The sequence below is a fragment of the Gemmatimonadaceae bacterium genome, assembly GCA_016720905.1.
Taxonomy (GTDB): domain Bacteria; phylum Gemmatimonadota; class Gemmatimonadetes; order Gemmatimonadales; family Gemmatimonadaceae; genus Gemmatimonas.
Map to the genome: position 1 here is coordinate 1 of JADKJT010000007.1, position 230,686 is coordinate 230,686.

General features: G+C 64.7%; 196 protein-coding genes, 4 tRNA genes and 5 pseudogenes (1 of these 205 cut by a window edge). 60 read left to right on the forward strand and 145 right to left on the reverse strand.

All coding sequences use genetic code 11. The features are described from left to right. Nucleotides 1-762, reverse strand: a 762-nt coding sequence (locus IPP90_07525; protein ID MBL0170568.1) for a serine/threonine protein kinase, incomplete at its 3' end; no start/stop codon positions are given. Further along, nucleotides 722-1,312, reverse strand: a complete 591-nt coding sequence (locus IPP90_07530) for a protein kinase (protein ID MBL0170569.1) — start codon at nt 1,310-1,312, stop codon at nt 722-724. The genes IPP90_07530 and IPP90_07525, both read right to left, overlap by 41 nt. Nucleotides 1,313-1,557: 245 nt before the next feature. Between IPP90_07530 and IPP90_07535 the strand changes: the two genes are divergently transcribed. The 5 genes from IPP90_07535 to IPP90_07555 all read left to right on the forward strand — a co-directional run bounded on the left by IPP90_07535 (nt 1,558) and on the right by IPP90_07555 (nt 7,544). Beyond that, entirely contained in the window at nt 1,558-4,203 is a 2,646-nt protein-coding gene (locus tag IPP90_07535) for a serine/threonine-protein kinase (protein MBL0170570.1), read from the forward strand. A 135-nt stretch (nt 4,204-4,338) separates the two neighbouring features. After that, entirely contained in the window at nt 4,339-4,542 is a 204-nt protein-coding gene (locus IPP90_07540; GenBank protein MBL0170571.1) for a hypothetical protein, read from the forward strand. 262 nt (nt 4,543-4,804) lie between these two features. Next, complete coding sequence (locus IPP90_07545) at nt 4,805-5,167, forward strand: carboxypeptidase regulatory-like domain-containing protein (GenBank protein ID MBL0170572.1); 363 nt, start codon at nt 4,805-4,807, stop codon at nt 5,165-5,167. Between the two features lie 7 nt (nt 5,168-5,174). Then, entirely contained in the window at nt 5,175-5,516 is a 342-nt protein-coding gene (locus IPP90_07550; GenBank protein ID MBL0170573.1) for a Uma2 family endonuclease, read from the forward strand. 171 nt (nt 5,517-5,687) lie between these two features. After that, nucleotides 5,688-7,544, forward strand: coding sequence for a hypothetical protein (locus tag IPP90_07555; GenBank protein ID MBL0170574.1), 1,857 nt, complete (start codon nt 5,688-5,690; stop codon nt 7,542-7,544). Between the two features lie 56 nt (nt 7,545-7,600). On the opposite strand, the gene IPP90_07560 is transcribed toward IPP90_07555, so the two are convergent. From IPP90_07560 to IPP90_07590, 7 genes are all read right to left on the reverse strand, one after another. Next, a complete protein-coding gene (locus tag IPP90_07560; GenBank protein MBL0170575.1) occupies nt 7,601-7,894 on the reverse strand; it encodes a hypothetical protein in 294 nt (97 codons plus the stop codon). Nucleotides 7,895-8,215: 321 nt separating this feature from the next. Continuing rightward, nucleotides 8,216-10,624 carry a protein kinase gene (locus tag IPP90_07565; GenBank protein ID MBL0170576.1) on the reverse strand — a complete coding sequence of 803 codons (2,409 nt, stop codon included), beginning with the start codon at nt 10,622-10,624 and terminating at the stop codon, nt 8,216-8,218. Between the two features lie 129 nt (nt 10,625-10,753). Continuing rightward, nucleotides 10,754-12,031, reverse strand: a complete 1,278-nt coding sequence (locus IPP90_07570) for a redoxin domain-containing protein (protein ID MBL0170577.1) — start codon at nt 12,029-12,031, stop codon at nt 10,754-10,756. A 23-nt stretch (nt 12,032-12,054) separates the two neighbouring features. After that, nucleotides 12,055-13,974, reverse strand: coding sequence for a thioredoxin family protein (locus IPP90_07575; protein MBL0170578.1), 1,920 nt, complete (start codon nt 13,972-13,974; stop codon nt 12,055-12,057). Further along, nucleotides 13,971-14,459 (reverse strand): c-type cytochrome, encoded by a 489-nt coding sequence (locus tag IPP90_07580; protein ID MBL0170579.1) that lies wholly within the window; start codon nt 14,457-14,459, stop codon nt 13,971-13,973. The genes IPP90_07575 and IPP90_07580 overlap by 4 nt, the downstream gene beginning before the upstream one ends. A 56-nt stretch (nt 14,460-14,515) precedes the next feature. After that, a complete protein-coding gene (locus IPP90_07585) occupies nt 14,516-16,360 on the reverse strand; it encodes a PQQ-dependent dehydrogenase, methanol/ethanol family (GenBank protein MBL0170580.1) in 1,845 nt (614 codons plus the stop codon). Then, complete coding sequence (locus IPP90_07590) at nt 16,361-16,801, reverse strand: cupin domain-containing protein (GenBank protein MBL0170581.1); 441 nt, start codon at nt 16,799-16,801, stop codon at nt 16,361-16,363. Nucleotides 16,802-16,959: 158 nt separating this feature from the next. Between IPP90_07590 and IPP90_07595 the strand changes: the two genes are divergently transcribed. The 3 genes from IPP90_07595 to IPP90_07605 are packed head-to-tail and all read left to right on the forward strand — an operon-like array spanning nt 16,960 to nt 21,950. Beyond that, the gene (locus IPP90_07595) at nt 16,960-18,633 is read left to right on the forward strand and encodes a L,D-transpeptidase family protein (GenBank protein MBL0170582.1); all 1,674 of its coding nucleotides are present in this window, start codon (nt 16,960-16,962) and stop codon (nt 18,631-18,633) included. A 58-nt stretch (nt 18,634-18,691) separates the two neighbouring features. Beyond that, entirely contained in the window at nt 18,692-21,184 is a 2,493-nt protein-coding gene (locus IPP90_07600) for a zinc-dependent metalloprotease (protein ID MBL0170583.1), read from the forward strand. Between the two features lie 49 nt (nt 21,185-21,233). Continuing rightward, nucleotides 21,234-21,950, forward strand: coding sequence for a hypothetical protein (locus tag IPP90_07605; protein ID MBL0170584.1), 717 nt, complete (start codon nt 21,234-21,236; stop codon nt 21,948-21,950). Nucleotides 21,951-22,136: 186 nt separating this feature from the next. Here IPP90_07605 and IPP90_07610 read toward each other — a convergent pair whose 3' ends face one another. Further along, on the reverse strand, nt 22,137-25,286 hold the full coding sequence (locus tag IPP90_07610; protein ID MBL0170585.1) for a glycosyl hydrolase: 3,150 nt from the start codon (nt 25,284-25,286) through the stop codon (nt 22,137-22,139). A 93-nt stretch (nt 25,287-25,379) separates the two neighbouring features. Beyond that, nucleotides 25,380-26,828: a serine hydrolase gene (locus tag IPP90_07615; GenBank protein ID MBL0170586.1), complete on the reverse strand. Its 1,449-nt coding sequence runs from the start codon at nt 26,826-26,828 to the stop codon at nt 25,380-25,382. Between the two features lie 196 nt (nt 26,829-27,024). On the opposite strand from IPP90_07615, the gene IPP90_07620 reads away from it, so the two are divergent. Both IPP90_07620 and IPP90_07625 read left to right on the forward strand, forming a co-directional pair. Next, nucleotides 27,025-28,140 carry a hypothetical protein gene (locus IPP90_07620; protein ID MBL0170587.1) on the forward strand — a complete coding sequence of 372 codons (1,116 nt, stop codon included), beginning with the start codon at nt 27,025-27,027 and terminating at the stop codon, nt 28,138-28,140. Between the two features lie 190 nt (nt 28,141-28,330). Then, the gene (locus IPP90_07625) at nt 28,331-29,200 is read left to right on the forward strand and encodes an alpha/beta hydrolase (protein MBL0170588.1); all 870 of its coding nucleotides are present in this window, start codon (nt 28,331-28,333) and stop codon (nt 29,198-29,200) included. A 174-nt stretch (nt 29,201-29,374) separates the two neighbouring features. Here the strand turns inward: IPP90_07625 and IPP90_07630 are convergent, their stop codons facing one another. After that, nucleotides 29,375-31,693: a S9 family peptidase gene (locus IPP90_07630; GenBank protein ID MBL0170589.1), complete on the reverse strand. Its 2,319-nt coding sequence runs from the start codon at nt 31,691-31,693 to the stop codon at nt 29,375-29,377. An 83-nt stretch (nt 31,694-31,776) separates the two neighbouring features. On the opposite strand from IPP90_07630, the gene IPP90_07635 reads away from it, so the two are divergent. From IPP90_07635 to IPP90_07645, 3 genes are all read left to right on the forward strand, one after another. Next, nucleotides 31,777-32,493 carry a hypothetical protein gene (locus tag IPP90_07635; GenBank protein ID MBL0170590.1) on the forward strand — a complete coding sequence of 239 codons (717 nt, stop codon included), beginning with the start codon at nt 31,777-31,779 and terminating at the stop codon, nt 32,491-32,493. Further along, nucleotides 32,477-32,935 (forward strand): hypothetical protein, encoded by a 459-nt coding sequence (locus tag IPP90_07640; GenBank protein MBL0170591.1) that lies wholly within the window; start codon nt 32,477-32,479, stop codon nt 32,933-32,935. The genes IPP90_07635 and IPP90_07640 overlap by 17 nt, the downstream gene beginning before the upstream one ends. A gap of 87 nt (nt 32,936-33,022) precedes the next feature. Beyond that, nucleotides 33,023-33,961, forward strand: coding sequence for a hypothetical protein (locus IPP90_07645; protein MBL0170592.1), 939 nt, complete (start codon nt 33,023-33,025; stop codon nt 33,959-33,961). Nucleotides 33,962-34,098: 137 nt separating this feature from the next. Here the strand turns inward: IPP90_07645 and IPP90_07650 are convergent, their stop codons facing one another. From IPP90_07650 to IPP90_07685, 8 genes and pseudogenes are all read right to left on the reverse strand, one after another. Beyond that, entirely contained in the window at nt 34,099-37,185 is a 3,087-nt protein-coding gene (locus IPP90_07650) for a hypothetical protein (GenBank protein MBL0170593.1), read from the reverse strand. Between the two features lie 147 nt (nt 37,186-37,332). Next, nucleotides 37,333-38,751: an MATE family efflux transporter gene (locus IPP90_07655; GenBank protein MBL0170594.1), complete on the reverse strand. Its 1,419-nt coding sequence runs from the start codon at nt 38,749-38,751 to the stop codon at nt 37,333-37,335. Further along, nucleotides 38,748-40,799, reverse strand: a complete 2,052-nt coding sequence (gene paaZ / locus IPP90_07660) for a phenylacetic acid degradation bifunctional protein PaaZ (GenBank protein ID MBL0170595.1) — start codon at nt 40,797-40,799, stop codon at nt 38,748-38,750. Before paaZ ends, IPP90_07655 begins: the two co-directional genes overlap by 4 nt. 34 nt (nt 40,800-40,833) lie before the next feature. Continuing rightward, nucleotides 40,834-41,436, reverse strand: coding sequence for a transferase hexapeptide repeat family protein (locus IPP90_07665; protein ID MBL0170596.1), 603 nt, complete (start codon nt 41,434-41,436; stop codon nt 40,834-40,836). Between the two features lie 9 nt (nt 41,437-41,445). After that, nucleotides 41,446-42,652 (reverse strand): annotated as a pseudogene (pcaF, locus tag IPP90_07670) (3-oxoadipyl-CoA thiolase). Further along, nucleotides 42,649-43,083, reverse strand: coding sequence for a hotdog fold thioesterase (locus IPP90_07675; protein MBL0170597.1), 435 nt, complete (start codon nt 43,081-43,083; stop codon nt 42,649-42,651). Before IPP90_07675 ends, pcaF begins: the two are co-directional and overlap by 4 nt. Continuing rightward, nucleotides 43,076-44,263 carry a 3-hydroxybutyryl-CoA dehydrogenase gene (locus IPP90_07680; GenBank protein MBL0170598.1) on the reverse strand — a complete coding sequence of 396 codons (1,188 nt, stop codon included), beginning with the start codon at nt 44,261-44,263 and terminating at the stop codon, nt 43,076-43,078. Before IPP90_07680 ends, IPP90_07675 begins: the two co-directional genes overlap by 8 nt. After that, a complete protein-coding gene (locus tag IPP90_07685; GenBank protein ID MBL0170599.1) occupies nt 44,260-45,075 on the reverse strand; it encodes a 2-(1,2-epoxy-1,2-dihydrophenyl)acetyl-CoA isomerase in 816 nt (271 codons plus the stop codon). The genes IPP90_07680 and IPP90_07685 overlap by 4 nt, the downstream gene beginning before the upstream one ends. A gap of 167 nt (nt 45,076-45,242) precedes the next feature. On the opposite strand from IPP90_07685, the gene IPP90_07690 reads away from it, so the two are divergent. From IPP90_07690 to IPP90_07705, 4 genes are all read left to right on the forward strand, one after another. Continuing rightward, nucleotides 45,243-45,557 (forward strand): hypothetical protein, encoded by a 315-nt coding sequence (locus tag IPP90_07690; GenBank protein MBL0170600.1) that lies wholly within the window; start codon nt 45,243-45,245, stop codon nt 45,555-45,557. A 76-nt stretch (nt 45,558-45,633) separates the two neighbouring features. Beyond that, nucleotides 45,634-47,769 carry a pyruvate dehydrogenase gene (locus tag IPP90_07695; GenBank protein MBL0170601.1) on the forward strand — a complete coding sequence of 712 codons (2,136 nt, stop codon included), beginning with the start codon at nt 45,634-45,636 and terminating at the stop codon, nt 47,767-47,769. Between the two features lie 135 nt (nt 47,770-47,904). Continuing rightward, on the forward strand, nt 47,905-48,801 hold the full coding sequence (locus IPP90_07700; GenBank protein ID MBL0170602.1) for an Ig-like domain-containing protein: 897 nt from the start codon (nt 47,905-47,907) through the stop codon (nt 48,799-48,801). Further along, nucleotides 48,767-49,492, forward strand: coding sequence for an OmpA family protein (locus IPP90_07705; GenBank protein ID MBL0170603.1), 726 nt, complete (start codon nt 48,767-48,769; stop codon nt 49,490-49,492). Before IPP90_07700 ends, IPP90_07705 begins: the two co-directional genes overlap by 35 nt. 75 nt (nt 49,493-49,567) lie before the next feature. Here the strand turns inward: IPP90_07705 and paaJ are convergent, their stop codons facing one another. From paaJ to paaA, 4 genes and pseudogenes are all read right to left on the reverse strand, one after another. Next, nucleotides 49,568-50,071 (reverse strand): phenylacetate-CoA oxygenase subunit PaaJ, encoded by a 504-nt coding sequence (paaJ, locus tag IPP90_07710; GenBank protein MBL0170604.1) that lies wholly within the window; start codon nt 50,069-50,071, stop codon nt 49,568-49,570. A 7-nt stretch (nt 50,072-50,078) separates the two neighbouring features. Then, nucleotides 50,079-50,831, reverse strand: coding sequence for a phenylacetate-CoA oxygenase subunit PaaC (gene paaC, locus IPP90_07715; protein ID MBL0170605.1), 753 nt, complete (start codon nt 50,829-50,831; stop codon nt 50,079-50,081). Nucleotides 50,832-50,902: 71 nt separating this feature from the next. Beyond that, nucleotides 50,903-51,205 carry a 1,2-phenylacetyl-CoA epoxidase subunit B gene (gene paaB / locus IPP90_07720; protein ID MBL0170606.1) on the reverse strand — a complete coding sequence of 101 codons (303 nt, stop codon included), beginning with the start codon at nt 51,203-51,205 and terminating at the stop codon, nt 50,903-50,905. Beyond that, a pseudogene (paaA, locus tag IPP90_07725) lies at nt 51,205-52,177 on the reverse strand (1,2-phenylacetyl-CoA epoxidase subunit A). The gene paaB and the pseudogene paaA overlap by 1 nt, the downstream one beginning before the upstream one ends. 83 nt (nt 52,178-52,260) lie before the next feature. Here paaA and IPP90_07730 point away from each other — a divergent pair. From IPP90_07730 to IPP90_07745, 4 genes are all read left to right on the forward strand, one after another. After that, a complete protein-coding gene (locus IPP90_07730) occupies nt 52,261-53,061 on the forward strand; it encodes an enoyl-CoA hydratase/isomerase family protein (protein ID MBL0170607.1) in 801 nt (266 codons plus the stop codon). Nucleotides 53,062-53,063: 2 nt separating this feature from the next. After that, a complete protein-coding gene (locus tag IPP90_07735) occupies nt 53,064-54,167 on the forward strand; it encodes a zinc ribbon domain-containing protein (GenBank protein MBL0170608.1) in 1,104 nt (367 codons plus the stop codon). 95 nt (nt 54,168-54,262) lie between these two features. Then, the gene (locus IPP90_07740; GenBank protein ID MBL0170609.1) at nt 54,263-54,715 is read left to right on the forward strand and encodes a cytochrome c; all 453 of its coding nucleotides are present in this window, start codon (nt 54,263-54,265) and stop codon (nt 54,713-54,715) included. 49 nt (nt 54,716-54,764) lie between these two features. After that, a complete protein-coding gene (locus IPP90_07745) occupies nt 54,765-55,478 on the forward strand; it encodes an alpha/beta hydrolase (GenBank protein ID MBL0170610.1) in 714 nt (237 codons plus the stop codon). Nucleotides 55,479-55,538: 60 nt separating this feature from the next. On the opposite strand, the gene IPP90_07750 is transcribed toward IPP90_07745, so the two are convergent. Further along, nucleotides 55,539-56,669, reverse strand: coding sequence for a hypothetical protein (locus IPP90_07750; GenBank protein MBL0170611.1), 1,131 nt, complete (start codon nt 56,667-56,669; stop codon nt 55,539-55,541). Between the two features lie 174 nt (nt 56,670-56,843). On the opposite strand from IPP90_07750, the gene IPP90_07755 reads away from it, so the two are divergent. Beyond that, entirely contained in the window at nt 56,844-57,347 is a 504-nt protein-coding gene (locus tag IPP90_07755; GenBank protein MBL0170612.1) for a DinB family protein, read from the forward strand. A gap of 3 nt (nt 57,348-57,350) precedes the next feature. On the opposite strand, the gene IPP90_07760 is transcribed toward IPP90_07755, so the two are convergent. The 7 genes from IPP90_07760 to IPP90_07790 all read right to left on the reverse strand — a co-directional run bounded on the left by IPP90_07760 (nt 57,351) and on the right by IPP90_07790 (nt 73,066). Continuing rightward, nucleotides 57,351-58,259: a hypothetical protein gene (locus tag IPP90_07760; protein MBL0170613.1), complete on the reverse strand. Its 909-nt coding sequence runs from the start codon at nt 58,257-58,259 to the stop codon at nt 57,351-57,353. Between the two features lie 32 nt (nt 58,260-58,291). Then, on the reverse strand, nt 58,292-59,383 hold the full coding sequence (locus IPP90_07765; protein MBL0170614.1) for a hypothetical protein: 1,092 nt from the start codon (nt 59,381-59,383) through the stop codon (nt 58,292-58,294). Nucleotides 59,384-59,456: 73 nt separating this feature from the next. After that, complete coding sequence (locus IPP90_07770; protein MBL0170615.1) at nt 59,457-61,082, reverse strand: Ig-like domain-containing protein; 1,626 nt, start codon at nt 61,080-61,082, stop codon at nt 59,457-59,459. Continuing rightward, the gene (locus tag IPP90_07775) at nt 61,079-63,355 is read right to left on the reverse strand and encodes a hypothetical protein (protein ID MBL0170616.1); all 2,277 of its coding nucleotides are present in this window, start codon (nt 63,353-63,355) and stop codon (nt 61,079-61,081) included. Before IPP90_07775 ends, IPP90_07770 begins: the two co-directional genes overlap by 4 nt. Nucleotides 63,356-65,125: 1,770 nt before the next feature. After that, a complete protein-coding gene (locus IPP90_07780) occupies nt 65,126-69,556 on the reverse strand; it encodes an Ig-like domain-containing protein (GenBank protein ID MBL0170617.1) in 4,431 nt (1,476 codons plus the stop codon). Between the two features lies 1 nt (nt 69,557). Next, a complete protein-coding gene (locus IPP90_07785) occupies nt 69,558-72,137 on the reverse strand; it encodes a protein kinase (GenBank protein MBL0170618.1) in 2,580 nt (859 codons plus the stop codon). Between the two features lie 44 nt (nt 72,138-72,181). Next, on the reverse strand, nt 72,182-73,066 hold the full coding sequence (locus IPP90_07790) for an FHA domain-containing protein (protein ID MBL0170619.1): 885 nt from the start codon (nt 73,064-73,066) through the stop codon (nt 72,182-72,184). A 356-nt stretch (nt 73,067-73,422) separates the two neighbouring features. Here IPP90_07790 and IPP90_07795 point away from each other — a divergent pair, with 356 nt between their 5' ends. Both IPP90_07795 and IPP90_07800 read left to right on the forward strand, forming a co-directional pair. Next, entirely contained in the window at nt 73,423-74,205 is a 783-nt protein-coding gene (locus IPP90_07795) for an alginate export family protein (protein MBL0170620.1), read from the forward strand. A 32-nt stretch (nt 74,206-74,237) separates the two neighbouring features. After that, a complete protein-coding gene (locus tag IPP90_07800) occupies nt 74,238-74,687 on the forward strand; it encodes an alginate export family protein (protein ID MBL0170621.1) in 450 nt (149 codons plus the stop codon). A gap of 207 nt (nt 74,688-74,894) precedes the next feature. Here the strand turns inward: IPP90_07800 and IPP90_07805 are convergent, their stop codons facing one another. From IPP90_07805 to IPP90_07830, 6 genes are all read right to left on the reverse strand, one after another. Next, entirely contained in the window at nt 74,895-76,691 is a 1,797-nt protein-coding gene (locus tag IPP90_07805) for a hypothetical protein (GenBank protein MBL0170622.1), read from the reverse strand. A gap of 115 nt (nt 76,692-76,806) precedes the next feature. After that, the gene (locus tag IPP90_07810) at nt 76,807-77,283 is read right to left on the reverse strand and encodes a hypothetical protein (protein ID MBL0170623.1); all 477 of its coding nucleotides are present in this window, start codon (nt 77,281-77,283) and stop codon (nt 76,807-76,809) included. A 2-nt stretch (nt 77,284-77,285) separates the two neighbouring features. Continuing rightward, nucleotides 77,286-77,780 carry a helix-turn-helix transcriptional regulator gene (locus tag IPP90_07815; GenBank protein ID MBL0170624.1) on the reverse strand — a complete coding sequence of 165 codons (495 nt, stop codon included), beginning with the start codon at nt 77,778-77,780 and terminating at the stop codon, nt 77,286-77,288. Between the two features lie 114 nt (nt 77,781-77,894). Continuing rightward, on the reverse strand, nt 77,895-78,698 hold the full coding sequence (locus IPP90_07820) for an energy transducer TonB (GenBank protein MBL0170625.1): 804 nt from the start codon (nt 78,696-78,698) through the stop codon (nt 77,895-77,897). Between the two features lie 144 nt (nt 78,699-78,842). Continuing rightward, entirely contained in the window at nt 78,843-80,447 is a 1,605-nt protein-coding gene (locus tag IPP90_07825; protein ID MBL0170626.1) for a carboxypeptidase regulatory-like domain-containing protein, read from the reverse strand. A gap of 72 nt (nt 80,448-80,519) precedes the next feature. Beyond that, nucleotides 80,520-80,912, reverse strand: a complete 393-nt coding sequence (locus IPP90_07830) for a DUF2809 domain-containing protein (protein MBL0170627.1) — start codon at nt 80,910-80,912, stop codon at nt 80,520-80,522. A 163-nt stretch (nt 80,913-81,075) separates the two neighbouring features. Here IPP90_07830 and uppS point away from each other — a divergent pair, with 163 nt between their 5' ends. Then, complete coding sequence (gene uppS / locus IPP90_07835; protein MBL0170628.1) at nt 81,076-81,762, forward strand: di-trans,poly-cis-decaprenylcistransferase; 687 nt, start codon at nt 81,076-81,078, stop codon at nt 81,760-81,762. Between the two features lie 21 nt (nt 81,763-81,783). On the opposite strand, the gene IPP90_07840 is transcribed toward uppS, so the two are convergent. Beyond that, nucleotides 81,784-83,052: a hypothetical protein gene (locus tag IPP90_07840; protein ID MBL0170629.1), complete on the reverse strand. Its 1,269-nt coding sequence runs from the start codon at nt 83,050-83,052 to the stop codon at nt 81,784-81,786. Between IPP90_07840 and IPP90_07845 the strand changes: the two genes are divergently transcribed. Beyond that, entirely contained in the window at nt 83,051-83,881 is an 831-nt protein-coding gene (locus tag IPP90_07845; GenBank protein MBL0170630.1) for a CPBP family intramembrane metalloprotease, read from the forward strand. The genes IPP90_07840 and IPP90_07845 overlap by 2 nt on opposite strands. Before the next feature lie 152 nt (nt 83,882-84,033). Here IPP90_07845 and IPP90_07850 read toward each other — a convergent pair whose 3' ends face one another. From IPP90_07850 to IPP90_07875, 6 genes are all read right to left on the reverse strand, one after another. After that, nucleotides 84,034-85,953, reverse strand: a complete 1,920-nt coding sequence (locus IPP90_07850; protein MBL0170631.1) for a hypothetical protein — start codon at nt 85,951-85,953, stop codon at nt 84,034-84,036. Nucleotides 85,954-86,578: 625 nt separating this feature from the next. Beyond that, nucleotides 86,579-87,676, reverse strand: coding sequence for an acetamidase/formamidase family protein (locus IPP90_07855; GenBank protein MBL0170632.1), 1,098 nt, complete (start codon nt 87,674-87,676; stop codon nt 86,579-86,581). A gap of 492 nt (nt 87,677-88,168) precedes the next feature. Continuing rightward, nucleotides 88,169-90,739 carry a vitamin B12-dependent ribonucleotide reductase gene (locus tag IPP90_07860; GenBank protein MBL0170633.1) on the reverse strand — a complete coding sequence of 857 codons (2,571 nt, stop codon included), beginning with the start codon at nt 90,737-90,739 and terminating at the stop codon, nt 88,169-88,171. Between the two features lie 495 nt (nt 90,740-91,234). Continuing rightward, the gene (locus IPP90_07865; GenBank protein ID MBL0170634.1) at nt 91,235-91,726 is read right to left on the reverse strand and encodes a gamma carbonic anhydrase family protein; all 492 of its coding nucleotides are present in this window, start codon (nt 91,724-91,726) and stop codon (nt 91,235-91,237) included. A gap of 152 nt (nt 91,727-91,878) precedes the next feature. Next, nucleotides 91,879-94,860, reverse strand: coding sequence for a PD40 domain-containing protein (locus IPP90_07870; GenBank protein ID MBL0170635.1), 2,982 nt, complete (start codon nt 94,858-94,860; stop codon nt 91,879-91,881). Beyond that, nucleotides 94,857-96,875 (reverse strand): N-acetylmuramoyl-L-alanine amidase, encoded by a 2,019-nt coding sequence (locus IPP90_07875; GenBank protein MBL0170636.1) that lies wholly within the window; start codon nt 96,873-96,875, stop codon nt 94,857-94,859. Before IPP90_07875 ends, IPP90_07870 begins: the two co-directional genes overlap by 4 nt. Before the next feature lie 199 nt (nt 96,876-97,074). Between IPP90_07875 and IPP90_07880 the strand changes: the two genes are divergently transcribed. Beyond that, a complete protein-coding gene (locus IPP90_07880) occupies nt 97,075-98,136 on the forward strand; it encodes a serine/threonine-protein phosphatase (GenBank protein MBL0170637.1) in 1,062 nt (353 codons plus the stop codon). 82 nt (nt 98,137-98,218) lie between these two features. Here the strand turns inward: IPP90_07880 and IPP90_07885 are convergent, their stop codons facing one another. From IPP90_07885 to murQ, 3 genes are read right to left on the reverse strand one after another with little or no spacing between them, the layout of a single operon-like run. Continuing rightward, on the reverse strand, nt 98,219-99,781 hold the full coding sequence (locus tag IPP90_07885) for a hypothetical protein (GenBank protein MBL0170638.1): 1,563 nt from the start codon (nt 99,779-99,781) through the stop codon (nt 98,219-98,221). Continuing rightward, complete coding sequence (locus IPP90_07890; protein MBL0170639.1) at nt 99,778-100,980, reverse strand: anhydro-N-acetylmuramic acid kinase; 1,203 nt, start codon at nt 100,978-100,980, stop codon at nt 99,778-99,780. Before IPP90_07890 ends, IPP90_07885 begins: the two co-directional genes overlap by 4 nt. Continuing rightward, nucleotides 100,977-102,029 carry an N-acetylmuramic acid 6-phosphate etherase gene (murQ, locus tag IPP90_07895; protein MBL0170640.1) on the reverse strand — a complete coding sequence of 351 codons (1,053 nt, stop codon included), beginning with the start codon at nt 102,027-102,029 and terminating at the stop codon, nt 100,977-100,979. The genes IPP90_07890 and murQ overlap by 4 nt, the downstream gene beginning before the upstream one ends. Here murQ and IPP90_07900 point away from each other — a divergent pair. After that, on the forward strand, nt 101,995-102,780 hold the full coding sequence (locus tag IPP90_07900) for a hypothetical protein (GenBank protein ID MBL0170641.1): 786 nt from the start codon (nt 101,995-101,997) through the stop codon (nt 102,778-102,780). The two genes, murQ and IPP90_07900, sit on opposite strands and share 35 nt — an antisense overlap. A 107-nt stretch (nt 102,781-102,887) precedes the next feature. On the opposite strand, the gene IPP90_07905 is transcribed toward IPP90_07900, so the two are convergent. Then, a complete protein-coding gene (locus tag IPP90_07905; GenBank protein ID MBL0170642.1) occupies nt 102,888-103,727 on the reverse strand; it encodes a hypothetical protein in 840 nt (279 codons plus the stop codon). Between the two features lie 173 nt (nt 103,728-103,900). Here IPP90_07905 and IPP90_07910 point away from each other — a divergent pair, with 173 nt between their 5' ends. Next, nucleotides 103,901-105,736, forward strand: coding sequence for an ABC transporter ATP-binding protein (locus IPP90_07910; protein MBL0170643.1), 1,836 nt, complete (start codon nt 103,901-103,903; stop codon nt 105,734-105,736). Between the two features lie 29 nt (nt 105,737-105,765). Here the strand turns inward: IPP90_07910 and IPP90_07915 are convergent, their stop codons facing one another. The 3 genes from IPP90_07915 to IPP90_07925 are packed head-to-tail and all read right to left on the reverse strand — an operon-like array spanning nt 105,766 to nt 107,729. Further along, complete coding sequence (locus IPP90_07915; GenBank protein ID MBL0170644.1) at nt 105,766-106,491, reverse strand: cytochrome c biogenesis protein CcdA; 726 nt, start codon at nt 106,489-106,491, stop codon at nt 105,766-105,768. A gap of 39 nt (nt 106,492-106,530) precedes the next feature. Next, nucleotides 106,531-107,028, reverse strand: a complete 498-nt coding sequence (locus IPP90_07920; GenBank protein ID MBL0170645.1) for a transcriptional repressor — start codon at nt 107,026-107,028, stop codon at nt 106,531-106,533. Further along, complete coding sequence (locus IPP90_07925; protein MBL0170646.1) at nt 107,007-107,729, reverse strand: hypothetical protein; 723 nt, start codon at nt 107,727-107,729, stop codon at nt 107,007-107,009. The genes IPP90_07920 and IPP90_07925 overlap by 22 nt, the downstream gene beginning before the upstream one ends. A 187-nt stretch (nt 107,730-107,916) precedes the next feature. Between IPP90_07925 and IPP90_07930 the strand changes: the two genes are divergently transcribed. Continuing rightward, entirely contained in the window at nt 107,917-108,495 is a 579-nt protein-coding gene (locus IPP90_07930) for a YceI family protein (protein MBL0170647.1), read from the forward strand. On the opposite strand, the gene IPP90_07935 is transcribed toward IPP90_07930, so the two are convergent. From IPP90_07935 to IPP90_08010, 16 genes are all read right to left on the reverse strand, one after another. Beyond that, the gene (locus IPP90_07935) at nt 108,470-109,636 is read right to left on the reverse strand and encodes an aminotransferase class I/II-fold pyridoxal phosphate-dependent enzyme (protein ID MBL0170648.1); all 1,167 of its coding nucleotides are present in this window, start codon (nt 109,634-109,636) and stop codon (nt 108,470-108,472) included. The genes IPP90_07930 and IPP90_07935 overlap by 26 nt on opposite strands. Before the next feature lie 995 nt (nt 109,637-110,631). Beyond that, a complete protein-coding gene (locus IPP90_07940) occupies nt 110,632-112,023 on the reverse strand; it encodes a DEAD/DEAH box helicase (protein ID MBL0170649.1) in 1,392 nt (463 codons plus the stop codon). A 13-nt stretch (nt 112,024-112,036) separates the two neighbouring features. After that, complete coding sequence (locus IPP90_07945; protein MBL0170650.1) at nt 112,037-113,131, reverse strand: dipeptide epimerase; 1,095 nt, start codon at nt 113,129-113,131, stop codon at nt 112,037-112,039. Then, nucleotides 113,082-114,014: a serine/threonine protein kinase gene (locus tag IPP90_07950; protein ID MBL0170651.1), complete on the reverse strand. Its 933-nt coding sequence runs from the start codon at nt 114,012-114,014 to the stop codon at nt 113,082-113,084. Before IPP90_07950 ends, IPP90_07945 begins: the two co-directional genes overlap by 50 nt. Before the next feature lie 102 nt (nt 114,015-114,116). Next, a complete protein-coding gene (gene corA, locus IPP90_07955; protein MBL0170652.1) occupies nt 114,117-115,115 on the reverse strand; it encodes a magnesium/cobalt transporter CorA in 999 nt (332 codons plus the stop codon). 28 nt (nt 115,116-115,143) lie between these two features. Further along, complete coding sequence (locus IPP90_07960; protein ID MBL0170653.1) at nt 115,144-116,073, reverse strand: histone deacetylase; 930 nt, start codon at nt 116,071-116,073, stop codon at nt 115,144-115,146. Between the two features lie 37 nt (nt 116,074-116,110). Then, nucleotides 116,111-117,547, reverse strand: a complete 1,437-nt coding sequence (locus tag IPP90_07965) for a hypothetical protein (GenBank protein ID MBL0170654.1) — start codon at nt 117,545-117,547, stop codon at nt 116,111-116,113. Next, complete coding sequence (locus IPP90_07970; protein ID MBL0170655.1) at nt 117,531-118,082, reverse strand: DUF4159 domain-containing protein; 552 nt, start codon at nt 118,080-118,082, stop codon at nt 117,531-117,533. The genes IPP90_07965 and IPP90_07970 overlap by 17 nt, the downstream gene beginning before the upstream one ends. Before the next feature lie 71 nt (nt 118,083-118,153). Then, nucleotides 118,154-120,265 (reverse strand): hypothetical protein, encoded by a 2,112-nt coding sequence (locus IPP90_07975; GenBank protein MBL0170656.1) that lies wholly within the window; start codon nt 120,263-120,265, stop codon nt 118,154-118,156. Beyond that, the gene (locus IPP90_07980) at nt 120,262-120,960 is read right to left on the reverse strand and encodes a hypothetical protein (protein MBL0170657.1); all 699 of its coding nucleotides are present in this window, start codon (nt 120,958-120,960) and stop codon (nt 120,262-120,264) included. Before IPP90_07980 ends, IPP90_07975 begins: the two co-directional genes overlap by 4 nt. A 41-nt stretch (nt 120,961-121,001) precedes the next feature. Beyond that, nucleotides 121,002-121,571 (reverse strand): hypothetical protein, encoded by a 570-nt coding sequence (locus IPP90_07985; GenBank protein MBL0170658.1) that lies wholly within the window; start codon nt 121,569-121,571, stop codon nt 121,002-121,004. Then, nucleotides 121,568-122,506, reverse strand: coding sequence for a DUF58 domain-containing protein (locus tag IPP90_07990; protein MBL0170659.1), 939 nt, complete (start codon nt 122,504-122,506; stop codon nt 121,568-121,570). The genes IPP90_07985 and IPP90_07990 overlap by 4 nt, the downstream gene beginning before the upstream one ends. A gap of 23 nt (nt 122,507-122,529) precedes the next feature. Then, entirely contained in the window at nt 122,530-123,549 is a 1,020-nt protein-coding gene (locus tag IPP90_07995; protein MBL0170660.1) for a MoxR family ATPase, read from the reverse strand. Then, nucleotides 123,546-123,860, reverse strand: coding sequence for a hypothetical protein (locus IPP90_08000; protein MBL0170661.1), 315 nt, complete (start codon nt 123,858-123,860; stop codon nt 123,546-123,548). The genes IPP90_07995 and IPP90_08000 overlap by 4 nt, the downstream gene beginning before the upstream one ends. An 8-nt stretch (nt 123,861-123,868) precedes the next feature. Further along, the gene (locus tag IPP90_08005) at nt 123,869-124,174 is read right to left on the reverse strand and encodes a hypothetical protein (protein MBL0170662.1); all 306 of its coding nucleotides are present in this window, start codon (nt 124,172-124,174) and stop codon (nt 123,869-123,871) included. Nucleotides 124,175-124,245: 71 nt separating this feature from the next. Further along, nucleotides 124,246-125,463: a GAF domain-containing protein gene (locus tag IPP90_08010; GenBank protein ID MBL0170663.1), complete on the reverse strand. Its 1,218-nt coding sequence runs from the start codon at nt 125,461-125,463 to the stop codon at nt 124,246-124,248. Nucleotides 125,464-125,580: 117 nt separating this feature from the next. Between IPP90_08010 and IPP90_08015 the strand changes: the two genes are divergently transcribed. After that, nucleotides 125,581-127,008 (forward strand): serine hydrolase, encoded by a 1,428-nt coding sequence (locus tag IPP90_08015; protein ID MBL0170664.1) that lies wholly within the window; start codon nt 125,581-125,583, stop codon nt 127,006-127,008. A 24-nt stretch (nt 127,009-127,032) separates the two neighbouring features. On the opposite strand, the gene IPP90_08020 is transcribed toward IPP90_08015, so the two are convergent. The 9 genes from IPP90_08020 to trpS all read right to left on the reverse strand — a co-directional run bounded on the left by IPP90_08020 (nt 127,033) and on the right by trpS (nt 136,267). Then, complete coding sequence (locus IPP90_08020; GenBank protein ID MBL0170665.1) at nt 127,033-127,305, reverse strand: hypothetical protein; 273 nt, start codon at nt 127,303-127,305, stop codon at nt 127,033-127,035. Between the two features lie 184 nt (nt 127,306-127,489). Continuing rightward, nucleotides 127,490-128,836: a glycine--tRNA ligase gene (locus tag IPP90_08025; GenBank protein ID MBL0170666.1), complete on the reverse strand. Its 1,347-nt coding sequence runs from the start codon at nt 128,834-128,836 to the stop codon at nt 127,490-127,492. 51 nt (nt 128,837-128,887) lie between these two features. Further along, nucleotides 128,888-129,895, reverse strand: coding sequence for a YpdA family putative bacillithiol disulfide reductase (gene ypdA, locus IPP90_08030; protein MBL0170667.1), 1,008 nt, complete (start codon nt 129,893-129,895; stop codon nt 128,888-128,890). Beyond that, nucleotides 129,882-131,174 carry an adenylosuccinate synthase gene (locus IPP90_08035; protein MBL0170668.1) on the reverse strand — a complete coding sequence of 431 codons (1,293 nt, stop codon included), beginning with the start codon at nt 131,172-131,174 and terminating at the stop codon, nt 129,882-129,884. The genes ypdA and IPP90_08035 overlap by 14 nt, the downstream gene beginning before the upstream one ends. Nucleotides 131,175-131,360: 186 nt before the next feature. Further along, on the reverse strand, nt 131,361-131,882 hold the full coding sequence (locus IPP90_08040; GenBank protein MBL0170669.1) for a DUF456 domain-containing protein: 522 nt from the start codon (nt 131,880-131,882) through the stop codon (nt 131,361-131,363). A 7-nt stretch (nt 131,883-131,889) separates the two neighbouring features. Continuing rightward, nucleotides 131,890-132,789 (reverse strand): dihydrodipicolinate synthase family protein, encoded by a 900-nt coding sequence (locus IPP90_08045; GenBank protein MBL0170670.1) that lies wholly within the window; start codon nt 132,787-132,789, stop codon nt 131,890-131,892. Nucleotides 132,790-132,881: 92 nt separating this feature from the next. Continuing rightward, on the reverse strand, nt 132,882-134,216 hold the full coding sequence (locus IPP90_08050; protein ID MBL0170671.1) for a PilT/PilU family type 4a pilus ATPase: 1,335 nt from the start codon (nt 134,214-134,216) through the stop codon (nt 132,882-132,884). 18 nt (nt 134,217-134,234) lie between these two features. Continuing rightward, on the reverse strand, nt 134,235-135,272 hold the full coding sequence (locus IPP90_08055) for a D-2-hydroxyacid dehydrogenase (protein ID MBL0170672.1): 1,038 nt from the start codon (nt 135,270-135,272) through the stop codon (nt 134,235-134,237). Further along, nucleotides 135,269-136,267 (reverse strand): tryptophan--tRNA ligase, encoded by a 999-nt coding sequence (gene trpS / locus IPP90_08060; GenBank protein MBL0170673.1) that lies wholly within the window; start codon nt 136,265-136,267, stop codon nt 135,269-135,271. Before trpS ends, IPP90_08055 begins: the two co-directional genes overlap by 4 nt. 51 nt (nt 136,268-136,318) lie before the next feature. On the opposite strand from trpS, the gene IPP90_08065 reads away from it, so the two are divergent. From IPP90_08065 to IPP90_08075, 3 genes are read left to right on the forward strand one after another with little or no spacing between them, the layout of a single operon-like run. Then, nucleotides 136,319-137,137 (forward strand): inositol monophosphatase, encoded by an 819-nt coding sequence (locus IPP90_08065; protein ID MBL0170674.1) that lies wholly within the window; start codon nt 136,319-136,321, stop codon nt 137,135-137,137. A 43-nt stretch (nt 137,138-137,180) separates the two neighbouring features. Continuing rightward, nucleotides 137,181-138,713 carry a glutamate formimidoyltransferase gene (gene ftcD, locus IPP90_08070; GenBank protein ID MBL0170675.1) on the forward strand — a complete coding sequence of 511 codons (1,533 nt, stop codon included), beginning with the start codon at nt 137,181-137,183 and terminating at the stop codon, nt 138,711-138,713. Continuing rightward, nucleotides 138,710-139,129, forward strand: coding sequence for a hypothetical protein (locus IPP90_08075; protein ID MBL0170676.1), 420 nt, complete (start codon nt 138,710-138,712; stop codon nt 139,127-139,129). The genes ftcD and IPP90_08075 overlap by 4 nt, the downstream gene beginning before the upstream one ends. Nucleotides 139,130-139,155: 26 nt before the next feature. Here the strand turns inward: IPP90_08075 and IPP90_08080 are convergent, their stop codons facing one another. The 3 genes from IPP90_08080 to IPP90_08090 all read right to left on the reverse strand — a co-directional run bounded on the left by IPP90_08080 (nt 139,156) and on the right by IPP90_08090 (nt 142,591). After that, entirely contained in the window at nt 139,156-140,700 is a 1,545-nt protein-coding gene (locus IPP90_08080; GenBank protein MBL0170677.1) for a hypothetical protein, read from the reverse strand. A 4-nt stretch (nt 140,701-140,704) separates the two neighbouring features. Then, entirely contained in the window at nt 140,705-141,568 is an 864-nt protein-coding gene (locus IPP90_08085) for an ABC transporter substrate-binding protein (GenBank protein MBL0170678.1), read from the reverse strand. A 126-nt stretch (nt 141,569-141,694) separates the two neighbouring features. Further along, the gene (locus IPP90_08090; protein MBL0170679.1) at nt 141,695-142,591 is read right to left on the reverse strand and encodes a glycosyltransferase family 2 protein; all 897 of its coding nucleotides are present in this window, start codon (nt 142,589-142,591) and stop codon (nt 141,695-141,697) included. Between the two features lie 229 nt (nt 142,592-142,820). Here IPP90_08090 and IPP90_08095 point away from each other — a divergent pair, with 229 nt between their 5' ends. After that, nucleotides 142,821-144,401, forward strand: a complete 1,581-nt coding sequence (locus tag IPP90_08095) for a M20/M25/M40 family metallo-hydrolase (protein MBL0170680.1) — start codon at nt 142,821-142,823, stop codon at nt 144,399-144,401. Nucleotides 144,402-144,484: 83 nt separating this feature from the next. On the opposite strand, the gene IPP90_08100 is transcribed toward IPP90_08095, so the two are convergent. The 28 genes from IPP90_08100 to fusA form a co-directional block, all read right to left on the reverse strand. Then, the gene (locus IPP90_08100) at nt 144,485-144,754 is read right to left on the reverse strand and encodes a hypothetical protein (protein MBL0170681.1); all 270 of its coding nucleotides are present in this window, start codon (nt 144,752-144,754) and stop codon (nt 144,485-144,487) included. After that, nucleotides 144,751-144,996, reverse strand: a complete 246-nt coding sequence (locus tag IPP90_08105; GenBank protein ID MBL0170682.1) for a DinB family protein — start codon at nt 144,994-144,996, stop codon at nt 144,751-144,753. The genes IPP90_08100 and IPP90_08105 overlap by 4 nt, the downstream gene beginning before the upstream one ends. A gap of 312 nt (nt 144,997-145,308) precedes the next feature. Then, a complete protein-coding gene (map, locus tag IPP90_08110; protein ID MBL0170683.1) occupies nt 145,309-146,052 on the reverse strand; it encodes a type I methionyl aminopeptidase in 744 nt (247 codons plus the stop codon). 34 nt (nt 146,053-146,086) lie between these two features. Then, nucleotides 146,087-146,743 (reverse strand): adenylate kinase, encoded by a 657-nt coding sequence (locus IPP90_08115; GenBank protein ID MBL0170684.1) that lies wholly within the window; start codon nt 146,741-146,743, stop codon nt 146,087-146,089. A gap of 19 nt (nt 146,744-146,762) precedes the next feature. Beyond that, complete coding sequence (gene secY / locus IPP90_08120; GenBank protein MBL0170685.1) at nt 146,763-148,109, reverse strand: preprotein translocase subunit SecY; 1,347 nt, start codon at nt 148,107-148,109, stop codon at nt 146,763-146,765. Nucleotides 148,110-148,139: 30 nt separating this feature from the next. Continuing rightward, the gene (rplO, locus tag IPP90_08125) at nt 148,140-148,586 is read right to left on the reverse strand and encodes a 50S ribosomal protein L15 (protein ID MBL0170686.1); all 447 of its coding nucleotides are present in this window, start codon (nt 148,584-148,586) and stop codon (nt 148,140-148,142) included. Between the two features lie 40 nt (nt 148,587-148,626). Next, nucleotides 148,627-148,881 (reverse strand): 50S ribosomal protein L30, encoded by a 255-nt coding sequence (gene rpmD, locus IPP90_08130; protein MBL0170687.1) that lies wholly within the window; start codon nt 148,879-148,881, stop codon nt 148,627-148,629. Continuing rightward, the gene (gene rpsE, locus IPP90_08135) at nt 148,881-149,711 is read right to left on the reverse strand and encodes a 30S ribosomal protein S5 (GenBank protein MBL0170688.1); all 831 of its coding nucleotides are present in this window, start codon (nt 149,709-149,711) and stop codon (nt 148,881-148,883) included. Before rpsE ends, rpmD begins: the two co-directional genes overlap by 1 nt. A 2-nt stretch (nt 149,712-149,713) precedes the next feature. Beyond that, entirely contained in the window at nt 149,714-150,070 is a 357-nt protein-coding gene (gene rplR, locus IPP90_08140) for a 50S ribosomal protein L18 (protein ID MBL0170689.1), read from the reverse strand. After that, nucleotides 150,070-150,609 (reverse strand): 50S ribosomal protein L6, encoded by a 540-nt coding sequence (gene rplF, locus IPP90_08145; protein MBL0170690.1) that lies wholly within the window; start codon nt 150,607-150,609, stop codon nt 150,070-150,072. Before rplF ends, rplR begins: the two co-directional genes overlap by 1 nt. A 9-nt stretch (nt 150,610-150,618) precedes the next feature. Then, nucleotides 150,619-151,020: a 30S ribosomal protein S8 gene (rpsH, locus tag IPP90_08150; GenBank protein MBL0170691.1), complete on the reverse strand. Its 402-nt coding sequence runs from the start codon at nt 151,018-151,020 to the stop codon at nt 150,619-150,621. 96 nt (nt 151,021-151,116) lie between these two features. Next, complete coding sequence (rpsN, locus tag IPP90_08155; GenBank protein ID MBL0170692.1) at nt 151,117-151,422, reverse strand: 30S ribosomal protein S14; 306 nt, start codon at nt 151,420-151,422, stop codon at nt 151,117-151,119. A 21-nt stretch (nt 151,423-151,443) separates the two neighbouring features. Then, nucleotides 151,444-152,037: a 50S ribosomal protein L5 gene (gene rplE / locus IPP90_08160; GenBank protein ID MBL0170693.1), complete on the reverse strand. Its 594-nt coding sequence runs from the start codon at nt 152,035-152,037 to the stop codon at nt 151,444-151,446. 215 nt (nt 152,038-152,252) lie between these two features. Then, nucleotides 152,253-152,573: a 50S ribosomal protein L24 gene (rplX, locus tag IPP90_08165; protein ID MBL0170694.1), complete on the reverse strand. Its 321-nt coding sequence runs from the start codon at nt 152,571-152,573 to the stop codon at nt 152,253-152,255. A gap of 85 nt (nt 152,574-152,658) precedes the next feature. Next, nucleotides 152,659-153,027, reverse strand: coding sequence for a 50S ribosomal protein L14 (gene rplN / locus IPP90_08170; GenBank protein MBL0170695.1), 369 nt, complete (start codon nt 153,025-153,027; stop codon nt 152,659-152,661). 12 nt (nt 153,028-153,039) lie between these two features. Beyond that, nucleotides 153,040-153,357: a 30S ribosomal protein S17 gene (rpsQ, locus tag IPP90_08175; GenBank protein MBL0170696.1), complete on the reverse strand. Its 318-nt coding sequence runs from the start codon at nt 153,355-153,357 to the stop codon at nt 153,040-153,042. A gap of 19 nt (nt 153,358-153,376) precedes the next feature. After that, nucleotides 153,377-153,676 (reverse strand): 50S ribosomal protein L29, encoded by a 300-nt coding sequence (gene rpmC, locus IPP90_08180; GenBank protein ID MBL0170697.1) that lies wholly within the window; start codon nt 153,674-153,676, stop codon nt 153,377-153,379. Then, nucleotides 153,666-154,094 (reverse strand): 50S ribosomal protein L16, encoded by a 429-nt coding sequence (gene rplP, locus IPP90_08185; GenBank protein ID MBL0170698.1) that lies wholly within the window; start codon nt 154,092-154,094, stop codon nt 153,666-153,668. Before rplP ends, rpmC begins: the two co-directional genes overlap by 11 nt. 12 nt (nt 154,095-154,106) lie before the next feature. Then, the gene (gene rpsC / locus IPP90_08190) at nt 154,107-154,766 is read right to left on the reverse strand and encodes a 30S ribosomal protein S3 (GenBank protein MBL0170699.1); all 660 of its coding nucleotides are present in this window, start codon (nt 154,764-154,766) and stop codon (nt 154,107-154,109) included. Further along, the gene (rplV, locus tag IPP90_08195) at nt 154,766-155,119 is read right to left on the reverse strand and encodes a 50S ribosomal protein L22 (GenBank protein ID MBL0170700.1); all 354 of its coding nucleotides are present in this window, start codon (nt 155,117-155,119) and stop codon (nt 154,766-154,768) included. The genes rpsC and rplV overlap by 1 nt, the downstream gene beginning before the upstream one ends. A gap of 27 nt (nt 155,120-155,146) precedes the next feature. Next, entirely contained in the window at nt 155,147-155,452 is a 306-nt protein-coding gene (gene rpsS, locus IPP90_08200; protein ID MBL0170701.1) for a 30S ribosomal protein S19, read from the reverse strand. A gap of 26 nt (nt 155,453-155,478) precedes the next feature. Next, nucleotides 155,479-156,309 (reverse strand): 50S ribosomal protein L2, encoded by an 831-nt coding sequence (rplB, locus tag IPP90_08205; protein ID MBL0170702.1) that lies wholly within the window; start codon nt 156,307-156,309, stop codon nt 155,479-155,481. Between the two features lie 5 nt (nt 156,310-156,314). Then, entirely contained in the window at nt 156,315-156,602 is a 288-nt protein-coding gene (locus IPP90_08210) for a 50S ribosomal protein L23 (GenBank protein ID MBL0170703.1), read from the reverse strand. A 3-nt stretch (nt 156,603-156,605) separates the two neighbouring features. Next, entirely contained in the window at nt 156,606-157,247 is a 642-nt protein-coding gene (rplD, locus tag IPP90_08215; protein ID MBL0170704.1) for a 50S ribosomal protein L4, read from the reverse strand. A gap of 2 nt (nt 157,248-157,249) precedes the next feature. Beyond that, the gene (gene rplC / locus IPP90_08220) at nt 157,250-157,933 is read right to left on the reverse strand and encodes a 50S ribosomal protein L3 (GenBank protein ID MBL0170705.1); all 684 of its coding nucleotides are present in this window, start codon (nt 157,931-157,933) and stop codon (nt 157,250-157,252) included. A gap of 182 nt (nt 157,934-158,115) precedes the next feature. Continuing rightward, a complete protein-coding gene (rpsJ, locus tag IPP90_08225) occupies nt 158,116-158,427 on the reverse strand; it encodes a 30S ribosomal protein S10 (protein MBL0170706.1) in 312 nt (103 codons plus the stop codon). Nucleotides 158,428-158,493: 66 nt separating this feature from the next. Next, on the reverse strand, nt 158,494-159,696 hold the full coding sequence (gene tuf, locus IPP90_08230; protein MBL0170707.1) for an elongation factor Tu: 1,203 nt from the start codon (nt 159,694-159,696) through the stop codon (nt 158,494-158,496). Nucleotides 159,697-159,735: 39 nt separating this feature from the next. Beyond that, nucleotides 159,736-161,856, reverse strand: coding sequence for an elongation factor G (gene fusA, locus IPP90_08235; protein ID MBL0170708.1), 2,121 nt, complete (start codon nt 161,854-161,856; stop codon nt 159,736-159,738). Nucleotides 161,857-163,153: 1,297 nt separating this feature from the next. On the opposite strand from fusA, the gene IPP90_08240 reads away from it, so the two are divergent. The 6 genes from IPP90_08240 (at nt 163,154) to IPP90_08265 (ending at nt 169,197) form a co-directional block, all read left to right on the forward strand. Continuing rightward, nucleotides 163,154-163,699 carry a PEP-CTERM sorting domain-containing protein gene (locus tag IPP90_08240; GenBank protein MBL0170709.1) on the forward strand — a complete coding sequence of 182 codons (546 nt, stop codon included), beginning with the start codon at nt 163,154-163,156 and terminating at the stop codon, nt 163,697-163,699. A gap of 264 nt (nt 163,700-163,963) precedes the next feature. Continuing rightward, on the forward strand, nt 163,964-165,169 hold the full coding sequence (wecB, locus tag IPP90_08245) for a UDP-N-acetylglucosamine 2-epimerase (non-hydrolyzing) (GenBank protein ID MBL0170710.1): 1,206 nt from the start codon (nt 163,964-163,966) through the stop codon (nt 165,167-165,169). Then, nucleotides 165,159-165,959: a YaiO family outer membrane beta-barrel protein gene (gene yaiO, locus IPP90_08250; protein ID MBL0170711.1), complete on the forward strand. Its 801-nt coding sequence runs from the start codon at nt 165,159-165,161 to the stop codon at nt 165,957-165,959. Before wecB ends, yaiO begins: the two co-directional genes overlap by 11 nt. Beyond that, complete coding sequence (locus IPP90_08255) at nt 165,940-166,869, forward strand: hypothetical protein (protein ID MBL0170712.1); 930 nt, start codon at nt 165,940-165,942, stop codon at nt 166,867-166,869. Before yaiO ends, IPP90_08255 begins: the two co-directional genes overlap by 20 nt. Then, entirely contained in the window at nt 166,866-168,152 is a 1,287-nt protein-coding gene (locus IPP90_08260; protein MBL0170713.1) for a glycosyltransferase family 2 protein, read from the forward strand. The genes IPP90_08255 and IPP90_08260 overlap by 4 nt, the downstream gene beginning before the upstream one ends. Before the next feature lies 1 nt (nt 168,153). Continuing rightward, entirely contained in the window at nt 168,154-169,197 is a 1,044-nt protein-coding gene (locus IPP90_08265; protein MBL0170714.1) for a polymer-forming cytoskeletal protein, read from the forward strand. 3 nt (nt 169,198-169,200) lie between these two features. On the opposite strand, the gene IPP90_08270 is transcribed toward IPP90_08265, so the two are convergent. The 4 genes from IPP90_08270 to IPP90_08285 all read right to left on the reverse strand — a co-directional run bounded on the left by IPP90_08270 (nt 169,201) and on the right by IPP90_08285 (nt 172,995). Next, nucleotides 169,201-169,710, reverse strand: coding sequence for a hypothetical protein (locus tag IPP90_08270; GenBank protein ID MBL0170715.1), 510 nt, complete (start codon nt 169,708-169,710; stop codon nt 169,201-169,203). Nucleotides 169,711-169,734: 24 nt separating this feature from the next. Then, a complete protein-coding gene (locus tag IPP90_08275) occupies nt 169,735-172,002 on the reverse strand; it encodes a GWxTD domain-containing protein (protein MBL0170716.1) in 2,268 nt (755 codons plus the stop codon). A gap of 121 nt (nt 172,003-172,123) precedes the next feature. Next, a complete protein-coding gene (gene rpsG / locus IPP90_08280; protein MBL0170717.1) occupies nt 172,124-172,594 on the reverse strand; it encodes a 30S ribosomal protein S7 in 471 nt (156 codons plus the stop codon). Further along, entirely contained in the window at nt 172,591-172,995 is a 405-nt protein-coding gene (locus IPP90_08285) for a 30S ribosomal protein S12 (GenBank protein MBL0170718.1), read from the reverse strand. Before IPP90_08285 ends, rpsG begins: the two co-directional genes overlap by 4 nt. A gap of 484 nt (nt 172,996-173,479) precedes the next feature. Here IPP90_08285 and IPP90_08290 point away from each other — a divergent pair, with 484 nt between their 5' ends. Continuing rightward, the gene (locus IPP90_08290; protein ID MBL0170719.1) at nt 173,480-175,405 is read left to right on the forward strand and encodes a protein kinase; all 1,926 of its coding nucleotides are present in this window, start codon (nt 173,480-173,482) and stop codon (nt 175,403-175,405) included. A 105-nt stretch (nt 175,406-175,510) separates the two neighbouring features. Here the strand turns inward: IPP90_08290 and IPP90_08295 are convergent, their stop codons facing one another. The 23 genes from IPP90_08295 to IPP90_08405 all read right to left on the reverse strand — a co-directional run bounded on the left by IPP90_08295 (nt 175,511) and on the right by IPP90_08405 (nt 197,083). After that, a complete protein-coding gene (locus IPP90_08295; GenBank protein MBL0170720.1) occupies nt 175,511-176,161 on the reverse strand; it encodes a PEP-CTERM sorting domain-containing protein in 651 nt (216 codons plus the stop codon). Nucleotides 176,162-176,485: 324 nt separating this feature from the next. Then, nucleotides 176,486-180,820, reverse strand: a complete 4,335-nt coding sequence (gene rpoC / locus IPP90_08300; protein MBL0170721.1) for a DNA-directed RNA polymerase subunit beta' — start codon at nt 180,818-180,820, stop codon at nt 176,486-176,488. A 3-nt stretch (nt 180,821-180,823) separates the two neighbouring features. Further along, on the reverse strand, nt 180,824-185,380 hold the full coding sequence (gene rpoB, locus IPP90_08305; protein ID MBL0170722.1) for a DNA-directed RNA polymerase subunit beta: 4,557 nt from the start codon (nt 185,378-185,380) through the stop codon (nt 180,824-180,826). 162 nt (nt 185,381-185,542) lie between these two features. Further along, a complete protein-coding gene (rplL, locus tag IPP90_08310) occupies nt 185,543-185,914 on the reverse strand; it encodes a 50S ribosomal protein L7/L12 (protein MBL0170723.1) in 372 nt (123 codons plus the stop codon). An 82-nt stretch (nt 185,915-185,996) separates the two neighbouring features. Continuing rightward, entirely contained in the window at nt 185,997-186,500 is a 504-nt protein-coding gene (locus IPP90_08315) for a 50S ribosomal protein L10 (GenBank protein MBL0170724.1), read from the reverse strand. Between the two features lie 14 nt (nt 186,501-186,514). Then, entirely contained in the window at nt 186,515-187,204 is a 690-nt protein-coding gene (locus tag IPP90_08320) for a 50S ribosomal protein L1 (protein ID MBL0170725.1), read from the reverse strand. 2 nt (nt 187,205-187,206) lie between these two features. Then, the gene (gene rplK / locus IPP90_08325; protein MBL0170726.1) at nt 187,207-187,629 is read right to left on the reverse strand and encodes a 50S ribosomal protein L11; all 423 of its coding nucleotides are present in this window, start codon (nt 187,627-187,629) and stop codon (nt 187,207-187,209) included. A 171-nt stretch (nt 187,630-187,800) separates the two neighbouring features. Further along, nucleotides 187,801-188,292 (reverse strand): transcription termination/antitermination factor NusG, encoded by a 492-nt coding sequence (gene nusG, locus IPP90_08330; protein ID MBL0170727.1) that lies wholly within the window; start codon nt 188,290-188,292, stop codon nt 187,801-187,803. A 68-nt stretch (nt 188,293-188,360) separates the two neighbouring features. Next, the gene (gene secE / locus IPP90_08335; GenBank protein ID MBL0170728.1) at nt 188,361-188,594 is read right to left on the reverse strand and encodes a preprotein translocase subunit SecE; all 234 of its coding nucleotides are present in this window, start codon (nt 188,592-188,594) and stop codon (nt 188,361-188,363) included. A 2-nt stretch (nt 188,595-188,596) separates the two neighbouring features. Further along, nucleotides 188,597-188,749 (reverse strand): 50S ribosomal protein L33, encoded by a 153-nt coding sequence (gene rpmG, locus IPP90_08340; GenBank protein MBL0170729.1) that lies wholly within the window; start codon nt 188,747-188,749, stop codon nt 188,597-188,599. Between the two features lie 439 nt (nt 188,750-189,188). After that, nucleotides 189,189-189,261: transfer RNA gene (locus tag IPP90_08345), tRNA-Thr, on the reverse strand. A gap of 35 nt (nt 189,262-189,296) precedes the next feature. Continuing rightward, nucleotides 189,297-189,369: transfer RNA gene (locus IPP90_08350), tRNA-Gly, on the reverse strand. Between the two features lie 57 nt (nt 189,370-189,426). Then, nucleotides 189,427-189,509 (reverse strand) — tRNA-Tyr (locus IPP90_08355). 45 nt (nt 189,510-189,554) lie between these two features. Then, nucleotides 189,555-189,627 (reverse strand) — tRNA-Thr (locus IPP90_08360). 121 nt (nt 189,628-189,748) lie between these two features. Then, nucleotides 189,749-191,155 (reverse strand): cysteine--tRNA ligase, encoded by a 1,407-nt coding sequence (locus IPP90_08365; GenBank protein ID MBL0170730.1) that lies wholly within the window; start codon nt 191,153-191,155, stop codon nt 189,749-189,751. Nucleotides 191,156-191,182: 27 nt separating this feature from the next. Continuing rightward, nucleotides 191,183-192,049 (reverse strand): hypothetical protein, encoded by an 867-nt coding sequence (locus tag IPP90_08370; protein MBL0170731.1) that lies wholly within the window; start codon nt 192,047-192,049, stop codon nt 191,183-191,185. Nucleotides 192,050-192,154: 105 nt separating this feature from the next. After that, nucleotides 192,155-193,204, reverse strand: a complete 1,050-nt coding sequence (locus IPP90_08375) for a DUF1611 domain-containing protein (GenBank protein MBL0170732.1) — start codon at nt 193,202-193,204, stop codon at nt 192,155-192,157. Beyond that, entirely contained in the window at nt 193,201-194,055 is an 855-nt protein-coding gene (locus tag IPP90_08380; GenBank protein MBL0170733.1) for a PspA/IM30 family protein, read from the reverse strand. Before IPP90_08380 ends, IPP90_08375 begins: the two co-directional genes overlap by 4 nt. A gap of 4 nt (nt 194,056-194,059) precedes the next feature. Next, the gene (locus IPP90_08385) at nt 194,060-194,464 is read right to left on the reverse strand and encodes a hypothetical protein (protein MBL0170734.1); all 405 of its coding nucleotides are present in this window, start codon (nt 194,462-194,464) and stop codon (nt 194,060-194,062) included. 128 nt (nt 194,465-194,592) lie between these two features. Beyond that, nucleotides 194,593-195,525, reverse strand: coding sequence for a hypothetical protein (locus IPP90_08390; protein ID MBL0170735.1), 933 nt, complete (start codon nt 195,523-195,525; stop codon nt 194,593-194,595). Next, nucleotides 195,518-196,402, reverse strand: coding sequence for an L-serine ammonia-lyase, iron-sulfur-dependent, subunit alpha (gene sdaAA / locus IPP90_08395; GenBank protein MBL0170736.1), 885 nt, complete (start codon nt 196,400-196,402; stop codon nt 195,518-195,520). Before sdaAA ends, IPP90_08390 begins: the two co-directional genes overlap by 8 nt. 13 nt (nt 196,403-196,415) lie before the next feature. Continuing rightward, nucleotides 196,416-196,697, reverse strand: coding sequence for an ACT domain-containing protein (locus IPP90_08400; protein ID MBL0170737.1), 282 nt, complete (start codon nt 196,695-196,697; stop codon nt 196,416-196,418). Next, nucleotides 196,691-197,083 carry a hypothetical protein gene (locus IPP90_08405; GenBank protein MBL0170738.1) on the reverse strand — a complete coding sequence of 131 codons (393 nt, stop codon included), beginning with the start codon at nt 197,081-197,083 and terminating at the stop codon, nt 196,691-196,693. The genes IPP90_08400 and IPP90_08405 overlap by 7 nt, the downstream gene beginning before the upstream one ends. A gap of 161 nt (nt 197,084-197,244) precedes the next feature. On the opposite strand from IPP90_08405, the gene IPP90_08410 reads away from it, so the two are divergent. After that, nucleotides 197,245-197,670 (forward strand): DUF4281 domain-containing protein, encoded by a 426-nt coding sequence (locus tag IPP90_08410; protein MBL0170739.1) that lies wholly within the window; start codon nt 197,245-197,247, stop codon nt 197,668-197,670. After that, a complete protein-coding gene (locus IPP90_08415) occupies nt 197,667-198,422 on the forward strand; it encodes a hypothetical protein (protein MBL0170740.1) in 756 nt (251 codons plus the stop codon). Before IPP90_08410 ends, IPP90_08415 begins: the two co-directional genes overlap by 4 nt. A 57-nt stretch (nt 198,423-198,479) precedes the next feature. On the opposite strand, the gene uvrA is transcribed toward IPP90_08415, so the two are convergent. Further along, nucleotides 198,480-201,377, reverse strand: a complete 2,898-nt coding sequence (gene uvrA, locus IPP90_08420; GenBank protein ID MBL0170741.1) for an excinuclease ABC subunit UvrA — start codon at nt 201,375-201,377, stop codon at nt 198,480-198,482. Nucleotides 201,378-201,499: 122 nt separating this feature from the next. Here uvrA and IPP90_08425 point away from each other — a divergent pair. From IPP90_08425 to IPP90_08450, 6 genes and pseudogenes are all read left to right on the forward strand, one after another. Next, nucleotides 201,500-202,254 (forward strand): annotated as a pseudogene (locus IPP90_08425) (ABC transporter ATP-binding protein). Between the two features lie 68 nt (nt 202,255-202,322). Then, on the forward strand, nt 202,323-203,273 hold the full coding sequence (locus IPP90_08430) for a hypothetical protein (GenBank protein MBL0170742.1): 951 nt from the start codon (nt 202,323-202,325) through the stop codon (nt 203,271-203,273). After that, nucleotides 203,162-203,890, forward strand: a complete 729-nt coding sequence (locus IPP90_08435) for a hypothetical protein (protein MBL0170743.1) — start codon at nt 203,162-203,164, stop codon at nt 203,888-203,890. Before IPP90_08430 ends, IPP90_08435 begins: the two co-directional genes overlap by 112 nt. A 364-nt stretch (nt 203,891-204,254) precedes the next feature. Next, nucleotides 204,255-204,401: pseudogene (locus IPP90_08440) on the forward strand (hypothetical protein). After that, on the forward strand, nt 204,361-204,846 hold the full coding sequence (locus IPP90_08445) for a hypothetical protein (GenBank protein MBL0170744.1): 486 nt from the start codon (nt 204,361-204,363) through the stop codon (nt 204,844-204,846). Before IPP90_08440 ends, IPP90_08445 begins: the two are co-directional and overlap by 41 nt. Before the next feature lie 63 nt (nt 204,847-204,909). Continuing rightward, nucleotides 204,910-208,218, forward strand: coding sequence for a glycosyl hydrolase (locus IPP90_08450; GenBank protein ID MBL0170745.1), 3,309 nt, complete (start codon nt 204,910-204,912; stop codon nt 208,216-208,218). Nucleotides 208,219-208,357: 139 nt separating this feature from the next. Here the strand turns inward: IPP90_08450 and IPP90_08455 are convergent, their stop codons facing one another. The 4 genes and pseudogenes from IPP90_08455 to mtnA all read right to left on the reverse strand — a co-directional run bounded on the left by IPP90_08455 (nt 208,358) and on the right by mtnA (nt 214,205). Further along, a complete protein-coding gene (locus IPP90_08455) occupies nt 208,358-209,479 on the reverse strand; it encodes a carboxypeptidase regulatory-like domain-containing protein (GenBank protein MBL0170746.1) in 1,122 nt (373 codons plus the stop codon). Nucleotides 209,480-209,501: 22 nt separating this feature from the next. Further along, on the reverse strand, nt 209,502-211,655 hold the full coding sequence (locus IPP90_08460; GenBank protein MBL0170747.1) for a heme lyase CcmF/NrfE family subunit: 2,154 nt from the start codon (nt 211,653-211,655) through the stop codon (nt 209,502-209,504). A 28-nt stretch (nt 211,656-211,683) separates the two neighbouring features. Beyond that, nucleotides 211,684-213,158, reverse strand: a pseudogene (gene glpK / locus IPP90_08465) (glycerol kinase GlpK). A 45-nt stretch (nt 213,159-213,203) separates the two neighbouring features. After that, entirely contained in the window at nt 213,204-214,205 is a 1,002-nt protein-coding gene (gene mtnA / locus IPP90_08470; GenBank protein ID MBL0170748.1) for an S-methyl-5-thioribose-1-phosphate isomerase, read from the reverse strand. 113 nt (nt 214,206-214,318) lie between these two features. Here mtnA and IPP90_08475 point away from each other — a divergent pair, with 113 nt between their 5' ends. The 3 genes from IPP90_08475 to gyrB are packed head-to-tail and all read left to right on the forward strand — an operon-like array spanning nt 214,319 to nt 218,773. Further along, nucleotides 214,319-215,098 (forward strand): enoyl-CoA hydratase/isomerase family protein, encoded by a 780-nt coding sequence (locus IPP90_08475; protein ID MBL0170749.1) that lies wholly within the window; start codon nt 214,319-214,321, stop codon nt 215,096-215,098. 26 nt (nt 215,099-215,124) lie between these two features. Beyond that, complete coding sequence (gene recF / locus IPP90_08480; protein ID MBL0170750.1) at nt 215,125-216,291, forward strand: DNA replication and repair protein RecF; 1,167 nt, start codon at nt 215,125-215,127, stop codon at nt 216,289-216,291. A 13-nt stretch (nt 216,292-216,304) separates the two neighbouring features. Then, entirely contained in the window at nt 216,305-218,773 is a 2,469-nt protein-coding gene (gyrB, locus tag IPP90_08485) for a DNA topoisomerase (ATP-hydrolyzing) subunit B (protein ID MBL0170751.1), read from the forward strand. 188 nt (nt 218,774-218,961) lie between these two features. Here gyrB and IPP90_08490 read toward each other — a convergent pair whose 3' ends face one another. The 3 genes from IPP90_08490 to IPP90_08500 form a co-directional block, all read right to left on the reverse strand. After that, a complete protein-coding gene (locus IPP90_08490) occupies nt 218,962-220,452 on the reverse strand; it encodes a hypothetical protein (GenBank protein ID MBL0170752.1) in 1,491 nt (496 codons plus the stop codon). 217 nt (nt 220,453-220,669) lie between these two features. Continuing rightward, nucleotides 220,670-220,915 (reverse strand): hypothetical protein, encoded by a 246-nt coding sequence (locus IPP90_08495; protein ID MBL0170753.1) that lies wholly within the window; start codon nt 220,913-220,915, stop codon nt 220,670-220,672. Between the two features lie 98 nt (nt 220,916-221,013). Next, nucleotides 221,014-222,345: a thymidine phosphorylase gene (locus tag IPP90_08500; protein MBL0170754.1), complete on the reverse strand. Its 1,332-nt coding sequence runs from the start codon at nt 222,343-222,345 to the stop codon at nt 221,014-221,016. Nucleotides 222,346-222,449: 104 nt separating this feature from the next. Here IPP90_08500 and IPP90_08505 point away from each other — a divergent pair, with 104 nt between their 5' ends. Continuing rightward, nucleotides 222,450-223,217 carry a hypothetical protein gene (locus IPP90_08505; protein MBL0170755.1) on the forward strand — a complete coding sequence of 256 codons (768 nt, stop codon included), beginning with the start codon at nt 222,450-222,452 and terminating at the stop codon, nt 223,215-223,217. An 84-nt stretch (nt 223,218-223,301) separates the two neighbouring features. Here the strand turns inward: IPP90_08505 and IPP90_08510 are convergent, their stop codons facing one another. After that, nucleotides 223,302-223,571: a YtxH domain-containing protein gene (locus IPP90_08510; protein ID MBL0170756.1), complete on the reverse strand. Its 270-nt coding sequence runs from the start codon at nt 223,569-223,571 to the stop codon at nt 223,302-223,304. Nucleotides 223,572-223,611: 40 nt separating this feature from the next. Here IPP90_08510 and ligA point away from each other — a divergent pair, with 40 nt between their 5' ends. Next, complete coding sequence (gene ligA, locus IPP90_08515; protein MBL0170757.1) at nt 223,612-225,639, forward strand: NAD-dependent DNA ligase LigA; 2,028 nt, start codon at nt 223,612-223,614, stop codon at nt 225,637-225,639. A 141-nt stretch (nt 225,640-225,780) separates the two neighbouring features. Then, nucleotides 225,781-226,326, forward strand: coding sequence for a hypothetical protein (locus tag IPP90_08520; GenBank protein MBL0170758.1), 546 nt, complete (start codon nt 225,781-225,783; stop codon nt 226,324-226,326). Between the two features lie 101 nt (nt 226,327-226,427). On the opposite strand, the gene IPP90_08525 is transcribed toward IPP90_08520, so the two are convergent. After that, a complete protein-coding gene (locus IPP90_08525; protein ID MBL0170759.1) occupies nt 226,428-226,958 on the reverse strand; it encodes a phosphoribosyltransferase in 531 nt (176 codons plus the stop codon). A gap of 180 nt (nt 226,959-227,138) precedes the next feature. Here IPP90_08525 and IPP90_08530 point away from each other — a divergent pair, with 180 nt between their 5' ends. From IPP90_08530 to IPP90_08545, 4 genes are all read left to right on the forward strand, one after another. Beyond that, a complete protein-coding gene (locus IPP90_08530) occupies nt 227,139-227,672 on the forward strand; it encodes a tetratricopeptide repeat protein (GenBank protein ID MBL0170760.1) in 534 nt (177 codons plus the stop codon). A 1-nt stretch (nt 227,673) separates the two neighbouring features. Then, the gene (locus IPP90_08535; protein MBL0170761.1) at nt 227,674-228,441 is read left to right on the forward strand and encodes a ParA family protein; all 768 of its coding nucleotides are present in this window, start codon (nt 227,674-227,676) and stop codon (nt 228,439-228,441) included. Nucleotides 228,442-228,507: 66 nt separating this feature from the next. Continuing rightward, nucleotides 228,508-229,242 carry a hypothetical protein gene (locus IPP90_08540; protein ID MBL0170762.1) on the forward strand — a complete coding sequence of 245 codons (735 nt, stop codon included), beginning with the start codon at nt 228,508-228,510 and terminating at the stop codon, nt 229,240-229,242. Between the two features lie 113 nt (nt 229,243-229,355). Further along, nucleotides 229,356-230,686: the 5' portion of a long-chain fatty acid--CoA ligase gene (locus tag IPP90_08545; protein ID MBL0170763.1), read on the forward strand. 574 nt of this gene lie beyond the right edge of the window; 1,331 of the gene's 1,905 nt are visible here — the first part of the coding sequence; the start codon lies at nt 229,356-229,358; its stop codon lies beyond the right edge, outside the window.

Consider the following 230,686-nt stretch of genomic DNA (forward strand, 5'->3'; position numbering starts at 1 on the left):
GGCGTCGATCGTCGCGAGCGACGTGGAGTCGGCGAGCGCCACGTTCAGGTATGTGGGGATCGCCAGCTGGTCGCCCTGCCCCTCGTTGCCACGCCACGACCACGCGGCGACTGTCAAACCGGCGAGTCCGAAAGCCCAGCCCATCAGTCCCCAGCGGCCTGCCGCCGAGCGGGTCAACGCGCCGCCCGTCATCGTGCGCGACTGGTGGCCCGAGACGGCGTCAGCGAACGCCGGATTGACGAGCGCCTCACCAAACGCCTTCGCGCTGGCAAAGCGATCTGCCGGCAGTTTCTCCAACGACTTGGCCACTGCGGCCGCGACATTCGTCGGCACCGACTTGCGGTACATCGTCACCGGTTCGGCCGGCACGGTGATGATCTTCATGATGATCTGCTGCGCGTTCGCGCCGGTGAACGGCGCATTGCCCGTCAGCATTTCGTACAGCACGCTGCCAATCGAGTACACGTCACTGCGCGCCGTGATCTCCTTCTCGGCGGTGGCCTGCTCGGGGCTCATGTAGTGCGGCGTGCCGAGGCTCAGGCCCGTCTCTGTCATGCGCCCGCCAGCGGCCGCGCTTACCGCGAGGGCGATACCAAAATCCGCCACCATCGCGTGCCCGCCGTGCAGCAGGATGTTCTCGGGCTTCACATCGCGATGCACAATGCCGCGCGTGTGCGCGTAGTCGAGCGCGTCGGCCACTTCGCGCGCGATGCGCACTGCGTCATCTACGCTCAGCTGCGTTTCGCGATCGAGCTTTCGCACGCAATGTCTCGCCGTCGATGAACGGCATCACGTAAAACAAAAACCCATCGGCGGCACCGCTGTCGAACAGCGGTAGAATGTGCGGATGCTGCAGCGCCGCGGTGGTCTTGATTTCCTGCACAAACCGCTCGGCACCCAACACCGCGGCGAGTTCGGGCTTTAAGAGCTTGAGCGCGACCTGGCGGTCGTGCTTGAGGTCCTCGCACAGATACACGGTGGCCATGCCGCCTTCGCCGAGGTGGCGGAGGATGCGATAGCGGCCGTCGAGGGCGGTGTTGAGGCGGTCGGTCTGCTGGGTCACGGCCGCAACCCGATGCGCTTCAAGAACGCGAGGTAGCGCGGGGCGGAGTGCAAGGGTGTGAGGTAGGGGTTGTTTGGTATCCCGTTCAAGCCAAGCGGCCGTCGGCCCAGCGCGGTTTCTTTTGCCACGAACACGCGCGGCATCGCCGCCGCCGAGCTCGCGCTCGATGGTGTAGCTGCCGCTCAGGGTCGCTTGGAGCTGGTCGCGCAGGTCGGAGGTCGGAATCGAGGCACCGGTGAGGGGGACCACCCTATGGTAGCCGCTCGTGGCCGAGGCGGCCATAGCGCTGACTGCGTCTGAGCCGCCGCGGTATTCGCGGAGCGGCAAGGAACTGTGCTATGTCTCGACGCCTGTTCGCCGCATCGAAGGCATCACCACAATCACGCCACGCGAGTCATCCGCGTCCGGTTGCATTGCCGGGCGTGTCGGGCATGAGTGTGGCATATTGCCCATCATGCTCGCTGCCCTCGCGCCATGCCCCTGAAAACCACTCCATGAGCGATACGCTCGCACGCCTCACCGCCGCGCTGTCCGACCGCTACCGCGTCGACCGCGAACTTGGACAGGGCGGCATGGCCACGGTGTACCTCGCGCACGATCTCAAGCACGAGCGTGACGTCGCCATCAAAGTGCTGCACCCCGATCTCGGCGCCGCGCTCGGCAGCGAACGCTTCCTGAGCGAGATCCGCACCACCGCGCGCTTGCAGCATCCGCACATCCTTGGCTTGCTCGACAGCGGCGCGGCCGAGGGGCTGCTGTACTACGTCATGCCGTATGTGCGCGGCGAAACGCTGCGCGCACGGCTCGCGCGCGAAACGCAGCTGCCCGTGGCCGACGCCATCGCCATTGCCACCGCCGTGGCCGATGCCTTGGCCGACGCGCACGCCGCGGGCATCGTGCACCGCGACATCAAACCCGAAAACATCCTGCTGCAACAGTCGGCCAACGGCACGCATCCGTTGGTGGCCGACTTCGGCATCGCGCTCGCCGTGCAACAGGCCGGCGGCGCGCGCATGACGCAAACGGGGCTCTCGCTCGGCACCCCGCAGTACATGGCCCCCGAGCAGGCGATGGGCGACAAGGTCATCGACGCGCGGGCGGACATCTACGCGCTGGGCGCGGTGCTGTACGAGATGCTGGCGGGCGAACCGCCGTATACCGGCGCCAATGCGCAGGCGATTGTGGCGAAGCTGCTCACCGAAGCGCCGCGCGCACTTACGGTGCTGCGACCGGCGGTGCCGGAGCATGTGGAGGCCGCCGTGTTGATGGCGCTGCAGAAGCTGCCGGCCGATCGCTTTGCGACGATTCAGGCATTCAAGGCGGCGCTGCTGGGCGAACAAATCTCGCCGCGAGCAACGAGTGCGGCGCGCGGTGTACGCAATGCTCCCTCGTCGTCGCGTTGGCTGCCGTTCGCTGCGATGCTGATGGTGGTGGCAGGTGTTGGTGGGTGGTTCATTGGACGGCGGGCGAGCACCGCCGCGCCGGTACGACGCGTGGAGTTCGCCTTCAACGCAGGACCGCGCGCGTCCGCGAAGGCGTTGATCGCGATCGCCCCCGACGGGCACGCCGTGCTCCAATCCATCGTCGACTCGCTCAAGGGGCGCATCCTCGTTCAGCGGGCGATGGGGTCGACGGAGGTCGTACCCGTGCGGGGATCGGAGGGCGGCCTCGCGCCTGCGTATTCGCCCGATGGCCGGTGGATCCTGTATGTGGGCGATGGGAGCCTGTTCAAAATTCCCGTCGAAGGTGGCACGCGGACACTCATTGCCGATGTCGCGAGTACGGGGCTGATGGCGATCAGCCCGGACGGCTGGGTCTACTATTCGCGCATCGCCTCGGGCGGCCTCGCCCGCGTGCGCGAGACGGGCGGACCCACCGAGGACGTGACCACACCGAATCGGGCACGTAACGAATTCGGGCACTGGTTTCCCGTGCTGCTTCCCGGCGCCAAGGTGCTCCTCTACGCCGCGTACGCTTCGCCGTTCGAGCGCTCCAGCATCCAGGCGATTGAGCTGGCAACCGGCAAGGTCACCACGATCATCGAGAACGCGCTGTTCCCGCGCTACATCGAGCCGGGATACCTCCTGTTCAGTCGAAGCAATGCCATCTTCGCGGCCCCGTTCGACGCCGCGACGCTCAAGCTCCTCGGGCCGGCCGTGCCGGTGATCGACGACGTGTTCTCGTTGCGCACGGAAGGCTCCGTCGCCTACGATGTCTCGAACGCGGGAGACCTCGTCTACATCAAGGCGAGCCAGTTCGAGGAGCGCTCTCGCGTGGTGTGGGTGTCGCGCGATGGCACGCGCCGCGAGGCGTTTCCTGAGGTGGCGGGATGGGCCGATCCGCGCCTCTCCCCCGATGGGAACTGGATCGCGCTCACACGCTCCCAGCCCGAACCGTGGTCGCTCTGGCTGTTCGACCGGCAACGCAGCACGCTGAGCCAGCTTAGCGCATTCAAGAGCGCGGCGTTCGCCCCCGTGTGGGCACCCGACAGCAAGTCGATCCTGCACGCGCTCGAGACACCGGCGTATGACCTCGCTCGCACGTCGGTCGATGGCGCCAAGGTGGACACAATCCTGCGGAACGGACTCGACAAGCACCCGACGGGAGTTTCTCCCGACGGTCGCGTGCTGGTGTACAGCGAGTTGAATCCGGAGGAGGGCGCATGGACGATCGATCTCGGCACGCGCCAGCGCACCAGGGTCGATGCCACGCACGTTCGCCAGCTCGGTGGCGTGATCTCGCCGGACGGGCGCTGGCTGGCCCTCAGTGAGCGACAGGCGGACGCGCGCACGCAGGTCATCGTGCGCGAGCGCGCTGGCACGACGCGCTTGCAAGTTTCCATCGACGGCGGCGACCAACCACGCTTCACGCGTGGCGGTCGCGAGATCGTCTTTCGTCGTGGTCGCGACATGTACGCCGTGGACTTCAATCCTGCGAACGGGACCCTCGGCCGACCGGTGCGTCTCTTCTCGCTCACCACGACGGGTGGCAGCAACGACAGCCGCTCCACCGGCTACGACGTCACGCCCGACGGGTCGCAGTTCCTCATGGTCGAATCGGTGGATCGGCCCGATGCGCTGCCTACGCGCGTCATCCTCGGCTGGCGCGAAGAACTGATGCGGCGGGTGCCCCGCCCGTAAGCCGCGAAGCGCGCCGAGTAGACTCGGCGCGCCCGCCGAGCGTAGCTTTTGCATGTCGGGTGATGACGGAGCGCTGACAATGGCGCGTAGCGTTGTGACATGGCACGAACTCGATCTTCACGGCGGAGACACCACATGATCACCGCGCCCGATGGCATGACCGCCGAGCAGTTGGTCGGCTACACTGTCCCGGGCAAGCGCGTCGAGCTCGTGCGCGGACAGCTCGTGGTGCGCGAACCGGCGAGCTTTCGACATGGTGACGTTGGCCTCCGACTCGGCATTGCCTTGAGTATCCATCAGCGGAGGATCGGCGTTCCTGAGGGCACCACGCGCGACTGAGCACGCAGTGTCGGTTGCTCCATGCGTGCTCCTTCGTCGACTGGAGTGGGCCCTCGCGTTCTTCGACACTCCCCCACAATATGCGGACACACAAGCGCGTTTCCTCCGCCGAGGCACTGCCATGAAGCTCTCGCTCATCACGTTCGCGGTTCCGTTTTGCCTCGTTGCGACGATATCGATTGCTCGAGCCCAAGGCGCGCCGGCAAGGAAGCCCGCGCCAGCGAGCGCTGGCGTCGCGGCACCAGTGATACCGGGTGGCGCAGTGCTTTCCAGCGCTCTGGTTACGGTGACGCCGGTGGCTGGCGGTGCTGCTAAGTCTGCGTCAATTGCGGACAACGGCGCGTTTGCGCTGACGGGTCTCGCACCGGGTCGCTATCGCATTGCGCTCACCACTCCAAAGCAGACGCAGGGCGCCACGTTCGGTGAAAAGGTGAATCAAGGGCTGCACGCCGCCGGATCGGCTGTCGCTCAGGGTGCAAAGATCAATCCGAACAGCATGCCTTCGCGCATCTCTATGAACGTGACTATTGCGCGCAAGAGTCTTGTCCTCGAGATAGACGGCGCGCCTGTGGAGATCGAGGTTGGTGCTGATGGGAAACTGACGGGGCAGGTTACGGCGAAGTAGCGTAGCACTGGCACGCAATCCGGACACCGTACGGGCCCCCGATCTCGCCTACGTCTCACGGGAGCGCCACCCCGTTCGTATGCCCGATGGTTTTCCGCCGTTCGCCCCAGACATCGCGGTCGAAGTGCGGTCACCTGGTGATAGAGCCGGCGCCGTGATCGCCAAAGTCAGCGACTGGCTCGAGGCGGGCACGCTACTGGTGTGGAGCGTCGATCCCGAGCGCGAGCAGGTGGTGGTCTATCGCGTCGATGGCAGCGTGTCGGTTCTCGGAGTGAGTGATACGCTCCTCGGCGACACCGTGTTGCCAGGCTTTGCGATGGCGCTCGCGGTGTTGTTCGCAGACGACTGACCGCGCGGAATCGTGGCGGTCGTGGCCACCGCGCGGTACCGTTACCGAATCCTGCGTTACGGTTCGACCCTCCGTCTCTGGCCTGACCCTGCACGAAATCCCCTTCCTCGGGACACTCACGTTGGCACTCGCTCAGTTGCAGCAACCACCCTCGCGTTCAACGGAGACTGAATGAAGGGCATGCTCATGTCGTGGTTGTCGTCGCTTGGTGTGGGAGTGGTCACCGCGATCGTGGGTGCCCTCTTTGGCGGATGGATCGCTACCCTTGCCGTGACGTGGCAGAAGATCCCAAGTCGTGAAGGCGCGTCGGGGTACTTTGTCTTCTACTGCGGGATCGCCGCGGCCGTTGGGGGAATGATGGTTGGCCTCGTGATCAGTCGGTGGCTCGCCCAAGCGGGCGACGTGCCGATGCTGCGCGCGTTGGCCGTCGCGACCCTGACGCACGTCGCACTCATTGGCGTGATCGGTGGCGTGACGCGGCTGCTGTCGCATGTGCCGCCCACGTTCGAGGGCGAGAAGCTGCTGTTGGCCGTCGAACTGTCATGGCCTGAGGCACAGGCGCCGCAGATTCCTTCCGGCGACGCGCCTCCGCATCTGGCGCTCGCGATTGGTGGCGCGGCCACGGTACTCGATTCGCGGGGGGGCATGCTGTGGGCAGACGACGCGCGACGCGAGAATGGACGCTACGTCCTGCCGGGCATCGTGGAAATCTGGACCGAGCGCAAGGCGCGCATGCTGACGGTGAACACCGGCACGTTAGGCACGGATGCGGCGACGTTCGAGGTACCGCTACCCGCGCGCCCCGGCCGCGCACAGCGTGCGTGGAGCGAATGGCTGCCGGTCAATGCACACGACCTCCGCTATCGATTTCGCGTCGTCAAGCGCAACGAGCCGGCGCGTACGCAGGTTGTGGGTCCGTTTACGATTGGCACGTTGGTAGAGTCCATCGATGTGTCGTACACCGAGAACGCGGGCGTGTGGCTTACCGCCAACACCTCCTTTCTCGTGACCTACAATGGCGCTCCAGTCCACATTTCCGGGCCTGTCGCCGAGCGCGATTTCTTTGATGCGGATCGGGAGTCGCGCGATTCCATTGAGCGGTACGAGCGCATCAGCGCGGTCGCCGTCGTTCCCGGCGCAACCCCTGCACTTGTCGTGCAGGTGGATGCGTCGTTCGGCAGCGGATACACCTACGTGGTTCAGTCAACGAGTGCGGGTGTCCGTTTCTCGTACTTGAGTCACTGCGGTTCCGGCGATGAGCTCGCGTATCGCTTGGCGTCAGGTGACACGACGACGATGCCGCACGCCGACACGCGAATGTACGGGTTGCTCGATGAACAGCGATTCCACACACCCGGTCTCTACATAACGGCCAGCGCAGTGCTCGACACGCGCACACTCAACGTGCACCGCGTTCCGCTCGTGCGTCCCGTACACGACCTGGATAAGAAGCAGCCGCTCAGCCTGTCGCCCGATGAGCAACGGTACGTGCGGATTACACGCGACGACTCGCTGCCTGTGCTGCACGAGATGACCATCGCCACTGGAGCAACCCGGTCCGTGCCGTTGCGGTTTGCTTCGTCACCGACTGGTAACTACGTCGACGTGGATGGCGCGTGGTTCGATCACTATTTCGCCTGGGAGCCGGATGCCGCTGGCGCACTGCGTGTGACCGCGCGGCCCAATGCGGATGTGATGCCACACCGCGGCACCCTCATGGAAAAAACCAGCACGCGTGAATACCACATCAATGAGGCAAAGGCCGAGCTGCATGAAGCACTGATCGCCTTTCTGGAAACCACCATGAACGGCACACGTGGTCGGCAGGAGAACAGTGATGGAAATCGGTATACCGACGTGGTGATCGGTAGCGACACGGTGACGGTGTCGCACAGCGAGACGCGGGTGGTCGTCTTTGTCGGCGCAGGTGCCAAGAGCCTGATCGTAGCCACGATCGCCAGAAAGTTCGACGCCGCGTTGGCCACGAGGCGATACGACACGCTTTTTGAAAAGGCGGCGACGCCGTGAAGTTCTATGGTAGGCCGTTCTGCCGGCGCGGCGTTGGCGAATGCGCCGCCGGCCGGTCAGGGGCTTAGTACGATGGCCGCCATTGTGCGACCGAGGATGCTGAACACCGATTCGAAGCGACCCTTCGCCTTGGTCTTCGCGCCTTGGCGAGGAACACCCTGACCCTTGGCAATGACGTAGATCTTTCCTGTTCCGTCATCGATCTCGTACGCGCCTGTTCCGAGCACGCCGACACTCTGGGTCACGGTGCCTTGGACGCGCACCGTCTTGCCGTCGTACTCCTGCGGCTTGTCCAGCAGGTCTTTGATGTGAATCGCCCGTGAGCATGCGCTCAATCCGACGAGTACCATGCCCAGTATCAAGGTCGTTCGAGCGCGGCGTGCGAAACCCTGTGTCATGTTGCCCCCTTGCCGAGTCTGTGTGACGTGATCCATCGCGTGAAAGTTGTCTGCGAAGCTCGTACGGCCTGCATCCAACGGCAAGTGTAAAACCCCGGTTCTCGACGCGCGGTCCCCGGTTTCCTCGATGGCGGTGGTCAAGACGGTTCGGGGAGAGAGACTACCTTGGGTATCTGTGTCTTCGAGGAGTCATCGCCAACGAATGGTAACGTTTCGTCGCTCGCCACGGCGAGTGCTGACGACGCTGCAGGACGCTGGTGAAGGGCAGGCCCACTACGATCTGGGTTGCGACCCGATGGTCACCGGCTTGAGTCCCATCTGTTTGAGAATGCGCTGAAAGTGCGGTTCCTGCTTATGCGCCGTGAATGGGTGGTTCCAGTAGCCGAGGAACACCGCGAATCCGGAGTGATCGCGCTGGCCCCTGTCGAGCCACCGGTACATCATCGTGGTGTCGCCCAACTCCGCGGCGGCGGCGGCAATGAACTCGGGCCCGATGTACGTCTTCCCGAACGCCTGCTCAACGAGCTTCAACTGCGCTCGTGCTTCAGCCGTGCGCCCCAGGCGCGCCAGTGCGGCCACGCGCAGCGGCGATGGATATCCGAGTGCCCCTTCGCCTTCCCGAAACGCCCGTTCGGCGTCGGCGTTTCGGTCGAGCGCAAGCATCGCGATCCCTTCCCCCACATCGCCATACGTACCGTACCGCAAAGGGTCTGGCAGGCGCTGCCAGACCGCCTGCGTCGAGTCGCGCATGCCAGCAACGCTGTAGATGAAGAATCGCGCCCACTGCGGATAGGGTGACAGCGGGTCGCTGCGTTGCGCCGTGTCGAGCGTTGCCAAGGCACCCGGGCCATCGCCGCCGGCCCCCCGAGCGAGGGCCAAGGCGAACAGCGCCGCGAAGTTCGAGGGCTCGATGGCGCGAGCGCGCGCCGCATCCGATCGCACCTTAGGCCAGTCCCAGATCCAGTTGGCAGTCAGCAGCGATTGCGTCGCCCAATAGTCGCCGCGTGAGCTATCGATGCCGGCTGCCGTAGCGAGGATCGCTTGCACTCGCGGCAGAACCGTCCGCGGCGATTCGTACCCATCCCCGACCGACAACAACACCTGCACCTTTCCCAGATGCGCATCGAGATAGCGCGGGGCAAGCGCCAGCGCGCTGTCGTAGAACGCGATGGCCGCCGTCGACCCTGCCTGCGTTAACTGGTTGCCGAAGAACCGGCCGCGGAGCGCGTAATCGTGTGCCTGCGCAGACACGGACGCATCGGTCGCTTCGCCAGCCGCGATGGCGCGCGGTGCGAGCTGAAAGCGCGCGATGATGGAATCCACCATGGCGCGCTGAAGCGCGAAGGCGTCGGCCGTTCGACTGTCCTTCGTTGTGAACGACCACATCACCGAGTCGTTGGTCGCGCTCGCGAGTTCGGCCGTTACGCGAAACTGTTCACCCAGTCGACGCACCTGCCCGGACAGCACCGTCGCGACGTGCGCCACCTTTCCCACTTCGCCAGGCGTTGGGTGTTTACCCTTGTACGCGAACGCGGTGTTGCGTCCGGTCACGCGCAGGCCGGCCGCCGCCAGTCGCCCAATGAGCTCATCGGTCAGACCGTCGGCGAAATATTCCTGCGCCGTGTCGCGCGAGGCGTTCTCGAACGGCAACACGATCACCGAACGTTCCAGCGCGACGGCGCTCGACGTGCCGCGCCGTGCAAGCCACGCCATGGCAACGACCGCCAGCACAGCAATCGCCGCAACGCTCGTGCGAACGGCGGTCTTTGAACGACTGTTTGACGTGATCGCGGTGGCTGACGCGTGCGCCGCCACGGGCTGGTGTCCGAGCGACTCCAGCGCGGTCAACAATTCACCCGCTGACTGTGGGCGACGTGCCGGATCCTTCTCGAGCGTGCGCATCACCAGTGCGCTCAGCGCAGCTGGCACCTGTGCGTTCACTGCGTGCAACGCTTTCGGCGTATCACTCACGTGCGCCGCAATGAGCGCGTGGGTGGTGGTGCGGTCGGCAAACATGTGCGCGCCGCTCAGCAGTTCGTACGCAATCACGCCCCACGCATACAGATCGGCGCGGTGGTCGGTACTGGGATCGCTGAGCGCTTGCTCTGGCGCCATGTAGGCCGGCGTCCCGAGTGACATGCCCGCCTGCGTCAATGCGCCGGACGCCGCGCCATCCTGCGTGCGCGACGCGCTCATCGCCTTCGCAATGCCGAAGTCGGTCACCACGGCCGCGCCACCCGAGAGCAGGATGTTCTCCGGCTTGATGTCGCGATGCACGACACCTTCCGCATGCGCATACGCCAGTGCGCGCGCCATGTCACGCAGTATACCCGTTGACTCGCCAATGGCGAGTCGCTGACCGTTCGCCATGCGCGCACGCAGTGACTCGCCCTTCACGAACGGCATCGTGTAGTACGGAATACCGTTCGCCGTGCCCGCCATGAGCACGGGTACGATGTTCGCCTGCTGCAGGCGCGCGGCCAATTTCACTTCGCGCGTAAACCGCTCCGCGCTTACTCCTTCGGCCAGGTCTGCCGTGATGACTGTGATGACGACGTCGCGACCGAGCGCTTCATCGCGCGCCACGAACACGCGCGACATGCCGCCCCCGCCGAGTTCGCGTTGCAACGCGTAGGCGGCGCCGAAGTTCGCTTGCAGTTGCTCGCGGAGGTGATCACTCACAGCACGACACCCAGGTTAGTTGAGTCAGCAATGGCGTTGAGTCTTTGAATCACCAGCGTCCTTGAACGTCATGGTGCTGCGTCGGCATAGTGCCTACGATTCAGGGGCAGCCGAGCCTGCCGACGTCGACTACGGTTCCGCCTGCAGCCTCTCAATGAACGCCTTGAATCGCGCCGTATTGCCGTGGTCCCAGCCCACCACAATCTGCCGAATGACCCCTTTCTTGTCGACGATGACAATCTGCGGAATGCCGCCCACCTGATACCGTCCGTCGTTCGACGCCGCACGTTGCGCCGGGGTGAACTCCGGCGCATACGACCGCGCAATGGCAATGCGAAACGGCAGCCCATGGTGTTCGGCGTAGTACGTGCGATCGGCCGCCACTTCCTCGGCGGCACTCAGGTTCTTTGCCGTGCCGAGATAGCCGTACAGGTCGGTCACAAAGATCGTTTCGTAGTTCGTCGACCCGAAGTATTTCGACAACTCGAGCATGCCCGGATAACTGTTGCGACACGGTGCGCACCAATGCGCGGTGAACTGCACCAGGGTCACTTTGCCGTTGCCAACGTCCGCTGCGCCGGGTTGATCGGGCGCGTTCAGCCAGTGCTCGCCAACCACCGGCGTGGCCTTGGTGCCCACCAGCATGTACCGCGCACGCATGGCTCCCAACGATTCCTTCACGTTCGCCGCCGCCCCCAATTCCTTCTCGGCGTCGTCGAGAATCATCAACGCCGAATCGGGGTGGAGATAGTCGGCCGCCGTTCGGGCCAGTGACTCATACGCCTGCAGAATGGATTGCGTGTTCTTCGTGCGCCGTCCCAATTCGCGCACTATCGTCGCGTGATAGCGAATGCCGTCATCATGATCGGCGTACTCGTACTGCCCCAGCATGGTGCTGTGCGCGCGCAGCTTGAGCTCCACCAAAGAGTCGGGGAATGCGTCCACGAGTTTCACGAGTTCTTCCGCGCGCACCACATATCCGGCGAATGCATCGGCGGCGCGATTGGCCATGCTGATGGCCTGCAGGTACGCCGATCCGCGCTCGCGCGGAGCAACGCCGGGCGCAGACAGTCCGCGTTCCACGGCGCGACGGGCGTTTGCGGTATCGCCCACAAACGTGTAGAGCGCACCGAGTGCGGCCAGTTCACCTGGCGCAATAGTCGTCACGGAGAACTGCGCGGCGCACGCGGTAGCCAGCTGCTGTGATTGCGCGCGCAGCGGCGAATAGCTGGTGTTGGTGAGCGCGCCCTGCGTACGCAATTCGGCAACGCGCTGATTGAGCCAGTCGTTGGCCTGTTGGGTGCACGCGCCGGGTGTCTTGCCTGGCAGTGGCGGCGGCGACTGTGCCCAAGCGGAGTTCGCGAAGGCCACGAGCAATGCGGCGAGCGTTGCGTGTGTGAGGGCCATGGCTCCTTCAGGATGGCGAGGGTTCAGGGCAACTTCGCGGCGTCACTCAGGAAACGCGTGAACTCGTTGGTATCGCGGGTCATGCCGAGGAACGTGGCGCGCGTCGCACCGTTGGCATCAACAATGGCGTAGAGCGGGAGTGCGACGGTCTTGAACTGCTGCAGTTCGAATCGCTGTTGCCGCAGGAACGGTTCGCCTTTACCATCGGTGAACAACCGTACGCGAACAAATCGATCGAGCGCAGTGCGCACCGCCAAGCGGGGGAACATGTTCGCTTCCATCCACCGACAGTTGGTACAGGTATAGCCCGTGAAATCAATCAGCACCAGACGCCGATCATGACGCGCCTGTTCCAGAGCGCCAGAATAGTCGTTGAGCAGCCACGACAGTTCGTTCGTACCCGATACGCCGCTGGAACTGGCGCCGGCCGGCGGGAGGAATGATTCCATTTCGCCCAGCCGCGCGCCACGCAACCCCGTGGCCAGCCACGCCGTAACTGCCAACGCCATGCCGGCAGGAATCAGGTAGCGCTGAGCCGGCATGGAGGTTGGTGTGCGATACCGAATGCCAACCAGATACAACACCAGCATCACACCCAGCGACACCCAGATAGCCAGCACCACGTTGCGCGTGAACACACCCCATCCCTGCACCAAGTCAGCGTTGGACAGGAACTTGGTCGCGGCGGCCAGTTCGATGAACGCCAGTGCGCCCTTCATCGTTTGCATCCACGTGCCACTGCGGGGCAACTTGGCCAATGCGCGAGGCACCAATGCCAGAACAAAGAACGGCAACGCCAACACCGATGAAAACACCACGAGCCCCGCGGCCGGCCAGCGCCAATCGCCCTGCGCCGCCGACACCAGCAGCGTGCCAACGAAGGGCGCCGTGCAGGTGAGCGTGGTGACAGCGAACGTGGCGCCCATCAGCAACGTCGTGCCGGCGCGACCCAATCGGTTGCCACGCGCCTGACGGTCCAGCCAATTCAGCGCGCCGCTTGGTAGCGCGATGTGCAGCACGTCAAAGAGGCTCAGGGCGAATGCCACAAACACCAGCGCGATGGCCAGATTGAGCCACGGATTCGCCGCGAAGCGATTGAGTCCACCCACGCCCACCACCAGCGCCGCGCCCAGTCCAAGCCCGGAGAACGCGCCAACTATGCCGCCCGCATACAGGAACGCGCTGCCCACCGTGCTCGCCCGCGATTCGTTTGATCGCTGACTGAAATACGACACGGTAATGGGCACCATGGGGAATACGCATGGCGTGAGCAGCGACAGTGCACCCATGGTGGCGGCGAGCCAGAGGAAGAGGGCCAACGAACTGTTGGATTGGGTTTTCGAGACGGGAGATGGGAGACGGGAGACGGGAGACGCTTCGGCGGCGGGAGGCGGGGCCGCCTGCCGGGCTGGTGTCGTACTCGGCGGTGTTGAGGGCGGCGCAGCCGCCGCGATCACCGCCTGGCCGGCTACGGTGAGCGCCAGTGACAACGTGTCTTCAGTGGGCGGCAGGCAGTAGCGCGCGGTGCACGTTTGATACGCGGCGATGACGTGCAGCGTCTGCGCACCCTGCCCTGCGGTTGCGGCGACGCGCACCGGCACGCGAAACGTCGCGCTGTCCTCGTACCACTCGGTGATGATGCCGAAATTGGGATCGGGGGTGAGATTGGGCACGGGCGAGCCGAGTGCGCCTTCAATGCGGAAGAGTGTGCGTGGCGCCACGGTGAATGACGTGGGCACTGGACCGCCGGCAGGCTGCGTGATGCTGTATAGGTGCCAACCGCTGGGAATGCTGGCGCTCACCAGCACAGAGAGCCTGGCGCCGGGTCGAACGTTTGCGTTTGCGTTCGCGGCTCGCACAGTGAACGTGATGGGATGCTCTTGCGCGTGCGCCGACAACGCGATGGCCAGCGACGCCAAGGCACCCGTAATCAGCGATCTCAATGCCCCGTCCGCTCGACCGTCCGTCCCGTGAAGTTTTCCGTGCTCACGTCGCGTCCGCCGTTCAGCGACCGCACGTAGGCCACCAGCATCCAGATCTGGTCGTTCGCGATGCGTCCGCCCCAGGCGGGCATCCCCTCGGGACGACCTTGATAGATGGACTCGAAAACCTCACCGTCGCGTCCACCAAAATGCCAACGGCCGTCAGCGAGACTGGGACCCATCGATCCACTGCCCTCGGCACCATGACAATCGATGCAGTTGTAGGCGATGTACAGTTTCGCACCGGTGGCCAGCGCTTTCGCATCGTGTTCGAATGGATTGGTCAGCGCGAGGGGTACGCCCACCGTGGGCCAACCTATGGGGTATGTCTCAGGATGCTCGACAAACCGAATCGTGTCCGACGCCGCATCGCGTGAAGTCGGCGCATCCGCGGCGTCGGCAACGCCCGAGCCGCTAACCCAGAACGCCAGAGCACACGCCGCCATGACCAGAAGGGTTGCCGTGCGCGCGGACCGTCGAAATCGTGTCGAAGACTCACGCATCATTGCGGTATCGCGAACACAAACAGTTCGCCTCCCCAGCTGGTCCACTTCGCAAGTTCCGGCAGGGTGTTGCCGCGCTCGCGCACATCGTACGGCAGATTGGCCGCCACATCGCCGGCAATCAACAGCCCCATGTCACCGCCAATGCCGGCATACACAGCCACATACTGTCGGCCATCGGGACCACGATAGGTGATGGGATTGCCCACCACGCCCGAGCCCACTTTGAACTGCCACAACGGGGCGCCGGTACGCGCGTCAACCGCCTTGAAAAACCCGTCCAATGTTCCGTAAAACGCCACGCCGCCTTTTGTCACCAGCACGCCACTCCACAGCGGGAATGGCTCCTTGATGCCCCATACTTTCTTGCCGGTGCTGGCGTCCCAGGCAATGAACTCACCGCCAAATCCGCCCGCGCCTTGCTTCTCCGGCGCATCGGCACCGATGTACGGTGTGCCCGGGATATAGGTGACCGCCCGCGCCTTGAAGTCCATGCACAAGTTCACGGTGGGCACGTAGAACAGCCCCGTTTGCGGCGAGAACGCCGCAGGCTGCTGATTCTTGCCACCCTCCAGACTGGGACAGATGTCCTTCACCAGTTTGCCTTCGCCGGTGAGCTTCTCCGGATTCACGATCGGGCGCCCGCTCTTGAGATCAATGCCTTTCGCCCAGTTCGTCGTCACGAACGGCTCGGCCACCAGCACTTCGCCTGTCGCGCGATCAATCGTATAGGCGAATCCATTGCGGTCGAAATGCACCAACGCTTTGCGCGGCGTACCGCGTACAGGAATGTCAACAAGAATGTTCTCGTTGACCGCATCGTAGTCCCACATGTCGTGCGGCGTCACCTGAAACGTCCAACGCACTTTCCCGCTGTCGGCATCACGCGCAATGATCGTGCATGTCCACTTGTTGTCGCCCGTGCGCATCCCTTCGTTCCACGGTCCTGGATTCGACGTGCCGTAGTAGATGAGATTGAGCGCCGGGTCGAATGACACCCAGCCCCACGACACGCCGCCACCAACCTTCCACGTGTCGCCGGGCCACGAGGTCTTGCCCAGGTCCACACCCTTGTCCTGCGCATAGAACGGTGTGAATGACGCGTCGATCAACACGTCCTTGTCGGGGCCCACGTTGTAGCCCTTCCACAGCACCTTGCCTGTTTTGAGATCGATGGCACCAAGCCATCCACGCACACCCATCTCACCGCCGCTCGACCCGACAATCACTTTTCCCTTCACCACAATCGGCGCCATGGTGATGGTTTCGCCGAGTGCGAGATCGCCCATTTGTGTGCGCCACCGCTGCACCCCGGTGGCCGCGTCCACGGCCACGGTGTGGCCATCCAGCAGATTGTACACCAGGAGTCCATCGGCGAACGCCGCGCCGCGATTCACCACATCACAGCAGGCGCGTCCAGCCGCCGCTTGCGCGTTCTCCGGACGGAAACGCCACTTGAGCGGCTGACCAGGCGCTGCGAGATCGATCGCGTATGCGACATTGGGATACGGCGTGATCACGTACATCGTGCTGTCAATCACCAGCGGCTGTCCTTCGTGACCGCGCAACACACCGGTCGACATCGCCCAGGCAACCTGCAGCTGCTTCACGTTGGCCGACGTGATGTCGTCCAGCTCGGCGAAGCGCGAGTTCGAATAGTCGCCGCCGGGCATCGGCCAGTCGCCCGCCGGACCGGGACGCGGGACCGCGATGTGCGCATTGGCGACGATCGGGACGGTGGCAGTGGTCGCGCTGGCAGGCGCATTGGCGTCGGTTCCTCGGGAACACGCGGCAACGGCCGTCGCGCCCAGAAACCCGGCCATGATGATCGGCAGACGGGGCATCTACGGCGCCTTCGGACGGCGCGAACTCGGAAAGTCCACGATATGCTCCCACTCGCTGGCATCCGACCGCGCCACCACAGCCAGCACGGGTTCGGAATCGCTCAGGTTGCACACCTCGTGCGGGATGCCGGGCTCGATGAAGATGAAATCGCCCGCGGTATTGTCCACGCGATGCTCGAGTGATTGGCCGTATTCATGGCGCACGTTCCCCTGCAGGATGTACAGCATCACCTCGAAGTCGACATGGATGTGCGCATAGGCCACGCCTCCCGGCGGAATAGTCGCCATGTTCATCGACAGCTTGGTCGCATTGACGTTCTTGGCGGACAGCCCTGTCTTGTATTGGATCCCGTTCCAGCCGCGCGTGATCCCGCTGCCGCGCAGCACGAAGATGCCGTCAGTGCCTTCAATGGGCGTGCGGAGGTCCGGTGTCTGATCCATGGCAGAAAGGGCGAGGGTAGGCGGGCTGATCCCGCTGAGAATGTACAGCGCGAGGAGCCCCTCCGTGCCGGGTCAAATCGAGGCGCGTCCGCTTAGATTTCCATGGACAAGAGTCTCCCTCGCTGTCCTGCAGGCATTTGTCGCGAAGGTTTCTGACCATGTCAAAATTGGCGTCCGCTGCACTCGCGCTCGGTGCGTGGTATCTGGCGACAGCCGCGTCGGTGCATGCTCAATTTCCGTCGTCCGCCGAGCGCACCGCGTCGGCCGTGCTCCGCGATCTGGTGACGGCCCGATACAATCCCTCGCAGCGATGGCCCAAGCTTGTGGATGTGGCCCCTGACCTGCAAACGGCCTACGATTCGGCGGGATGGATGCCGCTCTGGAGCCGCGACGGGCAGCCCACGGCACAGGCCCGCGCGGCGATTGCGGAGTTGCAGGCCATCGAAACGCGTGGTCTGGATCCCGCCGACTACGATGGCGCCCGCTTGCAACAGCGTGCCGATGCGCCAGGTGCGCGCCCCCTGATGACGGCCGACGCCGTTGCGGATTTCGACGTCATGCTGAGCAGTGGTACCCTGCGTGCGCTCAGGGCCTCGCGGCAAGGGCGCGTCTCGGCGGCGGCGGCCAACGTGCGACTGCAGGCGCCGGAACCTCCGTTTCGCGCGGCGTGGGCGCTGCGTGCGATGGCCGTCTCCGCGAACCCGTCGCGACTTTTCGACGAGGCTGAGCCGCCATATCAACACTACCAACTGCTCAAGCAGGCGCTGGCGCGCTATCGGACCCTGGCACGCGATACGTCGCTCTCACCCGTTCCGCTGAAACGCCCGCTCCATCCCGACTCAGCCGACGGCGGCGTTCCGCAACTGCGCCGCCTCCTCGTCGCGCTCGGCGACCTCCCGTTGTCGGCCGCGCGCCAGAATGGTCTCGACTCGCTGCGCTTCGACAGCGTGCTGGTGCAGAGCGTACAAGTGTTTCAGCGCCGCCATGGCCTCGTCCCCGACGGCATCGTCGGCTCGGCCACACTTGCGCGCATCAATGTGCCGGCCAGCGCGCGTGTGGCACAGATCATCGTGACGCTCGACCGCTGGCGATGGCTGCCTCACGTGTTCGACGCGCCACCGATCTTCGTCAACGTGCCCGCCTTCACGCTGCACGCGTTCACGACGGTTGTCGATCGCGAGGCTGAGGTTCTCAGCATGGACGTGGTGGTCGGCCGGGCGTACAACCACAAGACGCCGCTGTTCAGCGGCACCATGGAGCGCCTGGTGTTCTCGCCGTACTGGGACGTGCCGCCCAGCATCGCCCGCAAGGAGCTGTTGCCGTTGGCGCGTCGTGATGCCGACTACCTGGCACGCAATCACTACGAGATCCTGAGTACCGGGGAACAGGCCCTCCCCACGTCCGCGCTCGACGCCGTGGCCGCTGGGCACGCGCGTATCCGGCAGCGACCGGGCCCCGATAATGCGCTGGGCGGGGTCAAATTCGCCTTTCCGAATGCGTTCAACGTGTACCTGCATGACACGCCGGCGCAGACGCTGTTTTCGCGAACTCGCCGCGATCTCAGCCACGGATGCATACGTCTCGCCGAGCCGGTTCGCCTGGCCCAACTGGTGTTGCGCGATCAGCCCGAATGGGATGATGTCGCGATTGCGGAGGCCATGCAGCACACCGCGCCGCGCGTCGTCGAACTGCGCACGCGTGTGCCGGTATATGTGCTCTACGGCACGGCCGTCGCCCGCGAGGACGGGACCGTCATGTTCTACGACGACATCTACGGTCTTGATCGATCGCTTTCGCGTCTGCTCGCCGTTGGATACCCGTACCCACATTGACGCACTCGGCCCCGGTCGGCATTCTATCGCTCCCCCTTTTGGAGCTGTGATGTCCGCCATCCGCCACTTCGTCCTGTCCGCGAGTTTCTGGTGCCTGCCCGCGCTGGCCACTGCCCAGACGCCGCCGGCCACGCCACCGGCGCAGACCACACCGCCGGCTGACGCCGCAACCGCCAACGCGTCGCGACGCGGACCGCGCCCCTACGCGCAGGTCATCACCGCGCGCGCCCACACCGAAAAGGGCGGCATCACCGTGCACCGGGTGGACGACCGCTATTTCTTCGAGGTCCCCGACTCGCTCATGGGACGGGATTTCCTCATGGTCACGCGGGTCTCGGGCGCCCCGTCGGGCGGTGGCGGGTTTCAGACCGCCGGCACGTCGCTGAACGAACGGATGATTCGATGGGAGCGCGTGAACGAACGCATTCTCCTCAGGAGCATCAGCACCGATGCCGTCGCCGACGACTCGTTGCCCATCGCCCGCAGCGTGGCCCAAAACAACTTTGCACCAATTATCGGCGCGTTCACCATTTCGGCCTTCGGCAAGGACAGCACGGCGTACGTCATTGACGTGACCGATTTCTTCGCCACCGACAACCCGGCCACCTCGGGGCTCAATGCGGATCAGCGTCGCACGTATGGCGTGCGCCGGTTCGATCCCGCGCGCAGCTACATCAGCAGCATGCGCGGATTTCCCATCAACGTCGAAGTGCGCCAGGTGCAGACCTTCGATGCGGCCACACCGCCGGATGATCGCAACGGCGGCACGGTCACCATGGAGACCCGGCAGTCGATGGTGCTGCTGCCCAAGGTGCCCATGCGCCCGCGCAACTTCGACGAGCGGGTTGGGTTCTTTTCCATCGAACGCGTGAACTACGGTCTCGATCAGCAGAAGGCAGCCTCGCAGCAGTTCATCACCCGCTGGCGTCTTGAACCGAAAGACCCCGCCGCGTACGCGCGCGGCGAACTGGTGGAGCCCATCAAGCCCATCGTGTACTACCTCGACCCGGCCACACCCACCCGTTGGAAGACGTACGTGAAGTCCGGCGTGGAAAGCTGGCAGGCCGTGTTCGAGAAGGCCGGATTCAAGAACGCCATTCTGGCCAAGGATGCGCCCTCGAAGGCCGAGGACCCCGATTTCGATCCGGATGACGCGCGCTATTCCATGGTGCGATGGGCCGCCAGTCTGGTGCGCAATGCGGTTGGCCCGCATACGCACGATCCGCGCTCCGGCGAGATCATCAACAGCGAGATCACCTGGTTTCACAACCACATGCGGTCCTATCGCAACTGGCTCATCATGGAAACGGGCGCCTCGAATCCGTTGGCGCGCTCACTGGACATCCCGGACGAGCTGATGGGCGAGACGATGCATCAGGTCATCGCTCACGAAATCGGACATGCGCTGGGACTGCAGCACAACATGATCGCGTCGTCGTCGTTCCCCACCGATTCGCTGCGCTCCCCAAGCTTCACAGCCAAGTACGGCGTCAGCGCCACCATCATGGACTACGCCCGTCAGAACTACATCGCACAACCGGGCGACGGACTGAAAACCAAGGATTTCATTCGACGCCTCGGCCCCTTTGACGATTTCGCCATCAACTGGGGGTATCGCCTCATCGCGTCGCGCACCGCCGACGACGAGAAGCCGACACTCAATCGCTGGCTGACCAGCCAGACCGGCCCAATGCCCTATCGCTTCACGCCGCAGGGACTCGGCAGCGCCGATCCGCGCGTGCAAACGGAGGATCTGGGCGACGATCCGGTGAAGTCCTCGATGTATGCCGTGATGAACTACCAGAAGATGATCCCCAATCTCATCGCGTGGACGACTACGTCGGGCGAAGACTACACGGATCTGACGGAAGTGTACGAAGAGGCGGTGGGTCGCTGGGCCGGCTACATGGGACACGTGGCCACCGTCATCGGCGGCGTGAACGTCGACCTCAAGACCTCCGATCAGGCAGGCGCTGTGTTCCGCGTGGTGCCCAAGGCCAGACAGAAGGCGGCTCTGGCGTTCCTGAGCGACAACGTGATCACCACACCCCAGTGGCTGCGTCCGCAGGAGATCCTGTCACGCATTGGCCCCAGCACCGTACTGGCGGCGCGTCAGGCTGGTGTGGTCACGTCACTGCTCAGTAGTGCGCGGCTTGGCCGCATGGCTGAAGCCGAGCGGTATGACGCCGCCAGCGCTTATCCCGTGGCTGAATATCTCGGCGATCTCAAGCGCAGCGTGTGGAACGGTGCGTCGCCTGATGCGTCACGGCGACAATTGCAGCGGGTGTATCTGCAACGCCTTGATGCGCTGATCAGTCCACCCCCGGCTCCGGCGCCGCAACCGGGCGCGGGTGCACCCACCCGTCCCCTGCCGTTTGTCACCGCGCCAAACGTGGCACAAAGCGACCTGCCGGCGCTGGCGCGCGCGCAGCTGCGTGACATCCAGCGTGAGGCGCGCGCCCATGCGTCATCGGCCGGCGGCGCGGTCGCGCGTGCCCACTGGAACGACGTGAGCGACCGCATCTCACAGATACTCGATCCCAAACGATAGCCGACTACTCACCGGGCGTGCGACGCGTCCGGTGAGTACACTTCCCTTCATGTCGCTTCGTCGTCACCCGTTCACCTCGCAGCGTGAGCGCAACACGTATATTCGCGAGCACGCCCAGCGCATCGCGAGCACGGTCACGGTCCCGGCGGGACTCGCGCCCATCCCGGTGGCCGTGGTACCGGCGAACACCCGCGAAACAGAAGCGCTCCCCGAGCGAACACGGCGCATCTTCCTGGATCGCCTGCACTCGATACTCGGACGCGTCTTCGCCACGGTGCCCACCGACGGCGCCATGCCCACCGCGGAAGCGACGGCGGCGTTGGCGGATGCGTACCCGGACCCCAATGCCTCAACGGCCGCGACCGATCTCGAGGCGATACTCGGCCGCAGCTGCGCCACCTGTCGTGGTGAATGCTGCACCGCGGGCGGCGACCATGCGTTTCTTCGCGAAGACAGTCTGTTGCGAGTACATGGGCAAGACGACTCGCTCGACCAGAGCGCCCTGCTCGCGTCGTATGCATCGTATCTGCCCGTGCGACACTATCGCGGATCGTGCGTCTATCATACCACCGACGGCTGCGCATTGCCGCGCGCCATGCGTTCGAATCTCTGCAATCGCTATATCTGCGGCGGGCTCACGCAGCTCAAGAGCGCGCTGCAGGAGTCGGGAAGCGCGAGGGCGTTCGTTGGCGCCGCCGACTCGGTACATCTTCGGCGACTGGCCCTGATTGATGCACACGACGCCACGCCCATCGCGCTCGGCTGACGCGAGCGACGGCCGAACGACATCACCGCAGGGTACGCAGCCAGCCCTCGACAAGATCTCGCCGGTACCTCAACAGCACTTAACCGCAAAGTTCACGAAGATCGCCAAGCGACAGCTGCAGACGATCCCCGTCCCTTCGCGTTCTTCGCGAACTTTGCGGTAATGTGCAGTAAAGTGCCGTACGCGCTACGGCTGCAGCAACGGCAACACACTGAACCCCTGACTCGGTCCAATCGGCGTCACCGTCGTGCCCACCAATCGGCCGATGCTCGCCTTGTACACGCCGGCCGGCACCCGCTGCGGCTGACCGCGCAACGCCGCCGCGAGTCCACCTGGGCCACCGGCACCGCCGCCACCACCACCAAATCCACCAGCCGTTGTCCCAATCGCACACGACGTAAGCGCATTGGCGGCAGGGCGCGGGGCGCGTGAGGTCGTATCCGTCGCGGCCGCCGCCGCACCAGTACCCGCTTGCCCGCCAAACTGCGCCGAGAGCCGCCGTGCCGTCGCGCTATCCGGTGCCACGGGGTCGCTGTTGAGATTCCACGCAAACCGGCGAAGGCCAACGCTTCGATCGAGCTCACAGCGACGGACTTGCTTGCCACTGTTGTCGCTGATGGTCAACACCAACTTGGCGTCGGTCGGCAACGTGTCTTTCACGTTGTACGTGATCCATGCCCCCACCGGCGGATTGGGCGTGCTGAAATTGCCGCTGATCGCAAGCGTTCCGGCGGCGCCCGCCGGCGCGAGTCCGCCAGGCACGAAGGAATACGCATGCCGCAACGGAAACAGCCTCGCCGGCTCACTCAGGCTTTGCGGCGTGATGTCACGCAGCGCGGAGTAGTCGTCCAGCACATAGAATCCGCGGCCGAAGGTGGCCATGACCACGTCGCTCTCGCGCTTGTGCAACGTGACGTCGCGCACTTGCGTCACCGGCAAGCCGCCTTTGAGCTGCACGTACGACTTGCCACCGTCGACACTGGTGAACAATCCGAACTCCGTGCCCACAAACAGCAACTCACCATTCACGAAGTCCTGCGCGATGGCCCACACGTCGTGGCGTGCCGGCAGATTGGCGGAGATGTTCACCCACGTGCGGCCGCGGTCGGTGCTGCGGACGATATAGGGCGCATAATCACCGCGTTGCCAGTTGTTGAGCGTGACGAACACGGTGTTGGCATCGCGCGGCGACGCGTGCACGTCGCTCACGTACGTGAACTTCGGGACCCCGGGGAACGTTTCGATACGACGCCAGTTCCTGCCGCCGTCCTCGGTGACCTGCACCAATCCGTCGTCGGTGCCCACCCACAGCAGTCCTTCCATCACCGGTGACTCGTCGATGGCCACCACGTTGCTCAGGTCGGTCGTGGACGCATTCAGCGCGACCGAACCGCGAGGCCACACTTTGCCCATGATCGGCAGCGTATCGCGATTGAGTTGACGCGACAGGTCGGGGCTGATCTTCGTCCAGTTGTCGCCGCGATCATCGCTGCGATACACGAACTGGCTGGCGAAATAGAGGCGATCGGCATTGTGCGGACTCATCACGAATGGCGCATCCCAGTTCGTGCGATCACGTACTGCGGGAACGGCAACTGCGGGTGAGGGTACTGCAACTGCAGGTGAGGGTACTGCTACCGCAGGTGATGGTACTGCAACGGCAGCCGGGGCTCCCGAATCATCACCACCCGTCGATGCGGTGGTCGGTCGAATGCCCTGTCCGCGTCCCGTGCGCATGTCGAAGCGCGACAGTCCGCCATTCTGCGACTCGCCAAAGAACACGTTTTGGTCTTCCATGTGGCCGCGCGCCTGAAATCCGTCGCCGCCCACGATGTTGAACCAATCACTGTTGCGGATGCCCCACGTGTTGGTGGTGCGGGACGGGCCGCACTGCGAGAAGTTGTCCTGCGTGCCGCCGCACACGTAGTAGAACGGCTTGGCGTTGTTCACGCCCACCCGATAGTACTGCGTGATGGGCAGCGTCGCGTGAAACTTCCAGGTCTCGCCAAAGTCGTACGTCTCGTACAAGCCACCGTCATTGCCCAGCAGGATGTGGTTCTTGTCCAGCGGATCGAAGGCCATGGCGTGGTGATCGACATGCACGCCGCGGGATTCCCAGTTGGTGTTCGACCACGTCGCGCCGCCGTCGGTGCTGCGCGCGAGGTTGGTGCCTACTTCGTACAGGTGGCCGACGCGATGCGGATCGAGGAATAGCTCGCTGTAGTATTGACCCGTCCCGCTGGCAAACCAGTTCTCGCGCGCGGCCGCCACGCGGGCGCTGTCCGCCGCTGTCACCGGCGTCGCCGCGGCGCCGCCGCGACCACCGCCACCACCGCCTGCGCCACGTCCACCCGCTGCTTGCGCGTTCTTGCCAAAGCGTGACCACGTCGCGCCGTCATCCGTGGACTTGTACAGCCCCGATTGCCCGGCACTCGCCTCAAAGAACGCAATGATTTGCGTGGGTGAGGTGCGTCCCTCAATGGTCAGGGCCGCGCGCCCCACGTCGCCGGTCGGCAAGCCGGTGGTGAGCTTCGTCCAGGTCTTGCCGCCATCAATGGACTTGTGCAATCCACCTTCCGGACTGCCTCCGATGGCCTGACCGACGTGCCGACGGCGCGGATACGCCGCGGCGTACAACACATCGGCATTCTTCGGATCGAACACCACATCCGTAATGCCGGTATTCTCGCTGATGTACAGGCTGCGTGTCCATGTGGCACCGCCGTCGATAGTCTTGTACAGCCCCCGTTCTCCGCCCGCGGAGAACAGCGGCCCCTGCGAGGCGACAAACACCACGTCGGAGTTGCGCGGATCGATGATGATCTTGCCGATGTGCTCGGACAGCGCGAGTCCCACCCGCTTCCAGGTCTTGCCGGCATCGGTGGACTTGAACAGACCGTCACCAAAATGTGCACTGCGCTGGCTGTGATTCTCGCCACTGCCCAGCCAGAGCACGTTGGAGTTCTTCGGATCGATCTCCACGCAACAGAAGTTGTGCGTGCTCTGATCGTCGAACAGTGGCGTGAACGACGCGCCGCGATTGACCGTCTTCCACAGGCCGCCAAACGCCGTGGCGATGTACCAGGTGCTGGGATTGTTGGGATCGATCTTGATGTCGGCGATGCGGCCGGTCACCAGCCCCGGCCCGATCGAGCGCATTTGCAGACCCTTGAGCACGTCCGACGTGAGAGCCGGCGCGGCGGCGGTCGGCGGCTCGGCCTTGGCTGGCGTCCGCCCGCCCGTGCGCTGTGCCTTCGCGGCCCACGGAAGGGTGAGCACGGAGACGAACGCGAATGCGCTGGTCCGCCATATGGTGCCGGAACGCAAGTCGATCATGTCACGCGGGGATTGAGTGAAGGATGGAGACGAGTCGCCGTCTACCGTCTGCCGTCTACTGTCTACTGTCTACGCACACGCCACCTGCAACGCTCACTTCGTCGGCCGTACCGCCCGCAGCAGCGTCGCGGTCGCCTTCTGGCGCGCCGCCTCGCCCCGGTCCTCCCCGCGATACTTGCCGATCCGCACAATCACCAGGTCGTGCGACGGCACAATCCAGGCGCTCTGGCCGCCAGCGCCCAGCATGGCGTAGGCATCGCGTGGCATCGGTTCCGCACCGTCCCCGTTGACCCAGAAGAACCCACCGCCGTACACCGGCCGTCCGTCGGCCACCCAGGCCGGCGCCAGCGTGCGCACGTACGGCACGTACCCCGCCGGAAGCAACCGCTCACCATTCCACACGCCGTCCTGCAAATACAGATTCGCCAGCCGCGCCCAGTCACGCGCCGCGATCACCTCGTAACCCTGTCCGAGAAAGTTGCCGTACGGATCGGTGTAGATGATCGCGTCACGCATGCCGAGCTTGTCGAACAATGCGCGTGTGGGGAAGGCGTGATAATTCTCGCCGCGCTTTTCCGCGCCCAGTCGCACCAGATAGCTGGCCAGAACCGGATCGGTATTGCGGTACCGACCCACCGTGTTGGGCGGCCACTGTTGCGGACGCGTGGCGGCCCACTGATACGAATTTGCCGTGCCGGCATACAGATACAGATGATCGGGGTAGCCGACCTTCGGATCATAATCCGGATCTTGCGGCGCGCGCAGTCGCAGTCCGCTGGACATGCGCATGATGTCCATGATGCGGATCTTCTGACGACCGTCGCCCGGCTTCTGCCATTCCGGAATCGGTGCGGCCTGATCAAGCGTGTAGGTGCCCATCTGGATGAGGCGACCGATCAGCGTGCCGGTGACGCTCTTCCCCATCGACCAGCTTTCCAGCGGCGTGTGAATGCCAATGCCCTTGGCGTAGCGCTCGCCGATGATGCGTCCCTTGTACGTCACCACGAACGCCAGCGTCATCGCGGCGGGTGGGCCGAATCCTTCATCCATCGCGCGCGCCACCAAGGCGGAGTCGACGTTGGCGGGCCACGCCGCTTTCGGCAACACGTCGCCCATGGGCCACGGCGTGCTGGCGGCCGGCGGCAGCTTGGACGTCACGAGAGACGGCGTGAAGAACACCGAATCGGCTCCGAGCGGCAGGGCGACACACCCCTGACTGCCGTAGCGTTTCGCGACCCGCGTGACGCCGTTCTTCAGCGTCAGACGCACGGTCTGATGCGTACGATCAATGACCGTGTCCTTGACCTCCGACCGATACGCCAACGGTCCCGAGAAGAAGCCGACGTTCGCGGCGGCGTCTTTCGGATCGAGTCCGGTCAGGAAGACCGCCGCGCACAGCGTCGTGGCAAAGCCGGCCGTGTAGTGCGAGAGCGCGTCTCCCGGAGGCGCCGTCCATGCGCCCGGCAATTGCAGCGAGTCGCCCCGAGCGATCACCGCCGCCTTCGTGGCGACGCGCGGTGCAGGCGACTGTGACCGCAGCATTTCGCTGGAGAGTGCGCTGGCAAACGCCAACGCCAGGCTCACAGCAAGGCTCTTGCCGTATGGAGGAATAGGCTTCAGCATCAGGGATCCACGCGTAGGGTGAGCATCGGGACGCGACATAGGCAATTGACGCCAGGCCGTGGGTTTGCACCAGTCCGGCGCGAACCATTGGCACCTCCGTTAGGTCCAACATCTCATGAACCCTCACCGCCCTGCCCTCCGAACCCTGGTCGCGGCCACGTTGCTCCCGGCGGCCATTGGCCTCTCGCCGCAACGCGACATTGCACAGCCCAGTCACGCGTACCTCAATGGGCAATGGTTTGATGGCGTCGGGTTTCGTCGCGGAGACCGCTACGTCGTCGATGGCCTCTTCACGTCGCAGCGGCCCGCTCGGCTTGACCAGACCACGGACCTCGACGGTGCGTTCGTGGTGCCGCCGTATGGCGAGGCCCATTCACACAATGTCGAATCGAGTCGGTTTGACGCGGTATCTCGCATGCACCTCGCGCGCGGAGTCTTCTATGTCAAGAATCCGAACGCCCTGAAGCGATACACGACACCGCTCATGGGTCGCATCAACGTGCCGGGCGCACTCGACGCGACCTTTGCCTTGGGTGGGCTGACCAGTAGCGGCGGGCATCCCGTTGAGATTGCCGCACGCCAGATTGCGCGCGGCGCGTGGACCGCCGCCGATGGTGACGGTGGCTTCTACTGGGTGATTGACGACCTCAATGCGCTCGCGGCCCGATGGTCGAGCATCCTCGCTGAAAAGCCTGACTTCATCAAGACCTATCTGCTCTATTCCGAGGAATACAACCGTCGCCGAAACGACTCCACGTATCGGAGCTGGCGGGGACTTGATCCCGCCGTGTTGCCGCAGATCGTCAAGCGCGCGCACGCCGCCGGACTGAGGGTAAGCACGCACATCGAGTCCGCGCATGATTTTCGTATCGCACTCGCCGCTGGAGTGGATGAGATCAATCATCTGCCAGGGTTTCGACCCGACCGCGACGATCCGCGCGGCTACGAAGATCTTGCGCGGTACATGCTCGCCGACGAGGATGCCCGTCGCGCGGCGCGGGCCGGTGTCGTGGTGGTGACCACGCTGGGCGGAATTCTCGAAATGCTCGACCGCGTTCCCGCGTCCAGCGAACAGGCACCATTGGCGTCCCGCACACGGGACATGCTGCGCGAAAACCTGAGGCGACTGCATCGTCACGGCGTGCGCGTCGCATTGGAAGCGACGAGTATGAGCGCACTGCCGATTTCGAGACCACGCACCTGGCAGCCCTTGGCGCGGTTGACAACCTGACGCTGCTCAAGTGGTGGACCGAGAATACCGCGGCGGCAATCTTTCCCGGACGGAAGATCGGCAAACTCACCAGTGGATACGAAGGTAGTTTTCTGGTCCTTGGCGGCAATCCGCTGGTCGATTTCGCGAACACCCGGCGGATTACCATGCGGGTCAAGCAAGGCATCATTCTCCCTCTGCTCTAGACAACATGCGCCAGACGCGCCGAGCGCTGGTCGTCCTCTCAGTGGCGGTCAGTTGGGGCTGTACGGAGAAGAACCCGTCCGCGCCGACTACACCACTACCGGCGCTGTCAATGAACAACGTCCACTATGGCGCCGACGCGCAACAGATCATGGACGTGCAGCTCCCCGCTGGTCGCAATGCCGCAACCGCGGTCGTCGTGTTCATCCACGGTGGCGCCTGGGAGGGTGGCGACAAAAGCGTGTTCTCGCCCACCGACCTCTCCAAGTTTACCGCACGCGGCTACGCGACGGTGAACATCAACTATCGACTGGCGAGTGTCCCGCTCAACGTGCACGATCCGATCTTGTCGGACGACGTGACAGCCGCACTCGACTATGTCGCTTCGCACGCCAACGAGTATCACGTGGCCAGTGCGACATTCGCCGTGGTCGGACACAGCGCCGGGGCGCATTTGGCATTGCTCGCCGCCTACAGGTACAACAGTCAGCGCCGTATCAAGGTGGTGGCGAGTCTCTCCGGTCCCACCAACTTCGTGGACCCGGCGTTCCTGGCGGTGCCGTCAACGCAGGGTATCATCGAACGGTACCTGGGCGTGACGTTTGCGGCGCAGCCCGCACGATGGACGGGCGCCAGCCCCGTATCGGTCGCCACCGCCACGTCACCACCAACCATCCTGCTCCACGGACGGTTGGACGCGTTGGTGCCGTACCCGCAGGCCGAGCAATTGAATGCTCGACTGCTCGCCCTGCGCGTGCCGATCGACTATCGCCTGTTCCCCAACTACAATCATGATCTCAACTACGTCACCCTGAACCACTTCGGCGACGACGTGTGGGACCCGACGCTGGCCTGGTTCGCGACGTACCTGAAATAAATCACGGCTCTTTTTGAACCGCGAAGTGCGCGAAGTGCGCCAAGGACCGGCAAGGATCAAAGTCGCGAACTTTGCGCACTTCGCGCACTTCGCGGTTCAATCCACCGTACCAGTGTTTGGGAAAGCGGAGTGGGCGGAGACGTTCCACCCACACGATTCCACGAAGAACCCAAATCAGTCGGGCGTAGGGGCCTTCTGCTTCTCCCACACGAACCGTTTCAGGAACACCCCCATCCGGTCGAACGTGTCGATCCAGTTCTTATGCAGCATCGACTCGTGCAGATCATCCGGCACGACAATCAGCTCATGATAGACACCGCGCGCCCGCAGCAACTGCACCAGGCCTATGGTCTGCGCGAAATCCACGTTGCGATCATCGTCGCCGTGCACCAGAAACACCGGTGACTTCCACCCGTCAATGGCGCCCACCGCCGACGACTTGAACGCCAGGTTCGTCGAATCGATCACGTTGCCGTACAGGTGCACACCGGCCAGATCGGCGCCCGCGACAAAGATATCCGAGTTGCGCGCCAACGCCTGCGACGTGAGCAGTCCGCCGTATGACAGCCCCCAGATGCCCACACGTGTCGGATCGACATCGGCGCGTCCCTGCAGATACTTCGCGCCCGCGATCACATCCTGATACTCGGAATTGCCACCGGCCTGGGTATTGGGCGCGGTGCGGAAACTGCGACCGTAGCCCACGCCACTGCGGTAGTTGATGGACAGTACCACGTAACCCTGACTCGCCAGCCACTGGTTCACCGCGTAGGCCCAGTGGTAGAACTGCATGTAGTGATAGCCCGGCATCATCTGTCGAACGGGTCCGCCATGCACGAAGATGATGGCCGGCCGCCTGTCGCCGGCCTTCATGTCCTGCGGGATGAACAACGTGTTACTGATGTCCAGACCGTCGGCCGCCTTGGTATGCACCACCTCGGGGACCACATGCGCCTGCGTGGGGAAATCCTTCCCGAGTTTCGGGAAAATGACTTTCGGTGCGCCGCCCGACGTGGGCACCAATGCAATCGACGCCGGTGTCTTGGCGTCCATATAGATCACCGCCACCTGCTTCCCCGATGCCAGCGGTTGCGGATAGGTCTCGATGCCGTCGCCCGTTGAAATGCGCGTCGGTGCGCCGCCACTGGTTGACACCGTCCAGATGTGCCGACGTTCGATGTCGCTGGCATTGGTGCAGTAGAACAACGTCTTGCCACCGTCACGCGAAAGCGCCAGCGAAGTGGCGTTCTCGATCAACCCGTCCGTCGTGGTCAAACGCACCGGCGTGCCACCACTCAAGCTGATGGCATACCAGCGATCCCATTCGTCCTTGGGGACGGTGACCGGAAGGATCACCTGATCACCCGCCCACACCATGTTCGCCGCCGTCGTGAAGACCGAGTCCCGCAGTGCGTTATGCCAGAATTCCTTCGCCGCACCGGTGGTTGCATCGGCCACCATCAGCGAGAGCGTGTGTCCACCGGCAAACGTGGCCGCGTAGAAGCCTGGCGAGCGACGCAGACTACCGCGCGAACTATCCTGCCGCGCCGCGCCGAGTCCGGCGCCGGCCCCCCCGCGACCGCCGCCGCCACCGCCGAATCCGCCACCGCCGCAGCCGCTCGACGGGTTGCCAGGCAGACGCGGCGCGTTGGGATTGGCCGCCGGGCCCGCGGGATTCCCGATGCCGCCTTGGCCATTCTGCGCCTGCAAACCAAACGGCGTCCCTGGACGACGATAGAACGCGATGCGCTTGCCATCGGGCGACCACGTCGGTCCCCCATCGCAATCCACACTGGGCGACACGTACGTCGCCTTGCGTGACGCCACATCGTACACAGTCACGAACGCGTGATTCTCACGATCGGAGACAAACGCAATCTTCTTGCCGTCCGGTGACCAGGTTGGCGACCCGTTGCGTCCCCATTCGCGAATGTAGGGTATGCCGCCCGTGTCCATCATCGTCACGGGGCCCGTTCGCACCACGCGGGCACGAAAAATCTGACCGTCCTTCACGTACAGGACAAAGCGACCATCGGGCGACAACTCTGGCGACGCGCCTTCCGCCACACGCCACGAGGGACCGCCCGTGGTGCGCACCGCCCAGATGGCGCGCTCGGCGCCGTCCGCGCTGTGCGACGGATTCGCCACCCAACCAAATCGATTCGGAGCCGACCCCCGCACAAACGTGACGATGGACCCATCGTCGGAAATCGCGACATCGGTCAGGTCAGTGCCGTCGTCCTGCAGATAGTTCGTCAGGCGCACCGCCTTGAAGTCCGGTGCGGCGGCCGTATACACATTGCGCATCCCCCGATCATACGCCATCCACGCGATGCGATCGGCCTTCTGGGCCGACACCAAGGTGAGCGGCGACGCCGGCGACATGAACGGCGCGATCGACGGTACCGCCTGGGCGGTAAGGGTGGTCGGCATCATTGGCAGCATGGCGACCAGGAGCACAGACGTGGAAACGGCAGTCAGTGTGCGCGGCATCAGAGTCCTCGGTGGGGTGGCGTTCTGCCACAACATACGGTCCTTTTCACGACGGCGCGACAACCACTCCCTGCAACCAGCACATGTCACTTCGGTTTGCCCACGGCTTGGCCGTCCCCTTCGCGTTTGCCTTCGCGCTCACGGTCGCACATCCCTCAGCGGCGTCCTCGCAATCGGCCACCGGTGTACGGGGCGCCCCCGATAGCATCGCCGACTTTGGCGGCCTCGTCAGACGGCTGTCCAACACGGGTGGCTATTTCAATACCGACAACCTCATTTCGAACGAGCAGGGCTATCAGCAGGTCCTCGGGGCCATGGATCGGCTCGGGCTGCGCGGCGGCGCCTACATCGGCGTGGGACCCGACCAGAACTTCACCTACATCGCGCGTCTTCGACCGCGGATCGCCTTCATCGCCGATATCCGCCGCGACAACATGCTCCAGCACCTGATGTTCAAGGCGCTGTTCGCGCGGGCCAGAAACCGCGCCGAGTTCCTCGCGTTGTGGACCGGTCGACCGGTGCCGACCGGCGTCGACCGGATGAGCGACCGAACCATTCAGGCGCTGGTGGGGTGGATCGACTCGACGCCGGTGAGCGCCGAAAGCGCGCAGCGGGCACGAGCCAGTGTCCGCGAGCAAGTGCAACGCAGTGGCGTCGCGCTTCTCGGCCCAGGATCTGGCGACCATCGGGCGCCCCCCTTCCATGACGCGTTCATCACCGACGGCCACTCGCTGCACTTCACGACCGCCGGCGCCGCAACCGTACTATCCGTCACTGCGTCAGTTGATTCTCGAGCATGACGCGAGCGGGCGCCTCCGCGGGTTTCTCGCCAGTGAAGACGACTATCAGTTCCTGAAGTCCATGCACCGGCGCAATCTCATTGTGCCGATCACCGGTGATCTGGCCGGCGCGCAAACGTTGCCCGGCATCGGTCGCTTCCTTGGCGAAATCAATGAGCGCGTGTCGGTGCTGTACGTATCGAACGTCGAGGACTACCTGTTGCAGGACGGCACCTTTGGCAGCTACCTGACCGGGGTGCGCGCGTTGCCCCGGGACAATCAGGCGGTCGTCATCCGCAGCTACTTCGGCAGCGGCTACGGCCACCCGGAAGCCACTGCGGAGTACCACGCCACCCAGTTGCTGCAAAGCCTCAGCGCGTTTGTCGCCGACACGGCGTTGTTGCGACCAATGCGCTACCGCGAACTGGTGAATCGCAACTGGATTCCCCTGCGGGAGCCATGATGCACGGGGCGATGACGCGTCGCCTGGCGGCTCGCTGCTGATGCGCGCGCCGACTTTCACGCAACGGTGCCGCGTCGTGCACAACCGCTGGCCACAGGGTTCGGACCCGGCGCCAGGGTGTTGCTCGATGCGCACAATGCGTATCCGGAACGCGGTCAATGGGCCGACCGCATCGAGCGCGCATTGGCCACCGGCACGCCGCTGGCGATCGAACAGGATCTGCATTGGACCAGGCCTGCCGGCAGCACGGCGTTCGCGTCGGTGGTTGCCCACGACGATGACGCCCTCGACGGCGCGCCCACGCTCGAGGCGTACTTCTTCGATCGGATTCGTCCGATCATGGAGCAGGCGCTCAGCGACAATCGTCGCGACACGTGGCCGCTCATCGTGCTCAATCTCGATTTCAAGGACAACACCCCGCAGCATCTCGATGCCATTTGGACGCTGCTTGGCGAATACGAACCGTGGCTGACCACCGCACCGCGTTCGGCGTCGCCCGCCCTGGCGGAAGCGCTGACCGTCGGACCACTGCTGGTACTGACCGGTGCCGACACCGCGCAGCGTCGGCGCTTTCACGACGACGTGCCCGTCGGTGCGCGACTGCGCGCGTTCGGGGCCATTCCTCCCGCGGCGATATCCGGCACCACAAAAGGCCAGCGGACGCGCCGCGCTGTACGCATGTCGGCGGCACAGCACATCGTCCCGCAGGCCGACAACTACGCGCGCTGGGTGAATTTTCCCTGGAGTGTGGTCGAGGAAGGCGGACAGAATAACGCGCGCGGATGGACCGCGACCGATTCGGCGCGCCTCATGTCACTGGTGCAGCGCGCGCACGAGAACGGCCTGTGGATTCGATTCTATACGCTCGACGGCTTCACGAAAGCGGAGGATCACGGGTTCTCCGCGTCCTACAATTTCGGCACCGTGCAGGCGGCGCGCGCACGCTGGCGGGCGGCCATCTCGGCCCGAGTCGATTTCATCGCCACCGACCAATACGAGGCGTTCTCCGCGGCGCGGCACGACTAGTCCGCATCATATGCGGGCGTGTAAGAAAAACCAGAACGCCGGACGGGCATGACCCCCCGTCCGGCGTTCCGACGTTCTTTAGCCTCACCCGCCGACGGGACGTCTCCCGTCTCCCGTCTCCATTCTCCCGTCTTCCCTCACTGGATCTTCCCCACGCCCAACGCCTTGTTGAGCGCCAGAATCGCCGCATCCAGTTCCTTCCGCAGCACCTGGTACCGCTCAAGCGCATCGCGGCCCACCTTCTGATCGCCGCGCGCCGTCATGCTTGACAGGTACGTGATATGCGCCTGCAGTCCCGGCTTGCCGTAGCGCACCGGCTGCGTATTCAGCACGTCCGAAACGGCCTTCACTTTCGTGAGTGTATCGGCCGCAGCGCCCGCCGCGCCCTTCAGCCGCGTTTCTGCGGCCCGCGCGCGCTGGACCGTAGCGTTCGCATCCGCCACCAACGCGCGCATCCGTGTGTTGTGATCGTACTGCTCCTTGAGATCGGCCACCGTGACGCCTTCCGAGGCGAGGCGTGGATCGATGAGCACCGTGAAGGGCACCGTCTGCGTCACGCTGCCGACTGTCAGCTTCGCTTGATACTGGCCCGGCGGTGCGCCGAGTCCCGCGGCCGTCGACACGTTCCAGACGAAGCGATTCACACCAGCGTTCTTGGTGACGATGTTCGACGGCGCACCACCACCGCCTCGGCCCGGACGACCTTCCGCCATCGCGGCTTCAGGGTCATCAGGATCTCCGCCGCCGCCACCGCCACGACCGCCACGGCCGCCACCGGCCGGCGCGGTTGGCATGTCGCTCCGGTACGTGGCCATGGACTTGCCGGCCGCGTCAAGGATCTCCATGCGCACCGTATCACGCGGCACCGATGGCAGAAAGTACTCCACCTGCGGGCCGAGTTGCGCGGCCGCCGTCGCGGTGCGGTACCCGTCGCGCGGCTTGAACAGCGTGACCGCCTGCGTGGAGGTCTGTGGCGTGATCTGATGCAACGACGAGAGATTGTCGATGATCCACATCGCCCGACCCTGCGTGGCGACCACAAGATCCTTCTTGTGCACCTTGATGTCGTTGATCGGCACATTGGGCAGGTTCAACTGGAACGACTGCCAGTGTCCGCCATTATCGAACGACACGTACATCCCGAATTCGGTGCCGGCGTACAGCAACCCCTCGCGACTCGGATCCTCGCGCACCACGCGCGTCGGCGCATCGGCGGGAATGCCGTTGGTGCCGTCCGTCAACTTCTTCCACGTGGCCCCGTAATCGTCGGTGCGATAGATGTACGGCGCGTAGTCCCCCAGCAGATAGCGGTACACGGCAAAGTACGCCGAGCCTTTGCGATGCGGCGAGGTCTCGATCCATGCCACGCGACCACCCCACTCCAGCCCCTTGGGGGTGACGTTCTTCCAGGTCTTGCCGTTGTCACGCGTCACGTGGAACGGGCCGTCGTTGGATCCTGTCCAGATGACCCCGGGTTCGAGCGTCGACTCCGTGATCGCGTACAACGTGCTGAAAAATTCCTCGCCAGTCACGTCGCGCGTGATGGGCTCACCACTGGCCCCTTGGCAGCATTTCGGAAACGCGGTGAGGTCGGGCGAAATCTTCTGCCATGTCACGCCGCGGTCGACCGTGCGATGCAGGTACTGCGACCCGTAGTACAGCACATTCGGGTTGTGTGGCGACACCGCCATCGGTGAGACGCGCTGGAAACGGTAGATGAGGTCTTGTCCCGCATTGCCGTACAGCGACTGGCCGCCCACCCAGTAGTTCCGGGTCTGGCCGCTTTCCGTGTTCATGTACTGGTACTGTCCCTTGCACGACCCGTAAATGATGTTCGGCAGCGTGGGGTGCGGAATGATCGGCCCCGTCTCACAACCGGGGCCTGTGCGCACGATGCTGGTGGCGGGATCGGTGAACGCCGCAACTTCATACGTGGAGTTGTCCTGCTGTGCGGCGTACAGGTTGTACGGAAACTTGTTGTCGATCCAGACGCCATAGAATTCGGCCGTGGGCTGATTCTCCTGCGTCGACCACGTGCGGCCGCCATCAAACGAGACATTCGCGCCGCCATCGTTCGATTGGATCATGGTGTTCCCGTTGGTCGGGTTGATCCAGATATCGTGATTGTCGCCATGCGGCGTGCGCAGGGTGGTCATCGTCTTGCCGCCGTCCACGGATTTCCAGGAGCCTTCCGCGCCAGCGTACACCACGTCGGCGTTCGTGGGGTCCGCGCCCAGGGTGGTGTAGTAGAATGGACGCTGCGTGAGACCCGCCGTGGTGTTCACCAGCGACCAGTTGGCGCCGGCATTGTCCGATCGATACAAGCCGCCGCCAGGCAATGCCTCCACCAGCGCGTAGATGCGCTGCGGATTCGCGGCGGTCACGGCCATGTTGCCCTTGCCGATCAACTCGGACGGCAATCCGGCGCCGCCCTTGGTCCACGTGTCGCCTCCGTCGATGCTCTTGAAGAAACCGCCGGCCCGCGAGCCCGAGATAATGGTCCACGGCTTGCGTTCGATACGGTTCATCCAGGCATACACGACGTTGGGATTGCCCGGCTGCAGCTCCACGTCCATCGCACCAGTGCTGTCGTTCATGTACAGCGTCTTCTTCCACGACTTGCCGCCGTCGGTGGTCTTGTACACACCACGATCGGTGTTGGGCTTGAAGATGTCGCCGTAGGCCGCCACCCATGCCACATCGGGATTGGTGGGATGGATGCGCACGGCGCCGATCTGTCCCACCGTGTACAGGCCGATGAACTGCCACGACTTGCCGCCGTCATTGGTGCGATACACGCCGCGCCCCGTCGACACATTGCTGCGCACACCGTCAGAACCCGTCCCCACGTAGATGATGTCGGGATTCGACTCGGCCACGGCAATGGAACCGATCGATCCCAACGGAATCTTGCCGTCGGTGATGGGCTCCCAGCTTTCGCCGCCGTTCGTGGTCCGGAACACGCCGCCACTGGCCACACCCATGTAGAACGTGCGCGGTTGCGACGGCACGCCGGTGACACTGGTCGCGCGGCCTCCGCGCGAGTGGCCGGCCAGTCGATAGCGCAGCCCGTTGAACAGCGCACCGTCCACGGACGCCATCATCGGCGCCTTGGCGGCTAGACTCCTGCCCGCTGGGGCCGCGGGTTTGGCAGCAGCTTGTGCGCGCAGCGCGGTCGGCAACAGGGCCAGCGCAGAGAACAGTCGAATCGATCGGTTCGTCATGGTGTGACTCGGTGAATGCTGCTGAAGAATGAATCGCAGGGTTCAAACAGCCCCCGGAACCGCGCCTGCAACTGTTCCTGAATACGCGCCACGCACCAGAGATGCTGCCCCCGTACCTCTCCCGTCTCCCGTCTCCCGTCTCCCGTCTTAATTCCTCCCCGTCACCTTGATCTCAATACTCCTCCACCGCCCCTGCCGGAACCGCACCACACTCAGCAGCGCCCGCAGCCCGTGCCCGATCACAATCGCCATCCACACGTCGCTCGGTACCAGTTGCCGGCTCAGCTGAATCGCACTCAACATGCCGATCGGCACCGCAAACTGCGAGATCAGCGAGATGTAAAGCGGACTCTTGGTATCGCCCGTGCCCTGCAGGCCACCGGTGTACGTCAACGCCGTCGTGATGAACAGACCGGAGAGACTCAGGAAGCCCAGCAACTGCACGCCGATGCGCACCACATCGGGTTGCTCCATGCCAAACAGCGCCAGCAGCTGGGTGGGGATCGCCAGGAACATCAGTCCCACCGTTGCCGCAATCGCCAGTCCGATGCGGGAGGCGGTCCGCACGGCCTGCGCACTGCGATCGGGGTGACCGGCCCCCATGTTCTGCCCCGCCACCGCTGAGGCAGCCCCCATGAGGCCCACCGAGGTCCACGTGACCAGCGAGAACAGTTCCGTATAGGCAATGGCGTACGCGGCCTGCGCCTGGGCACTCGACGCGGTGGATCCGACAAAGCGAAGCAACAGCACGCCGGCGATGTTCATCGCGATGCCCTGCAACCCGGTCGGCAGCCCAAACCGGAACAGCGAGCGAATGATCTCCCAGTCCGGGCGCCAGGTCACATGGCGGAAGTCAATCACCCAGTGGCCGCGAAACAGTTGCGTCATCGAATAGATCGCGACGATGCCGCCAGACAGCGCGGTGCCCATCGCCGCACCGGCAGTGCCGAACGACGGAATGGGTCCCAAACCGCGAATGAAGATCACATTGAAGCCGATGTTCATGGCGGTCATCGCAATGCCCAGTCGCAGCGGCGTCTTGGCGTCGCCGGCCGCGCGCAGTCCGCCGCCCAGCATGAAGAACATCATCATGCCGAAGTTGAACACGAACATGATGCGCAGGAACGGCAACGCTTCGGCCTGCACAGCGGGCGCGGCGTTGATCATGCCCAGCAACGCCGGTGCCGCGAAGTAACCCACGGGCGCCACCACACCAATCGACAGCGCCAGCGCCACCAGGAACGCCTGGGACGCCGCGCGATTCACGGCGGTTGCATCGCCCGCGCCGGCAAAGCGCGCCACCAGCACTGCCATGCCGGTGAACAACGAGGCGAGAAAGACCACCACCACCAGGAAGATCTGAAACGCCACGCCGATGCCGGCATTGCCGTTGAACCCCACCAGGTGACCAACCATGATATGGTCGATCATGCCCTGCAGCCCGCCAATCACGTTTTGCAGCACGGTGGGCCACGCAATCTTCCAGACCGCGGCGCCGATCGGCCCTTCCACAATGGACCGATCGAACTTGCGTGCGGGGGGTCCGCTCTTTGCCGCTTCGCTCACGCGGCCACTGCGCTGCGGCGCACCAACGTGAGGATCGAGTACACCGCAACCGCTTCGTCATGCTGATTGCGCACCTCGACATCCCACTCCACCACACCCTGCGGAATGCCACCCTCCGGCGTGTCCTTGGCGGTCTTCTGCTTCACCGTCAGGCGCACGTGAATCGTGTCACCCGGATACACCGGTTTGGTGAACCGCAATTTCTCCATGCCGTAGTTGGCCAGCACCGGTCCCAACGCCGGATCCACGAACAGCCCGGCCGCCGCCGATACGATGAAGTACCCGTGCGCCACCCGTCCTTCGAAGACGCCGTTGGAACGCGCTTCGTCGTCATTCATATGCGCGTAGAACTTGTCGCCACTCAGTTCCGCAAACTGCACCACATCATCCAGCGTGATGGTGCGCGTCCCGGTGATCAGCGTATCGCCCACCTGCAGTTCATCGAACGTCTTGCGAAACGGATGCACCGTGTCGGTGGTCTGTGCCGCGCCCGTCGTCCATTCACGGGTGATGGCCGTGAGCACGCTGGGACTTCCCTGAATCGCCGTGCGCTGCATGTAATGCAGCACCCCGCGTCCGCCGCCCATCTCCTCGCCGCCGCCGGCACGTCCGGGTCCGCCGTGTACCAGATTCGGCAACGGCGAACCGTGACCCGTGCTCTCCTTCGCGCTACTGCGATCGAGCACCAGCATGCGCCCATGATACGCGGCCGTCCCCAGAATCACCGTCCGCGCCACCGCTGCATCGGCCGTGACCAGCGACCCGCACAGCGAACCGCGTCCGAGCTTGGCCAATGCCACCGCGTCGTCCAGCGTGCGGTACGGCATGACCGTGTTGACCGGACCGAACGCTTCAATGTCGTGCGGTTCGTGGTGACTGAAGGGGTCATCGCACACCATCAGGATGGGTCCGAAGAACGCCCCCTTCTCCCGGTCCGCACCCACCACCGCGAAATCACCACCGCCGTACACCAATTCAGTCGCCGAACGAATCCGGTCGGCGTTCGCACCCACGTCACGCACCTGTCCTTTGCTGGCCAGCGGCCCCATGCGCACGCCTTCCACGGCCGGATCGCCAATCGTGGTCTTCTCCAGACGTCCGCGCAGCGCCTTCACCACATCCTCTTCCATGCCGGCGGGCACGATGGTGCGACGGATGGCCGTACATTTCTGGCCGGCCTTGCCCGTCATTTCGCGCGTCACTTCCTTGATGAACAGTTCAAACTCTTCGGTGCCCGGCACCGCATCGGGCCCCAAAATGGAACAGTTGAGGGAGTCCGCTTCCATGTTGAAGCGCACCGAATGCTCGACGATGGCACGACTCTCCTTCAGCATCTGCCCCGTCGCGGCCGAGCCGGTGAACGCCACTGCGTCCTGCTCGTTTACGTGCGACAACAGGTCGCCGGCACTCCCGCAAATCAGCTGTATTGCGCCTGGCGGCAGGATGGCCGAATCGATCATCGCGCGAAACACCGCTTCTGTCAGAAAGCTGGTGGCAGTGGCCGGCTTCACGATGCACGGCATGCCTGCCAACAATGCCGGCGCCAGCTTTTCCATCATGCCCCACACCGGGAAGTTGAACGCGTTGATGTGAATCGCCACGCCTTCCAGCGGCACGCAAATGTGCCGACCCACAAAGGAACCGGTTTTCGACAGCGGCTCCGTGGGCCCTTCCACATGGAACGTCTCGTTGGGGAACTCGCGGCGACCGCGACTTGAGTACGCGAAGAACGTGCCGATGCCGCCATCGATATCCACCCAACTGTCGGCCTTCGTGGCGCCCGTCGCGGCCGAGAGGACATAGAATGCGTCCTTGCGCTCCATCAGGTACTTGGCCAGCGCCTTGAGCATCGCCGCACGCTGATGAAACGTCAGCGCCCGCATCGCCGGCCCGCCGACCGTGCGGGCATAGTCGGCCATCGACTTGAAATCGAGACCGCCGCTGCCGGCCTCGCCGATCTTCTCGCCAGTGACGGCGTGAAACAGGTCGGCGGTCTTACCGGTCCCCTGGACCCACGCCCCATGGGCGTAGTTCATGAGCGTCAACATGCGCGTTCCGTAAGAGAGTTCACGTGAATGGCGTTCACACGGTGCCGGACTTCGTGTCCAACCAATTCTTCAGGATGCCGGACTGGGTGGGGCGGTTGGCCGGCAGTTCGCGCAACGGCTCGACGACGGTCCACCCGGCGCGCATCGCGGCCGGCAATTGCTGGTACAGCTGCGTGCCCGCCGACTTCCACTCCAGCATCTCGTCGCTCACGTCCTTCACGATCTTTGCCGGATTGCCCACCACCACCTTGCGTGGCGGGATCTCCATGCCGGTGGGCACAAAACAGAGCGCCCCCACGACACAGCCGCTCCCGACCACGGCGTTGTCCATGATCACCGCGTTCATCCCGATCAGCGCGTTGGCGCCGATCCGCGCGCCATGCACGATGGCGCCGTGTCCGATGTGGGCGCCGGCCTCAAGCACGACCACCACGCCCGGGAACATGTGGATGGTGCAATTCTCCTGCACGTTGCAGCCATCCTCAATCACGATGCCGCCCCAGTCGCCGCGAATGGCCGCGCCCGGACCCACGTAGACGTCGCGACCGATGATCACGTTACCGGTCACCGCCGCTTGCGGGTGCACGAATGCGCTCTCGTGTATCACCGGCACGAAACCGTCAAACGCATAAATCATGACGCCAACCTACGCGCGTTCCAGGATCATCGCGAACCCCTGCCCGACACCGATGCACATCGTGCACAACGCGTAGCGCGCCGAACGCCGCTGCAATTCGCGCGTGGCCGTCAGCGCCAGCCGCGCGCCGCTCATCCCCAACGGATGACCCAGCGCAATGGCGCCCCCGTTGGGATTCACCCGCGCATCATCATCGGCCACACCCAGTTCCGCGCAAACAGGCCAGTCCCTGCGCCGCGAACGCTTCGTTCAGTTCGATCACATCCATCTGATCGATGGTGAGCCCGGCGCGCGCCAGCGCCAGTCGCGTTGCCGGCACCGGCCCCATCCCCATGATGCGTGGCTCGACACCGGCCGCCGCACTGCTGACGATACGCGCCACCGGCGCGACGCCCAGGTCGCTGGCCATGCGCGCGGACGCCACCAGCAGCGCGGCCGCGCCATCGTTCAGTCCCGATGCGTTGCCGGCCGTGACCGAGCCGCCCTCGCGAAACGCCGGCTTGAGCCGCGCCAGCGTCTCCATCGTCGTATCCGGTCGGATGAACTCGTCCTCCGTGACGAACACCGGGTCGCCCTTTCGCTGCGGCACTGGCACGGGCACAATCTCCTCGACAAATCGCCCCGCCGCTCGCGACAGCGCCGCCCGGCGCTGGGACCGCACCGCGAACGCGTCCTGGTCGGCGCGTGTCACGCCATACTGCGCGGCGACATGCTCCGCGGTTTCTCCCATCGAGTCGGTGCCGAACAGTGACTTCATTTTCGGATTGACGAATCGCCAGCCCAGGCTCGAGTCGAACAACTGCATGTCGCGCGCAAACGGCGTCGCGCCCTTGGACAGCACATACGGCGCGCGCGTCATGCTCTCCACGCCACCGGCGATGAACAGGTCGCCCTCGCCGCTGCGAATGGCGCGGGCCGCACCGGCCACCGCACTCAGCCCCGACGCGCACAGCCGATTCACCGTTTCACCCGGCACCGTGTGCGGCACACCCGCCAGCAGCAGCGCCATGCGCGCCACATTGCGATTGTCCTCGCCCGCCTGGTTCGCACAGCCCAGAATCACATCGGCAATCCGCGACGCATCGAGCGTCGGATGTCGCAGCAGCAGAGACGAAATCACGTGCGCCGCCAGGTCGTCGGCACGAACGGCACTCAGCGCGCCACCGAGGTTGCCGATGGGCGTGCGCACGCCGTCGAGAATGAACGCGTCAGTCATGGAGTCGGGAGATGGGGTCGGGCCGTGCGATATCCGGTGCCGCGAAAATGGCCAACCGTCACGTCGTCCTGATTGCGCACGGTCACCACACAGAATGCCAGTCGGTTGCTGGTGCTGTCTTCGGTCGCCGTCGCCGTCAGCACATCACCGGGACGCACCGCCACGGGAAAGCTGACAAAGCAGTCAATGGCCACGCTGAGAAATCCGCCGGCGTTGATCGCAAACGCGAACGCGCTGTCGGCCAGCGAAAACACGATGCCGCCGTGTGACGTGCCGAAACCATTCACCATCTCGTCACGCACCGTCATGCGCACGACGGCGTGTCCCGTCTGCGCCTCGAGAATCTCAATCCCCAGCCACTGCGAGAACGCGTCGGTGCCCATGAGCTGATCGACCACGTCGCGGGCGGGACGAATCGGCGTGTCATCCATCCAGCAACCGTCCACCGGGCTGTCGTGCGACCATCCGGAGGCGGGGCGCCGGGCGATAGCGCGGATCGCCGAACTCGCGCTGCAGCCGTTCAAGTTCGTCCAGCACGTTGGCCGGGCCGATCTGGTCGCCCCACGACAGCAATCCGCGCGGATAGTTGACGCCTTTCGTCATCGCCGTCTCGATGTCGGCAGCGCTCGCGAGACCCATCTCCTCGGCCGACACCGCCTCGTTCACCAGCATCGCCAGCACTCGGTTGACGATGGCCTGACCAAGCGCTGAATCAGTGACCGCCTCTGGCGCCGCCGCGCCCTCGTCGTAGCGGTAGTATCCACGCCCCGACTTCTTCCCCAGCCACCCCGCTTCCACCATCCGTTGCTGTGTCACCGATGGCCGATACCGCGGGTCGTGAAACGTGTGTTCGTACACCGAGCAGGACACCGCGAAGTTCACATCGTTGCCGATCATGTCCATCAGCGCGAAAGGCCCCATGCGAAATCCACCAAGGGTCGTCAACGCCCAGTCGATCGTCGCCGCGTCGGCCATGCCCTCGTCCAGCATGCGCAACGATTCGCCGTAAAACGGACGCGCGACGCGATTGACCAGGAAGCCGGGTGTGTCTTTGGCCGTCACGGTCGTCTTCCCCCATGATCGCGCCAGGTGACCCGCCGCGTCGGTCACCGCCGGCGACGTCGAAATGGCCGGGATGATCTCCACCAGCGGCATCAATGGCGCCGGATTGAAGAAGTGCACTCCCACCACCCGTTCCGCATGGGTGCACGCGCCACCAAGCGCGGCAATCGACAGCGACGACGTGTTGCTTGCCAGCATGGCCTCCGGCGACACCACCGCTTCGAGCGCGCGCAAGAGCGCCTGTTTCGCGGCCAGTTGCTCCACGATAGCCTCGATCACGAACCCGCACGTCGACAGAGTCTGCAAACGCGCATCGTCCACGCCATCCACATAGCGAATGCGCGCCAGCACCGCATCCGCCTCGGCGCGGGTGCGACGGCCCTTTTCGACATCGCGCGCCAGAACACCCGCATGTGAGGCGCGAGCCTTGGTCAGCGCCGACGACTGGGCGTCCGCCAGCCACACATCATGTCCGTGCACCGCCGCGACCTGGGCAATGCCGGCGCCCATCGCGCCCGCGCCGACGACACCGATTGCCGGGAGTGTCATGCGCCGCGATACACGGGTTTGCGCTTCTCCAGAAACGCGCGCACGCCCTCTTCATAGTCCGCCGTTCGACCGGCCTCGTGCATCGCCTGTGCCTCAACCTCCAATTGCTCATCCAGCGAGTTGGCGAACGAGGCGTTGAGGGCTCGCTTGGTCAGCCCGAATCCGCGCGTGGCCTGCGTCGCCAGCGTGTGCGCCATCGTATAGGCCGCCTCCATCAACACCGCGTGCGGCACCACGTCCCAGATCAGTCCCCACTCTTTCGCTTTCGCCGCCGGGACTTTCTCCGCCAGGAAGAACATGCCGGTGGCGCGTTGCACCCCCGCCAATCGCGGCACAAAGAACGTCCCGCTGGTATCGGGAATCAGTCCCAGCTTGGCAAAGCTCTCCACAAACACCGCATCTTCCGCGGCAATGGTTATGTCACAGGCGAATGCCAGGTTGGCGCCGGCACCGGCAGCCACGCCGTTCACGGCGCAGATCACCGGCTTCTCCAGATGCCGTATGCCCCGAATGATCGGGTTGTAGCTCGTCTTCACGAACTCGCCGATATCCGGCATTGGTCCGTCACCCTGGGGCAATGCTTCTGCCAGATCCTGCCCCGCACAGAATCCACGGCCGGCGCCCGTAATCAACACGGCGCGAACCAGCGGATCATTCGCGGCATGATGCAACGCGTTTTGCAGCGCCTGCGCCATCGCCCGGGTGAAACTGTTCAGGACGTCGGGACGATTGAGCGTGAGGGTCAGCACCCCGTCACGCTGGGTCACCAGCAAGGTTGGCTCGCGCGGGATACCGCTCGCATGATCACTCATGCCGGGGAAGTTAGCGGGCAAATCGCCCTCCGGCGCCCTCTCGCGCGGAGTCGGGTTGAGTTGTATGGTAGACGTGTTATCCCGCCCAATAGCCGCTCGAGCCCCTGTTCCCACCCCTTGGCTCGACGCTGCCGCGACATGTCCCACCCGACCTGAGGAGTGGCCGCATGGAATCGACGATCGTGAACTGGCTCACTGGTATCGGCAACACGGCATTCGCGTGGTCGCTGGGGATTTTTCTGGTGGTGAACGGTGTCGCCGCGCTGGCGTTCATCCTGCGCCGAGACCGTGCACTGGTCAACCGGTGGACCGGACGCGTGCTCGCCCTTGACCTCCTGCTGCTGGGGACCGGCGTCGGCGTACCGCTCATGACCACGATGGCGCGGATGACGGTGTCGGTCGTCTCGGCGTCCTTTGGGGCGTCCGGAATCGGGGTGGCCTCGGTAGACGGGGCGGTGCAGCTGGAGCCGACCGGGAAGTGACCGCCTGACGGCTGGGGCGGTCCATGGGGACGGTTGTCCAGTTCCCTCCCCCATCTCGCCCGGCGAGATTACCGCCATGTCGTCCTCCCCCACCCGCGCGCCTGCATCCCCGAAGCGCGCCGCAGCCCCCGCCCCGCGCCCGGGCTTCGACTGGCGTCGCATCGCCTACCATACCCTGGCATCGCGCGCCCTCGACGACGTCGAGGAAACCACGAACAGGAATCGCGCCTCGGTCCCCAAAGATCACGTGGTCCTGTATCAGTTTTCCGCGCGCGGACATGACATGGCCCAAACCATTCTGGGCTCGCTGCTCACCGGCGCGCGCGATGGAGCCGGGGCCTACTACCGGTCGCGACCGTTCCTGCTCGCACTCGGACTTCCGCTGGATGATGCCCTGGGATCCCCGCTGGGCCGCGCCGGCGGATTCAGCGATGGACGCGATATCGGCGTCGTCTGTAATCTGCCGAATCGCGACGGGCCGGTGGTGCTGCCCATGTCCGGTGACGTGGGCTCGCAGTACACGCCGGCCGCCGGGTGGGCGCAAGCCATCACCTATCATCGCGACACGCTGCACGACCCGCGCTACGAGGGGTGCATCAGCGTCGCACTCGGGGGCGACGGATCGGTCGCCACCAATGGGTTCTGGGCGTCACTGACCATGGCGACCACGCTGCAATTGCCGATGCTCTTCTACATCGAGGACAACCACCTCGGCATCTCGGTGAGTGGCGACATGCAGACCCCGGGCGCCGACATTGCCCGCAACCTCGCGTCGTTCACCAACCTGTTCATCCGCAACGGCGACGGGTGTGATCCGCATGATGCCGCCGGCAAACTGGGCGAGGCGGTGGCGCACGTGCGCGCCGGAAAGGGACCCGCACTGGTCCGTTTGACGGTACCGCGATTGTCGAGTCACTCCGGGCCCGACAATCAGAAGGGCTATCGCACGGACGACGACATCGCCGCCGACGCGGCGCGTGATCCACTGCCGCGACTGCGGGAGTATCTCGTCCCGTCCTTCATGTCGGCATCCGACTGGACGGCGCTGGAAGCAGAGGTCGCGCGTGATGTCGACGTGGCACTGCAGTCCGCGCGTTCGCGACCCGTGCCGGATGCATCGCGCATCGCACAGTATGTATACGAGGACAGCTCCGCCAACGGTCCGGAAGCGCTGGGCGGACTTTCGCGCGCCGAACGTGCCACGCTTGGCGGAACCAATGTGGCGCGCGATGACGGCGACATGTTGCGTTTCGCCGAGGCCATTCGCCGCACGCTGCGACACGAGCTCGCAATCAATCCCAAGACGGTGGTGTTTGGCGAGGACGTGGGCCGTAAGGGCGGTGTGCATCTCGTCACGGAAGGATTGCAGAAACAGTTCGGCGTGGATCGCGTCTTCGACACCAGCTTGTCGGAAGAGGCCATTGTGGGGCGGGCGGTGGCCATGGCTATCAGCGGGCTGATGCCGGTGGCCGAAATTCAGTTTCGCAAATACGCCGACCCCGCGACCGAGCAACTGAACAACTGTGGCACCATGCGCTGGCGCACCGCCAATCGGTTTGCCGCGCCGATTGTGGTGCGCATGCCCGGAGGATTCGGCAAGGACGTCGGCGATCCGTGGCACAGCCTGAGCGACGAAGTGCGTTTCGCGCATGCGTATGGTTGGCAGGTGGCCATCCCCTCCAACGCCGCCGACGCCGTGGGGTTATTGCGAGCCGCCATGCGCGGCGCAAACCCCACCATCTTTTTTGAACATCGGTCGCTGCTCATGACTGGCGACGGCAGCGCGCGCTACCCCGGTGACGACTACGTGCTGCCCTTTGGTCAGGCGCGCGTCGTACGCCCGGGATCGGCCATCACGGTGGTCTCCTGGGGGGCCATGGTCCATCGCTGCGCCAAAGCGGCCGAGTCGTTCAGCGACCAAGTGGAACTGATCGACCTGCGCACCATCGCGCCGTGGGATCGGGACACCGTGCTGGCGTCGGTGCGCAAGACACATCGGTGCCTGATCGTGCACGAAGACAACCTCACTGCTGGCTTCGGCGCCGAGATCGCTGGCGTGCTGGCCAGTGACGCCTTCTGGGATCTCGATGCCCCGGTTGAGCGATTGGCGCCGCGCGACATTCCCATGCCGTACCACCCGCAGCTGCTTGAAGCCGTCCTGCCGGATGTCGGGCAGATTGTGAATGCCGTGACGGGACTCCTCGCCGTGTAACAGGCGGCCCCTCGAACGCGCGCCTGGTCCCCACTTTGTCCGGAATTGGTTTACTTTGTTGGTTGACCGCCAATGAAAGTCGCGGTCCGGCGGGCACAGATCAGCTCGCTAATGTCTCTCCTTCACGAGGTTTTCATGAAGAAACAACTCGTCGGACTAACACTGCTCGCCGCCGCGCTTACGGTGTCGGCAGCGCAGGCTCAAGGTCCCATCTCGAAAGTCGAGGTTGGTGCCTTCGGCCATTATACGAAGCTGGACGACAAGCTCAAGATGGATAACCCCATCGGCATCGGTGGCATGCTCGGCATCAGCGTGTATCGGTGGCTGGGTGTGGAAGCCAATGCGCAGTACGGCCCCACCAAGGCCAATCGCACGCCCAACGAAGACATCAAGTACAGCCCGTATCGTGGACTCGTCACCCTGACCATTCCGGTTGCCTCCAAGGCCGCGCTGGTGCTCGGTGGTGGTTACGTGAACTCCGTCTACAAGGGACGTAGCACGGCCAACGAGTACGAGGATGGTGTCTCGGCGCTCGTGGGCCTCAAGGTGTGCGGCAGCGGACGCTGGGGCGCGCGCGTTGACGGCATCGGCGATTTCAATCCGTCGCCGAACGAACAGGAGCTCACCGGCACGTCCAAGAATCTCGGCGTTCGCGCCGGTGTGACGTACGCGTTGCGCGGTGCGTGTGCGGCCGAGTCGGAGAAGTTCGACTGGTCGCTGGCCATTGCGCCGGCCACCGCCACGGTGGCGCGCGGTGCAAGCCGTCAGTTCGCGCTCAGCGCGGCGGACATGAAGCAGCGTCCGATCGAAACCCGCAAGGTGAACAACCTGGTCTGCACGTCCAGCGACGCGAGCGTCGCCACGGTGGACAACACGGGCAACGTGAAGGCCGTCAAGGCCGGCACGGCGACCATCACCTGCAAAGGTCTGGTGAAGAAGCTTGAGCGCAGCACGTCGGCCTCAGTCACCGTACCGCCACCAGCGTGGACGTTTTGCATTGACGCCGCCGGCGCAGACGAAGAACGTAGGTGAGACGGCCACGTATACCACCACCGCGACCGATGCGGACGGTGTGAACCTGGGCGCCGCCACCAGCTGGGCATCGTCGAACCCGGGCGTGGCCTCGGTCAGCAACGGCACCGTGAGCTGCGTCAGCGGTGGCACCTCCACCATCACCGCCACCAAGACCGCGTACGGCAGCAGCAAGAGCGCCACGGCCACGATCACCCGCATCGCGCCGCCGCCACCGCCCACGGCCATGGTCCGTCTCGACAGCACGCATTTCAATTTCGACAAGGCCACGGTGTTGCCGGCCGGCGACGCGCTGTTGCAGACCGTTGTCGACGCGATGAAGCGCGACGCGAGCATCCGCGTGTCCGTGGAAGGTCACACGGATTGGTACGGCGACGAGAGCTACAACAACAAGCTCGCCACCAGCCGCGCCACTGCGGTCATGGCGAAGCTCAAGAAGCTGGCCGGCAAGGATGTTGCCGCCGACCGCTTCTCGATGGCTGGCTTCGGCGAACAGTGCATCATCGTCCGCGATGGTGATCCCGATCCGAATCCGCCGCGTCCGCGTGTCTCCGCGGCCAACAAGGCCAAGCAGGCGCCGAACCGCCGCGTGGAAATCTGGCAGTTGCTGGCCAACGAGTCTGGTTCGCCCAGCTCGTGCCGTGCGGATTCGCAGCGCAACGGCCGCGTGCCGTTCGCCTCGATGAAGTAAGCAGTCGCTGGTTGCCGGAACGGAACGGCCCCGCATGCGAAAGCATGCGGGGCCGTTGTGTATTGGGGGACGCGCTCAGAACGCCTTGAACTCGTCGAACGGCTGCTTGCAGCTCTTGCACACGTGAATGGCCTTGCACGCCGTGCTGCCGAACTCGCTCTGCAAGCGCGTGTCGGCACTACCGCAAAACGGGCACACCACCGGCACGCGGGCGCGCGTCAGCGTGATCAATCCCTGGGGTTCCGCGCGTCCGGGCGGGGCAATGCCGTACGCGCGGAGTTTCTCGCGCGCCCCGGGGCCAATCCAGTCGGTCGTCCACGCGGGTGCGAACACCGTATCGACAATCACCTCGCGCACACCGTGAGCGACCAGCGCGCTCCGGATGTCGTCCTCGATTTCGCGCATCGCCGGACAGCCGGAGTAGGTGGGCGTCACCGTCACGCGCACCACGTCCCCGTCCACCACCGCGTCGCGCACAATACCCAGTTCCACGACGCTGATCACCGGCACCTCGGGGTCCTTCACCTCATCGAGGATCGCGTACACCGCGTCTCGGGAGAGCGGCGCGGCCATCGCCATCAGTCGGCTACCACGTGGCACCCGGATGTGATCGTGCCACAATCTGCATCTCCGCCAGCATGTGGCCGAGATGTTCCGTGTGTCGGCCACGGCGACCGCCGCGACGCATGGCACCGTCGGCGGGCACGACCAGCGTGGCCCGCTGCATCACGTCGGCCACCATGGTGCGCCACCGGGCGCGTATGGCGTCGAGATCCACCGCGATGCCCTGCGCCGCGAGTGCCGCATCCACGGCGTCAGACTCAAACAGTTCGCCGGTGTAACGCCACAACTCGTCCAGCGCCTGTTGCGCGCGCGCGTGGCTCTCGTCGGTGCCGTCACCAAGTCGAACCACCCACTCGCTGCTGTGCCGCACGTGATACTTGTCTTCCTTGAGGCTCTTGGCGGCGAGTGCCGCGACGCGTTCGTCCTTGGCACTCGACAGCGCGTCCCACAGCAGCACGCTGTACGCGTCGAACAGGAACTGCCGCATCATCGTGAAGCCGAAGTCGCCGTTGGGCAGTTCGACCAGCAGGCAATTGCGGAACTCCACGCCTTCACGGAAGTACGCCAGCGCGTCGTCGCTGCGCCCCTTCCCTTCAATGGCGCCGGCCAAGCCGAGCAAGCCGCTCGCGTGTCCGATGAGATCGAGCGCGATGTTCGACAGCGCGATGTCTTCTTCGAGAATCGGGCCGTGTCCGCACCACTCCGACATGCGATGCCCCAACACGAGTCGATCATCAGCCAGACGCAGTACGTACTCGAACAGCGGATTCTCGATCGTTGGCGTGCGCGCGCCGGCAACGTTGGCGGTGGACGTTGGTCGTGCCAACGGCGTATCGATGTCGTCGCTCAAAAGACGCGCACCCCGCGCGGCACCTTGTAGAACTGCGGATGACGATACGCCTTGTCGTTGCCCGGATCGAAGAACGGTCCGTTGTCACTGGGCGCTGACGCCACAATCGCCGTCGACGGCACCACCCACAAGTTCACCGCCTCACCGCGGCGCGTGTATACATCGCGCGCATTCTGCAGCGCCAACTCGGCGTCGGCCGCGTGCACACTGCCCGCATGTTCAAACGGTTCGCCGTGCGCGCCCTGCGTAAACACTTCCCACAGCGGCCACGAGTTATCGGTTTTCGTCGCGTCTGCCATTACGCCGCCACCGTAGAAGATTTCGCCTGTTGTTTTTCGGCGTACGCGTTCGCGGCCGCGCGAACCCACGCGCCGTCGTCGTGCGCCTTGTTGCGCGCTTCCAGTCGTTCGCGATTGCACGGCCCGTTGCCGGCGACCACATCGAAGAACTCGGTCCAGTCGATCTCGCCGAACTTCCAGTCGCCGCTCGCTTCGTCGTACACGAGATCCGGATCGGGCAACGTGAGCCCAATCGCCTGCGCCTGCGGCACAGTAAGATTCACAAACCGCTGACGCAGTTCGTCGTTGGTTTTGCGCTTCACGCGCCAGCGCATCAGCTCCTCCGAGTTGGGCGAGCTGCCGTCACTGGGACCGAACATCATGAAGGCCGGCCACCAGAAGCGATTCACCGCGTCCTGCACCATGGCCTTCTGCGCCGGCGTGCCGTTGGCCAGCGTGGCGCAAATCTCGTAACCCTGACGCTTGTGGAAGTTCTCTTCCTTGCAGATGCGAATCATCGCGCGGGCATACGGCCCATACGACGCCTTCGCGAGCACCGTCTGGTTCACGATCGCCGCGCCGTCCACCAGCCAGCCGATCACGCCCATGTCGGCCCACGACAGCGTCGGGTAGTTGAAGATGCTGGAGTATTTCGCGCGGCCGTCGTGCAGCTGCTCGACCAGCTCATGGCGATCGACGCCCAGCGTTTCGGTGCCGCAGTAGATGTACAGCCCGTGACCGCCTTCGTCCTGCACCTTGGCGATGAGGGACATCTTGCGCCGGAGGCTGGGCGCCCGTGTGATCCAGTTGCCTTCCGGGCAGCATGCCGACGATCTCGGAATGCGCGTGCTGCGACATCATGCGGGTGAGCTGCTTGCGATAGCGGGCGGGCATCCAGTCCTTGGGCTCGATACTTTCGCCAGCGGCGATGCGAGCCTCGAAGGCGGCAACCAACGCCGGGTCTTCCGCGGGGACGGCCGGTTTCTGTTCCATGCACAGCAATCTACTGGCTCCGGTTGGCAGCGGACAATTGCATCGGGGAGGGTGGACGGCGTCCGGACGCTGTAATTTTCCGTATGTCTTCCTCCGAAATCCCCCTCGTCACGCCGGCCGTGGTCACCGCCGGCGGTGGCACCGTCCAGACCCACGTCGCCGATGGCATCGGGCGCATCGCCTTCCATCATCCCAAGGGCAATTCGCTCCCTGGGGCGCTGCTGCGGGAACTGGCCGATACCGTCACCCGGGTCAGCGCCGATCCGGCGGTTCGTGTCCTCCTCCTGTCCAGCGGCGGCACGGGCCCGTTCTGCGCCGGCGCATCATTTGACGAACTCGTCGCCATTTCGACGGTGACGCAAGGCCAGGAGTTCTTCAGCGGATTCTCGCGCGTGATCCTGGCCGTGATCCGCAGCCCCAAATTCGTGCTCACGCGCGTGCAGGGGCGCGCCGCGGGCGGGGCCGTCGGGCTGGTGGCCGCATCCGACCTCTCCTTCGCGGTGGCGTCGGCCTCGGCCAAGTTGAGCGAGCTGGCTATCGGCATCGGTCCATTTGTCGTTGGACCGGTCATCGAGCGGAAAATCGGACTCTCGGCCTTCAGCGCGATGGCGGTTGATGCCGACTGGCGTGACGCGGTGTGGGGCGAGCGTCACGGATTGTACTCCCGCCTCTTTGACGATGCCGGCGCGATGGACGCGGCGCTCGAACTGGAGCTTCGCAAGCTGGCCGCGTGCAATCCCGACGCGATGACACAGCTCAAGCGGGTCTTCTGGGCCGGTACCGAGTCGTGGGATACACTGCTCGCCGAACGCGCGACGATGAGCGGAACGATGGTCCTCTCGGAGTTCACGCGACACGCGATCGCCAGTTTCAAGGGGCGCTGATCATGTTCCGAAGTTTCCGTGTGCCGGAGCGACTGTTTGCCTTTGCGATGTGGGCCATTTCGCTCGTGTTCGCCGGATTCCTCATCGGGTTGGGCGGCAAGCTGGTAGGTGATCTTCCCGGCGTCGATCAACAGGTGTCGATCGAGGAGTTCGTGGATCCGGCGCAACGCGCCGTGCTGCGCACGACTGCGGATTCGCTGACCAGGGCGCAACGGGTGTCGCAGGATGCGAAGGAGCGCGCCGATCAGCAGCTGACCATGGCGCGCAACGCCTACACATCGCAGCGCGAGGCGTTCGACAACTGGATCGCCACGCGCAAGGCCACCACCGATCCGGCGCAGGATCCCGAGGTGCTGGCACGCACGCGTGCCCTCGACGGACTCAAGTCCAGTGAACGACGTGCCGAGGAGCAGGTGGAGCAGCTCGACGCCACGTTGCTGGCGGTCTCTCAGGCCGGCGAAGTGAATCGCGAGGCCATCAGCGCGCTGTCGGTCGCGGCCGACGACCGATATCAGCGCGCCCGATTCGTGCAGGAGTTGCGGGTCTTCGGCATACGCCTGGCGCTCACCTTGCCACTGCTGATCGTCGCCGGCTGGCTTGTCGCCCGCAAACGCAAGAGCGAGTACTGGCCGTTGGCACGGGGATTCGTGCTCTTCGCCGTGTTCGCGTTCTTTGTCGAACTCGTGCCCTACCTGCCCAGTTATGGCGGGTACGTGCGATACGGCGTCGGCATCATCGCCAGCGCCATCGCCGGCATCTACGTGATTCGCGCCATGCGTCGCTATCTCGCCCAGCGACAGCAGGTCGAACAGCAGAGTGAGACCGAGCGTCGTCAATCACTGGCCTACGAGGATGCCGTCAAGCGCATTGGAGGTGGCGTGTGTCCGGGTTGTGAACGGGCGATCGTAGGCGGCATGCAGAACCCTTCCAACTTCTGCGTGCATTGCGGTCTGCGCTTGTTCGATGAGTGCGGACGCTGTGCGACACGGAAGAATGCGTTCTTTCCGTACTGCCCAACGTGCGGGGCTGCGGCGACTGGGCTGGACGGGAGACGGGGGACGGGAGACGGGAAACCGGCACCAACGACGGCGGGCACCGATCCGTAGATTCGTAGGTCTCTCGACAGCACCCCTGTCAGACGCGATACTGGTCGGGTGTTGGCTCGGCCCTGCCTGATCTCCCCCCCCATTCCCCTACCTCCATGCACACTCCGCTTCGCCTCTCCCTCGCGCTCTGCTCCGCCGCAGTCATGCTCGCTGCATGCGGCGGCTCATCCGCCAAGTCAGGCTCACAATCCCCGTCGCCAGCCGGCGGCGGTGCGGCCAACAAGGTCCCGGCCAAGCCGGCCGCTGTGACGCCCGCCAACATCGCCATGGGTGATTCGATCTTCAACAACGGCAGTTGCCAGCGTTGCCACGGCAAGGGCGGAATCGGCGCCCCCAACGGACCGACGCTCGACGGCAAGAAGTGGCTGCAACTCACCACCGGCAGCTTCGACGAGATCGTCGGCATCATCACCACCGGCGTCCCGGCGGAGAAGATCAAGGACCCCACGCACAAGAACCCGATGCGCGCACGTGGCGGCCCGATGAACCTGACCGATCCGCAGGTCCAGGCACTGGCGGCGTATGTGTATACGTTGACGCATAAGTGAACGCTTAGTACCGAGTACCGAGTACCAAGTACCAAGTACCAAGGACTCAATGCCCACCGTTCTCGTCGCGCATGGCGCCCTTGGCAGCGCCGCTCAGATGCAGCCCGTCGTCGATGCGTTGCGCGCATTCGGCGGCGGGCGCATTCGTGTGGAGGCGTTCGAGTTCCCTGGCCATGGCGTCACGCCGCTTGGTGATGTCGACCTGTTTCAACTGACGCACTTTGTTGACGCCATGGCGCACGCGGTCAGCGCGCTGGGCACACCGAAGCCCCTGCTCTTCGGCTACTCGATGGGCGGCTACGCTGGACTGGCGCTGGAGGCACGTGCGCCAGGCACATTTAGCGGGATCGTCACGCTTGGCACGAAGTTCGAGTGGACACCGGAGAGCGCCGAGCGGGAGGCGCTGCGCCTGGATCCGGTGATGATCTCCACGAAGGTGCCGAAGTTCGCCGCCCTATTGAACGAACGCCACGCGCTCGTGGGCGGATGGGAGTCGGTGGTATGTCGCACGGCGGCCCTGCTGCGCGTCAATGGCGGTTCCCCGTTGCTGACCGTTGAGGTAATGGAACGTATCGCCGTTCCGGTGTGCGTTGCCGTCGGCACCAAGGACGACACCGTGAGTGTGGCGGAGTCGCGGGCTGCCGCCGACGTCATGTTGAATGGGCGATGGTTCACACTGGACGACGTGCCGCACCCTATTGAGCGCGTGCCCGTGTCGCACATCATCGAACTCGTCTGGACGCTGCTCGACACCGAGGCATAGGGATGTCGCGACACACTCCACTGCAATGCATTCAAGACATTCAGCCGCTTCCCGGCCGGACTATCGCCGGGTGAGTCGGTACAGCCGAACCTCGGGGACGGCCTCGTTGGGATCGACATAGCGTCCAAGCACGTAGTCGCGACCGGCTTCGTAGAGCTCGAACGCCGTCGGCAACGCAATCGTCGCCAGCATTGTTCCGGTGGGCGCGAACACGGTCCATCGCACGGTGGCTGACGACGCGCGCGGATAGTCCTGCACCCAGAGGTTGTCGTCGGCATCGACAATCAACTCGCGCGTCGCTGGGAGATTCTTCGGCAACGGCATCGACGCGTAGTCACTCTCGACGCGACTCCGTGCGCGTTCCCCAAGCGCGGCAATCTCCGCCTCGCGCGCGGCGACAAGGTCGGCGGCGGTCGCTGCAATGCGGGGACGCCGAACCGCCAGCGAACGCAGCGCCTTCCCCTGGAGATCGAAGACCAGAACCTCGAAGCTGTCGGCCAGAGCCACATAGGCCCTGGCAGAGCCAATCGCCACGCGTGGTTCGCGCCCCAACGGGTAGGGTCGAGGGCCAAAGCGCTCCGATCCGGGAAACTCGCCCAAGAGTATGGGTGGCGTGGTATCTGCGCTCGCGATCAAATATGGATACAGTGGACGGTGGAGTCCCCCGTGCATCGTCGGCTTGGTCTCCCATCCCATGACCACCAACTGCAGTCGCGCATTGCAGCCCACCCGATAGATGGGAGCCTTGATGCGAAACGCCCGCACGAACTGGCCACCCGTGCTGAAGACAGAGAGCTGCGAGCCGACAATGTCGTTCGCCACCAACGAGTCCCCGCAACGAAGCAGCGGCGCGAGGTACGAGACCTCACCCGGGCCTTTCCCTTTGCGCCCGAACTGCTTCACTGGCAGTCCACTCGGCGAATACTCGCGAAGCGCCCAGTCGCCAAGGTCGCCAACCACTACATGGCCATTGGGCAATCGAGTGGCACCAGCCGGAGCCGTGAAGATGTCCGCGTCGGAGTTGCCAACGCCAAGCCGCAACATTGGTGATGGCTGAATTCGCCAGGTCGCACCCTGTGCAGTTGCCACGGCTGGCGACAACTGCAGTGCGGTGACGACGATCAGAGCCGCGCCGACCGTACCCCGCGCCAGCAACGAACCGTGGGATCGTGACCCGCGTGCATGAGCCACTCGCATCTCCGTCGTAAGACATGATCACGCTGCATGCTTCTTCCGCCCTGACGGTGCGTCTCCTGCCCCTCTGCGCGCCATCACCATCACATGAATTCCGCATTAGAATTCCATGACGAGGCGCGAGCCCCCTGAAGCGTGCGCCACCGCGATTCACCTCTCACCGACGGCCTCATGTATTCCAGTCCCAGTGAATTCGCCCGCGATTGGCATTTCGAGTCTCAGGGCACGCAGAAGGTGCTCGACCGCCTCACCGATGCGTCACTCGCGCAGGAAGTGTATCCGGGTGGACGCTCCATCGGTCGACTGGCCTGGCACATCGCGCAAACCATTCCCGAAATGATGTCGCGGACCGGATTGCGCATCAGCGGCGTGGGCGAACATGAGCCGGTGCCGTCCAGCGCCGCCGCCATTGCGAAGGGATATCACGCGGCGTCCGCGTCATTGCTGGAACAGATCGCCGCGCATTGGACCAACGCGACGTTGACCGAATCCGACGACATGTACGGCGAGCAATGGACTCGCGCCGAGACGCTGTCCGCGTTGTTGCGCCATCAGACGCATCATCGCGGGCAGTTGACGGTACTCATGCGGCAGGCCGGTCTCACCGTGCCCGGCATCTATGGTCCCACCAAGGAAGACTGGGCACAGATGGGCATGGAGCCACCACCCGTGTGACGCCTATGGCAGTCCCTTCTCAAACGAGCCGCTGATGGTGATTGGCGGCTCATTGGGATTGATCACCGACGGCTGCAAGGTGGCCGTGAAGGTGCCCTTGATGCGTGTGCTGGTGACACTCGTGATCACCACCGTGCCCGCACTGGTGGCATTGGTGCCGCCCCACACCTTTGACGGCGCGCTGCTGGTCACCTGAATGGTTCGCGACGCGCCGGTGCCTAACGCATAGGTCGCCGTCCCGGTGTATCCCGAGATGATGAAGTTGACTGTATACGCCGTGTTGCTCCCGGCGATGGTCAGCGTGCCTGACGACGGCGCGGTCACCGAGACGACGGTGGCCGCGTTGAACGGGTTGCCGGCAATCGTTCCGGTCACCTTGTTCGACGCGCCATCGGGCACCACCAACGTCGCGGCGCCATTCACTGGCACGTCGAATTCACCATTGGTCACCACGCGCGTCGTGGTGACGGCCTGTCCCAACTGCGGCGTGGCACTGTAGCTGAACGTCCCCGCAATGCGCGTCGCCGATACCGCGCTGATAGTGACCGTGCCAGCCGCGCCGGTCAGCGGCGTCGACCACGTGGACGGACTCGCCGTGATGGTGGCGATGCCACCAGCCACCGTCCCGGTGACGCCAAGCGGATATGTGCCGGGGACACCGATGGAGTAAAACGTCAGCGACATGCTGGTCACGCTTGCGCCAACCTGCGAGCCCACAATCGTGAAGATGCCGCCCGCCGCCGACACCGCTGACGACGTGGTGCTGGCCCAATTGACACCGTCGATGCTGGCCTTGAATGCACTGCCCACGGTGCCGGGACCGGTGGATCCCCCGCCACCGCAACCGCTGAGGAGCACGACAACGAACGCAGATGGCGCGCAAACTGTGGAGAGACGACGACGCATTGGCATCAGAAGGCTCGCGAAGGGTGATTCGGGAACAGTCAGAAGTGACCACGGATTTGCACGCCCGTCCGCCCATTCCCGTCAATGAGCGGCGCAATGGAAAAGTCTGCACCGCTCTTCGCTGGCGCGCCACTTCCCCCGCGCCGCGTTACAATCGACGCCCCTTTCTGCGAACGACTGGCGAACAGGGCCGCTTCGATTGCCCCGGCCAGCGTCAAACCAACGGCCGCCGCGATCGCCGGCGCGAAGTAGGGACGATCGGTGGTCGACTGCGTGTACGGCGCAGGGGCGCCGTTCGGGTCCACATAGGGGATTTGCTTCACCGTCGTGGTTTGCGCGAGGGCAAACCCCGCTGAACTGGCGACCGCCACCAACAACACCACGCCGCGCACGGGGCGGCCAGTATAGAACTGCCCAAATCCCGGCACGATGCCGCGGGTGAACGCCATGGCGGGACCAAAGACCGGTCGGCGCAAGGTCTCGATCGCGCGACCCACCTCGACGCGATCGTCGACCGTGGGCGCTGCGGCGCGATACTGCTCAAGGTCCTTCAAGGCCTCGAGTCGCTTGCCAGTGGCGGCCACAGCAAGTCCGCGATTGAAGTACCCCTCGGCGGCGGTCGGCGCGTTGCGCACGACATCGTCAAACGCGCGCACGGATGCATCGTATCGTCCGTCATCGAACAGGGCGAGTCCAAGTCGGAACGCCACCTGCACGTCCTGCGCCCGCTGCTGGGCGGGACGCGGAACCAGTTGGGTCAAACGCGAGCGCACATCGGCCGCCTCTCGGCCACCCGGCGACAACGTCAGATAGCGGCAATACTCGGCCACTGCCTTGACCGTGTCCGTGAGCTCTTCGTGCGCGCGCGCCAGATCGTACGCCACGCGCTCGTCACCTGGGTTCAGCACGGCAGCACGGGCAAACGCATCACGCGCCGCCGTCTGGTCGCCGATCAGTGCCGCTTCTTGTCCCGCCGCCGCCAATCGGCGCGCCTCCGCGTTGTCGCGGCGAGCCACCGCGACTTGCCCGGGCGGGACGATGTCACACCCCGGGGCCGCGCCAGTGGTGAGTGTCCGTTTTGGCGTGAGTGCCTGTGCCGACAAGGACGACGACGCGCCCCCGAGGAGCACGATCCACCCAATGAGCATCGCACACGACATGTGGCGCGCGGCGTGCCAACAAGCGCGCCGGATGGTGAGCGGCTTAGCGAACGGTGATGAGCGTAGACGCACTGACTCCCTCCGATGTGGCGGTAATGCGAACCGTACCAACCTTGAATCCGACCACGAGTCCCGTGCTCGACACAAATGCGATACTCTCATCGGCTGAAGTCCAGATGATCAGTCGACCGGTCAACGCCGTGGCGCTGCCGTCGCGTGGCGTGGCGGTGAGTTGCACCGAGCCAAGCACCGCAATCGACGGATCCAACGGCGACAGCGATATCGACACGATGGCGGGCAGACTCACCGTGACCGTAGACGTGGACGTCACGCCGTCAATAATGGCGACCACGATGGCGGTCCCCGGAGCGAGCGCTGTCACCAGTCCGTTCGCACTGACACTGGCGATGTTCGGCGCGCCACTCGTCCAGGTGACGGAGCGGCCAGAGAGCACCGAACCGCCCGCCGAACGGGCGACCGCCGTCAACTGTTGTGTCGCACCGATCAACAGTGCGGCCGACGCCGGCGTGATCTGTACCGATGCGACCGGTACGGGAATCACCACGATCGTCGCCGATCCCGTCTTGCCTTCACTGGTTGCCGTGATGCGTGCCGTTCCAGGAGCGAGTGCCGACACCACTCCCGACGCATTCACGCTGGCCACGGCGGGAGCATCGCTCACAAAGGCCACCGGGCGTCCGGTCAGCAGGTTGCCTTGCGCGTCGGTGATTTGCGTGGCCAACAGCTGTGTACTGCCCACGATGATCGTGCTGGAACTGGGCGTGAGAATGACGGTACTGGCCAGACGCGCCAACACAACGACCGTGGCCGTTCCCACGCGTCCTTCACTCGACGCGGAGATCGTGGTCGTTCCCGGCGACAAACCGGTGACGACACCGATCGACGAGACGGACGCGACATTGACGTTGCTCGAACTCCAGACCAGCGCGCGCCCGGTCAACACCACATTGGCCGCATCGCGCAACACGGCCGTGTGCGCCGCCTCCGTACCGATACCTAGTGTATCCACCGATGGAGACACCGTCACGGTCTGCACGGGAGCCACGGTGACCGTGACCGCCGCCTGCCCGGTGCGACCTTCACTGGTAGCCGAAATGGTTGCAGCGCCGGGCGAGACCCCGGTGACGCTGCCCTGCGCGTTGACGATAGCCACCGCGAGATTGCTGCTGGCCCATACAATGGCCCTGCCGGTCAGTGTCGCACCCTCGGCGTCGAGTGTCTGCGCCACCAGTGGCGTGGACACGCCGACCCGCATGGAAACCGTTCCCGGCGTGACTACCACGGACGCGACCACGCGCGCGGTAACGGTGATTCGAGCGATCGCGCTTTTGCCAAGCACACTCGCGGCGATCACACTCTCCCCGGGAGCGAGTGCCGTGACGACACCCGTCGTGGACACTGTGGCAATGCTCTTGTTGCTGCTCGACCAGGCTATCGTGCGCGCGTCGACGGTGCCACCCGCCGCATTCAGCGGTCGCGCGACCAGCGTAACCGTGGAGCCGGCCCGGACACTCGCCGTGGGTGGCGTGAGTTCAACGGAGGCGACCGGATTCACTTCGACCGTCGCCTGCGTGCACGAGGTTATGAGCACGGCACTCAGGATCGCAGACAGGACTGTTCGCGCGCGGGTGACCAGACCGTTCATCATGGCGTCACCGTCACGGTCCCAGAGATGATACTGAGCGCTGGCGTCGTGGTTTCGAGTTTCAACGTATGATCGCCATCGCCCGTGATGACCAGGTTGGTGAACGTGGCCACCCCGTTTACGGCGTTGACCGTGGTGGTGCCGGTCAGTGCGCCGGGGCCCGTCGCAATCGAAACCGTCACCGCCAGCGTGGCGCCGGCACCCGTTGTGATCACCAACCCCGCGTTGTCGCGAATCTGCACGACGGGCTGCGTTGCGAGTGGCGCGCCGGATACCGCGCCCACCGGCTGCGTTTGGATCGTCAGGGACGTCGCGACTTGTGTCACGGCAAATGACGAAGACGTCGCCTGGTTCAGTGCGCCCGACGTGAATGTCAGTGTGTGCGCGCCGAATCCGGCAATCTGCAGGTCCGTAAACGTCGCCACGCCGTTGACGGCGCTCACGGTCACGGTTCCGCTGAGCGCGCCGCTTCCACCGGCAATTGATGCCGTCACCGCCGCCGCGCTGGAGGTCAGGTTTCCACTGGCGTCGCGAATCTCGATCACCGGTTGCGTGGTGAACGCCACCCCACTCACCGCGCCCGCCGGCTGCGTGGTGATCGCCAATTGACTTGGCGCTCCGATGACGTTGACACTGCTCGACGTCACACTCAGCGCCGGCGTCGTGGTCGTGAACTGCAGCGTGTGCGCACCGCTGCCCGTCAACTGCAGTGTCGTGAAGGTCGCCACGCCGTTCACCGCCGTCGCGGTGAGCGTGCCACCCAAGGTGCCCGTGCCCGTCGCAATGGCCGCCGTGACCACCTCGGTGGAGCCCGTGCCCGTGGTCACCACCAGCCCCGCGTTGTCGCGAATTTCAATCACCGGCTGCGTCGTGAACGCCACCCCACTCACCGCGCCCGCCGGTTGCTGCGTCACCACCAGCGCCGCCGCCACCTGCGTCACCGTCACCGCGTTCGACGTCGCCGGCGTCAGCGCCCCCGACGTGAATGTCAGCGTGTGCGCGCCCGGCCCCGCGATCTTGAGATTCGTGAACGTCGCCACGCCGTTCACCGCCGTCGCCGTGAGCGTGCCGCTCAGCGCGCCCAGTCCGCTCGCCAGGGCCGCCGTTACCGTGGCCGTGCTCGTGGTAAGGGCGCCACCCGCGTCATGAATTTCGATCACCGGTTGCGTGGTGAACGCCACACCACTCACCGCACCGGTGGGTTGTGTGGTGATCGCCAATTGCGTCGCCGGTCCTGCCCCGATGGTGACGCTGCTCGACGTCACGCTCAGCGCCGGCGTCGTGGTCGTGAACTGCAGTGTGTGCGCACCGCTGCCCGTCAGTTGCAGCGTGGCAAACGTCGCCACGCCGTTCACCGCGGTCGCCGTCAGCGTGCCGCCCAGCGTGCCCGTGCCCGTCGCAATCGCCGCCGTCACCACTTCGGTCGCGCTCGCCCCGGTGGTCACCACCAGCCCCGCGTTGTCGCGAATCTCGATCACCGGCTGCGTGGTGAACGCCACCCCACTCACCGCGCCCGCCGGTTGCTGGGTCACTACCAGCGCCGCCGCCACCTGCGTCACCGTCACCGCATTCGACGTCGCGGGCGTCAAGGCTCCCGACGTGAATGTCAGCGTGTGCGCGCCCGGCCCCGCGATCTTGAGATTCGTGAACGTCGCCACGCCGTTCACCGCCGTTGCCGTAAGCGTGCCGCTCAGCGTGCCCAAGCCGCTGGCCAGGGCTGCCGTTACCGTGGCCGTACTCGTGGTGGCGCGCCACCCGCGTCGCGAATCTCGATCACCGGTTGCGTGGTGAAGGCCACCCCACTCACCGCACCCGCCGGTTGCGTCGTGATCGCCAGTTGGGTCGCCGGTCCCGCGCCGATGGTGACGCTGCTTGACGTCACACTCAGCGCCGGGGTCGTGGTCGTGAACTGCAGGTGTGTGCGCACCACTGCCCGTCAGTTGCAGCGTGGCAAACGTCGCCACGCCGTTCACCGCCGTCGCCGTCAGCGTGCCACCCAAGGTGCCCGTGCCCGTCGCAATGGCCGCCGTGACCACCTCGGTGGAGCCCGTGCCCGTGGTCACCACCAGCCCCGCGTTGTCGCGAATCTCGATCACCGGCTGCGTCGTGAACGCCACCCCACTCACCGCGCCCGCCGGTTGCTGCGTCACCACCAGCGCCGCCGCCACCTGCGTCACCGTGACCGCGTTCGATGTCGCCGGCGTCAGCGCTCCCGACGTGAATGTCAGCGTGTGCCCGCCCGCGCCCGCGATCTTGAGATTCGTAAACGTCGCCACGCCATTTACCGCATTGACTGTAAGCGTGCCGCTCAGCGCCCACACCACTGCCGCTCGCCAGCGCCACCGTGACCGCCGCGGTACTCGTGGTCAAGTTGTTGCTGGCGTCGCGAATCGCGATCACCGGTTGCGTGGTGAACGCCACCCCACTCACCGCGCCCGCCGGCTGCGTCGTGAGCGCCAGTTGCGTCGCCGGTCCTGCCCCGATGGTGACACTGCTCGACGTCACGCTCAGCGCCGGCGTCGTGGTCGTGAACTGCAGCGTGTGCGCACCGCTGCCCGTCAGTTGCAGCGTGGCAAACGTCGCCACGCCGTTCACCGCGGTCGCCGTCAGCGTGCCGCCCAGCGTGCCCGTGCCCGTCGCGATCGCCGCCGTGACCACCGCCGTCGCGCTGGCCCCGGTCGTTACCACCAACCCAGCATTGTCGCGAATCTCAATCACCGGCTGCGTCGTGAACGCCACCCCACTCACCGCGCCCGCCGGTTGCTGCGTCACCACCAGCGCGGCCGCCACCTGCGTCACCGTGACCGCGTTCGACGTGGCCGGCGTCAGCGCCCCCGACGTGAACGTCAGCGTGTGCGCGCCCGCGCCCGCGATCTTGAGATTCGTGAACGTCGCCACGCCGTTCACGGCCGTTGCCGTGAGCGTGCCGCTCAGCGTGCCCGAGCCGCTGGCCAGGGCCGCCGTCACCGTCGCCGTACTGGTGGTGAGCGCGCCACCGGCGTCATGAATCTCGATCACCGGCTGCGTGGTGAACGCGACCCCACTCACCGCGCCCGCCGGCTGTGTCGTGACGGCCAGTTGCGTCGCGGCCCCGACACTCACGGTCAGTCCTGCCGATGTGGCGGACGTCAATCCCGTTGACGTGAAAACCAACGTGTGCGATCCCGTCCCCACAATCCGCAGATTGGTAAACGTCGCCACCCCGTTCACCGCCGTCACCGTGAGCGTGCCACTCAGGGCGCCCAATCCGCTCGCCAGGGCTGCCGTCACTGTCGCTGCGCTCGAGGTCAGGTTTCCACTCGCGTCGCGAATCGCGATCACCGGTTGCGTGGTGAACGCCACCCCACTCACTGCGCCCGCCGGCTGCGTCGTGATCGCCAGTTGTGTCGCCGGTCCCGCGCCGATGGTGACACTGCTCGACGTCACGCTCAGCGCCGGCGTCGTGGTCGTGAACTGCAGTGTGTGTGCGCCGCTGCCCGTCAGTTGCAACGTAGCAAACGTCGCCACGCCGTTCACTGCGGTCGCCGTCAGCGTGCCGCCCAACGTGCCCGTGCCCGTCGCGATCGCCGCCGTGACCACCGCCGTCGCGCTGGCCCCGCTCGTCACCACCAACCCGGCATTGTCGCGAATCTCGATCACCGGCTGCGTGGTGAACGCTACGCCACTCACCGCGCCCGCCGGTTGCTGCGTCACCACCAGCGCCGCCGCCACCTGTGTCACCGTGATCGCATTCGACGTGGCCAGCGTCAGCGCCCCCGACGTGAACGTCAGCGTGTGCGTGCCCGGCCCCGCGATCTTGAGATTCGTAAACGTCGCGACGCCATTTACCGCATTGACTGTAAGCGTGCCGCTCAACACACCACTGCCGCTCGCCAGCGCCACCGTGACCGCCGCGGTACTCGTGGTCAAGTTGTTGCTGGCGTCGCGAATCGCGATCACCGGTTGCGTGGTGAACGCCACCCCACTCACCGCGCCCGCCGGCTGCGTCGTGATCGCCAATTGCGTCGCGGCTCCCGCCCCGATGGTGACGCTGCTCGACGTCACGCTCAGCGCCGGCGTCGTGGTCGTGAACTGCAGCGTGTGCGCTGCGTCACCGTGACCGCATTCGACGTCGCCGACGTCAGCGCCCCCGACGTGAATGTCAGCGTGTGCGCGCCCGGCCCCGCGATCTTGAGATTCGTGAACGTCGCCACCCCGTTCACCGCCGTCGCCGTGAGCGTGCCGCTCAGCGCGCCCAGTCCGCTCGCCAGGGACGCCGTCACTGTCGCCGCGCTGGAGGTCAGGTTTCCACTTGCGTCGCGAATCGCGATCACCGGTTGCGTGGTGAAGGCCACCCCACTCACCGCGCCCGCCGGTTGCGTCGTGATCGCCAGTTGCGTCGCCGGTCCCGCCCCGATGGTGACACTGCTCGACGTCACGCTCAGCGCCGGGGTCGTGGTCGTGAACTGCAACGTGTGCGGTCCCGTTCCAACGATCTGCAAGTTGGTGAATGTTGCCACGCCATTAACCGCGTTGACCGCAAGCGTGCCGCTCAACACACCACTGCCGCTCGCCAGCACAACGGTGACAACGGCGGCGCTGGCGGTCACGTTATTCCCGGCATCTCGAATCGCGAGGACAGGCTGCGTCGTGAATGCTACGCCGCTCACCGCACCTGCCGGTTGAGTGGTCAGCACGAGTTGCGACGGAGCCCCCACCGTGCCCGTCGCGTTGAACGTCACCGGGCTGCCGGTCAAGCCCGTGACGACGGCCGTCACCGTGTTCGTGCCCGCCGTCGCCCCCAGCGTCCAACTCGTCAGCGTCGCAATGCCGAGTGCGTTCGTGGCCACACTGGCCGGCGTCGCCGGCACAATCACGCCGCCGCCCACCGTGCGCGTGAACGTCACCGTCACGCCGCTCACTGGATTGCCCCCCACATCCGTCACCTTCACACTCGGCGGCGCCGTCACCGCTGTCAGCACCGTCGCCGATTGCGTCAGCACCGAATTCGCTGCAATCGTCGTCGGGGCACCCGCCGTGACCGTGAAGCTGGTGGACGTTCGACTCAACGCCGGCGTCGTAGTGGTGAACAACAGCGTGTGCGCCCCAGGCCCCGTGATCACGAGATTGGTAAACGTCGCCACCCCGTTGACAGCGGCCACCGTCGTGGTGCCACTCAGCACACCGACACCGCTGCCGACGGCGACGGTCACCGCCGCCGTGCTGCTGGTCCTGTTGCCGTTGACATCGCGGATCTCAAGCACCGGCTGCGTTACGAACGGAAGAGCGGTCACGGCACCGGCCGGTTGCGTCGTCAACACCAGCTGCGACGCCGCGCCCACCGTGCCGGTCGCGGCAAACAGCACGGGGCTCCCGGCCAGTCCCGTGGCGGTCGCAGAGACCGCATTCGCACCAACGGTGGTACCCAACGTCCAACTCGTCAGCGTCGCGATGCCCAACGCATTCGTGCTCACGATCGCCGGACTGGGTGGGCTGAGCGTCCCACCACCTACGGTGGTGGTGAAGGTCACGCTGACACCACTCACCGGATTATTCGACGCGTCCGCGACACGCACGCTGGGCGGCGCCGCAACGGCGCTGCCCGCAACGGCGCTCTGTGTCACAACCGAATTCGCTGCAATCGTCGTCGGTGTTCCGGCCGTGCCGGTTGCGGTAAACACCAGTGGACTGCCAGTAAGACCGGTGGCCGCCGCCGTCACGCTGTTCGGTCCGGCGATCGCGCCAAGCGTCCACGTGGTCAGCGTGGCAACGCCACTCGCGTTCGTGATCAACACCGCCGGGCTGGGCGGTGCAATCGTACCACCTCCCGTAGCCAGCGTGAAGGTCACACTCACTCCACTGATGCCGTTGCCACCGGCGTCCGTCACCTTCACACTGGGCGGCGCGCTCACCGCCGCGCCCACCAGCGCCGATTGTGTTGCCACCGAGTTGGACAGCAGCGTGGTGGCGGCACCAACGGTGCCCGTCGCCGTAAACGTGACCGGGCTTCCGGTCAGTCCAGTCACAGCGGCCGTAACGGCATTCGCGCCCGCCGTCGCGCCCAACGTCCAACTCGTCAGCGTGGCGATGCCGCTCGCGTTCGTGCTGACACTGGCCGGTGTAGCCGGCACAAGGACGCCGGTGCCTACAGTCCGCGCAAACGTCACCACCACGCCTGCCACGGGGTTGCCGCCGACGTCAGTCACCGTCACGCTTGGCGGAACGGCCACAGCCGTCAGCACCGTCGCGGTCTGCGTCAGCACGGAATTGGCCACCATGGTTGTTGGCGTCCCCACGGTACCGGTCGCCGAAAACGTCACCGGACTTCCCGCCAACCCGCTCACCGCCGCGGTGACGGTGTTCGCACCGGCGACAGCCCCCAACGTCCAACTCGTCAGCGCCGCAATGCCGCCCGCGTTGGTGGTGATGGACACCGGACTTGCCGGAATGATGGCGCCGCCTCCGCCGGTCAACGTGAAGGTCACACTCACCCCACTCACCGGTGTGCCACCCGCATCCGTCACCTTCACGCTGGGCGGCGCGGTCACCACAGTGCCGGCGGTGGCCGACTGCGCGATTGCGGAATTGGCGGCGATTGTCGTTGGCGATCCCACCACCACCGACACGGCGGCCTGACCGACTTTCCCCTCACTCGTGGCAATGATGTTCGCCGTCCCCAGCGCGATGGCCGTCACCACGCCGGTGCTCGACACCGTTGCCACCGCGGTGTTGGAACTCGTCCATCCAACCAGGCGTCCTGTCAGCACACCGCCAATCGAGTCGCGCGCGACCGCGCTTGCTTGTGTCGTCTGACCAACGATGATCGACGCGACCGCCAGATTCACATTCACCGTCACGATCGGCACGGGAACGATGGTCAGACTGCTGGATCCGGTGACGCCATCCGCAGTCGCATCAATTCTCGCCACGCCAGGAGCAACGCCGCGCACGCGACCCGTGCTCGAGACGATGGCCACGGTGCTGTTGCTCGAGATCCATTGGACGGTTCGACCGGACACAACCGTCCCCGCACCGTCTCGCAGTGTCGCCGTCAGGTCAAGCGACTGGCCGGCAATGACGGTTGCCGTTGTCGGCGTGACAACCACCGTGGATGGCGTAATAGCGGTGACGGTGATCGTCGCGGTGGCGAGACGACCTTCAGCGGCCGCAAACACCAATGCCGTTCCCGGCCCGACGGCGTTCACGACACCGGCGGAAGACACCGACACCACACTCGGCGCACCGGACGTCCACGTCACGACTCGCTGCGCCAACACGTTGCCGCCAGCATCCAATGCCACCGTCTGCAACGTGGTGGCCCCACCCACCAGCAGTGCCGCCGTCGATGGCTCGACCCGCAGCGACGCAATGGGCGACGGCGCAACGGTAATCGTGGCGGTTCCCGTCTTGCCTTCACTGGTCACGGTGATCGTCGCGCTCCCCTGCGCAGAGGCCGTGACCGTGCCGTCGGCGGCAACCTGCGCCACATTGACGTTGCTGCTGCTGAAGCTCAGTGGTCGACCGGTCAACAGATTGCCGCTGCCATCCGTGATTTGCACGGTCAGGCGAACTGTCTGTCCAACGGTCAGCAACGACTGCGCCGGTGACACGATGACCGCGCCAACCGGACGAGGTTGCACGATGATCGTGGCCGTGGCGGACTTGCCCCCGCTGCTCGCAGTGACAATCGCGGTGCCGGGCGAGATGCCCAGGACCAAGCCCGACGAGGAGACGGTGGCGATACTGCCGGCGTTGGTCGTGAACGTCACGAGATCGTCGAGTCGCGCGCCGGTGGAATCGCGCGGCGTCGCTGTCAACTGGGTTGCCTGCCCAAGCACCACACTGTCGCGCGTTGGCGTCAGCTGAACCGACGACACCGGGACCGGTGACACCGTCACGCCAACCGCCGCCGTGCGCGATTCACTGGTTGCCGTGACCGTCGCGACGCCTGGAGCAATGCCCGTCACCAGTCCGGCAACATCGACCACCGCCACCTTGGCATCACTCGACCCCCAGAACACCGGGCGGCCCGTGAGCAACGCGCCCGTTTCATCCAACGTGCGCGCAGTCAGTTGCAGGAATCCGCCTTTGAGCAGACTCGGCGTGGTCGGCGTCACCTGCACACTCGCCACGCCGCGCGCGGTAACGGTCAATTGCGCGACGGCGCTGCGTCCATCGACGCTGGCCGCGATCTGTGCGCTGCCCGGACGCAACGCCGACACCAGTCCGGCCGACGACACCCGCGCAATCGTCGAATCGTTGCTGGACCAGAACACCGTGCGATCGGTGATCGGGCGATTGTTCGCATCGCGCGCCGTGACCTGCAATGCGATACTGCTGCCCTCGCTCAGCGTCAGTTGCTCCGTGGACAACACCACCGATGAGATCGGTGTTTCCACCGGGCGCGGCGCGGTCATGTCGCCCAGTCCTTTGCACGCCGTCGACAGGCCGGCGCCGACAACCAGAGCGATCACCCGCAGCAGGGAGCGCATCGTCATGCTAGCGACCCGGGAACGTCACTCGTGTCGGGCGCGCGTGATGATTCTGCGTCCCGTCGCCGAGCTGTCCCTCCACGTTGTAACCCCAGCAACTGGTCTCACCGTCAGCGGCCGTGCCACAGGTGTGGGCACCGGTCGCATTGAGCGCGGCGAACGTGATGCCGCCGGTAACTCTCGCCGGCGTGTCGTGATTGCCGTTCGTGCCGTCGCCCAGCTGACCGTAGACATTGCGACCCCAGCACCAGGCCTGACCGGCGCGAGTACGGGCGCACGAGTGCACGCCGCCCACCGTCACCGAGGCAAACCGTGCCGATGATTCCACACGCACCGGTGACACCTGATCGGTCGTGCCGCCACTGCCAAGCTGCCCGTAGTTGTTGTTGCCCCAGCAAAAGGCGTCGCCCGCATCGGTCACACCGCAGGTGTGCGTGCTCCCCGCGGAAATGCTCGTGAACTTGAGCGTGCCACTCACCGCAACCGGTGTGCGTGCATCGGCGTGCGACCCGTTGCCCAACTGGCCTTTGGTGTTGCTGCCCCAACAGTAGGCGGTGCCGTCACCGGCGATGGCGCAGCTGTGTGTCCATCCCGCACTCAGTGAGACGAACCGCATGCCCGCACCCACTGGCACCGGTGACGATCGCGTGAGGGTGCTGCCATCGCCAAGCTGTCCGCGCTCATTGGCACCCCAGCACGCCACCTCACCTGCGGTGGTGATGCCGCAGGTGTGCGACTGTCCCGCGCGCAATACCCGGAACGATTGGCTGCCGGCCACACGCACCGGCGCACTGCGCGAGGTCGTGGTGGCATCGCCCAACTGGCCACGCTCGTCCGAGCCCCAGCAGTATGCGTCGCCGCCACGCGCCAGTCCGCAGGTATGCGCGTTGCCGGTGGTGATCTGCGTGAACTCGAGATCGCCCACGATCGGCCCGGGCACGTCACGCGATTCCACGTCGCCGTCGCCAAGTTGACCGCGATCATTGGCACCCCAGCAGAACACCTTGCCGCTCACCACCGAGCAGCTATGTCGACCGCCTGCGGCGATGACGCCCGCATCATCGGTGGCGCGGACCGCGTCGACACGCGGCACATCGGGCACGATTGCCGGCACCACGCTGGCGGGCGCGGACGGCAACGCCGCCACTCCCGCGGCGCGACGCTCCGCGCGACGCATGGCCGCAGCCGCCATCGAGTCGGCGCGCACAGAGTCCGCACCGCGTTGCACCAGGGCCAACGAATCACGTCGCAGCGAGTCTGCTCGGATCGAGTCAGCGCGCTCGCGCGTCGACACGATCTCAAGCGCCGAGTCCCGCGCCACCGGGGCCACCACGGGCAACTCGACCGTTCCCCGGTCGGACAGCGTCGTCGTGGGTGTCACCCGGGTTGCAAACAGACCGCGCTGCCTCGCATACAGCGCAAACGCTCCGCTTGCCGCCACGACGGCCACGACACCCAGAGCGGCCCACAACCATGTGTACGAGCGCGGGGCCGGCACCGTCGCCCATGACGGCACGTCGTCTTCCGGTTCGGCCGCAGTCATGGCGGGCGTGGCCGCGCGCACCGCCACCGCCGTTCCACTCACGGCGGGTGTGGGAACCGGTCCATCATCCGGTCGCGCAAAGCGTACCGTCGCGTCAAACGCGGGCTCTTTCGCGACGGTCTTGACGAGCGGCTTGGCTTTCTCTGCCTCGCGACGACGACGATGCGATTCCTCCCATTGGCGCCAATCGCTGGGCACCACCCAGTTGTTCAGCGCGGCCAGCAGTCCGTCGGCGCCCGCCCAGCGCGCGGCCGGCTTCTTCTGCAGCATGCGTTCCACGATGTACTGCAAACGCGGCGGCACCTCGCCCGGTCGCAGCGAGTCGATCGCCGGGAGTTCGTCGTTCTTCTGCTTGAAGATGACGTTGTACAGCGCCTCGCCTTCCCACGGACGCTCGCCTGTGAGCATCTCCCAGGCCACCAGACCCAGACTGTAGATGTCCGAGCGCGCGTTCGCCGGTGCGCCATCAATCTGCTCAGGCGCCATGTACGCCGGTGTGCCGATCGCGGCGCCCGTCATCGTCAATCGGGAATCGAATTCACTGGAGTGCGCGATGCCGAAGTCGCTCAGAAGCGCGCGGCCCGTGCCCGCTTCCATGAAGATGTTCTCGGGCTTCACGTCACGGTGCACCACACCCTTGGAGTGCGCAAACGCCAAAGCCTCAGCAACATCCTTGAGCACGCGCTCCGCGCGTTCCGGATCGAACGGACCGTCATCAATCACGGCCTGCTTGAGCGTGCGCCCTGGCACCAGTTGCATCACCAACGCCAGGCCGCCATCGCGCAATCGCTTGACCGCATGCACGGTGACGATGTTCGGATGCTGCAGGCGGGCCACCGTGCGCGCCTCGCGCGTCAGCCGCGCAATCGCATCTTCGGCACCCGACGCGAATTTCGGGCGCACCACCTTGATGGCGACATCGCGAAAGAGCGCGCGGTCACGGGCGCGATATACTACCGCGCTGCCGCCCCGACCCAGCTCGCCCAGCAGCGTGTACTCATCTTCGAGGTCGCTGACCTCACTCTCGTCCCACTCGTCGATCATCGCGCCCGGTCATCTCCGAGCCCACTACGGCCAGGAAGGTGTAATCAGCGACTTCTGAAGGTGAAAAGTACTTCACCCATCTCGATTCGGTCACCGTCACTCAGCAGGTGCTCGTTGCTGTTCGACACGACGATGCCGTTGTGGACGATGGGATTGGTCTGCGACAGGTTGAGCAGGTACCAATGGCCATCCACCAGCCGCATGCGTGCATGCGAGCGGCTCACCGTCTGATCGCGCAGTTGGATATGGCGGTACAGCTCGCCTTCGCTGCGCCCGAACGTCACTTCCATGCCGTTCGGACCCGGCACATGCACAAACCGGATCTCGCGACCGCTGTCCAGCCCGGCCCCGATCTCCAGACGTCCCGGGAGAAACTGCAGCGTTCCCTCCTGTGGGACACTGAAGCGGACCAAATGCCCTTCCACCATCGTACCTGGCACGCCGTGGCCGCTCACCGGCGCACTGACCGGCAGATGCGCGGCCGTCAGCGGCGACGATGACGGCGCAAACAGCGGATTTTCCGGCTCCGGTCTCGGCGCACCTACGGCCTTTGCCGTAGTAAACGTGCGAATGGCTGGGTTCGCTTCCAGGCGCAGGTCGGGGCGACGAACGACCGGTGGCGCGGCCGGTGGCGGCACAATCGATGGGAGCGCCGCCTGAGCGACCGGCGCGACGGCCGGCGGCGGTGCCTCCGCCAAACCGACGGCCACCACTGGTGTCGGTGGCGTGGCGATCCGCGGCTGCTGACGCACGGTTCCCCCCGCCATGACTCCCACATCACCCGATTCCGATGACGCCGCCTCGGACATGCTCCCGAAGAGCGGCAGCATGCCCGATTCGTTGCGATCGACCCGCGGCACCCTGTTCATCCACCAGATCAAAAAGACCGCGATGGCCAGAACACTCCCGGCGACCGCAGCGATGATCATGGTTGGGTCAAGCGACATACAGGCCTGTGAACGGAGGAAGAAATGCGGAGATCCAATGCCGAGCCGAACGGGATCTCGTAATTTGACGTAGTGAGAGTACCTCTGGCGAGGCATCTCGATCCATCTCGCGCTCAACCGCCCTCTTTTCTGTCACTATGACGGCCCGACCACTGCTGTGGAGTTGCGTTGCCGTCATGCTGGCTGCGAGCCCCGGGGGCGCGCAGACGAATGGCCAGACGGACAGGCCCTTGAGATATGCCAGGGCGGACACGGAAGCCCCACAACCCGCTGTCACCAAGCCGGCACCGCGACCGGAATTCAAGAATCTGCGATTCGACGAGACCTGGCCCGCTTCCGTGCGCTCCCCCCGCTGGGATGACGCCATCAAGGCCATCCCGCTGTGGCCCACGGCCTCGCTTTCGCTCACCCTCGCCGGACAGGCCCGCTGGCGCGAGGAGTTCTATCGCGGTTTCAACTTGTCGGCCCAGAACGACGACAATAGCCAGTCGCGACTCCTGATGAGCGCCGATGTTCAGGCCGGCAATCGCCAGCGATTGCACGGCCGGGTCTTTGCGGAAGTGCGCGACGCACAGAGCTACGGTCGCGCACTGCCGGGCGGCGCACGGCCGGCCGACGCCGATCGGCACGACGTGCAGAATCTCTTTGCCGATGTCGCGGTGGGTGCGTCGTTTCTGCGCTACGGCCGACAGGAAATCGCGCTCAACCGCGAGCGCCTGTTCGGCGTCCCCGATTGGTCGAACACGCGGCGTGGATCGCAGGGCGCCCGCCTGCAACTCGTGCGCGGGGCGTTCATGTTCGAAGCCATCGACGCCCATCCGATGATCGTGCGCCAATCGGGTGTCAATCGCGCGGACAGCTCGGCGCGGTTTCGCACCCTTTCATTCGGCAGTGCCGCGGGTGCGAAACCGCTCGTGCACGCGTTGCCGGCCGTCTGGCAGGGCTATTGGTATGAACAGGTCCTGCGCACCCCCACCGCGCTCACGCGACGCGTGACGAACGGCGCGCGAACGCAGTGGCAGTGGGGAAAGACGCCTTCCGCCGCAGTACACGATGGAGCCGAAGGCGCGTTGCAGACGGTCAGCCGCCGGCGCGAACCGATGGATGGTTCTGGTGGCTGAGTCGCAGACGTGGCGCCGGGCGCATAGCGCCGATGCTCGCGCTCGGCATCGAGGAAGCCAGCGGCGAGCGTGCGACGACCCCGGGGCAACAGGAGGCATTTGCCGTGCTCTACCCGGCCGCGCATTCACACGGTGGCTATGCCGACATCTTCGGCCGCGCCAATCTGCGCGAACTGCATCTGCTTGGCACGTGGGATCCGTTCAAGGCGATCGCCCTGCGCGGCGCGCTGTACCGCTTTGATCGGCTGCGCGCCGACGACGGCGTTTACACAAAGCAGAACGTGGTCTATCGCGCCGCCACTGGATCGCGCGAGTCGCATGTCGCCGATGAACTGGACCTCACCGGCACCTGGAAACTGTCGCGAAATCTGCGCGTGGTTGGCGGGGGCGGCGTGGTGGTGCCGGGTTCGTTTCTCCGGCACACGCCAGGTAATGCACGCACCGAACGGTGGGGATTTGCCGGGACGACGTTCACGTTCTAGAGTGCTGTCGTGTCTTGCGACAATTGATGGGCCAGCTCCAGGGCGCCGGGAGCTGATGAGTATTGGAGGCGTCAAGCGCTCTGCCCTCACCAGCTGGCCCCTCAACGCTCAACGCTTCCGTTGCTCACCCCTCCGGCCCCTCTCCGCTCACACCTCAGCCACAAGAAAGTCACGACGCCCAGGAGCCTGCTCACGGGTCGTAGTGCCCTACCGCCGAATACCCGTTCCATAAGCCGCGATCCCCGGCAGCGTGATGGGCAACAGCCCCGTGATCGGCGCTCTACCCAGCATCGCGCGCGCCGCCGCATGCTGCGACAACGTCCACGGACTCCACGCAATCAGGTGCGCATCCGTGCGGGGCAGTCCCAACGCCAGGTACGGGTTGAGAAACGACACCAGCACCACTTTGGTGCCCGCATTCCGCAGGCCATTGATCAACTCCGGCACACCCTGCGTCGGCGCCATGCTCGCCGTGTTCGTACTGGCGCCAATGTAGCTGGACAGAATCACCACATCGGCGCCGCGCGCGATGTTGATGGCGTTCTCCACCGCCGCCGGCAACAGCGCCGGCTCAGGATTGGCCTTGTACGTGCCCGTGCCACCGGCCGCCGCGCCCGCCGTGTTGTCGAACACCGTTTCCGGACTCAGCGTCAACGACAACAGCTGCGGATACGCGGCCTTGAGATCAGCATCGAAAATCCGTCCTGCACTCAGGTCTACCCGTGGCGTCACCGTAATGCTCACCACCCTGCTTTGTGCCGCCATGCGGAACGGCACGAGGTTGAGCGAGTCGTACACCAGCGTGATCGCCTTCTCGGCGGCCATGCGCGCCGGCACCACACTCGCGCCCACACCAACACGGTTGCGTACGCCTTCAATGTCCACCAGGCGATTGCGATGCAGCCCGAACTCATGCTTGGCCATCAGCAATTTCTTCACCGATTCGTTCACGCGCGCTTCGCTGAATCGCCCCGTGGCGACACCATCCACCACAGCCTGAATGGCGATCTTCGCATCGGTTGGCATCAGCAGCACATCATTGCCCGCCACCACCGATCGCTGAGTGGCCTCTGCCATCGTCATGTTGCCCAGCACGCCGTTCATGTCCAACGCATCGGTCACCAGGATGCCCTGGAATCCCATGTCGCGACGCAGCACGTCAGTCATCACTTTCGCGCTCAGCGTCGCCGCCGTTTTGCTCGTGTCCAGCGCCGGCAAGTCGCCGTGGAACGTCATCATGCCGCGCACACCCGCCGCAATCGCATCGCGAAACGGTCGCAGTTCCACGCTGTCCAGTCGCGCGCGGGAGACGTCCACCCGCGCCAATTCGAGATGTGAGTTCTGTTCGGTGTCGCCGTGCCCCGGAAAGTGCTTGCCAGTGGCCAGCATGCCATTGGCCTGAATGCCGCGCACCAACGCCGCGCCCAAGCGACCCACCAACGCCGCATCTTCACCAAACGACCGGGAGCTGATCACCGGATTCTTGGGGTTGTTGTTCACGTCCAACACGGGCGCAAACGCCATGTGGATGCCCATCGCCCGTCCTTCGATGGCCGTCACGCGCCCCATCTCATACGCCAGCATCGTGTCGCGCGTGGCGCCAATGCCCATTTGATACGGAAACGACGTCGCGCCGCCCAACTCGATGGCGTTGGGCAGAAACCATCCGCCACGCGCCCGGAACGCCGCCCCCGTTTCCAAGTCGGCCCCAATCAGCAACGGCAGCTTCGAGGCGCGCTGCAGGGCGTTTGTTTTCGCCGCGATATCCAACGGGCCGCCCACCGACACGATCACGCCGCCCAACTCCTGCTCACGCACCAGTCGCTCGATGTTCGTGTACGCGGGGGCGTCAATGGCGGTGTAATCGCCAAGGGTCCACACCCACACCATCTGCGCGGCTTTCTGACGCAGGGTGAGGGTGGCCAGCACGGAGTCGGCCCAACGAGCATCGGCGGCAGGGTTGGCGACAGACGGGCGCGACGACGGGACCGCTGTCCCAGGCATGGATGCTGTGGTCGCGCCACTGGATGCGCACCCAAGTGTGAGCGCAACAGAAACGGAGGCAACGCAAGCGACGGCTCGCGCAATGAGAGAATTCACGGGCACACCGGATAGAGGTTTAACGCCGTTGTTTGTCCATACGAGCAAGCGCCCGAAGATCACGAAGATCCTTGTCGCGACCTGATGCCCGTTTATTCGTTTCCAACGCCTGCCGCCCGATGACGCGCACGCGCTGTCCAGCCATTGTGTCTTCGATCGCGGTGGCGAACACGCTCTCACTCTCGACACCCGAGATTGACGACATCAGGTCGATCCGATACGGCGGGACTCCAAAGAACGTCACAGCATCTGGATCAAGCAGTTCCGTGTGATCAATGAGCTGCGACGGGGCACCAAACTGCCCAAGGGCAGCACACAGTCGAGTGACGTTCAGCGAGGTAAGCCGATACAGAAAATCGATGTCGCCCGTAGCTCGTACATACCCGTGAGCGCCGAGGGCATAGCCACCGACGATTACATACTCCACCTGATGCGCGTTTAGCATCGTGATGAATTCTAGAAAGTCCTGCGGTAATTCAAGTTCACGTGGTGACATGACTACCTGCGACCCTTGCCCGACTTGCCCGACTTGCCCGACTTGCCCGGCTTGCCCGGCTTGCTCGCGAACGGTGGCGGCTCGGCGACTCTACTGGTGGCTCGCGGCGCCTTGCTCGCGAACGCATAGGCCAGCTGGGAAACCATCGCTACCGCGCCCAGCCGCTCCGATACACTGAGACTATCAACTCGTGGCTCGTCATCCTCGCCCAAACGCGTGCGCCCGCCAGTCCAGGTCGCGCGCCGCTCTGCCGCACGTGCCAGCATTGCCTCCTCCGCGCTCGGAACTCGCGCCGACACCTCGTCGAGTCGCAACGCCACACCAACCGCCTTGAGCATCCGAAGCGCTGTTTCAAGACTCACATTCGGCCGCTCCCCGCGCTCAACCTCCGCCCACAGCCGCGGGCTCACGCCGACGCGTTCGGCCATCTCCTTCTGCGTTGCGCCCAACTTGAGTCGAGCCGAGCGAAGCGATTTGGCAATCTGTTGGGCGCGCACGGTGCCTCCGAGGCCATGAAAGCGAATGTGGTAAGTTCGCCAGTGCGCCCCGAAAACGCAACCCCTTTACGTATGTTTCACATAGGAACACGTACATGACGCGGGTCTTCATCCCTAGCGGCGCACCTCGAATCGCTGGTACACCAACTGGTGTACCGCCACTCCCCGCCGCATCGCCGGCGTGAATCGCCAAGCGCCCAGCAGTTGCATCACCCGCGTCGTGAATTCATCCCCGTCGCTGGCCAGCACCTTCACGCTCCCCACGTCCACTCGGCCATCCGACTCCACCACAAACTGCAGCACCACGCGCGCAATCCCTGCGCGCGCACCACTCGAATCCAGCTTCGCGCGCTCGTCGTACCCCAACGGACGACTCGCGACAATTCCTCCCACTAGCGCCGACGCAAGCGCCGCGGGCCGGTCAACCTGGCGTTCCATGAACAGCGGCTCTCCGGTTTGCCACGGTCGCAGTGCCCGCGCCGTTGTCGCCACACTCGGCCATGACGCCTCGCAGGTGATTCGCGCCAGCACTGCGGGCACGAGCAGTGGGGCCATGCCAACCGCTATGACATCCGTGAGATACTGCGCCACCCCGTGAAGCGACTGCCCGTTGGACGCGAACACCAACTGCGCATCCCATCCCTGCAATCCGGTGAACACACGCAGCCTGACCGAGTCCCGCCGCACCGTCCACGAGCTCCGCTCCTCCCAACCCAGGCGACGCCAACGATCGGGAATAGTGGGCAACGCCACTCGCCCGCTGTCCTGCAGCACAAACGTCCGAAACGCCGAGTCGCGAGCAACAGGCTCGACACCACCCGTGGGGCCAAGCGGACGATCGGCGCGCCAACAGCCCGCGATACGCGACGACTGCATCGCCAGCGACTGTGCGTGCGCCGACGCAGCGAGCAACAACATGCAGGCACACGCTGACGACCGACGGAGTGCTACCACTGGTCCTCCGGAGGCAACACAATCGGCACCGCATTCACCCGCCCCGTCATCTTCTTGAGCGTCACGTGCGGCGGTTCGTTGCCTTGCCGCACCCAAATCTGTACCACGTCATCCAGCGCGATATCGCCAGCAGCTGAAGTAGCGGCCGCCCTTATCCGTCTTGCCGCCAAATGCCGTGGACTTCCATTCCGGAACGTCCAACGGTCGCTTGACGAGTTCCTTGATCTCCAGTCCGGCCGCTGGCCGTCCGTCCGGCATGGTGACGTACGCGAAAAAAGCAATCGGGCGCAGCGACGGGAGACGCTCAGGTGGACACAGTGATCGCGCGTAGTCGTACGCGGTGGGCACATCAAGCGTGGCCGTGTGCACGGAATCGCGGACCGCGCTGAAGGCGATGGGTGTCTTCAGCGTGATATCGATTGGCGCCAACACGGTGTCGTGCACGATGGTGCGATAGGGGCCCGGCAACAGGTCGCGAAACACCAACTGACCAGTGGTGTCCACCACGCCGCGATAGTCGGTATGCTCCAGCGAAATATCCGTGCCGGTTGCGGGTGCTCCCGTGTGCGTTCGGGCATCAATGCGCACCATTCCCAGGGACGCCTGCCATGCCGTGCCATCCTCCCATCGCGCCGTGGCCAACTCGCCACCACTTTCATTCACCTCGAAGCGCGCTCGCTCTTCCGGCACAACGTCTCGGTTGCGTCGCATCGACGGATCCCGCACGACATAGACAGTATCAAGGCGCGTGGCCACCAACCGCAGCACCCATCGGTCGATCAACACAATGCCGTTGGACATCTCCCGAAATTCCACTCGGCCACCAGGTCGGTGCAGCTCCAGCCTGGGATCAAGCCCCACGTATCGGAACTCAATGCGCGTGAGCACGCGCGCACTGGTATCCATCCAGAACGCGCCGTCAATGTCCACGTTGGGTGCGCGATGCTTCGCCGCTGAAAACCCAACCCCCACCAATCCGGGGTGCGACTTGTCCGCGGGCATCACACGAAAGCAATAGCCATAGAAGAACGCGTCCTCCAGCATCACGTCAGCATCCGGGGCAAAGTAGGAGCGCACGCCGGAGCTATCCTCCACAAAACCAAGCTGCACGAAATCCCGGGCCGAACGCGCCGCTTGGAAGGGCCGCGACTCGCCGGTGGTTGAGTCCACCTGAACGTCTTGCGAGAGAATCCGATCGCCCGTACCCTCCAGCACGCGCTGGAAACGCAGTCGTTTGAGACGTGAGGGGATCGCTTCGCGGGCCACGATCATCGCCAGCAATCCCTGACGCGCCTGCTCCCATAAAGCCAGCGCTTGCCCGCGATCGCGCCGTACGGCGCAGTTGGTGTTGTCGCGAACGTCAACAGCCTCCAGCACCGTGCTGAGCAGCGCCAGCGACACATCAAGTCGTGCCACCCCGTTCGCCGTAGGCGGAATGGCGGCGCCGCCAGGCCGAAAGCCGACGTGCAGCACGCGCACACGGGCCGCATGGTTGGGCAGTGTCACCCGATACTGGCCGCGCTGGTTGGTCAGCGTTCGCGCAAGGGAATTGCCGGCCGCATCGAGCACCATCACGATCGAGCCCGGTACCGGTTTGCGGAGCGCGCTATCGACTACCGTCCCCTGAAGTGATTGCGCTCCGAGCGCTGTGGTGTGGAGGAGCACACCAAGCAGGCATTGGAGCATAGGGGCAACGCGCGGCAAACGCGGCATGCGGGATCCTACCGCGCGTTGGCGCCTCCTCGCAATGCGTAAAAGCCGCTCTAATGATTCCGTAATGCAACGCTAATGCCGGACCATGAAGACGCGTTCCAGCAACATGGCGACGCCAACGCCGCACGCGTACGACACCAGGTCTCTGACATCAAACGCATTGCCCAGAACCAGATGTCCAACCGTTGTCGCTCGTGCCGCATCCAACGCCGGTGTGTGAATGAGCTGACTGAACTCAACCGCAAGGCAAATGGTCAGCGCCGCCGCACTGCGAATGCGCAGCGCAGTGACGGGCAGCCACGCCCCCATTCCCCACGCGATCATCATGGCCCACAGGGCGTCGCCGGTCACGTCGCGAATGTCCACACCCAGCATGTCGCCACGCCAGTGCACGACCAACCCCAGCGCCATCGTGGCGCCCACGAGCACCAGGTACATCATGCGGAGGCGAGCTATTCGGGACATCAGATCCTGACCAAGGGACACCTGGCATCATGCTTGGCACCCGCCACTGGCGGCCAACCGGCCGCCAGCCCATCCGGGTTGCGGGCTGACTGGAACCTACTCACCTTTGTACGGTAAAGTACTTCGCAAACAGATTCCACTGCCAACTTCGGAGGACGTCCCCATGCGATCAGGCATTTCATCCCTTCCCGGCCACCTCGCCATCATCATGGATGGAAACGGGCGGTGGGCCGAGCGTCTCGGGCGCCCGCGGTTCACGGGTCACGTGGCCGGTGCCCGCGCTATGCAGGCCGTGGTGTCACACTGTGCCGCCAAAGGCGTGGAACAGCTCACCCTGTACGCGTTCTCCCGCGACAATTGGAGTCGCCCGGTAGTCGAAGTGAATGCCTTGCTCGACCTCTTTACCTCGCACTTCAACGCGCACACGAATTCGCTGGTCGAGTCGGGAATCCGTCTGTCGGTGATTGGCCGGCGAACTCGGCTCCCGGTCACTCTGCGAAACGCCATCGCCGAGGCCGAGGCGCGCACCACGCGGGGACGCAGGATGCATCTGCGCGTCGCGATCGACTACTCCAGCCGCGCCGCCATTCAGGACGCAATGCCCGCGCTCACCGTCGATTCCGCATCCCCAGATGGGTCGTCAATTCTGCCGCCCGTAGACCTGCTGCTGCGCACCGGCGGCGAGCGACGCCTCTCGGATTTCCTGCTGTGGGAGTGTGCGTACGCCGAGTTGCGGTTTGTCGACGTCCTCTGGCCGGATATCGCCAACGCTGATCTCGACGCCGCGTTCACCGACTATGCCCGGCGCGATCGCCGATTCGGCAACGTGTCGCAGCGCGCGAGCGCATGAACCAGGCCTGCGCCGCATGTGCTATCGCCTCCGATGCAGTCGCAGCACTTCCACGTGCGGCGCATCGTCCGCGTCAAGACGTACAGTCAGGAGATAGTCGATGCCAACCTCGATCAGGAGGGTCCGTGGCGCGAATTGAAACGCGCCAAGCCACCGACCGTCAGCGCCGAACACATCAAACGCCGACGCCCGTGGTCCGGCTGGAAAGCCTTCCCGTTGCACCACAATTTCGCCCGAGTCACTCACCACCAATCCAACGGCGGCGGGCAACGAGTCCGGGGTCGGCACCGCATCCACCAGTCGCGCCAGCGTGACAGGGTCAGCCATGCGACGGTGCATGGTCAGCATCTGGGCACGAGCATCAGCTCGCTCTTCTCGTGTGGGCGCACGACGACCATTGGTGCGCAGAATGACGCGCTCCAGGGTCCCCTTCGGTGTCCAGATTTCGATGCGGTAGTCCGGATTGGTAATCGACACAATGCGCATCGGATGCCCGCCGGACGCGATCAGCGAGTACGAATAGAACGGATGCTGGAGAAACACCTCACCATTCGTGCCGGAGCGAACGCCAAACTGCTCGATCCCCGCAACGATCCCCATCGGGTATGCGGTGTCAAGCGTGGCGGGAACGAGATAGGTGCGTTTGAGCTGACGCAGATGGCCGGGCCCCGGCGAACTCCATCCGGGTTTCACCATGCGACTCGGTCGATTCGACAATGTGGCCGGAATGGTAGGATCCGACTTGCATGTGTAGCGAGACCCATCCGGCAACAGCGCACTGGCGCACTCCTCCCACCGCCCCAACGCCGCAAAACGCGACAGGTCCAGTCGCTGCTCCCGAATGAACACACCATCAGGGCCAAACGTTGACACTCGGCGTCCCATGCCGTCGCCGGCGATCACGGTATCGCCTACCGCGCGGTGCAGCGTACTTAGGTAGCGAAACTCACCTGGCCCATCGCCGGCGCGACTACTGGTCATCAGGTACTTCCCGTTCGCATCAAACCACCGGAAGTCGTTGGCGGTGGCAATCACCACACGACCGTCGCTCAGGCGTCGTGCCGCGCCCACGTACTGGAATTGCTGGTGGATATCGCGATCATCACCACCGATACTGGTGATGGGTACAGAATCCACGTGCCATCCCGACGTAGCCGTCCACGACGGCCGCTGGTTCGTGACAATGGCGACACCAGCGGAATCCGTGACACTCACGCCGGCGCGGTCTGATGCAACGGTAGCGTCGCAGGCGGCGGCGAAGATCAGGAGATACAGGCGACTGACACTCATGCATGCTCGATGGCGTATTGTCCGCATCGCAACCCGTGAGGCGTTCCTGAAATCTGCATCCGTGCGCGTCGGACTGTTTCTGCTGGCCTATATGCTACTGCTCTGGCTGGCGTCGATTCCCAAGGGGATGGCACCGCCACGCTTCGCCGACATTACCTGGGGCATGACCGCGTCAGTCGCCATCCTGGGAATGACCCTCCTCTTCCTCAGGCGCGAACGACGCGCGCCCCATGACGTGGGATTGGGCGTCGATGCTCGCACCGCATGGCGCTTTACAGGCGGTATCCTCCTCGGCGTCACCGTCTACGGCGTAACGCTGCTGTGCATCTCGCTCGCGGTGGGACCACTCGTGGTGGCGTCGGCATCGCAGCCCTCCGCAAGGGTGGTCGTGCTGATGGTGTGCAGCTTCATCGCACTCTCCAGCATGGAGGAGTTGGGCTTTCGTGGCTATCCGCTCCGCACCCTCACCACGGCCATCGGCACCTGGCGCGCGCAGGTGATCGTAGCCATCGCATTCGGACTCTCGCACGTGGCGTTCGGCTGGCCTTGGCAGGCTATCGTGCTCGGAGTCATTCCCAGCGCAGTGCTCTTCGGCACCACGGCCATCGTGTCCGGTGGGCTCGCCATGCCCATCGGACTCCATGCCGCTGTGAATTTTGCGCAGTGGGCAGTGGGCGAAAAATCGTCGCGGGGATTCTGGACGGTCACCGTTGATCCGCTCCTCGCGGCCCGCGCCGCCACCCTCGCGCCCTACATCGGCGCCACCGTGCCCCTGCTATTCAGTGCGGTGCTCTGGTGGTGGCACACGCGACATCTTCAGCGGACGTAGTTGCTATGCTTGCGGCCCGGGCGGGGTCGAAGCTCCCCCGCAGCGGCCTCTGCGAGCGCGCACCGATGCTGACGTCACGCAACAGCGACGGGCGCGCGAAGCAGCAAGCCGCGAAGGGGGAGCCTCGACCCCGCCCGGAAACTCGCGACGATCTACAGTGAGTAGTGCACCGTCACCGCAGGACTGAACGCCGACTTCAGGGCTGACGTGAGTCCGCGACCAGACACGCGCAGCTCTCGTAACCTGGGCAGCCGCGCCAGGTGCGAGATTCCCGCGTTGCTGAGTCCGGCGCAACTGTCGAGTGTCACGTGCTCCAACGACTCCATGCGCGACAGCAGTTCGGGCGTGCGATCGGTGATTTGTGTGTAGCTGGCGAAATACTTCGACAAGTGACGAAGCCCCACCAGATGTTCGGTCGCGGCATCGCTGGTGTCGCGACAGTACATCAACACCAGTGACTCAAGTCCATCACAGCGTCCAATGTGCCGATACCCCGCGTCGGGAATATCCATGGGCATCAGTTCGCGCAATACGGGGAAGTCCGGCAGCGCCGACACGCCAACGTCGTCCACGTTTTTGCAGCTCACCGAGAGATTCGCGAGTCGCGGCATGCGCGAGAGCGCCAGGAATCCTGCTCGTTCCAATCCATAGCATCGTCGACCCCATATGTGTTCGATGGACTGCGATGCACCAAGCGCCACCCACCCGCGATCGGTGGCGGGAGTGTCCTGGCAGCCGAGGAATCGTAAATGCGGCATGCGCGCGATATGCGGCATCGCATCGTCCTTCGCGTCGAACGCCAACCAACCCAAGTGCGGCAAATCGACCAACGGCTCCAGCGCGCGTCCGGTCAGCGGCAGGGCGCTGTCGTCCAGGTTGAGTCCGAACAGTCCGTCCAGCCCCCGCAACTGCGCCACGCCGCGATCGGTAATCTGGCCGCGCAGGAGTAGCCGGTTGGGCTCGGTGTCATAGCTGAGCAGCGCCATCTGCATATCGCCGCCCTGCCATTGCTTGAACACCGGATACTCGTGAAAGAGCGCCAACCCGTCGTCGGTAGTGTCCTGTCCGCTCAGGAAGTGCCGCAAGTGCGATTTGCCGGTAAACGCGCGTATCGCGCCATCGCCACAGTGCGTGCCACTCACATTCACGTGCTCGATGTGCGCAAGTGCCGACAACGCCGCCACACCAGTATCCGTCGTGCGTGTCCAGGCCAATGACAGTTCACGCAACCCGGTCGCATCGCGTAACGCCGCGACACCGCGGTCGGTGATGGCGGTTCCACTCAGGTCGAGGACACGCAGGTTGGGCATACGCGCCAGCAAGGCGACGCCCTCGTCGGTTACTCCGTGCGACCCGCCCAACTTGAGTGTCGTCAGCTGCGATAACAACACCACATCACGCAGCAGTGCGTCCGTCATTTGCCCATGCGCATCCAGGCCGGTCACGTCGCTCTCGCGCGACTCTTCCAACAGCTCCGCCCAGTCGCGCGAAATCGACACCGGCATTGGTGTGCGACTACCGGTTTCGCTCGCGGCGGCCCACAATGCCATCGGCTTCACCATCAACAGCGCCGGTCTGGCGACCGTGGTCACCACGCGGCGCAGCGCGTCCCAGCTTTCAAATCCGTGTTCGCGCGCCACCAGCCACCGCGCATCGTCCAGCGTGATCTCAATGTCGTCGCCGGGCGCCTTCCCAAGATCGGCCTGCACATACGTGCGCATCCCGGACCATGCGCGCCGATGCCACGTCAACGCCCAGTGTCGTTCCATCGCGGCCGGCGTACCCGTCCGATACGCCTCAATCAACGCATCGGCTTTGTTCTCGTAGTGCGCCAGCGTTTCACTCGCCGCCGCCGCGTCGCGCAGATACTGCTGTTGCAACGCAGTCCAACCGGAAAAGCCCTGCTCCACCGCCAGCGCGCGCTGCACATCGCGCAGGCCGGGCACCTCCGGTGAGCCTGGCACCGCATGAATCAATCGCGCGCGGGATTGCGCGTCGTTCGCGCGGAGCGCGGCAAGCCAGCGCTTCGCTTCCTTCTTGAGACTCTCCAGACTCCGACGGCTGTCGTTCATACAACCTTCCTCCGAGTGCGCCTGACGTCCGCTGAAGTACAGGCAGGAAGAAGGCTCGGCGAAACTGCTGCGAACCTTGAAAGGGTGGGAAGATTCCCTTGCCGCGGACAGGAGGCGCCCCAACGCGCACTGTCCGCATTGTGGTTCGCTGCTCGGCGCGCGTCAAGCTGCTGGTTGGGGTGCGGCATACTGCCGGCGGGGGGCGAGGCTCCTCCTTCGCGGCTTGCTGCTTCGCGTGCCGGGCGTCGCGGCGCTACGACAGCATCTGCCCACGCTCGCAGAGGCCGCTGCGGAGGAGCCTCGCCCCCCGCCTGGGATCGGGCACAATTCGTTGAGGCCGAGGAGTGGCGTCGGTCGCCACGAATTGGTGTCAGCAACCGACTGAGTTGGGTCGCATCCAAGTATTCGTCCGCACCATCGCTGCGCAGTGCGCAGTGCGCAGCTCACCGCTCAGCGCCTCATCACCCGCGCCAGCGTAAGGCCGGGGCCGAGGCTCCCCCGCAGCGGCCTCTGCGAGCGTGAGCCAATGCCATCGAAGCGCCACAACGCCCGGCACGCGAAGCAGCAAGCCGCGAAGGGGGAGCCGCGACCCCGGCCGGCCGAACGACGCACAAAACCACCCGACTTAGCGGCGAACGAACAGGCGCTTGGGAATCATGACATGCACCCCCATGGTGCCGTCAACCAGCTGCGTAATGCGCACATCGCACCCCGTGCTCACCAGCATGTACGCATCCTCGCGCGACATCCCCTTCACATCCGCCAGCAACGCAATCGCCTCACCCACCGCCACCTTGGCCGCAACGGTGAGACTGCTGTCCGTCCCCATCGCAATCCAGTGCGTAGCTGTCTCGCCGCGTGGCCACGTGAGCTTCAGGTCTTTTCGCACGATGAACTGAAAGCGCCCGCGCAACGCCGTCTCCAGCGCCGTGATATCCACTTCGCCGTCGCCCTGCGCCGCATGACCATCGCCCGCCTGAAACAACGCACCACGCACGTGCACCGGGATGTACAGAATCGTGCCCGCCACCAGCTCCTTGTTGTCAAGATTTCCAGCATGAACACCCGGCGGCGCGCTGTTCACGCGACCGCGCTCCGGTGCAGGCGCGACACCCATGCTGCCAAAGAACGGATGCAGCGGAATCTCAATTCCAAGCGAATCGGAGAAGTGTCCAATCATGCGCTTCGCATCGAGCGGCACAATGCGACTCTTGGACGCGCCGGGAAACGCCTCTGGCAGAAACCCACTGCGCGGCCCGAATGAGTTGCACGCGAATGGAATGGCCAGATCAACCGCCTTGATGCGCACCTCCAGCACATCGCCGGGCTCCGCACCGTTCACATAAACCGGCCCCGTAAGAATGTGTCCACCCGGTCCGCGTCGCAGCGTCGAATCGCGCACCGCCGCCACAATCGCGCGGTATGCCGGCTCGACCGTGCCCGTGTCCACACCCGGCTGCAACAGCCGCGCGCCGCAGGTGGACACCGCCGAGATCTCCACCTCGTCACCCGATGCCACGCGCAGCACCGGCGTCGACGAAGGATCGTAGCCGCCGTACACCACAGTCTTGGGTGACGCCAGCAGCGTATGTCTTGCGCCAACCGCACGCTCGGACCAGAACGGTCGTGCGGTGCTATTGGCCGGACTGAGCGCTGACCGCGAAGGCCGAGTGACAGCCAACGGTAAGTGCCAGCGAGGCGAGGGCCAAAAGGTTGGTCTCATTGGCAGAAACTAGCACCGCAACACGCGCTTTGACGCAGGCCGGGGCCGAGGCTCCCCCGCAGCGGCCTCTGCGAGCGTGCAACAACATAGAGGCACCGCTCCAATGCCCGGTACGCGAAGCAGCAAGCCGGCCCCCCCCCCGCCCCCCCCCCCCGCCCCCCCCCCCCCCCCCCCCCCCCCCCCCCCCCCGCCCCCCGGCCCCCCCCCCCCCCCCCCCCCCCCCCCCCCCCCCCCCCCCCCCCCCCCCCCCCCCCCCCCCCCCCCCCGCCCCCGCCCCCCCCCCCCCGCCCCCGCCCCCCTCCCCCCGGCCCCCCGGCCCGCCCCCCCCCGCCCCCCCCCCCCCCGCGGCCCCCCCCCCCCCCCCGCCCCCCCCGAAGGGGAGCCTCGGCCCCGGCCGTGCCACACGACAAAAACCGCCGGGTTCAGCAACGAACCCGAGGCCTTCCGCGGCGCGCCCCCCCCCGGCTAAAACACTCAAGCTTCAGCGAGCCCTCACCCGCACTCGCTAAACCCGCACACGTGACACTTCACGCACCCCTCAGCAAACTCCAGCTGACTGCCGCAGTCCGGGCAGGTCCCCATGAACACCTCCCCGCCCGACTTGCCAAACTCCACCTGCTGCTGTTCCCCGCCTGACATGGGCGGACGTGTGATCGGCACACCACCCACCGGCGTCGCCATCGGCGGCAGCAGCGAACTCACCGGCGACGCACCAACCGACGAACCACCCGACAACAGGTCCTGCTGCACGCCCTGCTTGTCTCTCCACCACTGTTCCAGCGCGATACCCACCGCGTCCGGCATCGACAGCACCTTGTTCGGCCCCAGACCCACCGCGCGATCCGACGAAATCCCGCGCAGTTGACGGTGCACTTCCATGAGCGGAATCCCGCTTCGTAGCGCGAGCGACACCAACCGTCCAATGGCCTCAGCATCGGCCATGGCTGACCCGCCCGCCTTGCCGAGGTTCAGGAACAGTTCAAACGGCTGCCCCTTCTCGTCTTCGGTGATGTTCACGAACATGATGCCCAGCGGCGTTTCCTTGCGGATGGTGGTACCGCGCATCACTTCCGGGCGCGAGCGCTTGCCACGACGCGACGCGCTCTCGGCTTCCGCGCTGAACAACGCCTTCTGCGTGCGCTCGAGTTCGTTCTGCAACTCGGCCATCGCGCCCTGCAGTTCACCCAACTCACGACGCAACGCACCGGCTTCCTTGTCCGCCTTGGGCGCGTCGCCCGCCTGCGCACTCTTCGCATCTTCACGCTTGGCCGCAGCATCGGTCGTCGCACCAGTGCTCAACACCTGGTTGTCGCGCGAGCCATCGCGATACACCGTGACGCCCTTGCACTTCATGTCGTACGCCATCTCGTAGATGGCGCGCACATCATCAACCGTGGCCGCAAAACCGAAGTTGGTGGTCTTGGAAATGGCCGAGTCGCAGTGCTGCTGGAACGCCGCCTGCATGCGGATGTGGTATTCCGGCGAGATGTTGTTGGCCGTGTTGAACACCGCCTGCCACTTGGCCGGCACTTCGTTGTGCTTGACGGTGCCGGTTTTCGCGATGCGCTCCATGAGTTCGTCGCTGTACCAGCCTTCAGTCTTGGCGATGGCGATGAAGTCCTCGTTCACGTCGGGCATCATCACGCCGGCCTGATTGCGCATGAACGCCACGGCAAACAACGGCTCAAGGCCCGACGAACACCCGGCAATGATGGAGATGGTGCCGGTGGGCGCCACGGTGGTGACGTTGCAGTTGCGCAGCATCTGCATGGGGCGGATGCGCTGGCCGTTCTCGTCACGCGAGCAGGTTTCATCGGGACCAAAGATGGACTGCGCCCATTCGGGGAACGCGCCACGCTCCTTGGCCAGCCGCTCGCTTTCCTTCTTCCCTTCCACATCGAGATACTCCATCACCTTGCGGCCCATCTCGATGCCTTCGGCACTGTCATACGGGATGCCCATGCGCACCAGCATGTCGGCAAAGCCCATCACGCCCAGGCCAATACGACGGATGCGCTTGGACAGCGCGTCGATTTCCGGGAGCGGGTACTTGTTGACGTCAATGATGTTGTCGAGGAAATGCGTGCTGAGCGCGATATCACGCTTGAACGCATCCCAATCCATCACGCCATTGATCACGTAGTGCCCGACGTTCACCGAGCCCAGGTTGCACACGTCGTACGGCAGCAGCGGCTGCTCGCCGCACGGATTGGTGGCTTCGTAGCTTCCCAGCTGCGGCACCGGGTTGTAGCGGTTGGCTTCGTCAATGAAGAACACCCCCGGCTCGCCCGTGCGCCACGCCCCCACGATCATCTTGTCCCACACCTCGCGCGCGCGCAGCTGACCGGTCACCTGCTTCGTGCTCTGATCGTACAGATCGTAGTTGGTGTCGGCCTTCACGGCCTCCATGAACTTGGTGGTGATGCCGACCGAGATATTGAAGTTGGTGATCTTGGTGAGGTCTTCCTTGCACGCGATGAACTCCATCACGTCCGGATGATCCACCCGCAAGATGCCCATGTTGGCGCCGCGACGCGTGCCGCCCTGCTTCACCGCGTCGGTGCTGGCGTCATACAACTGCATGAACGAGATGGGGCCCGACGCCACACCCGTGGTGGAACGCACCATCGCGCCGCGTGAGCGCAGCCGCGAGAACGAGAAGCCCGTACCGCCGCCCGACTGATGAATGAGCGCCATCGCGCGCAGCGTGTCGTAGATACCGCTCTGTCCATTGGACAGCGCATCATCCACCGGCAACACGAAGCACGCTGACAGCTGTCCCAACGGACGGCCGGCATTCATGAGCGTGGGCGAGTTGGGCTCGAACCGACGCTGCGTCATGAGGAAGTAGAACTCCTCGGCCAACGCCTGCACGCCGCCATCGCTGGCACCGTAGCGGCGATCGGCTTCCGCGACCACCGTCGCAACACGCCAGAACATGTCTTCCGGCTTCTCGACGGGCTTACCCGACTTGTCCTTTACCAGATAACGCTTTTCCAGCACCGTCCGCGCATTCGCTGACAGCGTAACAGGACCTTCCGGGGGTGTCGCGGTAAAGGGCATTCGTAACTCCTACAGTGTTGTCGGGGGGCGGGACAGCGGACTACGCGAGGCTGATTTGGGAGCGTCCCCAAACCACGGTGGGGTGCCGAGCGGGGGCGAATGGTGCGTTGGTTCGTGAAGCCGCGCAAGTCACTCCGTAACGCGTTGCAGTGATACAGCTTGCGTATTGTAGATCACGGAATTGTGTGACACGCCACTTTATCCACCAAGCTCGGCGCTGTGATACCGATACAAAACGATGATCCAGATGCAGCCTCATCCGTGACACGGATGTGACACGCAATTGGCAATGAAGACAGTAACATAACTCATTTCCTGCCAATCTGTTAGGACACTTTGCCCGATCGACTGTCGCGCACTAACGCGTCACCAATCGGTCAGGGTGACGCCGCCCATTTTCTGGCAAGGATCACGAAATTTCCGCGCACGCGGTGCGGTTTTTGCCTGCACTCACATCGGCGGCACCCATTTGCCCGCAATCCCGTACAAAATCCGTCAGCGACGCGGGATATCGCCCCGGCGATACTGCTCCTTGAGGCCCGCATAGCGCGCCGCGTTCTCGATGATGGCCGCCCGCTGATCCGCACTCACCTGGCGCACCACTTTGGCCGGCACCCCCAATACCATCGACCCCGGCGGGATCTGCATCCCTTCGGTTACCACCGCACCAGCGCCGATGATCGATCCCGCGCCCACCCGCACGCGATTGAGCAACACAGCTCCCATCCCCACCAGCACCCCGTCCTCCAGCACCGTGCCATGCACCACCGCGCGATGACCGATCACGCAGTCCTCCCCTACAATGGTCGGCACCCCTTCATCCGCATGTATCACGGCGCCGTCCTGCACATTGCTGCGCGCCCCGATGGTGATAGGCTCGACATCGCCGCGAATCACCGCGGTCGGCCACACGGAGACATCGTCGCCCAGCGTGACTCGGCCCAGCACAACGGCGGTTTCGTGAATCCAGGGAGCGGCCACGGGGATCTCGGGGGGAGTGAAGACGGGTGAGGGGAGACGGAAGACGGGAGACGGAAGACGGGAGACATCCAACCGGCCGCGAGCAGTCGACGAGACGTCTCCCGTCTCCCGTCTCCAATCTCCCGTCTTCCCCACACCGTCGCCAGCCAACACAGCGATCAGAACACCGACCCCAGCGTCACATAGAACGCGCCGTGTCGCGATATGCCTCGTGGCGCGGCGTACGGCGCGGCCGCACCAATGCGCAGCCGATAGGGGGAGTCGTACTGCACGGCGAGGTCCAGTACCAACTCCGCGCCCGCGGATGCAATCCACCCATCGCGCTCACCGGGACGCTCGCACAACCCCGTCTGCCGCCTGGCCAGTGCCGCCGGACACCACGCGCGCGCCGCGTCGCTGAACAGCGTGACCGACAGTTTGTCCGCAAACAGCGTGAACGGCCCCGGCGCATCGCGCAGCAGTATCAACGGCGCGCGATACTCCACGCTGCCGCCCAAGGCGCGTGCGCCGTACTGCGCGCCGGGCGCCACGCCGCGCACCGGGAACGTGCGACCTGGATCGCCCACCACCAAACCCGGCAGCAGTTCCGTCGACACACCACTCACGCCACCGACACTCAGCTCGGTCGACGAGTTATCCCCGATGGTCGATGCCGCGACACGCCCCATCAACACGTGACGTGAAAATCCCGGCAGGTTGAGCGGCAGATAGCCGCGCAACGTCCCGTTGTGTCGCCACGAGCCGGTGGTCGACGGCGCATCGTCGCGCCACCGATAGTTGGTCGACACCGATGCCACCACACCTTCCTCCACCGAAATGCCACACGCACCGCGACGCGCCGTGCTGATTGACGCACTGGCAAAGGCGCTGGGATACCGCGTGCCGCGACGCAGCAGTCCCGTCGGAGGCCCCAGCAGGGCATCGATATCGGACGAGAAGTCGCGCACCTCATACTGCACACCCAGCGTGCCGTTCACACCCGTACGGATGCGCGGCACAGACCATACGCTGGCCAGCGTGTGAAACCGCCGTCGACGCGCAAGGAACCCCAGCGTCGTACCCGCCGTATCGGTCACGCGAAACGTGGCATCCCAGGCCTGCGACCAGGACACATCCAACACCGGCACGCCGATGCCCCGATAGCGATAAGCCGCCGCCGCGTCGGTTTCGCCGCGGTCGGGATCGACCAGCACATTGGCCACCCAATCGTGTCGCTCCAGAATGTCGCTGCCGCTGGTCGACACGCCGTACGTCGCCTGTCCCTGGCGACCGGTGCCCGCCGACGGCAACCAGTAGCGCGGCCACAACTGCCGCACCGCCTGATACCGTCCAAATGCACCCACCGTCGGCAACACCGTATCCGACGCACCGCGCACCACATTCGTGCGCGGATACCAGAGGTTGCGCGCCATCGCTCCCATCGTGTCCAGTGGCGCCACTGATACCACGAATCCATTCTCGCGATAGCGCAGCGCCGCCACCAATCGGCCATCGGGCGACACGCTGGGCTGATACACGCCGGTGGTGACGGCACTGGCGACACGCACCTCTTCACGCTCCTCGCGCCAGCGCAACGTATCCAGCGGCGCGGTCGCCGCGGCCACCGGCGCCGTTTCCAACTGCATGCGGCCGCTCCGGTCGCTGCTCCACACCAATCGTCGTGCATCAGGCGTAAACGACGGCGACGCGAACACTGCGCGTGCGCCGGTGACGATCTGCTGTGTGTGTCCCAAAGAATCCATCACCACGATGCGTTCCTCGCCGGTGGGCAGGAATTGCACCGCCACCATTCGGGAACCGTCGGGCGACCAGCGCGGATCGGCCCACGTGTGTTCCGTCCGCAACGTCCTCACTCGGCCCGCCGAGTCCACGCGCACCAGGTGCGTGGCGGCCGCCGCCAGTTGAATGGCCACGATGGCGCCGTCACGACGGACATCCGGTTGCACCAGCCGTGCGCCGTTGGTGAGACGCCGTTCGTGAGACCCGGTGCCACGATACAAATCGCTGCGCAGTTCATACGGATTGCGGTAGTCAATCTGCGCAAACACCGTGCTGTCGCCGCGACCAGTTGGCGCGTTCACATCCAATCCGTTGCGACGCGCCACGCGCGATACCTTGCCCGGCGCGCGTACATCGGCCACAAACAGCCCCGTCACATCGCGACCGTTGCTGGCCGTCCACACCACGGTGTCCGGCGACTGCCAGCGCGGTGATTCCGCATACCACCCATCGTGCGTGAGCGCCCGCCACGGCGCATCGCCGGCGCTGTCCAGCGTTGCCACCAACACGCGTAACGAATCACGCATCGCGTCAAACTGTCTTGAAAACGACACGCCAAAACCAATGCGCGACGCGCGATCAAGGAAGAACGGAATCGGCGTGTAGGCCGTCGTCTCCACGAAACGTCGCATGCTGGTGTCGCCACCAACACGCGATGCGTGCTCCATCAGCAGCGCGCCATACGCGTACGCGGTCTGGCCCTGCGGAAAACGCGAGGTGGCCAGACTCCAGCGGCGAATGGGCGGCAACGCCTGTTCACGAGCCGCCGCACGGGCCACCGTGCGCGACTCGGTGCTCACCAAACGACCACTGCCGGCAAGCGCAGTTTCATAGTGGACCGCCAGCCCTTCCTTGACCCAACTGGGCGTAAGGCTGTTGGGGAAGAAGATGGGGTTGCGGCCAAACACCCATCGTCCGGCACGCCACAGTCCGCGCGCCCGGTCGATATGAAAGATGTGCGCCAGCTCGTGCGTGATGACCAGACGCAACCAATCATCGTGAAAACGCAATTCGGTCGAGCCAATCGGCGGTACGGCGTAGATCACCACGCGATTGGTGGGGAACACCTGCGCAAATCCGTTGCTGAAGTCGACGTTGTCGGCAATCAACAGGTCGATCGGTCCGGCCGGTGCCGTCAGCTCGCGCGCCAACTGTGCGTACGCCACCTCGGCAATCGCGGCCGCGCGACGCGCCAACGGCTCCTGATCGGCACGGGCGTGCACACGCAGATGCGTGGTGGCCAGCGTGCGCATGGCGCCGCGTGGATCGACCTGGGCGTGCGCGGGCGTGGAGTCGCCGACTACCAGAGCCAGTAGACAGCAGACGGCTAGACGGGAGACGGGCGACGTCCGGGACGTCATGGGGTGGACAGAGTGCGAAAGTAGGCTTCCAGTCCGTCGGCAATGGCGGTCGCATAGCGCATCAGAAAATCCGGATTGCGCATGGCCGCTTCCTGTTCCGGCATCATGACGAATAGTCCCTCCGTCAATACCGATGGATACCAGGTGGGACGCGCCACGGCGAGATTCTGATAGTGCACGCCCAGATCGCGCAAACCAAAACTCGCGGTCAGCGCCGATTGCACGGGTCGCGCCAGTGGCTCGCTGGACTGATGATAGAACAGGGTGCTGGTCCCGTTCGCACTGAATGGATTGACACCGTCCGGCAGCGCATTCAGGTGAATGGACACAAACGCGTGCGCGTTCATGCGACGCGCCGCCACCGCGCGTTCGGTGAGTCCCACTGGCGCAAGTGTTTCACGGGTGAGCACGGGCGTCGCGCCGCGGGTGCGCAGCAACTCGAACAACAGTTCGCCAACCGGCAGCACCGCATCGCCCTCATACAAACCGGTGGGTCCCGTGGCACCGGCGGGCGGGTGACCCGGATCCACCGCGATGGTGAGTCCGGCCAGCGGACGCAACGGATCAATGACCGGCAGTCGACGGATGCGCAGCACGAAGGCGCGACGACTTTCGTCCCACAGCGACAACCATCCGTACACAGGCTGCGACAAGGTGAAGGTCACGCGCACCCGGTTGCTCCCCACCTGATCCCAGCTCATCCGACGTATCAACGTATCGTTGCCCAGTATCGGCGAGATGTCCGGATTGGCCTGCACGCCGTACATCGTCAGCACCAGCGTGCGTCCGTCTGGTTCCACCAGGAAGGCCGGTCGTTCACCCATCGTGATGCTGACGTCCACCCAGTCTCGCGACGGCGTCACGCGCAGGCCGCCGGTCACGCGCTTCGGCATCGCGCTCCCCTCCGGGAGTGCGACAATGTCCTCGTTGGCCACCCATACATCCAGCGCGTCGTCCAGTCTCACCCGCGTCGAGCCGTTCTGTCGTCCGGTGATGTCCAGCACGGTGCCGGGGAGCAGCAGCCACTTGTACGTCCCATCGGGCACCGTTCGCGCATTCACCACATGGTCGGTGTCACTCCCCACCAGGTTGGTGCTGCGTAACACCCCCAACAGCCGCTCGCTCGGCGCAGGCGTTTGCACCACCGGGACGGTCAGTCGCGTCGTGTCGACACCGCGAACCGCCACTATGCGCGAAGCAGTTACCAGTTGGGCTGCCGGCACATCGGTGGCGAACGTGAGACCCACATCGCGGTCGGCGGCAACCGCGCTATCCAGCGTCACCTCTGCACTCACGGGAGCGCGCGCGCCAAGCGCGGCCTGTCGAGCGGTCGACTGAATCCGTGTCAGGGGGATCATCGGTCGACGTGATCCATCAGCAAGCTCCAGCTGCAGGCGCGCATTCGCGGCCGCCCGCACGCTGACACGAATCCACTCGGTGGCAGTGGCTCGCAGTCCACGAGCCGGCAACACCGACGTGCTGTCCAGCAGTCGCGATCCCGTACTCGACAGAACCACCCGAGCGGGGTACCGCACGGTGAGGGATCGACGCAGCACTTCGTCGCCGCGGCTCACCACCAACTCGTATCGCGGGGCGGCTACCGGAGGGTTGGCAAGCCACGCAATGAAGGCCCCGTTGGGCGCGACCGGAACGGCCACGCCATTGATGGACAACGTGGCATCGCCGGACCCCACACTCCCCAGAACAAAGTTGGAATCGCGACTGGCAATGACCTGATTCTCACTCGGGTATTGCACGTGCGTCGCGAGGGCTGCGCCGGATACCACAGGGACCGGCGGCAGCCCGATAGGTACCGGCAGCGCGCGCGCCGGCATGGCCGTTGACGTTGGCGGTTGATTCGGGCGCGACGCCGCCGTCGAGCCGGTGGAGGATGGACCCGCCGTCCGACAGGCGCTTGCGGCCACCAGCAGGGCGGCACAGATAGTGCCATTCAGCCGACGCCGGTGTCGTCCGGTGGGCCACGGCGTGCGCGAGGTCTTGCATCGGAATGACATGGATGCAAGCTGACCCATAGCCATTGTGCCGTCCAGCGGGCTATTTGACCGGACTGACTCATTGGGACCATCTTTCCTTATGGGTCAATTTGTAGTTCGTTGGCATCCGACTCCTGTGACCGTACCAAAACCAGATGACCCTTCGCTCCGTAGGGAGTTCACCTGCCTCGGCTCGCCTCATGATTCGCCGCATGAATCTGTGACCGTTTCTGCCCCAAACTCCCAGCTTCCGTCTTCCAACGGTGAGTCGCGCATTGTCGCGCGCGTCTTCGCGTTGACTGACGTGGGGCGCTCGCGCGAGCACAACGAGGACGCCTTTCTGGTGGCCGACCTCGAGTCGGGCGAACCCGTCGGCTTTGATGCGGCCCCCCACGGCCTCACCGCAAATGCGCACGGCCTGTTGTTCCTGGTGGCCGACGGCATGGGTGGCGCCGCGTCCGGTGAACTGGCCAGCAGCATGGCCTCCGACGCGGTCCTCGACGTCATGCGCGAGGAATGGCGCGACCTCACGGGGCCCACGTCCGATGCATTCGCCACCGCCTTGCGCGACGCGACCATCACGGCCAACGGGCGCATTCACAGCTTCGCGCGGGAGAATCCCGAACATCGGGGGATGGGGACCACCGCCACGATTGCGGGATTGTTCGGCGACACGATCTACGTGGCACAAGTTGGCGACAGTCGCGCGTATCTGTTGCGCGATGGCAGCGCCAAACAACTCACCAAGGACCAGTCGCTCATGCAGCGGCTCGTCGAGGCCGGTGAGATGACGCAGGAACAAGCAGAGGCCAGCGACCGCCGCAATATCATTCTGCAGGCACTTGGCCCCGAGCCCCATGTCACCATCGATCTCACCCATCAGCAGTTGCGACGTGGTGACACGCTGATCCTGTGCAGCGACGGGCTCTCGGGACTGGTGCGCGTTGATGAGATGGCCCGCATTGCCTCCGAATCACCCAGCGTCGACGTGATGTGCCAGCGACTGATTGATCGGGCCAATGAACTGGGCGGGCCGGACAACATCACGGTGATCGCCGCGACGTTCGAAGGCGGCGCACTCGATACGAAGATCGACGGCGACGCGGTGGGCTACAACACGTACCCGCTGGCGGGGACGCTCAATCACGATACGGCCGAGGAGCCGCTGCCGCCGCCGTCGCTCAAGTCGCGACTGCGCAGTGACCCCACGCCACGCTATGGCACACCGGCACCCACGGCGGCTGCTCTGGAAGAAGAGTTCGCGCGGGCGCGCGAGGCCTAGGACGAAGCGGCGCTGGGCGCTCCCGAGGAGGTGGTCGAGGCGCGTCGCCGCAAGGTGGAACCGGTCTATTTCGTTCTGGTGCTCATCGCGATTGCCGCCGTGATGTGGCTGCTGGTCCGATTGCTGAAGAAATAGCGGTGTCCAACGTCAGGTGTCGTTGGCCTACGACACCTTGCGCGTCTTGAGCAGCGCTCGCGCTGCCGCCTGCTGCATCACCCGATCGCCGCTCCACGCGACGAGCGTTGGCACCGCGAAGGGCAGCTGCGCCGCGAATCGCGGGTCGCCGCACCCCACCACAATGGCGTCGCGCTGGAGTGCGCGCGCCGTGCTCAACCAGGTCGCGCACGCGCGCCACCGATGACGGCAACAGCGTCGAGCGCGACTTCATGGGCAGGTAGTCGGAGAAGAGTCCGATAACCAGCGGCCCGCCGCTGGCGACCGTCGGCTCGGACGCATCGCGCGCATCGTGCCCGCCGGCCCGCAACGCGTCGGACAGCGCGGTGGTGGCAACCATGGCGGTATTCACGTCGATGTCGTCATCCACAATGACCACTTCAGTGACCGTCCCCAGTGCGGGGAGCGGCCCGCTCGTCACGCGCAACACGCGATCGGCGAGCAAGGCGCCCCACGCCGTGTCGGCGCCGCTCGGTCGTCGCCAGTCGTTGGGCGGTGACGCCCACTGCGCCCATTTGAGTCGCCGACGCATAGCCTGCCGAATCCGCTCCGGCTCCAGCGTCCCGTCGCTCGCCGCACGCTCCAGTGCGTCCAGCGTCGATTCCAGATTCCCCGGATCAAGCAGCACATCACAGCCCGCGCGCAACGCCAGCACGGCCGCGCGGGCGACGTCGTGCCCCTGCAACACGCCGGCCATCGTCAGCGCGTCGGAGACAATCAGGTGGTCGTACTTGAGTTGCTGACGCAGCAGCCACTGCAGCATCTCGCGTGAGAGCGTCGCCGGTTCCCCGCTGGAGTCAAGCGCGGTGTACGCGACATGCGCCGTCATCATGCTCGCCACCCCTGCGCTGATGGCGGCGCGGAACGGGTGCAGGTCCTGCTCTTTCAGCTGATCGGCGGCAAAGGCGATGACCGGCAGCGTGAGCGACGGATCGTTCGTGACCCGGCCGATCCCCGGGAAGTGCTTCGCACATGCCAACACACCTTCGGCCTGGCACGCCTCAATCCACGCGGTGACCAACGTTGCCACGGCGCGCGCATCGCTGCCCATCGAGCGCGTGCCGACTATCGGATTCTCGGCCAACAGATCGAGATCGCACACCGGCGCCAGATTCCAGTTGACACCCATCGTGCGTGCTTCGCGCGCCGTCAGTCGCGCAGCACGGCGCAGCGACTCGATGTCGCCGAGTGCCACGATGGCTGCCAGCGGGGGCAGTCCGGTGGCGCCGGAGAATTGCTGTCCCGCGCCGCGCTCCAGATCGGCGGCAATGAGCAGACGATGCTTCGACTTGATCTGCAGATCTTTGGCCAGCGCCCGCACGACGTCCTGCTCACCGCCCACCAGCTGAAACCCGCCCACGCCAAGTTCGAGCGCCGCATCAATGCCGGGACGTGCATCGGCGAATCCGCGCCCGGGGGTCCAGTGCACGACCGGCACCAGCAGTTGTGCGAGGTCGCGACGCGTGCTCATGTGGCGGGCGTATAGTGGCCCAGCGTGCGAGCCCCGCGCGAGCCGGTGGCCCCGGGAACATTGCCGCTGCGTCCGGTGAGATGCAAATACCCCAGCAGCGCGAAGGCTACCGCTTCCTTGGCTTCACCGTCAAAGTACAGATCGTCGAAGCGCGCTACACGCATGGCACCTTCCGCGCGTGACGACGTCGCATGTGCCAGCGCGTCAGCCATGGCGCGCAGCAACGTCGGGTTCTTCGCGCCACCACCCGCCACCACCACTTCGCGCACCGGCTCGGGCAGGAACCGCGCATACTGGTCGGCGATGCTCCGTGCCGTGAACGCCGTGGCCGTGGCAATGATGTCTTCATCGCGCACGGCGTCGCGGCCGGCCTGGCATCGGGTCATGAAGGCGTCGATGTACTCGCGCGAAAACCACTCGCGCCCCGTGCTCTTGGGCGGCTCCTCGCGAAAGAACGGCGCGTCAAGCAGTTCGGCAACCACCGCGTCAATGGGAGTACCGGCCCGCGCCAGCGCCCCATCGCGGTCGTACGGCAGCTCGGGGCGCAACGCGCGCGTGACCGCATCGATGATCACCACGCCGGGTCCGGTATCGAACGCCCGCACGGCGCGCACATCGTCCGATTGCCCGGCCGACCTTGGCGGCACGACCGTCACATTGCCGATGCCGCCCAGATTCTGGAGTGCCCGCCATTCCGTCGCATGCGCAAACAGGCGGGCATCCGCCATGGGGACCAACGGGGCACCCTGACCACCCGCCGCCACGTCACGCGCACGAAAGTCGGCCACCACGGCGCATCCCGTGCGCTCGGCAATGCGTGAGGCATCGCCGAGCTGCCACGTACTGTGTGGAGGTTCATGCCACACCGTGTGCCCGTGCGAGGCAATGGCCGCCACATCGGTGCGCGCCACGCCGGCGTCCGCGAGGGCCATCACCGCCGCATCCGCCAGCCAGTCGCCCAGATCCGCATGCAAGCGACAGTATTCGCGTGCCGTGCCGTGTCGCATCGATGATTCGAGACGCTCGCGCTCCGTCACCGAGTAGGCGCGTTGCGTGAACGCCAGCATGGTGGTCTCGATGCGACCGTCGGCGGTATCGACAAAGCGCACCACGCACGCCGAGATGCCATCCAGCGACGTCCCGGACATGAGACCCACGAGCACGGCACCCGATTGCGGATTGATGATGGGGCGCGTCATTCGTTGACCGGCGGCGGCGCGTGCGGGATGACGCGCCGGATCACGCCGCCAGCCTGCGCAAGATGGGCTGCCGCCTCGACGGCCTCGATACCCAGCGCGTGCATCACGATGGCCAGTTTCACCGCTCCACCGGCGCGTGTCAGCAGATCGCGCGCCGCCTCGCGCGACACCAGCGACACCTCCATGACGATGCGTTCGGCGCGATCGGCCAACTTCGAATTCGTGGCGCGCAAATCGACCATCAGGTTTCCGTAGCTCTTGCCCACCCGGATCATGGCGCCGGTGGTGATCATGTTGCACACCAGCTTCGTGGCGGTGCCCGCCTTGAGCCGTGTCGAACCCGTGAGCACTTCGGGGCCCACGACCGGCAGGATCATGATATCGGCCACGGCACGCATCGCCGGCGGCGGCTCACTGCACGCGATGAGCGCCGTGGTCGCACCGAGCGCGCGCGCGCGCGACAACGCGCCACGCACGAATGGTGTGGTACCGGACGCGGCGATCCCGACCACGACATCGCCTGCGGTGACCGCATTCGCGTCCATGACGTCGGCGCCGGCGTCGGGATCGTCTTCGGCGCCTTCGATTGGCGTCCGCAACGCCACATCACCGCCGGCGATGAGCCCCACGACCATGGCGGGATCCGTGCCGAACGTCGGCGGACACTCACTGGCATCGAGCACACCGAGTCGCCCGGAGGTTCCCGCGCCGATGTACAACAGGCGGCGATCGGCGCGGAACGCCTGCTCGACCACGCTGATCGTGCGCGCGATGGCGTCCCGCTGTGTCGCGACCAGATCGGCGACACCACGATCTTCCGCGCTCATCAGATCGACGATCGCCTCCGCCGATGCGAGATCGATGTCGACGGTTCGCGGATTGCGACGTTCGGTGACGCGTGGATCCAGCGTCTGTGCGGGCACGAGAAGGATTGGGGGAAACTGTCGCCAGTGTCGCACCCCGACTACCTTCCACGATACCGGCGCGATCTGATGCCGAAACTTACGAGTCCGAATGCGCGAACCGCAAGCCGCATCGACACTTGGCATCGTGCGTCACGCATGGCGTCGTGTGTCCCCCCCGTTCCGACGTCGCACTGGCGTCCATCGCATCGGCACCTTCGCGGTCGCCACGATGCTTGCCATCGGCGCGCTCATGCCGACATGCCTGCAGGGACAGATTCGTCGGCCGGTCGACACGGGCCCGAACTATGGCTGGTGGCTGTCGGGAGGTGCCGGGTCGGCCTCCATCAGCACCGATATCACCGACGGCGTTTCCCGAAGCAAGTGGCATTTCGGCAGCGACCCGCTGTGGCAGTATCGCGCGACGCTCGAGAAAGCGATCGACGAATTCACCACGCTGGGTATCGCCGCCGGATACGGCCCCGTGGATGTGCTCCTCTCATCCATCGCCGGCGGCGCCAATGGCAAATTGCCCGCCGCCTGTCAGGTGAGCTGCGCGGCCACCACCGAGCTGTGGTCGGGTATGGTGCAATTCCGTTCGGGAGGCGGAACGGGCTTCCACACCCTGTTCGAGGCCAGCGGCGGCGGCACCGCATTTCGCAACTTCAAGACCAAGACCGACGCAATCGCCATCCCGGGCATTAAGAGCAGCCTCGACCTGTCGGGCACACTGGGTGCCGGATTCGGTTATCCCCTCTCGCCGGGCATGGTGATCGCGCTGGTGCAAGACTTCGGCATCGGCTTTCACACCAAGGCTGAGCTGCCAGAGGGCACCGGCCGGTCGTGGCGCATGCGGAACACGCGCGCCTCGCTGCGCATCAGGTTCGGGGGTCGCTGAAGCTGGATAGACGGGACACTGGAGACGGAAAGACGGGAGACACCCAGTCGCTTGGATGTCTCCCGTCTCGCGTCTCCCGTCTCCCGTCTTAATCCACCGTCCCCCGCCTACGCACCAATCTTCACCGTCAGCGGCCCGTCCAGCTTCACCGTGATCGCACCGCCGCTGCCCAGGCACGTATCGTAGTCCGCCGTCGCGGCTGCCGCGGCCGTGCCGGCCGCCGCACCAGCGGCCGCGCCGATCACCGTCCCCTTGGTGTTCTTGCCGATGATCTGGCCGGCGATCGCGCCGATCACGGCTCCACCGGCAACCTTCTTGGCGTCGGTGCCCTTTGAGGCACTGCGCACGCGCTCGGTCGACGCGGTTTGGAGCGTTGACTCCACGGGATAGCTCTCGCCGCCGAACGTGACGCTGACCAGCTTCACCTTGAGCACGGTCACATCACTGCTGTTCTTGGCGGTCTTCGACTCGGTGACTTCAAACGTCCCCGTGGCACCGGCCGGGATCACGACGCCGTTGCTGCCATTCACCGCCTGCGACAATTGCGCGGCGAACTTCTCTCCCACCGTCGATGTGTTGCTGCACACTTTGGCGTTCGCCGCGAACTGCAACGATGTACCCGCATCGACGACGCCCGTCTTGGCGGCAGCCGGTGCCGGTACCGGCGTGGGCGCCGGGGTTGTTGACGTCGCGGGAATGGGTGTTGGACGAACAGGCTTTGGGGTTGGCTTGGGCTTCGGCGCGACCGTCACCGGCGCTTCGGTTGGCGGTGGCGTCGTCGGCACGTCCTGCAGCTTCGGCTGCGCATTGGTGTCCGTGGCCGCCATCGCCAGGTCGCGACCCAGCGCGGTGTCACTCTTGAGGGCGCTGTCGCCGCTCTTGGAATCACCACACGCCACCAAGGCAACAAACGCCGTCGACGCCAGGAGCGCGAACGCGGTGCGCATCACCGGACGGACCGACGGGATATATTCACGACGCGATGGAACGGACGAACGAGCGTTTGAACGCATTTGCGACACTCCTGAATTGGTGGTGCGAGGGCGGCCACGGCCGATATCTCGCGTGACGTACATGATGAAACTACCGGATCGAACCTGCTTGGTGTTGGAACGCCGGCGTGAACGGCAGTAGCCGACCGCCGACGCGCACACCCGCGCGGGTGGCGTTGAAACGCCTCCTCCCTTACTACCACCCGTACCGCGCGCAAGTTGCGGTGGGCCTGCTGGCAGTGGTCGTGGCGGCCGCGCTGGCCAGCGTGATTCCAACCTTGCTGCGACGGGGCATCGACGCCATGCGGTCCGGTGCCGACACTGTCACGCTCTGGCGCCTGGCGTCGGTGATGCTCGTCACAGCCGTGGCCAGCGGCATCCTGCGTTTCCTCATGCGACAACGGCTCAACGGGGTCAGCCGGCGGATCGAGACCGACCTCCGTCATGACATCTTCGCCCGACTCACCGCGCTCGATCCCGCCTGGTACTCGCGAATACGCACCGGCGATCTCATGGCACGGCTGACCAATGACCTCAGCGCAGTCCGCATGGCGACGGGTCCGGCCATCATGTATCTCGTCAATACCATCGCCGGCGGACTGTTCGCCATGTTCATGATGCTGCGCATCAGTCCGCTGCTTACCGGTGCGGCCCTCCTCCCCATGGCGGGGTTGCCCATCCTCATGCTGCGATTGGGACGCACCATCCACGCGCGCTTCGAGGCGGTACAATCACAGTTCAGCGATCTCTCGACCGGTGCGCAGGAGAATCTGGCTGGCGTGCGTGTCGTGCGCGCGTACCGACAGGAAGCCGCCGAGTCGGTGCGGTTCAACGCGATGGGCGAGGCGTATCTCGAGGCCAACATGCGACTCGCCAGACTCAACGGCCTGATGCACCCGGGATTTGCCTTGCTCGCCGGCCTCGGCGGCGCCGTCACGATCGGCGTCGGTGGCCGACTGCTCATCGAGGGGCGCATCACGATTGGCGGGTACGTGGCGTTCGGCATCTACCTCGCCATGCTGACCTGGCCGCTCATCGCCCTTGGGTGGACCACCAATCTGTTCCAGCGCGGTGCCGCGTCGATGGCGCGCGTGCTTGAGCTGCTCGATGCGGAAGCGGAGACGGTGCGAGACCTCGGCCAGGCAACCTTGCCAACCCACAACGGTGGCCGCGCGCTCGAATTTCGCGGCGTGTGGTTTCACTATCCCTCGCCGACGATGGCCGCGCGTGCTGGCGACAGCGCCGCGTCATCGGAACCGCGATGGGTGCTGAAAGACATTTCCTTCACGGTGCCCGCCGGCGGTACGCTGGCCATCGTCGGCGCCACGGGCTCCGGCAAGAGCGCACTGATGGATCTTGTCCCCCGCATGTTCGATCCGCAGCGCGGCGACATCCTGCTGGACGGCGTGCGCATTCGCGACCTCTCTCTCGACGACTTGCGGGGAGAGATCGGCTATGTGCCTCAGGATTCGCTGTTGTTCAGCGAGACCGTGGGAGCGAACGTGGCCTACGGGTTACCCGCCAATACGGATCAGCGCGACGCCGTAGCACACGCCACGGAGATTGCGCAACTCGCCGAGACCATCGAACGCCTGCCTGATGGACTCGGGACTCGACTTGGTGAACGTGGTATCAACCTGTCTGGTGGTCAGAAGCAGCGCACGGCACTGGCGCGCGCGCTCGCGCGTCACCCGCGCCTCGTTCTGCTGGACGACGCTCTCTCGGCGGTGGATACCCACACCGAGGCGGCCATCCTGACCGGTCTGCGCAGTGCACTCGCCGGACGCACCGCCGTCATTGCGTCTCATCGCATCAGCGCCGTCCGTGAAGCCGATCACATCATCGTGCTCGACCACGGGATCATCGTCGAGCAGGGGCTGCACGAACAACTGGTCGCGCGCAACGGACGATACGCGCAGTTGCTGAGCCGCCAACAGCTGTTGGACTCGATCGAAGCGACCTGACGCGACAGTCGGCGGACCGGCGGCGCCGGTCAGAGTCGATCCAGCAGGAAATCCGGCGTGAACGGTTGCAGCAGGGCCGCCAACCGTTCAAACCAACCGCTGAACATCAGTGCGCCCACCAGAATGAGAAGCACGCCGGCGACGCGATTCACGGTGCCCAGATTTTTCTTGAACTTCTGGAAGAACGACAGGAATCGTTCGAGCGCCAGCGCCGCAAGAAGGAATGGGACCGCGAGTCCGGCCGAGTACGCGGACAACAGGCCGATGCCCTTGGCCAGATCCGTTTGGTTGGCGGCCAGAATCAGGATCGCACCAAGCGTCGGACCCAGGCACGGTGTCCACCCGGCACCGAAGGCGATACCCACCACAATCGTCCCGAGATACCCGATGGGTTTGTCGCTGATGTGCATCCGACGCTCGCGCTGCAATGCGTCAACCCGAAAGACACCCAGCATCCACAGACCCATCAGGATCATGAGCACACCGCCGGCCCGCGCGATCCACGAACGATACGCCAGCATCAACTGACCGAACGCGGTCGCCCCCGCACCCAGCGCCACGAAGATGAACGAGAAACCCAGTACGAACAGCACCGCGTGCAGGAGGGTCGTTCGTCTCGCACGCGAGATGTCTTCCAGCCCGAGCCCGGTGATGAACGTGATATAGCTGGGCACGAGGGGCAGGACGCACGGGCTGAGGAAACTCAGCAGCCCGGCCGTGAACGCCACCAGCACGGTCAGTGATTCATTCGCCATATGTCTCCGGGCCCGATGACCACACGCACGCGAGGAGCGTCATGGGCGCGAACGGGTGTCGCCGCGTCGACACTCCCCGCACTGACCGTAGATCACGAGCCGATGCCGTTGTCGTGAGAAATCGTGCGCCTCGGCCAACAGGGTGGTCATGCGCTCCAGCCGCTCATCACGAAACTCGGTGACACGTCCGCACACGCTGCACAGCAAATGCTCATGATGCGGAATGCCGCGGGCCGCCTCGTACCGCTTGAACCCCTCGCCGAAATCCCGTTCCACCACCAGGCCGCTGCGCACCAGCACCTCGAGCGTCCGATACACCGTGGCGGTGCCGGCCTGATTGCCGCGCGCGCGCAACGCTTCGGCAATGTCTTCCGCTGACAGATGTCGTTCCGTGCCCAACACCACCTCGGCGATCGCCAGACGCTGCGCGGTCACCGGCAGGCTGTGATCCCGCAGGAACGCGACGAATGATTCGCGGTCCGCGTCCAGCCCTCGCGGCGTGGAGGGCTGATCGGTCACGCCACGGGTCGTGGCCATTCCATCCGTAGCGCGCGAGCGATCTGGCGGTCGGAGTAGCGAAGAATTTCCGTTTCTTCTCCGGCCCGCCGCTGCACACCACGCACGACGGTCTCGACGGTGATGAGCGGGGCGTCTGCCTCGTCCACCACGTCGGCTTCCCACTTGCCGCGATCAGGACCCTTCAGCACCAGCCGATAGCGGGCGGTGTACACGGTGTGCCGCACAATGGGAACGTCCGCCGCGTTGGCAATCACATCGTCCAGCGCTTCGTCATCGACACCGACACTCGCGAGCACGTCGAGCCGGTCGCCCGATTCCTCCTCGCGCGCCAGATACGGCGAATCGTCGGCCGTGTCCGCGTGAATCGACACGTCCTCGTCGTCGACATCGCCATCGACCGCCGCATCAATCAACAGGTCCGTCTCGATCTGGTGGTCCGGGATTTCCACGTGTTCAACGGGTGCATCAGGCGAGGTCACCGGAACGCGCGCGGCGACCACCGCGATCCCGGTTTCGGTTCCGCCTTGCCGCAGCGGAGCAAACAGGTGCAACTCCTCGATGCGATCCAGCGGCACCCTGGCAATCACCGCTCGGAGAAAGCGCTCCGTCACCTCAGACACCGGGGCGTCCGCGCGATCCGGTCCCGCCACGGGGATCGACTCGGTCGGCGGGAATGCCACGGGGTCCGTGTGGAGATCGGAGGTATCGAGTTCGGTCATCAGGTCATGTTCAGGGAATCGGACGGAATTGCGCTTCCGCTGGAAGATCACGGGCCGCTATGGGGTGAACAAGGCAGGTGTTACGCACGCGCCCTTGACGATAGCGCGCAAATTGGTATTTTATCTCATTACTGTATTATTCGCATGGCACGCACGCTGTGAGACCATCAGAACCAAAGGAACTCCGATGTCACTCGCCCTTCGCACCCTTACGCTTCTGGCCGCACCGCTACTCGTTGCAGCCCGACCGATCGTGGAGCCAAAACCCTACGTGGTCGACAAGGCCCACAGCGAGATCAACTTCATCGCCGATTCGCGGCTGCTGAGCGCGCACGGCTACTTCGAGAAGTGGGACGCCACCATCCAACTCGACACCGCCAATCTCGCGGCGTCGGGCGTCTCCATCACCATTGAGGCCGGCAGCATCAACACCCGCGTCACGATGCGTGACAATCACCTCAAGAGCGACGCGTTCTTTGATGTGGCCAAGTTTCCGACCATCACCTTCAAGTCCGTCGGTATCAAGCAATCGGCACCGAAGATCTACGAGATCACGGGTGACCTGACCATGCGCGGCGTCACCAAGCGGATCAGCGTTCCAGCCTACATGGTGTTCTACGACAAGGGGGCGGGGAGATTTCGCGGCCAGTTTACGGTGTTACGAAAGGAGTACGGTGTGTCATTCGATCCGCCGGTGAATCCGATCGAGAACGAAGTGCAGGTTCAGTGGGATTTCTCCATCAAGGAACCGCCGCCGGCCAAGTAACACTGGCCATCAGGGCCGCCGCCTGCGTCAGCACGGCGGGCGGCTGCACCAGCGAGATGCGAAAATGCCCGCGTCCCGCGTCCCCGAATGCGATGCCGGGCGTTACGACCACACCGGGCCCGCGTATCAAGGCGTCCACCCAGCCCCAGTCGTCGAATCCGTCCGGCACACGTAGCCACAGATACATGGTGGCCGACGGCGTCTTCACGGGCCATCCGTTGGCCTGAAACGCCGACACCAGCGCATCCCGACGCGCCCGATACTCGGCCACCACCGGCGGCACGATGGTCGCCGCGTGCGTGAATGCAGCCGCGCCTGCACGCTGCGCGAGTGTCGACACGCCGTATCCGATATTGGCGCGATACTGATCGAGCACCGCAATGGCCTTGGCATTGCCCGCCACGAAAGCAATACGCACGCCCGCCATGTTGAAGCTCTTCGAACAGGTGTGCAGCTCGACCGCCACATCACGCGCGCCCGGCACCTGCAACACGCTGGGCACCACATGGCCATCAAATGCCAATTCGCTGTAGGCCAGGTCGCTCACCAAGAGCAGGTCGTGCCGCCGCGCGAAATCCACCAGCCGCTCGAATTCGGACAGCGTGATGGTGGCGGTAGTGGGATTGCTGGGATAGTTCACGATCAGCATGCGGGCGCGAGCCAGGTCGTCCGACGCGATAGCACCGAGATCCAGACGGCCGTCGCCATCCATTGGCACGCACACCGGCGTTGCGCCGGCCAGCTGCGGGGCGCGTGAATACACTGGATAGTAGACGGCCGGGATGAGCACGACGTCGCCCGGATTGACGTGTGACAGCACCAGTTCCGCCAACCCCTCTTTCGATCCTGCCAGCGCCAGGAGTTCGCGCGTCGGGTCGACAGAGACCGCGAACCGCGTGATCAGATAGGCGGCAATCGCTTCGCCATACGCCGGGTGCATCGTGAAGTGCGGGTAACCACTCAACGCCGGCTCCGCCGCCGCTCGTTGGATGGCCTCCATCACCACCGGTGCGATCGGCTGATCCGGGCTGCCAATGCCCAGATCAATCAGCGTGCGACCCTCCGCACGCGCGGCACGCCGCCGCGCGTCGAGTTCCCAGAAAACGTATTGTGGAATGGCTGAAAGCAGGCGTGAAGACATCGAGGACGGGAAATAGTCAGTGCACGGATACGAACCCACCAAACTTAACCCCACCCCTCACCAGCCGGATGTCTCCCGTCTCCCGTCTCCCGTCTCCCGTCTCCCGTCTGCGTCAAAGCAGCGTCACCGGATCCCTATCAACCACCAGCCGCAGCTCCGCGTGCTTCGGCACCGGACACCGTTCGGCGATGTAGCGGGCCAGTCGCGTCATCGCACCGGTGCGCGAGGACTTGATGAGCAGATGCCAGCGCCAGCGATCCTTGATCCGATCGATGGGACATGGGGCCGGTCCCACCAGCACGACATCACGCAGACCCGCGCGCGCCACCAGTGTCGTGATCCACTGTGTGGCCGCCAACATGGCCTCGGCCGTCGCGGCCTGCTCCACGCCGCTGACCACCACGTTCGCCAGCGACACGAACGGCGGGTACGTCGGCAGCCGGCGGTGGCTCAACTCCTCCTGCACGAACGAAAGGAAGTCATGCGTGACGGCGTGACGCACCGCATGATGCGTGGGGAGCCGCGTCTGGATGTACACATCGCCGCCCTTGGGTCCACGGCCCGCGCGCCCTGCGACCTGGCTCAGCAACTGAAATGTTCGCTCGGCCGATCGGAAATCCGGCATGTTCAGCCCGGTATCGGCGTCGATCACGCCAACCAAGGTGACATTGGGGAAGTCGAGTCCCTTGGCGATCATTTGCGTGCCGAGCAGGATATCGATTTCGCCGCTCGCCACCCGATCCAGAATCGCCGTGTGGGCCCACTTCCCGCTGGTGGTATCAACGTCCATGCGCGCCAGTCGCGCTTCCGGAAACCGGTCAGCGACCAATCGCTCAACCTGTTGCGTGCCAAGTCCGCGGCGCTGCAGTGCGTCCTCCCCGCAGGCGGGACACCGTGCGGGTACCATCGCCTGATGCTGGCAATAGTGACAGATCAGCGATTCGGGCACGCGATGATACGTGAGCGATATGCTGCAGTGCGGGCACACCTGCACATCACCGCAGGCGTGGCACTGCACGTACGCCGCATAGCCGCGTCGATTCAGCAGCAACAGGCTCTGCTCCCCACGCACCAGTCGCGACTCGATGGCGGCACTCAGCACCGGACTGAGCACGCCCATCGATGGATCGAATGGCGCATGGGGTATCCTGGCGGCCACCGCGTCGCGCATGACCACCCGCAAGTCGACCACCTGCACCGGCGGCAACTGCGCACCGCCGGCACGATCGGGCAGTGACAGGCGAATGGCCTGCCCGCGCTCCGCGCGTTCCCAGCTCTCCAGACTCGGGGTGGCGCTTCCCAGCACCACTATTGCGCCTTCGGCGCGCGCGCACAATCGCCGCTTCGCGCGCATGATAGCGCGGCGTCTCCGATTGCTTGTAGCTGGACTCGTGCTCCTCGTCGACAATGACCACGCCCACCTGCGACAGTGGCGCGAACAGCGCCGATCGCGCCCCTACCGCAATGCGACGCTCGCCGCGTCGCAGTGATTGCCAGGCGTCGTGCCGTTCCCCGTCGCTCAGTCCGGAGTGCAGCACCGCAACCGCGTCGCCGAACGCGCCGCGAAAACGATCCACCGTCTGCGAGGTCAGGGCGATCTCCGGCACCAGCACGATCGCCGTGCGCCCCGGTTGCGCGAGGACCGCACGCAGCACTTCGATGTACACCAGCGTCTTGCCGCTGCCGGTGATGCCGTGGAGCAGAAACGTCTGACCGGGCGCGCCGCTGAGTATGGCGTTCACGACCGCGCGTTGTGCTGCCGACGGCGTCGCAGGGGGTGCCACGCCGGCGCGATCGGCAAAGGGATCACGCGCGACCGATTCGTCGCGCACCTCGATCAGTCCGCGCTTGATCATCGCGGCCACGACACCCGCGCTGCAGTTCGCCTGCTGGCGCAGGGTTTCCACCACAGCCACACCGCCTTGCGCTTCCAGCAGTTCGTACACGACCCGCTGTTGCTTCGCGCGGGCGAACGTGGTCTCGCGTTGCAACAGCGAGGGCAATTCCAGCGCAATGCACGCCACCCGCCGGCGCTTTGGGGCCGAGTCCACGCCGCGCGACGTGGTGAGCGATGCGGGCAACATGGCGCGCAGTGTCATGCCAATGGGCGCCGCGTACCACTCGGCAATCCAGCGACCAGTATCCAGCAACGCGGGAGGAATTGCCGGCTCGCTATCGAGCACCGAATGAATCGCCTTGAGCGTAACACCCTCTGGGGGCACAGCGGGTCCCAGACAAATGCCGACTTCGCGACGTGCCCGGAAGGGCACCAGCAAACGGCTTCCCGCAGGGATCGGCATGGCGATCCCTTCAGGCACGAGGTACGTGAACGTCCGGAAGAGCGGAACCGGAAGCGCCACCTCGACACACCGGGTGGTCGCGGTCATGACCGGTGCGCGGTTACCGGCGTTGCACGCCGAGTCCCGGCGCCGTACCCAACGTGATCTGCCCGGATGGGATGGCGGGACCCACGAACGGATCGTCGGCCAACAGCGCCGCACCATCAAGGTCGGCGTCGTCCAGCAATGGTGAGAAGTGGGCCGCCGCCGCAATCCCCAGGGTGGTCTCCACCATGCAGCCGCACATCACCCGCATCCCGTGCGCGCGGGCCACCGCAATCATGCGCATGGCTTCGCGCAAGGAACCGCACTTGGCAAGCTTGATGTTCACGCCGTCCACGACGCCGTGCAATTTGGGAATGTCCGTGGCCACCAGGCACGATTCGTCGGCGATGACATCGATCGGCGAACGCTCGCGCACGAATCGCAGCCCGTCGAGGTCGTGCGGCGGCAACGGTTGCTCCAGCATGTCGACACCGTGCGCGGTGAGCACATCCAGCATGGCCAATGCGCGTTTGGTCGTCCAGGCCGCATTGGCATCAACCCGTAGCGTGGCGGCCGGTGCCTCTTCACGGACCACACGCACGATATCGGCGTCGCGCGGCGTGCCAAGCTTGATCTTGAGAATCGGATATGCGGCCGCCTCTCGAACGCGGGCGCGCAACGTCGCCTCGTCGGGCGCGATCCCGATGGTAAAGCTCGAGCGCGGCGTTGACGCGCCGTCCAGCCCCCAGAGCTTCCACAACGGCACCCCCAGACGCTTGGCCGCCAGATCGTGCAACGCCGCGCTGATCGCGCACCGGGCGGCCGCGTTCCATCGCAACACCTTCTCCAGTTCACGCTCAATCGCGTCAATCGACCAGGCATCGGCCTGCGCCATTACCGGGGCAAATCGCGCCAGCGCAGTCATCACGCTATCCGCCGTTTCGCCATAGAAACGGCTCGGCGCCGCTTCACCCCAGCCTTCCAGTCCGTCGTCCGCGCTCTGCGCATCGCGCACCCGCACCCAGACCACCTGGAATTCGCTGGTGCCGCCGCGCGCGATGACAAACGGGTGACGGGTGTGGACCGTGAGAATCTCCGCCTGAAGCTGCACGATGGTCGACTCAGTGAGGCGTGATGCCGGACTGTCGCGCGGCACGGGCGCTGCGCACATCGCCGGACGCGCCGTGGCCGGCGAGAAATCCAATGAGCGCATCGGCCAACTCGAAACCGCGATCGTATCGGTCGGTGGCGGGCTTGGCGAGACACTTCATGACAATGCTGCTGAGGATCGCGGGCACCTTCGGGTCGGTCTGATCGGGGGCCACGGGTGTCTCATGCACGTGCTTGTAGCCAACGGCATAGGAATCCTCCCCGTCAAACGGCGGAGATCCCAGCAGCATCTCATACAGCAGCAAACCCACCGCATACAGGTCACTGCGGCCGTCAACCAACTTCCCCATCGCCTGCTCGGGCGACATGTAGTGCGGCGTGCCCATCGCCCGACCGGAGGCCGTCAGTCGCCCATGGAAGCGTGCCGTGGCGATGCCGAAGTCGGTGAGCGCCACGTTGCCATCTTCGTCAAACAAGATGTTGTCCGGCTTGATATCGCGATGCACCACGCCGTGGCGATGCGCATAGTCGAGCGCACACGCCACCTGTACCGCAATGGCGGCGGCTGGCGAGGGCGCGACCGTCTTCTGTCGTCCCAGCAGGTCGGCCAGCGATCCACCGGCGTAGTAGGGCATCACCAGATAGTCGATGTCCCCCAGCGTGCCCATGTCGGCAATGGCGCAAATGAAGGGGTGTACCAGCCGTGCCGCAGCCTCCGCCTCACGGCGGAATCGCTCGCGCATCTCTTCTTCCAGCGCCAGCGATTTGTGCAGGACCTTGATCACCAGCGGTCGACCAAGCGCCACATGTTTGGCCAGATACACATGCGCCATGCCGCCGCTCCCCAGGCGCTTCACGACGGTATAGCGGTTCCCGGTGGCCACCCGCAGCTCGCGCAGCTCTTCGTCGGGGATATCGAACGGCGGGGCGCTGACCTCGGGCAACGCGGCCCCGCAGCGCGTGCATCGGGCAGCCGCAGCCCGATTCCAGGTTCCGCATTCCGGACAAAACATCGATGCGAGGTTCGAGTGAGATCGGCGAACGGACTAGAACAGGCGTCGGCGACGCAGGAAGTATAGCAGGGCGAGTCCCAGTCCCAGCTGCACCACCAGCAGCAGCCAGAATCCGTGCGGCCAACCCATCAGTGGAATCCTGGCGAAGTTCATGCCCCACATGCCGCTCACCACGACAAACGGGAGTGACATGGTGGCCACCAGCGACAGGCCTTTCGTGCTCGAGGCGAGCCGATTCGATACCTGCGTGAGATAGGAGTCCATCGTGCTGCTCAGCAGTTCCCGATAAGTGTCCAGCGAGTCGTTGATGCGCATGACGTGATCATAGATGTCGCGAAAATAGATCTGGACATCGGGTGTCAACAGCGTGCTCGGCCGGTTCGTCAGGATATTCATCACTTCGCGCGACGGCTGCAGATACCGGCGCAACGACAGCACCAGGCGCTTGACCGTGAAGATGTCGCGCAGCGCCGTCTCGTCGAATGACGCGAACACCCGCTCCTCCAATCCGTCGATGAACTCGTCGATCTGGTGCATGACCGGGAAGAAACTGTCGATCGTCTCATCGAGAATCGCGTGCAGCGCGCGCTCAACACCGCGCGACAGCAACTCGGGCGATCGCCGCATCGCCTCGGAGACGCGCTCAATGGACGGCATGGGGCCTGAATGTACCGTCACCAGGAAGTGCGGTCCCAGGAAACAGTACAGGTCCTTGGTCTCCAGATCGTACGGGTCCTCGGTGCTCTCGGCCAACCCCACGCCACGAATGACGATGAACAGGAAATCGGAGTACTCCTCCAATTTCACGCGCGAGTGCGGGTTGAGCGTGTCCTCAATCGCCAGTGGATGGAACCGAAACACCTTCTCCAGCAACGCGTGCTGAGACCGTACCGTCGAGTCGATGTCCACCCACAGCGGCCCACCATCCGCCATCAATTGCGCCAGCTCGCGCGGATGGCAGTCCAGCACATCGGCGCCGTCCTTCGAGCGGTAGATCGTGCGCGGTGGCGCGTCCTGAACCGGAAGAGTCATGTGGAGGAAGTTACGTGCCGCGCCACTATCAGGCCAACGCGGCCAGATGCGTCAGGACGGCCTGTGCGACGGGGTCCGGTGCGTAACCGCCCTCGAGCGCGCTCACCAACCGGCCGCCACACCATAGATCTGCGCGGGCCACCAGGGCGCGAGTGAGCGCATCGATGTCCCCCAACGACAGCGTAAAGCCACCCAACGGGTCGTCGGCCAGACTGTCAAAACCGGCGCTGAGCAACACGAGGTCGGGCGTAAACCCGACCGTCGCGGCATCGACCGCGTCCAGCAGCGCGCCAACGTAGCGCACTGACGGTAGCCCGGCCGCCAGCGGGACATTCCAGATGGTGCCGAGCGGACCGCGATCATCGGCGCTCCCGGTGCCTGGGTACCATGGCCACTGGTGCATCGACACGAAACGAATTCGCGGGTCATGCTCCACCAGCGCCTGAGTCCCGTTGCCGTGATGGACGTCCCAATCCACAATGAGCACCCGCTCGCAGTGGTGTCGGGTCAGGGCGTAGTGTGCCGCTATGGCCACGTTGCCGAAGACGCAGAATCCCATCGCACGGTCGCGCAACGCGTGGTGTCCGGGAGGCCGCACCGCCGAAAAGCTGCGAACGGCCCGACCGTCGAAGGCCATGTCGACGCCGTCGAGTACGCACCCCACGCTCGCCGTCGCTGCATCCCACGATCCCTCGGACACCACCGTATCCGGACCGAGCGTGCCGCCACCGGCCGTCACGAGCGCGGCGACCTGATCGATGTAGGCCAGGTCATGCACCAACAGCAACTCCTCGCGCGTGGCGTGACGCCCCTCGAGATGCTGCAGCCGCTCGAACAGCGCGGGTTCATGGCGCAACGCGCGCGGAATCGCCCGCAGACGACCGACATGTTCGGGATGTCCCCATCCGGTATCGTGTCGGCCGCAATCGGAATGCGAGATGAAGGCCACCTTGGTCATGCACAAACGTCCGAAAGCGTGAAAGGACTCATGGGGTTCACGGAGCACCGCGCAGTCGCCGCATGGCCCACTCGGCCAGCATGGCGCTGCAGGCGATGGCGAACAATAGCCATTCACGCCCCCCGGCACGTCCACGGCCCTCGGTGGGCGGGGCGAGCCTCGTGGTCGACGCGCCAATACGCGCGACGAGATCCGCGACGGGTGCGGCATCGCCGGGCCACCGCGCCGCCGAGGATGTTGTCCCGCTCGTCGTGTCGGCCTCGACGGACTCACTCGGCGGCGTCCACGTCACCGCGCTCAGGAGATCATTCCACCATCGCCGATGTGCATCAGCCGCACCATCAGTCCCCTCCATGCGCCAGTGCCAGGTGGATCGGTACCCACTGACCAGCACCCGACCAACCCCGCGGCGCGCGGCAACGACCATGGCGTCCCGATCTTCCCGCTCCAGCACGACCGATGCGGAATCGGCACGCAGGCGCAGCGCCGACAATCCACGCCGCGGCTGATCCGTGAGCAGCGCACCGGCCACGACGGCGCGATCATCCATCGCGTGTGCCGGAAGCAGCGATACCAGCCGTGGATCACGCACGGCGTCTCCAGCGATCACCACGCCGCCACCCTGCTCCAGAAAGCGACGCACGTCGCCCGTTCGCGCGAGGCCGCTGTCCAGCACCACCGCGACGGAATAGCGCGTCGTATCGAGAATCCCTGGCGCGCCGATCGTGACACGTGATGTCGGCGAGAGCAGCAGCGTGGCATCAACCAGCCATCCCATCTCCTCCAGTGCCGCGATGACGAACTTCGACTCCCAGCCGGTCTGCGCCATCAGCAGCACACGACGCACTGTCACCGGAGCGGGCAGCGGCATGCTCGCGGTGACCAGCGCGTGGCCGTCACGCTCTATCGCGATCCGCACCGGACCCTGCAGGCGCGTGGCACGAATGCGCAACGGAAGCGATGACGGTGACACCGAATCCAGCAAACCCGCCGCGTCACGCGCCGTCATCGCCAACGCGGTTCCCTGGCCAGTCAGTGACGCCTGCGCAGCGATGACGGTCGTCGCATGGGGCGCTGGCACGTGACTGACATCCAGCGCAAGGGCGCCGACACCCAGCGAATCGCTCCAGGCAACCGGCAGGCCAGCCCGCACGGCCGACCCCAGCACCGCTCGCACGCTTGCTGATGGAACGACGGATAGCGACAGCGACACGGCTGGCCACCGGCGTGAGTCCGACGCAGCGGCGCTGCGGGCCACCAACGTGCCCAGGGTTCGCGCAATGGCCACCGCGGAATCCGCATTGCGCTCATCGACGCGCAACCCTTCCACGCGTGGCGGTGTGTGGTCGGCGGGTCCGATCGCCTGCGCCACCGCCAGCAGCATGGCAAGCGTCAACGCCACGATGCCGACCGCACGTGCTGCGCGTTCGCCGATTGGCGTCATCACGAGGCGCCCGTCATCGCGTGAGCGCATAGACGACGATGTTCACCGCGAACTTGGTGTTGTCGACCGACAGGAAACGCTTGTTGTCCGGGTGATAGCTCCATTCCGAGCTGTAGTCCTTGCTGCTGTACAGCACCGCGAGACGTCCGTCCAGCAGCACCGCATCCAGTTGTTCGTGCACAAGGTTGTCGCCCCATCCATTCATCTCATGCGACGTCGTGGGCGGCCCGTTCTCGAACACGAAAAATGCGCGGTACAGCGCATGGGAGTTCGGAAGCGGGGCGAGTTTCCCCGCGACGCGGGAAATCTCTTCGCGCACGGTCTTGTGGAACGCGCCATCGACGTCATGGTTGTGGTCGTCGACAAACAGCATCCCGCCGCGTTGCAGATAGCGTCGCAGCACATCGGCTTCGCGTACCGTGAAGCGCACTGGAAGATGTCCGGTGAGAAACAACAGCGGATACTGAAACGCCGCCTCCGACGCCAACGCCACGACCGCACCCTGCGGCGCCACCGGAATCGCAGTATGACGCGCGATCGCGTCTATGACGTTGGCCGGGACCATCGGTGCGGAGTCCCAGTCACCGGACTCGTATTGCGCGGTGGCGAAGACGAACGGTTCCGGCGCCGGCGGGGTCACGGCGGCCCCCCGCGCGACCACGGCACCGCTGGAATACGGACGACGCCGCCAAGAACGCGTCGGGCCCGCCGAAACGGCTCGGTGACATCGGCCCCCGGTGTGCTCGCGAACGCCTCGATCAGCGAGGTCAATGCCTGCGCAAACGCCGGCGCGTCGGCCAACGACTCAAGCCGCAACACGGCCAGCGAATCGCGCGCCGCCGCCGCATCGGTCACGGCCAGCAACGCGGCGGCCAGCAGTCGCGCCTCCCGCAGCGCGAGGCGTTCCGGCAGGGCGGTCCGTGCGGCGCGCCGTTCGGGCGCGCTGCGCTCCGTGCCGGTCAGTCGGACTTTCGCGATATCCACGATGACCGTTGGCGGCCGACCGCGCAGATACAATCGTGATGCCGCGCGTGCGCGCTCGATCGCTTCGAGCGCGATGCGCATGAAGGGGATCGCCGTCCGCAGCTCTCCCTGCTCCAGCGCTCGACCAGCGTCCCACATGGCGTTGTAGGCTTCCAACAGCGGCTTGTTGATCGCGATGACCGGTGCGTCGTCGCCCTCCTCCAGCATGCCCTGCGCGTTGACACCGGACAACGCCAATTTCCCCCCGATCGCTTCCACGCCGTGATCGTGACCATCGCCGGCGAAGTGCGAGTGTTCGCCACCCTCGTCGCCGGTCAGTCGCTGGAATACGGCGTCACCCACCGCCTGACGCAGCCGTGCCTGATCGCGCGCCAGTCGCCCCGATTCATCACGCACGACGGCCACGGTGAGTCGGGGGCGACGCTGTTCCAGTTTCTCGGTCAACATCAGCAGCATGCGCTGGCTGAGCAGCGACTTGTCCACGTCCGGTGGCGGCGCGGGCTCAACTGCGACCGAATCGTATTCGGAGGCGCGCGCAATGCGAAAGGCGCGCGTTTCGCTCGCACCCGCCTCGCGATCGGCCGTCGGATGCCGGTCGCGAGCAACAGCGCGCACATGGACCACATCGCCGGGGCCCAGTTGCAGCGCGCGCAGATCGAGCGATGCCCGCAGCACGGCATCGCGCTGCCCGCTCATCGCGCGTCCGCCCACCTGCACGGCCCGCACCGTGAAACGTTCACCATCGCCCGAACTGATCACGACGTCGAAGGACGCACGCGCCAGGCCGATGTCGTCATGCACCGAGGCCTCAAGGGGCAGCACCCCGTCGGCGCGTCGCAGGACGCTATCGCGCGCGGGCGCCGACAGCTGCACGCGCGGAATCGAGTCGCCCACACCCTCCACCAACAGGAGTCTCGCGAATCGGTCGCGCGAGACGCGCAGCTCCAAGGGACCGTCGGTGGCAACCGCACGACTCCGCCATCCGTTCGACAGCGCCTCCAGCTCCTCGACCCGCGGACGCCCACTGGAGTCGGCGAGCACCCGCGACCGCACGCTGTCGGGCATCGCATCGCGCCCACGCAGTTCGATGCGCGTTCCGCTCAACGCGCGCACCGAAACGACATCGCCCAGGTCGCGCGCGGACAATCCGGTGTAGGCGGGTGGGGTCACGCGCACATGCCATGCGCCGATCGGCTGATCGCGCCGACCCGTCGCCACCGCAGTGCTCCGCCCGGCACCAATGCGTTGGACTTCGGCGGCGGGGCGCGTGGCCAGCCACAGCCCACTCGCGACGCCGCCGAGGAATAGCAGCGGCCCGGCCAACTGCGCCCGAGCCAGCAACGGCAGTCGACTATTGGCCGACGCGATCGCGGCGCGCGATGCGGCCCCGACTGATTGCGAGAGCAACGCCGACGGCGAGGCCCCGGTGACCGACTGCTCCACCCAGGTAACCAACGCATAGCCGCTGCCCTGATGCTCCTCAATCCAGAGCGCCGCGCGCAGCAACGACACCGTACCGCGTTGACGCACGACAATGATGCCAAACGCGACGGCTGCCAGAAACGACACCGTGCCAATGATCCCGGCGTCGAGACGGCCGCGCCCGAGAAGATGCAGGATCAGCCACGTCGCGAAACCCACGCCCGCTGACTGCAGGACGCACCGTGTCCACACGATCCGCGACAGACGCCGTCGCACGCCAGCAACAGCCGCCAGCACCGGATCGCGCGCGGCGCGCATCGTCGACAGATCGATCGTCGTCATGTCGTCGCCGTCGGCGGTCGGCGGCGCACGCGCCATTCCAGCAGCAACAGCAAGAGCGCCGCCGCATAGAGGCTCGGTATCAGCCATGCGGTGACACCTCGCACCGGTCGAGGCGCCGCACGCGCGTCACCAGAAAACTCCGTCACCGGCGCCAAGGCCGAACCCTGCACTCCCTGCACGACAAGCGTCGACGCGGACACCATCTCGCGAGGCGCACACGGCGCCAGCAACCGATCGAAAAGTCCATTGGCCGACGCGGACAACAACGCATCGCTGGCCGCGGTTGACCGGATTGCCACGACACGATCGCATCCCGACTCTGTGCGCCGCTCCGTGGCCGCCACTCGGCCATCGCTCCACCACGCAATCGCCATCGCAGTGTCGGTGGTGTCGGGGATCGCCGTCACGGCCCACGCACCCACCACGGCCTGCTCATTGGCCACCACCGCACCGGTCGAATCCGCCGTGGTAGCGCGCCGCCACCCTACAGGCACACCGTCACTGGGCCAGAAGACGCGCACCGACGGCGTTTCTCTGCTGGGTGTCGGTTCGCCAGTACGGGTCGCGCGCGCGACACCCACGGTATGTGACCGAGTCGCGCCTGACCGCACCGACGAGCGTCGCGCCGCGTGCCACGCAAAGGCCGCGCGCACCACATCATCACCCGCGTTCGCGCCGACACGATCGAGCGCCACGACCGTGGGCCGACTGGGGGGCGGGAATGCCGGGTGGTGCGTCACAACGCGCCCGGGCCACGCCGCACGCCAGGCAGCCGCATCTCGGCATCGTGTGCGATTGGCGCCTGTGAGAGCAGCAGGTGCAGGTCGATCGAATCCGTTGGGGCATCCCGCGCAATGCGCCCTGCGGCACGCCACGCAACCGGGAACAGCACGCCAAGCTCGTCGCGTGCGCCGTCCGACGAGTCCGCCGCCGCGAAGATGAATCGAGCAGCGCGCGGCGCTCCGGTATCCGCTGATGTCACGATAGCCCGCATCGCCAGGGAGTCGTCCGTCACACCCGCGTCGCGCACCACCAACACGACGCGAGCACCAGAACCTCCTTGCCAGCGCGGAGCGGCCGCCGCGAGTCCGGCCAGTAACAACGCGACGATGCGCAGCAGCAACAGCCACACATCACTGGGGTGCCGCGTGCGCGAAATCGCGCGCACCGTGCGTTCGGGGAGGAATCGCGCCGTCGGCAACCACAATTCCGGCGGGCGCCGTACCGACAGCAGATGCAACGCCGTAATGGCCAACGCCCCCGCAATCGCACCAGTGAACACCAACGGCATTCCCAGCGTCATCATGGTTGATCCGGCCCCGGCGCGTCATGGGACGCACCGTGAACGGCTACCCCGCGCCCGAGCCCCCCGGCGATCTGTCGGACCATGCGCGCCACGGACACGTCAGTCCTCGCCTCCATGTATCCGGCGCCCGCCGCGCGCCAGCGTTGCGCGCACTCCTGTCGAAACGCATCGAAGCGCGTGCGATAATCAGCCTGCATCCGACCATCCATCGGGCGAAACAGGCCGGTCGCATCCGGGTCTCGCGCCAGATGAATCCCGCTCGGCAAACTGAGTTCTTCCCGCGCCACCACATGAAGGCACTCGACAATCCCGCCCGCGACGGTGCGTTGGGCGGCCACGCGCAGCAGCGCGTCGCCGTCACCAAGCAAATCGGAAATGATCACCACACGCGCCATCGCCGGCAGCGCGTTGAGCAGCGGAGACAATGGCATATCGGCGCCAACGTCTATGCGGTCGAGCGTGTTGGCCATTGCACCCAGTGTGCCGCGTCGGGTCCGCGCCGCCAGTCGTATGGGACCACCTTGCCCAGTGACAATCAGCCCGATGGGATCACCCGACGCATTCGCCACGGCGGCCAATCCCACGGTCAGCGCACATGCCAGCGACCATTTGGACGGCGGTCCACTGCCTGCCGCCGTCGCATCCGACGCCGGGAATCGCATACTGGCTGAGGCGTCGACCACAAACCACGTCGACAGCAGCGCCCGATCATCGGTCAGTCGTACGAAGGCCCGATCACTGCGCCCCAGCAACTTCCAGTCCAGTTGGCGCGGATCGTCACCCTGTCGATACAGCCGATATTCGGTGAATTCGCCCGACGTCCCGCGTTGCCGACTGCGATGTGCACCCGGCAGTGCCGCACCGACCGCGCGCCGAGCCGGCCAGCGCACCCCGCGCAGGGCATCCAGCAACGGACCGTAGCTGCGTGGAGACACGCGTCGCGCCTCGTGCGCGCGCGTCAGCCGGGCAACGCGCTGGACGGCGGCGCGATGTGCGCCAGCAGCGCGTCGATGATGGGTTCCGACGATATGCCGTCGGCCTCAGCGGCAAAGTTGGGCAGGATGCGATGACGCAACACGGGCAGCGCGACACGACGGACGTCGGCCGGTGACACACTGGCGCGTCCGGAGAGCAGGGCGGCCGCCTTGGCGCCCAGAATCAACGCCTGCCCGGCGCGCGGTCCGGCGCCCCAGCGCACGTATTGCTTCACCAGCGACGGCACATGCGGTTCGCCGGGGCGCGACGCACGCACCAGTTGCGCTGCGTACCGCAATACCAGATCACTGCACGGCAACTCGCGCACCAGGCGCTGCAGCGCCAGCGCCTCCTCGGCGCCAAAGACCGGCACGATCGGATCGCCGGTGCGACCAGTTGTTGCGCGCAGAATGGCGACTTCCTCGAGTTCGTCGGGATATCCCACACGAATGTCGAACAGGAATCGGTCCAGTTGCGCTTCCGGAAGCGGATACGTGCCTTCCTGCTCGATCGGATTCTGCGTCGCCAGCACAAAGAACGGCTCCGGCAAACGCATGGTCTGTCCCGCGGCGGTCACACTGTGTTCCTGCATGGCCTCCAGCAACGCCGCCTGTGTCCGTGGTGGCGCCCGATTGATCTCGTCAGCCAGCACGATGTTGGCAAACACCGGCCCCTGGACAAACCGAAAGGCGCGCGCGCCACCAGCCGACTCCTCGAGAATCTCCGTGCCCGTGATATCGCTGGGCACGAGATCGGGAGTGAACTGGATGCGTCGGAATTCCAACTGCATGGCATCGGCCAGCGACTTGATCATCAACGTCTTGGCCAGTCCGGGGACACCCACCAGCAGGGCATGACCACCGGCCGCGAGAGACATCAGGATCTCTTCGACAACCGCGCTCTGTCCAACGATGCGTTTCCCGATTTCCGTGCGCAGCCGCTGCGCCGCGGCAATCAGCGCCTGCGCCTCATCCGACTCGAAGCGGGCCGGAGCGCCGTTCATCGCACGGGCCGACGACGACGTGACGTGATCAACAGCGTCGAGCCATCCAAGGCTCCGGCGGCCTGCACCGAGCTATTCTCGTCGAGCACCTCGTGGCCACGCAGTTTCACCACGAAGCCGCCCGCGTCGTGCACATCGGGCACCAGCACCGCCATCGCCGCCTGCTTCACCTCGCACACGCGCGTGTCCGGCACGAGCTCTACGCGCACCGAATCCCAGGCCTCCGCGCACTGCACACGCACTGTCCAGACGCCGGTGGCCTGCTCGCCGCAGAGTCGAATGATGTCCGGGCGCGTACGCAGAGAGGTCACGAAGCGATTCATGCGGACGCACCCACGTCCACCGTGGCCAATGGCGGCAAGCTGTCCAGAAAGCGCGCCACCTGCTGATCGAACAGGTAGCTGGAGCCGCTGACTGCCGTGCCACCGGGCACGGCGCGTGCGGCAATGGCGATCTCTTCACCGCCCTGCCCCCGTAGCACCACGTGCGATGGTCCGCGTTTCTCGGGAAACGCCGCATACACGCCGCCGAGCCGGGCAAAGAAGCGCGTCGCGTGGTCGAGCACCGCCGGAATATCGAGTGCCGTCAGGCGGTCCTGCAGCTGACGGGATGATTGCTGATGCATGACGACGGGAAGAGGAAAGTGCAGCAGGCGCGATGCGCGTTTGGAAATCTGTGAGGGGAGTCGCGGAAACGTCAGGGCGATAGATCGTCCACCGGAAAGACCACAGTCACGCCCTGCGACGTGCCGCTCTCTCGGACGTCATCGCACTGCACATTGCCGCCCAACCGCCGTACCAACGAGACGAGCAGGGCGATGTCCAGCGGCGTAATGCTGGGATGACGCGCCATGCCCGGAAGTTCGGTGTCCACCAGCGCACTGACGCGCGGGGACATGTCCGGGAGAGGCGCGCCCGACCATTCGAAGCGATGGGCGATGAAGCCGCGCCCCAATTCCACATCGGCGTGGATCGCCTGGCGGCCGTCGTCTCGCTGCAGCACCTGTCCCATCAACAGCGTCAGCAATCGCGCCAGCCAGCGCCCATCGGTGCGCAGGGTGGGCAACAACACCGTGGGTTCGCCATGCGTTATGGGTACCGTGCGGAGTCGCGCGCGCCACCCTTGAAGCGCGTCCAGGAGCGGGGCGCGCGGATCGACTTCACTGATCTCCGGCGCGTGTGCGCCACATTCCACCGCCGCCAGCTCCTCGGCCGCCAAGGCGGTGGCCCGTACCGCCTCCAGCGTGCGACCCTCCGGCATGTCGATATCCATCGACTGGCGAATCCGTTGCGTCAGGGTGGTCAGGAACCGATCGCGACGGCGGCGGTCCGCGTCGGCGGTCCGCGCCTCACGCTCCAGGGCATCATTCGCGTCGGCCAGCGCCGCGTTGCTGCGACGCAACGCATCGATGAGCGCCGCTTTGTCGGCCGTGGCCGCCAACTGGTCGGCCACCAGGCGCACCAACGCCCGCTGCTGGTCGCTCACCGGCGTGGGATCGGTAAAGTAGAACGCGATCGCCCCGACTGGCCCTTCGGCCCCGATCAGCGGCGCCGCCACGATCGATCGGAATCCCAGTTCTTCCGCGACCTCATGCCACGCATCCAGCGACGGATCAGCAAAGACGTCAGGGATCTCCACCAGTCGGCGTTCCGCCACCGCCAGTCCGCTTGGTCCGTCGCCAACGCGCACCCGCAGCGCGCCAATCCAATTCTGGTGACGTGCCGGCCACCGGTGCTGCGCCACCGGCCTGAGCAGCTCGCCATCATCACCCACCTGCATGATCAGCGAAAAGGCCGCGCCAAGAATGGGTGTCACGCGATCGAGCGCCACCTGCTGGACATCGCTGGGTCGGTCTGCCAGCAGGAACGCGTGGGCGATCTCGCGAATGGCGAGAAGTTCAAGGATGTCGGACACAGGGGCAAGCTAAGCCGACGTGTCTCTCTCTGCAGCGATCGACGACCGCCGACATCGCGGCTGGCCGCCGGTGGTGCTAAGCTCTCACGGCCCGACCTTCCCCTGAGCCTCCCTCCAATGACGCGCCTCGTTCTCGCTCTGGCCTGTGTGTCCATCGCCGTGACGCCTCGCCTCGCCGCCATCGGCCAAGGAGGACTCGCGCGACACCCGGCGCGCGCGCCGATCTCACACCAGCGACAGGCGCGACAAATCGACTCGTTGGCGCGTGAGGCCGTGACATCGCGGCGACTGGCCTCAGTGTCCATCGGTGTCGTGCAGGGACCCGACACCATCCTGCTGCGCGCGTGGGGTGATGCATCACACCGTCCGACTCGCCCGGCCACTCCGGCCACGGTTTACCGACTGGCCTCGCTCACCAAGCAGTTCACCTCGGCCATCATCTTGCAGCTCATTGCCGAGCAACGGCTCGCGCTCACCGATACGCTGGGCAAGTTCCTGCCGTGGGTGCCCGCGTCGTGGCGCGGGGTGACCATCCAGCAATTGCTCAATCACACCTCCGGCATCCCCAGCTATACCAGCCTCGGCGCGCCCTGGGTGGCCCGTTGGGCCGAGGATATGTCGCCGGATACGATCATCGCGCTCACCGCGGGACGGCCGCTGGACTTTGCGCCGGGAAGCGGTTGGCGATACGACAACACCGGCTACGTCATTCTCGGTCGTCTTATCGAGCTGCTCGACAACCGCCCGTATGCCGCCTCGGTCGCGTCCCGCATCGCCCAGCCGCTCGGGCTCACCACGTTGCGATACTGTCCCACGGTGCCGATCCCGCCGCGTGATGCGGTGGGAACGGAGGCCGCGCCCGGCAAGACCTTTCGACCGGCCGCCGCCCTGTCGCTGACGCAGCCCTTCGCCGCGGGTGCCCTCTGCGCATCGGCTGGTGAATTGATTCGATGGAACGTGGCGCTGCATGGTGGGCATGTGGTGACGGCACCGCTGTACCTCCGCATGACAACGCCCGAGGGTGCCGCCCGGACCACTCACTATGGGTTTGGCATTGGCCGAGATAGCACGGGTGGACGCCTGCGATACACGCACAGCGGCGGTATCAACGGGTTTGCCACCAGCAATAGTTTCTGGCCTGACAGTGCACTGTCGGTGGTGGTTTTGGCGAACACGGAAGGCAATGAGGTGGATGCACTGGCCGAGCAGATTCGTCGCGTGTTGATGGGAGAACCGTTGGTCCCTCGACCAAAGCCGATCGCGCTGACTCGCGCGCAACTGTCCGCGCACGCGGGTCGGTATGAACTCACACTGCCGTCGCGCACCATTGGTCTCACGGTGCGCGTGGCTGGCGCGTATCTGCTCGCGACATTTGACGGTGACTCCCCCACCACGATGGTGCCCATTGCCGCGCATCGATTCATGTCGGAGCAGGACGCGAATACGCAGCTGGTGTTTGCGTTGACCGACGGACATGTCACGGGCATCACGCTGGAATCCGGCCCCCAGAAATTCACGGGGCGTCGCGTTGGCGACGCCCCGTGATTCCGGTGTGACGGCGACGGACGCTTAGCGGCCGTGCCGGCGGCGCGCCACGGCGCGCTTTACGTCGCGCTTCTCCCGCTGCAACACACGCTCGTCACGACGGATCTCCCGGGTGTCACGACGGACTTCACCGCGGCGTCCATCGCGCAGGTCCTGACGCCGATCGGCGCGGTCTTCCCGCAATTCGCGCTGGGCCATCCGGACCTCCCGCACTTCACGACGCACCGAGCGCTGCGCGGACGCGGTGGCGACTGGCAACAGGGCGAGTATCGCGAGGGCAATGACAGTGCGACGCATGGTGATCTCCCTTGACCAAGTGCATCCGGCGGCCGCCGACCCTGGTGTGGCGACCACCCGTGATGCGTACGTGTAGGGAGACGCCGGCGCGCGACGCATGTTAATGGAAAGACGGGAGACGGGAGAATGGAGACGGGAGACATCCGGTCGGCCGGACGTCTTCCGTGTTTCCATCTCCCGTCTCCTACCGCACCAGCTTCGCCGCCACGTATTCCTTGACCTTCCCCGCGGCGATTCGCTCCTGCGCCAACGAATCCCGGTCACGCACCGTGACCGTGTCGTCACTCGTGCTTTGCGGATCGATCGTCACGCAGAACGGCGTGCCCACTTCGTCCTGTCGGCGGTAGCGCTTGCCGATAGATCCGGACTCGTCGTAGTCCACCTTGAACGCGCCCCGCAAGTCTTCGACGATGCGGTGCGCCATTTCCGGTTGGCCATCCTTCTTCGTCAGCGGGAAGATCGCCGCCTTGATGGGCGCAAGCGACGGATGCAGGCCGAGCACCACGCGCCCTTCGTCCTCGCCCGCCACCGACTCCTCCCGGTACGCGTTGACCAACGCGGCCAGCGTCACGCGATCGGCGCCCACCGAGGTCTCAATCACGTACGGCACGTACCGTTTGTTGTTAAGCTGGTCGAAATACTCCAGCTTCTTCGAGGAAAACTGCTGATGCTGCGTGAGATCGAAGTCGCCGCGATTGTGCACGCCTTCAATTTCCTGGAAGCCCAGCGTGCCGCCGAAATCGAACGTGACGTCGAACGCTGCGCGCGCATAGTGCGCCAGCTCACCGGCGGTGTGCTGGTGGAATCGCAGGCGCTCCGGTGACAACCCGAGCGCCAGATGCCAGTCCATGCGCTGCTGCTTCCACTGCTCGAACCATGCCATATCCGTGCCGGGCTCGACGAAGAACTGCATCTCCATCTGCTCGAATTCGCGCGTGCGGAAGATGAAATTGCCCGGCGTGATCTCGTTGCGGAACGCCTTGCCGATCTGGGCGATGCCGAACGGCACTTTCTGGCGCATCGACTGCTGCACGTTCAGGAAGTTCACGAAGATGCCCTGTGCCGTTTCCGGACGCAGGTACACGATCGACGCGCTCTCCTCCAGCGCGCCCATGTACGTCTTGAACATCAGGTTGAAGTTGCGGGCCTCCGTCAGCTGGCACTGGTCCGCCTGGCCGGGCTGCTTGCTGGGCTTCTGCGGGCACTTCGCATCTTCCAGCTTGTCGGCGCGGAACCGGCCCTTGCACGTCTTGCAGTCCACCAGCGGGTCGACAAATCCCGCCACGTGGCCGCTCGCTTCCCACGTGCGTGGATGCATCAGGATGGCCGCGTCGAGTCCTTCGATATCGTCGCGCGCCCGCACCATCGCATTCCACCAGCGATCCTTGATGTTGCGCTTGAGCTCCACGCCCAACGGACCGTAGTCCCACACCGATCCGGTGCCGCCGTAGATCTCGGAGGACTGGAAGATGAAGCCGCGTCGCTTGCACAGCGAAACGAGTTTTTCCATCACGTCGGGTTGAGCAGCCATCGTTGAGGACTCGCAGAAAGTCGAAGTGGTGTGGCTCGGACGACAACGCCGTCAGGACGAGCGCAAATGCGCCACGATCAGGTCCCCGTGATCGCGACCGTTCTCGATGAAGATGCGATTCGCCTGCAATCCGGAGGCGATCACCCCCGCAAGGTAGAGGCCCGGCAGCGGGGTCGCCATCGTGAGTGGATCGTGGGCCGGAATCCCGGTGGTGGCATCGATCGGCACGCCAACCTGCGCCAACAGACCGGTTTCCGGGAGATACCCCGTCATTGTGTAGACCTGGGTGGCCGGCAGGCGTTGTTCGCCCGATGCCGACCGCACCACCACGGCCTCCGGTTCAATGGCCGTCACCCGCGCGCCAAACACCGCGGCGATCTGCCCTTCGCGGATGCGAGCCTCAATCTCCGGCCGCACCCACGGCTTGATGTTCGGATCGAGCGCGTCGCCAAAATGCACCATGGTCACGCGACCGCCGGAGCGGTGCATATCGAGCGCGGCGTCCACGGCGGAATTTCCCCCGCCCACAATCACCACGGTTTCGTTCCAGGCGTCGTGCCCGTCCACGTATCCGTGGCGCACATGGGGCAGCGCCTCCCCGGGCACCTGCAGACGATTGGGGCGACCGAAATATCCCGTCGCGACCACCACTGCGCGGGCCGCAGTGACGCGCGTCGCGCCGCTGCGATGCCGCGTCTCCACGCGCCAGCGCGGCGCGCCACGCGCGTCATCGGCATCCGGGATCGCCGTCAGTTGCTCCACCGACTCGAATGCGCGCACATCCAACCCGAAATGCGTCGCCACGCCACGGTAGTACGCCAGCGCATCGCGACGCGTGGGCTTCTCGGTGGCGACAATGAACGGCACACCGCCAATGGCAATGCGTTCGGCCGTCGAGAAGAACGTCATGTACGTGGGATAGCCGGCGATGCCACTGACAATGGGACCGCGGTCGAACACCACGGCGGTCAGTCCCGCGCGCTGCGCGGCGATGGCCGCCGCCAGCCCGCAGGGACCAGCGCCCACCACCACCAGGTCTACGTGCTCAGACCGAGTCATGCACCCCGATGATCTGATCCCGCCGCGTACCCACACTGACAAACGCAATCGGCGTTTCGCACAAGGCTTCTATCCGATCGAGGTACACTCGCGCGGCGCGCGGCAGATCCGACAATTGACGGGCGTCCTGCGTGGGTTGCCGCCAGCCTTCGTACCACTCATACACGGGCTGCGCCTGCTCCAGCATCTGCAGATCAGCCGGAAACTCCGTATGCAGCTCACCGTCCACCTGATATCCGGTGCAGATCGCCAGCTTCGGCAGCGTGTCCAGGACGTCCAGCTTGGTCATGGCCAGTCCGGTCAGTCCGTTCACGCGCGCCGCGTACCGAACCACCACGCCGTCAAACCAACCACACCGACGCGGCCGTCCCGTGGTCGCGCCATACTCGTTCCCCAACTTTCGCACTTCGCTGTGCAACGGCTCTTCCAGCTCCGTCGGCAGCGGGCCGTTGCCCACGCGCGTCGTATAGGCCTTCACCACTCCCAGCGCCGACTGAATCGACATCGGGGAGATTCCCACGCCGGTGGCGGCTCCGCCCACGGTGGTATTGCTCGACGTCACAAACGGATACGTCCCGTGATCGACATCGAGCAACGAGCCCTGCGCGCCCTCCAGCAACACGGCCGCGCCACTCTTGATGGCACGGTGGACGCACAGCCCCACATCCTCGGCAATCGCCATCAATCGCGGCGTAAGCGCCGAGAGCGCCTGCATGGTCTCGTCGACGGACGCCCGCGCGTCAGCCCCGGTGCGTTCCAGCTGCGCGTTCGCTCGCTCAACGCCCGCCGCGACCAACTCACGCAAGCGATCAGGATGACGCAAATCCAACACGCGCACGCCGCGACGCGCGACTTTGTCCTCGTACGCCATGCCGATGCCGCGACCCGTGGTGCCGATCGCCTTGCTGGCAGCGCTCGCCTTGTCCAGCAGCTTGTGATACGGCATCACCAGATGCGCGCGTTCGCTCACATACAGGCGCCCTTCGACATCGATGCCGTCCGCCACCAACTCGTCGATTTCGACGAACAGGGTCTCCGGATCGAGCACCACACCATTACCGATGGCACACCGCACCCCCGGATGCATGATGCCGCTGGGAACCTGATGGAGCACGAACGATCGCTCGCCGATGTGGACCGTATGACCGGCGTTGGCGCCGCCCTGATAGCGCACCACCCAGTCGGCCTTTTCCGCCAACACGTCCACCAGCTTGCCTTTGCCTTCGTCGCCCCACTGCGCGCCCACCACCACCATCGTGCGCGTTGTCGTATCGAACATGCGAGATCCTGAGTCGGTGCGGCTGGCCATTGAGCCGTCACGGTTTCCGCGCACAAAAAAACGCCCTGCGGGCGGTCCGCTGGGCGTTGGTGGAATCTAGCCATCGATAGGACGGGAGCAACATCGGTCTCCCCGTCTCCCCGTCTCCCCGTCTCCCCGTCTCCCCGTCTCCCGTCTCCCGTCTCCCTACCCCACCAGCGCCGCCCCCATCACCAGCACCGCCACCAACAGACCCAATCCGCTCTTCACCGCCGCCGCCACCGCCCGACCAACCAGTGCGCCCGTCGCCACGCGGGTCGGGTCACTGCGTTGCGAATGGTGCACCGTCATCTCGCCCACAAACGCACCGACAAACGCGCCCAGAAACGCGCCGGCCAGTGACCCGACCACGGGAACCGGCACCCCCATCACGGCCCCGATGAGCCCGCCGATAATGGCGCCCCACGACGCCCGCTTCGAGCCGCCATACTGCCGCGTGTACCGGCCGGCAATCGTGTACTCGAGCACCTCCGCAATGATCACAATTATGCTCGCGGCCGCCAGCGTCACCAGCCCGACACCACCAGCCGGCACCACCACCCAGTACAGCAGCGTGGCGCCCAGCATCACCCAGAGCCCCGGTAACCCCAGTGGCACCAACAGCAGGCTGCCCAGCAGGGCGGCCCCAAGCAGGATCAGGGCCAGGGTCGGCGCGACAGAGATATCCATGCCGCTCTTACGTGGGCAGCACTCCGGCCGATTCAAGGCGTGCGCGAACGACCGCCAGTTCGTCAGCCGAGACAGGCAAAAGCGGGCTGCGCGGAGGTCCGCCGTGAAGCCCCACCAGGTCCATCGCCGCCTTGATGCCCGCCGGGCCCAGTGCCCCGCCAATATCGGTGGCGATCGGCGCCAGTCGCACCTGCATCGCTGCCGCGTCGGCAACCCGACCCGCGCGAGCCGCGTCCACCATCAATCGTACCGCCGGACCGGCATACAACGCGATGGCCAGAATCGCACCCGACGCGCCGGCGTGAATCGCTGGCACGACGGTCGCACCGCTGCCCGTCATCACGCGAAACGTTGGGCCCTGTGCTTCCAGGTACTGCGCCAGCACCGGCAAATTCCCGGCGCTGTCCTTCATGCCGATGACATTCGGGTGCTGGGACATCTCGTGTACCAGCGCCGGTGACAATACCACATGGGCGTACACCGGGATGTTGTACAACATCACCGGTAACGGACTGGCGTCGGCCACTGCGCGAAAATGCGCCAGCAGTGCGCCTTCGGTCATCCGCTTCAGGAAATAGTGCGGCGATACGACCAAGACGGCTGTCGCCCCCGCCGCCTTGGCGTCATGCGCACGCGAAATGGTCTGGCGCGTGCTCTCCGAGCCGATACCGGCCAGCATCCATTTGTCAGCCGGAATGCGTTCCCGCGCCCAGCCCAGCAACGCGCGGCGATCGTCGTCATCAAGCAGGGCCGACTCGCCGCTTGAACCGGCAACCAGCACACCATCCACGCCGTGCGCGAGGTGTGCGTCGAGATTGGACTGGAAGGCCGCGCGATCGAGATCGCCGCGGGCATCGAATGTCGAGACGGCAGGCACCATCAGCCCGCCCAGCGTGAGTGCAGTCATGGGAGAGAAAATATACAAAGTACCAAGTACCAAGTACCAAGTACCAAGTACTAAGTACCAAGTACTGAGTACTGAGTACTGAGTACTGAGTACTAGTTACCCCCCAAACAGGCTCTCGAATCCCGAGCCGAACACCGTGTCCCCGCCCAACGGACTTGGGCTTGTGACCGCCACATGGGCGGTCGGACTGGTCGCCATCGGCGGCAATGCGGTCCCGGTGCCCAGCGGATTCGACTGCAGCCCTGCGGCGCGCGCGTTTTCCTCAGCGCGGCTGAGTGGCGCCGCGGGCGCCCCCCCCCCGGCACTGCCCGGTTCTTGAGTGGCGTCTTGCGCCCCTTCCCCATGCGGAAGCCCAGTTCGAAGTCGGCCGGACGGGTTGCGGCACCCAGGGCCACTTCAAACGCCACTTCCCCACTTGTCACCAGCTCCGTCAGGTGCTGGTCAAACGTCTGCATGCCGTACTGCGCGCCGTCGGCGATGTAGTCGCGGATTTCGCTGATCCGGTTTTCGGCAATCAGGTCGCGAATGGTTGGCGTCACCACCATCACTTCTGCCGCCACCGCGCGTCCCTGGCCGCTCGCGCGCGGCATCAATCGCTGCGACACCACCGCGTGCAGGGTTTCTGCCAGACGAATACGCACCACCGTCTGTTCGTCCGGCGGGAACATGGCCACAATGCGCATGATCGTGCTCTGCGCGTCCGGCGTGTGCAGCGTCGAAATGAGCAGATGCCCCGTTTCGGCCGCCTTCATCGCGGTATCGATCGTTTCCGTGTCGCGCATTTCACCAATCAGGATCACATCAGGATCCTGACGCAGCGCCGCGCGCAGCCCCATGCGAAAACTGTCCGTGTCCAGTCCCACTTCGCGCTGCGTCACCGAACTCTTGATATCGCTGTGGATGAACTCGATGGGGTTTTCGAGCGTGAGAATATGTTTCTCGTACGAGGCGTTGATCGCGTTCACCAGCGCCGCCATCGTGCTCGATTTTCCCGACCCGGTCACGCCCGTCACCAGCACCATGCCACGCTCGGTGTGGGCGATGCGATCGAGCACCGGAGGCAACTTCAACGACGCGAACGTCGGCACGTTCTCCGGAATGACCCGCATCACAATCGAATGCGACGCGCGCTGCCGCATGATATTCACACGGAACCGTCCCACACCCGGCGCGGCCCAGCTGGCATCATGATCGCGCAGCGTGTCAATGGAGGCGCGCTCGGCGTCACTCCCCATGAAATGCAGCGCGATGGCCCGCGTCTGCTCCGCGGTCAGCGATTGTTTCGTGAGCGCCACCAGACGGCCGTCAATACGCGCCCGCACCACATCGTCTGCCTTGATGTGGACGTCGGATGCGCCGCGTTCTACCGCTGCCCTGATGATTCGCTCAATCGCCACGCCGTGCCTCGGTTGGTACCCACAGGGGATCCCCTGGCCGGCGAATGCTCAGTATCCGGCGTCGAGGTCCACGACATTGCGCAGCGGATCACCCGCCACCCAACGCCGCCAATTGTCTTCGAACAACTCCAGCGCGCGCTCCCATTGCCGACGCGGCGACACACCCGACACATGCGGTGTGATCAACACCCGCGGATGCTGCCACCAATGACTTTCGGGCGGCAGCGGTTCGGTGTGAAACACGTCCAGCACCGCACCACGAATTCGGCCCGAATCCAACGCCTCCACCAGCGACTCCTCGGCAATCAAGGACCCGCGCGCTACGTTCACGACGATTGCCCCGGGCGGGAGCAACGCCAGCCGAGGGCCGTCCAACAGGTGATAGGTGGCCTCGGTGGACGGAGCGGCCAGCACGACCACGTCGGCGCCTGGCAACTCCGCTTCAAGGGCCTCCGGACCCACCACTCGGCTGAATCCCGGCAGCGGCCCCAATTCCGGTCGGCGGCGGATCCCCGTACAGGTGCACCCCAGGGCCGAAAAACGACGGGCCACCGCGCTCCCAATCCCGCCCGCCCCAATCACCAGCACCCGGCATTCGTCGATTTCACGAAGCCGGGTGGACTCGAGCGGGAAGGTCGTCTGGTCCCAGCGTGAGGCCGCCTGTTGCCGCACGGCGATGTCCAGTCCGCGCAGAAAGTGGATCACGCCACCCAGCACCGTATCGGCAATCCCCTCGCCGTATTGCCCGGCACTATTGGTGAATACCAACCCGCGCTCACGCATGGCCGGGCTGATGGACCCGCCTACCCCGGCCGCCATGCTGTGCGCCCAGCGCAGCTGTGGCGCCGCTTCGATCAGCAGTTCGGGTACGCCATATCCGAAATACGCTTCGGCGTCGACAATCGCCGCCATGGTCTCCTCGCTGGCGGCGTTCCGTCCACTGCCCACGGACACCGATGGCGAGGCAATGACCGTAAGACGCCACCCATCGAGCGTATCGGCAGACAACCGGTCGGCCACCCATGACGGCATCCGCATATGCGGCACCGTGCTCATGAGGTCCACCACCAGATGCCGCACGCTCACGCCACCGGCGCTTTCAACGGCTCCAGTCCCATGCGATCCCGCACCTCGCGCATCGTGTCCTGCGCAATCTCCCGCGCCGTGCGCGCACCAGTCGCCAGCGCATCCAGCACTCGCTGCGGCTCCGCATCCAGCGCCTCCGCGCGTTGCCGAATGGGTGTGAGCTCCTGCACGATGTTTGCCTGCAACACTTTCTTGCAGTCCATGCATCCCCAGCCGGCCGTGGTGCACTGTTGCACCACATTGGCTTGTTCATCGGTCGAACTGAACGCCTTGTGCAGTTGAAAGATGTTGCACACGTCGGGGTTGCCAGGATCCGTCTTGCGCACACGCGCCGGGTCGGTCATCGCCGGACGCAACTTCGCCCAGATCTCGTCGTCGCTCTCCAGCAACCCCACGGTGTTGCCCAGCGACTTGGACATCTTCGCCTGACCATCGAGTCCCACAATGCGACGCGTGGGCGTGAGCAACGGCTGCGGCTCGGGAAAGAACCCTTCGCCAAAGCGCGCATTCCACTTGCGCGCCGTATCACGCGCCAACTCCAGATGCTGCACCTGATCTTCACCCACCGGCACCGAGTCGGCACGATACAGCAGGATGTCGGCCGACTGCAGCACCGGATACATCAGGATGCCGGCCGGGATGCTCTCCAACTTGGATGACTTGTCCTTGAACTGCGTCTGCCGCTCCAGATCACCCAGCGGCGTGAGGGTGGTGAAGATCCACGACAGCTCCGTATGCTCGGCCACGTCGCTCTGCATGAACACACTGGCCTTGGCCGGGTCGATGCCGGCGGCCAGCAACGATTTGGCCATTGCCCAGCGGCGCGACCGCAGGACCGCGGGGTCGTAGTTGCCGGAAATGGCGTGGAGGTCCACCACACAGTACAACGCGCCAGGATGGGTGTGCTGCAACTGCACCCAGTTCTTGACGGCGCCAAGGTAATTTCCGATATGCAGTTCGCCCGAAGGCTGGATACCGCTGAATATGCGTGCCATGGTTCAAACGTAATCCCGTCGCCACGCTCCAAGGAATCTCCCCGTCCGCTCATGACCACACCGTCACAGTCGCAGCGCCTCGCCTGGCGCAACACCGCCGCCGGGGCCGCGGCCCTCGCCACCGGCTTTATCGCCGAGCAGGCAAAGTCCCGCGACCGCATCGTGTGGGAGGAGAAGAGCGCGACCGACTTCGTGAGCCATGTGGACATCGGTGCCGAAGAGATCATCCGTCGGGCGTTCGCCCGCGAGGCACCCGAAATCCGAATCGTGGGCGAGGAGCTCGGCGCCGACGGGGCCGCTGACGAAGGGCTGGTCGCCATCGTCGACCCACTCGACGGCACCACCAACTTCCTCCACGGCTTCCCCAACTACTGCGTGTCCATCTGCGTCGCGCTCGATGGCGTGCCGCAAGCCGCCGCCGTGTACGACGCGGCCCGCGGGGGCCTGTACAATGCGATTGCCGGTGGCGGCGCGTTTGTGGACGATATCCCGATCCGTGTCTCGACCATCGATGTGCCTGCCCGGGCCCTTATCGGCACGGGCATTCCGTTCAAGGACATGTCCGTGGCCGATCAGTACCTCACCCAGCTGCGCCGACTCATGCCGGCCGTCGCCGGCGTGCGCCGGGCCGGCTCGGCCGCGCTCGACCTGTGTGATGTAGCGCGCGGGCGATTCGACGCGTTCTGGGAGCTGTTCCTGAACCCGTGGGATCTGGCCGCCGGTGTCCTCCTCGTCCGCGAAGCCGGCGGTCGTGTCACCGACCTTGAAGGACGCGACGCGCGCCTCGTCGGCGGCCCCATTCTGGCCAGCAACGGGCATATGCACGAGTGGATGCTGGAGTGCCTGACGGACGGCAGCAGGCCGCGTTAGACTGAGTACTAAGTACTGAGTATCCCCCCCTTCCTACACCGTTGTGTCCCTAGTCGAAGTCGTTCCCAATTTCTCCGAAGGTCGCGACCCCGCCGTCATCGACGCGATTCGGGATGCCATCGCCAACACTGCCGGCGCCCACGTGCTCGATGTGTCCAGCGATCCGTCGCACCATCGCACCGTCATCACGTTTGTCGCGACGCTGGAAGCCGCTGTTCCGGCGGCATTCGCCGCCATGCAAGTGGCGCGCGATCGCATCGACCTCACCAAACATCAGGGCGAGCATCCGCGCATCGGCGCCACCGATGTCGTGCCGTTTGTGCCACTCGACGGCACCACCATGGATGACTGCGTCGCGCTGGCCCGCGAGCTTGGAGAGCGTGTGGCGCGTGAACTCGGCATACCGGTGTATCTCTACGAGCGTGCCGCCACGCGACCCGATCGCGAAAATCTGGCCGACGTGCGTCGCGGTGAATTTGAAGGACTGCGTGACGACATTCTGGTGAACGCCAAGCGTGTGCCCGACTTCGGCGCGGCCATGGTGCATCCCACCGCCGGTGCGACCGCTATCGGCGCTCGGCCGTTTCTCGTCGCCTACAACGTCTATCTGGGTGACGCGTCCAACCTGCCCGTGGCCAAGGAAGTCGCAAAAGCCATTCGCGGCTCGTCCGGTGGGCTGCGCTACGTGAAAGGACTGGGCCTCGAAGTGGACGGACAGGCACAGGTGTCCATGAATCTGGTGGACACGGAAAAGACGCCCCTCCATCGCGTGTTTGAAATCGTGAAGTCCGAGGCGGCCGCGCACGGGGTGCAGCCCACATGGAGTGAGTTGGTGGGACTCGTGCCCGAGCGGGTGTTGTTGGAAGCCGGCGCGCGTCACGTGCAACTGCGCGGGTACTCGCCGTCGATGCTGCTGGAACGCAAGGTGCGCGACATCGTGGCCGGCGGCGAATCGGTGGATGCCTTCATGTCGCGCGTGGCGGGACCGACACCAACGCCGGGCGGCGGCAGTGTGGCAGCGCTGGCCGGCGCACTTGGCGCGGCGTTGGCCCAGATGGTGGCCGGGCTCACCATCGGCAAGAAGAAGTATGTGGCTGTTGAGGACGAAATGAAGACGCTGTCCTTGCGCGCGAGCGCCCTGCGTCGACAGTTGTCGGAACTCGTGCAACGCGACGCCGATTCGTATGAACACGTGCGTGCCGCGTACGCCATGCCGCGCGAACCGCAGGCGGCGGCGGATGCGCGCCTGGTGGCCATTCGCAACGCGCTCATTTTCGCGTCGGAAGTGCCGTTGGAAACCGCGCGAGCCGCGGCGGCCGTGGCCGAGCTGGCAGCCGCCGTGGGAGAGCGTGGAAACTCCAACGCGTCAACCGACGCGGCCGTGGCGGCGCTGATGGCCGAAGCCGCGTGCAAGGGCGCGGCACTCAACGTGAGAGTGAACGTCGTGGCACTGGATGCGTCGGCGGCTGACGCGGCGGCGCGACTCTCAAGCGAAGCGCGCCAATGCGTGGACGACGCCGCCGCTCATGCGCGACGGGCCGAAGCGGCGGCGGAACGCGCGATGAGTCCGTCGTGACACGCGTACGCACCTGTGGCCAATGGGCCGGCTTGCTGGCAATGACAACCGCCGTTGCAGGGTGTCATCGCACGGTCGTGTCGGCCACGGAGCTGGCGTCGCGCGTCACCGTCAGCACCTGCCCGCCCGGCATTGTACCAGCCACCATCACCGACGCACCGCCTTTGGCGTTGCTCACGGTCACCCTGCGTACCGTTCCACCCATCGCGGCCGGAATCGACGCCAGTTTGCGGTTGGATGGCGAAACCACCCGCAACAGTCTGCGCGTGGACCCCACGTTGCCTCAGCCGTTCTCGCTGGCCAAGGGCGTGTACGTGGTGCGCGTATCGTTGCCGGGGTATGTGGGTGTTGAGGGGCGCGCCAACCTCACAGCGGGGTGTGAAGCCACAATGACGATGGAATTGAAGCAGCGCTGAAGCTCAAGCCTCCACGTCTGTCCCTGTCAGACGATCGTCGAGCGTTCGGGGGAGTGCTGCGTAAGCAACTTGGCGCCAGCCGTCATCTGCGGCTCCTCGCGCACCAGACGCAGCACCCGCGCCTGCTGCCACAGATCGGCCGCGAGGCGTTGCCCCGGACCACGCGCACGCAGGCCGTCATAAACAGCATTTACAAACGCGCCTTCGTCGGCAATCTCCACTCGCGCACTGACCGCGATCACAATGCCATCAAGTTGGTGTGGTGGCGATGCACGACGGTATTGAAAGGAATCCGGTGGCCCTCCCACGCGACGCACGGCGTCGGCCAGCGCGGCATCAAGATCCGATCCCATCACCGACATGCCCTCTACCGTGAGGCGGCTTTGACTCCGCACCTGCGAAAGGTGTGTCGTCAATCCAAGCTGACCGAACGCACATGGGCACTCGCGCGTCGACAGCTCGCCGGTATCGCCGAGGTTGGTGTTGAAGAGAACCTTGCCCGTGTGCTCTGACAGGGTGGTTAGCAGCAGATCGTCGTGACTCCTCAACAGCGCTATTCGATCGGTGTACACATGCATGTCGTCCGCCTCACTGCGGGACACACATCCGGCACCGATCAGCCCTGCTTCGGTGGCGACGTATCGCGGATGCACGCGCGCTCCGGTCGACTCGATGACGGCGCGCCGCCTGTCGGTAAGCGGCTCGCCGCCGGTAAAGATGACGGCGCCCGTGAGATCGCGATTTCGCTCGCGAGCGCGTTCGGCCAGCCGCACCGCCGAGCTCGCAAACGTGCGCAGCACACAGCGTCCGTGCATCCAGTCCAGCACACGATCGACGTGATCGAGGTCGGCAAACTCCGGGGCCGGTACCGTCACGCCCGCCAATCGCGCGCCCCATCGCATGGCGGGCAATGCTGCACGCGTCCCAAACGACATGGCCGACCGCGCCGGATCGACCTGGGAAAACCACTTGACGGGCGCACGCCCGCGTTTGAGATCCATCAGCAGGTTGTGTACACCCGCCACGCCCGGCGGCGCCGGGTACCACAAAGCTACCGGCGCATCGGATACACCGTGCTGTGCATACAACACCAATTCGTGCGCCGATTCTTCGGCGATGAACGGCCAGCTGTACATCACTCGACTGGGGCGTGAGCGGCTGCCGCTGGTGACGCCCTCGACGGCGGCTCCGGTCGTCCACGGGCTGTCGAAGTCGGACTCGGCGGGCTCCAGCGTAAGGCCGGCGCGACAGATCGGCACTAGACGCTTGAACTCTTCCAGCGCGACATACACGCCCGCATCGCGCAGCCGCTGGAGCGAGCCCTCCACTCCATGCGTCGTGACACTCTGACACAGGTCCGGCCACTCGCACCCGGCCCAGTGCAGCAGTCCACGATATGGGCTGACCGGGTTGTCATAGATCAATTGTCGCGACACAGCCAGGAAGCGCGCCGCACGATTCGTCAGCTGCGCACGAATCAGTGCGTGCGCCGCATCGGTGGTGACCGGATGCCGCAGCTGCTTCGGCAGCGCATATCCCAACTGCAGCAACTGCCAAAGCTGCCGCCGCATCAGCTCAGCGACTCGCGGCCTGCGCCTTGTCGAGGAAGCTCAGGTTCATGAAGTGCTGTGGACGCCGACTGACGTAGCCGAGCTGCTGCATCAACGTCATTACATGATCCATGGCCGCCTGATTTCTGAGTGCATCGAGATTCGGCAGGTTCTTTCGCAACGCTTCGCGGATGAACGCCGGATTCATGCCGATGTAGCCGGCGGCGATTTCGGCCGCCTCGTCTGGCTGCTGCTGGACGAAGTGCGCCCCCCGCACAAATGCGTCAACCACCGACTGCACCATCGCGGGTTCGGTCTCGGTGAGCGCGACACTGCTGGCGAGTGAACACCCCGGCGCACCGGGCCATACATCGCCGGTGCGTTTGATCACCGTGCCGATGCCAATCTTCTCGAGCATCGTGGCGTAGGGCTCGATCATCGAGGCCGCATCGGCCCCCTGTCCAACGAGCGCCAGGATCGCACCATCACCCGAGGGCATGCGAACCCGTTCCGCGTTCTCCCATCCAAGCATCTCCAGCATGCCCATCGCGGTCAGATCTTTCATGCCGCCTTGCCGCGGAACGGCCACACTCTTCACATCCTCCACCGCCACCCCGGTGCGCAGGACGATGGCGGCTTCCTCACAGCCCGAGCCGGCCAGCAGCACCAGCGGGATGTCGTTCGCCTCGGCGGCGGCCACACGAGTCCATGGAATCACCCCGAAGTGACTCTCACCCGTCACCAGCTTGTGCGGCACCAGCCACGCGGTCGCGGCAACGTCGAGCCGCACATCGATCCCGGCCTCGGCAAAGAAGCCCTTCTCGAATGCCACATACGCCGGGGTCTGACAGACCCCGCGCAAGACGGAAATCTGGATCTTCGTCAGCACGCATCCTCACAACAGTGTTTGATTGTCTCGTCCAGCGGGCCTGCAGGGAAGTCGGGTGCCACAAGACCCACCCAAACTACCCAAACCCAACGCTGTCAACCAGCGATTCGGCGGCACATAAAACAATCAACCCCAGTTCGCTCGCACCTCGTAGGGGATTCCAAGCCGCAGTGCGAACCATGCGATCATGCGCACGTGCATGAGCAGCACAGCCAGCGCCGAGGTCTGAATCTTCTCCACCAAAGTCAGGCGTGAACTGCGCAGCAGGTCGCGATGAATGTCGCGCAATGGCCAGACCAGATGCTGACCCACCCAGAACCGGAACCCGCGACCCAGCGTTGCCGTTTCGCGAAGCTGCGCCCATGCATACTCATGTCGCACTGCGCGTTGACACAGTGCGCGAATCGAGCTGCGTGCCGGATGTCGAACCACAGACTCCACGGCATAGGCGAGTTCGTATCCTGCCGCATGCACTCGCTGACACCACTCAACTTCGCCCGACGAAATCAGTGCTGGATTCATGCCGCCGACGGCGGCGACGATCCGCCGCGAAGTGAACAGATTGGCGCACACAGCCCAGTGTCCTTTCAGAAAGCGGTCCTGCTTGAGGTGGGTCGCGACGCTCAGCGTGGTGGCAATGGACGACGGGCCCGATCCATCATCGAACATCTCGATCCGCCCGCCCACGACGCCGCGGTTTGTCGTCTGCTGCAGACACGCCACGCCGTTGGCCAGCCAACCCGGTTCGGGGAGGCAGTCGGAGTCGGTGAAGGCCAGCACCTCGCCACGCGCGTGCTCGATTCCTGTAACGCGAGCTCGACTCACTCCCGGCCGAGGCTCACCCACCAGCCGAACATGCGCAAATACACCCAGAAGGTCGGTAAGCGGTGGCTGGGACCCATTGTCCAAAACCACAACTTCGTACGAATCCGACGGGTACGTCTGCGCCTCGAGCGCCGTCAGGCATCGGCCCAAACGCTCGGCGTCGTTGAAGACCGGGACTATTACGGATACGAACGTCACTGAAGACGACCTGGGTGGCGCAACATCGAGAGTAGGTGGCAAGCGTAGGCTCAACGTGTGGCAAAGTGGAGTCAACGTCAACACGGACGGATGAGGTCACCATTCTCGCTACCGGCGCGCCGGGATTGCCTGACGTGACCGCTGATTCGATGGAATGACTTGCGCAGGCCCGGCAGTCGTTCGCATCGTGTACGGGTTGATGCCGCTCTCTTCGACTCGAACTCCGCCCATGCGCTCATCACTCCGCATCCTCGTCACCACCGCGCTTACCCTTGCCTCCGGTACCCTCGGCGCCCAGACCTTCCGCTCCGCAGACCCCGTCATCCGGCGTATGTGGCAAGCAGGGATGAACGAGTCGCAGGTGGAGCGCCTGGGTCAGGTACTCATCGACTCCATCGGCCCGCGCCTGTCCGGCTCTCCCGGCTTCGCCAGTGCGCTGGCCTGGCTCCAGCGCACGTACACCGGCTTCGGCATTCCCGTGCGGCAGGAGCGCTACGGCACATGGCGCGGATGGCAGCAGGGTGCCGTGCACATGCAGCTCGTCGCGCCGCGTGCGCAGAATCTCGACGTGGAATTGCTGGCCTGGAGTCCGTCCACACCCAACGGCAAGCCGGTCGACGCCGACGTAGTAGTGATTCCCGCGTTGGCCGATGCCGCGGCGGCGACGCAGTGGCTCAAGACCGTGAAAGGCAAGTTCGTACTGATGTCGCCGCCGGAACTCATGTGCCGCGCGCCGCAGGAACTCGAACGCTATGCCCGCGCCAGCACCATCACCGCACTCAACGCGCAGCGCGCTGAGGTGCGTCGTGTATCCACCGACCGACTCAATGCGCTCGCACCCACCGGTGTCGCCCCCGGACAGCGCCAGGCTGCCATCATGAACCGGCTGGATTCGGCGGGCGTCATGGGCATCGGCACCACGCTCTGGTCCAACGGTTGGGGCGTGAACAAGATTTTCGGCGCGGTGTCCGATCGCGTGCCGTCGGTTGATCTGTCGTGCGAAGACTACGGCCTGCTGCACCGACTGGCGTCCAACAATCAGGGGCCGCGCGTACGCTTCACTGCCGAATCACAGGCCACACCGGCGGAAGTGCCGATGTTCAACGTGGTGGCCGAGCTCAAGGGACGCGAATTGCCCAACGAGTATGTGTTATTGTCGGCGCATCTCGACAGCTGGCACGGCGCCACCGGGGCCACCGACAACGGCACGGGCACGCTCACCATGTTGGAAGCCATGCGCATCCTCAAGGAAGCCTATCCCAATCCGCGACGCACCATTCTCGCCGGACACTGGGGCGGTGAGGAGCAAGGCACCATCGGCTCGAAGGCATTCGCCGAAGATCACAAGGACGTGATGGACGGCCTGCAGGTGGCGTTCAATCAGGACAACGGCACCTGGCGCGTGGAGATCCTGGAGGGACAGGGGTTCCTCAAGGCCAGCAGCAACCTCGCCAAGTGGGTGGCGCAGTTGCCGGCCGAAATGACGGACAGCGTCAAGCTGCAAGTGCCGGGTCCGCAAGCCAACTCCGGGAGCGATCACACGTCGTTCCTGTGCCGCGGCGCGCCGGCGTTTCGGTTGCAGTCCAGCTACGCGGAGTATCGTCAGTACACCTGGCACACCAATCGCGACACGTTCGACAAGATCGTGTTTGACGACTTGAAGAACAACGCGACGATGGCGGCCATGTTGGCGTATGCGGCGTCGGAGGACCCGGAGCATACCGCGCGCGACCAGGCGCTGTTGACGGGGCCCACGGGCGCACCACGCGCGTGGCCGGGGTGTGGGATGGCGAAGCGGAGCTACAAGTAGGGGCGCGACCGCGACGGAGGACGGTTGCGCTGTTGATCCAACAGCGTCTCCCGTCTCCCGTCTTCAGTCTCCCGTCTTCGCAGCTACTTGCTCCACGGCGGCACAATCCCGTTCGACCGCGCATACGCAATCGACTGTCCCAGATGCTCGTGCAAGTGCGTGGTGGTGCTGATCCACATGGCCTGCTGCGTGGATTTCTGGCCGAACATGTCCAGCGCATTCGGCAGCATCGCCACCGTGGTCTTTTGCATCGCGCTCTTGAGATGCGCAAAGCTGGCTTCCAGTTCGGCCACTGTCTGCTCACGCGTCAGCGTGCGCTTCTCGTAAGTGCCGAAGGTCTTGAAATCCTTCATGTCCAGCTTGGTGGCCGCGGCATGGCCGTCCCGGCCAACGCCGGCATCAGGTAGTTGTCCGACGCCACATGCAGGAACACCTCACCCACGGAGCGCACGCCCGCGCCTGGACGCCAGCCGTACTTGTCAACCGGCATCGCCTTGGCGAGCGCCACAAGCTTCTGCGCAACGCCGTCAATGTCCTTCATGAGGTCCGTGACCACGGGAGCAGTCTGTGCCGACACGCGAGCCGCAGGCAGCACGGCCAGGACGAAAAATAGAGGGAGAGCGAGGGACGAAAGCGTGCGTTTCATAGGTCCGAGAGTGGAGGTGAGAGTACGACGGGCACGATGCAGCAGCGACAACTCTGTACCGTTGGGCCTCAGCGAGGATCCGTACGCCAGGCGCGCCACACAAACTGACTCCATGAGCTCGGACGGGCGGCGGGTGGTGTCCGCTGGGCGACGAATCGTCCCGCGCGCATCTCCACACCAGTCTCGTAACTCACGCCACACCAGCGCGGGATGCTCGGCGACCAGCGGACACCACCCGCCGCCCGTCCACCCCGCAGAAAGCTAGAGCGTAAGAATCCGCGGACCAGCGTCCGTAATCGCCACCGTATGCTCAAAATGCGCCGAGCGTTTGAGATCCGCCGTCACAACGGTCCACTTGTCGCTCAGCGTGCGCGTCTTGGCCGTGCCCACGTTCACCATCGGTTCAATCGCGATGGTCAACCCGGCCACCAGCTTCTTGCCGCGCTTGGGCTTGCCGTAGTTCGGAATCTGCAACTCTTCATGCGGCGAAAACCCCACGCCGTGTCCCACCAGTTCGCGCACAATCGAGAACCCTTCCGGCTCCACCACCGCCTGAATGGCCGCACCAATGTCGCCCACGTGATTGTCCGGCACCGCCGCGGCAATCCCCGCCGCCAGCGCGCGCTCCGTCACGTCCAGCAACCGCCGCGTCAGCTCGTCAATCTCACCCACCGGCACCGTGAGCGCGGCATCGGTATACATGCCTTCCAGCTTCACGCCAACGTCCACGGTCACAATGTCGCCCGCGTTCAGAATGCGTTTCCGCGAGGGAATGCCATGCACGATCTCTTCATTGATCGAGATGCACACACTCCCCGGAAAACCGTACAGGCCCTTGAACGCCGGCTCCGCGCCGGGATGCGAGCGAATGAACGCTTCACCAATGGCGTCCAGCTCCATCGTGCTGATGCCCGGACGCACCGCATCACGCATGGCCAGCAACGTCGCGCGCAGAATCGCCCCGCCGCGCGCCATAATCTCGATTTCGCGAGGCGACTTGAGCATCATGCCGGAGGCTGACGTGCCGCTGAACGCCATGCTACTGCGCCGAGCCGTCCAAGCCCAGCGCCGTTAGCATGCGTGACTCCACATCGTCGAGCGAACCCATCGCATTCACGTGCACCAGGTTGCCGCCGTGTTGCGCGTACCAGTCAATCACCGGCGCCGTCTGCAGGCCGTACACTTCCAGCCGTTTGCGAATGGCGTCCGGCTCGTCGTCCTTGCGACGCACCAGCGTGCCCACCTTGCCGTCCTTCTCGCACGTTTCGCCGGGCTGGCGGCCGAAGAACGGGCTCTGGCATACGTCGCATGTGGTGCGACCGCTCAGGCGCGTGACCAGTTCATCCTCGTTGATATCGAACAGCAAGATCGCGTCGACGGCACGACCCAACTGCGCCAGCGACGCGGCCAACCCTTCGGCCTGCGGCGTGGTGCGCACGACACCATCAAGGATGGCGCCTCGCGCCGCATTCGGCGCGGCCAGCGCTTCGCGCATGATGCCCATGATGACGGCGTCGGGCACCAGATCACCGCGATCCATGGCGGCCTTGGCTTCCAAACCCAGCGGCGTGCCTTCCCGCACGGCGGCACGCAATACATCGCCGGTGGCGATCTTGGGAACAGCAAGGCGAGCGGCTAGCCGCTCGCCTTGCGTTCCCTTCCCGGCACCCGGCGGTCCAAGCAGGACAATGATCATGCCGTTGCGCCGGTGAAGGTTAGAAGCCGCTTTGCGTCGCCTGACGACCGCGGAACCGCACGCGTCCCTTCTTCATGAAGCCGTCGTATTTGCGCAGCAACAGGTGCTGCTGCATCTGCGCCATCGTGTCGAGCGCCACACCCACCACGATCAGCAACGACGTGCCACCGAAGGCGAATGGCACATTCACCAGTCGCGCAATCACGATGGGCATGAGCGCGATGAACGTGAGGAACACGGCGCCCGGCAACGTGATGCGTTCCACCACGTGCTCGATGTACTCGGCCGTCTTCGCACCCGGCTTGATGCCCGGCACGAATCCACCCTGCTTTTTCAGGTTCTCCGCCAGGTCCACCGGATTGAAAATGATGGACGTGTAGAAGTACGTGAACAGCATGATGAGAATGGCGGACAGGATGAAATAGAGCCACGGATTCGGGCCCTGCGGATTGAAGTACTCCGCAATTTCCTGCAGCCTGGAGTTCCCGCTGAACTGCGCCAACGCACCCGGAATGACGATCACCGACTGCGCAAAGATGATGGGCATCACGCCCGCCGTATTGATGCGCAGTGGGATGAAATTGCGCGCCGCTTCCCGTTGCCGGCCCCGCGCCATCGTACGCTGCGGTATCTGGATGAGCACGCGACGTGCCGCCACCGTGATCGCCACCACGCCGGCCACCACGGCCACCATCACGATCGCCAACACCACCAGCGACAGCGGCGCAATGGCGCCCGTCGTGACGAAGTTCGCGGTCTGGATGAGCGCCGGCCACATGCGCTCGACGATGGAGAAGAAGATGATCAGCGAAGCGCCGTTGCCCAGGCCGTTCTCGGTGATCTGTTCGCCCAGCCACATGACGAAAATCGCGCCCGTGGTGAGGAACAGCATCATCTGCACCATGAACCACGGCCCCGGACGCGACACCGCGGCCGGCAGTGACGAGGTGAAGAGCGCAAAGCCGTAGGCCTGCACCAACGCCAGCGCCACCGTGAGATAGCGGGTGTACTGCGTCAACTTTTTCCGGCCTTCCTCGTCCTTCTGCATCTTGTCGACCGTCGGGATCACCGCACCGGCGATCTGGACGAAAATACTGGCCGAGATGTAGGGCATGATGCCCAGCGCAAACACCGTCGCGCGCGACAACCCGCCGCCCACGAACATGTCGTACAGATTCAACAGGCCGTTGTTCTGGCGTGTGAAGAAATCCGTCAGTGCCTGGACATCGATGCCGGGCGCGGTGATGTGCGCACCAACGCGATAGATCACCAGACACAGGAACGTGAACGAGATCTTCGCCCACAGTTCCGGTGTCCGATAGATATTCGCGAGGGCCTGCGTCGCCTGATTGTTCTCTTGCGCCATGAGACCCGGTAGTGGTCGTTACGGAGTGGATTAGCCGTCGATGCGGCCACCGGCCGCTTCGATCTTCGCCTTGGCCGCCGCGCTGACCTTCACGCCGCGCACCGTGAACGCACGCGCCACGTCGCCGTTCGACAGCAGCTTCGCCGGACCGTGCCCCGTCCGGATCAGCCCCGCCGCGGCGAGCGTCTCGCTCGTCACTTCGTCTCCCGTCAACTGCGTCAGCGCATCCAGTCGCACAACCTGCGCATCTTCACGGAACGGGTTGGTGAACCCGCGTTTCGGAATACGACGCGTGATCGGCATCTGGCCGCCTTCGAAATGAGGCTTGCCGCCACCAGGTCCACCATGGCCGGACCGCGCCATGGAACCCTTGTGACCCTTGCCGGACGTCTTGCCCGTACCCGATCCCGGTCCGCGACCGATGCGCTTGCGCCCACGGTGCGAGCCCGGTGCCGGCTGCAGGTTGTGCAACCCGATTTTCTCGACGCTTGCGGCGTCTGCCTTGTTGGCCACGTGCTTACTCCTCCACCGGTGTCACCGACACCAGGTGACGTACGTGCTTGAGCTGACCGCGCAGCGAGGCGGAATCCTGCTGCACCACACTCGCCTGATGATGACGGAGACCGATCGCCTTGAGCGTCAGCCGCATCCGCCAGTTATGGCCGATCGCGCTGCGCACCTGCGTGACCAGCACCTTACCGGACGTCGGCGCTTCGTCCTTGGGCGTCTTGGCCGGGCCCTTGGACGGATGCCATACGAATGTACGCGGCATTATGCCACCTCCCCTACGATAGGCGAGGCGCCGACAATGGCCGCCTTGCGGGGATCATGCGTTTCCGTGCGCGACTTCGCGCGCGAACGATACCCGACTTGCGACACTTCGATCCCACGTTCCTTGGCGATCTGCTCGACCGTCACCAGATGCATCAGGCCGTCCAGCGCCGCCAGCACCATGTTGTGCGGATTCGTGGAACCCAACGACTTCGTGAGAATGTCGTGGATGCCGGCGCACTCGAGGATCGCGCGCACCGCACCACCGGCAATCACGCCGGCACCGGGCGCCGCAGGCTTCATGAGCACCTTGCCGGCGCCATGCTTGCCCACCACTTCGTGCGGAATCGTCGAGCCGGTGAGCGGAATGGACACCATGTTGCGACGCGCTCCGTCCACGGCCTTGCGGACCGCTTCCGAAACTTCGTTCGCCTTGCCGGTGGCAAACCCCACCTTGCCCTGCCCATCGCCCACCGCGACCAGCGCGTTGAACGAGAAGCGACGACCACCCTTCACGACCTTCGCCACGCGGTTGATCGCAATCACGTTCTCGACCAGGTCGCTCTGTTCACGCTCCTGGGCCGGACCGCGACCACCATCACGTCCGCCGCGACCATCGCGACCGCCGCCCGGGGCCCCACCTTCACCGCCCGGGCCGCGACCGCGACCCGCGCCACCACCCGGACCACCGCGACCGGCCCCTGGGCCGCCGCGACCAGCACCCGGGCCGCCACGACCGCCACCTGGGCCGCCACGACCACGTCCGCCTGGTCCGCCACCGCTCCGTGCGCTGCCGCCTGGCGCGCCACCTGCTCCTGCTGCGTTTGCCATGATCAGAACTCCAGGCCGCCCTCTCGGGCGCCATCTGCCACGGCCTTCACGCGGCCGTGATACTGGTAACCGGCGCGGTCGAATACGACCTTCGCGATGCCGGCCGCCTTCGCCTTCTCGGCAACTGACTTGCCGACGGCGAGTGCGCGCTCCGACTTCGTGCCGTTCATCCCTTCGTCGCCAACGGTCAGCAGCGTGCGCTGCGCGACGTCGTCCACGATCTGGGCGTAGATGTGCTTCACCGACCGGAACACCACGAGGCGCGGACGCTCCGGAGTGCCGTTCACCGCCTTGCGCACGCGCAGGTGACGGCGCTTGCGCCGCTCTGCATCCGTGCGCGGAATCGCGATCTTCGCCATTACTTGCCTCCCGCCTTGCCGGCCTTACGCCGGACGACTTCGCCCTGATACTTGACGCCCTTGCCCTTGTACGGCTCGGGCTTGCGCAGACTGCGAATCTCCGCGGCGACCTGACCCACCAACTCCTTGCTCATCCCGTCAATCACGACCGTGGTCGGATTGGGCGCGCTGATCTTCACGCCAGCCGGTGTCTTGTACTCGATCTGGTGCGAGAAGCCCAGCGACAACAACGCGCCGTACGGCTTCATCTCGGCCTTGTAGCCGACACCCATGATTTCGAGCGTCTTCTGGAACCCCTTGGTGACACCCTCCACCATGTTGGCCACCAGTGTCCGCGTCAAACCATGCAGCGCCTTGTGACGCTCGTCATCCGACGGCCGCGTCACCACGATCTCTGCGCCTTCCTGCGCGACCTTGATGTCAACCGGCAGCGTGCGGGACAGCTCGCCCTTCGGTCCGTTGATCTTGATCGTGTTCCCACTCATCGCGACGGTGACACCCGCCGGCATCGGAATCGGCCGCTTGCCAATACGTGACATGGGGGCCCCTTACCAGATGAGGGCGAGCAACTCGCCCCCGGTGTTGGTGGCACGAGCCGTGCGGCCCGACATCAGACCCTTGGACGTGCTCAGAATGGCCATGCCCAGACCATTGCGCACCCGCGGGATCTCGGCCACGCCGACGTACTTCCGCAGACCCGGCGTCGAAATGCGCTTCGCTTCACGGATGACCGACTGGCCGCCGTGCGCGTACTTGAGGATGACGCGCAGGACGTGCTTGCCGTCTTCGAGTTCGACCGTGCGATAATCCTGAATGAAGCTGCTCTCCTTCAGGATACGCGCGATTTCGATCTTGATCTTCGAGACCGGCATGTCGACGCGGCGGTGCTTGGAGGCACACGCGTTGCGGATCCGCGTCAGCATGTCGGCAATAGGGTCGTTGAGACTCATGCTCTCTAAGTGCTCCTATGGTATCTGCTCAGGGCAGACCTGTAGGAAGTGAAAAGGGAGTACAGGTACTGAGTACCTGGTACTTGGTACTTGGTCCTACCAGCTCGCCTTGCGCACGCCCGGAATGAACCCGTTCAGCGCCATGTCGCGCAATGCGATTCTGCTCAGCCCGAAATGCCGCAGGAACCCACGGGGACGGCCGCTCATGTTGCAGCGGTTGCGCACCCGGGTCGCGGACGAATCGCGCGGCAACCGGCGCAGCGCGTTCCCCGCTTCCAGCTTCTCTTCCTGCGTGCTCTTCGGATTGTTGATAATGGCCTTCAGCGCCGCGCGCTTCGGTGCATGTCGCTGCACCAACACCTTGCGCTGCGCGTTGCGGGCCAGCTTGCTCGTCTTCGCCATGTCGTATACCGGAGTCTGAGGTCAGGCAGCAGCAGCGGGCTGGGACACCTTGGGTGTCACCGGCTTGTCATCACCACGGAACGGCATGCCCAGCTGATGCAGCAACGCAAACGCGTGCGCATCCTTGGTGGCCGTCGTCACGAACGTGATGTCCATGCCGTGGATCGCCTCGACCATGTCGTAATTGATCTCGGGGAAAATCATCTGTTCTTTGACGCCCAGCGTGTAGTTGCCGCGACCGTCAAACGACTTCGTGCCGAGGCCGCGGAAGTCGCGGATACGCGGGCACGCCACCGTCACGAACCGATCGAAGAACTCCCACATCTTGTTGCCGCGCAACGTCACCGACGCGCCGATCTCCTGGCCTTCACGCAACCCGAAGTTCGAGATGGCCTTCTTCGCCTTGCGACGCACCGGCTTCTGCCCGGTGATCAACGCCAGCTCCTCGACCACCACATCCAGCAACTTCGGCTGCTTGGCCGCTTCGCCAACACCGCAATTCAGCACGATCTTCTCGAGCGTGGGAATCTCGTGGCCGTTGTCAAAGCTGAACTGCTTCGCCAGAATCGCCCGCACCGACTGCTCGTAGTGCGCCTTCAGGCGCGGCGACGCGATCGCGAGACCTTCACCGGCGTGCGTCCGCTTGGTGAAATCCTGCGCCTGACGCGGCTGGCTGGCCTTGGAGCTCTTCGAGCTCTTGCCACCCTTCGCGCCAGCGCCACCCTTCGCGCCCGCGCCACCCTTCGCGCCCTTCGACGTCGCATCCTTCTTGCCGCCAGCCTTGCCGCCGGCCTTGTTGTCCTTGCTTGCCATTGTCGTAGCTCCGGGGCTTAGCGAACGCGGGAAATAACTTCACCGCTCTTCACGCCAACCCGCTCCTTGGTCCCGTCAGCATCGATGCGCGTCTTCACGCGCGTCGGCTTGCCGGACTTGGAGTCGATCAGCATGACGTTCGACGCATGGAACGGCGCGGCCATCTCGATGATGCCGCTCGTTTCTTCCGGTCGACGCGCCTTGCGGTGCTTCTTCACGATGTTGACGCCGTCCACCTTCACCCGGCCCGTCTTGGGGTACACCATGAGGACCTTGCCCTCTTTCCCCTTGTCGTCGCCGCGCATCACGCGCACGGTATCACCCTTCGTCACATGGATCACTTCGCGCGAGGCCTTCAGCGCATGCCGCCCCGCGCCCAGCCGCTGCCCGCGATCCGTCTTGTAGTACACGTTCTTCCGCATCTCAGAGCACCTCGGGCGCCAGCGAAACGATCTTCATGTAACGCTTCTCGCGGAGCTCGCGCGCCACGGGACCGAAGATACGCGTCGCCTTGGGTTCGCCCTTGTCGTCAATGATCACGACGGCGTTCTCGTCGAAGCGGATATAGCTGCCGTCCTTGCGTCGCGTTTCCTTCACCGTGCGCACCACCACGGCCTTCGCGACTTCGGACTTCTTCACGGTGCCGTTCGGCAGGGCGTCCTTCACCGCCACGACGACCTTATCTCCCAGGCCGGCATACCGGCGGCGCGTGCCGCCCAACACACGGATCACCAGGGCGCGCTTGGCACCACTGTTGTCCGCAACCTTCACGATGGATTCTTGCTGGATCATGGTTCGGGTTCCTTAGCGCGCGCGCTCAACGATCTCGACCACGCGCCACCGCTTGTCCTTTGACAGCGGCCGGGTCTCCATGATGCGCACGGTGTCGCCCACTTTCGCCGAGTTCTCCTCGTCGTGCGCTTTCAGGCGACGCGTCCGCGTCACCATCTTCCCATACTGCGGATGCGGCATGCGCCGGTCGATGCGCACTACCACCGTCTTCTCCATCTTGTCGCTCACCACCAGCCCGATGCGCAATTTCCGCGCGGTGCGGTCGAGAGCGGCGCTGGGCGCTGTGGCGCCATTCTGCGAGGCGCCCGTCGCGTTCTGTATGTCTGCCATGATTGACTCGGTCCTCCGGTTAGCGGCCGCTGGCCTTAGGGGCCTTCTTCGCTGCCGCCTTCTTGGCGGCCGCCTTCTTCACTGGCGCCTTCGCGGCCGCCTTCGGGGCAACCGCGACCGTGTGCGTGATCCCCAACGCCCGTTCGCGACGCACCGTCTGCAACCGCGCGATGTCCTTGCGGATGCTCCGCAGGCGCAACGGCTCCTCCAACGCTTCCGACGCACTGCGGAACTTGAGGCGGAAACGCTCCTCCTCGAACTCCGCGATGCGCGCCGTCAACTCACTGTCATCGAGACTGCGGATCTCTTCAGCCTTCATGGGTCACCGCCTCCTCGCGCGCGACGAACTTGGTCTTCACACCCAACTTGGCGGCCGCCAGTCCCATCGCCTTCTCGGCGAGTTCCCGCGACACCCCCTCGATCTCGAACATCACCCGACCCGGCTTCACCACCGCCACCCACATCTCGGGCGATCCCTTGCCCTTACCCATGCGCGTTTCGGCCGGCTTCTTCGTGATCGGCTTATCCGGGAACACCCGGATCCACACCTTGCCGCCACGCTTGATGTGACGCGTCATCGCGACACGGCACGCTTCGATCTGACGGCTCGTGACCCAGCCCGGCTCCAGCGCCTGCAGCCCGTAGGTCCCGAAGGACAGTTCGGCGCCACGGTACGCGAGCCCGGTCATGCGGCCCTTGAACATCTTGCGGAATTTGACCCGCTTCGGACTCAGCATCGTTCAGTCTCCTCAGGCGCCGGTCGAGTAGGTCTTGCCACGACGGTCTTCCACGATCTCGCCCTTGAAGATCCACACCTTCACACCAATGGTGCCGTACGTGGTCTTCGCCGTGCTGGTGGCGTAATCGATGTCCGCGCGCAACGTGTGCAGGGGCACACGACCCTCATGGTAGCCTTCCACGCGCGCGATTTCCGCGCCGCCCAGACGACCACCCGCCTTCACTTTGATCCCCAGCGCGCCCATGCGCATCGCACTCTGCACCGCGCGCTTCATCGCGCGACGGAACGAGATACGCTGCGACAGCTGCGCGGCAATGTTGTCCGCCACCAGCTGCGCCTCCACCTCGGGACGCTTGATCTCTTCCACGTTGATGCCGACTTCCTTCCCCGTCAGCTGCGCCAACTCGTCACGCAACTTGTCGACTTCCGCGCCCTTCTTGCCGATGACCACGCCCGGACGACCCGTGTGGACCGTCACCACCACCTTGCCCGGCTTGCGCTCGATGCGCACGTCGGAAATGGCCGCGTTCTCCAGACGCGCCTTCAGATACTTCCGCAGCAGCGCGTCTTCCTTCAACAGCGCCGGCATGTCCTTCTTCGCGTACCAGGTTGACCGCCAGTTCTTCGAAATCCCGAGGCGGAACCCGATCGGATTGGTTTTCTGTCCCATTAGCGCACCGCCTCCGCCACGATGATCTCCACATGACTCGTCCGCTTCACCACGGGCGTCGCGCGGCCCATCGCCGCCGGCATCCAGCGCTTCAGCTTCGGGCCTTCGTTGACAATGGCCTTCGTGATCACCAACGCGTCTTCATCCACCGACGTGTTGGCCGCACGGGCCGCCTGCTGCACGTTCGCCACCGCGCTCAACAGCGTCTTCTCGATCTGCTCCGCCGCGTGCTTCTTGGAAAACTTGAGCAACGCCAGCGCGTCGTTCACCCGCTGCCCGCGGATCTGGTCGATCACCAGCCGCATCTTGTACGGCGACTGCCGCGTCGTGCGCTGGATGGCCCGCGCTTCGATGCCCGTCTTCAGAACTTTGGCCATCGGTTACTTGCCTCCCTTCGGCACGCCGGTCGCCTTCTTGTCGGCCGCCTTGTTCCCCGCGTGACCGCGGAAGAGACGCGTCGGCGAGAATTCGCCGAGCTTGTGGCCCACCATGTTTTCCGTCACGTACACCGGAACGAACTTGTTCCCGTTGTGCACCGCGAACGTGTGCCCCACGAATTCCGGCAGAATCGTGCTGGCGCGTGACCAGGTCTTCACGACCTTCTTCTCGCTACGAGCATTCATCCCGAGGACTTTCGCCTCGAGGCGCTCAGCAACGAATGGACCCTTCTTGATACTTCTCGACATGTCGGTTCTCTGGCTTGGCTAGCGGATCACTGTGTGGCTTTGCCGCGCTTGCGGCCGCGCACGATCAGACGCGTCGACGACTTCTTCTTGTTGCGCGTCTTCACTCCCTCGGGCTTGCCCCACGGGCTGACCACGTTCCGACCACCGCGCGTCCGACCACCATGCGGGTGATCGACGGGGTTCATGACTTCACCGCGCACCTTCGGACGCTTGCCCAGCCAGCGGCTCTTGCCCGCCTTGCCGTGCGACTGCAACTCGTGCTCCGAGTTGCCGACTTCGCCGATCGTCGCCACGCAGTTGCCGTGCACCAGGCGCATTTCCGTGCTCGCCAGCTTCAGCGTCACGTACTCGCCTTCCTTCGCCACGACCTGCGCGAACGTGCCCGCCGAGCGCGCCATCTGGCCGCCCTTGCCGATCTTCAGTTCGATGTTGTGCACCGACGTGCCCAGCGGCACATCCTTCAACGGCATCGCATTGCCCGTGCGCACATCCGACCCCGGACCCGACACCACCGAATCCCCCTGCTTGAGCCCCTTCGGATGCAGGATGTAGCGCTTCTCGCCGTCCGCGTACTCCACCAGCGCAATACGCGCCGAGCGGTTCGGATCGTACTCGATCTCGCGCACCACGGCCGGCATGCCGTCCTTGTTGCGCTTGAAATCGATGAGACGGTACTGCCGCTTGTGTCCACCACCGATGCGACGCATCGAGATGTGGCCGTGGTTGTCGCGGCCACCCGACTTCTTGATGGGCTCGACCAGCGACTTCTCAGGCGTCGAACGCGTGATCTCGGCGAAATCCGATACCGAGCGGAAACGCGACCCCTTGCTGACCGGCTTGAACTGACGAATTCCCATGCGAATCAGCCCTCGAAGATGGCAATGGTGTCGCCGTCACGCAGCTTCACAATCGCCTTCTTGGTGTGGGGACGACGGCCGACGGACTGGCCGACCTTGCGCGACTTGCCGCGCGCATTGGACGTCCAGACGCCCGTCACCTTCACGCCAAACAGGCGTTCGATGGCGTCCTTGATGGTGTATTTCGTGGCGTCAGGCGCCACTTCGAATGTGTACTCGCCCCGCTCCTGGTAGGCGGCCGAGCTGCGCTCCGTGATAATCGGGCGCATGATCGTGCGATACAGTGTCGACATCGCTTAGCTCTCCGCCGAAGGCTGGGTCAGCGCCGACGACTCGATCACGACGACATCCGACCAGAGGATGTGATACGTGCTCGCATCGCTGAACGGCATCACATGGGCATGTTCGAGGTTGCGCGCGCTCAGGTACACGTTCGGCTTCACGCCGTCGGTGAGCAGCAGCACCTTCTTGTCCGACACGCCAAGCTTCGCGAACAACGCGATCATGCTCTTGGTCTTCGGCGCGCTGTAGTCCAGCGCGTCGATCAGCAGCACCGCGTTCTCACGGGCGCGGGCATTGAACGCGCTCTTGCGCGCCAGGGCCCGCACCTGCTTGGGCACGATCTGCGTATACGAACGCGGGATCGGACCGAACACCGTACCACCGCCCGGCCAGTTGGGCGCGCGAATGGAACCCTGTCGCGCGCGACCCGTGCCCTTCTGCTTCCAGGGCTTCTGGTTGCCGCCGGTCACTTCGCCGCGCGTCTTGGTCTTGGCCGTGCCCTGACGACGATTGGCCAGGAACGCCTTCACCGCCTGATGCATGACCGGCATGTTGACCGTGCCGTCAAACGTCGTCTCGGGCAGGACGCGCATCGCGCCCTTCTTGCCCTGCGCCGAGTACACCGGCGCCTCGAATGTCGTGGTTTCTTCCGTCATGATCAGCCCTGCTTGCGCACGAGCACGATGCCGTTGATCGGCCCCGCCACACTGCCGCGCAGGTAAATGAGGTTGCGTTCCGCGTCCACCTTCTCGATGCGGATGCTGATGACCGTGTGCTTATGGTTGCCGTACTGACCCGGCATCTTCTTGCCCTTGATGACGCGCGACGGATCCGTACCGGCGCCGATCGATCCGGGCTTGCGATGCTTGGTGTTGCCGTGCGTGTTCGGTCCGCCGTGGAAGCCGTAGCGCTTCACCACACCCTGGAAGCCACGACCCTTCGACGTGCCGGTCACCTTCACGCGCTCACCCGGCGTGAAAATGTCGACCTTGACCACATCGCCCACCGTGTACGTCGGCACCTCGGGGTTCTTCCCCGGGGCGTCGTCGAGACGGAAGCTGCGGAGCACGGACGGCGGCGCCTCAAGGCCCGCCTTCTTCGCGTGTCCGACTTCGGCCATCGATGCCCGATGTCCGCGCGGTGTGCGCTCACCCTTCTTGTTCTCGCGGGCGACGCGTTGCGCGCCGTATCCGAGCTCCACCGCCGCAAAGCCGCCATTCGCCACCGTCGTCACCTTCGTGACGGGGTTGGGCGTGGCCTCCACCACGGTGCAGGGCACCTGCTGCCCCTGCTCGTTGAACACCTGGGTCATGCCCAGTTTCTTGCCGATAATGCCGATCATGGGGGTCCTGTTATGAAACGAGTCGCAGTGGACAGGTGTCGCACCGTTGGACTGTCGAGCGACTCGCCGTGTGCGAGGAGCTCGTTGTTTTAAGACGGGAGACTGGAGACGGGAGAATGGAGACTGTCTGAATGCAGCGTCTCCCGTCTTCCCTCTTCCGTCTTCCGTCTTTCATCACTTCACTACTCGACCTTGATCTCCACGTCGACTCCCGCCGGCAGATCGAGCTTCGTCAGCGCGTCCACCGTGCCGGCACGGGAATCCAGGATGTCGATCAGGCGTTTGTGCGTCTTCAGTTCAAACTGCTCGCGCGACTTCTTGTCCACGTGCGGCGAGCGAAGCACCGTCCACCGCTGCGTCTTCGTCGGCAACGGAATCGGACCCGACACCTGCGCGCCCGTCTTTTCAGCGGTGCGCACGATATCGGCCGACGCCTGGTCGATCACGGCGTGGTCAAATGCTTTGAGGCGAATGCGGATGCGGCCAGCCATCAGGATACTCTCGGTATTAAGGAACTACCGACGGGGGCGTCGTCAGGACGACGCCCCCGTCAGCGGTTATCACGCAAGGATCTTGGTCACAACACCAGCGCCTACCGTACGACCGCCTTCGCGGATGGCGAAGCGCAGCGTCTCTTCCATGGCGATCGGGATGATCAACTCGATCGTCATCTGGATGTTGTCGCCCGGCATCACCATTTCCATGCCTTCCGGCAATTCGATGGTGCCCGTCACGTCCGTCGTGCGGAAGTAGAACTGCGGACGGTAGCCCTTGAAGAACGGCGTGTGACGGCCGCCTTCTTCCTTCGTGAGGACGTACACCTCGGCCAGGAACTTCGTGTGCGGCTTGATGGAGTTCATCTTCGCCAGCACCATCCCGCGCTCGATGTCCTTCTTGTCCACGCCGCGGAGCAGGAGACCGACGTTGTCGCCGGCGCGTCCTTCGTCCAGCAGCTTGCGGAACATCTCGACGCCCGTGACGATCGTCTTCTTCTCGGCGTTGTAGCCGACGAGCTGCACTTCTTCGCCGACCTTCACGATGCCGCGCTCGATACGACCCGTCGCCACCGTGCCGCGACCCGTGATCGAGAACACGTCCTCGACCGGGAGCAGGAACGGCTTGTCGACTTCGCGCACCGGCTCCGGAATGTACGAATCCAGCGCGTCGAACAGCTTCATGAATTCGGCCTGCCACTTCGGATCGCCGTTGATGGCGCCGATCGCCGAGCCACGAATCACCGGCGCGTCGTCGCCCGGGTAGTTGTACTTCGAGAGCAATTCGCGGACTTCGAGCTCGACCAGATCGAGGAGCTCTTCGTCTTCCACGAGATCGCACTTGTTCAGGAAGACCAGCACCGAGGGCACGTTCACCTGGCGCGCCAGCAGGATGTGCTCGCGCGTCTGCGGCATCGGGCCGTCCACGGCCGACACCACCAGGATCGCGCCGTCCATCTGCGCCGCACCCGTGATCATGTTCTTCACGTAGTCGGCATGGCCCGGGCAGTCCACGTGCGCATAGTGCCGATTCGCCGTCTCGTACTCGACGTGCGAGGTGGCGATCGTCAGGATCTTCGTGGAGTCACGACGACCCTGCGACTCCGACGCCTTGGCGACTTCGTCGTAGGCGATGTACTTGGTGCCGTACCCCTTGTCCGCCGAGACCTTCGTGAGAGCGGCCGTCGTCGTCGTCTTGCCGTGATCGACGTGGCCGATCGTTCCCACGTTCACGTGCGGCTTGTTCCGCTCGAACTTTGCCTTGCCCATGGTTCGATTTGTGTTGGGTAGTGAATGGGTGGGTGAGGCTTACGCCTTCACCTTGGAAATGATCTCTTCGGCCTTCGACTTCGGCACTTCTTCGTAGTGCGAAAACTCCATCGAGTAGACCGCTCGACCCTGCGACATGCTGCGCAGTTTGGTCGAGTAACCGAACATCTCGCCGAGCGGCACCGTCGCCGAGATCACCTGCGCTTCACCTCGCTGCATCATGCCGCCGATCTTGCCGCGCCGCGAGGAGAGATCGCCGAGGACGTCGCCCATGTACGCTTCAGGGCTCACGACCTCGACCTTCATCACCGGTTCGAGCAGGCAAGGACTGGCCTGACGGGCCGCTTCCTTGAATGCCATCGAGCCAGCAATCTTGAACGCCATTTCCGATGAGTCGACGTCGTGGTACGAGCCGTAAATGAGCTGCACCTTCACGTCCACCACCGGATAGCCGGCCAGGACGCCGGTTTCCAGCGCTTCCTTGATACCCTGCTCCACCGGTCCGATGTACTCGCGCGGGATCACACCACCGACGACCTTGTCCTCGAACACGAAGCCCTGACCCTGCTCGCTGGGCTCCATGTTGATGACCACGTGGCCGTACTGACCCTTGCCGCCGGACTGGCGAATGAACTTGCCTTCGATTTTCTCGACGCGCTTCTTGATCGTTTCGCGGTAGGCCACCTGCGGACGGCCCACATTCGCGTCGACCTTGAATTCGCGCATCATGCGATCGACGATGATTTCCAGGTGCAACTCGCCCATGCCGGCGATGATCGTCTGCGACGTTTCCGGGTCGGAGCGCACACGGAATGTCGGATCTTCCTCGGCCAGCTTCTGCAACGCGATGGCCAGCTTGTCCTGGTCCGCCTTGGTCTTCGGCTCGATCGCCACGTCGATGACGGGCGCCGGGAACTTCATCGCCTCGAGAATGATCGGATTCTCTTCCGTGCACAGCGTGTCGCCCGTGCGCGTGTCCTTGAGGCCGATCGCGGCGGCGATATCACCCGCGCGCACTTCCTCGATTTCCTCGCGCTTGTTGGCGTGCATCTGCAGCAGACGCCCCACGCGCTCGCGCTTGTCCTTCGTGCTGTTGTACACGTAGCTGCCCGACGCCAGCACGCCCGAGTACACGCGGAAGAACGTCAGCTTTCCGACGAACGGATCGGTCGCGATCTTGAACGCCAGCGCCGCGAACGGCGCCACGTCGGTGATCGGCGCTTCGATGAACGTTTCGTCATGGTGCGGCAGGTGGCCCTTGATGGCCGGCACGTCGATGGGGGCGGGCATGAAGTCGATGACCGCGTCCAGCAGCGCCTGCACACCCTTGTTCTTGAACGATGCCCCGCACAGGATCGGCACGAACTTGCCAGCGCACGTGGCTACGCGAATGGCGTGACGCACTTCATCGTTCGTCAGCTCCTCACCGGCCAGGTACTTCTCCATCAGCCCTTCGTCGTACTCCACCACGGTGTCGATCAGCTTGTGGCGCGCTTCCTCGACCGCATCATGGAACTCCGCCGGGATGTCCGTGACTTCGAACGTCTTGCCCAGCGTGGAATCGTCGAAGATGTACTGCTTGCGTTCGATGACGTCGAGGTGACCCGTGAACAGTTCGCCCGAACCCACGGGCAGCTGGAGCGGCTGGGCGCTCTTGGTCAGACGATCGTGAATCATCGCCACGCAGCGTTCGAAGTTCGCGCCGACGCGGTCCATCTTGTTGGAAAAAATGATGCGCGGCACGCCATACCGGTCGGCCTGGCGCCACACCGTTTCCGTCTGCGGCTCGACACCGGCCACGGAATCCAGCAGCGTGACCGCACCGTCCAGCACGCGCAGCGAGCGCTCGACTTCCACCGTGAAGTCCACGTGACCCGGCGTGTCGATGATGTTAATGCGGTATTCCGGCCCGACACCCTTGTCGAACGACTGGCCGTGACGCACCCAGAAGCAGGTCGTCGCGGCCGACGTGATCGTGATGCCGCGCTCCTGTTCCTGCTCCATCCAGTCCATCGTGGCCGCACCGTCATGCACCTCGCCGATCTTGTGCGACTTCCCCGTGTAATAGAGGATGCGCTCGGTCGTGGTGGTCTTGCCGGCATCGATGTGGGCCATGATGCCGATGTTGCGATAATGCTCGAGCGGGGTCAAACGCGGCATAGTCTTCAGCGGCGTCCGCTTACGCGGCGCCAAGTGTTAGACGAAGTGTGGTCCTGCAGAAATTCAGCGGGCGAAGACATCAGCGTCGGCAACCGGCCCGACGAAAAAACACCAGCAAAAAAACGGCTGGACCAGTCACTCTGCCAAGGCAGAGCCGGTGTCCATCCGCTGCCGCCGGGTGCAATCGCCACTGCTGCGCGACTGGGGACCCAAGCGCGCCGGGCACAGAAACAGGCATCGTGCCTGAACCGTGGAGACCGACGTCAAGTTGGCTGCGTTGCTTCTCGGGAGTTCCGCACGTCACAGACGCCGGAACCGGTACTGCCTTGCACAACGGTCGCGTATTTCACGGAACGGTGACCGTTCCGGGTAATACGGTGTCGTGCACCCCATCCCGAAGGATGGCCCCTAGGTGTCGGCCGCAGATCGCCGAACAACTACAGAAGAAAGTGCCCTGCCAAATCCCAAAGCCCGATTGATCAGACCAGTTTTCCGGCAGACACCCAATCTGTCGAGACGGCGAGAGTAAGTCAACGCCCGTCGTGAAGCTGTTGTCGTCCTTCGACCATGCGCTCTCGTCCAAATTGCTGCGCCCTTGCAACACAATGTTGTGGCATGCTGACCAATCGTCGAACCAGACAGCGCGTCTCAGTGCCGAACTCATCAATAAACACCACCCCATTTGTGACAATTGTTCGCCCGAGCTCGACAATATAAGTTGCTGGTATACAACATCTTTCGTCAGTTAAGCATACGGTCCCCCAAGGCGACTCTGTGACACGTCCTTATGCTTGAGTCCGCTTCTGGTACGGGTCATGCACAGTCGGTGTAGCAGCAGAGCAGGTCAATTCCGGACATGCCGCTGCTATCATCAGAGAATATGAGGCCCCCCATGCGTACCGTCCGCCGTCTTGCCGTCATCGCCACGATCCTCCCGCTCAGCCTGCAGGCACAGGCTGGACAGGTGGTCGGGCCCAATGGCGTCTCCGCGCTCGGGAATCCGACCGGCTGGAATCCCAACGTCCAGGCCGGTGCCACGGCGCAGGTGACCACTACCAATCCGCGGCTCGGGTGGGGCGGGTTCGGCACCGGGTCGCTGGAGCTCTCGGTCACCGGCAACGTGGCACCAAACGGACAGTATCCGGACTGGGGCTTCTATTACCGCTACGCCAATACCCCGGGCGGCTTTGGCAGCCTGGCCAACCTGAGCGCCCTGTCCTTCGACTGGTACCGCGAGTCCAATCCGACCTGGAACACCACCACGCCGTCGGCCGACTGGCCCTACAAGACCCCGGTCATGCGCCTGGTGCTTCAGGACAAGTTCGACCAGATCAGCGAGTTGATCTGGGAGGGGTACTACAACCGCGGCACCGGCGAAGCGCTCAACGGTGCGGTCACACCGGTCGACCAATGGGTCACCACCAGCAACATGCAGAACGGCAATTTCTGGTTCAATCGTCCGCCAACAGCGCCCGGATTGGATAATGTGTTTGTCGGCACCGGCTGTCAGGACAACCTCTTCACCTTCTGGCAGGGTGGCATCCCCGGCTCTGCGCTCAACCAATTGCTCGGATCTGGCGGCTGTCTCGCCAATGCCGACGCCAAGGTCATTGGCATCGCGGTGGGTGTCGGCAGCCAATGGCCGCTGCCCTACCATGGATTCGTCGATAACGTCCAGATGGGGTTCAACAACCAGAACGGCCTCGCGCTTGACGCCAATTTCGACTTCGTCCCGACATCTACGGTTCCCGAGCCCTCCACCTACGCCCTGATGGCCACCGGCCTTGCGGCCCTTGGTTTGGCGGCGCGCCGTCGCCGGCAGCGGAAGGCATCGGCGAAATGACCTGAAATGGCCAACCAGGGACGCGTCAAAATGACGCGGCCCTGCATATGCGCCATATTGACGGGCGGGCCCGCGCTGTAACGGGACCGCCCGTCTTACGTTGTCGGGCAATGGTTTGCCCGGTAGGTCGCCACGTCGACCGACGCGCGCCGTGACACCGCGGGCCGCGAGCGTGACCGGAGAGCAGTCCCCCTCGTCTCCAAAGTACCGACCATCCCATCGCCACCTGCGCAGCGCCTCGCGCACGACCTCTCAACTGTCTGCATGTCCAGCCCCGGCGACCGCCATCGCGTCTGCCTCGTTATCGGCACTCGACCCGAAGCCATCAAGATGGCCCCGGTCATCGCGGCCATGCGCGAACACCCGCACCTCGAGCCGCTCGTCGTCGCCACGACGCAGCACCGTGAGATGCTCAAGCAGGCCCTCGACGTCTTCGGCATCACGCCCGACGTCGATCTGGGGTTGATGCAGAATGGACAGAACCTGGGCGTCTTCACCTCGCGCGCGCTGCAGGCACTCACCGAGTGCTTCCTGGAGAAGAAGCCCGACTTCCTGCTGGTGCAGGGTGACACCTCCACCGTCACGGCCGCCGCACTCGCGGCGTTCTACCAGGGGATTCCCATCGGCCACATCGAGGCCGGACTGCGCTCGTTCGATCTCAGCAGTCCGTTCCCTGAAGAAGTGAATAGACGGATCGCCACGTGCACCGCCAACATCCACCTCGCCCCCACCGACGAAGCGCGGACGAATCTGGTTTCCGAAGGCATTCCGGAAGGCGACATCTTTGTCACCGGCAACACCGTCGTTGACGCCATCCAGATGGTCGCCCCGCGCGCGCACTTCGACACGCCGGCGCTCAACGCGGTCAACTGGTCGACACGCCGGGTGCTGCTCACCACGGTGCACCGGCGCGAGTCGATGGGCGAACATCTCGAGGAGATCTGCGACGCGCTGGAGTCGATCGTGAAGTTGCACGACGTGGAGATTGTCTTCCCGGTGCATCTGAATCCCAAGGTGAAGGACGTCGTGCATCGTCGCCTGGCCAATCACGATCGCATTCACCTGCTGGAGCCACTGCCCTATCCGGATCTGCTGGAAGTCATGCGGCGCGTGTATCTGGTGCTGTCCGATTCCGGCGGCATCCAGGAAGAGGTGCCCTCGTTCCGCAAACCGATTCTCATTCTGCGCGATACCACCGAACGCCCCGAGTGTGTGCGGTCGGGATTCGGTGAACTGGTGGGCACCGACGCCACCGTCATCCTGGCGCGCACCTCGGCGTTGCTCACCGACAGCACGTTGTACACACAGCGCACATCGGGTGAGAATCCGTTTGGCGACGGCAAGGCCGCGCTCCGCATCGCCGAAGTGGTCGACACCGCCCTGCGGCATCCGCACGAACGGCGCGGACCACGACGCCTCGATCGCGGCGAAGTGAACGCCACACTCGATCGACTGGCGCATGCCTCGTAGTCGCCGGCTCTTGGCCGCCGTCGGCGTCATCGCCACGCTGTGGCACACATCCGTGTCGGCGCAAGCGCCGCTGGCCGGCGGACTCCCAGGGCGATGGATCGAAGCCAATGCGCTCGCGCAGCGCGTGTCCAATGGCTACGGCAATTGGCAGGGACTCTATGTGCGCGGCGTGCGACCCTCAGCACGCGACACGTGGTACGTCGATGCGTTGGCATTGCACGCGTTCGGCGAGAATGGCCTGCAGGTTGGTGCCACCCATCGTCATGATTGGAACGGCCGCGTCTTTCAGATGCTGGGCGCGAGCGTCGGTAGCGGCGCGTCCATCATGCCCCGTGGTCGAGTCGACGGGGCGTTGGGGGTTCGATTGGGCGCGCAACGTCGGTGGCAAGCCACCGGCGGCGTTTCGTATGTGAAGTCGGTGACGGAGTTGTCCGACCTGGCCGGCATCGCGTCGCTGGCCTGGTATGCGCCGCACGCCGTGATGATTGAAGTGGGCGGACGCTACAACAGCAGTCGGCCGGGCAACATCAAGTCACATCGCCTGTCCACCACCGCCGCATGGACGCCGTCACCCAAGCGCACGTTTTCGGTGCGCGGCATTGGCGGTTCTGAGGGCTGGCAGGTGGTGCGCACCGGCACCACGCTGACCCGGTTCCAATCGCAGGAAGGGGCGCTGGCGTGGCGCGAAAAAGTGACCGACGACTGGGCGCTCAGCATCCAGGGCGATTGGTACCACAATCCTTACTACACCCGTTCCGGAGTCACCCTCGGTGTCGCGCGTTACTGGTAGGCCGTCACGCCGCATCGATGTGCTGCGCGACCGCGGATTCCGCGGCGGGCGCATTGCGCCGCATCGTTCGATGATCGGGTTGGAAGTGAGCCGCTGGTTGCTGTTCGACCTGATCGTGCTGCCATTGCTGTTCTCGGTGGCCGTGTTCGTGTTGCTCGATCCGCTGCTGGAAGGATGGCGGTGGATGCTGGATGTCGTGCGCGCACCGCTGGGATTGCCCGGCGTAGTCGCGGCGCGCGTGGTGGAGATTGGCCCGGTGTCCGTGGCTATTCCGTATTACACCGCCGAAGCCCAGTGGCCCGCCAATCTGGACCTGCGCTCGGGATGGATATTGGTGGCGGCGCTCGCCGTTCCGGGCGTACTGCTGCGCGGTCGGTTCACCCCGTTGGCGTACTTCCTGCGCGCGTTGGCGGTCATCCAGTTGACCGCGCAAATGTGGTTCAGCCTGGCCGTCCCGCCGTTCACCTACGCGCTGTCGCAATATGTCGCGGGGCTGCTGGTGTGCGGCGTGGTCATCTTGTTGCTGGCGCCGGTGCTGGTGTCGTTCACCTATTTCATCTTCGATTTCCAGCTATGGCAGAAACTGCTGCTGGTATCGATGCTGCTGGTGCACCTCGCGGTGTTCCTGCCGCTGCAAGCCATCGTGCACGCGTGGGTCCTGTATCGCGGCACACTGCTGTCCATGCCGATTCTGTTTCTGGTGTTCGGCGTGCTGCTGGATGTCTTTGTGTATGTCGCGCTCTATGGCTGGGGCATGAGTTGGCGATCGAACAGCGTGCTCGACGCCACCGATCGACAGATCCCGGTTCCGCCGTACAAGGCGCCGCGCATGACACCCCCCACCGGCATGTCGGCCATCGGCACACCGTCCGCCGGCTCGCCACGGGTCACGGGGGCGCCGCCGTCATGATCCTCACACTCGCCAACATCGGGCTCTGGATCTGCATCGGCGTGCTCGCCGTCTACACGCTGCGGCACTATTTCTTCACGCTCAACCGGCTGTTCGGACGTCATCGCCAGCCGTATGTGGACGTGATCCAGGCCGACTGGCCGATGCTCACCGTGTTCGTGCCGGCGCACAACGAAGGGCGCGTCATCCGTGACTCGCTCGACGCGCTGTTGTCGGTGGACTATCCGGCCGACAAGCTGCGCATCATCCCCATCGACGATCGGTCGAAGGACGACACACGCGCCATCATGCAGGAGTACGCGGACGCGTATCCCGATCGGGTGTTCCCCTTCCTGCGCGACGGTGGAGTGCCCGGCAAGGCCGCCGCGTTGGCGGAAGCGATGTTCGAGAATGCCGGCGAGATCTACATGGTGTTCGATGCCGACTACATCCCGGGACCTCGTCTGTTGAAGCAGTTGGCCGCGCCCTTCTTCGACGCCGAAGTGGGCGCGGTGATGGGACGCGTCGTGCCGCTCAATGTCGGCAAATCGCTGCTCACACGATTGCTCGATCTGGAACGTGCGGGCGGCTATCAGGTGGATCAACAGGCGCGCATGAACTTGCGGCTCATCCCGCAGTACGGCGGCACGGTGGGCGGCGTACGTCGCGTGGCGCTGGAACAGGTGGGCGGCTGGCGCATCGACTCACTGGCCGAAGACACCGATCTCACGGTGCGTCTGGTCATGAACGGCTGGGACGTGGTGTACCAGAATCGGTCGGAATGCTACGAGGAAGTGCCGGAAACGTGGGAAGTGCGCATCCGGCAAATCAAGCGATGGGCCAAGGGGCATAATCAGGCGCTGGTGCGTTACGTGGCCGCGCTCATGCGCAACCGCCGCGCGTTGCCATGGTGGCAGGTGTTGGACGGTGTGTTACTGCTGGGCGTGTTCGTGGTACCCCTCGTGCTGCTCATGGGCTGGGTTTGCACTATCACGCTCTTCTATGCCGGCTATCCGCCCGAATGGGGTCGCCTCACCGTGCTGGCCATTTCGTCATTCAATACCGTCGGCAACTTTGCGGCGTTCTTTCAGGTGGCCACCGCCAGTCGACTCGATGGCTCGCGTGAGCGCATTCGCATGCTGCCGTTTCTGCTGCTGGGCTTTCTCGTGAGCACGCTCTCCGTGGCCCGCGCCTCGTTGTCACGGGCGTCGTGGTTCCGCGGTCGCCCGGTGGAATGGCAGAAAACCGAACGCTATCGCACCGCGCGCACCAAGTCGGCGCTGCCCGGCAAGGGAGACGTTTGACATGACGCCCGTCGCCGTGTTTGCGCTGGTGCTGGCCGGAACCATCGCCTGGATCGCGATTCCCTTCATTCCCGCCATGATGGAACTCGTCCGCCCCAGGGATGCGTCGCCGCTCAACGCCGTGGGGCAGGACTCCGGAATGCTGACGTACTTCGCGACGTCGTTTACGACCCGCATGACGGCCGAAGGATTGCTGGGCACCTCGGTGCCGCCACGTTTGTCCGATGGCAGCCTGGTGCGCGTGCACAACGCCATGACCCCACTGGCACCCGCCCGCACACCGATCACCGATGTCGTGGTGCTGATGGATGACACACCAATTCCGGCAGGCACGAGTGTGGCCACCGAGTGTCTGGCCCGGCGCACGTTTCATGGCGGCGCCAATAGCAGCTTTCGCGCCATCCTGGGCCAACGCGATGTGAAGCTGGGGCAAGGCACCACTGTGTTGCGTTGGGTGCATGCCAACGGCCGCTTGGAAGCCGCCACCGGCACCTACCTCATGGGGCGCGCCACATCCGATCGCGAAATCCTACTGGAAACCGGTGTGCAGTTTGACCGACTGGACGCGCCGATGGTGCGCGTGGGCGGTGGCGGCACGCTGGAAACCCCCATCATGCCGGTGTCGGCGTATTCGCCATTCACCCCGGATAATGCCATCTCGCTGGGCGCCGGCTACTGGCGCGTGCGCGGCGACCTGACCATTCCTGCTGACACGTCGCTGGCCGGATCGCTGATCGTGATTGGCAACGTGGTGGTGAGCGAGGGCGCTCGTGTGGAAGGGTCCATCAAGGCCCACGGCAGCATGCACATCAAGACCGGTGCGGTGGTCGTTGGCGCCGTCTCGGCGCGCGGTCGCATTGTCATTGAAGACGGCGCGCGCCTGAGTGGCCCGGTCATCTCGGAAACGAGCGTGGTGGTTGGTGCCGCGGTGGTGGGTGTCGCCAGCAAGCGCACCACGGTCACGGCACCGCGCGTGGAACTGCGCACGGGAGCGACCGTGTACGGGGCCGTCATGGCGGGCGACGGCGGCGCGTCGGTGAAGTAGCGCCTACGAGATACCGCTGACGCGGACGCTCGCCACGGTCCACGCGCCAGCCACGAATGACAGCGTCACTTCGTAGCCCGCCGAGAACAGGCCCTTGCTGGTTTCGGGATTGCCGGCTTCCATGGTGTTCACGAGAACGATGGCCTGCGCGCCAACCACGTGCGCGCGCGACATCCAGATGATCGCCCGCGACTCGTCAATGCGGCACCGGCGCAATCCGCTTTCGCAGTGCACCACACTGTCGATGTCGGCGCGCGGGGCCCGCAGGAGACGCACCGCAACGTCCGTCAGGGCCGCGCGGTGGCGCATGACTGCCCGGCCCCCAGCCGTGTCGCGAGATGTCGGTGCGATACGGTCGTCGAAGAACACGCGGCCTGCGGAATATTTCTGGTCGCGAATGTAGACCGCCGCCACGACTTCCGGCGCCACCGGTGGCCCGGCCTGCGCCGACAACGCCATCGGCACCAGCGCCGTCAGCGCGAGCGCCAACAGTGCGGCGCGTTCCCGCCGCATCACCCGACAGCCCCTGAAGCGCCGTCAGCGAATAGTGAACGACGTTTCACGCGCGCTCTTCTTCTGTCCGTTGATATCTGCCACCTCAATGCGCAGCCGATACTCGCCGCGCGACTCGCCCAGCCAGTCCAGCGCGATGTACTCCACCTGCGTCGCGCTCGCCGCGACCTTGCGATCAAACGACAGCACCAGTCGATCCGAACCGCTTTCGCCCTGGCGGAGCACTGACCCCAGTCCGTCCAGCACGCGCAGGGCCAACGCCGCCGCGCCCACACGTTTGACACGTTCCACCGCAATGGACACACGATAGGTGTTCGCCTGCGCCTGTTCGGCGAGTTCGTAAATCTCCCAGGCCAGTCCAATTCGGGCGCCCGACCGGACGACGCCGTTGGACGGCTCGACGCCAAGCATGCGCCAGCTGGTGACATTGGCCGGGGGGGCGTGCAATCGTGCGTTGGCCAGCAGCACATCACTGAGTCCAAAGCCCTTGGTCGTGTCGGGTTCCGCCCGCAATGTGGCGCGTGCCGCGCGCCCCACGTCGCGCTGCATCGCCTCCACGCGCACCATATTGATCCCTTTGCCAATGCGCCGCACCCATGCGCGCGTGGCCGTCTTCGTCACCGAATCCGCATTCAACGAGGCCCGCGTCGACTCGGCGCCATTCGTGCGCGCAAAGGCGTCGTACACGCGAAAGTCGATGGACACTTCCGGGTCCACAATCTCCACGTCGCGCAGCAACGACTCCAAGGACACGTTGGCAGCCACCACCACGTCGGCCGAGTCGCCCGGTGCGCGAAAGCGCGCCACGCGCACATCCATGCTGTCCACGCGACTCACCAGCCCCAGATTGTTCCACGACACGGGAGAGGCGTTCTTGACATCCGCAACGAACTGTCGATCCACCACGGGCACGCGCGCGGTGCCAAAACCCGCCGCCATGTCGAAGAAGAAGGTGTAGCCCAACCGGTATGACCAGATCAGCGTGGCACCACCGTCTTCATTGGTGGACATCTGCAGATTGCCGGCGGTGTCCTTGTACTGTTGCACGCTGGACTTGCCGGGCACCGTGATCTCCACGTCGGGTGGTCCATACCGCACGTAGATATCGCCGCGATCGGTGTCCGCGCCACGCACCCCCAGATCCTCGTCGCTCCACCGGAACTCCGCGTACACCACGCGTGAGAAGAACTCCAGCTGGTACTCGTTTTCCCTGGTGGTCGACAACGGATCATTGAGCAGCCAGTACATCGACTCCACCGCGTTGCGCTGCCCAAGCGACAATGCGGTGAACGCGATGGAATCGCCAATACCGCCAACGGTCTCGGCCGACGGACGCGGGCGCAATATCCGGGTGAGGCGCAACAGGCGCGCGCGATCGGACTCGTCCATCTGCACAAGCGCCGTGTCAAACGCCGCGCGCGCTGGTCCGTCGCGACCCAGCCGATGCAGCGCGAGTCCCTGTGCGAGACGGGCCTGAAAATCAAAGGGTGATCGCGTCGCCCGTTCGGTGGCCGAGGCCAGCAGCTCCGGCCAGCGACGACCCTCGGCCAGCGCCATGAACAAGTGCCGGCTGTAGCGCAGGTGCGTTGGACCTGCGGCCACCGCGGCACGGAAGCGCTCCAGTCCGGCCAGATAGTCCGCCACGCCCGTTGCCGGTTCGATTTTCTTTGCGAAGGTGGCCACGTAATCCGCGCCTCGATCGCGACGCCATTTGTTGTTGGGTCCCGCCAACTGCACGTGATTGCCGTCGGTGGTCATCGCGCGATTCGTCACCAGCTCATACCGGCGCCAGATGGCACTGCCCACCTCATCGGCCCCCATCGCCATGAACAACGAATCGTTCACGCGCGTCGCGGCCTTCAGCGCATTCTCCATCTGCCGAGACGCCGCAAAGTGCATCGACGCGACATCCGACTGCAGGTTGAATCGTCCCAGCGTCACCCAGTATTGCGCGCTATCGGGGGCGAACTTGGTGGCCAGTCGCAAGGCACTGTCCGCGCCACGAAGCAGGTTGAGCACGCGAGCGTCGCCGATGTAACCGCCGCGGCGACCCGAGGCCGCCATGGCCCAGTGCAGCAGCCCGTACTGATGCCAGGCCGCGGCGTTCTTCGGTTGCGCGCGCATGGCCGAGTCGAGAAACGCCATCGCGCCGGTGGAATCGCCGGCCACGGCCAACGCCTCGGCGCGCAGAGCCACCGGATCCGTGGTTGGACGCAGGGGCGCGGGAATCTGGGCGGCCAGTCCGGCGGCACTCCCGCAGATCAACGACAGTAACGCAATAGACTGGGACATGATCATGACCAACGTTGGTGATCGTATCGCCTGGATGTCAATGGAGGTCGTCCCACGAACGACAAACGCCCCGGAGCGACGTGCTCCGGGGCGTTTCGTTGTCCAGCAACCACGCGGCCGACTACCAGCGATAGTGCGCGAACGCCTTGTTCGCTTCCGCCATGCGGTGCGTGTCTTCTTTCTTCTTGATGGCGTTACCTTCGCCCTTGCTGGCCGCCAGCACTTCGTTGGCCAGCTTCTCGTTCATGCTCTTCTCGTTGCGATCACGCGAGTAGCTGATGAGCCACCGCATGGCCAGCGCGGTGCGACGATCCTGACGCACTTCGACGGGCACCTGATAGGTGGCACCACCGACGCGACGGCTCTTCACTTCCACCACCGGCTTGAGATTGTTGAGCGCCTGCTTGAACACGGCCACACCGGGCTGTGCCGTCTTCGCTTCCACGATGTCCATCGCGCTGTAGAAGATGCCTTCGGCAGTGGACTTCTTGCCCTGAATCATCAGGACGTTGATGAACTTGGAAACGGTCTGGCTGTCGTAGCGCGCGTCAGGCAACACGCTGCGCTTTACTGCGCTTTTGCGGCGGCTCATTTCTTCTTGGCTCCTGCGGCGGCGGCGCCCTTCTTGGGACGCTTGGTGCCGTACTTGGAACGGCTCTGGTTACGTCCGTTCACGCCCGATGCGTCGAGCGTGCCGCGAACGATATGATAGCGCACACCCGGCAAGTCCTTCACACGACCACCACGCACGAGCACGATCGAGTGCTCCTGCAGGTTGTGGCCTTCGCCGGGGATGTACGCGGTGACCTCGAGCTGGTTCGTGAGACGAACACGCGCAACTTTGCGCAGCGCCGAGTTGGGCTTCTTGGGCGTCGTCGTGTAGACGCGCGTGCACACACCACGCTTGAACGGATTGCTTTTCAGCGCGGGCGCTTTGGACTTCTCCACCACGTCCTTTCGGGCGCGACGGACCAGCTGATTGATGGTTGGCATTCGCCTTGTGAGTGTTCGGGAACCTGCATCTACGTGAATCGCGCCGGCGATGTCTCCCTCTGCGTCAGTGACCCTGAACCAGCGGCACCACCTGCAACGCGGAGACACCAAAACGCCCGCCCCATACGAGTCCTGCACGCATGGTTTGACGGGCACTGCCAGTCGCGGCACGGAACAGAATCTAAGAATAGCCGGTTCCTGGGTCGCCGGTCAACCCGTCCCGTTGGCTGTTGATAGGGAATCGGTGATACGCGCTGCCACCGCAAACCGTTGCCAATTAACAGTTTGCGAATTTTTACGTCTAATGGGGTAACCGTTGGCGTCCTTGCCCGAGATGCCGACGCAACAATTGTGCGCCGAAAAGGGTCAAACCAGCATCACCCCGACCGAAAAACGGTAGTTTCGGTACACGATTCAAGACCAGCCGTCTGGCTGTCTGCCGTCTACCGTCTCCCGTCTCCCGTCTACAGTCTCCGCAACTCCCGTGTCGACCGATTTCCAATTCCGCCTCCAGCACGCCATCGACGCCAACTTCCTGATTGACCGGGAGTTGGGCGGCGGAGGCATGTCGCGCGTATTCGTGGCCACTGAGCGCGCGCTGCAGCGGCGGGTGGTCATCAAGGTGCTGCCGCCGGAGCTGGCCGCCGGTGTCAATGTCGACCGATTCCGTCGGGAGATCCAGCTGGCCGCGCAGTTGCAGCATCCGCACATCGTGCCGCTGCTGTCCACCGGCGACGAAGACGGGATCCTGTGGTTCTCCATGCCGTTCATCGAAGGGGAATCGCTGCGCGGCGCGCTCACCAAGGCCAAGCGCCTCCCGGCGCGCGATGTCGTGCGCATTTTGCACGATGTGGTCGATGCACTGGCCTATGCGCATGCGCGTGGCATTGTGCATCGCGACATCAAACCCGACAACATCCTCACGTCGGGCATGCACGCGCTGGTCACCGACTTCGGCGTCGCGAAGGCGCTCAGTGCCGCCATCCCCATGGCAGGTGGTACCAGTACGGGCATGGCCATCGGAACGCCCGCCTACATGGCGCCCGAACAGCTCGCAGCCGATCCGGCCGCCGATCATCGCGTCGACATCTACGCGGTGGGACTCCTGGCCTACGAGCTGCTCACTGGCCGGTCGCCGTTTGGCGGGTCGTCGCCGCAAGCCACCATGGCCGCGCAGCTCACTGAAACGCCCAAGCCGCCGCATCAGTTCGCCGACATTCCGGAAGGGTTGTCGGCGGTGATCATGCACTGTCTTGAAAAGGATGCCGCCAAGCGCCCACAGTCGGCGCAGGCGCTGTTGGCGGAACTCGAAGCGCTGCCCCCCATGTCCAGTGGCAGCAGCGTCGCTGCGCGTCCCGCATCACCGCGGTGGACCCGCGCGGCCGGTGTGCTCGCCGCCATCGTCGTGACCCTCGCCGTCGCGCAGCAGTTGCGGAAGCAGTCCGGCGGCACCACGCCACGAGCCAGCGCCGATTCGCTGTCGGCGCGGGACGCGGGACCGGGTGGAGACCGCGCGCCGTCGGCGCAGATTGACAGGAATGCCGCCGCCGTTTCGCCCGGCGTCAAACCGGAAACCGTGGTCGTCTATCGCAACAGCACGGACAGCGCGGCGGGGATTCAGGTGCCCGTGGTGATTTCGCGTGCCGAATCGTTGGCCATCACCGCCGCCGTGCGTCAGCGAATTGCCGATGCCGAAGCCGCGAAACTGGCGGCACGTCCGGCCCCGGCAGTGCCGGGTGCCGCGAAGGGCGTCACTACCGCGCCGCCGACGCGCGTCATCGTGAGTGCGGAAGGACCACTCACGCCGCTGGATCGTGAGCAACTGCTGATGGAGGTGGGCAAGATCTTCGCCGATTCGGTGGCCATCGCGTTCAAGCGCATGGATACCGCCATGGCGCAGGCCGCCCGGGTCTATCGCTTTGAAGCCACGCGCCCCACGGGACGCGGCGTCACGCCCATGCTGGCACCGCCCAGCGACGGGCGCACGCGCGTGGTCATCTCGAATTTCACCAACGCCACCGGCAAGCGGGAGAACTCGGCCATCGGACGCGACATCGCGCAGTTTCTGCGCGCCGGCCTCGCGTCCGACAAACTGGAAGTGGTGAACAACGAAACCACCGACCGCGCCTCACGTGGACTCGGCGACCCCACGTCGCTGGGCTGGGGCCTGCGCGCCGATTACGTGGTGAACGGCATGATCACGCTGCGTGCCGATTCCGTCGTGCTGATCACCATGTTCAACGATGTGCGCGATGGCCGCTATTCGCGCGTCTCGGAAACCGCCACGCTGGCCAACGATCCGAAGAAGGCGTTCGACGCATCCCTGGTGCATGTCAATGCGTGGATCGACAGTGCACGTGTGTTGCGGGCGAGACGTCCGCCGATGGGTCCAGGCGGCTCAAGATTCTAGTATCGGGATTCGTCAGACGGGAGACGGGAGACGGGAGACGACAGACGGGAGACATCCGGTGTGCTGGATGTTTCCCGTCGCGCGCAGTCTCCGGGAACGCTCGGCTTACGAATGGAATCGCGTTCTGCGACGCGATGCGAACAGCCCCAGACCGAATAAGCCGAGGGCGCTGAGAGCGATCGAGGAGGGCTCGGGGACTGTGGTTGTCATCGACGCGTAAATCCCGTAGCGACTCGGATCTGGACTCACGTTGTCCGGAGCGTAATCGTCGGGAATGGCGATGAAGAGAAAGCGCGACGACGTCGGGACCGTGATCGTCAGTCCGTCGAATGAAATGAAGAAGTCGTTCGAGACATCCGTCGGCTGATTGCCGTAAAAAGTCGGTTGGGTTTGGCAGGATCCGAACACATTTGCGGGAGGTGCAATCGCACCGACAACTCGATTCAGCTCGGTCGACGCCAGTAGAGTGGACGAGGTTGAGAACACCCCACAATAGACGGCATCATGATACGGGCTGCCGCTGCCCGCAACCTGCAGCACCCCTGTCGGTTTCAATGTTATGGTCCGGAGATAGCTCGACAACCCGAGATCAAGCACGAGCGGTGAACCAAGGACGCCATCGCCGCGAAGGTACATGCCAGTCGGGTTGACGGCAAAGAAGGTGGGTGTGCTGATGAGCTGTGCAGATAACCCTAAAGGCAACAGCGCAACAGCAGCACCACACGCGATTGACAGATACCGGCTTCGGTGAGTCATAGGAGTCTCGTGAACAGGAAAGGTTGGCGTTCGCGGGCCACAAGCCGACCTCGCTGTCGGGGCCAGGCGGTGACCAGCGCGGTGAGAACTTGGCCTCCTTCCGTCTCGCGACCGTCAACGACGCCATGGATTGCCGCATTGACGCGCACTTCACGACGAACGCCCAGAGAGTCACTGGTGTCCGATGTGCACTGAACAAGGCAGTTCCTTCGGAGAAAACTCTGCCACCATCCCGCATATGCGCAAAACGGGAGACATCCAGCGCCCCGGATGTCTCCCGTCTTCCCTTCTCCCGTCTCCCGTCTTCACACCACCGAAACCGTCCTACTCGACGTCTCCCATCGTAAACGGCACCGGCTCCGCAAACGCACTCGGCAACAGCGCTTCGAAGTTCGGCTCGATGGCTTCCGGGATCGGCTCCGGCTCGGGCAGGGCATCCGACTCGACATCCACTTCCTGATACCGGTACATACCCGTACCGGCCGGGATGAGATGGCCGATGATGATGTTTTCCTTGAGACCCATCAGGTTGTCGCGCGAACCGCGAATGGCGGCATCGGTGAGTACCCGCGTGGTTTCCTGGAACGACGCCGCCGACACGAATGACTGCGTGGTCAGCGAGGCCTTGGTGATGCCCAGCAGCAACGGCTCTGACGTCGCCGGTTGCAGCTTCTTCTTCTTGGCCTCGTCGTTCTCCTTCCGGAACTCGGCGCGATCGACATGCTCACCCTCAAGCATCTCGGTGTCGCCCGATTCCACGATGCGCACCTTCTGCAGCATCTGCTTCACGATCACGCCAATGTGCTTGTCGTTGATCTTCACGCCCTGCAGGCGATACACCTCCTGCACTTCGTTCAGCAGATACTCCTGCACCGCGCGCGGTCCCTTGATGCGCAGAATGTCGTGCGGATTGACCGGGCCTTCCGAAATACGATCGCCGGCGTGCACACGGTCACCTTCATGCACCCGCAAGTGCTTGCCGGACGGCACTTCGTACACTTGCTCCGGCATCGTCTCGTCGAGCACCCACTGCCCGCCCACGATGGACGCCGGGCGCACGAACACTTCGCGCTTGCCGCGCTTGATCTCGCCGAACCGCACGAACCCGTCGATCTCGGAAATGGTGGCCGGATCCTTCGGACGACGCGCCTCGAACAGTTCGGCCACACGCGGCAGACCGCCGGTGATATCGCGGGTTTTGTAGGCTTCACGGCTGACCTTGGCCAGCGTGGTACCGGCCGTGATCTCGTGGCCGTCTTCAATCGTGATAATGGCGCCGATGGGCAGGATGAAGTCGCGCACGCGCTTCTCCTTGCCCGCCTTGTTCTGCCAGATCTCGATGTGCGGATGGAGCTTCTTTTCGCGGTCTTCGATCACGACCCGCTGACGCAAACCGGTCAGTTCGTCGAGTTCTTCAGACAACGATTCGTCTTCGACCAGGTCCACGAACCGAATCGTGCCCTCGACGTCGGCGATAATCGGATTCGTATACGGGTCCCAGGAGAACAGGCGCGGGTCGCGACGGTCTTCGTCGCGCACCAGCTTGCCCCCGTTGGCCACCAGCATCGTCGCACCAAGGGGCACCTGCACACGGGCCAGCACGTGTCCATCCTTGGCCGACTTGATGTTCACGTCGCCTTCATACGAGGTGACGATGCTCTCGCCTTCCTTGTTGATGACGTACACGAGACGATCGCCATACTCGACGATGTCACCATCGTACTTCACGCGCTTGGTGGTCTGCTCGGCGATACGCGACGCCGTGCCGCCCACGTGGAATGTGCGGAGCGTCAGCTGCGTACCCGGCTCGCCGATGGACTGCGCCGCGATGATACCCACGGCCTCGCCCAGGTCGACCATCTGCATGGTGGCCAGGTTGCGGCCGTAGCACATGCGGCAGAGTCCGCGCTTGGCCTCACACGTGAGCACCGACCGGATCTTCACCGATTCGATACCCGCGTCTTCGATCAGCTGCGCCGTCTCTTCGGAAATCAGCGTGCCGGCTTCCGCCAACATCTTCGGACGACCCGCCTCGTCGCGTTCCATGGGATCGAGGATATCCTCGGCCGCCACGTTACCAACCAGACGTTCCGCCAACGGCTCGATCACGTCTTCGCCTTCCTTCAGCGCCGCGGTATCGAGACCGAGGATGGTGCCGCAATCCTCTTCCTGAATGGTCATGTCCTGCGCGACGTCCACCAGACGACGCGTGAGATACCCGGCGTCGGCCGTCTTGAGCGCCGTGTCTGCCAGACCCTTACGGGCGCCGTGCGTGGACGAGAAGTATTCCAGCACCGACAGGCCTTCGCGGAAATTGGACTTGATCGGGTTTTCGATGATTTCACCGATACCACCGGTGAGTTTCTTCTGCGGCTTGGCCATGAGGCCGCGCATGCCCGCCAGCTGCCGAATCTGGTCGCGTGAACCACGGGAACCGGAATCGAACATCATGAACACGGGATTGAAGCCGCCCTGCGATTCGCGCATGGTCTTCACCATGGCGTCGGCGACGTCCGTGTTGGCGTGCGTCCACGTGTCGATGACTTTGTTGTAGCGCTCACCGTTCGTGATGTTACCGGTCGCGTAGGCGCGCTGGAAACGCTCCACACGCTCGGATGCATCCTGCAACAGCGTTTCTTTTTCCTTCGGAATGTGCAGGTCTTCGATGCCGATGGAGACGCCGCCGCGGGTGGCATTGCGGAAGCCGAATTCCTTCAGGCGATCGAGCAGGGCCACGGTTTCCGCGAGGCCCGCATTGCGGTAGCTCTGGAACACCAGCTCGCCGAGCGCCTTCTTCTTCATGTCCTTGTTGAGGAACGGCAGCACCTTCGGCACGATCATGTCGAACAGCACACGACCTGTGGTGGTAACGACCCATTGCGGCTTGTCGCCGCGCCGGTCAAGCCACCGGATGGCGCTCTGGTATCCCGTGCGTCCGTTGGCAATGGCCAGGTCCACTTCTGCCGAGTCGGTGAACGCCGGCAACGTGCGGGCCTTGGCCTCATCCTTGAGATACGCCTCGAAGCCCACCGGCGCCTTGGTGGCCACGTAGCATCCCAGCACGATGTCCTGGCTGGGCTCCGCCACCGGACGACCGTCCGACGGCTTGAGGATGTTGTTGGACGACAGCATCAGCACGCGCGCTTCAATCTGCGCTTCAAACGACAACGGCACGTGCACCGCCATCTGGTCACCGTCGAAGTCGGCGTTGAACGCCGCGCACACGAGCGGGTGAATACGAATGGCCTTGCCTTCAACGAGCACGGGCTCGAACGCCTGAATGCCCAGTCGATGCAACGTGGGTGCGCGGTTGAGGAGCACCGGATGATCCTTGATGATGCCTTCCAGCACCTCGTAGACCATGGCGTTCTCGCGCTCCACGATCTTCTTGGCGCGCTTCACCGTTTCCGCTTCACCGCTCTCCACCAGCTTGTGAATGATGAACGGCTTGAACAGCTCCAGCGCCATCATCTTGGGCAGGCCGCACTGGTGCAGCTTGAGCTCCGGACCCACCACGATGACCGAACGGCCCGAGTAGTCCACGCGCTTGCCCAGCAGGTTCTGACGGAACCGGCCCTGCTTGCCCTTGAGCATGTCGGACAGCGACTTGAGCGGACGCTTGCCACGGCCACGAATGGCCTTGGAGCGACGCCCGTTGTCGAACAGCGCGTCCACCGCTTCCTGCAGCATGCGCTTTTCGTTGCGCAGGATGACTTCCGGCGCGCGATGCGAGATGAGCTTGGTGAGACGGTTGTTGCGATTGATGACGCGACGATACAGGTCGTTCAGATCGGACGTCGCAAAGCGACCGCCGTCCAGCGGCACCAGCGGCCGCAGGTCGGGCGGGATCACGGGGATCACGTCGAGGATCATCCACTCCGGACGGTTGCGGATTTCGCCGCCCTCGCCGCTGGTGCGGAACGCATCGACAATCTTGAGACGCTTGAGCATCTGTTTCTTGCGATGCTGTGACGTCTCACCCACGACGGACGCGCGCAGTTCGTCGGCCACCTTGTCGACGTCCAGTCGCTTGAGCAGTTCACGCACGGCCGGCGCGCCGATGTCGCACTGGAACGCCACATCGCCCTCGGCCTTCGCCCGCTGGCGCAGGTCGAGATACTCGTCCTCGTCCAGCAGCTGGCGCTCGCGCACATCCTGCGAGCCCGGATCGATGACGATGTAGTTGCTGTAGTAGATGACCTTTTCGAGGTCACGCAGCGTGACATCAAGCAGGTTGCCCATCGGGCTGGGCAGCGTCTTGAAGAACCAGATGTGCGCCACCGGCACGGCCAGTTCGATATGGCCCATGCGCTCGCGCCGCACCTTGCTGAGCGTCACTTCCACGCCGCAGCGATCGCAGATCACGCCGCGATAGCGGATGCGCTTGTACTTGCCGCAATGGCATTCCCAGTCCTTGACCGGACCGAAGATGCGCTCGCAGAACAACCCGTCCTTTTCCGGCTTGAACGAGCGGTAGTTGATGGTTTCGGGCTTGGTGACTTCGCCCCACGACCACCAGGTGCGCAGGCCGGCCATCTCCAGCCGCTCGCGCTCCTTGGGGTCTTTCGGTCCGCGGATCTCCTCGGGAGAGGCGATACGCACGGACATGTAGTCGAACGCTGACGCGCGAGCTTCACGCGAGCTGCGGAAATCGATCATGTCTTATTCCTCGCCGCTGTTGTTGCCGCCATCCAGGATGTCGACGCCGTTTCCATCCGTGGAACCGAGCGTGACCTTGATGCCCAGCGCCTGCAGTTCCTTGACGAGCACGTTGAACGACTCCGGGATTCCGGGTTCGGGCAGGTTCTGCCCCTTTACGATCGCCTCGTAGACACGGCTTCGGCCGTTCACGTCATCGGACTTGACCGTCAGGATTTCCTGCAAGGTGTGCGCGGCGCCATACGCCTCCAGCGCCCACACTTCCATTTCTCCGAAACGCTGACCGCCGAACTGCGCCTTGCCGGCCAGCGGCTGTTGCGTGACCAACGAGTACGGTCCGATGGAGCGCGCGTGAATCTTGTCGTCGACCAGGTGAGACAGCTTCAGGATGTAGATCTCACCAACCGTGACCGGCGCCTGGAACGTTTCGCCCGTGCGTCCGTCGCGCAGTTGCACTTTGCCCGAGGGCGTCAGTCCGGCCAGTCGGATCAGCTCCGAACTCGCCGCTTCGACATCGCTCTCGCTCTTCGCACCCAGCATCGCGGCCAACGCCGGCTGCCCGATGCGCTGCAGCGTTTCCGCCGGGCTCATCGCCGCTTCCGCCTCGAGAATCGCGATGGCCGACGAACGGTCGCCCGGCAATTCGCTTTCGTTGTCGCGATGCATGCCCAGCACGGCATTGACCGCCGCAATCTCCCGCTCGGCCAGCGTCTTGGCCGACTGCGTGAGGAAGTCGCGCGTGCGGTTGTACAGCGCCTTCGTTTCCGCCGACATGTTGCGCCCACCCAAGTCGTTCAGGGTGGCGTGATGCAGCAGCTCGACCTTGTCCGGCAAGCGGCGATCGGGCTTCACATCGGACAGCAGATGACGCACATCCTGCGGCGTGGCGTCGGAGGACCCGTCACCCAACGACAGCGTTTCGCGCGCCCAGCGCACACCGGCCAGCTTCATCAGCAAACCGATTTCGCGTTCGTTCGCGCCCTCGAACACGGGCGTCTTGGCGTAGAAGTTGAGCAGTCGCGCGGCCCACCCAAGGTGCGTCTCGAGAATCTGCCCGACATTCATACGCGACGGCACGCCCAGCGGGTTGAGCACGATGTCCACCGGACGACCGTCCGGCATGAACGGCATGTCTTCCTCAGGCACGATGCGCGCCACGATACCCTTGTTACCGTGACGACCGGCCATCTTGTCACCGACCGAAATCTTGCGCTTCTCGGCCAGATACACCTTCACCAACTGGATCACGCCCGGCGGCAACTCATCGGGCTGCAGAATGCGGTCGATACGCTCTTCCGCGCGCTCCTCAATGCGGGCTTTCTCTTCGTTGCCAGCATCGATGATTTCGCGCACACGATCGTTGGCCTTCTTGCTTTCGACGCGGAACGTCTTGAGATCAAGCGTGGCAAACCGCACCGTGGACAGCAGCTCCTTCGTGAGCGTCGTGCCCGCGGCGATCGCCTCTTCCACCGTGCCGGCCCGAAGCGCCAGCGCGACCTTTTCCCCTTCCAGCAGCGCCGCCAGTTCGATGTCGCGCACTTCGTTGACGCGGATTTTTTCCTCGCCTTCGAGACGCCGCACATCACCGATGCGCTCACCGCGGTCCTTTTCGACGACCTGGTCTTCCACGCGTGAGAAGATCTTCACGTCGATGACCACGCCTTCCATGCCCGGCGACACCTTGAGCGACGAGTCCTTCACGTCCTTGGCCTTTTCGCCGAAGATGGCCGTGAGGAGCTTTTCTTCCGGCGACAGTTCGGTCTCACCCTTCGGCGTGATCTTGCCGACGAGAATGTCGCCCGGCTTCACATGCGCGCCGATGCGCACGATGCCACGCTCGTCGAGGTCGGTCAGCGACTCCTCGGCGACGTTCGGAATTTCGCGCGTGATTTCTTCCTGCCCGCGCTTCGTGTCGCGCACGTGCAGTTCGAGCTCCTGGATGTGAATCGACGAGAATACGTCGAATTTCACCAGGCGCTCGGAGAGCACGATGGCGTCTTCGAAGTTGTGCCCGTACCACGGCATGAACGCCACACGGACATTCGCGCCCAGCGCGAGCTGCCCCATTTCCGTGGCGGCGCCGTCGGCCAGCACTTCACCCTTGTTCACCTGCTGGCCCATGCGGACGAGCGGGCGCTGGTTGATGGCCGTGTCCTGATTGGTGCGCCAGTATTTCTTGAGCTTGTAGCGATCAAGCTGGCCGAGTCGCGCCAGCGGACGGTCGCCCGCCACCGGCGTGCCGATGAGGCCCGCGTCGACGATGATCTCGTCGGCGGTCACACTGGTCACGATACCGGCCCGGCGCGCGATGATCACCGCGCCCGAGTCGACGGCCACCGTGGCTTCGAGTCCCGTCCCCACCAGCGGTGTGCGCGGGTTGAGCAGCGGAACGGCCTGCCGTTGCATGTTCGAGCCCATGAGCGCGCGATTGGCGTCATCGTGCTCGAGGAACGGAATGAGCGCGGCGGCGATGGAGACCAGCTGCTCCGGCGCCACGTCCATGTAGTCGATGTTCGACGGCGGCTCGAGGGGCAAATCGCCGCGCTTACGCGCCAGCACCAGCTCGTCGACGAACGTGCCATCGGCGTTGAGCTTGGAATTCGCCTGCGCGATGATCGCGTCCTCTTCCCGGTTGGCATCGAGCCACACGAGTTCGCCCGTCAACCGTCCTTCCTTCACCACACGATACGGCGTCTCGATGAAGCCGAGATCGTTCACGCGGGCAAAGCAGGCGAGCGACGTGATCAGGCCGATGTTCGGACCTTCCGGCGTTTCGATGGGGCACATGCGCCCGTACTGCGAATAGTGCACGTCACGGACTTCGAAGCCGGCACGCTCACGCGTGAGGCCGCCCGGTCCAAGCGCCGACAAGCGACGCTTGTGCGTCAACTCGGCCAGCGGATTGGTCTGGTCCATGAACTGCGACAGCTGCGATGATCCGAAGAACGCCTGGATCACGGCCGAGACCGTGCGCGCGTTGACGAGATCGTCCAGCGAGATTTTTTCCGGATCGGTGTTGATCGACATGCGCTCCTTGACCAGTCGCGCCATGCGCGACAGACCCACGGAGAACTGATTGGCAATCAACTCACCCACCGACCGGATGCGACGGTTGCCCAGCTGGTCGATATCGTCCACGTCGCCGCGGCCTTCATGCAACTCGACCAGCTGACGCATGATTTCCACGAAGTCTTCCTTCGTGAGCACCGTGGTCGACATCGAGGTGTTGAGGCGCAGGCGCTGGTTGATCTTGTACCGACCCACGCGACCGAGGTCGTAGCGCTTGGGCGAGAAGAACAGCCGCTCGAGCGCCTGCTTCGCGGTTTCGCGATTGGGCGCGTCACCCGGACGGAGCAGCGCGTAGATCTGCTTGAGCGCCTCTTCCTCGTGCTTGGTCGGATCCTTGGCCAGCGTGTTCTTGATCAGCGTGGACTCGGCACGTCCCGAGGCCACGAACACGTGCACCTTGGTGATGTCGGCCTTGCGGATCTTCTTGATCGCGCCGTCGGTGAGCACCGTGCCCTTCTCGACGACTTCCTCGCCGGTTTCCGGGTCGATCACGTCGCGCGCCAGCGTGCGGCGCACATCGCGTTCACCGCGATCGATGGCATCCTGCTCGTCGCGGAGATCGATCTGGGTGTACGACGCGAACACCTTCACCGTGTCGATGCCCTGACGCACCAGGCGATTGAGCACCTCGTCGGTCAGCTCATCGCCTTCGCGCACCAGCAACGACGCTTCGGCGCGCTCACGCTCCAGCTTGGCCTTCTTGGTCTTGGGCTTCGGCGCGTCGGACGCGGTGACTTCACCCTCGAGCGTGACGTCTTCGGCGATAATCGCGCCGAGGATTTCCCGCTGCTCGTTGCGCGTCTCGCGCTTCATGGTGAGATCGAGTTCGCGCTCGGCGAAGAACAGGCGCAGGATATCGCGGTTCTCGCCGTAGCCGAACGCGCGCAACAGCGCCGTGGCCGGGAACTTCTTCTTCTTGTCGATGTGGACGTAGATCACGTCGTGGATGTCCACGGTGAACTCGACCCACGATCCGCGGAACGGGATGATCCGCGAGGACAGCAGGCGCTGTCCGTTGGGGTGTGTCGACTCCTCGAACACCACACCGGGTGAGCGGTGCAGCTGGGAGACGATGACGCGCTCGGCGCCATTGATGACGAAGGTGCCCAGCTCGGTGAGCAGCGGCAGCTCGCCCAGATAGACTTCCTTCTCGATGATGTTCCGGGGACGTTTGCCGTCGCCGGTATCCTCAAAGATGACCAGTTGGAGCGTGGCCTTGAGCGGCGCCGAGTACGTCATGTCGCGCTCGATGCACTCGGCGACCGTGTACTTGGGCTCTCCCAGGCTGTACCGGACGAACTCGAGCGAGAAATTCTCGTGGACGTCCGTAATGGGGAACAGGTCCTTGAAGACGCGCTCGAGGCCGACGTCTTCGCGCTCCTGCGAGGCGGCATCCAGTTGCAGCAGCGACTCAAAAGCGCGCGTCTGGATGTCGAGGAGATGGGGCATATCCATGCCCGTCTCGAGCTTCGCAAACGAGATCTGGTTCATCATGTCCTTGTTACCGCGTGCGGGGTGCGCCGACTCTGAGACTGCGGGAGGCGCAAAGCGCTTCGTCCCCGACGAGGCCGGTCGTGAAATTCACGACCGGCGTCCCCGGGGCGAAGCGATATAACGACGAGACTGCGTGACTACGGCGAACGGCCGTATGCCTTACTTGACTTCGACGACAGCGCCTTCGGCTTCCAGCTTGGCCTTGAGCGTCGCCGCTTCGTCCTTGGACACGTTTTCCTTCACGGCCTTCGGCGCGCCGTCCACGAGGTCCTTGGCTTCCTTCAAGCCGAGGCCCGTGATTTCACGGACGACCTTGATGACCTGGATCTTCTTCCCGCCGGCTTCCTTGAGCACGACCGTGAATTCGGTCTGCTCTTCCGCCGCCGCCGCCGGGGCCGCGCCGCCGCCGCCGCCGCCAGCCGCAACGGCCGCGATGGTGACGTTGAACTTCGTCTTGAACGTTTCGATCAGGTCCGCCAACTCGATGACGCTCATCGCGCCGATCGCGTCGATGATTTCGTCCTTGCTCAGGGCAGTGTTAGCCATGGTGATACTCTCTCCGTATTGATCCCAGGGGTCCTGGGGCGTGTGATCAGGCAGACGCCTGGGGAACTCAGTTAGAGCCTTCGAGCTGCGCCTTACGGGCGTCGAGGGCGAGGGCGAACATCATCGGGATGCTGTTGAGGTAGCCGGCGAAGATCGAGAGCGCCTCATCACGCGTCGGAAGCGTGGCCAACTTCTTGACCATCGCCTCGTCCACCGCATTGCCCTCGTAGACACCGCCCTTCACCGACGGCCGCTGATCGTTCTCCTTGGCAAAATCGGAGAGGACCTTGGCCGCGGTGATGGCATCCTTGGCCACCACCACTCCCGTCGGACCCTTCAAACGCTGGGACACCATGCCGCTTTCGTTCACGGCGCGGAGGGCCAGCGTGTTCTTGATCACGACGTACTCGACACCGGCCTTCTTCAGGCGGCGGCGCAGCTCCGTCATGCGCTTCACGTTCAACCCCGTGAAGTCGGTGTAGTACACCGCGCTGGCCGTGCCGAGCTTCTCGCGAAGCCCGTCGACGAGCACTTGCTTATCGCTCTTTTTTGCCTTGGGTTTTGCTTTCATGGATGCGTCGCCTCTTACCGGTACGGCGTGGTGTCGATGGTGACGCCGGGTCCCATGGTGCTGGAGATCGCGACGTTGCGGATATACACGCCCTTGGCCGCAGGCGGCTTGGCGCGCACGATGGTGTCCATCAAGGCCGAGAAGTTCAACTCGAGGGCTTCGGGCGCGAACGACACCTTGCCGATGGGGGCATGCACGTTGCCTCCCTTGTCGACGCGGAACTCGATCTTGCCACCCTTGGACTCGCGCACGGCTTTCGCCACGTCGAACGTGACGGTGCCGGCCTTCGGATTCGGCATCAAGCCGCGCGGACCGAGCACCCGGCCCAACTGGCCGAGTTGTCCCATCTGGTCCGGCGTGGCAATCAGCACGTCGAAGTCGAGCCACCCTTCCTTGATCTTGGCGAGGAATTCGGTGCCGACAAAATCCGCGCCGGCATCCTGGGCTTCCTGCGCCTTGGGGCCGGTGGCGATCACCAGCACGCGCATCGTCTTGCCCGTCCCTGACGGCAATACGACGGTGCCACGGACCACCTGATCGGCGTGACGGGGATCGACACCCAGACGAATCGCGACTTCAACGGTCTCGTCGAATTTCGCAAAGCTCATCTGCTTGACCAGCGCGATCGCCTTCTTCGCCTCGTACGGCACTCCCACCTGGCGGCGCTCACTCGCGCCACGGTACTTCTTTCCGTTCGTCTGCATAATCAGTCCTTCACCGTGATGCCCATCGAACGCGCCGCACCGGCCATCATCGCGATGGCACTGTCGACGGAATCGCAGTTGAGATCGGGCATCTTGAGCTCGGCGATCTTCTTGAGCTGCGCGCGGGAAATCGTTCCCACCTTCACCTTGTTCGGCTGACCCGACCCCTTTTCGACGCCCACTTCCTTCTTGATGAGCTCCGCCGCCGGCGGAGTCTTCAGGATGAACGTGAACGACTTGTCTCCGTAGATCGTGACTTCGACCGGGATGATCATATCACCACCCTGCGTCCGAGCGTTGAACTCTTTGCAGAATGCCATGATGTTGATTCCCTGGGGGCCGAGAGCCGTACCCACGGGCGGCGCCGGGTTCGCCTTGCCGCTTGGAATCTGCAGCTTGACGAATCCAGTGACCTTCTTTGCCATGCGTGATCCTCATCGCAAGTTCCGCGTCCGGACAGTCCGAGTGCGGTCGTGCTACCACGGAAATCTTTTGCGTCGCTGTGGTAGGCGACGGTACTGTGTACCGGGTACTTAGTACTTAGTACTTGGTACTTGGTACTTGGTACTTGGTACTTGGTACTTGGTACTGAGTCCTCAGTACCCTCTCAACTGCAGGTAGTCGAGCTCAACACTCGTCGGGCGGCCAAACAAACTGACCGAGACGCGCACCTTGCCCTTGTCCGGCAGTACTTCCTCGACCGTGCCGTTGAAATCGGCGAACGGGCCCTCGGTAATCGCCACCGGCTGACCGATCAGGAATGGAATCTCTTCCTTCACCGGGGCCTCGTCGGTCGCGTCGATCACGCCGAGCAGACGACGGACTTCGTCGTCACGCAGGGGCATCGGATCCTTGTCCTTGCCGACGAACTTGATCACACCCTGGATGGCGTTGATCTCGTGCAAGGTGTCCTGACTGGCCACCATTTCCACGAGGACGTATCCGGGGAAGATCTTCCGTTCGACGGTGACCTTCTTGCCGTTCTTGATTTCCACCACTTCCTGCGTAGGCACGAGCGCCTGACGAATCAGGCGATTTTCGGGCGTCGCCGTATCCATGTCGATTTTTCGCTGGATCAGGCGCTGCACCTTGTTCTCATGCCCAGACGTGGTCTGGATCGCGTACCACCGGTGTTCAAGCATCGTCTGGCGCGGGCTCAGCGGCTCATCAACATCGACGGCAACTTCACCAGCAGCGCCTGCAATGCCACGTCAAGCAGCGCAATCACGGCACCGAGGATCAGCACGAACACGATGATCTGGATCGTCGCCTGCTGCAGCTGCGGGCGATCGGGCCAGGTCACCTTCTTCATTTCGGCGATCACGTCGTGGTAGAACGCGACCAGCCGCGTGCCAAGCCCTGGACGGGCCACTTCCACCGGTGCGCTCATGACTACTTCGTTTCCTTATGCAGCTGATGCGCGTTACAACGTGGGCAGTACTTCTTCCACTCCACGCGCTCCGGATGCAGGCGCTTGTTCTTCATCGTGAAGTAGTTGCGGTTCTTACACTCGGTGCATCCGAGGATGATTTTCTCGCGCGCCATATTCCTGGACCCCTTGCGGCAGCTCTGTCATCTGTAATCGTCTCTCGCGGGCGCCGCTCGCGTTCGCAAAGCGCGCTCCATCGGGAGGCATCCCCCGGAGGGGATCTCCCCAGCCACTCCTGTACACTGCTGCGGACCGAACGGCCAAACCCCCGGACGCTCCCAACCCGCCGCGCTATGGAACGTCAGCGGGCATCGAGGAACAGCGGAGGGAGGGCACCGGCAACAGCGGCATAAGGCGCAGTGGGGTGAGCCTTAGAACGTAGCTAGCCCATGATGGGCACGCAACCCACGGTCCGGGGCGAAGATAGCGCTGTGTTCGCCACCGAACATATGCCGAAAAGGCCGACGTCCTGGGCCGCACTCAGGGCCGACCGCCAGGGCTACCACGGAAAAAGGGCGACCCCGTTGGCACGGAGCCGCCCTCTCGCCTTCCCAGAGCTCACAACCGGGATCGAACCGGTGACCTCATCCTTACCAAGGATGTGCTCTACCGACTGAGCTATGTGAGCGACCTTCGACTGCACCTGCACCTGCACCTGCCCAGAGCGGGAGACGGGACTCGAACCCGCGACATCAAGCTTGGAAGGCTAGCGCTCTACCAACTGAGCTACTCCCGCATACACCCACGCCAACCCGATGCGACCGCGACCACGCTACACCTGCTGGACGAACAGTGGTGGGGGAAGGATTCGAACCTTCGAAGGCTTGCGCCGTCAGATTTACAGTCTGATCTCGTTGGCCACTTGAGTACCCCACCCGAGGGCGTTCGGAGCCATCAAACCGGGCGTCCGCCGGTCGGAAGAGCTGACGGTCGGGATTGAACCGACGACCTGCTGATTACAAATCAGCTGCTCTACCAACTGAGCTACGTCAGCATGTTGCCATGGCACCGCAGCCCGGACACCGAGCCGACCTGCCCCGGACAAGACGAGCAGAATACTCAGACCGGCAGGGAGGGTCAACCCAAGCAGGCCACGCCGATTGCCGGTCGTAAGCCTACAGCTTCCTCCAGCGCGTCCCGTTCGCCGAATCCTCGATCAGGATACCACGGGCCAACAGCTCGGCCCGGATGGCGTCGGCGGCCGCGAAATCGCCCCGCCCACGCGCCGCCTTCCGCGCCTGCAGCCGTTCCTCCACCCAGTGCTCAAGATCCTCCGGGACCTCCTGCTCAGGGACAAGATCGAGGACGGCGTCCATCAACCGGAAGGCCGCCCGTGCCCGCTCGAGTGCGGCGGCATCCGATCCACCAATGTCCAACTCGCGGTTGGCATCGGTAATGAAGGTGAACAGCGCCGCCATCGCGCGCGGCGCGTTCAGGTCGTCGTACAGTGCCTCAATAAATGTCCGCTCCGCGTGTGTCGCCGCATCGGCCAGCGCCGCCGTCCCGCCCGTGGCCGACGCCAACCGCTCCGCAAACGTGCCGATGCGCCGCACCGCCGTGCGCGACTGATCGAAGGACTCCTCACCCAGATTGAGTTGCTGGCGGTAGTGGGCGCTGAACACAAAGTGCCGATACACGGTGCCGGAAATATCCTGCCGCCGCATCTCCTGCACGTTGGTCACGTTGCCCACGCGCTTGGCCATCTTCGTGCCGTCGGTGAGCAGGAACTCGCCATGGCACCAGCACCGCGCAAACGTTTTTCCCGTGGCCGCTTCCGACTGCGCGATCTCGTCCTCATGGTGCGGGAAGATCAGATCGATGCCGCCCGCATGCAGATCGAACGTCTCACCCAGATACTTCATGGCCATCGCGGAGCATTCCAGGTGCCACCCCGGACGTCCGCGTCCCCACGGGGAATCCCAGGCGGCTCCCGTGGCTTCGTCTTCCGGCTTGGCCGCCTTCCAGAGCGCGAAATCCTGCGCGTTCTCCTTGGCATACTCGTCCTGCGCGACACGCGCACCCGTGCGCAATTCCCGCTTGTCCAGCTGCGACAACTTGCCATAGTCGGCAAAACGATCGATGGCGAAATACACGGATCCGTCATCGGCGATGTACGCCACGTGGTTGGCCACCAGACGCTCCACCAACGCGATCATCTCGGGGATGTGCGTGGTGGCCTCAGGATAGCGTTCCGCATCTTCAATACGCAGATACCGACGATCCTCATGAAACATCACCGTGTACGGCGCGGTGATCTGCGTGATCGTCTTGCCTTCCTTGGCCGCCTTGTTGATGATCTTGTCGTCCACATCCGTCAGGTTCATCACCTGCTCAACCTGCCAACCGGCAAGTCGAATCACACGCCGCAGCAGATCCTCAAACAGGAACGTGCGAAAGTTGCCCAGGTGCGCCGGGTTGTAGACGGTGGGTCCGCACGTGTACATGCGCACCGTCTGACCATCGGCGGGTGCGAACGGCTCAACGCGGCGCGTGAGCGTGTTGTACAGGCGGAACTCGGGCATGGTGGCAGCAGGTAAGCGACAGAACCGTCAGGAGTCCTTCGGGGAATCCTCAAAATGCGGACTGTGCTGAATGTAGGGGGTCAGACGATCCCGTGGGGGGGCTGACGACACGCGATGGCGTGGGCTCTGATGATGCCGGTGGGCACCCACTATGCGGCCGGCCGCGAGCGTCAGTACGCGGACCATGCCGGACTCGACACCATATCCGTGGAGCGCCGCCACCCCCTCGTGCACCGCATCCACGTGTGGGTCGGGCAACCGAGCGCCGGAGTGCGGCGGGTGTCCCCGGGCGTGGCCCGACGGTGACACGTAGACCAGCACGCTGCCCCCGCGGGCGCGCAGCGATTCCACCCAGGCGCGCCACGTGGACGGATCGCCGGTCCTGGTGCGCCAGAGTTTCGGAGACGGCGATACCATTGACGTGCGAGGCCGCACGCGAAACACGTACACCACCGGTGCCGGTGCGATGTCGATTGGCGCCGTGATGCCTACGGATGGAGACCACGCGTTGGTGATCGCGCGAAATGCCTCGTGACTGATGCTGCCCCGACGAATCTGCACCCCGTGGGCCGCAACACGGAGGCCAGACAGGCGTCGGCGGGTTCCGGCCAGCGTCTCCAACAACGAGACGGCGCCACTGGCGACTCCGCCCTGCAGCACGACCAGCTCACCGGCCCGCACATCGAGCGACACACCATCCAGTGTGCGGACCGCGAATACGGTCTGACCATACCCGGCGCGGATTTCTTCGTGCAGGTCGCGCACGGACAACAGCACGGGCGGGGACTGCGGGTGGGGCTGCTTGAGTGGGTTCGACATGCCGGTGACGATAGTGCGGCTGGCGGCCAGCATCGTCACCGAAATGATGCGTCGGGGATCAGTGTGTTGCGGCATTGGCTACTTGTTGCCTGACGATCCTCACTGAAAATGAACCGCCAAGTTCGCGAAGGACGCGAAGGACGATGGATCCGACTTGGCGAGCTTTGCGAACTTCGCGGTTCAATCAGTCCGACGTCGATGAAACTCCGCAATCGCATTCGCAATCGGCGCCGGATCGTACCGCACCGGATCCGTCGTCGGCAACCCGGTCTCCGCACGCACACGCGCAACCACCGCCCGCGCCGCATCCTCCGTCAAATCAAACGTGTTCAGCGCAATCGCAATCACGGGTGACGGTCGCACAAATTCCATCGCCGCCTCGTACAGCCGGATGAAGTCAACCAGCGGGGGAATCACCAGCCACGGATTGCCATTCACCGTGGTACGCGATGGTTGTGCGCACAACACCATCGCGTGCGGCATCGATCCATGCATGAGCCCCAGCGTGACACCCGAATACGCGGGATGGATAAGCGACCCCTGCCCTTCCACCAACACAATGTCGGCGTCCGCGGCCGCCTCCACCGTCAATCGTTCGGCGGCGCCGGCAATGAAGTCCGCCACCACGGCATCCACCGCAATCCCGCGCCCTTCCACCAGAATGCCCGTCTGTCCGGTCGCACCGAAGTTCACCCGGTGCCCCAGTTGCCGCACCGCATCACGCACCTGGAGCTGCGCGGTCATCTTGCCGATGTTGCAGTCGGTGCCCACCGTAAGCACGATAGTCGCGCGTGAATCGCGAAGCACACCATATGCGATGTCCAGATCGGACGGTGCGCGACGGAGGTCGTGAATGGTCGCACCAGACACCGAGGCCAGCGCCGCAAACTCCGCGTCGTCGCCCAGCATGGTGTGCAACCCACTCCACACATCGTGACCGGCGCGCAATGCCTCACAGACAATGGCGCGCCAGGCGGCGGGGAATTGTCCACCCGCCGGTGCGATCCCAATGAGCAGCGCGTTGGGCCCGTGCGGCAACGCGTCCGCAAACGACGCCACCACCGGAATGTTGCCGCCAAATCCCAACACCTGCTGCGCCGTCTGTCCAACGCGTGTGCTGTCGAGAACCGCCACCACGTCCGATGGGGCGTAGCGAATGCACGCGTTGGCGGTTTTCGACGACTGCGGGCCGAAGCTGCCCTCGGCCAGAATGAGAAAGCGCCGCGTCACGACCTCGGCTTCGGCTCCCGCAGTCCTTCAATCTCGGCGATGAGGTCGGCTTCGGCCGTCTTCACCACTTCGCCCGCCGCCAACTGCGCGGCTGGCGCCACTGGGGCGGCGGGTGCCGCTTCCACCGTACCGGCGGCCAACTGCCTGGCCACCGTTGGAGCACCGGCGGAGAGCATGCCCATGCGCTGCTTGAGCAGCAGCAACTGCGAATCGGCATTGGCACCGCCCGCCGAACGCTCCAGTTGCTTGAACTCGCCGGCCAGGCGATCGCCGCTGAACTCCTCGTCGATTTCCTGCGCCGCCTGCAACTGCCGTTCGTTGGTGGTGATCTTCTCTTCCATGCGCGCGAACGCATCGAACGCCGAGTTGTCGGACATGCCCGACATCGTCTGCGAGATACGCGCCTGCGCCTCGGCCCGACGCTGACGAGCAAGCAGCAAGTTCTTCTTCCGCTTGGCTTCCTCAATCTTGTCGTTGAGATCGCGAAGCGACTGCTTCAGCTTTTCAGCTTCCATCTTGTGCGTTTCCCACGTCGTGGCCAGCGCCTGCCCGTGCTCGAGATGCTCCTGCCCGCGCAGCAGTGCCTGCTTGGCCAGGTCATCACGACCCTCGTTGACGGCCAGCATGGCGCGCTTGTCCCAATCATCCGCCAGACGGAACTCGGCGTCGGCCTGATCCTTGAGGCGCTTTTCATCGGCGATGGAGGCGGCGACCTGCTGCTTGGCCTTCGCCAGCTGGTTGCGCATGTCGACGATGATCTGATTCAACATCTTCTCGGGATTTTCCGCCGACGAGATGAGGTCGTTCAGATTCGACTTGATCAGCGACGAGAGGCGATCGAAAATGCCCATGAGATCAGCGAACCTCGCGGAAGGCGGCCAGTTCACGCATATGCGACGTGAGCGAGAGGGTCATGCTTTCGTAGGATGCCAGGAACTCTTCAAAGTCGAGATGGGCGAGTTCCAGCGCGGCGGTGAGAACCACATCTTCACGATCGATGCCATACGAGCCGTGCAGCAGGTCGGTGGCGTTCAGCTCCAACAGACGCCGGCTGAGTGAGGCCAGCTGGCCCGCATCGGTAGGCAGCGGCATGACCTTCACGCGGAGCAGCACCACCGGCGGGTTGTGCGTCACCACGACGTCGAAGTCGATGGCGCCGCCTGGACGGACGATCCACATGCCGGGTTCGATCTCGCTGTGCGTCGCACCCTCGGCGGTGAGGCGATCGAGGAAGACCTCGATGTCTTCGCGTGTAACCATGGTCGGTACCGTTGGACGGGGATGAAGATGGGGACGGAGGCCCGTACGGCGGGCCGCGCCGGTTCGTTTCGCCCCGTGTGTCGAATTGTATCGCGCTGGTGGGGTGCCGTGCCAGCAGCCGGTGACGATTACGGGCACCGTCCGGTATGAAGCCGAGCCCCTTCCCCCTCGGCGTCGAACATCAGCCGACCGTCTGCCAGCCACGCCACGCCTTCGCCACTGTTCTTCTCACGCAGCGCCGTCAACGAGCACTTTTCGATCACCCCCGTCGGCCGCCAGGAAACGGTATCGATGCCAAAGACGTACAGCTCGCGGTAGCTGCGAACCGCCAGACGGCGCGCGCCGGTACCATCAGGCGCCGACAGGGCGGCATCGGTGATCCAGCCGCGACTGTCGCCCGGCATGTTCACGATGGGCAGCGAGTCGATTACCACGGCAATCGCCACAGACTCGTCGCGCCAGGCCGACGCTGGAACGCGGTAGATGCGCGCCGGCCGATATCGACCCGTGGCGTCCTGGTCTGGACGCTTGGTCAACAGATAGACGCTCGTGTCCGGCGTCACCCAGATCGCTTCGACGTCACGCGGACCGTCGGCGTAGCGAATCCGCAGACGTTCGGCGAGTGACGTGACGGTGTCGTGCACCGTTGGCTGGGAAATGCGCCACAGGGTGATGTCGTCGCGGCGACCGGCGTTATCGCCGACGTCGCCGATGTAGAAACACGAGCCGACGGTGCACGGACCAAGGGCGATGGCTTCCCAATCCCTGTTCCGGGCGCCTTCGACTCGCACCGTACCAAGCGAGAGCCCGGTGCTGTCGAACGCGAACAGTTGTTCGCTGTTGCCGCTGTCATTGTGCGACCAAAAGACGTTTGGCTCGCGCGAGGATTGCACGAGTCCCGACGCCTCGGTGAGGGTGCGGTCGCTGAAACGGCCTTGAGAGGCGGCGTCACGCAACGCCGGTGCCAACGTCGGATTGGCCGAGCGATCGGATTGGCCACATCCAAGGACTCCGGCGCTGACGACAATCGCGATCGCCGCGCGCCATGGCCGGTCAGCCACCGGATCGCTTCAATGCGTACAGTCGTTCCTTGGCCAGACGCCGACCGGTTGGCGTCGCCGCCAATCCCCCGCCGGCGGTCTCGCGATAGCGCACATCCATCTCGGCACCGATCTGTCCCATGGTGTCAATGACTTCGTCGGCCGGAATGGCAAATTCGATACCGGCCATCGCCATCTCAATGGCGGCCAGCGCAATGGCGGCACCGGTGGCATTGCGAAATACACAGGGCAACTCGACCAGCCCGCCCAGCGGATCGCACACCAAGCCCAATGTGCCTTGTTGGGCAAGCGCCGTAGCATGACCCGCCTGTCGCGGTGAACCGCCCAGCATCTCGACAGCGGCACCAGCGGCCATACCAGCGGCTGCGCCGGTTTCGGCCTGACACCCCCCCTCGGCGCCTGACAGCGAGGCACGCTCGGCGACGACCGCCCCGATCAAACCCGCCGTCGCGAGTGCGTCGATCACACGTTCATCGTCGATGCTGCGCGCGGCGGCCAGCCCGGTGAGCACGGCGGGCAACACGCCGGCACCGCCGGCCGTTGGCGCGGCGACGATGACACCCATGGCGGCATTCACTTCCTGCACGGCCAGCGCCCTCGCCAGCACATCGCGAAACGGCGTGCCCGCCAGCGGACCGGCCGGACCGGTACGCAACTTGGCCGCATCGCCACCCACCAGTCCCGATGACGACATGAGATCCCCCACCATGCCGCGCTCCACGGCCCCACGCATCACGACCAGTGCGCGACGCAGGGCATCGCGAATTTCGGACACCGGTCGGCCTTGATCTTTGGCTTCGGCATCGAGCGCCACGGTGGACAAACTGACGCCGCGCGCCTCGGCGTCGCGAATGGCATCGGCCAGACTCTTGTACATCAGGTGGTCCTCATCAGGCGCTCACCTTGTCCAGTCGGAACGCCCAGCGCACCCACGGCAGACTGCGAATCGCATCGCGCACCGACTCCTCCGGTTCGTGATCCACTTCGATCACCATGAACGCGTCGCCGCCCCGTTCCTTTCGCGTGAGTTTGAGCGTGGCGATGTTCAGATCGGCATCGGACAACAAACCCGCGATGCGCGCCACGGACCCCTTCGTGTCTTCGGCCACCAGCACGATGGTGTGCAGATTGCCCGAGACTTCCACGGGATAGCCGTCAATCTCCGTCACCATGACGCGCCCCGCGCCCAACGACGCGCCCACCATTTGCGATGTCCGGTCGCCCCGCTCGAGACTGATGCGCACGGAATTCGGATGTGCGTCGTCGCCCAGCGACGTCTTCTCGAAGGTGTAGACGAGCCCTTCCCGTTCCATGATGTCGAGCGCGGTCCGGAGCGTTCATCGTCGGGGCGAAATCCCATGAGCCCACCCACGATGGCCTTGTCGGTGCCATGTCCTTCGCCGGTACGGGCGAACGAGCCGTGCAATTCCACGGTGGCGCGCTCCGGCGTGCCGCCAACCAGGCAGCGCGCCAGCAGTCCAAGCCGACATGCGCCTGCCGTGTGGCTCGAGCTTGGCCCAACCATGACCGGGCCGATGATGTCGAGGAGAGAGACCATGGGAGGGAAAGTAATTGGGTGGCGGAGTGACGGGTGGCGGTGTTTGGGAGACGGGAGACGGGAGACGGGAGACAGGAGACGGGAGACACTTGAGGATTGCGTGTTCCCGCTTCACTGTCTCCGCTCGCCCGTCGCAGGTCTCCCGTCTCCCGTCTCCCCCCATGCCCACCGCCGACGCGCTCTTTGCTCTCGCCAATCCACTGGTCTTGCCGGGTTGGCTTCTCCTGATCGTTGCACCGCGCTGGAAGTGGTCCGTGCCCGTGGTGCGCGCGCTGCTGGTTCCGCTGCTCGCGATTGGCTATTCGGCGTTGATCGTCGCACGATTCGGTGCAACCGACGGCGGCTTCGGATCGCTGGCCCAGGTGCAGCTGCTGTTTGCCGACCCGTACACGCTGGTGGCTGGCTGGGTGCATTATCTCGCCTTCGACCTGTTCATCGGATCGTGGATCGTAGAGGACGCATTGTCCCGACAGGTGCCAGCGTGGCTCCGCATTGGGGTGCTGCCCTTCACCTTCATGTTCGGACCTATGGGCCTGTTGCTGTACCTCGCCGGCCGCACGGCATTTGATCGCCGGACGACTCCGTGAGTCAGGCGTTCACGGAGCTGCGTCGACGGAGCCCGGCATTGACGGCATTGGCCGTGATGCATCTCGCCTTGCTGGCGGTGTTTATGGTCGCGCTCCAGATCGATGCCGTGCAGGTGCTGGGCATTCCGCGCTGGTTCAAGCCGGCCAAGTTCGCCGTTTCAATCGCGATCTATCTCACCACCATTGCGTGGTTGCTGCCGTCCACCGGATTGACGGAGCGTACGCGTCGTCGGTTGGTGGGTGTCATAGGCACCACCATGATACTGGAGATGATGGCGATCACCGTGCAAGCCGCGCGGGGCACCACATCACACTTCAACATCGCCACGCTGTTCGACGCCGTGATCTTCCAGTCGATGGGCATTGCGATCTTGCTCAATACCATCGCGGCCGCGTGGTTGTGCGTTGGCGCGTGGGGGGTGTTGCGTCGTGAGCCAACGGGCACCCAGGCCGGTGTCGCGATGGGCTTCGCCGTATTCCTCGTGGGCAGCGCCGTTGGTGGTTGGATTGTGGCGAACAATGCGCACACGGTGGGCGCGCCGGATGGTGGACCGGGGTTGCCATTCGTGAATTGGAGCACGACGGCCGGCGACCTTCGTATCGCGCACTTCGTGGGCATGCATGCGCTGCAAGTGTTGCCCGTGGTAGGCACGATGTTTGGCCGGCGGGCGGTGTACGGCGCGGCGCTGGCGTGGACGGTGCTGACGGCGGCGCTGGCCGTGCAAGCCGCCATGGGAAGCCCGCTGCTCTAAGACGGGAGACGGAAGACGGGAGGCCTCCGAAGCGGAAGTGTCTCCCGTCTCCCGTCTTCAGTCTCCCGTCTTTTCGCGCCCCGCCCGCAACATGCTGCGAAGGTAGAACCCCGTGTGACTCTCCTTCACGCGCGCCACCTGCTCCGGCGTGCCGGCTGCCACCACGCTACCGCCGCGCACGCCGCCTTCAGGACCCAGATCGATCACCCAGTCCGCTGTCTTGATCACATCGAGATTGTGCTCGATCACCAGCACCGTGTTCCCGCGATCGACCAGCTTATGGAGTACTTCCAGTAAGACGCGCACGTCCTCGAAATGCAGTCCCGTGGTGGGTTCATCGAGGATGTACAGCGTGCGACCGGTATCACGCTTGGCCAACTCCGTGGCGAGTTTCACGCGCTGCGCTTCGCCGCCCGACAAGGTGGTGGCGCTCTGCCCCAGATGGATGTAGCCCAGTCCCACATCACGCAGCGTTTCCAACTTCTGCGCAATGCGCGGTTGATTCTCGAACACCGTGCAACCCTCCTCCACGGTGAGATCAAGTACCTCGGCGATGCTCATGCCACGGAAACGCACTTCCATGGTTTCGCGATTGAATCGCTTGCCTTTGCAGACATCACACGGCACGAACACATCAGGCAGGAAGTGCATCTCGATTTTCACGAGTCCATCGCCCTGACAGGACTCGCAACGGCCGCCCTTCACATTGAAGGAGAACCGTCCGGGTCCATAGCCCCGAATCTTCGACTCGGGCAGTTCCGCAAACAGTTCGCGAACCGGCGTGAACACGCCCGTGTACGTGGCCGGATTGGAGCGCGGCGTGCGGCCAATGGGACTTTGATCGATGTCAATGACCTTGTCGATGTGCTCCAGTCCACGAATCCCGTCATGCGTCCCGGGAATGACGCGGGCCCTATAGAAATGCCGGGACAGCGCGCGCTGCAGAATGTCTGTCACGAGCGTCGATTTGCCCGAACCGGAGACGCCCGTTACCGCTACAAACAGTCCAAGCGGAAACTCCGCAGTGACATCGCGCAGGTTGTGGGCGCGCGCGCCTTGCACGATCAGGGACCGTGCCGGGTCGGCCGGACGTCGCGTTCGCGGCACCGGGATCGAACGGGTGCCACGCAAATAAGCGCCGGTAATCGAGGCGTCGGTGCGCAGGATGTCTTCCAGCGAGCCTGACGCGAGCACCTCCCCGCCGTGCTTGCCCGCACCAGGACCGAGATCGATGATGTGATCGGCCTCGCGAATGGTTTCCTCATCGTGCTCCACCACAATGACGGTGTTGCCAAGGTCACGCAGTTGCTTGAGCGTGGCCAGCAACCGACCGTTGTCCCGTTGATGCAGTCCGATGCTGGGCTCGTCGAGGATGTACAACACGCCCACCAGGCGTGACCCGATTTGCGTGGCCAGGCGAATGCGTTGCGCTTCGCCGCCAGACAGGGATTCGGCGCTGCGGTTGAGCGTGAGGTAGTCGAGGCCCACATCCACCAGGAAACGCAACCGTTCGCGCACCTCCTTGAGGATTGGTCCGGCCACGCCCACTTCCAAACCCGGATGCCCGGGCGTCCGCAGCGGCACGTCCTCGAAGAACGCCAGCGAGTCCAGCACACTGAGTTCGACCACATCACCGATGTTGCGTCCGTGAACGGTGACGGCCAGTGATGCGGGACGCAGGCGACGGCCGTGGCATGCCGGGCACGCCGCCGCGACCATGTACGATTCGAGATCGGTGCGCACGGAATCCGCGCTCGTTTCGTCGTATCGGCGCTGAATGTGCGCCATGATACCTTCCCACGCACTCTCGGACGCCGACGACTTCGCAGCCGACTTCCGGGCAGTCCCCGTCGATTTCTTTGCCGTCTTCTTCACCGTCGGCGTCGACGCGCTGACCCCGTGCAGCAGCTGCTGTCGCACGGTGGCGGGGATCTTGCTCCACGGCATGGTGAGATCGAAGCCCAGCATCTTGGCCAGCCCCGGCAGGATGACCTTGCGCAGATAGCCGTCAGGCTCGCCCCACGGCAGAATCACGCCCTGCAGGATGGACTGGTTCCGCTCGCCAAGGATGAGCTCCTCGCTGACCGTGCGCGTGGTGCCCAGACCACTGCACTGCTCGCACGCGCCGAACGGCGAATTGAACGAGAAGTTGCGCGGTTCGAGCTCCGGCATCGAGATACCGCAGGTGGGGCAACCATACCGTTCCGAAAACATCTCGGTGGTCGGCTGTGCCCCATCAAATCGCACGACTTCGGCAAGGCCCTCCGCCAGTCGCAACGCGGTCTCCAGTGAATCGGTGAGACGCCCACGATCGTCGAGACGCACAGACAGCCGGTCGACCACAATGGAAATCGAGTGATTCAGTCGCCGATTCAGCTTGGGCGGATCAGCCAACTCCACGAGTTCCCCGTCGACCACCGCACGCACAAAGCCCTGCTTGCGCGCGTCTTCAAACAGGTCCCGGAATTCGCCTTTGCGTCCCTGCACCAGCGGCGCGCGAATCTCCAGACGCGTGCCGTCGGGCCACGCCAGAATCTGCTCAGCGATCTGGGTCGGGCTCTGCCGTTGAACCGCGCGCCCGCAATTGGGGCAATGCGGTGTGCCCGCCCGCGCGTACAGCAGACGCAGGTAATCGTAGATCTCCGTCACCGTCCCAACGGTCGATCGCGGATTGTGTCCGGCGGATTTCTGCTCGATGGAGATGGCGGGCGACAGCCCCTCGATGGCATCCACATCGGGCTTCTCCATCAGCCCGAGGAACTGCCGCGCGTAGGCCGACAGCGATTCCACATAACGTCGCTGCCCTTCCGCATAAATCGTGTCAAACGCGAGCGACGACTTGCCCGATCCCGAGAGACCGGTGACGACGGTCAGTTTGTCGCGGGGAATCGTGACACTGATGTTCCGGAGATTGTGCTCCCGGGCGCCGCGCACAACCAAGGCACTGGCCGGCATTGTTGACGCCGGGGCGGACCGAACCGGTGAGGGGGCAGATCGCGACGACTTGGCCATAGATGTACGAAATTGCGAAGAAACCCCGAAGGAAACAACCCCGCGCGCTCAGTCGTCAGCCTTTCATGATCGAAATCTCGGGACTGTCCAAGCGATACGGGTCGTTCACCGCCGTCCGCTCGCTGGATCTGGTGGTACCCAGCGGCGAACTGTTCGGATTTCTGGGCCCCAACGGCGCCGGCAAGACCACCACCATGCGGATGATTGCCGGAATCCTGCAACCCACGTCCGGGTCAGTCCGCCTGGCCGGTCACGATCTTCGCACCGATCCGCTGCGGGCCAAGCGCGCGCTTGGGATTCATCCCCGACCGGCCGTTCATCTACGAGAAGCTCACCGGCATGGAGTTCCTGCGATTCACGGCCGGCCTCTACGGCGAACAGGGCGCTGACGTCGATCGGCGCGGACAGGAGCTGTTGGCGTTGTTCGATCTGGAACCGTGGCGAGACGAACTGGTGGAGAGCTACAGCCACGGCATGCGGCAGAAGCTGATCATTGCCAGCGCCTTCGTTCATCGACCGAAAGTGATCGTCGTTGACGAGCCGATGGTGGGTCTCGATCCCAAGTCGGCGAAGATTCTCAAGGATCTCTTTCGCGAATACACGCGACGCGGTCACACGGTCATGATGTCGACGCATACGCTGGAGATCGCCGAGGACATGTGCGATCGCATCGGCATCATGCAGCAGGGCGTGCTGGTGGCGTGTGGTGACGATGTCGGATTTGCGCGGCGGTTCTGAGGAATCGGATGCGCTGGAAGACATCTTCCTCCGACTGACCGGCGACGGGGCGCGCGGATTGGCTGAGGTGCTGGATGCCTAGGTGCCAGCGCGGTTGGCCCGGCGCTGCGGCGCGCGGGGGCGATCTGGCTGTTGCTCCCCAAGTGGCAAATGGCGCGACACCGGATGGCGCGTCATGAGCGGGGCGACTTGCGGCGCATGATTGCGGTGATGCTGCTGGGCGGCGGCTTCTGGCTGGCCGCCTTTCTCATCGCGTATCGGCTGGTGCGCTACTTCCGCAGCGCCGAGGACATCGGCACGCTGCTGTCCGGAAAGTTGTTGTCGATGATCCTGCTGTCGTTTGGCAGCATCCTGCTACTGTCGAACATCATTGCCGCGCTGTCGAACTTCTTTCTGGCGCGCGATCTCGATCAACTGGCCGCTGCGCCGCTGTCCCCGTGGGCGGTGTATCGCGCACGCCTCGCGGAAACGGCGTTGCATTCCAGTTGGATGGTCGCGTTGCTGCTGGTCCCGATCATCGCCGCATACGGTGCGGCCTTCGAAGCCGGATGGGGGTTTGCCGTTGTTGCCATCGGAGCCGGCATTCCGTTCCTGCTGTTTCCTGCGGCCGCCGGATCGGCCCTGACGTTGCTGCTGGTGAATGTCTTCCCGGCGCGACGTACGCGTGACCTGCTAAGTGTGATCAGCGCGCTGGCCATTGCCGGCCTGGTCATTCTGTTCCGCGCGGCGCGTCCCGAGCAGCTGGTGCATCCCGAGGGTTTCCAGAACTTCATGCAGTTCGTCGCCTCGCTGGATACCCCTTCGTCGCCGTGGTTGCCCAGCGAGTGGCTGAGCGAGGCCTTGATGCGCTGGATCGGACGGGAAGCGGTGTGGCCGCCGCTGCTGCGACTCTGGGCCGCCGCCGGTGCGTTGGTGATGGTGGGCGGATGGGTGGCCGACCGTGGCTGGATCGGGCGCTGCGCGTGCTGGGTCCGACGCGCCGTGAACTGGTGCTCAAGGAGCTCAAAGTCTTTGCGCGCGACAGTACGCAGTGGTCGCAACTCATCATGCTGGGCGTGTTGCTGGTGGTGTACGTGGCCAACGTGCGCTATCTGCCGCTGAACGGAAGCGGCATGACCACGCTGCTTCGCAACGTGATTCCGTTCCTGAATCTCGCGCTGGCGGGCTTCGTGCTCGCGTCGGTGGCCGCGCGTTTTGTATTTCCTACCGTCAGCCTCGAAGGACGCACATGGTGGCTGTTGCGTTCGAGCCCATTGCCCATGCGCGATGTGCTGTGGGCGAAGTACTGGGTGGGTGCGCTGCCGCTGCTCGTGCTCGCCGTCGTGCTGGTCGGCGTGACCAACTCGATGCTCGGGGTGTTGCCGTTCGTGCAGGTGGTGTCGCTCACCGCGATCACCGCGCTCGTCTTTCCGCTGGCGGCGATGGCGCTCTGCTTCGGCACGTTCTATCCGCGATTCGATACCGAGAACGCCGCGCAGATCCCGACGTCGTTTGGTGGGCTGCTGTTCATGATGACGGGCATCGCCCTCATCGGTGTCGTGGCCTACCTCACGGGGCGGCCCGCGGCGCGCTTCGTGGTGGCTCAGCATTTCGGGTGGGCGAATGATCCGCTGCGGATGGTGTTGCCGTTCGCCGCCGCGTTGACGCTGTGTGTGGTGGCGACCGTGGTGCCTTTGGTGATGGCGCGGCGACGGCTGGAAGGTGTGGAGCGGGCGTAGCACCCGGCATGGTGCTACCATTGGGGCGACGCGAAGGGGCGATGCCATTCGGCTGCTCCACCGCCGTTCCTCCGCCCTCCACCCGTCCCGTTTTCGTTGAAGGCTCACCGCTCACCGCAACCTCCGCGGGTTCCATCGATCACCGACGCCGAGGCCTCACGGTTCCGGCGAAGGCTACACGCGTGGTACCGCGCCAACCGTCGCGATCTGCCATGGCGTGAGACGCGCGACCCGTATCGGGTCCTGGTCTCGGAGTTGATGCTGCAGCAGACGCAGGTGTCGCGGGTCCTCGATTACTACCACCGTTTTCTCGACAAATTCCCCGATCTGCCGACCGCTGGCCGCCGCCCGCCCCAAGCGCGTGATGGAAGCCTGGGAAGGACTCGGCTACTACGCGCGTGCGCGCAACCTGCACGCCTTGGCAAGGCAGGTCACCGCCGCCGACGGGCTCATTCCCAGCGAGCCCGCCCTTGCGCGCACTGCCCGGCGTTGGCGCCTACACGGCGGGCGCCGTCGCCTCGTTCGCCTACGAAAAGCGGGCCGCACTCGTCGATACCAATGTCGCCCGCGTCCTCAATCGCGTCTTCGCCCCGACCATCAAGCCCAAGACCGGCGCGGGGGCCAAGGCGTTGTGGTCGATCGCCGAACGGTTGCTGCCGCGCACTGGCGCGCAGACCTGGACGCACAATCAGGCGCTGATGGAGCTCGGGGCACTGGTGTGCAGCGCGCGGTCGCCCAAGTGCGGCGCTGCCCGGTGCGGGTGGCTGCAGCCAGGCCAGTGCGGGCGCGGCGGGGGGTGGGCACGCCGGCGCCGCGCCCCGCGCGGGGCGGGGCGGGATGTGCGGCCCCGCGTGGGGCCACGTCCGCGAAGACGATCGGCCTCGGCGGGGGGGGGGGGGGGGGGGGCCGGCAGCGGCCGCAGCGACGCGCTGTGTGGGGGTGCTGACCGGCCCTGAGCAGACGGCCCGGCCTTGGCGGCGCGGCGTGAAAACGCGGCGGCCCAGTCGGCGTTCCGTCGGATGCTGTCCACTGGTCCCTCCGCCCCGACTCCCGTGCGCCCCCTGCTCTCGCTGACGATCCCCCTGGTCGCAACGTTCTCGGCCGGCCTTACGCTGGCCGCAACCACGCCCCAACCGCCTGCGAAATCGGCGACCAGGCCTGCATCGGCCTCGCAGCCGACGCTGGCTCCCATCACCCTCGACTCGGCGTTCAAGCGGAATTTCCGCTGGCGCAATTTGGGCCCCGATCGAGGCGGTCGCTCCATCGCCACCAGCGGCGTGGTGGGCCAGCCCAAGGTGGCGTACTTCGGTGCCGTTGGCGGCGGCCTCTGGAAGACCGTCGATGCCGGCGACACCTGGATGCCCATCACCGACGGTCAGATTACGAGCGCGTCAGTGGGCGCGATCGCGGTGAGCGAGACGAAGCCCGATGAGATCTTCATCGGCACCGGCGAGACCTGCATCCGCGGCAACATCATGCCCGGCGACGGCGTGTATCGCAGCCGCGATGCCGGCAAGACGTGGAAGCACGTGGGCTTCAAGAATGTCGACGCGATCTCCAAGATCCGCATCCACCCCACCAATCCGGACATCGTCTTCGCGGCCGTCTTCGGCAAGTACAGCGTGCCGAGCAGCGAGCGCGGCATCTACAAGAGCACGGACGGCGGCACCACGTGGAAGCGCGTGCTGTTCCGCGACGACAAGACCGGCGCCATCGACATCTCCATCGATCGCGCCAATCCGAATGTGATGTACGCGGCGATGTGGGAGGCGTACCGCAAGGAATACCAGATGTCCAGCGGCGGCCCGGGCAGCGGCCTGTTCAAGAGCACCGACGGCGGCGAAACGTGGACGGAGATCACGCGCAACAAGGGCATGCCGAGCGGATTGGTGGGGCGCATTGGGGTGGCGGTGACGGCGGCCAACTCCAACCGGGTGTACGCCCTTGTGGAGAACGAGAGCGGCGGACTGTTCAAGAGCGATGACGCGGGCGCGACGTGGAGCCTCGTCAACAGCGATCGCAACATCCGCCAGCGCGCCTTCTACTACACGCACGTGTTTGCCGACCAGAAGAACGCCGACGTGGTGTACATGCAGAACACATCCATGTTCCGATCCACGGACGCGGGCAAGACGCTGTCCAACGTGGGCAACGGGACGCATGGCGACTTCCACGATCTGTGGATCGATCCGGTTGACCCGACCCATTTGGTCGTCGCCAACGATGGTGGATCAAGCGTGTCGATGAATACCGGCACGGCGTGGACGGCGCAGGACTTCCCGACGGAACAGTTCTATCACGTCGCGACGACGAAGCACATCCCGTTCCATGTGTGTGGTTCGCAGCAGGACAACAGCACGCTGTGCGTGCCGTCGAACTGGAACGCGCCCACCGTCGGCTTCGGTCGTGGCGGCGGCGGTGGTGGCGGACGTGGCGCGGGTGCCGGCACTGGCGCCTATGTCGATCCGACCTCAGGCGGCATGGCGGTCGCGTATCAGGCCGGCGGCGGTGAGCCCGGTTATATCGCGCCCGATCCGCTGGACCCCGACCAGTTCTACTCGGGCACCAACAACGGCAGCTACGTCGACAAATTCAATCGCCGCACGGGGCTTTCGCGTGAAGTGAACCCGTATCCCTGGTTCTATTCCGGCGAACCCTCCAAGGAAATCAAGGAACGGTGGCAGTGGACGTTCCCGATTCTCTTCTCGCCAATGGATCCGAAGATGTTGTTCGTGTCATCGCAACGCCTGTGGCGCACATTGGATGGCGGGCGCACCTGGCTGCGGCTGAGTGGTGACCTGACGCGCCATGCGCCCGAAACGCAGGAGAAGTCGGGCGGGCCGATTACCGGCGACATGAATGGACCCGAAGTGTACGGCGTGATTTTCTCCGTTGGACCGGCCAAGCGCGACATCAATGTCATCTGGACCGGTTCCGACGATGGGCTGGTGCATGTGACGCGCGATGGCGGCAAGGTGTGGGCGAACGTCACGCCGAAGGACATGCCCGACTTTGGTCGCGTGAGTCAGATCGACGCATCGGCGTTCAATCCGGGCGCGGCCTATGTGTCGGTGCGTCGCCCGCTGCTGGACGATCGCGCCCCGTACATCTTCAAGACCACCGACTACGGGAAAACGTGGACAAAGATCGTGAACGGCATTCGCGGTGACGCGTATGTGCATGCGGTACGCGAAGACCCCACGCGCAAGGGCCTGCTGTACGCGGCGACGCAGCATGGCGTGTACATCTCGTACGACGACGGCGCCCAGTGGCAGGATCTGTCGCTCAACATGCCGGATGTGCCGGTGGCCGATCTGGTGGTGGAAGCGAACGAGCTGGTGATTGCGTCGCACGGCCGAGGCTTCTGGATTCTCGACAACATCGGACCGTTGCGTCAGGCGACGCCGACGATTCTCGCTGCCAATGCGCATCTGTACACGCCGCCGGCGACCGTACGCTCGGGCGCAGGCGCGACGCTGGTCTACAATTTCACCACGGCTCCGAAGCGGGCGATTCTCGAGATACTCGACTCGACCGGCACGGTGTTACGGAAGTTCGAAGCCGATACGCTTACCCCCGCCCAACGGGCGGCGGTGCCAGCGGGCGGCGGCGGGCGGCGTGGTAGTGGTCCGTCAATTCTGCCCATCGCGGCTGGCATGAATCGCGTCACGTGGGATCTGCGCATCGAGGCCATCCCCAGCTTCCCGGGCATGATTCTGTGGGGCGCGGGAACGAACGGTCCCGCCGTGCCGCCCGGCACGTATACCGCACGCATTGTCGCCGACGGCGCCACCATGACCGCGCCGGTGGTGGTCAAGCGCAATCCGCGCCTGCCCGATGTCACCGACGCCGACCTGCGGGCGCAGTACGCGTTCGGCAAAAAGGTGCGCGACAAGACCACAGAAGCCAACGAGGCGATCATCGCGATTCGTCGCGTGAAGTCGCAGTTGGAGCAGCGCCTGACCAAGAGCGACGACGCAGCCCTCAAGTCAACCGGCGCCACGCTCAAGACCAACGCCTCCGGCGTGGAAGAGAATGTGTACCAGGTGCGAAACCAGAGCGGTCAGGATCCGCTCAACTTCCCGATCAAGGTCAACAATCGTCTCGCCAACCTGCTCTCCATGTCTGAGCGCGGCGATGGTCCTCCGGGCACCTACATGCCCGAGATCTTCGATATCCTGTCGAAGGAATTCAAGGGATACAACGACAAGCTGCAGACCATCTGGAAGACCGACCTGGTGGCCGTGAACAAGGAACTGGCACGGCTGAAATTGCCGCCGCTGGATCCGACCTGCGCGAAGACCGATGGGTGTGTGGCGGTGCCGTAAGTACTCAGTACCAAGTACCAAGTACCAAGTACTAAGTACTAAGTACCAAGTACCAAGTACTGAGTACTGAGTACCAAGTACTGAGTCGGGAGACGCTGGGCCTTGGGCCCGGCGTCTCCCGTCTTGCATTCTCCCCTGTTCAGTCTCTCTTCACTTCAACTATCGCTCCACCAATGCTTACCGCCTTCACCTCGCCGCCCGCGACCCGCAACGATTCCACCGTCACTTGACGCTGGTTGCGCACCTGGCTGTGCTGCAGGGCGAGGTTCGATTGAATCTGTCCCTGCGGCATCCGGATTTCCCACCGACTGATGAACCACGCGCCGTTTTGCAGGTGCGTGAACGCGACATCTCCCCCGACGCCGGCGGACGCGAATGCCACCGGTGCGTTGGTGTAGCGATATGCAATCTGCTGGAGTTGCTGGGTGGCATGATCAAACCACATGGTCCCCGCGATCTCATACACGCCAAGCCGTTCCCCTTTCGGCTTGAAGGTGAGTCCGACCCATGTCGGATGCGCACCATTCGCCGGCGCGATGGCAAAGCAATGAGATTCGGCGAAAGGTCCTGACAGCAGCACGTCGGCATCGGGCGCATAGTACGACACGTCGGTTTCCGTTTCGATGACATACCCCGCACTGGCCACCGAATCCGGAGGCAGGCTCTGGAATGGGCGTCGCGCAGAAACTGTGCTCTCGCGAGTGCGCTGACTCAGGATGGCCTTTCCGTCGGGCGATGTGGTGCGGTCGAAGAACAGCACGGTGGCCGAGATATCGTCCCGGCCGTAGCGAAGTCCGGTCGACGCAATTGCCTTGCGTGCTTCCTGCCACAACCGCGTCACATCCGACGTCGTGTCGCGCGGCGGACCGCAGATGGCCTTCTGCCGATTGCGTTGACCGCTCAACTGCGCGCGAACGCCTGAGGTGGTAACGGTGATGGTCGTCGACGCGGTCCCGGCACTGACGGCGACCGGTGGGGAGGGCTCGAGCCCCACCAGCATGGCATACACGTCGACGGCAATGCCGGCGGCCAAGGGCATCTCAAACGCGCCATCTGCTCCGGCCAACGTCTGCGCCACCAACTCGCCCTTCGCGTTCAAGGTGGCCAGAAGTGCGCCCGGAACGGCCTTCCCCGCGCTGTCGAGCACTCGGCCTGACACGATGCGCGATCCCTGCGCCGCCAGCGGTTCAACGCCAGCGGACACCGCCATGCCGCAGGCCACCAACCTGAGAATCCACAAACCTGCACGTCGCCGCTCCATCGTTGCTCCGCTCAAGAGGTCGTCACCGCTCCGCCACAAGGAGGACACCGCAATTCGAGCAGTAAATCGCGTCCGGTTCCGGCCGCGGTCCGCAATCGATACACGATTTCTGCGTATCGCGTGCCCGTCGAATGGCGGCTTCCACCTCGTCATCACTCACTGTTGCCCGAGGGGGCGTGTTCGCCGCGTCCTCGCGGCGCCAGACCTGGGCGGGCTGATGCGCGCGTGGCCACATCATCAGCAGTCCGCCCAGCGCCATCACGAGGCCGCCAAACCACACCCACGAGGCCAGCGGATTGAAGTGGATTTGCACCGCCGCCACATCCTTGTCGATCCGGGAGGTCAGCACGAGCGTCACATCCTGTGTGGGGCGCATGAGCACGCCGATTCGGGTAACCGGTTCGAACGTGGGCTCTCCGCGCTCGTCAAACTGTTGCTGTTGCTCGCTGGTCAGCAATCCCATCGATTGGCCATCGCGCCGCACGGCCAGACTGATGGCGACGACTCCGCGATCCGGCTGATCGAACGACGAAACGCCCTGACTGGCAAACGTCCACTCGTGGCCAAATGGATCGATCGCCGCGACCGATTCGCCAGTCGACAGCACCGCGCGGTGCTCGCCGCTGAAGGTGAGGCCGGCCAACCCGCACAGCAGCGCGAGGACGCCAACGTGTATGACGTATCCGCCGTACCGGCGCCGGTCGCTGCCGACCAGGCGCCATGCCGCCACCAGCAATCCCTCAGTATGCGTGCGACGACGCGCGGCAACTCCGGTGACGAATGCTTGCGTGATGGTGCCAACCGCAACGCCGGTCAATGGGTACGTGGCCAAGGCGAACCAATGGCGAACGCCCAACGCCAACACGAACGCGAATGCCACCCCTCCCGCCAACAGCGGCCACACAAATGCACGTCGCCATGCCGCTCGCGGGTCATTACCCCAATTGAGTACGGGGCCGATGCCTATCAGGGCCAGCAGGCCGATGCCGAATGCGCCGTTCACGGCGTTGAAGAACGGTGGACCAAAGAGGGCCCCTTCGCCCTGGACCGCGTGGGACACCAATGGGAACAGCGTCCCCCAGAGCGTGGCGATCACCACCGCGATAAGCACAGCGTTGGTGGACAGCAACGCGCCCTCGCGACTGCGCATGGATTCGAGTTCCACGCTGGAGCGGAGGTTGCCGATGCGCAGGTGCACAAGGAACGCAGAGAGCAGTGTCGCTGCCAGGCAAAACACCAGCATCCAACCGGCCACCGGTGACAACGCTCCGACTCGGACGCTGGCGCTGACCCCGCTGCGCAAAATCCAGACGCACAGCATCGACAGCAGGAATGTCGCGACCACCAGTGTCACGTTCCATGCGCGCAGCATGCCGCGCCGCTCCTGTACGACGATGGCATGCAGAAACGCCGTGGCCGAGAGCCATGGAAGCAACGACGCGTTTTCTGCGGCATCCCAGGCCCAGACGCCGCCCCACCCCGCGGTCACGGAGGACCACCACATGCCAAGCACAATGCCAATGGTGAGGAAGAACCAGGACAGCGTGATCCATCGCCGAACAGCGGCAATCCAGTCCGCGTCAAAGTGCCCGGAAACCAACGCGCTCATGGCAAAGGCATACGGTACCGATGTGCCGACGAGCCCCAAGTACAGCATCGGGATGTGGAGCAGCATTCCGGGATGCTGCAATTGCGGATTCAACCCCAGTCCGTCGGGCGGTATCCAGTCGAGGCGTTCGAACGGATTCGCGCCAATCGCCATGGTGGCCAGGAAGAACAGCGAGATGACGCCCAGTGTTCCGGTCACCCATGGCATCAATACCGGTGTGGTGCGTTTGCTGAAACGCACGGCCACCGCCGCGTACAACGTGAGGAGCAGCGTCCACAGCAACATCGACCCCGCAGGACCGGCCCATAGCGCCGCGAAGGTGTACAGCCTGGACAGATACAGGCTGCTGCTGGTGGCGACGAGCCTGATGCCGAAGTCGCGTTGGAACAGTGCGGTCCATAGGCCGAGCGCGGCCAGCAATGTGCCGGCAAACGTGAGATAGGTTGCTCGTTCGCCGACAACCTGCCAATCGGTGCGTCGCCGCGCGCCCGCCGCGAAGGACGCCGCTGAAGCCAAAGCCGCCATCAGCACCGCCGTCCACAGGGACCACTCACCGAGGCGAATCATGAGGGCCTCTCAACGAGGACGGCTCTGCTCAATCCCGATCCCGCGCCCACGCCAGCGCCGCGCGCACAGCACGCCGCCAGCCACGATGCGCCGCGACGGCGGCGTCGCGTCCCGTGCCCGGCGCAAAGCGCGTGAAGCGACGCGAATTCAGAAATTCTTCCCCGTCACGCCACACGCCAACCGTGAGGCCGGCCAATCCGGCGGCACCAAGCGCCGTGGTCTCGACAATGTCCGGCCGCTCCACGGGCACCCCCAGCACATCAGCTTGGAATTGCGCCAGGCCAGTCGTTGTGTGTTGCACCACCGTCCACGCGCAGGCGTTCAAAGGGCACGTCACCGCTCTCCCGCATGTTGTCCAGCACGTCATGCGTGGCGTACGCCATGGCTTCGAGCGCGGCGCGGGCGAAGTGCGCGCGCGTGGTTCCGCGGGTCAGTCCGACCACCGTGCCGCGCGCATTCGGTTCCCAATCAGGCGCCCAATCCCACCAGCGCCGGCACGAAATACACGCCGTCGTTGCTGGCCAGTGAGCGCGCCATCGCTTCGGTTTCCGATGCCGTGGCGATGATGCCCAGTCCGTCGCGCAACCACTGCACGGCCGCGCCGGCGATGAAGATGCTGGCTTCCAATGCATATACGGGCTGACCGCGTTCGTCGCAGGCGATGGTCGTCAACAACCCGCGCCCACCGGCCGGACGCTTCGTCCCCGTGTTCAACAGCAGGAACGCGCCGGTGCCGTACGTGTTCTTGCCGCCACCGGCGTGCCAACCGCCTTGTCCGAACAACGCGGCCTGCTGATCGCCGGCGACTCCGGCAATGGGAATGGCCAGACCGATGGCCGCCGGCACCGTGGTGCCGAAATGACTACCCGACGCCGCCACCTTGGGCAACAACGAGTGCGGGACGTCAAACAGCGCGCACAACTCGGCGTTCCAGCCGCGCGCGTCGAGGTCATACAACATGGTGCGCGAGGCGTTCGTGTGATCGGTGACATGCGCGGCGCCACCGGTCAGGTGCCAGATCAGCCAACTGTCGATCGTGCCCGCCGCCAGTTCGCCTCGCATGGCGCGTTCCCGAACGCCCGGGCGCGCCAGCAGCCACTCCAATTTCGTCGCGCTGAAGTACGGATCGGTGACCAACCCGGTACGCGCCGCAATCATCGCCGCCTGCGGTGCCAACTCGGCGCACCGTTCCGCCGTGCGCCGATCCTGCCACACAATGGCGTTGTGCACCGCGCGACCGGTGGCACGCTCCCACAGCACGATCGTCTCGCGCTGATTGGTGATGCCCGCGGCCACCGGCACCACGCCGGCCTGCGCGATCGCTTCCCGCGCGGCCGCAAACGTGCGATCGAGAATCTCCTGCGGATCGTGTTCCACCCACCCCGGTGCCGGGTAATGCTGGGTGATTTCGCGATAGCCGCGCCCCAACACCCGCCCGTCCTGCGCGACGACCAGACACGTCGAACCCGTCGTTCCCTGATCGATGGCGAGGATGCATTTCATGAGTGGACTCTGGCGAAGAGGTGAGTGCAATGCAACGAAAGACCTTCAGATGGAGCGAAACGGCGGCTCGACGCGGCCACGATCGGTGAGATATCCCGTGATCAATGCACGGGGCGTGACATCGAACGCCGGATTCCAAACGTGCACGCCAGACGGCAATTCGCCCAGCTCATCGGCGGACCGATGTTCAATCTCGATGATACCGCCGTGGGCCGTCGCCGCGTCCACCGTACTCCATGGTGCCGCCACGTACACCGGCACGCCATGGGCCTGCGCGGCCAGTGCCACGCCGTAGGTGCCGATCTTGTTGGCCACGTCGCCGTTGGCGGCGATGCGATCGGCGCCCACGATGACCAGATCGATCATTCCGGCGGCCATCAACGCCGCGGCCGCGCTGTCGGGAAGCACCGTGACGGCGATGCCGGCCCGTTGCATCTCCCAGGCGGTGAGTCGCGCGCCCTGGCGCAGCGGGCGCGTTTCGTCGGCGTACACATGCACACGCCGACCCAGCGCGTGCGCGGCGTAGATGGGCGCCAGCGCGGTCCCGATGCCCGCCGTGGCCAGCGCCCCGGCATTGCAGTGGGTCAGCACCCGCGCCCCGTCGGGAATCAGCGCGAGTCCGTGCTGCCCGATGGCCTCGCACATGGCGATGTCTTCCCGGAGGATGGCATCGGCCTCGTCTTGCAACGCGTTGAGCAATGCGTGATCGGACGCAAGCGCCGCACGCGAAACCATGCGACCAACCGCCCATCCCAGATTGACGGCGGTGGGACGGGAGGCCGAGAGTCGCGTGGCGTAACCGGGCAGGAGCGTGCGCATCACCCGGACATCGCCGTCGGTGGCATGCATCAGGGCCACCACGAGACCAATCGCCGCGCCCACGCCAATGGCCGGCGCGCCGCGTATGGCCAGCGTGCGAATGGCGTCGATCACCTCATCCAGGGCACGGGCATCGCGCACCACCTCGCGCGCCGGCAAGGCACGTTGATCGAGATAGCGCAAGGCCCGACGATCGGGCGACCAGGCGACAGCCGGTACCGGAAGCACGGCGAGAACCTAGCTAGATTTCACGCTTCTCGCCGCTCGTGATCAGGATCCCACTGCCGGGGTCCGGTGATCGGGATTCGTCGCTGCAGCGCCACCCCTGCCCTGCCTGTCCGATGGCTTACCAGTTCCTGACCTTCGAGGTGGCGAATCGTGTCGCCACCATCACCGTCAATCGCCCCGAAAAACTCAACGCGCTGAACGACGCGACGATTCGTGAGCTCGGGATGGCCATTGACGAGGCCCGGGCGCGCGACGATGTGGGCGGTATCCTCCTGACGGGCGCAGGACGCGCGTTCATCGCCGGTGCAGATATTTCCGAACTCGACGGCCAGACACCGTTGACCGCGACCCATCGCGCACGACGTGGCCAGCGGATTTTCCGTCGCTTTGAGACCAGTCCCAAGCCCGTCATCGCCGCGCTCAACGGCTTTACCCTGGGCGGCGGTTGTGAACTGGCCATGGCGTGCCATGTCCGCATCGCCAGCGAACTCGCCAAGCTGGGGCAGCCGGAGGTCAAGCTGGGCATCCTGCCCGGATACGGTGGCACACAGCGTTTGCCTCGACTGGTGGGACGGGGCGCGGCCCTGCGGCTGTTGTTGACCGGTGAAATGATCGGCGCCGCGGAAGCGTTGCGATTGGGGTTGGTGGATCAGGTGGTGGCGCCTGACGCACTGATCGACACGGCGACCGCGCTGTTGCAGGCGATGCTCGCCAATGCCCCACTGGCGCTGGCGGCGTGCATCGAAGCGGTGGATCGTGGGGCTGCGCTTCCGCTGGAGGAAGCGTGCACGCTGGAATCCGATCATTTCGGCCTGCTGTCCAGCACGAGCGACATGCGGGAAGGCATGCGCGCCTTTCTCGAGAAACGCGCGCCCGTGTTCACGGGCCACTGAGGCTGTCGCATCGCCCGGTCCCTGTGATGCTGAGTCGCCTCGTCGCCCGCGACTTTCGAAACTTCGCGCACCTCGACGTCGTGGTGCCGCCGCGCGGTTTGGTGATCGTGGGCGAGAACGGGCACGGCAAGACGAATCTGCTGGAGGCGGCCGCGTATCTGTCGTTGTTGCGCTCCATGCGCGGCGCACGGGACCTCGACATGATTCGCTTTGGCGCGCCGGCGCTGCATGTGCGCGCCGAACTGACGGCGCCGGCGACCGCGCATCAGGTGAGCGTCGGGTACGAGCGCACCACGCGACGCAAGAAGGCGACGCTCGACGGTGTGGAGCAGCCGCGACTGACCGCCGCGCTTGGGGCGTTGCCGTCGGTGGGATTCTCGCCGGCCGATGTGGCACTGGTGGCCGGCAGCCCCGGCGAGCGCCGACGGTATCTCGACGTGGCTCTGGCGCTCTCCTCGCGCGCGTACCTGTCGGCGTTGCAGCACTATCGCGCCGCCCTGTTGCGTCGCAACACGGTGCTGCGACAGGCGCAGCGAGACGGTGGTCGAGGCGCGCGCGCACACGATGTGGTCGATCAGGTGAGTGTGTGGGAGCCGGCGCTCGCCGAACACGGCGCCGTCGTGACCGCGATTCGTCAGCAGTTTGTGCAGGGACACGCCGAACGGTTCGCGCAGTTGGCGGCGGCGATCGGCGAACGACTGCCGGTGACCATGCGCTACGCGGTCTCTAGCGTCGGCGCGAACACGCCGTTCGGCGACACCAGCACGGCCCGTTCCACGGACGCCGTGGCGACGGAGTATCGCGACCTCTATGCCCGTGCCTTCACCCAGCAGCGTCCGCAGGAGATGCGACGCGGGATGACGCTGGTGGGTCCGCATCGCGACGAGTTGGCGCTCCTGCTGGGCGGGCGCGAGTTGCGCACGTTTGGATCGGCCGGACAGCAACGCAGTGCGGCGATTGCCTTGCGTCTGCTGGAACTGGCCACGTTGCGCGACGCGATTGGCGGGACGCCGTTGCTGCTGCTGGATGACCCGTTTGCGGAATTGGACCTGGGTCGTGCGGGGCGCGTGTTGACGTTGCTGGAGGCTACCGGCGTGGATCAGGTGTTGCTGGCGGTGCCGCGCATCGAAGACATCCCCGCTGCGTTCACTCGGCTCGAGCGGCGACACATGTGCGACGGCGCACTGTCATGAGCCACTGGCCCCCATGAGCGATCAGAAGAAGCGCGCACCGGCCGCGCTCAGTGATGTGCTGGCATCGGTGCTGCAGAACGCCGGCCTCACCGACCGCGTGGCGCAGGCTGGCGTGATTCCCGAGTGGCCCCGTCTGGTTGGCGGACAGATTGCGTCGGTGACCGAGCCGATTGGATTGCAGCAGGATGGCACGTTGATCGTGATGGTGACGACGCACGCGTGGATGCAGGAATTGTCGATGCTGGAGCCGGAATTGCTCAAGTCATTGAACCGGGACACAACCCGTCCGCCGGTGACCAAGCTGCGCTGGATTCCACGGGTTTGGGAGGTGGCCGACGGACCGCCGGGGAAGGCCCGCCGGCGCACTAACGGAAGTCGTTGCATTTCAATGAGTTACGATTGCCTCGCCGAGTTGCTTGCGGGGGTGATTTCGGGTATATTGGGGGGTTGTGATTGCGACGCAGTTTCGGGGGTCTCCCGACTGCCTGGTCCCTCCCGGTTTCTCCGCACGAAATTCCCGCCCATGGCCACTCAGGACGCCAACAACAACCAGCAGCCCGCCAACGGCTACGATGCCGATAGCATCACGGCGCTCAAAGGACTCGAGGCCGTGCGCATGCGCCCCGGCATGTACATCGGGTCGACGTCAGCGCGTGGTCTGCACCACCTCGTCTTCGAAGTCGTCGACAACTCCATCGACGAAGCCTTGGCGGGATTTGCGTCGCGCATCAGCGTCACCATCCATCTCGATGATTCCATTACCGTCGAGGACGATGGGCGTGGCATTCCGGTGGGCATGAACAAGGCCGAAGGGATGCCCGGTGTCGAGATGGCCATGACCATGCTGCACGCCGGCGGCAAGTTCGACAAGAACTCGTACAAAGTGTCCGGCGGTTTGCACGGCGTGGGTGTGTCGGTGGTGAATGCGCTGTCGCTGGAACTCAAGGTGTGGATCAAGGTGGACGGCAAGCTGCACTACATGGATTTCCGTCGCGGTATCACCAACACCAAGCTCAAGGTGCTGGGCACGGTGGGCGCGAAGGAGACCGGCACCAAGGTGTGGTTCAAGCCCGACGCCGAGATCTTCACGGAGACCACGCGCTACGAATGGGCGACGCTGGCCAGTCGGCTCCGCGAGCTGTCGTTCCTCAACAAGGGCATCCAGATCACGCTGCGCGACGAGCGCGTGGGTGAGCAGCGCGAAGAAGTGTTCTTCGCCCGCGGTGGATTGCGCGAGTTCGTGACGTTCCTGAACAGCCACAAGAAGTCGCTGCATCAGGACGTGGTGTACATCGACACCGACAAGGACGATATCGGGATCGAGATGGCGCTGCAGTACAACGACAGCTACGCCGACACGGTGTTCTCGTTCGTCAACAACATCAACACGCATGAAGGCGGCACGCACCTCACCGGCTTCAAGAGTGCGCTGACGTCGGTCATCAACAAGTACATCGAGAAGTCCACCAACCTGTCCAAGAAAGACAAGGAAGTGCGGCTCTCGGGTGACGACGTGCGTGAGGGCCTGACAGCGGTGCTGTCGGTCAAGGTGCGCGAGCCGCAGTTCGAGGGGCAGACCAAGACCAAGCTGGGCAACTCGGAAGTGGAAGGGGCGGTGCGCAGCGTGATGAACGAACTGCTCACCCAGTATCTCGACGAGCATCCGAAAACCGCCAACATCATCATCGACAAGGCGATGTCGGCGCAGCGCGCGCGCGAAGCGGCCCGCAAGGCCCGCGACCTCACGCGCAAGAAGTCCGCACTGGATGTGGCCAACCTGCCTGGCAAACTGGCCGACTGCTCGCTCTCCGACCCGGCGCTGTGCGAGATCTACCTGGTGGAAGGTGACTCCGCCGGCGGTTCGGCCAAGCAGGGTCGCAAGCGCGATTTCCAGGCCATCCTGCCGCTACGCGGCAAGATCATCAACGTGGAAAAGGCGCGCATCGACAAGGTGCTGTCCAACGAGGAAATCCGGACCATCATCACGGCCATCGGCGCCGGCATCCGGGAAGACTTCGACCTGCAGAAGGCGCGGTATCACAAGGTCATCATCATGACCGACGCCGACGTGGACGGCGCCCACATCCGTACCCTGCTGCTGACGTTCTTCTTCCGGCAGATGCCCGAGCTCATCAACGCCGGCTTCATGTACATCGCCCAGCCGCCGCTCTATCGGGTGGCCAAGGGCAAGGACGAGTTCTACGCCTACACCGAAAAGGAACGCGACGCGTACGCCGAGCGTCTGGGCGGCGAAGGCAAGAGCAACATCAATATTCAGCGCTACAAGGGTCTGGGCGAAATGAATCCCGACCAGCTGTGGAAGACCACCATGGATCCGGAAACGCGCACGATGTTCCGCGTAACCATGGACGACGCCGTGCTGGCCGACCAGACGTTCCAGACGCTGATGGGCGACGAAGTGGAGCCGCGCCGGCTGTTCATCGAGGCGAACGCGCGGTTTGTGAGCAATTTGGATATTTGAAGACGGGAGACTGGAGACGGGAGACGGGAGACATCCAACCGGAGGCATTCGCCCGCTGTCCGGACGTCTCCCGTCTTCATTCTCCCGTCTCCCGTCTTATTTCCCAAACGGATTCGCCCACTTCGCACTCCCCACCCCCTCCGTCAGCGTCCCCAAAAACGCCACCAGCTGATTGCGTTGCGTGGTGGTCAGGTTGAGGCGCTGGGGCAGGCCGCCCGGGCCGCGCAGGCGATTGTCCAGATTCGGATTGTTCTGGACGCCGGTGTTGTAGAAATCCACCACCTGCTCCAGCGAGGTGAAGCGCCCGTCGTGCATGTACGGCGGGCGCACGGCGATGTTCTTGAGCGAAGGGGCCTTGAACCGCCGCCACCGGCGCCGGCATCGGTTATGGTCGCGTCCAGTCCCGTATTGTGAATGTCGTCACTTACAAAAGCGGCGGTGCCATGACAGCGGGCGCACCCGCCTTGTCCGTTGAAGATGGCCTGCCCCGCCAGTTCGTCCGGCGTGAACACGGCGGCGAAGTTCGCCACGGCACCGCCGTTGAACGCCTGATCAAATTTCGACGTGCCCGACACTATCGAGCGCACGAACTGCGCCAGCGCGCGTGACACGCGATCGGACGTGATCTCGGTGCTGCCGAACGCGGCCTGGAAGAGTGCCGGGTAGTACGACGACACCGACAGCTTGGTGACGAGATTGGTGAGCGTCATGCCCATCTCGGTGCCATCCTGAATGGGCTGCAACACCTGCGCCTCCAGCGTGGCGGCGCGTTCATCCCAGAAGAACCGGCCGCGCTGATAGAATCGCGCATTGGCCAGTCCCATGCTGTGCCGTCCGGTGAGTCCGCCGGCGAATCCGCGACTCAGCCGCGCCGTATCGCTGAAGGCGAATTGCTGCTGATGACACGACGCGCACGACACCCGATCGTTGGCGGATACGCGTCGGTCGTAGAACAGCACGCGCCCCAGCGTCGCACCGGCGTTGGTGGTGAGGTTGGTGACCGGCGTGTTGTCGGTGGCGATTACGGTGCCACCCGGGCCGCCGGGCGCGGTGTAGTGCACCGGCAGCGGCGCGGTGGCGTCGGAATAGTTGAACGAAGTGAGCGGCAGCACGGGCGCCACGAGATCGCCGCTGAACATCACGATGGGGAACGCGTTGGACGCCACATTGCCGCTCGCGTCCGTCGCCACAACGGTGACGGTCACGATGCCCGGCTGCGTCGGGATGCCGGTGATCAGTCCCTGACTTGCACTGAGACCGCTTGACGACGGCGCAAAGGACACCGCGTACGACATGGTGACGCCGCTACCGCTGATGAATGCGGTGCCGCTCTTGGTGGCATCGTACGTGAACGACTGACCCACCGTGGCGCCCTGCGCCGTATTGACCGATGCCAACACGATCGGCGCGGCGCTCTGCACCACAATCGTGAACGTGAGCGTGGTGCCCCGTCCGCTGGCATCGGTCGCGGTGACGGTCACCGTGATCGCGCCGGGCGCCACCGGCGTCCCCACAATGCGTCCCGACGAATAGGACAGTCCGCTGGTGCTTGGCGCGAAACTCACCGAGTACGTGAGACCCGTATTTCGCGGATCACTGAACGTCGTGTTGTTGCGCGTCGGGTCAAAACTGTACGCCACACCGGCCGTGGCTGTTTGCGTAGTGACCGGTGCGACCACGGCCACAGGATCGGTATTCGGCGTGACTGCAGACGTCGGCGTGGATAAATCCGCAGCGCCGGAACAGGCCGTGGCGCACACCACGCAAGGCAACAGCCACCTGCGGAGATTTCGGAATAATGGTCGCATAGCCCAACAACACCCGAGCCGCAACGATTCCCTACTAAGTACCAAGTACCAAGTACTCAGTACTCGGTACTAAGTACTAAGTACTCCCTTACGGCGTCTGCCTCTCCCCTTTCGCTTCCCGCGACATCTGCCGCGCGAAATCCACCGCGACGATGATCAATGCGCCAAACAGGAACGTGAAGGCGAAGTAGCAGATCATCGAGCTTGTGGGGTCCATGCCACCGTCTGGGCCGGGGCTGGAGACCTTCATCAGCAACGCATACAGGCCCAACAACGGCACCACCATGGCGAAAGCCAGGAGGCTGAACAGGCGGGCGGTCTTGGGTGCGAGCATCGGCGGCAACTCGGGTCGGTGACAGGTAGGCCGGAATGAGCGTTCAAGATATTCGGCCATCGCGACCGATGGGAGTACCTGATGCCTGGGGACCACCCCTACTCCTGCCAGAGCTCCACCCCGGCCTCGGTCACCCGATGGGAGATGAGCGGCAGCGGTGGCTCGGCCTCGTCAGCAATGCGGATGGCCTCGCCCAACACCGCAAGCCCTTGGGCCATGCCCGCCGCGTCTCGGGCAAAGACGCTGCCCAGCGGCTCACCGGCGCGGACAATATCGCCCGGTCGGGCCGTAATCACGAAGCCCACGCTGGGATCGACCACGTCTTCCACTTTGGTCCGACCACCACCCAGCTGCGTGATGCCGCGCCCGATGACCCGCGGCTCAACCTGGGCTACCACGCCATCGCGCGGTGCCAGGAACAGCTCAACCTCGGCCGCCTGCGGCAGCAGACCCGGATCGTCCACCACCCGTGGATCGCCACCCTGCGCCTCGATGATCTCCTGGAACTTGCGGGCCGCCTTGCCACTGGAAATGGCCACTTCCATGCGGCGCCTCGCGTCATCACGGTCGATGGCCGCGCCGCCCAGCAACAACATCTCCGCACCCAGTGCATAGGTGAGCTTCATCAGGTCGGGCGGCCCCTCGCCGCGCAACGCCATGATCGACTCCTCCACTTCCAACGCATTCCCGCAGGCGCGGCCCAACGGGCGATCCATCGCGGTCAGCAGGGCGATCACAGGGCATCCATGATCGGCGCCGAGATCGATCATGGTGTTAGCCAGGGTGAGGCCGCGTTCGAGTTCTGGCAGGAATGCCCCCGACCCCCGCTTCACGTCCAACACAAGCCCGGTCAGCCCCTCGGCCAGCTTCTTCGACATGATGCTCGCACTGATGAGCGGAATGCTCTCCACGGTGGCCGTGGCGTCACGCAGCGCGTACAAGCGGCGATCGGCCGGCGCGATCTCGCGCGTCTGTCCAATCAGCGCACAGCCGAGTCGCTCCAGTAAACGCGTGGCCTCGGCCAGCGACAGGTCGGTTCGAAACCCAGGGATCGATTCGAGCTTGTCGAGCGTACCACCGGTGTGTCCCAATCCCCGACCCGACATCATCGGCACGGCTACGCCCAGCGAGGCAACCAGCGGTGCCAGCACCAACGACACTTTGTCGCCAACTCCGCCCGTCGAGTGTTTGTCAACGCGCGGGACGGCGAGGTGTGTCAGGTCGAGTGCCGCACCACTGTGCAACATGGCGTCGGTGAGTGCGCCCGTCTCGTCGCGGTCGAGGCCCTGAAAGTAGATCGCCATGGCCAACGCGGACATCTGATAGTCCGGCACCACGCCGTCGGCGTAGTCCTGCATGAGGCGGCGCCATTCGAGGGGGGCAATTCGCCCTCCATCGCGCTTCCGTTCGATCAGCGTGCGTGCGAGCATAGTATATGCATGATGCTGCCAACCTACCACGCGCCACGGCGGCGCGCACGTTCTTCGGCGCGCCCGTTCGACACGCCTCGCCACAACCCCCTGGTTCAATTTCCATGCTGATGCGAACTCTGGCGCACGGTGCACTGGCGCTGCTGATCGGTGCCTGTACGCTCCGGGCGCAAACAACCGCCGAACTCATCGACGCGGGTGACCGGGAAAGTGCGGCGCGGCACTCTGCCAAGGCACTTCCCTACTACGAACGGGCGCTGCAGGCCGATCCGCGACACTACATGGCACTCTGGAAGGCGTCGCGGGAACTGGTCGATCTGGGCGAAGTGGAAGCGAACGCCGACACGCGCACGCGTCGATATGCGCTGGCCGTTGACTACGCGAAACGGGCCATTGCGGTGAATCCGAACGATGCCGAGGGACACTTTCACCTGTCACGCGCGATCGGTCGGACCGCGCTGTCGGTGGGCCCGCGCGAGCGCGTGAAATACGGGATCGAAGTGCGCGCCGAGGCACTGCGAGCGCTGGAAATTGCCCCACATCATCCAGGCGCATTGCACGTGATGGGCGTGTGGAACGCTGAGATCATGCGACTGAACGGCTTCACGCGGATGGTGGCCAAGACGTTTCTTGGCGGAAAGATCTTCGACACGGCCAGCTGGGCCGAAGCCACGCGCTACATGGAGCAGTCAGTCACGGTGGAGCCCAATCGACTGGTGCATCGGCTTGACCTGGCGCGCGTGTATCGCGACACGAACCGAAAGGCCGACGCCCGTGCGGCGTACGCGTCAGCCATTGCGCTGCCGCTGGTGGACGCCAACGACGACATGTATAAGAGGGATGCGGAGCGGGAGCTGGCGGCGCTGAAATAAGACGGGAGACGGCAGAATGGAAGACGGGAGACATCCCTGGGCGCTGGATGTCTCCCGTCGTCTCCATTCTCCCGTCTTAACCGACTACAACTTGCCGAGCACTTCGCGCCCCCGTTCCACTCCCCGTTGCGCCATGCGTCGTGCGGCCCGTTCGCCGTTATCCATGGCGTCCTCCAGGACATCGCTGCCCCGCAGGTAGGCTCGGCGCGCTTCGCGACGCAGCCGTTTGCGGGTGTCGTCGCCGCTGGCCGGAGCCAACAGCAGTGCGGCGCCGGCGCCAACCAATGCGCCGATCAGCAGGCCAAGGCCAAAACCCTGCGCCCGACCGCCATTGTCATATTTGGTCCCGAACATATGCCCTCCCATCAAAGAAGTTGGCAGTAAGTTTGTGCGCATGACCGCCGCGCCTTCCTCTGCCGTGAAGCGGGCCGCCGAACTGCGTGAGCAACTCGGCCGCGCCCAATACGAATATTACGTACTTGATCGTCCCACGCTATCGGACACCGAATACGATCGTTTGTTCCGTGAATTGCAGACGCTGGAGACCGCCCATCCAGACCTGCGCACGTCAGATTCGCCGACGCAGCGCATCGGCGCGCCATTGCAGTCAGGCTTTTCCTCACACCGGCACTTGGTGCGCATGCTGTCGCTGGACAACGCGATGGACGACGCGGAACTGGAGGCGTTTGAGCAAGCGATCGTCCGGGTGGTGGGCGACGATGTCCACAAGCAGGGCTACACCGTCGAGCTCAAGATTGACGGAGCGGCCATTGCACTGACGTACGCCAACGGCGTGCTGGTGACGGGGGCCACCCGCGGTGACGGCACCAATGGCGAGGATGTCACGGTCAACATCCGCACCGTGAAGGCCATTCCGCTGCGGCTGCGTGGCACGGACCATCCGCCCCTCATGGAAATTCGCGGCGAGTTGTACCTGCCGTTTGCGGGCTTCGAGAAGATGAACGAGGCGCGGGTGGCGGCCGGTGAACCGGTGTTCGTCAATCCGCGCAACGCGGCCGCCGGATCGCTGCGTCAGCTTGATGCCTCCATCACGGCACAACGTCCGTTGCATTTCTTCGGCTACGCGGCCGTGTTACCCGATGGCGGCGCGCCCGTGCGCTCGCAGTGGGCGCTGCTGGATCAGCTGGCCGAATGGGGCATTCCGGTGGCGCCGCACCGCCAGCAGTGTGCCACCATTCAGGAGGTCGAAGCGTGGGCGCACACTATTGAACATGTGACGCGCGCCGAGTTGGGATTTGCGATTGACGGTGGCGTGGTGAAGGTGAACGACATGGCATTGCAGGACGAATTGGGTGTACGTAACGACCGCACGCCGCGCTGGGCGATTGCCCGCAAGTTCGCGCCCGACATGGCGGAAACCACCTTGATTCGCATCGACGTGAACGTGGGGCGTACGGGTGTGCTGACGCCGTTCGCGGTACTTGAACCGGTGGACGTGGGCGGGGCGACGGTGACGTATGCATCGCTGCATAACGCCGACCAGATTGCCAAGAAGGATCTGCGCGACGGCGACCGTGTGCAGGTGGTGCGCGCGGGCGACGTGATTCCCTACGTGTTGGGCCCCGTGCCCGAACGTCGTACCGGGAACGAGACGCCGTGGCACATGCCCAAGCGCTGCCCGCGCTGTCACACCCCCACGCACCGCTACGGGGACGACGTGGCGACGTATTGCCCCAACGTCGCCTGTCCGGGACGGCAGTTGGAAGGGCTGGTGCACTTCTCGTCGAAAGACGCGATGGACATTGATGGGTTGTCGTATGCACGCATCCAGCAACTGTTGGAGGCGGAGTTGGTGCACGACTTCGCCGATCTGTACGATGTGACGGTGGAGCAGTTGTCAGGACTGGAACGGTTTGCACAGAAGAGCGCCGAAAACCTGGTGGCGGCCATTGCCGCGTCGAAGCAGCAGCCGTTGTCACGACTGCTGTTCGGGCTGGGGATTCGACACGTGGGGGCGCAGGCCGCCCAGTTGTTGGCGCGCCAGTTCGGCCACATGGATGCGCTGATTGCCTCCACACCGGAGCAACTGGGTGCCGTGCGCGGTATCGGCGATATCATTGCGCAATCGGTGGCCGACTACGTGGCCGACGACACGTCACGCGCGTTGCTGGAGCGGTTGCGCGAGCGGGGCGTCAACTTCACCGAACCGCGTGCCGTGACGGCGGACGGACCACTCTCCGGGGCCACGGTGGTCATTACGGGTACGTTGCCAAGTCTGTCCCGCGGTGAGGCCACGGCCATGGTGGAACAGGCGGGCGGCCGGGTCACCAGCAGCGTGTCCAAGAAGACCACATTTGTGGTGGCCGGTGAAGAGGCGGGGAGCAAGCTGGACAAGGCGGTGGAGCTTGGGGTTGAGGTGATCGACGAGTTGGAGCTCCGCAGGCGTGCGGGTGTGCCGTGACCGGGTGTGCCATGAATGGTCGTGTCCGTCACAAACAGCGACGATGGCCCGCCTTGACGTGACCGCCCTACATAGCGAGCGTCGTACCCACGGGTTACCCCGCATTCCATACGGCCATCGCGCACCCAGGCGAGTACTTCTGTGACTTCCACGCTCCCATTCATCGGCACCCGCACGGTTGCGGTCCCGGTCGACTTTTTCACCGCGCTTCGCAAGGCGGTGGAGTCGCCGTTGTCGGCCGTGACGGTCGATTCGGTTCGCGACGCCGGGTATCACGCAGGACAGGCGTTGTTCGACGCGTTTACCGCCTGGCTGGCCGAACGGGGTGAAACCACGCCCGACTCGCTGGACGACACCCGTTTCGCGTCGCTGACCAGCGACTTTTTCTCCGAGTTCGGCTGGGGTCAACTGCAGTTCACGTCACTCAGCGACGCGGTCATTGCCGTTGACGCTGATGACTGGGGCGAAGCCGAGGGACATGGCGGCGGTTGCCATGTGTCAACAGGCTTGTTCGCGGGGTTCTTTGGCCGACTGGCGAACGCGCCCATCGCGGTACTGGAAGTGCAATGCCGAGCGTCGGGCGACGAACGCTGCCGCTTCCTGCTGGGGTCCATCGACGTGCTGGGGTACGTGCATGAGGCGATGGGGAGAGGGATTCCGTATGACCGGGCGGCGCAAAGCGCGTAGGTAAGACGGGAGACAGGAGACGGGAGAATGGAGACGTCCAGCCGGCCACTGTAGTCCTGGCCAGCTGGACGTCTCCCGTCTCCCGTCTCCAGTCTCCCGTCTCACCCCGGTATCATCCCCGCGTATTTCGGATTCGGCCTCAACTCGTCTCCCACCAGGATCTCCCGATCCCACGGCAGCACGATGGCGCTTTCCGTGGCGAGGGCGTGGAAGTCGGGCACGAATGACCCCGTCTTGAAGCTCACCGCGGTGCGGATTTCCTTGGCGCCGGCATTCACCAGTGCGCCCACCGCCAGACGAATGGTCGCCCCGGAACTGCAGGTTTCGTCCACCACCAGCACCCGCTTGTTGCGCACGTCGGCCGGTGCCGCGCCGAACACCGCCGGGGTGTCCCGAATGGTCTCGGCGCTATAGCGGCGCGACACCAATATCGAGTGAAACGGCAAGTCGAGAATGGCGGCGACCGCGGCGCCGGGCACCACACCGGCCGTGGCAATACCAACGACCATCTCCGGCTGGTAGGCCCGCGCGACCTTGAGCGCGAGCGCGCGAGAGAGTTCCCCGAAGAGTGGCCAATCGACGAGCAGCACCCCTTTGGATGGATCCGGTGCGTAGTTCGAGCGTGCTGCCATTGTTCCTCCTCAATCGGTGTCGAGTGCGCGAGTGCAAGAGTGTATCGCGCAGAGGGACGCACGGCCAGCGGCATTTACCTGACGAACGTGTCGTGACTTGTTGCGCGCGCGCCCGCCCGATAACTTAGCGCCATCACACCCGCGTTCTCTCCTTCACCAACTCCGATCCGCCGCGAGCGCATGACTTGGTGGCGCCGCCTTGTGGGCGGCACGTCTGGGCGCGATGGGCGCCCCACGGACTTTCTGGCCGAAGCGCTCGACCTCGAGTCGCGCGGCGATTTTGCGAACGCCCTGACGTCGTACCGGCTCGCGCTGCGCGAACGGCCCGACGATCTGCGCGTGTTGCAGAACATCGCCATCGCGTTTTCGAAAACGCGGCAGCCCGAAGAAGCCATTCGCACCTATCGGCGCGCGCTGCAGTTGTCGCCCGACCTGGCCGGTGCCCACTACGGGCTGGCGTTCCTGCTGCTCAAGCGCGGCGACACCGCGCATGCCGGATTGCATCTCGAGGCGTACCTGCGCAACAGCAGTGACAGCGACGCGGCGGCCACCAAGTTCCGCGCGCATGCGCGAAAGACGCTGGATGATCTCCAGCACATGGGCACGGAAGGGACCGAAAGCGCGGACGCTGCGAACGACGCGCATTCGGACTTTGCGCCGCCCGACACCACGATGCCCACCGATACCTCGTCGTCTGACGGCGGAGCGGACTGACGTGGGGCGCGTGCTGTCCATCGTCAGTCAGAAGGGCGGAGTCGGGAAGACAACCACGGCGGTGAATCTCGCGGCCGCCTTCGCGCGGCGCGGCCTCAAGACGCTGCTGGTGGATGCCGATCCGCAGGGCGCGGTGCGCTACGGCGTGGGACTGCGCCGCGGACATCAGACCGCCGGCTTTGACGACTATCTGCGCGGCGAGCGCTCGCTGCGTGAAGTGATTTTGCCCACCGCCCTGCCCTGGCTGCGCGTGATCCTCGCCGGCAGTGTCAGTGAAACCGCCGACCACTCGGCGTTCCAGCGACGGGTGGGTGAAACAACCGTATTGGCAGAACTGCTGGCCACCGCGCGGGAACGTTGTCACATCGTGGTGGTAGATACCCCACCCGGACTTGGCTCCATCACGCGTCGCGTGCTGGCCGCCAGTCAACATGTGGTGGTGCCGTTGCAGTGCGAACCACTGGCGCTGCAAACCACGCCGCAAATCCTGCGTGCCATTCAGGACATGATCGCCGAGAACGACGAGTTGACGCTGGAAGGCATTTTGCTGACGATGTACGAGGCGGGCAATCCGGCCACCGATCGTGTCACGCATTATGTGCGCGAGCATCTGCCGCGGCATCTGGTGTTCGAGGGGCCCATCCCGCGCACGCACGCCGCGGCCGATGCGTTCTCCGCGGGGCAACCGGTGGTGTTGCGCAATCCGGCCGATGCGGCCAGTCAGGCGTACGTGAATCTGGCCACGTTGCTGGCGGAGCGGCTGGCGTGAAGCGTCTGCTGACGGCGCTGGCGGTGGTACTGGCCGGGATGCGCCCAAGTTGGCTCCGAGCCCGATGTGCCAACCGCCATCGAGCTCACCGCACTCCCGTCGCCGTCGGTGGTCATTGGCGACACGCTGCGCAACGTGGACGGGGTGGTGGCGCCGGTCAAGGCGATTGTGCGCAACCTGCAGGGCGACATCATTGCCGATGCGCCGGTGCGCTATCTGTACGCCGATTATCCGCGTGACAGCGCGCTGGCCGTTGATTCGTCCACCGGCATTGTGCGCGCCCTCAGGGCGTCCACCGCCGATGCGCGATTGGGCGCGCGCATTGGAACGTCTCTGCAGATTCTCAAGATCATCGTGGTCACCACGCGCCCCGATTCGGCCGACCGGGTGGGGCAGTCGGCGCTGGGGCTGTTCACCACCACACTGGCCGACACGGGGCGCAGCGGGGCCAGCGCCAATCGGTCACCGGCGATGACCATGGTGGTGCGTCACATTGATGCCCCGGGTGTGACCTCGCAGGTAAACGGCTGGCCGGTACGGTTTGAAGTGCTGTCGCCGGCCAATGCCAGCAACGACACCACCAAGTCGGTGTATCTGGTGGACGATCTGGGTCGCGCCTCGGTGTACGACACCACCGACGCGTCGGGGGTGGCGGGCCGGAAAGTGCGCATTCGCGCCGCCCAGTACCCCACCGGGGCCGCCATCGATTCGGTGATTGTGCGGGCCACGGCCACGTACAAGGGCGTGGCGCTCAAGGGGTCGCCGGTGCGCATTGCCCTGCCGGTCAAACGCGGCAGCTGAGTTGCACTGAACAAAGGGGCGCGCGGTACTCGCGCCCGGCGCGCGGTGCGGCCAATTTGCGGGTATCGGCTGTGGACATTCCTCCGGCCGCCCCGCCTACGTAGGAGACTGCGATGACTTTTGTCGCGACGCCCAACCCCGCGCTCAACGACACCTTGGCCGGTGTGCCCTCGCCCACGCGCTATGCGAATGGCGGACCACGCCCGGCTCCCGGCACCATCAACAGCTTGTTCTTCGACGCCGTGGAGAAGTTCGCGCGGCCCGATGCGCTGTCGTGGAAAGTGCGCGGCGTGTGGACGCCCATCAGTCACGCCACCATTCTTGAGCGCGTACGCCGTGTTGCATACGGGCTCGCGCAGTTGGGTGTGGTGGCGCACGATCGGGTGAGCATCCTGTCGGAGAATCGGCCCGAGTGGTTGATTGCCGATTACGCGTGCCTGTGTGCGTCAGTCACCGATGTGCCGATCTACCCCACGCTGCCGGCGGAGCAGATTCCGTATCTGCTGAACGACTCCGGCGCGAAAGTGATTTTTGTGTCATCGCCCGACCAGGCGCGCAAGGTGGCGTCCATTCGCGCGCAGGTGCCGACGCTCACGCACATCATCGGCTTTGGTGCCGGCAAGGAAGACGGCTGCGACCTGACGTTGGCCGAACTGGAAGCGATGGGTGCCAAGGATGACACACCCGAGCGCGCGGCGCAGTTCAAGGCGAATGCGCTGGCGGTGACGCCCGATCAACTGATCACGCTGATTTATACGTCAGGCACCACGGGCAATCCCAAGGGGGTGATGCTCACCCAGGACAACCTGTACAGCAACGTCATTGCCACGCGCAATACGCTCAAGGTGGACGCGCGCGATCGCGCGCTCAGCTTCTTGCCGTTGAGTCATATTTTCGAGCGCACCGGCGACTATTTTTTGTTCGCGCACGGCGTGGCCATTGCGTACGCCGAGTCGATTGACACGGTGCCGGTGAACATGAGCGAGATCAAGCCGACGCTGATGATGTCGGTGCCCCGGTTGTACGAAAAGATTTATGCGCGCGTGGTGGAGAACGCCGTGGCCGGTGGTGCATTCAAGAAGAACGTCTTTTTCTGGGCCAAGCGGGTGGGCGAGCGGTGGGCCGACGAAAAGTTGGCGGGGCGCACGCCGGGCGGGTTGCTGGGGCTGCAGTATGCTGTCGCGGTGAAGCTGGTGTTCTCCAAGTTGCAGGAGCGCACCGGTGGCAACTTGCGCTTCTTTGTATCCGGTGGCGCGCCCTTGTCACCCGAGATCGCCAAGTTTTTCTACAGTGCCGGACTGGTGATTCTCGAAGGGTACGGGCTCACCGAGACGTCACCGGTGATTGCCTGCAACACACTGGAGCAATATCGGTTGGGCACCGTGGGGTTGGCGATCCCTGGTGTGGAGATCTCCATTGCGAAAGACGGCGAGATTCTGTCGCG

Coding starts and splice junctions, on each gene's coding strand:
- rpmG (MBL0170729.1), bottom strand. CDS start 188,749: ATGGCGCGCGAGAAAATCATCCTCGGATGCACCGAGTGTAAGAACCGC.
- rpsS (MBL0170701.1), bottom strand. CDS start 155,452: ATGTCGAGAAGTATCAAGAAGGGTCCATTCGTTGCTGAGCGCCTCGAG.
- IPP90_07790 (MBL0170619.1), bottom strand. CDS start 73,066: ATGATCATCGCTGCGGTCGCCGGGAGTGTTCTGGCCATCGCGGTCTTT.
- IPP90_07940 (MBL0170649.1), bottom strand. CDS start 112,023: ATGACCGCGACCACCCGGTGTGTCGAGGTGGCGCTTCCGGTTCCGCTC.
- IPP90_07965 (MBL0170654.1), bottom strand. CDS start 117,547: ATGCGCTCACGCGATGACGGGCGCCTCGTGATGACGCCAATCGGCGAA.
- IPP90_08240 (MBL0170709.1), top strand. CDS start 163,154: ATGCGCCTGGTGCTTCAGGACAAGTTCGACCAGATCAGCGAGTTGATC.
- IPP90_07760 (MBL0170613.1), bottom strand. CDS start 58,259: ATGCCAATGCGTCGTCGTCTCTCCACAGTTTGCGCGCCATCTGCGTTC.
- IPP90_07985 (MBL0170658.1), bottom strand. CDS start 121,571: ATGATGACGCTGGGAATGCCGTTGGTGTTCACTGGTGCGATTGCGGGG.
- tuf (MBL0170707.1), bottom strand. CDS start 159,696: ATGGGCAAGGCAAAGTTCGAGCGGAACAAGCCGCACGTGAACGTGGGA.
- IPP90_07680 (MBL0170598.1), bottom strand. CDS start 44,263: ATGACACTCCCGGCAATCGGTGTCGTCGGCGCGGGCGCGATGGGCGCC.
- map (MBL0170683.1), bottom strand. CDS start 146,052: ATGCTCAAGTCGCCTCGCGAAATCGAGATTATGGCGCGCGGCGGGGCG.
- IPP90_07615 (MBL0170586.1), bottom strand. CDS start 26,828: ATGCTGCGGTCACAGTCGCCTGCACCGCGCGTCGCCACGAAGGCGGCG.
- rplB (MBL0170702.1), bottom strand. CDS start 156,309: ATGGGAATTCGTCAGTTCAAGCCGGTCAGCAAGGGGTCGCGTTTCCGC.
- IPP90_07625 (MBL0170588.1), top strand. CDS start 28,331: ATGCGCCAGACGCGCCGAGCGCTGGTCGTCCTCTCAGTGGCGGTCAGT.
- IPP90_07945 (MBL0170650.1), bottom strand. CDS start 113,131: ATGTGCGCAGCGCCCGTGCCGCGCGACAGTCCGGCATCACGCCTCACT.
- murQ (MBL0170640.1), bottom strand. CDS start 102,029: ATGCCAAGTGTCGATGCGGCTTGCGGTTCGCGCATTCGGACTCGTAAG.
- IPP90_08500 (MBL0170754.1), bottom strand. CDS start 222,345: ATGCTCGCACGCACGCTGATCGAACGGAAGCGCGATGGAGGGCGAATT.
- IPP90_07665 (MBL0170596.1), bottom strand. CDS start 41,436: ATGATTTATGCGTTTGACGGTTTCGTGCCGGTGATACACGAGAGCGCA.
- IPP90_08015 (MBL0170664.1), top strand. CDS start 125,581: ATGACGCGCCTCGTTCTCGCTCTGGCCTGTGTGTCCATCGCCGTGACG.
- IPP90_07740 (MBL0170609.1), top strand. CDS start 54,263: ATGCACACTCCGCTTCGCCTCTCCCTCGCGCTCTGCTCCGCCGCAGTC.
- IPP90_07825 (MBL0170626.1), bottom strand. CDS start 80,447: ATGCCGCGTTTGCCGCGCGTTGCCCCTATGCTCCAATGCCTGCTTGGT.
- IPP90_07785 (MBL0170618.1), bottom strand. CDS start 72,137: ATGATCGACGAGTGGGACGAGAGTGAGGTCAGCGACCTCGAAGATGAG.
- gyrB (MBL0170751.1), top strand. CDS start 216,305: ATGAGCGATCAGAAGAAGCGCGCACCGGCCGCGCTCAGTGATGTGCTG.
- IPP90_08525 (MBL0170759.1), bottom strand. CDS start 226,958: ATGGCAGCACGCTCGAACTACGCACCGGATCCATCCAAAGGGGTGCTG.
- IPP90_07745 (MBL0170610.1), top strand. CDS start 54,765: ATGCCCACCGTTCTCGTCGCGCATGGCGCCCTTGGCAGCGCCGCTCAG.
- recF (MBL0170750.1), top strand. CDS start 215,125: ATGCTGAGTCGCCTCGTCGCCCGCGACTTTCGAAACTTCGCGCACCTC.
- uvrA (MBL0170741.1), bottom strand. CDS start 201,377: ATGCCGGCCAGTGCCTTGGTTGTGCGCGGCGCCCGGGAGCACAATCTC.
- IPP90_07590 (MBL0170581.1), bottom strand. CDS start 16,801: ATGGATCAGACACCGGACCTCCGCACGCCCATTGAAGGCACTGACGGC.
- wecB (MBL0170710.1), top strand. CDS start 163,964: ATGTCCAGCCCCGGCGACCGCCATCGCGTCTGCCTCGTTATCGGCACT.
- IPP90_07605 (MBL0170584.1), top strand. CDS start 21,234: ATGTCGCTTCGTCGTCACCCGTTCACCTCGCAGCGTGAGCGCAACACG.
- IPP90_07975 (MBL0170656.1), bottom strand. CDS start 120,265: ATGACGACGATCGATCTGTCGACGATGCGCGCCGCGCGCGATCCGGTG.
- IPP90_07925 (MBL0170646.1), bottom strand. CDS start 107,729: ATGACCGAACTCGATACCTCCGATCTCCACACGGACCCCGTGGCATTC.
- IPP90_07995 (MBL0170660.1), bottom strand. CDS start 123,549: ATGAACGGCGCTCCGGCCCGCTTCGAGTCGGATGAGGCGCAGGCGCTG.
- IPP90_07730 (MBL0170607.1), top strand. CDS start 52,261: ATGTCTTCCTCCGAAATCCCCCTCGTCACGCCGGCCGTGGTCACCGCC.
- IPP90_07630 (MBL0170589.1), bottom strand. CDS start 31,693: ATGCCGCGCACACTGACTGCCGTTTCCACGTCTGTGCTCCTGGTCGCC.
- IPP90_08400 (MBL0170737.1), bottom strand. CDS start 196,697: ATGGTGACGGAGATTGACGGCTATCCCGTGGAAGTCTCGGGCAATCTG.
- IPP90_08275 (MBL0170716.1), bottom strand. CDS start 172,002: ATGTCCCAGTCTATTGCGTTACTGTCGTTGATCTGCGGGAGTGCCGCC.
- IPP90_08020 (MBL0170665.1), bottom strand. CDS start 127,305: ATGCGTCGCACTGTCATTGCCCTCGCGATACTCGCCCTGTTGCCAGTC.
- rplN (MBL0170695.1), bottom strand. CDS start 153,027: ATGATCCAGCAAGAATCCATCGTGAAGGTTGCGGACAACAGTGGTGCC.
- IPP90_08260 (MBL0170713.1), top strand. CDS start 166,866: ATGATCCTCACACTCGCCAACATCGGGCTCTGGATCTGCATCGGCGTG.
- ligA (MBL0170757.1), top strand. CDS start 223,612: ATGACCGCCGCGCCTTCCTCTGCCGTGAAGCGGGCCGCCGAACTGCGT.
- rplF (MBL0170690.1), bottom strand. CDS start 150,609: ATGTCACGTATTGGCAAGCGGCCGATTCCGATGCCGGCGGGTGTCACC.
- IPP90_07620 (MBL0170587.1), top strand. CDS start 27,025: ATGAACCCTCACCGCCCTGCCCTCCGAACCCTGGTCGCGGCCACGTTG.
- corA (MBL0170652.1), bottom strand. CDS start 115,115: ATGACTCTTCCGGTTCAGGACGCGCCACCGCGCACGATCTACCGCTCG.
- IPP90_08530 (MBL0170760.1), top strand. CDS start 227,139: ATGACTTGGTGGCGCCGCCTTGTGGGCGGCACGTCTGGGCGCGATGGG.
- IPP90_08495 (MBL0170753.1), bottom strand. CDS start 220,915: ATGCTCGCACCCAAGACCGCCCGCCTGTTCAGCCTCCTGGCTTTCGCC.
- rpsN (MBL0170692.1), bottom strand. CDS start 151,422: ATGGCGAAGACGAGCAAGCTGGCCCGCAACGCGCAGCGCAAGGTGTTG.
- IPP90_07930 (MBL0170647.1), top strand. CDS start 107,917: ATGTCACTCGCCCTTCGCACCCTTACGCTTCTGGCCGCACCGCTACTC.
- IPP90_07830 (MBL0170627.1), bottom strand. CDS start 80,912: ATGTCCCGAATAGCTCGCCTCCGCATGATGTACCTGGTGCTCGTGGGC.
- IPP90_07900 (MBL0170641.1), top strand. CDS start 101,995: ATGCGCGAACCGCAAGCCGCATCGACACTTGGCATCGTGCGTCACGCA.
- IPP90_08505 (MBL0170755.1), top strand. CDS start 222,450: ATGCTGATGCGAACTCTGGCGCACGGTGCACTGGCGCTGCTGATCGGT.
- IPP90_07695 (MBL0170601.1), top strand. CDS start 45,634: ATGTCGTCCTCCCCCACCCGCGCGCCTGCATCCCCGAAGCGCGCCGCA.
- rpsQ (MBL0170696.1), bottom strand. CDS start 153,357: ATGGCAGACATACAGAACGCGACGGGCGCCTCGCAGAATGGCGCCACA.
- IPP90_08370 (MBL0170731.1), bottom strand. CDS start 192,049: ATGCCGCAACACACTGATCCCCGACGCATCATTTCGGTGACGATGCTG.
- IPP90_08320 (MBL0170725.1), bottom strand. CDS start 187,204: ATGCAGACGAACGGAAAGAAGTACCGTGGCGCGAGTGAGCGCCGCCAG.
- IPP90_07885 (MBL0170638.1), bottom strand. CDS start 99,781: ATGAGCACGCGTCGCGACCTCGCACAACTGCTGGTGCCGGTCGTGCAC.
- IPP90_07860 (MBL0170633.1), bottom strand. CDS start 90,739: ATGCCCTTTACCGCGACACCCCCGGAAGGTCCTGTTACGCTGTCAGCG.
- IPP90_07570 (MBL0170577.1), bottom strand. CDS start 12,031: ATGGCCCTCACACACGCAACGCTCGCCGCATTGCTCGTGGCCTTCGCG.
- rpsG (MBL0170717.1), bottom strand. CDS start 172,594: ATGAGCCGCCGCAAAAGCGCAGTAAAGCGCAGCGTGTTGCCTGACGCG.
- rpsE (MBL0170688.1), bottom strand. CDS start 149,711: ATGGCAAACGCAGCAGGAGCAGGTGGCGCGCCAGGCGGCAGCGCACGG.
- IPP90_07595 (MBL0170582.1), top strand. CDS start 16,960: ATGTCAAAATTGGCGTCCGCTGCACTCGCGCTCGGTGCGTGGTATCTG.
- rpoB (MBL0170722.1), bottom strand. CDS start 185,380: ATGAACCAGATCTCGTTTGCGAAGCTCGAGACGGGCATGGATATGCCC.
- yaiO (MBL0170711.1), top strand. CDS start 165,159: ATGCCTCGTAGTCGCCGGCTCTTGGCCGCCGTCGGCGTCATCGCCACG.
- IPP90_07920 (MBL0170645.1), bottom strand. CDS start 107,028: ATGGCCACGACCCGTGGCGTGACCGATCAGCCCTCCACGCCGCGAGGG.
- IPP90_07870 (MBL0170635.1), bottom strand. CDS start 94,860: ATGACGTCCCGGACGTCGCCCGTCTCCCGTCTAGCCGTCTGCTGTCTA.
- IPP90_08405 (MBL0170738.1), bottom strand. CDS start 197,083: ATGGTCTCTCTCCTCGACATCATCGGCCCGGTCATGGTTGGGCCAAGC.
- IPP90_07800 (MBL0170621.1), top strand. CDS start 74,238: ATGCTCGCGCTCGGCATCGAGGAAGCCAGCGGCGAGCGTGCGACGACC.
- IPP90_08095 (MBL0170680.1), top strand. CDS start 142,821: ATGCGCTCATCACTCCGCATCCTCGTCACCACCGCGCTTACCCTTGCC.
- rpsH (MBL0170691.1), bottom strand. CDS start 151,020: ATGAGTCTCAACGACCCTATTGCCGACATGCTGACGCGGATCCGCAAC.
- IPP90_07935 (MBL0170648.1), bottom strand. CDS start 109,636: ATGTCTTCACGCCTGCTTTCAGCCATTCCACAATACGTTTTCTGGGAA.
- IPP90_07845 (MBL0170630.1), top strand. CDS start 83,051: ATGCATGCTCGATGGCGTATTGTCCGCATCGCAACCCGTGAGGCGTTC.
- uppS (MBL0170628.1), top strand. CDS start 81,076: ATGCGATCAGGCATTTCATCCCTTCCCGGCCACCTCGCCATCATCATG.
- IPP90_08040 (MBL0170669.1), bottom strand. CDS start 131,882: ATGGATATCTCTGTCGCGCCGACCCTGGCCCTGATCCTGCTTGGGGCC.
- IPP90_07650 (MBL0170593.1), bottom strand. CDS start 37,185: ATGACGAACCGATCGATTCGACTGTTCTCTGCGCTGGCCCTGTTGCCG.
- IPP90_07685 (MBL0170599.1), bottom strand. CDS start 45,075: ATGAGTGATCATGCGAGCGGTATCCCGCGCGAGCCAACCTTGCTGGTG.
- IPP90_08270 (MBL0170715.1), bottom strand. CDS start 169,710: ATGCGGCGGGAACGCGCCGCACTGTTGGCGCTCGCGCTGACGGCGCTG.
- rplP (MBL0170698.1), bottom strand. CDS start 154,094: ATGCTGAGTCCGAAGCGGGTCAAATTCCGCAAGATGTTCAAGGGCCGC.
- IPP90_07555 (MBL0170574.1), top strand. CDS start 5,688: ATGAAGGGCATGCTCATGTCGTGGTTGTCGTCGCTTGGTGTGGGAGTG.
- IPP90_07580 (MBL0170579.1), bottom strand. CDS start 14,459: ATGGCGGCGTGTGCTCTGGCGTTCTGGGTTAGCGGCTCGGGCGTTGCC.
- IPP90_07970 (MBL0170655.1), bottom strand. CDS start 118,082: ATGGTCCCGGCCAACGTCATAGACGCGATCGCGCGTCATACTGCGATT.
- ypdA (MBL0170667.1), bottom strand. CDS start 129,895: ATGACTCGGTCTGAGCACGTAGACCTGGTGGTGGTGGGCGCTGGTCCC.
- paaJ (MBL0170604.1), bottom strand. CDS start 50,071: ATGGCGATGGCCGCGCCGCTCTCCCGAGACGCGGTGTACGCGATCCTC.
- IPP90_08285 (MBL0170718.1), bottom strand. CDS start 172,995: ATGCCAACCATCAATCAGCTGGTCCGTCGCGCCCGAAAGGACGTGGTG.
- IPP90_07585 (MBL0170580.1), bottom strand. CDS start 16,360: ATGCCCCGTCTGCCGATCATCATGGCCGGGTTTCTGGGCGCGACGGCC.
- IPP90_08210 (MBL0170703.1), bottom strand. CDS start 156,602: ATGTCGACACTGTATCGCACGATCATGCGCCCGATTATCACGGAGCGC.
- IPP90_07855 (MBL0170632.1), bottom strand. CDS start 87,676: ATGAGACCAACCTTTTGGCCCTCGCCTCGCTGGCACTTACCGTTGGCT.
- IPP90_07875 (MBL0170636.1), bottom strand. CDS start 96,875: ATGTCATTCCGATGCAAGACCTCGCGCACGCCGTGGCCCACCGGACGA.
- rpmD (MBL0170687.1), bottom strand. CDS start 148,881: ATGCCGCGTACATTCGTATGGCATCCGTCCAAGGGCCCGGCCAAGACG.
- IPP90_08380 (MBL0170733.1), bottom strand. CDS start 194,055: ATGGGCATTTTCGATCGCCTCTCGTCGCTGATCAAGTCGAATCTGAAC.
- IPP90_07810 (MBL0170623.1), bottom strand. CDS start 77,283: ATGTCACCACGTGAACTTGAATTACCGCAGGACTTTCTAGAATTCATC.
- IPP90_07840 (MBL0170629.1), bottom strand. CDS start 83,052: ATGAGTGTCAGTCGCCTGTATCTCCTGATCTTCGCCGCCGCCTGCGAC.
- IPP90_08460 (MBL0170747.1), bottom strand. CDS start 211,655: ATGATTCGCCTCGGTGAGTGGTCCCTGTGGACGGCGGTGCTGATGGCG.
- IPP90_07820 (MBL0170625.1), bottom strand. CDS start 78,698: ATGTTGTTGCTCGCTGCGTCGGCGCACGCACAGTCGCTGGCGATGCAG.
- IPP90_08365 (MBL0170730.1), bottom strand. CDS start 191,155: ATGCCCGAGTTCCGCCTGTACAACACGCTCACGCGCCGCGTTGAGCCG.
- IPP90_08115 (MBL0170684.1), bottom strand. CDS start 146,743: ATGATCATTGTCCTGCTTGGACCGCCGGGTGCCGGGAAGGGAACGCAA.
- IPP90_08005 (MBL0170662.1), bottom strand. CDS start 124,174: ATGCATCAGCAATCATCCCGTCAGCTGCAGGACCGCCTGACGGCACTC.
- rplD (MBL0170704.1), bottom strand. CDS start 157,247: ATGACGGAAGAAACCACGACATTCGAGGCGCCGGTGTACTCGGCGCAG.
- IPP90_07675 (MBL0170597.1), bottom strand. CDS start 43,083: ATGGATGACACGCCGATTCGTCCCGCCCGCGACGTGGTCGATCAGCTC.
- IPP90_08455 (MBL0170746.1), bottom strand. CDS start 209,479: ATGGAGCGGCGACGTGCAGGTTTGTGGATTCTCAGGTTGGTGGCCTGC.
- IPP90_08410 (MBL0170739.1), top strand. CDS start 197,245: ATGCCCACCGCCGACGCGCTCTTTGCTCTCGCCAATCCACTGGTCTTG.
- IPP90_07635 (MBL0170590.1), top strand. CDS start 31,777: ATGTCACTTCGGTTTGCCCACGGCTTGGCCGTCCCCTTCGCGTTTGCC.
- sdaAA (MBL0170736.1), bottom strand. CDS start 196,402: ATGTACAAGAGTCTGGCCGATGCCATTCGCGACGCCGAGGCGCGCGGC.
- IPP90_07700 (MBL0170602.1), top strand. CDS start 47,905: ATGAAGAAACAACTCGTCGGACTAACACTGCTCGCCGCCGCGCTTACG.
- trpS (MBL0170673.1), bottom strand. CDS start 136,267: ATGGCACGCATATTCAGCGGTATCCAGCCTTCGGGCGAACTGCATATC.
- IPP90_08385 (MBL0170734.1), bottom strand. CDS start 194,464: ATGGTTACACGCGAAGACATCGAGGTCTTCCTCGATCGCCTCACCGCC.
- IPP90_07735 (MBL0170608.1), top strand. CDS start 53,064: ATGTTCCGAAGTTTCCGTGTGCCGGAGCGACTGTTTGCCTTTGCGATG.
- IPP90_07535 (MBL0170570.1), top strand. CDS start 1,558: ATGAGCGATACGCTCGCACGCCTCACCGCCGCGCTGTCCGACCGCTAC.
- rplR (MBL0170689.1), bottom strand. CDS start 150,070: ATGGCGAAGATCGCGATTCCGCGCACGGATGCAGAGCGGCGCAAGCGC.
- IPP90_07780 (MBL0170617.1), bottom strand. CDS start 69,556: ATGACGATGCGCTCCCTGCTGCGGGTGATCGCTCTGGTTGTCGGCGCC.
- fusA (MBL0170708.1), bottom strand. CDS start 161,856: ATGCCGCGTTTGACCCCGCTCGAGCATTATCGCAACATCGGCATCATG.
- IPP90_08475 (MBL0170749.1), top strand. CDS start 214,319: ATGGCTTACCAGTTCCTGACCTTCGAGGTGGCGAATCGTGTCGCCACC.
- IPP90_07560 (MBL0170575.1), bottom strand. CDS start 7,894: ATGGTACTCGTCGGATTGAGCGCATGCTCACGGGCGATTCACATCAAA.
- IPP90_08080 (MBL0170677.1), bottom strand. CDS start 140,700: ATGCGGCGGCAGCTTTGGCAGTTGCTGCAGTTGGGATATGCGCTGCCG.
- IPP90_08035 (MBL0170668.1), bottom strand. CDS start 131,174: ATGTTCGATACGACAACGCGCACGATGGTGGTGGTGGGCGCGCAGTGG.
- IPP90_07770 (MBL0170615.1), bottom strand. CDS start 61,082: ATGATGAACGGTCTGGTCACCCGCGCGCGAACAGTCCTGTCTGCGATC.
- IPP90_07960 (MBL0170653.1), bottom strand. CDS start 116,073: ATGACCAAGGTGGCCTTCATCTCGCATTCCGATTGCGGCCGACACGAT.
- IPP90_07805 (MBL0170622.1), bottom strand. CDS start 76,691: ATGCCTGGGACAGCGGTCCCGTCGTCGCGCCCGTCTGTCGCCAACCCT.
- IPP90_08065 (MBL0170674.1), top strand. CDS start 136,319: ATGACCACACCGTCACAGTCGCAGCGCCTCGCCTGGCGCAACACCGCC.
- IPP90_08045 (MBL0170670.1), bottom strand. CDS start 132,789: ATGACTGCACTCACGCTGGGCGGGCTGATGGTGCCTGCCGTCTCGACA.
- IPP90_07905 (MBL0170642.1), bottom strand. CDS start 103,727: ATGCGCACCGCGTTCGCGCTCCTGGCGTCGACGGCGTTTGTTGCCTTG.
- IPP90_07610 (MBL0170585.1), bottom strand. CDS start 25,286: ATGATCGACTTGCGTTCCGGCACCATATGGCGGACCAGCGCATTCGCG.
- IPP90_08295 (MBL0170720.1), bottom strand. CDS start 176,161: ATGACTCACCGAAGCCGGTATCTGTCAATCGCGTGTGGTGCTGCTGTT.
- rplK (MBL0170726.1), bottom strand. CDS start 187,629: ATGGCAAAGAAGGTCACTGGATTCGTCAAGCTGCAGATTCCAAGCGGC.
- rpoC (MBL0170721.1), bottom strand. CDS start 180,820: ATGATCGATTTCCGCAGCTCGCGTGAAGCTCGCGCGTCAGCGTTCGAC.
- IPP90_07540 (MBL0170571.1), top strand. CDS start 4,339: ATGATCACCGCGCCCGATGGCATGACCGCCGAGCAGTTGGTCGGCTAC.
- secE (MBL0170728.1), bottom strand. CDS start 188,594: ATGAGCGCACCGGTGGAAGTGGCCCGTCCAGGGCTTGGCACGCGGCTG.
- IPP90_08265 (MBL0170714.1), top strand. CDS start 168,154: ATGACGCCCGTCGCCGTGTTTGCGCTGGTGCTGGCCGGAACCATCGCC.
- paaZ (MBL0170595.1), bottom strand. CDS start 40,799: ATGTTGACGCTCATGAACTACGCCCATGGGGCGTGGGTCCAGGGGACC.
- IPP90_07690 (MBL0170600.1), top strand. CDS start 45,243: ATGGAATCGACGATCGTGAACTGGCTCACTGGTATCGGCAACACGGCA.
- IPP90_08510 (MBL0170756.1), bottom strand. CDS start 223,571: ATGTTCGGGACCAAATATGACAATGGCGGTCGGGCGCAGGGTTTTGGC.
- IPP90_08315 (MBL0170724.1), bottom strand. CDS start 186,500: ATGAAAGCAAAACCCAAGGCAAAAAAGAGCGATAAGCAAGTGCTCGTC.
- IPP90_07755 (MBL0170612.1), top strand. CDS start 56,844: ATGTATTCCAGTCCCAGTGAATTCGCCCGCGATTGGCATTTCGAGTCT.
- rpmC (MBL0170697.1), bottom strand. CDS start 153,676: ATGAAGGCTGAAGAGATCCGCAGTCTCGATGACAGTGAGTTGACGGCG.
- IPP90_07915 (MBL0170644.1), bottom strand. CDS start 106,491: ATGGCGAATGAATCACTGACCGTGCTGGTGGCGTTCACGGCCGGGCTG.
- secY (MBL0170685.1), bottom strand. CDS start 148,109: ATGGCGCAAGAGAACAATCAGGCGACGCAGGCCCTCGCGAATATCTAT.
- paaB (MBL0170606.1), bottom strand. CDS start 51,205: ATGGCAGACGCGACGAAAACCGATAACTCGTGGCCGCTGTGGGAAGTG.
- IPP90_07850 (MBL0170631.1), bottom strand. CDS start 85,953: ATGAACGACAGCCGTCGGAGTCTGGAGAGTCTCAAGAAGGAAGCGAAG.
- IPP90_08450 (MBL0170745.1), top strand. CDS start 204,910: ATGCTGTCCACTGGTCCCTCCGCCCCGACTCCCGTGCGCCCCCTGCTC.
- rplC (MBL0170705.1), bottom strand. CDS start 157,933: ATGATCGGCATTATCGGCAAGAAACTGGGCATGACCCAGGTGTTCAAC.
- IPP90_08430 (MBL0170742.1), top strand. CDS start 202,323: ATGGCGCGACACCGGATGGCGCGTCATGAGCGGGGCGACTTGCGGCGC.
- IPP90_08100 (MBL0170681.1), bottom strand. CDS start 144,754: ATGAAGGATTTCAAGACCTTCGGCACTTACGAGAAGCGCACGCTGACG.
- rpsC (MBL0170699.1), bottom strand. CDS start 154,766: ATGGGACAGAAAACCAATCCGATCGGGTTCCGCCTCGGGATTTCGAAG.
- IPP90_07890 (MBL0170639.1), bottom strand. CDS start 100,980: ATGACGCGCCCCATCATCAATCCGCAATCGGGTGCCGTGCTCGTGGGT.
- IPP90_08025 (MBL0170666.1), bottom strand. CDS start 128,836: ATGGCTGCTCAACCCGACGTGATGGAAAAACTCGTTTCGCTGTGCAAG.